We start from the raw sequence: 230,686 nt of genomic DNA, 5'->3' as shown, positions 1-230,686 counted from the left end.
CGTGACGTACAGCGTGCGGGTCCGGGCAAAGTCGGGGGTGGTGACCAGACCGAGGAGACCGCGTTCGTTACCGGAGGTGTCGACCCGGTCGGTGATGTCGAGCAGCGGTTCGGCGGCCAGCCCGGTGTCGGGGTGGTAGACGCGAATCCGGCCCTGCTTCTCGGTGATCAGCAGCCGACCACTGCCGTCGTCCGGGGCGAAGATCGCGGTCGGCCGCTGGAGTCCGAAGGCGACCTGGGTGGTGCTGACGGTGAGCTGGTCCAGTGGGGGTACGGCGGCGGTGGAGCGCCCGGTGGCCGCGGGCTGCCCGGCCGGGCCGGACCGGCCGTCGACCACCGTCGGCTCTCCGGTGGCCGCGGCGGGGTGTCCGGCGGCCGGCGCACCGAGCGCCACGAGCGGACCGAGGACGGCGGCCACACCGGCGACGCCGAGCCGCCCGCGAGAAAGACGTCGCAACATATCGACTCCCATCGGTTAACAGGAAGGTAATGCCGCCGACGACCTCTAGATCCACGCATCTCACAGTATGGGAACGCTCCCAGCGACGTCAGCCAGCGACGTCAGCGCGTGGTGGGGCGCAGGGCGCGCAGCTCCTCGCGATGGATCGCCAGATGGATCCGACCGTGGATGTCCAGCATCCGTCCCCAGGGCAGCGACTCCTCGACGGCCAGCGCCGTCCCCTCCCGGAGGTGGCACTCCACCGGAGTCTCCGCCGCCGGCCCGAGCCGATCCAGCAGCGCACAGAGCCGACCGCTGGTCGTCTGGAGCCAGGCGACCAGCCCCGACAGTCCGGCCGGATGCACCGCCATGGCATCCACCTGGGGTGGCAGCGTGGACTGCGCGTCGTAGTACGTCCACGGCGAGCCGGCGAGCACCGCCTCGGTCGCCTCGATCATCAGCTCGTCGTTCGCGGCCAGGTGCGCCACGACCTGCTCGGCGGTCAGGCCGCCGGGCGGCGGTGGGCCGAACCCGCCCGCGGTCACCTCGGTGAGCAGGTCGTCGTACGCCCGGCGCAGCTCCGCCGCCTCCATTCATCCCAGTCTAGGGATTTGCCCCGTCGACCATGGAGTTGTCGCCGGAATCCGGGGCCGGAGACGACAAGCGCCAGGCCGGGGGCGGCGACAATTTCCCAGCCCGGAGGCGACAAACGCCAGCCCGGAGGCGACAAACGCCAGGCTGGAGGCGAAACTCCACAGCTCGGAGGCGACAACTCGCCAAACCGGAGGCGACGACGCGCCGGTGACGACGACTCCATGGTCGGTGAGGCCCCACGGTCAGCGGGGCGCCGGTGGGTCAGCGGCGGCCCCGCCGGATGCGGAGGTAGTCGGAGACGACGTACCGGCCGAGATCCGCCAGCTCCGGCGTGAAGACCCGACCGCCACAGCGCCGGGCCACCGCGTCGACGAAGCGGCGCAGCCCCGGGTCCTCGCCGAGCATGAAGAGGTTCAGCGTGGCGCCGTACCGGGTGAGCCGGTCCACCTCGGCGATGGTCGCCCGCACGGTCTCCGGCAGCGGCGGCCAGTGGAAGACCGCCACCCCGTCGTCGGGATCCAGGTGCGCGGTCGGCTCGCCGTCGGTGACCACCAGCACCACCGGCTCGGCGCCGGGGTGCCGGCGCAGGTGCCGGCCGGCCAGCTTCAACGCGTGTTGGAGGTTGGTCCCCTGCACCAGGTCCGGCTCGACCCCGGCCAGCTCCTGCTGGGTCAGCGGCATCGCCTCCCGGCCGAATCCGATGATCTGCAACGAGTCCTGCGGAAAGCGGGTGGCGATCAGGTGGGCCAGCGCCAGCGCGGTCTGCTTCATCGGACCCCAGCGCCCCTCGGAGATCATCGAGAAGGAGAGGTCGACGCAGAGCGCCACCGCCGCCGACGCCCGCCGCTCGGTCTCGACCACCTCGAAGTCCTCGACCGCGAGCGTCACCGGCACCCCGGCACCGGCACGCCGGACCGCCCGGGCGACGGTCCGCACCACGTCCAGGGGCTGCTCGTCGCCGAACTCCCAGGGCCGGGACGCCCCGGTGATCTCCCCGGCGGCGCCGGCCGAGCGCAGGTCGTGCTGGCCCCGCCGGCCCGTCTCCAACTCGGCGAAGATCCGCCGCAGCGCGGTGCCACCGAGCCGGCGCAGCGCCTTCGGGCTCAGCGTCAGCCCGTCCGCGCCCCGGGTCACCCATCCCTGCCGGCGCAGCTCCCGCTCCAGCTCCCGCAACCGGCGTACGTCGTCGGCCGCGTCCCGGCCCAGGTTGCGCTGCACCGACTCCACGTCGATGTCGTCCAGGGTCGCCCCGGGATGCTCCTGGCCGAGCTGGTCCAGCAGCTCGTCCAGCTCAGCGATCTCGCCCAGCGCCCCCGCCGCCTCGGCGTAGCCGAGCGGCTGGTTCCCCCGGACCCGCTCGGCGCGGTCCCAGGCGAGGTCGGGGCGGAGCGACCGCAGGTTCGCGGTCAACTCGGCCAGCTGCCGGGCCAGCTCCGGACCGAGCGCGGACTCCATCATCCGGGCCAGCTCCTCGCGCTGGTTCGGCGACAGCGACCGCATCAGCCGTTCCCCGGCGGCGGCCCGCCGGGCCAGCGCGTCGACCAGCTCGTCCACCGTCTCCGGCTTCTCCGGGAAGAGGTCGCCGTGCCGGCGCATGAACTCGGCGAACGCGTCGGTGGTGTCCTCGCCCCGGTCGTGCCGGGCCAGCAGGTCGTTGAGGTCGCGCAGCATCTCGACCATCTGGCGCTGCACGGCCGGGTCGGCCGCGTTGCGCATCGCGTCCCGCAGCCCACTGAACCGCTGTTCGAGGACGTCCCGGCGCAGCCCGTCGAGGATCCGCTGGTACGTCGCCCGCGCCTCGTCGCTGACCCACTCGTAACCGGAGAGTTCCTCGATCGCCCGGGCCGTGGAGGAGGGCAGGTTGTCCAGCACCGCCTCGGCAAACCGGGCCGCGTCGTCGTCCCGGCCGCGCAGCTCGTCGCGTTCGGCGGCGAGCGCCTGGTCGAGCAGGGCCCGGGCTCGGGTCACCGCGCCGTCCAGGTCGCCCCGGCGCAGCGCCTCGCGGCGGAGCCGGCGGGCCCGGGCCACCAGGTCGTCGAGGCCGCCCCGGCCCCCGGGGCCGCGCCGGAGCAGGTTCCGTAGCGCCTCGCGCAGGCTACCGCCGGCCAGCACCTCGGCACCGACCGCGTCGACCGCGGCCCGGACGTCGTACGGTGGGGCGAGCGGGTCGGGGCCGCCGCGCCAGGAGCCGTATCGGAAGCGGTTGCCGCCGGCCACGTCAGGCCCAGTCGTCGTCGCGGTCCGGACGGCTGCCGAAGCCCCGGCCACCCCCGCCGCCGAGGTCCCGGCCACCCCGGCCGGCGTCGCCGGTCCGGCCGCCGTAGCGGGTGCGGCCCTCGTCGGTGACGTCCTTGGCCAGCCGGCGGGTCAGGTGCAGTCCCTCCAGCACGAACTCGATCCCGGCGGCGGCCTCGCCCGGCGTGGGCGCGTCGCCGAGGCCGAGCCGGTCCAGCGCCTTGGCCAGCCCCGGCACGGTGCCGACCTGCCGCAGCAGCTCGGTCGCGCTGACCAACTCGCCGGTCTCGATCACCGCGCCGTCGGCCACGAGTGCGGTGAAGCCGGAGAGGTCCAGCCCGGCCAACCGGGCCCGGAACGTCTCGGCGGTCGCGGTCCGCAGCAGGTGGGCGAGGATCTCGATCTCCCGGCCCTCCTCGCCGCTCTCGAACTCGACCTTGCCGCGCAGGGTGCTGACGACCGAGACCGTGTCACCGATCCGGGCCACCGGCTCGATGTCGACCGGGTTGACCGGCTGCCCGTCGACGGTCCTCGTGCCCGAGAGCAGGCCGGCCCGGCGCAGCGCGGCGGCGGCCACCGTCTCGGCGGCGGCGATAGCGAACCGGGCGGAGACCCCGGAGCGGGAGTCGACCGAGGGCGACTCCCGGACCGCGCGGGCGAACCGGGCCAGCACCTCCAGGACGTGGTCCGGCACGGCGGCGACCAGGTTCGCCTCCTGCTTGATCAGCTCCAGCTCGAGCTCGAGGTCGAGCGGGTAGTGGGTCCGGATCTCCGCGCCGAACCGGTCCTTGAGCGGGGTGATGATCCGACCCCGGTTGGTGTAGTCCTCCGGGTTGGCGCTGGCCACCAGGAGCAGGTCCAGCGGCAGCCGGAGTTGGTAGCCGCGTACCTGGATGTCCCGTTCCTCCAGCACGTTGAGCAGCGCCACCTGGATACGCTCGGCCAGGTCGGGCAGCTCGTTGATCGCGAAGATACCCCGGTTGGTCCGGGGCACCAACCCGAAGTGGATCGTCTCCGGGTCGCCGAGCGTCCGCCCCTGGGCGACCCGGATCGGGTCCACGTCGCCGATCAGGTCGCCGACGCTGGTGTCCGGGGTGGCGAGCTTCTCGCCGTACCGCAACGACCGGTGGAGCCAGCCGATCGGCAGGTCGTCGCCGGCCTCGGCGACCGCGCGGCGCGAGGCCGGGGTGAGCGGGTGCATCGGGTGCTCGTTCAGCTCCGAACCCCGGATCACCGGGGTCCACTCGTCCAGCAACTGCCCGAGTGCCCGAATCAGTCGGGTCTTGCCCTGGCCACGCTCGCCGAGCAGGACCAGGTCGTGCCCGGCCAGCAGGGCGCGCTCGACCTCCGGGAGCACGGTCTCGTCGTACCCGACGATGCCAGGGAAGCGCGGCTCGCCGGACCGCATCCGGGCCAGCAGGTTGTCCCGGATCTCCTCCTTGACGGTCCGGTAGCGGTGGCCGGCGGCGCGCAGCTCGCCGAGGGTGCCGGGCAGGTCGGCCGGCGGGGTGGGCGGGACCAGGGAAGTCTCAGTCACCCACCTACGCTAGCTCTCGATCGGGCGACCGGACATCCGCGCGGAGCCGCCAGGGGCGATCAGCCGTGGGAGGGACGGGCGCCGCCGCGTCCGCGAGCAGCCGTGGAAAGGAAACGCCATGAGCGGAACCGGAGACGTCAGGTCCGACGGCAACCACCACCAGCCGGCCGTTGTCCTCGCCCTCGGGATCGCCGTCGGCGGGTCGGTCGGGCTCGCCCTCGGGGTCGTACTCGGCCTGGGCATCAGCAATCTCATCCTCGGGATGTCGCTCGGGCTCGCCGTGGGTACCGCGATCGGCGCCGGGGTCGGCAGCGCGCTCGGCGCCGCCCGTAACCGGGCCAACCCCGAATCCTGATCACGGCCGGAACGCCGCCGGCCGGGCGACCAGGCCACCCGGCGCCCGGTCCCGGTTCCGGGCGGTCAGCCCTGCGGGGCGGGTCGGCCCTCCCGGGTCAGCGCCGCGTCGGAGTCCGGCTTCGAGGCCTCGAAGAGCGCGACGCAGCCCCGTACCGTCAGCCGGATGTTGGCGAACCGGGTGTCGAGCTGCCAGCGGAGCCCGGCCAGGTCGTCCTCGCCGTTGTGGAAGGTCCCCCTGCGGTTGTAGAGGCGCATGAATCGGCGGGCCAGCGGCGTGACCCGTACCCCGGCCGACAGGATGGTGCTGCCGAAGATGCGCCCGTCGGGGCGGAGCGCGGTCAGGGCGTTGTCGAGGACCGCCCCCTTCTCCACCCAGTTCCCCGGTACACGGTGCAGCAGGAAGTTCGCCGCGACCGAGTCGAAGGTGCCGGCCGGCAGGGTCACGGCGTCGAACGGCAGTGGCTGGAGGACGTCGGCCCGGAGCGTCGTGGGCCGGTAGCGCGCGATCCGGGACGCACTGACCCGGAGCACGGTCGGGTTCAGGTCGACCAGGGTCAGCTCCGGCCGGGGTGTGGGGAACTCGCACCGGTCCAGGAAGTACGCCGTACCGGGGCCGAGTTCGAGGTGTCGAAGGCCGATGTTGCGCTCGTAGCCGGCGAGCACGTGTCGGTGGGGACACCGCCAGATCAGCCTCGACAGACCGAGCACGTAGCGGTCGTACGAGGCGAGCAGGAGCCGGTGGTAACCGGGTCGTTCAGCGATCACCTCGTCAGTCACGGGCATGAAGGCGCTCCTCGTGCATCGCCCCAGCCAACCCGGGCGGCGGTGAGTGTCGCCACCCCGGGCGGCGCCGGTTTTCACTCATCGCGGTTTTCCCCGCCGGGAACGTCGGTCGGTGCCGGCGGGCCGGGCACGGCATCAACCTCGTGGGACCGGCCCGACCGCCGGTCCACGGCGTCGGCGCAGCCGCGCCCCAGCGGCACCCGGGATCCGCGCTCCAGCGCGTCGACCAGCAGACACATGAGGTCCAGGACCTGCTGCTGGGCGAACCTGTCGAGCTGCGCCCGGGTCCGCGCGGTGACCTGGTCGCCGAGGCGGTCCGATCTCCACTCCGCGAGCCGGACCCCGTCGACGCTGACCACGTGCCGCAGCACCCCGTCCGCCCAGCCGACCGTCCACTCCACCCGGGCCGGGTGCCCGTCCCGACGACCGCCGCGGTGCTGGCGGCCGGCAACGCCGTACCGCCAGTCGACGAAGGTCAGCTGCTGGTCGCCCCGCTCGGCGTGCGTCACCCAGAAGCCGGCGTCCCGCAGCACCTGCCGTACCTGGTCGATCGCCGCCTTCACCTCGGCCGAGACCGTACCCACCCGACCGTCCGGCACGGCGGCGGAGCCGACGTACGGCCGGAGCCGCTCCTCCGCGTTGATGGTGTTCGGCGGCTGGGTCCGAAACAGCTCGACGACCCGGAGCAGGTGGGAACGGGTCGCCACCGCATCCCCCTGGTTGGCTGCCTGCTCGGCCTGGATGCTGACCAGCAGCGCCTCGTCCCTGGGCGGCAACGGCTCCTGGCTGGACCGTTCGTCGCCGTCGCGCAAGCCGGGAGCCTCGAGGGTGCCGCCCGACACCGCCGGCTGGGCCGGACCGTCGTCGCCGCCCACGTACGGGGGCTCCCAGGCGGGCTCGGCGGCGAGGTACATCGCCAGGATGGGGTCGACGCCGTCGACGTCGATGCCGTACCGGCGGCCGAGATGCGACAGCATCGGCGCCACGTCGGCCGCGTCCATGTCCCAGAACCGCAGCAGTTCCCGCCCGACCGCGCGGAGGCGGACGACCCGTTCGAGGCGTCCCTGCCACACCAGGTCGACCGTGGTCGGGCGGTGCTCCAACGGTGCCACGTCCCTGCTCCAGAACTCCGGCCAGTAGGACCGGATCATCAGGTTCTTCCAGGTCTGCGGATCGAGGGGGCCGTCGTGCGCCGAGAGGTCCGACAGGAAGGTGTTGAGCCGGTGCTTGACCGCCCGAGGGGTGACGCTCCCGCCACCGATCCGGAGCAGCGGCGCCAGCACCCCGCGCGGGTAGTCCTGGACGGAGGCGTCGATCGTACGATCCAGCTCGCCGGCGACGTCCACGGCGAGCCCGCCCTCGGCGGTCACCCGCGCCACCAGTTGGTGGAGGAAGACCGCGACCTCACGCGGCGTCACCAGCAACTCCGGCAGGTCGACGCTGAGGTGGATGTACTTCTCCAGCGCCTGTCGGGGGTCCTTGCCGTCGTGCGCGGGATGCTCCGCGAAGGCCCGGTACACGTGGTCCTTGGAGGCGGCCACCACGAACATCACGCAGTAGTCGGTGTTCTGCCAGTAGTGCATGGCGTGCAGCAGGGAGGCCGTGAATTCGAGATCGCACCGGTCGAGGTCGTCGATGAACTGGACGTGCACCGGCCGGAGCTCGCCACCGGCGGCGGTGTCGCGGAGTCGCCTGGCCCGCCGCTGCAACTCCGCCTCGACCACCGCGGGCGCGTTCGGCAGGCGAGCCAGGATGGTCATGAACGTGACGGCGACGTGCAGGCTGCTCTCGTCCGGGTGCGCGCTGAACTTCAGGCCGAGAAGATCCGCCAGAGTCTGGGTGATGTCGTGCAGCGCCTCGGGCTGGTCCTGCGAGATGCCATTCATGATTTCGTAGGCGAGCGTGGCCCGCACGTCGGTGAAATGGCGCCACAACGGTGCGCTGTACGTCGACATGGTCAACGGAAGCCCGTCGCGCCGCTTGTGGGAGTCCAGTTCGTCCATCAGCCAGTTCAATGCGGACGACTTACCCGCGCCCCACGGCCCGTAGATCGCGAACGTCATCGGTGACTGCGGAACACGTACCGACCCGACAATGTGGTCGACGATCGCGCGGAGCTTGGCCTCGAGGCCCTTCCGGGTGGCGAACAACTCCCGACTGTTCGCCCCTTTCGCAGCCGACGGGTCGAGAAAGACCACCGCGATCCCTCGTCAGACGTGTCCATGCATCGCAATGATGGTTTTCTAACCGAGAACCCCGACCGTACACCAGTCCGACCGGGCCCGGGTCATTCGCGTCGTGGACCATTCCGCCGCGATCGGCTGGATCAGATCTGCGACGATCCGCGCGGCCCCCGCCCCCCGCCCAGCCCTCGTCGGCCGGATGTCGCCCGCACTCCACCGGGTGCGGGATGCACCCCGGCCGGACGCGCCGGCGCCGTCCCGGCCGGGGACCATTCCTCCGCCACGCCGAGCACTGCCGGACGAGGGGCGCGATCGGTAGTCTGGGTTGGTGACCCGCCCCCCTGCCGAGCCGCCGAACGAGCCGCACCAGGCCTCCCCGCCCGGACCACTCGGGCCGCCCGCGCCGTCGGAAGCCGGCCAGCAGCCGCCGTTTCCACCGGGATCGCCGTATGCGCAGGGGCCGCGACCGGCGACGAACCTGCGCGGCCTGATGATCGGGCTGATCAGCGCGGCCGTGGTGGGGGTGCTCTGCCTCGGCGCGGTCTGCGTGGGGCTGGTCAGCTACTACCTGTCCGAGGGTCGGATCGTGCCGACCTCCGACGATCCGCCGCCTCCCGCACCGCTGGCCTGCGCGGCCACCCGCCTCCAGGGCCAGCCCGACACCAGGACGGTGGGGCTTCCGGACTTCGATGGGGCACCGCGGAGCGGCACCGCGACGATGCGGCTCGACACGAATCTCGGGACGATCGTCATCACCATGGACCGGGCCAAGACGCCGTGTACGGTGGCGAGCTTCCACCATCTCGCCGAGCAGAGGTTCTTCGACGGCAGTTCATGCCACCGCCTCGTCACCGAGGGGATCTTCGTGCTCCAGTGTGGCGACCCGTCCGGCACCGGGCGGGGCGGCCCTGACTACCGCTTCGCCGACGAGAACCTGAGCGGTGCGGTTTACACCCGAGGCGTGGTGGCGATGGCGAACACCGGCGAGCCGAACACCAATGGCAGCCAGTTCTTCATCATCTTCCGGGACACCGAACTACCGCCCGCCTACACGCCGTTCGGCACCGTCACGACCGGGCTCGACATCGTCGACCGGGTCGCGGCCGGCGGCCACGACAACTCCTATGGCTCGTCGGCCGGCGGCGGCGCACCGAACATCCCGATCACCTTCCAGAGCGTGACCGTGAGCTGACACCGTACCGGGAACCACCGATCCGCCGATCGGGTGACGTGGTCGCGAGCGATCCGACCAGGGGCGGTGCGGGTCAGACGGCGGCCGGCACCTCCGCCGTCTGACCAGCCCGAGCGCGTGCCCGCTTGGTGTAGAGGATCGTCCAGGTGACCAGGGCCGCCATGACGGCGAACGGCAGGATCGCGGAGACCGCCACCATGGTGTCGACCGAGAGGATCTGGGCCAGCTCGATCCGGCCGGCCGCCTCGATCACGAAGGTCAGGCCCCAGACCAGGGTGAGGATTCGCTGGGTTCGCCGGAACCCGGGGTACCGCCAGAGGCCGTTCCACCACGCCACCCGCTCCGCCGATCCGTCGGTGGCGAACTTGCGTCCGAAGTAGAACATCATCGGCCGGGGCAGCAGCAGCGAACCGAGCAGCGCCAGACCGAACAGGCCGGTCACCGCCGACTCCTTGACCAGGAGAAGCCGCTCGTCCCGCAGGGCTAGCGCGGAGACCATCCCGAGCCCGATGATGAGCAGGCTCAACACGCCCAGCTCGTCGATCCGGCGTCGGATCGCGTACAGCACAGCGACCTCGACGACCGGCCAGACCCCGCTGAGCGCCAGCGCGGAGAACTCACTCATCCCCCGGTCGGTCAGCACACCGTACGTCAGGAAGGGCAGCACCGCCGTGAACAGGATGCTGGGACCCCAGGTCAGCACCATCGTCCGAAGTCGCCCCATCGCACGCCCCTAAACTATACGATTATCTTCACGTACGTGCCGAGAAATGTAGCATCTGAATCGACCCCCGTCACGGGAGCGACGGGAGGACGATCGTCGTCGCTGGTCCCGTTCCTGTTCGGGGTGGCCGGGCGCGCGGAGATTCCCGGCACCGTGCTGGTCCGGCTGCTCGGTGACTTCGGTCTGACCGAGGCCGCCGCCCGGGCGCTGCTGCTTCGGATGCGCCAGGAGGGGATGCTGGCGAGCACCCGTCGGGGCCGGGTCGTGGACTATCGGCTCGCCGGCGAGTACGGCCGCCGCTTCGACCGGATCCGGCGGGCCGGCCAGGAGACCCCGCCCGCCTGGACCGGATCCTTCCACGCCCTGCTCTACCAGGTGCCGGAGTCGCGCCGGGCGTTCCGGGACGCGCTGCGACGCTCCGCCGTCAACCTCGGGTACGGCCTGCTCCAGCAGGGCGTGCTCATCGCCGTACGGGACCGGACCGACCAGCTCGACCTGCTCGCCGAGCCGCCGGAGGACGTCCGGGTCTTCGTCACCCGACTGGAGATGGCCGAGGCGGACGCGGCACAGGCCGCCCGCCTCGCCTGGGACCTCGACACCCTCGCCGAGGTGTACGCCGCCCACACCCGGACGCTCCGCGCCGCAGTCCACGACCGGCCCACACCGCCGGAGCCGAGCCCCGACACGCTGCGCCGATACGCCGAACTGCTCCGGATCCCCATGGTCGACACCCTGCGCAGTCCCCAACTGCCCGAGTCGCTGCTCCCGCCGAACTGGCCGATGCCCGGACTGTGGCGGGCGATCGCCCAGGTCCAGCAGGTGTACGGCGGCCCGGCGATGGCGTACGTCGGCCACCGGCTGGCCGAGGCCGAGCATTGACGAACCATCGGCCTAACACGGGAATTTTCCCTTTTCGCGGGTGCTAGCGATCCATGGCGATCAAGGACAGAATTCCCCTCATGGCTGTTGGGGGGTTCCAGACGCAGGTCATCCGGCGGGCCCGGGGGATCAGCGCCGCGCTCAGCGCGCCGCCGTACGTGAAGCCCGGGCACTACTACTCGCCGGTGACCGCGCCGGCGGACCGCGCCACCGCCATCGCCTGGCGTGACCTGCCGCCGGTCGGGATCGACCTGCGCGAGGCGGACCAGCTGCGCCTCGCCGCCACACTCGCGCCCTACCTGTGCGAACTACCCGAGGACCGCTGGCACGACCGCAACGGGATGTACGGCCGTGCCGACGCCGCCGTCCTGCACGCGATGCTCCGGCATCTCCGACCGGCCCGGCTCATCGAGGTCGGGTCGGGCTACTCCACCGCGGTCGCCCTCGACGTCGTCGAACGATACCTGCCCGAGCTGCGGATCACCTGCGTCGAGCCACACCCGGAGCGGTTGCGCGCCCGGATGCGACCCGGCGATCACGTCGAGCTGATCCAGCGCCGGGTCCAGGACGTCGACCGGGACGCCTTCGCCGCGCTCGGCCCCGGGGACATCCTGCTGATCGACTCGACGCACGTGGCCAAGGCCGGTTCGGACGTCGTCTGGCTGCTGTTGCACGTGCTGCCGACGCTACGGCCCGGCGTCGTCGTCCACGTGCACGACATTCACTGGCCCTTCGAGTACCCGGAGAAGTGGCTTCGGGAGGGCCGAGACTGGACCGAGGTCTACCTGCTACGGGCGTTCCTCACCCACAACACGGTGTGGCGGGTGCTGCTCTTCACCTCGTGGCTCTGGTCGCAGCGGCCGGAGGCGGTACCGGCGGAGCTGCGGGGCCTGCCCACCGGGGCGTTTTGGATGTCCCGCACGGGCTGAGCCCTCGGCGGCCGGCGCCAAGCCACCGCCGCGCCGACGATGCACCGGAGTGGACCGGCGGCGCCGCTCTGGCACCGGCGCCGCGCGCCGCCGCGCCGGTCGACCCGGGGTGATGGCTGCCGCGCCCGGTCAGGCCGGGTCCACCGCGCGGCCGGGCAGCACGGGTACGGGTCGGCCCGGCGGCCGGTCCCGGGCCCGCCACTCGCGCGGATAGCCGAGCGACACCTCGGCGAAGCGCACCCCATCGAACCAGTCCACCCTCGGGATGTGCAGGTGCCCGTAGACCACGGCGGCGGCCCGGTACCGGACGTGCCAGTCGGCGGTCCGAACCGTACCGCACCACTGCGCGAACTCCGGATACCGCAGGACCCGGGTCACCTCCTGCACCAGCGGGAAGTGGTTGACCAGCACGGTTGGCACCATTGGGTCGAGTTCGGCCAGCCGCCGCTCGGTCATGGCCAGCCGTGCCGCGCACCAGTCCTCCCGACTCGGGTACGGATCGGGGTGCAGCAGGTACTCGTCGGTGCACACCACCCCGGTCCGGTACGCCAGGGCGAGCGCCTCCGCCTTGCTCCTCACTCCCGGCGGCCAGAACGTGTAGTCGTAGAGCAGGAAGAGCGGCACCACGGTCACCGGTCCACCGGGACCGGTCCAGACCGGGTACGGATCCTCGGGAGTCAGGACGCCGATCCGCCGGCACAGCTCGACCAGCAGCTCGTAGCGAGCCACCCCGCGCACCTGTACCCGGTCCCGCCGGTGCGTCCACAGCTCATGGTTGCCGGGAACCCAGACCACCGTGTGGTACCGGTCCTTCAGCAGCCGCAGCGTCCGGTCGACGTCCTCGACCCGTTCTCCGACGTCACCGGCGATGAGAAGCCAGTCCTCGTCGGAGTTCGGGACGAAGCCCTCGACCAGCCGCCGGTTCTCGGCGTAGCCGACGTGCAGGTCGCTGACAGCGAGCAGTTCGCCGCCGGACGGGGCGCGGGTCAGGGCTCGACCCAGCCGTGGGACCGGGCGAGGTTGACGAACTGCTGCCGGATCGCGCCGATCTGGGCACCGGTCAGGGTCGGCACCTTCTCGATCAGCAGCTCGGTGACCTCACCGCTGAGTTCGGCACCGGAGAGGACGTCGCACAGCTCCTCGGCGTCGCCGGCGGGGCGGCTCGGCCGGGGTTTGGTCACCGGCCGGTCGACGATCCGGACGGTGGTGGCCTTCAGCCCGCGTTCTCCCTGCTCGACCTCGTACTCCAGGCGCATCCCCGGATGAACCAGGTGCTTGTCCTCGCCGAAGTCGTTGGCGTGGACGAAGACGTCCTCCCCGCCACCCTCGGGAGCAATGAACCCGTAGCCCCGGACCTCGTCGAAGCGCAACAACTTCCCGAACGCCACGACGCCACCACCACCCACTCGTTACCAGACCGACACCGCGATACGCCCGAAGCCCTGCCCGCCACCCGGACGCGGGTGGCGGCGCGACGCCCCGCCGTGCACACGATAGCGCCCCCGGCCCGGCGCCCCGGAGCCTGCGCCGGCCGGGTCGGAGACTCGGCCGGTCGTTCCGGGAGCCGGGCCGGGGGCCGCACGTCCGCTCGGCGCACCGGACTGGTCAGGTGGAGATCGCCTTGGCCCACGGCACCAGCAGGCGTTCGAGCCCGACCATGAGGTAGTAGAGCGCGGCCCCCATGATGCCCAGCATGGTCAGCGCGGCGAACGCGAGCGGGGTGTCGGCGGTCTGCGGCGTGACGGCCACCACCGAGCCGAGGCCCTCCTCGGGCTGGGTGACCTCGCCGATGCAGGCGCCGATGATGGCGAGCGAGATCCCCACCTTCAAACCGACGAAGATCTGCGGCAACGCCCAGGAGAGGCGGACCCGGTAGAAGGTCTGCCACCACGATGCGGAGAGCGAACTGGCCAGTTCCCGCAGGTCGGCCGGGGTCGAGCTGAGGCCGGCGATGGTGGAGACCAGGATCGGGAAGAACGAGACCAGCACCACCATCACGATCTTGGGCTGGGTGCCGAACCCGAACCAGATCAGCAGCAGCGGGGCAAGGGCCACCTTCGGCAGGGCGTTGAACGCGGCGATCAGCGGCATCACCATCCGCTCCGCCGTTCGCGACGCGGCCAGCAGGACCGCGAGGACGAGCCCGCCGCCCACGGCGATGCCATAGCCGACGACGACCTCGTAGAAGGTGACCCAGGCATGGCCCAGCAGGGTGTCGCGCAGCCGCACGAACGCGTCGAACACGTCGGGCGGACCCGGGAACATGAAGGTGTCGATGTCGAAGAGTCCGGTGATCAGCCACCACAGACTGAACACCAGTACCACGCCCAGCAGGGGGAGCCCGGCGTACGACCTTAGTTTCGACAGGGCGGTTTCCCGATCCTCGGTCACGCGCAATCCTCCTGGATGCTTCGGCCGGGGTGGCGGACACCGCGGGTCCACCACCCCGGTACGGCTCTCGTCGCTGCCGGTCCGCGCTCAGGCCTTCGTAACGAATCCGAAGTCGACGACGCGGTCCGGGGTCAGCTGCTGGGTGATGAGGCCGGAAGCCTGCATGAGGGCGATGGTCCGAGCCACCCGCTGCTCGTCCATCGCGCCGATCGCCGCCCCGCCGGCCGGCTTGACGTAGGGGGTCATCGCCTTGATCTCACCCACGCCCGCCGCGACCGGGTAGGTCGGCTTCACCTTGTTGAGGATCGTCGCGGCCTCTTCGGGGTGGTCGATGGTGTACTGGAGGCCCTTGAGCAGGGCGTTGGTGACGCGCCGGACCAGATCAGGATCCTGCTGGATCAGCGTCGGGGTCGTGATGATGGCGTTGCCGAAGAGGTCCCGCAGGTAGTCACTGTACGGCAGCACCACCACCTCCTTCTTGGTGGCGTTCTCCAGCGCGGTCCGGCTCAGCAGGAAGGTGCCGAGAGCGTCAACCTGGCGGCTGGCCATCAGACCGTTGAGCGCGGTGGTCTGGGCCCCCTTGATCGTGACCTTGTTCTTGTCGAAGCCGGCCAGCTGGGCGTACGCCGGGAAGAGCAGCTCGGTGACCGACCCGGTGGCGGTCGCCAGCGTCTTGCCCTCCAGGTCCTTGGGCGTGGAGATCTTGGTGTCCTTCGTGGTCATCACCGCGACCAGGGTCTGCTGGTGCACGGCGGCGACCGCCCGCCACTCGGTGAACGCGCCCTTACCGGCCTGGATCACGGCGCCGGTGAAGTCCAGGGCGGCGAACTGCGCCTCGCCCGCCTTCAACGCCGTGAGGTTCGGTACGTTGCCTGCGCCCTCCTTGATGTCGACGTCGACGCCGGCCTCCGCAAAGTAGCCCTTCTCCTTGGCCACCCAGACGAAGGCGTCCCGACCGACCGCGCCGAACGCCGTCACGTAGGTGATCTTCCGGGTTGCCTTCCCCTCGCCGCCGGCGGAATCGTCCGAGTCGGATCCGCTGCACCCGCTCGTCACCGCCAGCGTGCCGGCCAACAGCATCGCTGCCAGCACACGAGAGCGCCTGACCATCACATGCCTCCAGATTTCGAGTCGACGACGAGGGCGGGCATCGGCGGCCACCCACAGTCGCCGCCTCGCTCTATCGACGCGCGTCTGCCTCCGGCCCTCGCCCGGTCGAGAATCGTAAATGACCCAGATCAGGAATGTCATCGACAAGATCCGGTCAAAATTCGGGCAAGCAATCAACAGATCCTGGGGCACTCCTAGAGTTTCAGCAGCTCAGAGCGCTTGACATGATCGATCTACAGAGGACATCCTGGTGGCAGGATTGTTGATAATCTTGGAGACAATGTGGCCTCAGAGCTGCTGCACCATGGTGTGGGCGCCGCCCCGACCACTCCGTCCGGGCTGACACCGGCCCGTGGCACGGGCACCGGCCTCGGGTCAGCAGGGCCCCGGATCGGCTGGCTCCAGGTCGGCGGCCGCCACACCCGCCGCCGCGGGGTCGGCCGGCCCGGCGTGCACCGGTCCGGCTCGGGTCGGCGCCCCGGTCGCGTGGTACGCGACGCCCGGATGCGGACCGTGGTCGGCCCGAAGGCGGGACGCAAGCATCTCATCCCGGCTCCGCGACGCGGCCAGGGGTACGCCCGCGTACGGTGGGGCGGCGGGCGCGCTGTGGTTAAGGTCCCACGCGTGCATTCCGTCGACACGTGGACCGCGCGGACCCGAGGTACCAGTCTCGTTCCCGCAACCGTCTCCGTCGCCGTTGCCAGGGAAATCGCCCAGATGTTGACTGACAACAAGCGCCTGGTGACAGCGTGCTACCCAGACCTGGCCGGATATGCCCCGACGGTGGTGGCGCGAGGATGAGCGACGAGTCGAGGCCGGGTGACCCGCGTCCCGAGCCGCACGCCGCGACGACGACACCGGCCCCCGCCACCGGAACACCGGCCGATGAGCCGCCACCGGCGTCAGGACGGGCCCGGCAGCGCGAGGCGACACCGGCGCCGGCCCCCCGCCGAGGGGCGGGCTCCGGGCGGCGTACGGGCGGACGCACAGCCGACGAGGCGTACGAGGAGCTCCGGCGGGCGATCCTCCAGGGCGAGCTGATGCCCAACGAGCGCCTCATCGAGGTCAACCTGGCGGCCCGGCTCCAGGTCAGCCGCGCCGTGGTCCGGACCGTGTTGGTCCGGCTCGGGCAGGACGGCCTCGTCGTCCTCACCCCGAACCGGGGCGCTCACGTACGGCTCTTCACCGAGGCCGAGGCGGTGGAGATCCTCCAGGTACGGGCCGTGCTGGAGGCGCTCGCCGCCCGACAGGCGGCCCGGAACGCCACCGCCCGGGAGATCGCGTCGATCCGACGCATCCTCGACCGGATGGCACGCAAGCTCGACCAGGACGACCTGCTCGGCTACTCCGACGGCAACGCCAAGCTGCACGCCGCGATCATCGCGGCGGCCCGGCACGAGACCGCGGCCCGGCTCATCGCCGGCCTACGGGCCCAGCTCGTCCGCTTCCAGTACCGCACCATCCTGGTGCCCGGCCGGCCCGCCGAGTCGTACGCCGAGCACACCGCGATCGTCGAGGCGATCGCCGCCCGCGACCCCGACGCGGCCGAGGCCGCGATGCGGAAGCACCTCGGGCACGTCGAGGCCACCCTGGCCCGGACCGCGACGGCGCAGCGCCGCCGCTCCGGATCGTCCCGTACCGGTTGAGCGAACCCACCCACCCCTTTCCCGGAGCACTCCCGAAGGAGCAGCATGTCCGAGCACCCCGTTCCCTCGTCCCGCGCCCGCGCCCTGGTCGCCGGGGCGTACGACACCCACGTACACATCGCCCCCGACGTGATGGACCGGCGGATCGACGATTTGGACCTCGCGCGGCGGTTCGCCGAGGTCGGGCTCGCCGGGTTCGTCCTGAAGTCGCACTACGTCCCGACCGCCGAGCGGGCCATGGTGGTCCGGAAGGTGTGCCCCGACGTCGACGTCCTCGGCGCCGTCACCCTGAACGGCGCGATCGGCGGGATGAACCCGGCCGCCGTGGAGATCGCGGGCCGGCAGGGGGCCCGGATCGTCTGGATGCCCACCGTGGACTCCGGCAACCAGCGGCGGAGCACCGCGACCGACCTGCCCGGAGCCAAGCCGGCGATGTGGGGGGCGCTCCAGGCCGACCTGCACGCCCAGGGGATCGTCCCGGACGCGGTCGAGGTGGTCGACGCCGACGGGCAGGTCCTCGACCAGGTCCGCCAGGTGCTCCGGGTGATCGCCCGGCACGACCTGGTGCTGGCCACCGGTCACCTGGCCGGCCCGGAGATCCTCGCGGTGGTTCGCGCCGCCCGCGAGGAGGGGGTACGCCGGATCGTCGTCACCCACCCGGAGTTCACCTCGCAGCGGCTCAGCGTGGCCGAGCAGCGGGAACTGGCCGAGGCCGGCGCGCTGCTGGAGCGCTGCTTCACCACGCCGTACACCGGAAAGGTCGCCTGGGACGACCTCTTCGCCAACATCCGGGCGGTCGGACCGGAGCGCTCGGTCCTCTCCAGCGACCTCGGTCAGCCGTTCAACCCGCCGGTCGAGGACGGCCTGGCGCTCTTCGCCGACCGGCTGCTGGAGGCGGGCTTCACCGAGGAGGAGGTACGGACCATGGCGGTGGAGAACTCCCGCTGGCTGGCCGCCCCGGCGACGGCACCCGTTTCGGCCTGACCCGCCGCGCCGCCCGAGCCCCCGGCGCCGGGGGCTCGGGCGGTGCCCGCGCCGGTCAGTCCTGGCCGGCGGCGCGCACGGTCGGCTCGTGGCGGACCGGGAAGGCGACCGAGCTGGCGATGAAGCAGATCCGGTGCGCCTCCGTGTGCAGCGCGACGGCACGCTCCACCATCTCCGGCGCGGCGACGGTGACCCGTGGCCGGAGTACGACCTCGGTGAAGGATCCCCCGCCGTCGCCGGACTCGGTCATCGTGCCGACCGGCTCGTCGGTGTACGCCGTCACCACGACCCGTCCCCGGGCGCAGAGGCTCAGGTACGACAGCATGTGGCACTGGGCGAGGGAGGCCACGAGGAGCTGCTCCGGATTCCAGCGGCCCGGGTCGCCCCGGAACGTCGGGTCGGCCGAGCCGAGCAGCGGCGGCGGCCCGTCGGCACCGATCTCGTGGTCACGTCCGTACGAGCGGTAGTTGACCGTGCCCTCGGCGCCGGCGCCGGTCCAGGTGAGTCTGAGCTGGTATTCGTGGGTCCTCGCCATGGTCAGATTGTCGGCTCCGCGCCGGCGGACCGGTGCCGGGGTCGGGGCGGAGAGTCGCGACCGTCGGAGGCCGGAGCCGACGGACCCGGGGGCCGGTCCAGGCCGAGAAAGGAGTTGGCCGGGTCGAGCCACGGCGGGGCCGACCCGGGCACGGGGCCGAGCGGACGCGATCCGGTCAGAAGTCGTCCGGGGTGCGGATCCGGTCGCGGATCCAGACGCCCGCCGGCTTGAGGCGGGCGGTGCCGGCGAACTGACCCGTCGCGCAGGTGCCGGTGGTGAAGACGGCGCCGGAGCGGAAGTCGTCGGAGTAGTTCCAGTTCACCCAGCTGATCTTCCGGCTGGCGAAGAGGTCCAGGTAGCGCTGGGCCATGGTGAAGTCGTTCGGACCGTCCCCGGTGTACTCCTGGGTGCCGAACTCGGTCACGAAGAGCGGCAGCAGGTCCGCCGCCCGGGCCACCGTCTCGTAGTGGTAGTCGCGGTGCGAGGCGGCGTAGAAGTGGAAGACGTACATGACGTTGTCGGCGTTCACCGGGTTGGCGGCGATGGTCTCCGGTCCGCCGCCGTTGCCCGAGGCGCCGAGCGAGGACCAGTCCGGGGTGCCGACCAGCACCACCGCGTCGGCGTCCCGGGTACGGATCACCGGGATGATCTGGTCGGCGTAGCTCTTGACGGCGCTCCAGGACACCCCGTTCGGCTCGTTGGCGATCTCGTAGATGACGTTGTTCTTGGCCTGGTGCCGGTCGGCGATCTCGGCGAAGAAGGTCCGGGCCCGCTCCAGGTTGACGTTCGGGTCACCGGGGTCGAGCATGTGCCAGTCCACAATGGCGTACAGGCCCCGGGCCGTGGCCAGTTCGATGTACTGGTGCACCAGGTCGGTGAAGCGGCGCGGGTCGGTCTCGTAGCCGCCCTCCTGGATGTACATCGAGATCCGCAGCACGTCGGCCCGCCACTCGTTGGCGAGTACGTCGAGCGAGCCGGCGGTGACGCAGTTCGCGTACCACTGGAGGCCGTGGGTGCTCATCCCGCGCAGCTGGATCGCCTTGCCCCGGGCGTTGCAGAGCTGCCGGCCGCAGACCCGGAGCTGGCCGTTGGCGGCGACCGGCGTGGTGGCCGGCGGCACCGTCGGGGTCGGGCTGGCTGGCGGGGTGGTCGGCGGGACGGTCGCCCCGGAGCAGGGCTGGCCGTTGAGTCGGCACCCGGCCGGGGTGCCCGGGCCGACGCCGATGAAGCCGAAGGTCACCGACGTGCCCGGAGCGATGGTGCCGTTCCAGGAGCGGTTGCTGAAGGTGTGGTGCTGGCCGCTGCTGACCAGGACGGCGTCCCAGTAGCTGCCGACGGTGGTCCCGGCCGGCAGGTCGAACTCGACCCGCCAGGAGGCGACGGTGCCGGGGCCCGGGTTGCTGATGGTGTAGCGACCCTCCCAGCCGGAGCCCCAGTCGGACACCTTGGCGAAGCTGGCGGTGGGGGCCGCGGCGAGCTGGGTGGCTGCGTGCGCCACGACCGCCGCCGGTGCCGCCACCAGGGCCAACGGCACGGCCGCGACCGCCGCGACGAGGCCGGCCAGCAGGAGCTTCCTACGCTTGGACGCCACGGTTCCCTCCGAGACGGTCGACGCGGAGCCGGTCGGCCGAGGCCGACCGACATCAATCAGCGTCGAACTATAAGGAAAGCTAAGAGTTCCCGCAACCGACGGGCGGTCAGGCGATCTCGACCGCGGAGCCCGGCTCCGGGGTCGGCCCGTCCTGGTCCGGCCGGCCGTCGGCCCCCGACCGTTCCGGATGGTCACCCGAACCGGCCGCCGCGCCGAGGGCGGTGGCCGTCGACGGCCGGGCGAAGACGGGGATGACCCCGTTCGGCAGCCCGGTACCGGGGACGGTCGGCGATGGCACCGGTGGCGGGGGCGGCGCGGCCGCCGATCCCGACCGGGGCAGCACCGCCACGCCGGGAGCGCCGCCGGCCGGGCCACGCTCCGGAGCGGTCGCCGGCAACAGCCGCGACGGCACCGCCCCCGGCGTCGCGACCGGGGCGAGGCCGGCGACGAGGGTGTCCACGATCTCGGCGGCGTACACCCCGTCCGGGTCGTAGTCGGGGTCGAAGACGGTCAGCTCCACCCCCAGGCAGTGCGGGGTGTCGACCAGGCCGGCCAGCAGCAGCTCCAGCTCGGCGAAGGCGATCCCGCCCGGGTCCGGCGCGTCGACCGCCGGCATCACCGCCGGGTCGAGGACGTCGACGTCGACATGGACCCAGTAGCCGACGCAGTCGGTCAACTGGTCGTGCGCCCACTGCGCGGTGCGGGCCGCGCCCTCGGCCCGCAGCGCCGGCACCGGCCGGGTCAGGATTCCGGCCGCCTGGAGGTCGAGCCGGTACTCGTCGTGGGCGCGGATGCCGAGCACCACCACGTCGATGTCCCGGAAGTACGGCCGGCGCCCCTCGATCGCGGCCAGGTCGGCCTGCCCCCGCCCGGTCACCAGGGCGAGGTCCTCCCCGGCCGCCGCGCCAACGTACGAGGCGTTCCCGGGATGCCGGAAGTCGGAGTGGCCGTCGACGAAGACGAGCCCGATCCGACCGCCGACCGCCTCGCCGAGCCGATGCATGGCCAGTGCCGAGCCGAGGAGGATCGAACAGTCGCCCCCCAGCACCAGCGGAAACTCTCCCCGGTCGATGATCGCGCCGATCCGGTCGGCCAGCGCCATCGAGTAGGCCGCGATCGAGGCGGCGTGGCACACCCCGTCCCCGGGACGCCAGTCGCCGGGGTCGTACCGGGGCGGGGTGAGGCAGCCCGCGTCCCGGGCGCCGAGCCGGCTGATCAGGTCATGGTCACGCAGCGCGCCCGGCGCCTTGGCACACCCCGGCACCGAGGTGGGGGTTGGCGGACGCAGGCCCAGGTTGGACGGGGCGTCCAGGACGGCGATTCGGCGCATGGCAGTGCCTCCGTCCCGTGTCGCGGCTGCCAGCAGACGTATCCGCTGCTCGTACTCACATTGTTCTAGAAGAGCGCGCGGGAGAGTGCCCGCCGGGCGGACGCCACCGCGGGATCGTCCGGACCGGCGATGGTGAACAGGGACACCAGGTGTGCCCGGGCGGCCTCCCGGTCGTCCCCGGTCGTCCGGCGGACCACGTCGACCAGCCGGGCGTACGCCTGCTCGGCCTGGCCGTTGAGCACCTCGATGTCGGCGGCCAGCAGCTGCGCCGGTATGTCGTCCGGCTTCGCCTCGGCCGCGGCCAGCGCCGCCGCCGGGTCCACCCCGCGCACCCGCCGGGCCAGTGCGACGTGCGCCAGGCCCGCCTCGGCCGCCGCGTCCGTCGGGCTGTCCGACAGGATCTTCTTGTACGCCGCCTCGGCGGCGTCCAGATCGCCGTTGACCAGGGCTTCGTCGGCCTCGGCGAGCCGCGGGTCCCCCGGCGGCTCCACGGCGACCCCACCCGCCTTGAGCAGCGCCGCGATCCACTGCCGCAGCTGCGCCTCGGGCTGCACCCCGGCGAACGCGTCCACCGGCTGACCGCCAATCATCGCGACCACCATCGGGATACCCTGCACCCGGAACATCTGCGCGATCCGCGGGTTGGTGTCGACGTTGACCTTGGCCAGCACCCAGGCGCCGCCTCCCTCGACCGCGAGCTTCTCCAGCACCGGGGAGAGCTGCTTGCAGGGCTGGCACCACTCGGCCCAGAAGTCGATCACCACGGGCGTGGTGAGCGAACGCTCCAGCACCTCGGACTGGAACGTCGCCTCGGTGACATCGATCACTGCGACCCCGCCCGTGCGGCCGGCGGACGCGCTGGGCGACGCGCCACCGGGCGTCGGGCCGGCGGACGGGTTGGCCGGAGGCGGTGCGGGAGTCTGGGCGGCGCGCAGGGCACCGAGATCCACCGCGCCGCGGGTGAAGATCGACGAGGTCATCCGTGGGTCGCTCATGGTTGTCTAGTCTCGCACGCGCTGGGCCGCTGCCAGACGAACCGCCAGTGGCCGACAGGCGACATGCACCGGCCCGGCTCCGGTAGGCCGGGCCGGCCCCGCCGGAACCGGCACCGGACGTGTCAGAACCGGCACCGGCGGTACCAGCGCCGGGCCGGTGGTCAGAACCGGGCCGGCTCCCGGTAGACGCCCCACTCCGCCCGCAGGGCGTCACAGATCTCCCCGAGGGTCGCCTCGGCCCGTACGGCGTCGAGCATCGGCGGGATCAGGTTCTCCCGGGTACGGGCGACCTCGACCATCCGGGCCAGCGCGGCACTCACCGCGGCGCCGTCCCGGGCGGCCTTCCGCTCGGCCAGCACCCGCCGCTGCTCCAGCTCGACCTCGTGCGAGACCCGGAGGATCTCCAGTTCCTTGGCGACGGTGCCGGTGTGGCAGTTCACCCCGACAATCTTCTTCTCGCCCTTCTCCAGCGCCTGCTGGTAGGCGAAGGCCGCCTCGGCGATCTGGCCGGTGAACCAGCCGTCCTCGATGCCGCGCAGGATCCCGGAGGTCATCGGCCCGATCGGGTGTGGGCCGTCGCCACCGAGCCGCCGGATCTGCGCGAAGATCTCCTCCGCCTCGGCCTCGATCCGGTCGGTCAGCGCCTCGACGTACCAGGAGCCCCCGAGCGGGTCGGCCACGTTGGTGACCCCGGTCTCCTCCATCAGCACCTGCTGGGTCCGCAGCGCGATCTCGGCGGACTCGTCGGTCGGCAGCGCGAGGGTCTCGTCCAGCGCGTTGGTGTGCAGGGAGTTGGTGCCGCCGAGGACCGCGGCGAGTGCCTCGACCGCAGTGCGGACGACGTTGTTGACCGGCTGCTGCGCGGTCAGCGACACCCCGGCGGTCTGGGTGTGGAAGCGGAGCCACATTGCCCGCTCCGCGGTCGCGCCGTAGACGTCGCGCATCCAGCGGGCCCAGATCCGGCGGGCGGCCCGGAACTTCGCGATCTCCTCGAAGAAGTCGATGTGCGAGTCGAAGAAGAAGCTCAGGCCGGGGGCGAATACGTTCACGTCCAGGCCCCGGCTCAGCCCCAGCTCGACGTAGCCGAAGCCGTCCGCCAGGGTGTACGCCAGCTCCTGGGCGGCCGTCGCGCCGGCCTCCCGGATGTGGTAGCCGGAGACCGACAGCGGCTTGTACCGGGGGATGTTCGCCGCGCAGTACTCCATCAGGTCGCCGATCAGCCGCAGGTGCGGCTCCGGCGCGAAGAGCCACTCCTTCTGGGCGATGTACTCCTTGAAGATGTCGGTCTGGAGCGTGCCGTCCAGGGTGGAGACGTCGGCGCCCTGCCGCTCGGCGGCGACGAGGTACATGCAGAAGACCGGCACCGCCGGTCCGGAGATGGTCATCGAGGTGGTGACCCCGGCCAGGTCGATGCCGTCGAAGAGCACCTCCATGTCGGCGGCGGAGTCGACCGCCACCCCGCAGTGCCCGACCTCACCGAGCGCCCGCGGGTCGTCGGAGTCGCGCCCCATCAGGGTGGGCATGTCGAAGGCGACCGAGAGGCCCCCGCCGCCCGCGCCGAGGATCATCTTGTAGCGCTCGTTGGTCTGCCGGGCGTTGCCGAAGCCGGCGAACTGCCGGATGGTCCAGGTCCGTCCCCGGTAGCCGGTGGGGTACAGCCCCCGGGTGTACGGGTACTCGCCCGGCCAGCCGATCCGCGCGAACCGGGGATCGTCGGCTCCCTCCGGCGGTCCGTACACCGGCTCCACCGGCATCCCGGAGAGCGTCGTGAAGTCTGCGTCCCGCTTCCGCGCGGCGTCGTACCGGGCCTGCCAGCGTGCCCGCCCCGCGGCGATCTCGTCGGCGTTCATCCGCAGCGCTCCTCCCCCGAGCCTCGACTGCCCATCGAGTGTAAAGCGTCCCTGAACGATCGCTAAGGCAGTCGGTCGGGAAGTACGAGAAAGGACCCCTCTCACGTCTCTCGCCCGGGAGAAGGGGTCCTTTCGGTGACGGCGTCGGCGACGCGACGGGACGACTCCGGTGTCGGCGATGCCGGATGGGTGACTCCGGTGTCGGCGATGCCGGATGGGTGACTCCGGCGGTGGCGACGCGGGTGCCCGGCTCAGGCGGTGGCGGCCGGCGGGTTCAGCTCGATGTCGTCGACCTTGACGTTCACCTCGGTCACCTGGATGCCGTACTTCTCGACCTCCTCGATGACCTTGACCCGGACCGCCTCGGTCACGTCGGCCACCACGTGACCGGCCTCGATGACCAACACGATCTTGATTGACGCGGTGGTCCCCTTCACCTCGGCCCGGACGCCTCGGCCGGCGTCGCCCAACTCCTCCAGGCCGACCCGGTCCAGCACATCGTTGAAGAACCGGGCCAGGTCACCGCCGAGGTCTGCCACCCCCGGCACCGAGCGGGCCGCCGTACCGGCAATCTTCTCAATGACCTCTTCGGACACCTCGGTGACGCCGCGCGGCGCGGCGGCGGGCTGCGCGGCCGGTGTGGCGGCCTGGCCCGCGTCGTTCGGAACGTCGGTCATGCTTTCTCTCCCCCTGGTCGTGGCGGCCGGCCTGACGTGCGCCCCGGCGCGTCCGGGCAGCCGGCGCGACACCATCAGCGATGACGGAGCCTACTCGCCGTGGGCAACCGGACGGCACCGCCGGAGGCCCGGACCCCGGTGGGCCGTCCGGCCCGCAGCCCGCGAACGGCCCGTGGCCAGGGAACCGAGCCGGGGGTACGGGCTCCGGCCACCGACGACCAGCCGGCGGGACCGCCGGGGTGCGCAGCGCGGCGGTCGCCGGCCACGACAAGCGGGATGAGCAGGACGGATATCAGCACGTTCGCCCACCACTGGCCGCGGCAGGCCCAGGCGATGCGGCACACCGCGCTGGACGGAGCCCGAGCAGGGTCCGCCGGGCGGCCGACTCACCGCCCGGCGGACCGGTCGAGCTGGTCGAGGAGTTCGGCGGCGGCGGCGTACGGGTCCGTCGCCCCGTCGGCCACCCGGGCGGCGAGCGCCGCGAGCGACGTACCGGAGCGGAGCGAGCCCAGCCGGTCCCGGAGGGCGCCGAGCGCGATCGCCTCGATCTCGGCGGCGGCCCGCGCCTCGCGGCGACGGCGCAGCTCACCGTGTTCGACCAGCCAGCCGCGGTGCTTCTCGATCGCCGCGACGAGGTCGTCGATCCCCTCGCCCCGGGCCGCCACCGTGCGCACCACCCGGGGCCGCCACTCGCCCGGTCCGCGCTCGCCCAGCGCGATCATGCCCTGGATGTCCCGGACCGTGGCGTCGACGCCGTCCCGGTCGGCCTTGTTCACCACGAAGACGTCGGCGACCTCCAGGATGCCCGCCTTGACCGCCTGGATCGCGTCGCCCATTCCCGGGGCGAGCAGCACCAGCGTGGTGTCGGCCAGCGAGGCGACCTCCACCTCGGCCTGGCCGACCCCCACGGTCTCCACGAGAACGACGTCGCAGCCGGCGCCCTCCAGCACCCGCACGGCGGCCGGGGTCGCCGCGGCCAGTCCGCCGAGGTGGCCGCGGCTCGACATCGACCGGATGTAGACGCCGGGGTCGGTGGCGTGGTCCTGCATCCTGACCCGGTCGCCGAGGATCGCCCCGCCGCTGAACGGGCTGGACGGGTCGACGGCGAGCACGCCGACCCGGTAGTTCCGGATCCGCAGGGCCCGGACCAGCTCGTTCGTCGTGGTCGACTTGCCGACCCCGGGCGCGCCGGTCAGACCGATCACCTGCGCCCGGCCGGAGTGCGGCGCGAGCGCCGCCGCGATCTCCGGCAGCAGCGGGTCACCGGACTCGACCAGGGTGATCAGCCGGGCCACCGACCTGGCGTCGCCCGCGCGGGCCCGCTCGACCAGCAGCGGTACGTCGCGGCTGCGCCGCGGTGATGCCGTCACTCCGCCCCGCCGCGCGGCCCGGGAACCCGGATGATCAGCGCGTCGCCCTGCCCTCCCCCGCCGCAGAGCGCCGCCGCGCCGGTGCCGCCGCCCCGGCGACGCAGCTCCAGGGCCAGGGTGAGGACGATCCGGGCCCCGGACATCCCGATCGGGTGCCCGAGCGCGATGGCCCCGCCGTTGACGTTGACGATCTCGGGGCTGACCCCGAGTTCGCGGATGGCGTGGACGCCGACCTGGGCGAACGCCTCGTTGATCTCGATCAGATCGAGGTCGGCGACGGTGAGCCCGGCCTTGTCCAGCGCGTGCCGGATCGCGTTGGCGGGCTGCGAGTGCAGCGAGTTGTCCGGGCCGGCGACGTTTCCGTGCGGGCCGATCTCGGCGAGCCAGCTCAGCCCGAGTTCCTCGGCCTTGGCGCGGCTCATCACCACGACCGCGCAGGCACCGTCGGAGATCGGCGACGAGCTGCCGGCGGTGATCGTGCCGTCCGGGGTGAAGGCCGGCCGGAGCCGGGCCAGCGACTCGACGGTGGTGTCCGGTCGCACCCCCTCGTCCTCGGTGACCACCACCGGCTCGCCCTTCCGCTGCGGCACCGTCACCGGGACGATCTCGTCGGCGAACACGCCGTTCTTCTGCGCCGCGGCGGCCTTCTGGTGGCTGGCCGCGGCGAAGGCGTCCTGCTCCGCGCGGGTGATCCCGTACCGGGCGTTGTGCCGTTCGGTGGACTCGCCCATCGCGCAGCAGTCCCAGGCGTCGGTGAGGCCGTCCAGCGCCATGTGGTCCTTGATCACCACGTCGCCGTACTTGTAGCCGGCCCGCTGCCCGAGCAGCAGGTGCGGCGCGTTGGTCATCGACTCCATGCCGCCGGCCACCACGATGTCGAACTCGCCGGCCCGGATGAGCTGGTCGGCCAGAGCGATCGCGTCGAGCCCGGAGAGGCAGACCTTGTTGATGGTCAGCGCCGGCACGGTCATCGGGATGCCCGCCTCGACGGCGGCCTGCCGGGCCGGGATCTGGCCGGCGCCGGCCTGGAGCACCTGCCCCATGATCACGTACTGCACCTGGTCGGCGGCGACGCCGGAGCGCTCCAGGGCGCCCCGGATTGCGATGCCGCCGAGCTTCGTCGCCGGAAAGTCCTTCAGGTTGCCGAGCAGCCGGCCCATCGGGGTACGGGCGCCACCGACGATCACGGATGCCGAGGGTGTGGATGCCTGGGGAGCTGATGCCATGGGATCTTCGCCTCCGAGGGGGCCCGGCGGAACGCCTTAACGATTGTTAGGTCAGACTAGCGTCATGGGTGCTGACGTTCCGGCCGAGTCCGCTGCCGAGTTTGTCACAGACATCGGGCTGCTCCGGATCGACCATGTTGGCGTGGCCGTTCCCGACCTCGACGCCGCCATCGAGTTCTACCAGCGGGTCTTCGGGATGCGCTGCGTACACACCGAGACCAACGTCGAGCAGGGCGTGCGGGAGGCGATGTTGCGCGTCGGCCCGACCCCGGACGGTGGCTACGTGCAGCTGCTGGCCCCGCTGAGCCCCGACTCCCCGATCGCGAAGTTCCTCGACCGGCGGGGCGCGGGGGTGCAGCAGGTGGCGTACACCGTGGCGGACCTCGACGCGACCTGCGCCGCACTACGCGAGCGCGGCGTACGGCTCCTCTACCCGGAGCCGCGCCGGGGCACCGCCGGCTCCCGGATCAACTTCGTGCATCCCCGGGACGCCGGCGGCGTCCTGGTGGAACTGGTGGAGCCGGCCGGCGGGTAGCCGCCCCGCGGCGGGGCCGCGGGCTCAGCCGGGCACGGTGTCGTACGCCCGGACCAGCTCGGCCGGCAACGGCGCCTGGTCGCTGACCCGGCGGAAGTCGCCGAGGGTGGTGCCGGTGCACTCCGAGTCGACGTTGCGGGCGCCGGACCCGGACTCGACGTCCCGGCGGTTCACCACCCGGAAGTCGATGGAGAAGCGGGTCCGGCCGGAGGTGTTCGGCACCGTGGTGTGCAGCTGCGCCCCGGAGAAGACCAGCACGCCGCCCGGGGGCGTGATGATCCGAACGTCGGGCTCCAGCTCCAGGTCCTGCTCGGCCCGGGGCTGCTCCCGGGTCTCGGTGTACACCTGCTGCGCCGCCACCGTACGCCCGTGCGCCACCCACTCGGCGTAGTTGTAGTTCCGCGAGCTGTTCCGCACCCCGGTGGCGAAGTAGTTCGGGTGGAAGGCCATCACGTTGGACTCCGCCACCTCGTACACCGGCAGCCAGAAGTTGAGCTGCGACATCGGTGCGGAGAACCAGGTGTCCCGGTGCGGCGCGAACTGGAGGGTCAGCCCGGCGTTGAGGTACTCGCTGGTCATCGTCCGCAGCCGGGGCACGTCGAAGTACGTCTGCTCCGGGTCGGCGCCGAGGTCGGTGAGGATGCCCCGGACCAGTTCGGCGCTGCGCGGGTGGTTGATGAAGGTGGGCTTGAGGTCGGCCAGCACCCGGACGTAGTCCGGGCCGGCGAGGTGGTGCTGGGCGTCGGGCGGGAAGTGGGGCGCGAACGCCTGTTCGGCCAGCTCCCGGGCGAAGGCGACCAGCGCCATCGAGTGCGGGGTCGGCGAGTAGACGAAGAGGTCCCCGGCGAAGAGCCTCGCCCGACGGTCGTCGTCGGACATCGGCGAGTCGAAGTGCACCACCGTCACTGCGGCCTCCTGGGTAGCTCGCGGTAGGTCTGCGCGACGGTCACGGTAGGCCTCGCCCGGGTGGCCCGGAAGGAGCCGTCAGGTCACGACCCGTGTCGAGAATCCGACTGTGTGCAACCGGTTCGGTTCCGGTCGGGAGCGTGGGCGGGCGGGGCCGAGACCCGTAGAGTCGGGCGATGCCGCCCGCGATCCCCGCGCCCGGCGCCGCCACCGCCGGCCCCGCCGCACCCGACACCGCAGCCGCCCCGGTCGCGACCGCCGCCGCATCGACCCCCAACGCGCCCGGTACCACCACGGCCGCCGCCGGTGCCGGTCCGGGCACCGCGGCGGGGCGCCCGGTACGGCCGTTCCGGTTCACCGCGTCGATGCCCGGGCTCGACCGGCCGGTCGACCGGTGGCGCGACGAGATCCGCCGGATCGAGGACCTCGGCTTCAGCTCGGTCTCGATCTCGGACCACGTCACCGGCGGCTGGGCGATGGACCCGCTGGTGGCGATGACGGTCGCCGCCGAGGCCACGACCCGGCTGCGGGTGCTCGGGTTGGTCCTCTGCAACGACTTTCGGCACCCGGTGCTGCTGCACAGGTCGCTGGCCAACCTGGACGTCTTCTCCGGCGGCCGGCTGGAGATCGGGCTGGGCGCCGGCTGGCTGCGTGCGGACCACGACGCCGCCGGGCTGCCGTTCGACCCGCCCGGGGTCCGCGTCGCCCGGCTGGCCGAGTCGGTCGAGGTGCTGTTGGGGCTCTTCGGCGCCACTCCGGTGACCTTCGCCGGACGGTACTACCGGGTCACCGACCTGGACGGGCTCCCCAAGCCGGTGCAGCGTCCGCACCCGCCGCTGCTGATCGGTGGGGGCAGCCGCCGCGTCCTCGAACTGGCCGGGCGACGAGCCGACATCGTCGGGATCAATCCCCGGCTCGCCCCGGACGTCGACCCGCTCGCCGCGGTCGCGGAGCTGAGCCCGGAACGCTTCGCCCAGAAGATCGCCTGGGCCCGGTCGGCCGCGCTCGCCGCCGGACGCGACCCGGAGACCCTGGAGTTCCAGGTACGGATGTTCGACGTCCGGGTGGTGCACCGGGGCGTGGAGCACCGCTCCACCTCCAGCCACGCCCGGCTCGCCGACGCCGCCGCGCTCGCCTCCTCGCCCGCCGTCCTGCACGGCAGTGTCGACGAGTGCGTCGACCGGCTGGTCGCGCTCCGGGAGCGGTACGGCGTCTCGTACCTGCACCTCGGGGGCAATCTCGCGGCCGCCGCCCCGATCGTGGCGCGGCTCGCCGGAAGGTGACCGAACGGTGGCTGGGAGGTGGCCGGGAGGTCGATCGGGAACCACACCGGCGGTCCGGTTGCGGAACCGGATTCGGATCAGCGAAGACCGTAGAAATGGTACGGCTCCGCGGCGAGTCGAGTTGACCATGTCCACTGCGGGCGATAGAGCCTCCCGGCTCTTGCGAAAGACCCCGGTGAGTCTGCGAGTATGTCCCAATGCCCCAGCAGCAACCCTCCCCTCTCGCGTTCTTCGACAACGCGAACTCACAACCAGATTTCACGATCGCTCTGCGCGGCTACGACCGTGAGCAGGTCAACAGCCACCTGGGCCGGCTGAACGCGGCACTGCACCAGGCGCAGCAGGACCGCGCGGACGCCGAACAGCGGATGAACGACGCCCAGCGACGGCTCCGCCAGGCCGAGCAGCGCATCGCGGCGCTGGAGCAGAAGCTCAGCGACACCAACAAGCAACTGGAGGAGAACAGCCGACCCACCCTCTCGGGTTTGGGTACCCGGGTCGAGCAGATCCTCCGCCTCGCCGAGGAACAGGCCAACGACCACCGCAGCGAGGCCAAACGCGAGTCCGAGGGCATCCTCTCCGCCGCCCGGCTGGAGGCGCGGGAGATCACCGACAAGGCCCGCGCCGAGGCCGCCGCGATGAAGGCCTCCGCGGAGCGGGAGGCGGGCAGTCTGCGTACCGCCGCGGAGCGGGAGGCGGCCGAGGTGCGCGTGCAGGCCCGCCGCGAGGCGGACACACTCCGCGCCGACGCGGAGCGGGAGACCAAGCAGCTCCGCACGGTCACCGCGCACGAGGTGGCCGAGCTGCGGTCCACCGTCGAGCGTGAGGTGGCGACGCTGCGTGCCACCGCCGAGCGGGAGATCACCCAGCTGCGCGCGAAGGCGGCCCGGGAGGCCGAGGAGAAGCGCGCCGAGGCAACCAAGCTGCTCGCCGACGCCCGCGACAAGCGGGACAAGGACCTCCAGGCGCTGGAGCTGCAGCTGGCGGAGCGCCGGGAGAAGGCCGAGCGCGAGGAGTCGGAGCGGCACGCCGCCCAGGTCGCCCAGACCCAGAAGCTGGTCGCCGAGGCCGAGCAGCGGGCCGCGGCGGCGCAGGAGCGGGCGAAGGAGATCGAGCAGCGCGCCGAGGCGCGCCGGTTGGAGTCGGAGCGGACCGCCGCCGAGACCATCGAGCAGGCCAAGGCGCTGGCCGAGAAGACCCTGAACGAGGCGCGGGCGGAGGCCCACCGCCTGCTCACCGAGGCGCGCACCGAGGCGGAGCTGACCACGCAGGCGGCCCGCCGCGAGGTCGAGGACCTCACCCGGCAGAAGGACGCCGTCACCGCCCAGCTCGGCCAGATGCTCTCCGGCCTGGCCGGCATCGTTCCGGGCGCGAGCGCCGCGACGCCCGCCGCCACCACCCCCAAGACCGAGACCGAGACGAAGTCCAGCGACAAGGACGACACCGAGAACCGGCTGACCGCCGACGTCTCCAGCTGACTCGGCGGCTGGTCGCGCGGGTCGGACTGCGGGGCAGCAGCACGACCGGGGCCGTACCGGAATCTTCCGGTACGGCCCCGAGCGCTGTCTGACTCATCCCCCACCACACCGTCACCGGCCGGCGGGGCTCGTCCCGGCCACGCCGGGTATTGCCGCAGAACAGGGCGGCGCGTGTGAGGATGGGAGCATGTCGTACGGCGAGGACTTGTTCGCCCTGGACAGGGACGTGGCCACGGAGCCGAGCTTCGAGTTGGCCCTCCGGGGCTACGACAAGAAGCAGGTGGACCGGTACGTCGCCGAGGCCGAGAAGGATATCGCCCGGCTCGCGGCGCAACGGGAACAGGCGTACGCCCAGATTCACAATCTGGCCGGCCAGGTCGAGGCGCTCCAGCGCGACCTGGCGAACCTGCGGCGACAGGTCGGCGTCGTGGACCGGGCGTCCTTCCGGCATCTGGGGCCCGTCGTCGAACAGATCCTCACCCTCGCCGAGGAACAGGCCGAGATCATCCAGCGCGAGGCGACGCAGGAGTTCGAGGCGCGCCGGGCCGAGGCGGAGCAGATCCTCGAGGACGCCCGTCAGCAGGCCGCCGAGGCGCTCCGCGACTTCGAACTGGCGCTCGCCGCCCGCAGGGCGGAGGAGGAGAAGGTCACCAACGCGCGGCGGGCCGAGGCGGAGGCCGCCGTCGCCGCCGCCGCCGAGGAGGCCGCCCGGCTGCGCGAGGCCGGCCAGGCCGCGCTCGCCAAGGCCCAGCAGGAGGCCTCCGAGCTGCGCAACCGCGCCGCGGAGGAGGCGAACCGGCTGCGCGAGGCGAGCCACGCCGCCCACGCCAAGGCGTTGCAGGAGGCCAAGCAGATCCGGGACACCGCCGCCCAGGAGGCCGCCCGGCTCACCGAACGAACCACCCGGGAGGCGCAGGAGCTCACCGAGCGGACCAGCCGGGAGGCCGAGCAGGTCGTCGAGCGTGCCCGACAGGAGTCGATCAGGCTGCGGCACGCGGCCCAGCAGGAGGCGACCCGGTTGCGGGACGCCGCCCAGCAGGAGGCGACCCGGCTCCGCGAGGCCGGCCAGGCCGCCCACGCCAAGGCCCAGCAGGAGAGCCAGCGCCTCCTCGACACCGCACGGCAGGAGGCCGACCGGATCATCGGGCTCGCCCGGCAGGAGGCCGACCAGCTCCGCGAGGCCGGCCAGGGGGCGTACGCGAAGGCGAAGCACGAGGCGACCCAGCTCCGCGAGGCGGGCCAGGCCGCGCACACCCGGGCCACCCAGGAGGCGAAGCGGATCACCGAGGAGACCGAGGAGTTCGTCCGGCGGTCCCGGGCCGAGGTCGAGGAGTACGCGCGGAAGGTCCGGGCGGAGACCCAGGCGGAGCTGGGCGCCTGGCGGGCCGGGGTCGAGCAGGAGATCAACCGGCGCACCGCCGCCGCCGAACACGAGATCGCCGCCCAGCGCGAGGCGGCCCAGCGGGAGCTGGAGGCGGGTCGAGCCGCGCTCGAGGAGGAACTGAACGCGTACCGCGCGGGGGCGGAGCGCGAGTTCGAGCAGCGCAGATCCGAGCTGGAGCAGGAGTACCAGGAGCGGCAGGCGGAGCTGGAGCGGACCTACCAGACCCGACTGGCGGAGCTGGAGCGGGAGTACGAGCAGCGGCGCGCGGAGATCGAGGGCGGCGTCGACGAGCTACACCGGCAGGCGGAGGAGTACGCCGCCCGGGTGCGCCGGGAGGCGGAGGAGCACGCCGCCACCATCCGGCGGGAGGCCGAGGAGCGGCTGACCGAGATGCAGCGGCAGGCCGAGGAGCAGGCCGCGGCCTCACGGCGCCAGTTCGAGGAGTACCTCGCCACCGCGCAGCAGCACCTGGCGACCACCCAGCGGCACCTGGCGACCACCCAGCAGGAGGCGGCGGCCGGGCGGCAGCAGCTGGCCGAGGTCATGCAGGAGCTCGCCGATGCGCAGCAGGCGCTCGCCGACATCCGGCAGGAGACGGTCGCCTCCCGGCAGGAGTCGGAGCGGATCCAGCGGCAGCTGGCCGCGGCCCGGGCACAGCTCGCCGACGAGCAGGCCCGGCTGAGCGGTACCGAGCAGTCGGCGCAGCGGGCCGAGGAGCAGCTGGAGCGGGCCGAACACCAGTTGGCCCAGGCCGAGCCGGCGGTGCAGCAGTTCGTCGAGGCCGCCGTGGAGCAGGCCTCCGCCGACCTGCGGGCGCACGAGGCCCGGCCGTCCCCGGTGACCGGCGGCGTCGAGCCGCCGCTCGAGGGCGAGCCGACGGTGGCGGCGGTGCCCGGTGCCGGCGGCCGGGAGCCGGTGCCCACCACCATCACGAGCACCGGGGACTCCGGCAAGACCGGCGGGAAGCCGACCGTCGAGGACCAGGGCAGCAAGACCAAGGAGGAGCAGGGGACCGGCCCGCTCGCCGCGGAGGAGCCGGCCGCCCGGTCGCGCGACGGCCAGGTCGGCACGGCGACGGAGAGCCCGGCCGCGGCCACACCTCCGGACGGCCAGTCCACCCGGTCGGGGCAGCACCGGTCCGCCGCGCCGAAGGAGACCTCCGGGGCCACGCCCCAAAAGGGCCAGGCCGCGAAGACCCGGACGGTCAGCGTCGACTCGGAGTGACGGTCGGGGACCGCCTCGCCTGCCCGTTAACCTCTGACCAGGGACGACGTCGGGGAGGTCCGGGTGGCGAGCGAGCGTACGGCGGTGGAGGACGACGAGCCACCGGAGGCGGCGACCGCGGCGACCGCAGCGGTCGGCGGGCCGGAGTCCGGACCGGTCGCCGGGATCTCCCCGGACCGTACGGCCGGCCCCGGCCCGGATCCGGAGCACGACCACGGCGACGCTCCGGCGGGCTCCCCCGGCTCGCTCGGTCACCCGGGCCGGTTCGGCCACCTCGGGCAACCGCTGCGGTTCAACCCGTTCCTGACCGGATTCACCTTCGGGCTGGGCGCGCTGCTGGCGTACGCGATCTACCTCGCGGTACGCAACGCGGGATCGGTGCTGATGCTGGTCTTCATCGCGCTCTTCCTCGCGATCGGCCTGAACCCGGCGGTGGCCCGGCTGCGGTCCTGGGGGCTGCCGCGGGGGCTCGCCGTGGCGGCGGTCGCGCTGAGCCTGCTCCTGCTCATCGCCGGTGGCGTCTACGCGCTGGTCCCGCCCCTGATCAGCCAGACCGGTGAGTTCATCGAACAGCTCCCGTCGTACGTCGAGCAGCTCCGCCGCAGCGAGACCGTCAACGAGCTGGTGGTCCAGTACGACCTGGTGGAGCGGATCAAGTCGGCGGCCAGCATGGAGAACGTCAGCCGAGCCCTCGGCGGGGTCTTCGGCGGTGCCCGGTTCGTCTTCGGTGCGATCTTCAACGTGCTGACCGTGCTGATCCTGACCATCTACTTCATGGCCGCCTTCGACCGGCTGCGCGAACTCGGGTACGGCCTGGTTCCGGCGAGCCGCCGTGAGCGGGTCCGGCTGATCGGGGACGCCATTCTTGCCAAGGTCGGGGCGTACCTGGTCGGGGCGCTGGCGATCGCGCTCCTGGCCGGGGTGAGCACGTTCGTGTTCTCGGTGGTCGTCGGGCTGGCCTACCCGTTCGCGCTCGCCGTGGTGGTGGCGATCTGCGACCTCATCCCGCAGATCGGGGCCACCATCGGGGCGATCCTGGTCAGCGTGGTGGGCTTCGCCACCGACGTGCCGACCGGGATCGCCTGCGTGGTCTTCTTCCTGGTCTACCAGCAGCTGGAGAACTACCTGATCTACCCCCGGGTGATGCGCCGCTCCGTCGAGGTCAACGACGTGGCGGCGATCGTCGCGGCGCTGCTCGGGGTGGCGCTGTTCGGGGTGATCGGCGCGTTGGTCGCCATCCCGGCGGTCGCGGCGATCCAACTGGTGCTGCGCGAGGTGGTGCTACCCCGACAGGACCTCCGCTGAGGCCCGTCGGCGGTCAGGCGCCGGGGCGTACCCGAGGCGGAGCTGCCGGCGTGGCCCCGGCCGCGCGACCGCATCTGTCCGCAATCCGTCTGAATCGAGAATTGTAATCACTTAAACGCGCCTTGTAATATTCCCTCGGGGTCAACATATCGCACGCTTCCGGGCCGCACCCCTTCTGAGCAGGGCAGCATGCCTCGGGCGCGGCGATCACGCCGGCTGAAGCGGGCTGGTGACGCCCGGTGGGTATCGGCGTGGGCGACCTCGACGGGGACGGCTGGGCCAAGCCGGTGTGTGACACGCCCGTGGGGGGATAGCCGTGACTGACACCAACACCACGAACGCGACCGAACCACCGAACCCCCTGCCGGTCCCGGGCCGGCGCCGCCGCCGGATCCTGCTGGCCGGGGCGTTCGGCCTCACCCTCGCCATCCTCGCCGTCAGCGGCTACCTGGTGCTGACGGTGACAGGCCACCCGGTCCGGACGGCGCCGCTCGTGCTCGACCAGCCCGAGTCGGTCTTCTGGGGGCAGACGGTCGACCGTCCGATCGAGGTCGCCGCCAACAACATCACCATCCGAGACGTGACGATCCGCGCCGGCGGTCGGGCCGCCGTCGTGATCCGCCCCGGGGTGACCGGCACCCTGCTGGAGGAGACCACCATCCAGTGCACCTCGGCCGGGACCGACGGCATCGTCCCCGGCGGTTACTCCGCGCTGCGGGTCCGGGTCAACGGCTGCCGCCAGGCGTTCGGGCAGCACGAGGGGAACCTCGCCACCATCGTGGACTCGGAGCGGGACGGCCGGCCGTACCCGGGCGGGGTGCCGGCGAGCCCGACCGGACCGGTCGGCCCGACTCCGGACCCGGCGGCGGCCGAGCAGATGGCGAACGAGCCGGTGTACGCCCCGGCCCAGACCCCGCCCACCCCGATCACCTACTGGCCGAGCGCGGCGAACACCGGCGTACCGCCCGGCACCACACTGCGCAACTCCGGCTCGCTCAGCCTCCGCACCGCCGGCCAGGTGGTCAGCGGGCTCAACATCGTCGGCTGTGTCACCGTCGCCGCCGCCAACGTCCAGATCCTCCGGTCCCGGATCACCTGCAACAGCCCCACGTACTCGATCCGGACCCTGACCGGGGCGAGCAACCTGCTCGTTCAGGACGTCGAGATCAACGGCATGGGCCAGAACTCGGCCTCGGTCTGCTGCGGCGACTACACGCTCAACCGGGTGAACATCTACAACATGATCGACGGCCCGCGGCTGAGCAGCAACACCCGGGTGACCAACTCCTACATCCACAGCCTCGCCCGGGTCGCCAGCTCGCACAACGACGTCCTGCAGAGCACCGGCGGATCCAACATCGTGATCCGGCACAACACCCTGTTGTCGTACAACCCGACCACGAACGACCCGTTCAACTCCTGCCTCACGATCGGCTCCGAGACCGCGCCGACGCTGACCAACCTCACCTACGAGGACAACTACTGCAACGGCGGCAACTACTCGATCGGGATCAGTCCCCGGCTGGTCGGCTCCAACATCGTCTTCCGCAACAACAAGTTCGGCCGCGACTACCGCTACGGCGTCGTCTCGGGCCGGGACCGCGCCGGGGTGTCCTGGCAGGCGACGAACGTCTACTTCGACAACGGCCGCCCGGTCTGACCGAGGTGTGAGCCGTGCCGGGCCGGTTCCGGGGCCGGCGGAGCCACCTCCGGGTACGGCACCAGCGCTGCCGGTTCCCGGAGCCGCTTGCGCCGGATCCGGCGCAGCGTGCCGACGGTCGAGCGAAGCTTCTCGGCGAGCGACAGGTGCCGCCACCAGATGCCGGCCATCGGCAGGTGCCGGAACCGGGGTGCGGGCAGCCCGGCCGCCCGCAGCGTCGCCACCCGCCCCCACACCGCGCCCCGGGCGCCGAGCAGGTTCGGCTGTGAGGCCGGCAGGACCGCCGGAGCCACCGGGGTCAGCACCAGCGCCCCGGCTGCGATCGCCGCCTCGACCAGCCGCACGCCCCGCTCGGTCCGAGCCAGCACCAGCGACCGGCCCGGGTCGTCGCCGGTCGGCCGGTACCACGGATCGCCGACCGCGACGTCGGCGAACTCACCGGTGTGGTCCGGGCAGAGGTAGCAGCGCCACTGCCGGTGCTTCTGGAGGATGTCGCCCCAGGACTCCGCGTAGCTCAGTTCCCGCCGCCGCTCCGGCGGGTCGTCGCGCAGCCGGGCTCGGGCCTGGCCGGGCCACCCGTTTCCCCGGTAGTGCACCGACTCCAGCATGGTCGGGTCGTCGACCCCCAGCCGCGCCAGCATCTCCAGGGTGCCGCGGGTGGTCGGGGTACCGGCGCAGAAGACCGCGATGGTGAGCCCGATTCGGGCGTCCAGCTCCGGCCGCAGCCGCCGGACCATCCGGACCGCCGCCACGTCGCAGGGCTTACCGATGAAGACACACGGGCCCTCGGCGTGCTCGATGAGGTCGAGGCGGTCGCACGGACTCGCCGGGGCGTACCGGGAGCCGGCGCCGGCCAGCAGCTGGGCCGGGGTCCGGGAGAGCCGGGTCTCGTTCAGGTACGGCACATCGGACCGGGCGCCGACATGCAGCACTCCGGCCATCCCCGCCTCGGTCAGGCAGTACCCGGCCAACGCGGTCGCCACCCCGCCGCTGGAGCCGGCGTACCGGACCGCCGGGTCGGCGGCGTACCCCTCCCAGATCGCCCGGACCGGTCCCCAGGCCGCCCGCAGCTCGGCGACCTCACCCGGGGCCGGCCGGCTGGTCTCGTGCCCCAGCCCCGCCCCCGGGCAACAGCGGAGCGCCGCGGCCGCGTCCGGCCCGCGCCCGGCCGGGACGATCGGCAGCGGACGCCGGCCGTGGTCGAGGACGTCGACCATCCGCACCTCGGTCGGGGCCAGGTAGGCGCAGACGCCGCAGCCGGTGCAGAGCTTGCCCGACGCCACGTCGTGCACGTCTCGGAGCCGGCGCCTCACCGCGCCCCCACCGTGGTCCGCCGCTCGCGCTCGGCCCGGGCCACCGCGACGATCTCGTCCATCTGGGCGGCGGCGCGGGCGACCGCGGCCGGGGTCCGCACCGCCAGCTCGGCGGCGGCCTGCTCCCGCTCCGTCCAGGAGCGCCAGAGCGTGTCGAGCAGCGCGTCGTCGTCCAGTCGGCGGGCGTCCGCGACGTGCCGCTGCTGTCCCACACTGGCGAAGACGCCCCGCGCCTTGTCGCTGTACGCCACGATCGCCGCCGGTACTCCCGAGGAGAGCGCCGCGATGGTGGCGTGCATCCGCATCCCGCAGAACCAGCTGGTCCGAGCGATGACCCACTTCGTCTGGTGCGGGTCCAGGCCGGCCGGGGAGAGCGCGACCCGGTCGCCGTACCGGGTGGCGAGGGTGGCGTAGAGCCGCTCGCTGGCCTCGCGGTCGTCGTCGTCACCGCCCGGGGTGAGGACGTGCGGCACGATGATCACCCGATGGTCGGCGCCGTCGAGCAGGCGCCGGCAGAGCCGCTCGGCGACCCGGTGACTCTCCCCGGCCAGTCCGAACCGCGCCCGCCCCTCCGGCCGGGTGATCAGACCGCTGATGTTGATCCCGGCGACCGGCCCCGGCGCCGCCGCGAACCACCCGCTCAGCCACTGGTACGCCGGCTCGTCCGGCGGCCGGGGTTCCAGGCCGAAGGCGACGTCGACCCCCTCCCGGTGCCGGGCCGGGTCGAGGTCCGGGCCGAGCAGGTCGGCCAGCGCCGCGTAGCTGTCCGGGTCCCGGGCCCAGGCCATGGTCGCGCCCCGGGCCAGCGCCGCCGCCTCGGAGCGCAGTCGGGCCGCCCGGAACGGCCCGTACGTCTGCGGCAGCAGCACCAACGGCCGGCGCCGCAGCAGGGTGAGCCGCTTCGGCCAGGCCACCGTCCGAAACCGGTGCTCGCCGTAGATGTCGCTGAAACTGTCTCCGCCGCTGACGTCGAGGACCAGGTCGGCGGCGTCGATCCGGGCCAACCCGGCGTTGCCGAGTCCGCCGAGGGCGGCGCTGATCCGCATGTTCAGGTACGACTCCGGCCGGTGGTAGCGACGCGAGTTCCGCGCACCGGCCAGCGAGATCGGCACCGGACGGCCACCGACGAAGGTGTGCCCCCGGCGCTGTCCCCAGCCGTCGTCGAAGACGGTGATGTCGGCGTCCGGTTCCCGGGCCAGCAGCCCGGCCAGGGTCGCGGCCCGCAGCGCGCCGACGCCGAGGTTGAGGTTCGCCCCGGGTACGCCGAACAGGCAGGCCGTCAGGGGCCGGCTCGGCTCGGTCATGCCGCCTCCTCGCTCCGCTCGTCACCGCCATGGCGGACCCGGCTGAACCCGCCGATGACCTCGCTCCGCTCGGTCACAATCCGATCACCGCCTTCTCGCACCGGAACGCCTCGGCGTACCGGGACCGGCACTCCATCCCCCGCAGCCGGGCAAGCCCCCGGAACACCTCGTCGTCCCACCAGTCCCGCCCCTGCTGCGACGGGTAGCAGGCGTGCAGCAGCTCGACCTTGCGACGCACCCGCTCCTCGGACAGCGGCAGATAGACGTTGCGCCGTCCGAGGTCCCCGTCCCACTTGGGGATCTCGTAGTACAACACCGTGGCGTCCCGAAACGACGTGGGCACGAGGGCACCGAGCGTGCGGTGGTCCTGGTGCGCGTCGTCCGGGCCGGGGGCGAGGACCAGGTCGGCGGCGACGGTCGCGGCTGCCGCCTCGACGATCTGCTTCGCCTCCGCCCACCGGGCCGGCACCCGGCCGTCCGGCAGGTCGTGCAGGTCGAAGCTGAGCCGGGCGTCGGGGAGGAACGCGGCCGCCGCCGCCCGCGCCTCGGCCCGCCGCCGCGGCGAGCCGGTCAGAAGGACGTAGTGGACGCGCAGCCCCGGCACCTCGGCGAGGGTGAGCAGCAGCCCGCCCGCCCCGATCTCGATGTCGTCCGGGTGCGCCCCGAGCAGCACCACCGCGCGTACCGCGTCCAGCCGCAGCGGCGTCATCCGGCGAGGACCGGTTCCAGGGTGGCCGGGGCCCGGTCCCGGTTGCGGTTCGGATCCCAGAGCATCCAGGGGCAGCGCGCGGAGTGGTACAGATCCTCCAGCTCGGCCCGGTCCTTGAAGGTGTCGGCGGCTCGCCAGAATCCGGTGTAGCGCTGGGCGACCAGCCGCCGCTGCGGCAGCAGCCGCTCGAAGGCGTGCGGCACCAGGTCCTCGCCCTCCCGGAGCACGGAGAAGATCTCCGGTCGGAGGATGAAGTAGCCGCCGTTCTCCCACTGCATCAGCTCGCGGATGGGGCGTACCCGGGTCACCTGGTCCCCGGCGGTGATGTCGACGACGTGGTGGGTCGACTGCACCGGCACGGCGAGCATGCTCGCCACCGCGTCGGTACGCCGGAACCGGTCGATCATCTCGGGCAGCGGGGCGTCGGTGAGGGTATCGGCGTAGTTGGCCAGGAACATCTCCTCGTCCTCGACGTACCGGCGGACCCGCATCAGCCGCTCGCCGATGGTGGCGCCGAGCCCGGTGTCGATGAAGGTGATGTTCCAGTTGGTGATGTCGGCGGAGAAGAGCCGGATGTTCCGGCCGTCCATGGCGAGGCTGAAGTCGTTGGAGAGGGTCTCGTCGTACCGGAGGAAGTAGTCCTTGACCGCGACGGCACCGTAGCCGAGGCAGAGGACGAAGTCGGTGTGCCCGAAGTGCGCGTAGTACCGCATGACGTGCCAGAGCAGCGGCCGGTCGCCGATCATCGCCATCGGCTTCGGCGCCGAGGCGGCGTCCTCCCGCATCCGCATGCCGAGACCGCCGCAGAAGAGCACGACCTTCATCGGGACACCGCCCGAGGGTGGTGGGTCGGCCGGACGTCACGCATCAGACCACCTCCAGGGCAGGAATCGGGAAGACCAGCCGACCTCCCCAGTCGCGGACGTAGGCCAACTGGGCGCTGATCTCGGTACGCAGGTTCCAGGGCAGGACCAGGACGTAGTCGGGACGGTCCGCGGCGATCCGCTCCGGCGCGTGGATCGGGATGTGGGTCCCGGGCAGGAAGAGGCCCTGCTTGTGCGGGCTCCGGTCGACCGTGTACTCCAGCAGGTCGGAGCGGATCGCGCAGTGGTTGAGCAGCGTGTTGCCCTTGCCGGGGGCGCCGTAGCCCACCACCCGCCGCCCCTGGGCCCGGGCGGTCAGCAGGAACTCCAGCAGCGCCCGCTTGATGTCCAGGACCGCGTCGGCGAATCCGAGGTGCCCGGCGACGGTGTGCAGCCCGGCCTCGGCCTCGGCGTCCAGCACCGACTTGACGTTGCCGGAGGGCTCGCCCGCCGCGGCGGCCGGACGGGCGTGCACCCGCAGCGAGCCGCCGTGCGTGGAGAGTTCGTCCACGTCGACCACGATCAGGCCGGCGGTGCCGAGCGCCCGCTGGGCCGTCCGCAACGTCAGGTACTGGTAGTGCTCGTGGTAGATCGTGTCGAACTGACGACGTTCGATCAGCCGAAGCAGGTGCGGGAACTCGCAGGTGACCAGGCCGGTCGGCTTGACCAGCGCGGCGAGTCCGGCGGTGAAGCCGATCAGGTCGGGTACGTGGGCGTAGACGTTGTTGGCGACCACCAGGTCGGCCTGGCCGTACCGGTCGGCCAGCTCGGCCCCGGTCTCGGCACCGAGGAACCGCACCTCGGTCCGGATACCCCGGCTCCGGGCCACCTCGGCGATGTTGGCGGCCGGCTCGACGCCAAGCACCGGGACGCCCCGGGCCACGAAGTGTTGCAACAGGTAGCCGTCGTTGCTGGCCACCTCGGTCACCAGCGAGTCGGACCCCAGGCCGAGCGTCTCGGTCATCGTGTCGGCGTACCGGCGGGCGTGCGCGACCCACGAGTCCGAATAGGAGGAGAAATAGGCGTAGTCGGAGAATATCTCCTCACCGGAGACATACGCCGGAAGTTGGACGAGCAGGCACTGGGAACAGATCCGGACGTGCAGGGGATAGAACGTCTCGGGCGAATCGAGCCGCTCGGCGGGGAGATAGCTCTCGCAGAGCGGTGACATGCCGAGATCGACAAAGGTTTCGGTCAATATCGCGGCGCACAGTCGACATTTGGCAACGGTCATGCCCACCCACCCCGATTTGATCGGAATAAACGGGCGCGGCACCCGCCCGCCTGCGCGCCACGCTAGCCACGGGCGCGGCGGGGCGGGGGTGGTTCAGTAAAAAGTCCGACAATAGTCCGCCGCGTCGATGGGCCGCCCATAAACTCGCCTTCTCACCCGCGCGACGACGGGAGCCTTGCCGTGCGCGTTCTCGTGACCGGTCACCATGGTTACCTCGGCGGCGTACTCACCCCCCTGCTTCGCGCCGCTGGGCACGAGGTAACCGGTTTGGACACCGACTACTACCGCGACTGCCTGCTCGGTCCGCCACCGGCCGAGATCCCGACGCTCCGGATGGACCTGCGGGACGTCACGCCCGAGCACTGCGCCGGCTTCGACGCGGTCTGCCATCTGGCGGCGCTCTGCAACGACCCGGTCGGCAACCTCAACCCGGAGCTGACGTACGCGATCAACCACGCCGCCACGCTCCGGCTGGCCCGGGCGGCGAAGGCCGCCGGGGTGACCCGCTTCCTCTTCTCCTCGTCGTGCAGCCTCTACGGCGCGGGGCCGGACGACCGGCCGCTCGACGAGAACGCCGACTTCCACCCGCTCACCCCGTACGGCGAGTCGAAGATCCGCGCCGAGCGGGACCTGGCGGCCCTGGCCGACGACGACTTCTCCCCGGTCTTCCTGCGCAACGCGACCGCGTACGGCTTCTCGCCCCGGCTCCGCGGTGACCTGGTGGTCAACGACCTGACCGCGTACGCGCTGCTCACCGGCGAGATCCGGCTGCTCTCCGACGGCTCGGCCTGGCGGCCGCTGGTGCACGTCGAGGACATCGCCGCGGCGTTCCTCGCGCTGCTGGAGGCGCCCCGCGAGGTGGTGCACGGCCGGGCGTACAACATCGGGGTGACCAGCGAGAACTACCTGATCCGGGACGTGGCGGAGCTGGTCGCCGAGGTGGTGCCGGGCTCGACCGTGACAATCGCCGGCGGCGCCTCCGCGGACGCCCGCAACTACCGGGTGAGCTGCGACCGCGTGGCGACGGAGGTGCCGGGTTTCCGGCCCCGGTGGACGGTCCGGAAGGGGATCGAGGAGCTGGTCGAGGCCTACCAGCGGCACGGGCTGACGATCGAGGCGTTCCGCGGCGAGCGGCACCAGCGGCTGCGCCGGATCCGGGCGCTGATCGCGCGCGGCCGGCTCGACGCCGACCTGCGCTGGACGGCGGCGGGGCCGCGGTGACCGGGGTGACCCGCTGCGCCGCCTGCGACCGGCACGACCTCGTCCCCTTCGCCGACCTGGGGGAGATTCCGGTCCGCTGCGGGGTGCACTGGGCCAGCCGGAGCGAGGCGCTGGCGAGCCCGCTCGGCCGGATGCGGCTGGGGCACTGTCCCGGCTGCGGGTACGTCCGCAACCTGGCCTTCGATCCGACCGTTCTGGTCTACGACGCCACCATGGACACCAACCTGCACCACTCCCCCGCCTTCCAGGTCTTCTCGGCGGAACTGGTCAAGCACCTCGCCGAGCGGTACCCGCTGCGCGGCGGCACGGTGCTGGACGTCGGCTGCGGGCAGGGCGAGTTCCTCCGCGAACTGTGCCGCGTCGCCGGGGGCCGGGGGTTCGGCTACGACGCGATGTACGCCGGCCCGGTCGGCCCGGACCCCTCCGGGGCGGTCTTCCACGCCAGCCACGCCCCGCTGGACGACGACACCCCGCCGTTCGACCTGGTCACCTCGCGGCACTGGTTCGAGCACCTCACCGATCCGTACGGCTTCCTGGTCCGGCTGCGGGAACTCGCCGGCGACCGCCGGGTGTACGGCTACCTGGAGGTGCCGGACGCCGGGTACGACCTGGCCACCGCCGGCTGGGAGGTGATCTACCCGCACGTCTCCTACTTCGACGGCTACTCGCTCTGCCGGATCGTGGAGCGGGCCGGCTGGCGGGTGGAGGCGACCGGGCGGCTCTTCTCCGGCATGTTCCGGTTCGTGGAGATCTCGGTCAACGTCACCGGGCCGCGGGCCGGCGCGCGGGAGGCGGCCGGAGCGGCGGATCGGGACCGACACCTCGCCTCGATCGCCGGCTTCGCCGACCGGCACGCCGCCGAGCGGGACCGCTGGCGCGACACCATCGACCGGCTGGTGGCCGGCGGGGACCGGCCGGTGCTCTGGGGGGCCGGCTCGCGCGGGGTGCAGTTCCTGCACCTGGCCGACCCGGACCGGCGGCTCGCCGCCGTGGTCGACGTCAACCCGCGCAAGTGGGGCCGGTTCCTGCCGGTGACCGGGCACGAGGTGACCGCCCCGGAGACCCTCGCCGGGCTCGGCACCCGTGCGGTGATCATCACGAACCCCGCGTACCGGACCGAGATCGACGCCGCACTGCGTCGGCTCGGGGTTTACGCCGAGCTGCTGGTCGCCTGAGTGGAGGCCACGATGGAGCAGCGACCGCCCCGGGTGAGTCTCGGCGTTCCGCTGTACAACGCCGAGCGCTACCTCGAAGACTGCCTCGACGCGATCCTGGCCCAGGACTACGAGGACTTCGAGGTGATCATCAGCGACAACGCCTCGACCGACCGGACCTGGGAGATCTGTCAGCGGTACGCGGCGAAGGATCCGCGGATCCGGCTCTACCGCAATCCCCGCAACTTCGGCGGACACGTCAACTACGCCCGGGTCGTCGAGCTGGCCCGGGGCGAGCTGTTCAAGTGGGTGGCGTACGACGACATCTGCCTGCCGACGTACCTGAGCACCTGCGTCGCCGCGCTGGACGCCGCCGGCCCCCAGGCCGTGCTGGCGTACCCGAAGACCATCCTGATCGACGAGGACGGCGAGGTGATCGGCCCGTACGCCGACCGACTCGACCTGCGCGACCCGCGGCCGTGGCGACGGGTCGCCGGGGTGGCGAAGAACATCAACCTCTGTCACGCCCACTTCGGGGTCTTCCGGATGTCGGCGCTGCGCCGCACCGGGATGATCCGGCCGTTCCTCTCCTCCGACTACACCCTGATCGCCGAGGTGGCGCGGCTCGGCGAGATCCACGAGGTGGCCGAGCCGCTCTTCCTGCGCCGGATGCACGGCGCCTCCACCCGGCAGGCGAAGGACGCCACCCCGGCCTCCGCCGCGACCTGGTTCGGGCCGGCGAAGCGGCGGGTCCGCGCGCCCCGGCTGCGGATGCTCGCCGAGACGCTGCGGACCCTCGCCACCGGCTCCCCGCCGCTGGGGACCCGGCTCAGCTCGGCCGCCGCGTTCCTCGCCACCTGGTGGGCCCGCAGGGTCCGGGTCCGGCTCGGCCGGCTCCGCCGTTGGCTGATCGGGCGGACCAGCACCGCGAGGGGCAGCGCGTGAGTCACCGACGCGTCCCGGGCCGGGGCCGGTTCGGCGGTGGGTCCGGCGACGTGGCGGCGGGGTCATGACCGAGCGGCGCCTCGCCCCGGACGGGTCCGCGTCGGCGGTCGCCACCGACGCGGTGGTGGCACCCGCGCCGCCCCCATCCGCCTCGGCCGGGCCGTCGGGCGGGCCGGAGCGGCCGTCGGGGGGACGGCTCCGCGCGGCGATCGGCTGGTCGTACGTCCTCACCGGCGGCCGGATCGGGTCGTCGATCCTGGTCACCTTCCTGCTCGCCCGGCTCCTCGGGCCGAGCGAGTTCGGCCTGGTCGCGATGGCGACGGTCTTCATCACGGTGGCGCAGACCCTGATCCAGCAGGGGCTGGTCTCCGCGATCGTGCAGCGGGACCGGCTCACCCCGGAGCACCTGGACGGGGCGTTCGTCGTGCTGGTACTGGCCGGGCTCGGCATCGGCCTGCTCACCGCCGCCGCCAGCCCGCTCTGGGCGTGGGTCAACCGGGCACCCGAGCTGACCGTGGTCTGCGTGGCCCTCTCGCCGCTGGTGTTGCTCCAGGGGCTGTCGATCGTGCCGGAGGCGGTGCTCCGTCGGGAGCTGCGCTTCCGCGCGGTGGCGATCCGCACCCTGCTCGCCTCGCTGCTCAGCGGCGCGGTCGGGGTGGTGTTGGCCCTGTTCGGCGCGGGTATCTGGGCCCTGGTCGCGCAGCAACTGGTGAACGCGGCGGTCGGGCTGGTGGTGCTCTGGGCCGTCTGCCCGTGGCGGCCGAGCCGCCGACCGCGGCTGTCCGGGAGCCGCGACCTGCTGGTCTTCTCCGCCCACTCGGCGAACGCCGGGCTCGGGCTGATGCTCAGCTCGAAGGCGGACGTCATCTTCACCGGGCTGTTCTTCGGGCCCGTCGCCACCGGCATCTACCGGCTGGCGGCCCGGCTGCCGGACATGCTGGTCGACGTCACGGTCCGGTCGCTACAGCAGGTGGCGCTCCCCTCGCTCTCCCGACTCCAGCACGACCGCGCCGCGCTGGCCAGGCACCTCAACCAGCTCCAGCACCTCGGCGCGCTGGCCGGGCTCCCGGTGCTCGGCGTACTGGCGGCGACCGCGCATCCGCTGGTCACGCTCCTCGGTCCGCAGTGGGCCGGCACCGAGACGCCGCTGCGGTTGCTCTGCCTCTTCGGCGCGGTCAACGTGTACGGCGTCCTGCTCGGGCCGGCGTTGCAGGCGATGGGGCAGCCGGGCCGGCTCGCCGCGATCCTCTGGACCCGGGGCGTGCTCGGGGTTGCGACCCTGGCCGCGGTCGGTGCCCTGTTCACCGGGCGCAGCGACGTGGCCGAGGCGACCGCGGTGGCACTGGCCGGGATCGGAATGCAGGTCGTGGTGACCGGGCTCTCGGTCTGGGTCACCGTCCGCCGCACGGCCGCTGCGTCGATCACGGCCTTCCTCGCCCCGACGGTGCCGGCGGTGCTGGCCGCGCTCGTCGCCGCGCTGGTCCCCTGGCCGCTCGACCGGCTTCCCCTGGACCCTGGTCCGGTGCCCGACCTGCTCCTCCTCGGCGGCTCGGCCGGGCTGGTCGCCGGGGGGCTGCTCTGGGCCACCGACGCCCGGCTGCGCCGGCTGGTGCGGGCCCGGTTTCCCCGCCGACGGGTCGCCGCGACCGGCTGACCACCCGGCGGCGAGCGCCGGTACGACGGCGGGTCAGCCCCGCTGCGCGGCCGGCCACTCGGGGCCCACCACGCCGAGGAGCTTCAACGCGTCGGCGGACGGACTGCCCGGGGCGGCGGTGTAGATCACCAGCCGCTGCCCGTGCCCGGCCAGTTCCAACACGTCGCGGTTCAGGGCCAGCTCTCCGACCAGGGGGTGGCGCAGGCGGGTGGTGGTGGAGCCCAGCCGTACGCAGACCCGGAACTGCTCCCAACGCCGGGCGAACTCTCCGCTGGCCGCGCGCAGCCGGCTGATCAGCCGGGCGATCCCCGGGTCCTGCGGGTACCGCGCGGCGGCGGCCCGCAGGTCGGCGACGCACTCGTCGGCGAACGCCGAGGTCTGCGGGTCGGCCAGGTCCCGCGCGGCGTGCTCGCGGGTGAAGAGGTTCCAGATCACGTTGCGCTGCTCCGGCGGCCACCGCGCCGGGTCGCCGAGCAGGGCGGCGGCCATCGGGTTCCACGCCAGGAGGTCGTACTTGGCGTCGATGACGTACGCCGGCGTGTCGTCGAGCCGGTCGAGCAGGTGGAGGACGCCGGCCGGCACGTCCGGACTGGGCCCGGTCAGCGGCGCGGGTACCTCGCCGGCCAGGTGGTAGAGGTAGGCCCGCTCGGCCTCGTACAGCCGCAGCGCGCGGGCCAGCGCCGAGAGGACCTGGCGGGACGGGCGGGGGCCCCGGGCCTGTTCGAGCCGGGTGTAGTAGTCCACCGAGATCCCGGCGAGCCCGGCGACCTCCTCCCGACGCAGGCCGGGGGTGCGCCGCCGCGGACCGGGGGTCAGCCCGACGTCGGCGGGGCGAACCCGGGCCCGGCGGCTGCGCAGGAAATCGGCGAGCTGGCGACGGTCCATGCCGCCATCCTCCCCACCAGGCCCGGCCGCAACCAGGGACCGCGAGTCCGAGGTTGAGCCGTGCTCTCCTCAGCGCGGCCGGACCGGCGCAGGGTCGAGGGCATGAGCGGACCGAACATCGCCCTCGTCACGGGAGCCAACAAGGGCATCGGGTACGAGATCGCCCGTGGGCTCGGCGCCACCGGCGCCACGGTGCTGGTCGGGGCGCGCGATCTCGCGCGCGGCATGGTCGCGGCCGAGAAGCTGGTCACCGAGGGGCTGACCGCGGTGGCGGTGGAGCTGAACGTGACCGATCCCGTATCGATCTCGGCCGTCGCGGCCCGGATCGACCGGGAGTACGGCCGGCTGGACATCCTGGTCAACAACGCCGGCGTCCTGCTGGAACGGGGCCAGACGCCCAGCCAGACCCCGGTGGAGCTGCTGGCGCGGACCTACGCCACCAACGTCCTCGGCGTGGTCGCCGTCACCAACGCGCTGCTGCCGCTGATCCGGCGGGCACCCGCCGGGCGGATCGTCAACCTCTCCAGCGGGCGCGGCGCGTTCGCCCTCACCACCGACCCCCACCACCGGTACGCGCAGGCGCCGCTGCTGGGGTACGACTCCTCGAAGAGCGCGCTGAACGCGATCACCGTCGCGTACGCCAACGAGCTGCGCAACACGCCGATCAAGGTGAACGCCGCCGACCCGGGCTTCTGCGCGACGGACCTGAACGGGCACGCCGGACCGCGTACCCCGGCGCAGGGGGCGATCGCGGCGGTACGGCTCGCCACCCTGCCCGCCGACGGCCCGACCGGCGGGTTCTTCAGCGAGGACGGCCCCGAACCGTGGTGACGCCCGCCACGGTGACCTCCGGCGGTGACCCGAACGGTCGCGGGTCGACGGTCCCCGCCCGGGCACGCCGACCGGCTACCAGTGCCGGCCCTCGGGCAGGTGGGCCAGTCCCGGGACGGAGAGGTGCGGCACCGCGTACCGTTCGGTGGCCTCTCCGTCCTGGCCCGCCGCCTCGGACGTCGCCCAGAGCACGAACCGCAGCAGCTGCCAGTGCCGGGGGTCGACGGCGAGGACGGCGGTGTGGACGCCGTCGCGTCCGGCCAGATTCGTCACCTCGGCGATCTCCCGCTCGATCCGCTCCGCCAGGCCGGTACCGGCCGGGTCGGGGTCGGTCGGGACCGGGCCGCGGCGGCTGGTGGCCGTCACCGGTACGGTGTGCCGGGCCGGCCCGGCGAGCGTCGCCACGACCGTCCAGTGCTGGACGACCGGGCGCCCGAAGTCGCGGACGATCGCCTGGAAGCCACCACCGCCGACGAGGAAGTGCGCCATCGCCCCGGTGTCGGACCAGAGGTAGAACGGGGCGTACTGGTTGACCGGCGAGCCGTCGACACCGCGTTCCCGGATCAGGTACGCCTTCAGCCCGAGACCGGCCCGGTCGTCGAAGAGGTGCCCGTACGTGGCGACCCGCCGGCGAATGATCTCCATGTCGTAGTCGGCGGGCAGGGTGATCTCGTACTGCGCGGCGTACATCAGCGGGCTCCCGCGAGGTGGACGGCGCCCCGACCGAGGAAACCGTCCCCGGCCCGGGCGAGGGGTTCGGTCGCGTCGGCGCCCGGGTCGGCACACAGTCGCCCGCGGGGTTCGGCCACCGCCTGTGGGGCGCGAGCACGTCACGATCCCAGATCCGCCGGCCGGTGGTACGGGACGGTTGTCCCAGCCGGCTTCCGCCGGTCACAGCGGACGCCGCACCGCGCCGTTGGTGTTCACCAGCTGACGCCGGTCATTGAGCGCCAGCGCGTACGCCAGGTTCCCGGGCTCGAACGGGTGGAACGACGACTCAAGGTAGCTGAGGACGAGGTCGTTGATCCACGGCTCGACGCCGCACGCGGCGTGCTGGTTGCCCGCGAACCGGCTCATCACCTCACCGGTGAAGGCCACCACGCCGGCGTCGAAGGCGGCCTGCTGGATCACGTTGTTCAGCCGTACGCCGAGCCGCACGATCATCCGCCGTTCGTCGTCGTCGAGCGCCGCGTTGATGGCGATCGGGCAGGGCAGACCCGGCGCGACAAGCTGTGGATAGCCGGCCACGAAGATGTCGGCGCCCGGCGCCCGCAGCCGCAGGTCCCGGTAGAGCAGGCGCAGCCGGTCGTAGAGGTTGTCGATCGCCGCGTTGAGCGCCGGCTCCCGGTGGGTGCACTGCACCGTCGACAGGATGCAGTCCTTCAGCTCCGGAGCGAACCCGACGTCGTTGCCGCCGATCGTCATGGTGATCAGCGTGGGGCCGGGAGCGTGCCACGGGATGCGGCCCTTCTGGTACAGGTCCACGTCGACGGTGGTGGCGCCGGAACAGGCGAGGAGTTCGGGCTGCGGGTCCCAGGGTGCCCTGGCCAGGTAGGCCCAGGTGTTCGGCGAGACGCCGCATTCCTGGTCGGCCTTCGAGTCCTGGTTGCCGATGCCTGCCGAGTAGGAGTCACCCAGCGCGAAGAACCTGGTGTACTGCGGCACACCGGTGGTGCGGATCTCGATGGGCTCCGAGGCCGGCCCCTCCAACACTCCGTTGACCGGCACGACGCGCCAGCGGTACCAGTTTCCGGCGTACAACAGGCCGGGCCTGAACGAGGTCGCGGAAACCGCCCAGGGCAGCCGGGTCCAGGTGTCAGGGTCGCGCGCGAGGTCCATCACCTCGATGTAGTAACCGGTGGCCTCCGGCGTGGCCGTCCACCACAACTGGGATTCGTTGTCGGTGGGGCCGGGCGAGCCGTTCAGCGTCACCTGACCCGGCACCACACCGCCGAACACCGCGCGCGAATGGTTGCCCGGCTGGCCGGTCATCAGCCCCTTGGTCGGCACGAGACGGTAGTCGACCTGGGCACCCGCCAGGCCCTCCGTGGTCCAGGTGGTGTCGGCGACCGGGTACGGCAGCCGGGTGAAGGTCGACTCGTTCGACGGCTTCACGACCCGCTGCTCGATGAGGTAGCCGGTGGCGCCCGGCGTGGCCGACCAGTTGAGCCGGATCGCCCGGTTCAACGACGTGGTGCTCACCGCCGGGCCGACCGACGGCCACGCCACCTCCGTCGGCCCGATGAAGCTGCGGCCGATGCCGACCCGGCTCAGCGCGTTCGCGAACGCCGCCGCGATCCGCGCCTCACCCGTCGAGTTGGGGTGCGTACCGTCCCAGGTGTGTACCGCCGGATCCCAGCCGGGCGGATCGCTGGTGGTCACCACCCTGGAGGCAGAGGTCGACATCGACGCCGCGAGGGCGTCGTAGCGGGCGTTGAGGTCGGCTGTCTCGGCTTGGCTGAGGTACACCTTCTCGAAGATGTCGTAGCGCGAGAGGGTGTGTCCGATCACGATGGTGACCGAGGGGTTTGCCGCGCGCGCGTTGTTGACGAAGGTGCGCATGTCGTCGGCGACCCTCGCCGGGCTGTGCGAGAACCAGATCAGGTCGTTGATGCCGAGCAGGACCAGAACGACCTCGGCACCGGTGCTCGACACCGCGGCCTGGATGGTGTCCTTTTCCAGCGCCACCGGCCGCCCCCACTGCGCGTGGTGGTGCCGGTCGAACGGGTACGGGTAGGTCTGGTCGCCGTGCTGCTCGGTGACGTTGTTGTACAGGTCGGTGCGGTCACCGACGAGGTCGAACGAGACCCCGGCATTCAGCAGATGCTGGTACAGGTGGTAGCGCCAGGTGATGTCGCCCGACGATCCCTGGGTGATCGAGTCGCCGACGATCATGATCCGGAGCGGAGCGGCGGCGAGCACCACTCCGCCGGTGGACAACACCATCGCGAGCACCAACGCCGCGATGAGCCCGGTGCGACGCCAGACCCGGCTCTTCATCGCCGCTTCCTCCCGCCACCGACGAGTGAGTGCATCCAAACACACCGGTGTGGAGGATCCGTGGAAGATCAACAATGTGTGGCCCGCGCGCCGTGACCGCGGATTCCGCGCCGCCGAACAGCTCCAGGCCACGGACCAGCGTTCGAGCCGGGCGGGTGAGAGCCTCTAGCCGGCCGGGGCCGCCCCGACGGTCGCGGCCGGCGGGGTGAAGACGATCGCCCGGCTGTCGGCCAGGACGAGCTGGTTGTAGGAGTACGCCACGGCGTCGGTGCCGGTCGGGTTCTCGATGCCGATCGTCGCCGAGTTGCCCAGTTCCCGGCCGGCGTGCAACCCGGCGTAGTTGAAGACGATCTCACCCCACTCCGAGATCACCACCTGGAAGCTGACCCGGGCCGACCCGGCGCCCTTCAGCCCCAGGTCGCGCCACTCCACCACGAACCGCCGGTCGGGCGTGCCGCCGATGGTCGCGGTTCGGACACTGGAGTCGGCGCGCACCTCCAGGTCGTCCCAGAACGGGTAGAGCGCGGCGTTCGGCGCCGCCGCCTGCGGCAACGGCCGGTTCGTCGGCCACGAGCCACCCGGGTCGGCGAAGGACAGCACGCCGTTGCTGTCCACCCAGGCCCGGCTGTGGACCTGGCCGTAGTACGGCACCGCGAACGGCAACCGGATCTCCCGGGTCACGTTGTCCCCGGCCAGCGGCAGCACGTCGTCGTCGGCCGGGACGTAGGGTCGGCCCGGCTGGGTCGTACAGGTGTAGCCGTAGCTGTCCCCGCAGCTACCGGCGATGCTGTCGTACGTCGCGGTCCAGGTCGCTGCGGTCGCGGGCGCCGTGACCACGTGGGTCGCCGCACCCCCGTCCGACCAACCGACGAAGGTGTACGTCGCCGGGCCGAGGGTCTGCGGTCCGGGTGCGCTGAGCGTGTTGGTGGAGCCGACGATGACCTGCGCGTTGTTCGGGGTGGTGAGGCTGCGGCCGTTCAGGTGGAGTCGAAGCCCGGCCGGCCGGGTGGCCAGCGAGATCCGCACGGTCTGCGGGTCCAGTCGCAGGGTGGTGCTGCCGGTCAGCCCGCCGCCGCCCCGGGCGGTCAGCGTCAGCTCCAGATAGGACGGGTACTCGTGGTCGGGTGCGCGGAAGTCGCCCTCGGTGACCCCGGTCCACTCCCGTACCGGGTGGCTGTGGCAGTTGTCCGGGGTACTGCAGTGCCGCAGGACCAGGTCCCAGGTGAGCGCCGACGCCGGCAGGGCACCCTGCTGCGGGTCGTCGGCGTGACCGCGGAAGTGCACCGACTGGCCGACCGACCAGCGCAGCTCGGCCGTCGGGGTGTCGATCACCGGCACCGGGGCGGCGGTCCCGACCCGGATCAGCACCGTCACGGTGTCGCTGAGCCCGCCGATGTCCACCACCCGCAGCCGCGCCGCGTACGTCCCGACCGCGGCGTACGTGTGGCTCACCGTACGCCCCGTGGCGTCGACGGTGCCGTCTCCGGTGAAGTCCCACTGGTACTCCAGGATGTCCCCCGGGTCCGGATCGGTCGAGCCGACCGCGTCGAACGTGACGGTCAGCGGGGCCTGTCCGCTGGTGGGCGTCGCGGTGGCGACGGCGTGCGGCACCTGGTTGCCGGAGTTGTGGTGGAACCGGCGCACCGTGCCGCCGGTGAGGTCGACGTAGTAGAGGTCGTGCTCCGGCCCGACCTGCAGATCCACCACGCCGGGGGCGGCGGCGAACGGCACGATGCGGGCCGGGTCCGGCAGCCCGTTCGCGCCGGTCCGCATCGCCCAGACGCAGCCGCGCGAGTAGTCGGCGAAGAAGAGCGCTCCCGCGTACGTCGCCGGGTAGCCGCCGCCGCTGGCCGGGTAGAACGCCATCCCGGCCGGGGACGACCCGCCGGTGCGGCAGCCGTCCCCCGCGGCGACGACCTGACTGTGCTGGTACGTGTAGTACGGCGGAACCACCGTGGGCGCGGCGTAGAGGCTCTCGCAGAGGGCCAGGTTCGCCGCGTTGTAGCCGCCCTGCACGGCGGTTCCCTCGTAGCACGGCCAGCCGTAGTTCCGGACCGGGCCGACCGCCGGGTCGGTGATCCGGTTGATCTCCTCCCAGGTCCGCCACCCCACGTCGCCGACCCACACCTCGCTGGTCCCCGGACGGAACGTCCAGCGGAACGGGTTGCGCAGCCCGTACGCGACGATTCGCCGGGTGTTCGGGTCGGGGCTGGCGGCGAGCGGGTTGTCCGGCAGCGCGACGCCGGTGGTCGGGGAGATCCGGATCAGGGTGCCGCCCAGCCCGGTCGGATCGTCCGCCGTGCGGATGTCCTGCGCGCGAAGGGCCCCGCCCTCGGCGGTCGGCGGGGTCATCGGTCCCCCGACCGGGGCCGGCGGGTCCCCACACGGGTTGGTCGGGTCGCCGGACTGGCCGTAGTCGGTGAAGGTGCCGGACGCCCCGTCGCCGCCCGAGACGTAGAGGGCGCCGTCCGGGCCGAAGGCGAGAGCGCCGATCGAGTGGCTGTCGATCTGCGTACACCAGTCGTGCAGCAGCACCTGCTCGTCGCCGGTCATCACGTTTCCGTCGGCCCGCAGCCGGGAGACCCGGGCGCTGGAGGGGCAGGCGCCGATGACCGGGCAGGCGTCGTGGTACGTCGGCGCGCTCCCCCCGACCACCCCGTCGTAGCTGTAGCTGACGTAGACGTACGGGTCGGCGGGGAAGGTCGGGGCGAGGGCGAGGCCGATGAGGCCGAGGTCGGTGAAGTCGTACACCTGGGGACGCAGGTCGGCGAAGACCGTCGGGGTGTCGTCGGAGAGGCTGTCGAAGACCTTGATGATCCCGCTCTTCTCGGCGACGAAGACCCGCCCGTCCGACGCGAACGCCAGCGTGGTGGGCCGGGTCAGTCCGGTGTAGACGACCTGCTGGGTGAAGCCCGCGGGGACGGCACCGGCTGGCGGGGATGGCGCGGGCGGCGCACCCGTCAGCACCGGTACGCCGAGGACGAGCGCCAGGGTCAGCGCCCAGATACGCCGCAACGCTCGGGACATGACGGCCTCCCTCCGGCGGTGGGGTGCCGGCCCGACCGACACCTTCCTCCGGAGCTCAGGATCACCGTCGGTGACGACGCGGGCTGTCACGAGACCGACCGGAGCCGACGCCGACCAGACCGACTTAACGACCGGTCAGCTTCCCTGGTCAGTCCCTTTGTTGCGGCCGTGACGCCCGCCGGGGTGACCCCGGGGAGACGATCGGCCCGCCGGGGCGGGACCGGTGTCCCGCGCCCTGCCGGACGATCGCCTGTATACGGAGCGTATCGGTGGACGCCGGGGTGATCAGGCCGGGGGCGAGCCGGTCGGTGTGTGCCGGGGTCAGGCGCACCGGTTCCGGGGGCAGTCGGGCCGGACGGGATGATCAGGGCGAATCGGGTCGGTAGACGATCGACGTACCGTTGACCAGCGTCGGCTGGTTGACCGAGTACGGCAGCCCCAGCGTGCCGGTGGCGTCCTCCAACCCCACCGTGGCCGAGTCCCCCCGTTCCCGCCCGGTGCTGTTGAGGTCCGCGTAGCTGAACACGATGTCGCCGCTCTCGGCGAACTCGACGGCGAAGCTGATCCGCGCGGAGCTGGAGCCGTACAGGCCGCTGTTGCGCCACTCGACGACGAACCGGCGGTACGGCGCCGTGCCGACGACCCCGGTCCGGACGCTGGAGTCCGCCCGGACGTAGAGGTCGTCCCAGAACGGATAGACCGCGGCGTTCGGCGGACCCGGCTCGGGCAGCGGGCCGTTGATCGGCTGGGACCCGCCGGGGTCGACGAACGAGACGAAGCCGTTCCCGGAGACCCAGGCGGTCTCGTACGCCTGCCCAAAGAGCCGGATCGGGAACGGGAGCTCCACCGTGGTCACCCGGTCGTCGCCGTCCAGCGGCAGCACCGTGTCGTCGACGGTCGGCCACGGTCGACCGGTCTCGGTGACGCAGGTGTACCCGGGCACCGAGCCGCACCCGGGCACCTCGGCGTACGTCGCGGCGTAGCTGGTGGCGGTCGCGCCGGCGGTGATCACGTGCGTCGCCGCGCCCCCGTCCGACCACCCCTCGAAGGCGTACGCCCGCCCGCCGAGGGTCTGCGGGCTCGGCGCGCTGACGGTGGTGGTCGAGCCGACGATCACCGTACGGGTGAACGGGGTCTCCCCGGTGACGGCGCCGACGCTGAGCCGTAGCCCCGGCGGATCGCTGAGGAAGGTGAGGTCGACGGTACGCGGATCGAGCCGGCGGACCACGGTGTCGGTCAGCCCCTGGGCGTCGGTGACGGTCAGCTCCAACTCCAGATAGGACGGGTACTCGTGGTCGGGTGCCACGAACTGGCCGCCGGCCACCCCGACCCACTCCTGCAGGTCGTGGGTGTGGCAGTTGCCGACCGACTCGCAGTGCCGCATCCGCAGCCACCAGTGCAGCGCCGAGGCCGGCAGCGTGCCCTGCTGCGGGTCGGTGCCGCCCCCGCTGAAGGTGACGACCTCCCCCACCGCCCAGTCGGTCCCCGGCTCCGGCGTCTCCAGGACGGCCGAGGGGGCGCCGTTCCCGGACTGGATGGTGACGGTGGCGGTGGCCGAGACGCCGAGGGTGTCGGTGACGGTCAGCGTCGCGGTGTGGCGGCCCGGCGTCGCGTAGCGGAAGCTCGCGGTCGGTCCGGTGGCGTCGACGGTCCCGTCACTGGTGAAGTCCCACCGGTAGCTGAGCCGGCCGACGTCGGCCGGGTCCGGGTCGGTGGAGCCGCTGCCGTCGAAGACGACGGTGAGCGGCGCCGGTCCGCTGGTGGGGCTCGCGCTGATCACCGCGGTCGGCGGCTGGTTGCCGGGGAAGTAGCGGATCCGCCGGATCGTGCCACCGCTCAGGTCGGCGTAGTAGAGCTCGCCGCCCGGCCCGATCGCCAGGTCGACCGGGCTGGCGGCGGCCTGACCGAACGCCTCCAGGTGGGCCGGGTTCGGCAGCCCACCCGGGGTGCTCGGCCGCATCGCCCAGATGCAGCCGCGCGAGTGGTCGGCGAAGAAGAGCGCTCCCGCGTACGCCGCCGGGTAGCTCCCGCCGCTGCCCGGGTAGAAGGCCAGCCCGGAGACGGCGTCGCCGCCCGCGCCACAGTTCTCCCCCGGCACCACCGCCGCGCTGTGGTGGTAGGCGTAGTACGGTGCCGTCTGCCCGTCTCCGGTGTAGAGCGTCTCGCAGAGGCGCAGGTTGGCACTGTCGTAGCTGCCCATCCGGCCGGCCCCCTCGTAGCACGGCCAGCCGAAGTTGGTGACCGTGGCGGTCGGGTCGACGATCCGGTCGATCTCCTCCCAGGTGTTCCAGCCGACGTCGCCGAGCCAGACCTCGTTGGTCCCCGGCCGAATGGTGAACCGGTACGGGTTGCGGGTGCCGTACCCGACGATGCGGCGTGTGTTGGGGTCGGCGGAGTCGGCCAGTGGGTTGTCCGGGGCGGCCGCTCCGGTCGCCGGATCGAGCCGCAGGATCGCACCGTCCAGGCCGGTCGGGTCTCCGTCGCTCCGGACGTCCTGGGAGCGCAGCGCACCGCCCTCGGCCCGTGGTGGGGTCATCACCCCGCCGGGCGGGTCGGCGCAGGGGTTCGGCGGGCTACCCAACTGGCCGTAGTCGACGGTGCTGAAGCTGGCGCCGTCGCCGGCGCTGACGTACAGCATGCCGTCGGCGCCGAAGTGCAGGTCGCCGACGGAGTGGCTCGGGTACTGCTGGCACCAGTCGTGGATCAGCACCTGCTCGCCGCCGGTCATCACGTCGCCGCTGATCCGGAGCCGGGAGAGTCGGCCGGTGACCAGGCAGCGTCCGTTGTTGGCGTCGGGGCAGACGTCGTTCCACACCGGCGCGGTCCGGCCGGGCGGGGCGTCGTACGTGTAGAGGACGTACAGCCAGGGGTCGGTCGGGAAGTTCGGCGGCAGGGCGAGCCCGAGCAGGCCCCGGTCCCACTGGTTGTGGACGTTGACGCCGAGGTCGGCGACGACCGTCGGCGTCGGGTCGGCGAGACTCGAGAAGACCAAGATCCGGCCGCCCTTCTCGGCCACGAAGATCCGCCCGTCCGGGGCGAACTCGAGGTTGGTCGGCTGGTTCAGCCCGGTGAAGACGATCTGCTCCTGGAAGCCGACGGGCAGGGTCACCGCCGCCGCCGGCGGCACCCCGTCCGGCGGAACCAGGACACTCCCGAGCATCGCCACCGCCAGCCCCAGCCCCAGGCCACGCCGCAACCGCACCGTGCGCTCCTCTCCCCGTGGCCGCCGCGCCGGCGGCGTCCGCGCGAGGCGGGTCTGGCGCGCACGGATCGCCGCCACCGGTCACGGAGTCGACCACCGGCCCTCGTCGGCACAGGGTCGGCCATGGGCACGATCGACAGAAGAGCGCCGCACCAAAACGCGAAAGCGGACGAAATTCGAGCAACCCGTGCGCACCCGACGCCATTTTCGTCGACACGTCGACCGCACCGGCGAGGTAAAGCCGTCCGGCCCGCCGACACGCGGATGAATGAGTGAACGAACAATCGTCCGATCGGACGTGACCACGGTAAGTAATGCGACAGTTTCACCATTCCCCGGTCCTTGCCGGCAACGGACCGGTAGAGCAGTGTCTGGGTAGGACATGGGCCGGTGGCACCCGCGCCGGTGCAACGCGTTCCACAAGGGTCACGGCGATTTCCCGCCACGCCGGGACCTTTCCATCGAAAACGTCGTCCGAGCTGCGCGGATGGGGGTTAGAGATGGCCGATCGGCGCCCACACGTGGTGATCGTGGTGGTCAATCTGCCGGCCGAACGGGACCGTCGGGTCATTCGGGAGTGTCAGGCGCTGGAGGCCGCGGGCTACCGGGCGTCGGTGATCTGTCCCCGCGGCCCGCAGCGGCCCCGGCTGGTGCCGGGGACGACGGATGCCCGGATCTACTCCTTCCCGCAGCCATTGGCCGGCAGGGGCGTCCTCTCCTTCGCCGCCGAGTTCGCCTGGGCGCTGACCGCGGTCACCGTACGGCTGCTCGGCCTGATGCTGCGGACCCGCGTCGACGCCGTGCAGGCCTGCAACCCGCCGGACATCTTCTGGGTGGTCGGGCTGCTGATGCGGGCGGTCGGCCGCCCCTTCGTCTTCGACCACCACGACCTCAGTCCCGAGCTGTACGAGTGCAAGGCCGGCACGCCCCGGCCGACGGTGCTGCGGACGCTGCGGCTCCTCGAACGCCTCTCCTGGCGCGTCGCCACCGCCGTGGTCGCCACCAACGAGTCCTTCCGGGAGCTGGCCATGGAGCGGGGCGGCTGCCCGCCGGAGAAGGTGGTCGTGGTCCGGAACGGCCCGGCGCTGGCCGAGGTCGGCCCGCCCACCCCGGTGGGGCGCGGCACCGGAGCCGCCACCGCCGGCCGCGCCACCGGCGGCGGGCGCGAACGGCAACGGATCGTCTACGTCGGCGTGATCAACCCGCAGGACGACGTCGAGACGGCGGTCCTCGCCGCCGAGCGGCTGATCGGACTGCGCGGCGCCGACGACTGGGAACTCGTGGTCGCCGGCGACGGCGAGAGCCTGCCGGAGCTGCGCCGGCTCGTTGCCGAACGCGGCATCGAGGACGTCGTCCGCTTCACCGGCTGGCTGGAGGCCGACGAGGTGGACGCCCTGCTCCGCTCGGCGTCGATCGCGATCCAGCCGGACCGGCCGAGCCGGATGGCGGAGTTCTACACCATGGCGAAGACGGTGGAGTACGTCGCCCGAGGCGTCCCGGTCGTCGCCGCGGACCTGGGCGAGACCCGGCGTACGGCCGACCGGGCCGCCAGTTACGTGCCGAACGGCAGTCCGGACGAGTTCGCCAAGGCCATCGACCAGCTGCTCAGCGACGGGCACGCCCGGGCGGAGATGAGCCGTACCGGACGGCAGCGCTTCGTCACCGAGTTGGCCTGGGACCACCAGGTCAAGTCGTACATCCGACTCTGGAATCAATTGCTGCGGCCGTCGCCGAACGGTTACAACCGAGTTTCACTCGGTAGCGGGGCCGATGCCGCGCGCCCGCCGTCCTGACGCGCCCCGTCCACCGAGGAACCACTGCCGATCCCCGTACGACACCAGCACTCGCCCGCATCCGAAGGGGCCGCCCGATGGACCTTCTCGACCTGCTGAAACTCATGTTTCGGCGGTGGTACGTCTCGGCCCCCATCGTGGTCGGGACACTCGGCGCCGCCTTCGCGTTCGGTCTGGCGATCCAGCCGGAGTACAAGACCGGGGCCGCCATCCTGCTCGTCCCGCCCACCACCGCGACGGCGCCGCCGGCCCCCAACACCACACCCCGGCCGGGCAACCCGTGGCTGCGGATCGGCGAGAACGCGATGGCGCAGGCGGTACAGATCTCGGTCTCCGCGCACGACGCCCGGATGAAGGTCGCGGCGGCCGGCGGCGATCCGGACTACGAGGTGGGTCTGGTGCCACGCAGTTCGATCCTGACCGTCGCCGTCACCGCCGACACCGAGGCGAGCGCACGGACGACCGTGGAGGCGGTGACCCAGCTGATCCACGACGAGGTCGCCGGGCAGCAGGCCGAGTACCGGCCGAACCCGGGCGAGCAGATCACCACCCAGGTGCTCGACCCGGGGCTGAACATCGTCCAGTCCCGCTCCAACGTACTCCGGGCACAGGTCGTGATCGTGGCGATCGGCCTGCTGCTGGCCGCGGTCGCCGCCGTCGGCTACGACGCGGTGCTGCGCCGCCGCGCCACGGCCCGGCTCAGGCGTCGCGACCTTCGTGCCCCGATGACCTGGAGCGCCGGGCAGGCGACCATCGGGGCGGCCCGCCCGGAGACGGCCGTCGGCGCCCCGTCCCCGCCCTCCCGGCCGGCCGTCACGCCGGCCCCCGCCACCCGGTCCGCCGCGACGCCGGCCGGCCGGGGGGACGCCACGCAGCCGGTCCCCCGGGCCGTGGCCGCCCGGATCGCCTCCCGACCCCGGGACCACCGCGGCGGCGCCCGCTCGGGCGACGACCCCGGGCCGGCCGACGAGCACACCGGTCACCTCGACGACCGGGCCGGCGAGGCACCGCACGACCGCGTCGCCGGGCACACCACGAACGGTCGCCCGGCCAACGGGCGTGGCGCGCACGCCGCCGAGGAGCGGGGCACCCGGTACGCCGGCACCGAGCGGGGCACGACCGCCACCGAGGGCCGCCCCGCCCCGCAGCCCGACGACACGATCCTGCTGGCCACGGTCCGGAACCCCGCGGACGACGTCACCCCATGAACCGGTCGCAACCTCCACCGCACGGCGCGTACGCGACGTGTCCGACCGTGCGCTCCGCCGGAGCGTACGGCGCGGTGGAGCGGACCCCCATGATCGCCGAATCCCGCAGCCGCGCCGGCTGACGGCGCACGGACGAGACGAGCGACGTGCCGACCTACCTTTCCGCCCGACGGTCCGACACGGTGTACGACGGGATCACCCCCGCCGTACGCCACTTTCCGGATGCGACGGCCGCGGTCATCGCGGCCGTCCTGCTCGCCTACCTGCTCCCGTTCCGGCTGGTCTTCCCTCCGCTGAGCGACCTCGGCAGGCCCGGCATCATGGTGGGGTTCGGGCTGCTGGTCTGGTGGGCGCTGAGCCGCCTGCACCCCACCCTGGTCACCCGGGGACAGCAGCCGATGCGCTGGGCCATGGCGATCTACCTGGCCACCCTCCTGCTCTCCTACATCGCCGGGCAGGCTCGGGGCATGCCGGTGCTGGAGGCCAACGGCGCCGAGCGGACCCTGCTCCAGGCGCTGGCCGGTGCCGGCATCCTGTTCGCCGCCGCGGACGGGGTCCTGACCCGGGACCGGATCGACACGATCCTGCGCTGGCTCTGCTGGGGCTGCACCTTCATGGCGCTCGTCGCGCTGACCCAGTTCGTCACCCGGATCGACCCGACGACGTACATGAAGCTGCCGCCGGTCCTGACCTTCCACCGGGACGTCGTCGGGTTCCGCGAGCGGGGCGGCGACGGGCTGGTCCGGGTCGCCGGCACCGCCGGACACTACATCGAGTTCAGCGTGCTGATGGTGATAGGCCTGGTGGTCGCGATCCACTTCGCGCGCTTCGCCGACAGGCGGCGGGACCGGCAGATCTACGGGGCGCTGGCGATGCTCCAGGCGGCGGTCATCCCGATCTCACTCTCCCGGACCGGCGTCCTCGCGCTCGCCGCCGCCATCGTGCTCTTCATCCTGGTCTGGCCGCTGCGGACCACCTTCAACGTCCTGGTGGTCGGCTGCTTCCTGGCCGCGGTCATCCAGGTCCTCCGGCCCGGCCTGCTGGCAACACTGAAGTCGCTGATCATGGCCGGGGAGAGCGACCCCAGCGTGCAGGCCCGGGTGGAGGACTACGACTACGTCACGCCGTTCATCCGGGAACGGCCCTGGCTCGGCCGGGGCATCGGCACCTTCCTCCCCGAGCTGTACCAGCTGCTGGACAACCAGTGGCTGACCACCCTGGTCCAGACCGGCATCGTCGGGGTGGCCGGGCTCGTCGTCTTCTTCATGTCGGGGGTGGTGGTGGCCGGCCGGGTCCGCCGCTTCGCCCGGTCGGAACGGGACCGCGACCTCGCGGCGGTGTTGGCGGTCGCGATCGCGGTCGCCGCCGTCTCCAGCTTCACCTTCGACTCGATGTACTTCACGACGTTCTTCATCACCGTGCACCTGATGCTCGGGTTGACCGGCGCCCTGTGGCGGCTGACCCGGGCGGAGCGGATCAACCAGATCGAGGCGGGCCGGGCGGCGCGGGCGAGGAACCGGGAAGCCAGGACCGCACGGGGCGAGGAGACGCCATGACCGCGGACAGCGAGGTCATCCGCCAACACCGCCGTCTCGGTCGGGACGACGAGCGCAGCGAGGAGGCGGCATGACCGGCGACGGCGGGATCGACATCCTCATGATCACCTACGACCGGCCGGAGTACGTCCGGCGCTCGCTGCCCCACCTGTTGTCGACCTGTCCCCCCGATGCCCGGGTCTGGCTGTGGCACAACGGCACCGACCGGCCGACGCGCGACGCGGTCGAGGAGTTCCGCCACCACCCGCGGGTGCACCGCTTCCACCACAGCCCGGTCAACGCCGGGCTGACCGAGCCGACGAACTGGCTCTGGCGGGAGTCGACCGGGACGTACCTGAGCAAGGTGGACGACGACTGCCTCCCCGACCCGGCCTGGATCGACACGCTGCGGCGGGCGCACCAGGACGTCGCCGAGTTCGGGGTGATCGGCACCTGGCGTTTCCCGCCGGAGGACGTCGAGCCCGACCTGGTCGCGAAGAAGCTGGCCGACTACCCCGGCGGGCACCGCCTGCTGCGCAACCACTGGGTGCAGGGCAGCGGCTACCTGCTCAAGCGCGCGACGCTGGACCAGGCCGGGCCGCTGCGCGACGGCGAGACCTTCACCGCCTGGTGCCTGCGAACCGCCCGGCTCGGCTGGGTGAACGGTTGGTACCACCCCTTCCTCCCCGAGGACCACATGGACGACCCGCGCAGCCCGCACACGATCTACCGGACCGATGCCGACTTCATGGCCCGCCGGCCCCTGTCGGCTCGGCGTACCGGGGTGACCACCCTCGCCGAATGGACCGAACAGATGCGCCACTCCGCCCGGGTGGTCCAGGCCGCCCCCCTCGACCTGCGGGAGTACCAGGGCTGGCGGCTGCGCCGGCGCAACGCGGTCCGCCGGATCCGCCTGGCGTTGACCGGGCGGGCGCCGTGGTGACCAGCGTGGTGATCGCCGCGCACAACGAGGCGGCGGTGCTCGGCCGTACCCTGCGGACCCTGCTCGCCGACGCGGCGCCGGGCGAGTTCGAGGTGGTGGTGGTCGCCAACGGCTGCACCGACGACACCGCCGCGGTCGCCCGATCATTCCCCGGGGTGACCGTGCGGGAGTTGGCGGCGCCGTCCAAACCCGCCGCACTGAACGCGGGCGACGCGGCCGCCACCGGCTTCCCCCGGATCTACCTGGACGCGGACATCACGCTGACCGCGGCCGGGGTCCGCGCGCTCGTCGCCGCGCTCACCGAGCCGGGGGTGCTGGCCGCCGCACCCGGCCGCCGGCTCGACACCACCGGCCGCCCCCTGCTGGTCCGCGCGTACTACGCGATCAACGGGCGGCATCCGGCGTACCGGAACGCGCTCTTCGGCCGGGGCGCGATCGCGCTCTCCGCCGCCGGTCGGGCCCGGTTCGGCCCGTTCCCGGACGTGATCGCCGACGACCTCTTCCTCGATGCCCAGTTCGGTTCGGCGGAGAAGCGGGAGATCGGCTCGGTCTGCACCGTGGTGGCGACCCCTCGGCGCACCGCCGACCTGCTCCGCCGCCTCGTTCGGGTCCGGGCCGGCAACGCGATGCTGCGCGCCGCCGACGGGCAGGTTCGGCGGGCCCGCCGGGGTTCCTGGCTGGTCGACGTGGTGCTCCCCCGGCCGTGGCTGCTGCCGGCCGGGGTCTGCTACGCCGGGCTGACCCTGCTGGCCGCCGCTGCCGCCCGCCGGCCGGCCGCCCGACGTGGCTGGGGACGCGACGAGTCGAGCCGGCGCGACGGAACCCGCCGCGACGACGTGGGGCGGAACGACCGCGTGAGTTCGCGCGACGGGACGGCGCCACCGGTCGGGACGGAGGGCGCGGCGGTGGTCCGGGCGACGAGCGCCGACGGCGACCGGGAGGTGGCGTCATGACGCCGCTGGTGAGCGTGATCGTGGTGTCGTACCAGACCCGGGAGCTGATCCTGACCGCCCTGGCCACCCTTCGGACGGCGTGCCCCGACGAGCCGTACGAGGTGATCGTGGTCGACAACGCCTCGACCGACGGATCGGCGGCGGCGGTGGCCACCGCCTTCCCCGAGGCGCGGGTGGTCCGGCTGGCCCGCAACGTCGGCTTCGGCCGCGCGGTGAACGTCGGCGCGGCCCTGGCCCGGGGCGACTGGCTGCTGCTGCTCAACCCGGACACCGAGCCGGTCGGCAACGTCATCGGCGAGCTGCTCGCCGCCACCCGGGCCCACCCGGGGCACGGCGTCTACGCCGGCCGTACGCTCGGCGCGGACGGCCACGACGACGGGAACTCGGTCTTCGGGCCGCCCTCGCTGTGGACACTCACCTGCTTCGCCCTCGGGCTCTCCACGCTCTTCCCGAGGTCCCGGCTCTTCAACCGGGAGGCGTTGCCCTGGCTGGACCGGTCGACTCCGGTTCGGGTGCCGGCCGCCTCCGGGTGTCTGCTGCTGATCCGGCGTTCGCTCTTCGCCCAGCTCGGCGGCTTCACCCCGGACTACTTCATGTACAGCGAGGACCTCGACCTCTGCCTGCGGGCGACCGCGCTGGGCGCGCGTCCGGTGCTGGTGCCGCGGGCCCGGGTGCTGCACGTCGGCGGCGCCGCCTCGACCAGCGTCGGCAAGCGCGTGATGCTGCTCCGTGGGCAGGTCACGTTCCTCCGGTTGCGGTGGTCCCGGCCGCGCGCCGGACTCGGCCGGGCGCTGCTGCGGCTCGGCATCGCGGTCCGGGCCCTGGGGTCCCGGTTGACCGGCCGGGCCGGCTACTGGCGGGAGGTGTGGCGGCAGCGGGCGGTCTGGCTGGCCGGCTGGCCCCCGGCGGCGGAGCTCGCCCCGGTGGAGATCGAGCCGGGCGCCTCCGGCGGCACCCCGGCGTCCGGTGGGATCCGGCAGCCCGCCTGAGCCGGGCGGCCCCGACGGCGTGGTTCAGCCGTCGCGGCGTTCCGGCATCGGTACGTTCGCGAAGGCGGCGACGGTCCGGTCGGCGTACGCGCTGGCGTCACCGGTCTCCATCGGGCCGTCCCAGGCTGTCGGCAGCGGGACCGGGACGGCCGGGTTGACCCGGCGGACGATCTCGTCCAGGACGGTCTCCGCGTCGCCGACCCAGAGGTGCTTGGCACCGTCGACCCCGACCACCTCGGCCTGCGGCACGGCGGCGAACCGGCGGCGGGCCTCCTCCGGGCGGAGGTAGTCGTCGAACTCGGGGACCAGCGCGGTCACCGGCTTGCCGGAGGCGGCCCAGGTGGCGAGGTCGTCCTCGGTGACGGTCCGCAGCGGTGGCGAGAGCAGGATCGCCCCGACCACGCTCGGGTCGCAGCCGTGCCGGAGAGCAAGGTCGGTGCCGAACGACCAGCCGACCAGCCAGATGTTCGGCAGCTCGTGGAACTCCGCGTACTCGATCGCGGCCGCGACGTCGTACCGTTCGGCGTTGCCGGCGTCGAAGGTCCCCTCACTCGTGCCGCGGACGCTGCTGGTGCCGCGGGTGTTGAACCGCAGCACGGCGACGTCGGCCAGGGCGGGCAGTCGCCAGGCGGCCTTACGGAACACGTGGCTGTCCATCATCCCGCCGTGGGTGGGGAGCGGGTGCAGGCAGACCAGGGTGGCGACCGGGTCGCGGTCGGCCGGCAGTGCCAGCTCGCCGACCAGGCGGAGGCCGTCGGCGGTGTGCAGCTCGATCTCCTCCCGGCGGGCGGGAAGGATGCTGGCGGCGCGGATCGGAGAGCTCACGCTACAGTCTTACCCCGTCCGGTGATCGGCATCCGCCCGAGGGCCCGCCCCGGTGGTAGAGATCCCAGCGCCGTCCACCACGGGCCGTGCCGATCGTCGACCGGGTGCGACCGGAAGGCGGCCCGGCCTCTCGACCGGCGGGTGTGCCCCGCCCGGTCAGCCGTACCGGGGAGCGCTGCGGGAGCGTTCCACCCCCGGGCCGCGCCGGTCTCGGGCCCGCCAGCAGCCGGTGTGCCAGTGCCGGCGGTCGTCCAGATCACCCCACCCGTCGGCCGGCCAGGCCACCACGTGAGCCACCCCGGGCCGGATCTCCTGGACACAGCCGGGACAACGGTACGTCTTGACCGCGGCCGAGGCGGGGATCACCCGGACCTGCCAGTCGCCGTCCTGCCAGGTCTGCACCGCACCGATACCGCGGTCCAGCCGCGTCCGGTCCAGCGGTGCGGGCTCCTCGCGGCGGGGACGGTTGCGACGTGGGCTCACCTTTCCAGACTACGCAGCCGGCCGGGCGGCCGGCACGGGCGGCCGGGGCGCCGCCAGCGACACCTGATCATGGCTTTGAGCTGGGGGAATGTGCCGATCCGGTGTCGGATCACGGTCAACACGGGACTGATAACCCCTAAAGGGGTCTAGCGTCCACGAACAGGTGCTGGCCTGGCAGGTCGGCCGGAGCTTGAACAAGAGGGCGTCATGTGGACCAAACGCATCGCCGTGACAACCATGATCATCACCGTCGTCGCGCTCGGCGGCCCCGTCCCCGCCGCGCACGCGAACGTCCCGGGCGAGCCGATCATCGGCGAGTTCAACGGTGACGGGCTCACCGACCGGGCCACCCTCGGCGGCGTCTCCCCCAACCTCTGCTCCACGATCGTCGAGTACGGCAGCGCGCCGGGCGTCTTCCTGCCCCCGCTCGCCTTCGTCTATCTACGCCCCAACGACACCACCGACGCGTGCCCGGACCTGGGGGTGGCCGCCGACGTCAACAACGACGGCCTCAACGAGCTGTGGCTCGCCTGGAGCGACGGCGCCCCGCCCACACTCTCCTACAACCGGATCGTGCTGCGCGCGCCGGACTTCCAGCCCGTCACCACCTTCAACTCGCCGATCACCCGCCCCACCTTCATGGGCGTGGCGGTGTTCACTCCGGGCGGCATGCCCTCGCCCTACGCCGTCGGGCAGGGTGGGATCGCCAATCTGGAGGTCCAGGACACCACCGCGGTCCTCGGGCCGATCCGGTTCTGCACGGTCGATGCCCCAAGCGCGCAGCTCGCCAGCTGGGAACGCAACGGGGCGCAGGGCGTCCTCCTGGCGTACGCCGATGCCTGCGCCGACCACAGCAGCGGCGTGGTCCGAATCCGCCAGGACGGCAGCGTCGTGCAGCTCGAGTCCGACCCGACCGGCGAGACCACCTGGACCGCTCGCGTGGTCGACGCCGACGGCGACCGGTTCCCCGACGTCCGGACCATCAACCAGCGCACCGGCGAGGTCAGCTACTTCGTCAACACCGGCCCGGGCGGGACGTTCTCCCTGGTCCGGGCACCCGACGCGAACACCGACCGGGTCCAGCTGACCAGCACCAAGGCGGTGGCGATCGACGTCCTGGCCAACGACCACGCCAGCCGGCACGCCGCGGTCACGGTCACCGCCGCACCCCGCTACGGCACCGTCCAGGTGCTCTCCGACCGGCGGATCGTCTACCGTCCGAACCCGAGCCACGGCCGGACCGACCAGTTCACCTACCAACTCGCCGAGGAAGGCAAGCGGAGCAGCGCCCGCGTCACCATCCGGTTCCCGGACTGAACCGCGCCAGACCGGGTCGACAGTTGACGGGACGTACCAGGGAGACGAGATGTTCCGCAGGCGAACCGCCGCGCTGACGGTGTTGATACTGCTGGCCGTGGTGACCGGCGCAGGAGTCCTGCCCCCCGTGCCGAGCTGGGCCGCCGGCCGGGGCGAGCAGATCCTCGGCGACGTGAACGGAGACGGCTTCACCGACCGGATCACGCTCGGGGTGGTCGAGCCGGACCTGTGCGCGGTTATCGTCGAGTACGGGACGGCGTCGGGAACGTTCCGGCCACCGGTGGCGTCGGTCTACCTCCGCCCGGGCGGCACCGGCCCAGGCGCCCGGTGCCCCGACCTCGGGGTGACCGTCGACCTCGACTCCGACCAGCGACAGGAACTGGTGGTGGCCTGGTATCCCGGCCCACCGCCGATCACGGACGTCAACCTGATGGTGCTGGACGACGACTTCCAGCCGTCGTTCGGGCTGACCGAGGCGGTCTACGCCCCGTACTTCCTCGGCACCGCCGACTTCAACGGGGACGGGCGGCTGGACGTCTACTCCGTCACCGACCAGGGACAGGGGATCGAGACGTACCTGAACCTGGGCAACGGCACCCTCACCCGGGGGCCGGTCGCCTGGTGCGCCGGGCCGCTCAGCTTCCACCTGCCGGACCTCGACCGGGACAACGCGTCCGACCTGGTGAGCGCCTACACCCAGCGGTGCCTGTCGACCACCGTCGCCACCGGGGTGGTGGTGGTGCTGGACGACGGCACGCAGCAGGAGCTCCAGACCGACCCGCTCGGGCTGGACACCTGGACGGCGTCGGTGGTCAACGCCAACGGTGACCGCTTCCACGACATCCGTACGGTGTCCCGGCTCACCAGCGAGGTCGACTACTTCATCAACACCGGCACCGGACAGTTCGTCGAGTCACCGCGGGCCACCCCCGACACCGCCACCGTGGTCGACGCCAAGGCCGTGTCGATCGCCGTACTGGCCAACGACTACGTCACGAGCCAGGCCACCGTCACCATCACCACCCCACCCCGCTACGGCACGGCGCAGGTCACCAGCAACCGCCAGATCGTCTACCGGCCACGCGCCGACCACGGTACGACCGACCGGTTCACGTACCAGGTCACCGAGGGGGGCCGGCGGAGCGCCGCGACCGTCCACCTCCGGTTCACCGGGTAGCCGGGCCGTCGGGAGGAGGAGCGATGTGGGGCACTCGTGTCCTCATGGTCATCACGATGACGGCCCTGGTCGTAGCCGGTAACGCCGAGCTGCGTCCACCGCCGGGCCGGGCCGGTGGGCCGGGCGAGCCGATCATCGCGGACGTCGACGGGAACGGCATCCCCGACCGCAACACACTCGGCCTAATTTCGGGTACGTCGACCTGCCGGGTCCTGGTCGAGCTGGGGCTGGCCGACGGCGGCTTCGGACCGGCCCGGTCCTACTCGTACCTGGTCCTGGCGGCCGGGGACGTCAACTGCCCGGACCTGGGGGTGGGCCTCAATCTCGACGCCGACCCGGCGGACGAACTGGTGGTCGCCTGGTTCGCCGGGCCGCCGCCGGACATCTCCAGCACCCTGATGGCCCTGGACAACTTCCGGGTGAGCGCCGGCTTCGACGCGATCTTCCAGCCCAGCTTCGTCGGCACCGCCGACTTCGACGGTGACGGCCGGCAGGACGTCTACGAGTGGACCGACCAGGGCGAGGGCTTCGCCACCTACCTCAACACCGGCACCGGCGCGCTGGTGCCCGGACCGGTGCACTACTGCGCCGGCCCGCTCAGCTACCAGCTCGCCGACTTCAACCGGAACGGCGCGATGGACGTGGTCATCGCGTACCTGGAGGGCTGCGGCGCGTACTTCACCGGGGTGGTGGTGGTGCTGGACAGCGGCGACCAGGTCGACCTCCAGGGTGACGTCGAGGGACTGCGGACGTGGGGCGTCGAGGTGGTCGACGCGAACGGCGACGGCATCCCCGACGTCGCCACCCGCGACCAGGAGACTGGCGCCCCGGCCACGTTCCTCGGCGTCGGCGACGGCACCTTCATCCGCGCCCCGGTGGCGATCCGGGACTATCCCACGGCCCGAGGCACCAAGACGATCGGTATCCGGGTGCTGGACAACGACTGGGCCACCAGCCGGGTGAAGGTCACCATCTGGACGCCGCCACGGTACGGCACCGTGAAGGTCACCACCCGCGGGGTGATCAACTACACCCCGCACCGGAAACACGGGCGCCGCGACTCGTTCGTCTACCGCCTCACGGACGAGGGTCGGACCAGCAACGCCGCGGTCAGCATCAAGATCATCGGCTGAGCCGCCCGGAGTACGACAGCCGGCCCGCGGGCAGCGCTGCGGAGACGCCGCCGTCCAGGATGGACGTATCGGCGACGCATCGACACCTCAGAATCGCCAACCGCCAGGGACCACCCCTCTACGGCCGTGTCGGATTACGGTCAGTAACCAACACGCCGCGCGCGGGGCGCCGTAGCGTGACCGAGGTGGTAGCGGGCCGCGGCGGAGAGCACGGACGAGTCCCGTCGCACCGCGGCGTATCGAAGGAGGAGCCATGGGCAACAGACGCGTCGTCGCGGTCGCCGCGGTCGTCGCGGCCGCGCTCGTCGTCGGAACGGCCACGCCGAGTCACCCGGCGTGGGCCGGCGGACAGGGTGAGGCGATCATCGCGGACGTCGACGGGGACGGCATCCCCGACCGCAACACGCTGCGACTGGCGCCCGGCTCGTCGTCCGTCTGCGAGGTGGTCGTGGAGGTGGGCCTGCCCGGTGGCGGATTCGGCCCCGGACAGGCCTATCCCTACCTGACGTTGCCGGTCGCCGACCGGAACTGCCCCGACATGGGGGTGGGGCTCAACCTCGACACCGACCCACCGGACGAACTGGCGGTGGCCTGGTTCGCCGGCCCCCCGCCCGGGATCGACAGCACCCTGCTGGCCCTGGACTCGTTCCAGGTTTCGGCCGGGTTCGACACGATCTTCCAGCCCAGCTACATCGGCACCGCCGACTTCAACGGGGACGGCCGGCAGGACATCTACGAGTGGACTGACCAGGGCGACGGCTTCGCCACCTACCTCAACACCGGCACCGGCGCGCTGGTCCCCGGCCCGGTGCGGTACTGCTCCGGACGCCCCGACTTCCGCCTCGCCGACGTCGACAAGGACGGGGCGATGGACGTCGTCATCGCGTACCTGGAGGGCTGCGGCGCGTACTTCAGCGGAGTGGTCGTGGTCCTGGACGACGGCACCGTGGTCGACCTGCACACTGACGTCTACGGCGACGACCTGTGGACGGTCGAGGTCCTCGACGCGAACGGCGACGGCCACCCGGACGTCCGTACCACCAGTCTGGTGACCGGTACCCAGACCCTCTTCCTCGGCACCGGCGCCGGGGGCTTTCATCCGGCGCCGACGGCGGTCCGGGACTTCGCGCGGGTCAGCGGCGTCCGGCCCAGTGTCCTCGCGGTGCTCGCCAACGACTTCGTCACCCGGGCCGCCGTCCTCACCATCGTCACCCCGCCACGGCACGGCACCGTCCGGATTACCAGCGCGCGGACGGTCGTCTACCGGCCGAACCCGTCCGCCCGCGCCACCACCGACCGGTTCGACTACCGGGTCAGCGAACAGGGCCGCACCAGCGACGCCCGGGTGACCCTGCACATCGTCCGCTGAGTCAGTGGGCGGCGGGGTGGTCGCGGAAGCCGCGGCCGCTCCGCTGCCCCAGGCAGCCGGCGGTCACCAACTGTTCCAGCAGCGGCGCCGGGGCCAGGCTGGGGTCCCGGATCTCCCGGTACAGCCCGCGCTGCACCGCCAGCGCCACGTCCAGGCCGATCCGGTCCAGCAACGCGAACGGCCCGACCGGGTAGCCGCAGCCGAGCGTCATCGCGTGGTCGATGTCGTCCACCGTCGCGTACGACTCGGCCAACATCCGCACCGCGTCGTTCAGGTACGGGAAGAGCAGCGCGTTCACGACGTACCCGGCCCGGTCGGCGCAGACGATGCCGGTCCGGCCGAGTCGGGCGACGACCGCCCGCGCCGTGGCGAGCGCCTCCGCCGAACTCCGCACGGTGCGGACGATCTCCACCAGCGGGGCGTCCGGCGCCACCGTGCCGAGATGCAGCCCGACCACGTCCGCCGGCCGTCCGGACGCCATCGCCAGGTCGATGACGGGCAGCAGGGCGGTCGTGGTGGCCAGCACCGCGCCCGGCCGGCACCGCCGGCCGAGTTCGGCGAAGATGTCCCGCTGGCCAGCCGGGTCGTCGGGCGCCGCCACCAGGACCAGGTCGGCGTCGGCGACCGCCTCCAGCGCCGGCCGCTCGTCGGTCCAGGGCGCCCGGGCCACGTCGTACCCGGCTCGGGCGCAGAGCTCGGCGAGGCGGTCGGCCGGGGCACCGGAGCCGACCACGCCGACCGTCTCCACCCGGCGGGCGCCCTCCGGCCCGGGGGACTCCGCCGCCGGCCTCCGCTCGTCCGGGACGACCCGCGACGAGCCAGGCTCCGCGTACCGGTAGAAGCCCTGGCCGGACTTGCGGCCGAGCAGTCCCGCCACCACCATCTGGCGCAGCAGCGGCGCCGGGGCGTGTCGCCGGGACCGGCCGCCACGCCGGTACATGGTCTCCAGGATCTCGTACGCCGTGTCGAGGCCGATCAGGTCCAGCAGGGCGAGGGGTCCCATCGGCAGTCCACAGCCGAGCGTCATCGCGATGTCGATCTCGTCCCGGGTGGCGTACCCGGACTCGTACATCCCGACGGCCTGGTTGAGGTAGCCGAAGAGCAGGGCGTTGGCGACGAACCCGGCCCGGTCGCCGATGGTCACCCCGACCTTGCCGAGCCGGGCGCAGAGCGCCTCGACCGCGGCGATCACCTCACGCGCGGTCACCACGGTCCGGACCACCTCGACCAGCCTCATGACCGGGGCCGGGTTGAAGAAGTGCATCCCGACGACCTGGTCCGGCCGTTCGGTGGCGACCGCGATCTCGGTGAGGCTCAGCGATGAGGTGTTGCTGGCCAGGACGGCGCCGGGCTTGCAGATCCGGTCGAGGTCGCCGAAGAGTCGCCGCTTGAGGTCGAGCCGCTCGGGTACCGCCTCGACCACCAGGTCGACGTCGGCCAGCGCCTCGAGTCCGACCGCGAACGTGATCCGACCGAGCAGGGCGTCCCGGTCCGCCTCGGCGAGCTTGCCTCGGCGAACCGCCCGGTCGGTGGAGGCGGTCAGGGCGGCCCGTCCGCGCGCCAGGGCGTCCGGGGTGATCTCGACGGCGACGACCGCGAGACCACTGCGGGCGAAGACCTCGGCGATCCCGGCGCCCATGGTGCCCAGTCCGACGACACCCACGCTCGAGATGACGTTTCCGCCGGTGAACCCGCCTGTCACTGGAGCCTCCCGCCTCGTCGGATGCCGCCTGAACGGCTACTCAGGTGCTGCCCGCGAGTCTGCCATGCCGCGCTGTCCCGGTCGTCCGCACCCGGGCGCGGTGCGCCGGCCGGCTGCCGCGATTCGCCCGCACGCTACACCGGGCGGGCCACCCGGTCGGAGCCGGTGCGGTCCCCGCCGGCCGCTCCCCCGACGGGTTCCCGCGACGCCGACGGGTTCCCGCGGCGCGGCGGCGAGGATGGTGGTTGGGGGTCAGAGGGCGAGATAGACCCAGGTGAGCGAGCCGACCAGGATCAGGCAGCCGCCGATCACCGCCAGCCTGCGGCCGGGGCGTCGGGGCGTACCGATCACCTGGGTCGGCGCGGTGAGCGCGCCACCGGGCGAGGCGGGCCCGCCCGGTGCGGCACCGGCGTCCGGCGACGCCGGTGGCCGGACCGGTTCGGGGTGAGCCGCCGGCGGCCGGTACCCGAGCGTCCCGACCGGCTCGGTCGGGGCCGATCCCGGATCGAAGAACCGCAGTTCGACGTGCCCGAGCCGGATACGGTCGCCGTCGCGCAGTACGGCCGACCCGCCGATACGCCGGTCGTTGAGCCAGGTGCCGTTCGTCGATCCGGTGTCGGCGAGCAGTGCCCGCCCACCGGTCAGCTCGACCGTGGCGTGCCGGCGGCTGACCTTGGGGTCGTCGAGCAGGACGTCGACGCCCTCCTCCCGGCCGATCCGGTGACGCCCCGGACCCAGCCGGAAGCTCGCACCCCGTAACGGCCCGTTGGTCACCGTCAGCAGCGGCATGAAGTGCAGTTCGTCGGACATGGACTCCGCCCCGATCCATCCCGTCCCGCGGCCGGCGCGTGCAACGCCGACTCGGGTCCGCTCTCCATCCGGCCGGCGCGCGCAACGCCGACTCCGCAGGTCAGCTTCCCATCCGACCGGCCCGGACTCCACGGACCGACGGGCCGAGTCGTGGCGATATCTACCGACGAGTAACGCTCCGGTCTAGACTCGCGCCATGGCGACGCTGCGCGCTCCCGGCCTACCGGTGGTCGAGGACGGCGAGCTGATCTCGACCCATCCGGCGACCGGGGCGGAGGCGGGCCGGGTCCCGGTCGCCAGTCCGGAGGACGTCGGTCGGGCGGTCGACCGTGCCCGAGCGGCGGCGACCTGGTGGGCGGGGCTGGGCTTCGCGGGTCGGCGTACCCGGCTGCTGCGCTGGCGGGCCCTGCTGGCCCGGCGGATCTCCGAGCTCGCCGACCTGGTTCACCGGGAGGGCGGCAAGCCGGTCGCCGAGGCCGTGGTGGAGATCGTGAGCGCCATCGAGCACGTCGACTGGGCGGCCCGCAACGCGAAGCGGGTGCTCGGGCCCCGTCGGGTCCGCTCCCGACTCATCCTCGTCGAGCACTCCGCCCACCTGGCGTACCAGCCGTACGGCGTGGTCGGGGTGATCGGGCCCTGGAACTACCCGGTGCTGACCCCGATCGGGTCGATCGGCTACGCCCTGGCCGCGGGGAACGCGGTGGTCTTCAAGCCGAGCGAGTACACCCCGGTCGTCGGGCAGTGGCTGGTGGACAGCTTCGCCGAGATCGTCCCCGAGCACCCCGTCCTGACCGCCGTGCACGGCCTCGGCGACGTCGGCGCCGCGCTCTGCCGGGCCGGCACCGACAAGATCGCCTTCACCGGCTCCACCGCCACCGCCACCCGGGTCATGGCCGCCTGCGCCGAGACCCTCACCCCCGTCGTCATCGAGGCGGGCGGCAAGGACGCCATGATCGTCGACGCGGACGCCGACCTCGACGCCGCCGCGGAGGCCTGTGTCTGGGGCGCCCTCACCAACGCCGGCCAGACCTGCATCGGCATCGAACGCGCCTACGTCGTCAGCGAGGTCCACGACGAGTTCCTCGCCCGGGTCGTCGACCGCGCCCGCCGCCTCACCGTCGGCGACACCGACGCTGACCTCGGCCCCATCACCATGCCCGGCCAGCTCGACGTCATCCGCCGGCACATCACCGACGCCATCGCGCGCGGCGCCCGCCCGGTCCTCGGCGGCCCTGACGCCGTCCAACCCCCCTATGTCCGGCCCACCATCCTGGTCGACGTACCCGACGACGCCGCCGCCGTTCGCGAGGAGACCTTCGGCCCCACCCTCACCGTCACCCGTGTCGCCGACGTCGAGGAAGCGCTCGCCCGGGTCAACGCCGTCCGGTACGGGCTCGGCGGATCCGTCTTCGGCCGTCGCCGCGCGATGGAGATCGCCGCCCGGATCCGGTCCGGGATGGTCGCGGTGAACTCCGCACTCACCTTCGTCGGTATGTCGACCCTGCCGTTCGGCGGAGTCGGCGCCTCCGGCTTCGGCCGCATCCACGGCGCCGACGGACTCCGCGAGTTCGCCCGGTCGAAGGCGGTGACCCGACGCCGCGGCCCCTCGCCGCTGCCAGCGATGACCTTCGACCGCACTCCCGCGCAGGTCGCGCGGATCGTGAAACTGGCACAGAAAGTGTACGGTCGGTGATATATGACTAACCGATCGTGGCGGTAAGCCGCCGTCTCGGGCATCCCTCGCCACCTCACGCATCGGTACCCTTCGGCCAATGGGGCTGCACGCGTTGCGATTCCGCCTGGTGGACAGCGAGAACTCCTGGGGGGCCCGGCGGCGACAGCGACGAGCCGGCTGGCTCGCCGAGACGTTTCCCGACCTGGCCCAGATGTCCGTCGTCGACCTCGGCGGCCGGCTGAGCACCTGGCTCCAGGCGGCCGTACGCCCGAAGCACGTCCACGTGGTGAATCTCGAGGAACCACCGGCCGACGTACCGGACTGGGCCGAGGTCGACCACGGCGACGCCTGCGCGCTTCCGAAGCGGATCGCACGTCGCCGTTACGACCTGGTCTTCTCCAACTCGGTGCTGGAGCACGTCGGCGGACACGAACGCCGGCTGCGGTTCGCCGAGACGGTGCACACCCTGGCGGACGCGCACTGGGTACAGACCCCGTACCGCTACTTCCCGATCGAACCGCACTGGCTTGCCCCGGGGATGCAGTTCACCCCGGTTCGGGTCCGGGTGGCGCTGGCCCTCCGCTGGCCCCTCGTGCACACCCGCCCGGACAGCCGGGAGACCGCGATCCAGCAGGTGCTCTGGACCGAGTTGGTCGACCGGTCCCAGATGCGTCACTACTTTCCGCACTCGGAGATCCGGACCGAGCGGCTCGCCGGTCTGATCAAGTCGCTGATCGCGGTCCGTACCGGACACTCCGGCGGCTGACCGGAGGCGCCGGCGGCCCGCCGCCCGTCGACCGCCCCGGTACGCGGCGCGCGCTCAGAACAGCGTCAGCTCGTCACGTTCGATGCCGCGCAGCCGGTCGTAGTCGAGGACGACACAGCGGATCCCCCGATCCGTGGCGAGGACCCGAGCCTGCGGCTTGATCTCCTGCGCGGCGAAGATCCCGGTCACCGGCGCGAGCAGCGGATCTCGGTTGAGCAGTTCCAGGTACCGGGTCAACTGCTCGACCCCGTCGATCTCGCCGCGCCGCTTCACCTCCACGGCGACCGTGGCGCCGGAGCCGTCCCGACAGAGCAGGTCGACCGGACCGATGGCGGTCATGTACTCGCGGCGGATCAGGGTGAAGCCCTCGCCCAGTTCGGTCGGGTTGGCGGCCAGCAGTTCCTGCAGGTGCGCCTCCACCCCGTCCTTGCGCAGTCCGGGATCGACCCCCAGCTCGTACGACATGTCCTGGAAGACTTCCTCCAGGGTGATCCGCAGCTCCTCGCCGGCCTTGTTGACCACCCGCCACACCCCGGGGGCCTCCTCCAGCCGGCACGGCGGGCTCATCCAGTTGAGCGGCTTGTACGCCCGATCGTCGGCGTGGATCGAGACCGATCCGTCGGCCTTGACCATCAGCAGCCGGGTTGCTGGCGGCAGGTGGGCCGAGAGCCGTCCGACGTAGTCCACCGAGCATCGCGCAATCACCAACCGCACCCGAGCAGGGTAGCGGAGCACCGGGCGGACGCTCGGCGGGCCGGCATGGCGAGTCGGTGCCATCCTGGATCCCGTGCTGGAAGCCCTCACTGGAACCGGTCTGGCCGCGTCCGCCGGGATGAACGCCTACATTCCGCTCCTCACCATGGGCCTGTTGGCCCGCTACACCGATCTGGTCACGCTGCCGAGCGGCTGGCAGTGGCTCAGCAACGGCTGGGTCCTGGCGATCCTGCTGGTGCTGCTCGTCATCGAGGTCGTCGCCGACAAGGTGCCGGTGGTCGACCATGTCAACGACGTGATCCAGACGGTGGTCCGGCCGACCGCCGGTGGTCTGGCCTTCGGCGCGGGAGCCGGTGCGGAGACCGTGATGGTCAGCGACCCGGGGGAGTTCTTCGGCTCCCACCAGTGGGTGCCGGTCGCTGTCGGGGTGGTGATCGCGCTCGGCGTCCACGGGGTGAAGGCGGCGGCCCGACCCGTGATCAACGCCGGTACGGCCGGCTTCGGCGCCCCGGTCGCCAGCACCGTCGAGGACGCCACCAGCGTGCTCGGCTCGCTGGTCGCGCTCCTGCTCCCGGCGCTCGTGCTGCTGTTCCTGCTCGGTTTCGCGCTCTTCGTCACCTGGGTCGTCCGGCGACGCCGTCGGCGGCGACGCGAACGGCGCGCCACGCGGGAGAAGCTTGCGCAGGCCTCGCATAGTTGACGCCATGGACGACGACCAGCTGGCGATCTCCGTTCGGGAGCTCCGCAAGGCGTACGGAGGCCGCCCGGCCGTGGACGGCATCGATCTCTCGGTGTTCCGGGGCGAGGTCTTCGCCCTGCTCGGCCCGAACGGTGCCGGCAAGACCACCACGGTGGAGATCCTGGAGGGCTACCGCCGCCGGGACGCCGGCGAGGTCAGCGTGCTGGGCGTCGACCCGGACCGGGCGGACGCGCGGTGGCGCTCGCGGGTCGGCATCGTGCTCCAGGGCACCGGCGAGTTCGACGACCTGACCGTGGCCGAGGTGGTGCACCACTTCGCGGGGTTCTATCCGGATCCGGACGACCCGGACAAGGTGATCGAGCGTGTCGGTCTCGCCGACAAGGCGCGGGCCCGGACCCACACCCTCTCGGGCGGGCAGAAGCGACGGCTCGACGTCGCGCTGGGCATCATCGGCCGACCCGAGCTGCTCTTCCTCGACGAGCCGACCACCGGCTTCGACCCCGAGGCCCGCCGCGAGTTCTGGGAGCTGATCCGGGACCTGGCCGCCGCCGGCACCACCATCGTCCTCACCACGCACTACCTGGACGAGGCCGAGGCGCTCGCCGACCGGGTCGGCGTGATCGCCCAGGGGCGGCTGGTCGAGGTCGCCACCCCGGCACGGCTCGGCAACCGGGAGGAGGCCCTGGCCACGGTCTCCTGGCGTACCCCGGGCGGGAGCGTGGAACGCGTGGAGAGCGCGACGCCGACGGCTCTGGTCACCGAGCTGGCCGCGCGATTCGGCGGCGAGGTGCCGGGGCTGACCGTGACCCGGCCGACCCTGGAAGACGTCTACCTGAGGATGATCGGGCACCGATGAGCACCGCAGCCACCACGACCACCACCAGGCCGGCCCCGAGCCCGGTCCGTCCCGTCGGCCCGCTCGCCCTGGCGCTCCGGCAGGGTCGCCTCGAGCTCCGCCAGTTCCTCCGCAGCCGGGAGTCGGTGGTCTTCACCATGCTCTTCCCGGTGGTGATGATCCTGATCTTCGCGTCGATCTTCCGGGGCGATCTCGGCGGCGGGGTCCGGTTCACCCAGTACTTCGTCACCGGGATGATCGCCACCGGCCTGATGACCGTCGGCTTTCAGAGCCTCGCCATCCAGATCCCGATCGAACGGGACCGGGGCGTGCTCAAGCGTTTCATGGGTACGCCGATGCCGCGCTGGGTCTACTTCGCCGGCAAGGTGATCATGGTTGCGGTGATCGGGGTGACCGAGACCGTACTTCTGCTCGCGGTCGCCGCCGGGCTCTTCGACCTCACGCTGCCGCAGACCGCAGACCGCTGGCTCACCCTCGGCTGGGTCTCGGTGCTCGGCATCACCGCCTGCACGCTCTGCGGGATCGCCTTCTCCTCGCTGGCCCGCAGCGGGCGCAGCGCCTCCGCGGTCGCCACCCCGATCGCCCTGGTGCTCCAGTTCATCTCCGGGGTCTTCTTCGTCTTCACCGAGCTGCCGACCTGGATGCAGCAGGTCGCCGCGATCTTCCCGCTCAAGTGGATGTGCCAGGGGCTGCGGTCGGTCTTCCTGCCCGACTCCTTCGCGGCCCAGGAACCGGCCGGTTCCTTCGAACTCGGCCGGGTCGCGCTCGTCCTCGCCGCCTGGTGTGTGATCGGCCTGGCCCTCTGCCTGACCACGTTCCGCTGGACCACCCGCCGCGACGGCTGAACCACACGGTCGTACCCCTCGGGTCGCGGGACGCCGGGCCCGCCCGCCGGCTGCCCGCGACGCCGTCCGGGTCCGTTCGTCCGGGGCGGGACCCGGTGCCCCGCCGGTCCGGGGAACGGTGGTGCCGGCGGCGGAGGCCGCCCCCGCGGCGGGCCCGTGCGGGCCCGCCGAGGAGCGCCGGCCGCCCGGGGCGCCGATCCGGCCGATCAGTACGTGTAGAAGCCCCGACCCGTCTTCCGCCCCAGGTCACCGGCGGCGACCATCCGCTGGAGCAGCTCCGGGGGAAAGAACTTCTCGTCGGCGGTCTCGGTGTAGATGTTCCGGGTCGCGTGCAGCAGGACGTCGACCCCGGTCAGGTCGGTGGTGGCCAGCGGACCCATCGCGTGCCCGAAGCCGAGCCTGCAGGCCGTGTCCAGGTCCTCCGCCGAGATCACCCCGGACTCGACGAGCCTGACCGCCTCCATCACCAGCGCGGTGATCAGCCGGGTCGTGACGAAGCCGGCGATGTCCCGGTTCACCACCACCACGGTCTTGCCGATCCCCTCCGCGAAGGCGCGGGCGGTGGCCAGCGTCTCGTCGCTGGTCTTGTAGCCGCGGACCAACTCGCAGAGCTTCATCATCGGTACCGGTGAGAAGAAGTGGGTGCCGACCACCGACTCGGGCCGCTGGGTCACCGCCGCGATCTGGGTGATCGGGATCGCCGAGGTGTTGGTGGCGAGTACGGCGCCGGGCGCGCAGATCCGGTCCAGCTCCCGGAACACCTCCTGCTTGACCTCCAGCCGCTCGAAGACCGCCTCGACCACGATGTCGGCGTCGGCCGCCGCCTCCAGCTCGGTGGTGGGGCTGATCCGGGCCAGGGTCGTCTCGACCTCCTCCGCCCCGATCACGCCCTTGGCGGCGAACTTCCCCAGCGACGTACGGATGGCGTCCAGTCCCCGGCTGGTGGCGGCGTCGTCCAGGTCCCGCAGCGTCACCTGCCATCCCGCCTGCGCCGCGACCTGGGCGATGCCCGAACCCATCAGACCGGCCCCGATGACCGCGAGTCGACCCGCCATGTGCTCACTCCTCCGGCTGGCTTGTGTCCTGCGAGCACCTTAACGGTCACTCGGTCGGGCGCTCTGCCGCCCCGAGATGGCCGAGCGAAGGTTGCCCACGTACCCACGCATAGCCGATAGTCGATGTTGGCACCGCTTGCGGGCAGCCGTCGCGGCAGGGACCCGCCGGCACCGAAGGAGGAGCCCATGGGCGCACCGGCGACCGAGGACGTCCGGCAGGGGCCGGACGAACCGGACCGCCGGACGGCAGCGCCCACACCGACCGGCCGGACCGGCGGGCGGGTGGCGGCGCTGGTGGAGTCGACGCTGATCGGGATCGGCCTGGCGCTCCTGGCGGTCACCCCGCGCCCGGCCATGATGGGCGACGGCCTCGCGCGCTACCAGGCGCTCCTCCAACTCCTCGACCAGCGGCAGTGGTCACAGGTGCCGTACTCGCTGATCGGGCCGCTCTTCGCCGCCCCGCTCGAGTGGCTCGGCCGGTGGCTCGGCGACCCGCGGCACGTGGTGGCGCAGTACAACCTCGTCCTCTTCGTGCTCGGGCTGGCCGCGCTCCACGGCCTGCTCCGCGACCGGATGGACGCCGCGCTGCTCCGCCGCTTCCTGCTGTTCCTGGTCGCGGGCAGCATGATCGCCGCGCACGTGCAGGACTTCTACGGCGAGGTCTTCACGATGGTGACCGTCGGGGTGGGACTGCTCGCCGCGACGCTGCCCGGAACGGGCCGCTGGACCCGGAGCGCCGGCTGGGTCGCGGTGGTGCTCGGGGTCGCCAACACGCCCGCGACCCTCGCGGGGCTCGGCCTCGTCGCCGGCCTCCTCTGTCTCCGGACGAGACGGTTGCGCTACCTCCTGGTGCCGCTGGCCGCCCTCGCACTGGTCATGGGCGAGGCGTGGCTCCGGTTCGACGATCCCCTGCACAGCTCCTACGCCGGCAGCAGCGGCGGCCGGACGGTCATGCCGTACTCCGGTGAGCCCGGCTTCTCCTACCCGTTTCCGCTCGGGGTCGTCGCCATCCTCTTCTCGTTCGGCAAGGGGCTGCTCTGGTTCACCCCCGGGCTCTTCCTGCCCCTACGACGACGGGTGCGGGAGGCGGAGGGTACGCCGGACCGGGCACGGCCGGTCGCGTCCGGTCCGGGAGGGTGCGCCGAACCGGTCGACGTCTGGTCGATCTGGCTGCTCTGGACGGTCTTCGTGGCCGGGCTCGTGCTGGTCTACGCCCCGTGGTGGAGCTGGTACGGCGGCCTGTACTGGGGACCGCGGTTCTTCCTCCTCGCCATCCTCCCGGCGTCCCTGGCGCTGGCCGTCTGCGTACGCGCCGAACGGGCCGGGCCGTGGGCGAACCTCGGCACCCTGGCGGCCGTCCTCCTCTCCGTCTGGGGAGCGGCGAACAGCCTGGTGTACGGACAGGTCCGGCCCCGGATCTGCTACGACAACAACTGGTACCTGGAGGCGCTCTGCCACTTCACACCGGAGTACAGCCCGTTGTGGGCACCCCTGGTCGAGACCCCGACCCTCACCGGGCTGCAGCGCGTCACCCTGGCCTGCTACGCCCTGGTGCTGCTCTGGTTCGCCGTCCCGCTGCTCGGTCGCATCGCCCGTCAGGCCGGCGCGGCGGTACGCGACCGGCATCCGGACCTTCTGGTCTGGCGCGCCTGGCGCTGGTGAGCCGGCCGGTGGCGCCGCCACCGTCGGGGCCGGCCGGTCACAGCGTGAACGCCGGCTCCTCCGGTGCGGTGTCCCGCTCCACCTCGACCCCGAGCGCCCGCAGGTCGGAGACGAAGTCGGGATAGCCACGGTCCACGTGGTGGACGTGCGAGACCTCGGTGACGCCGTCGGCGCAGAGCCCGGCGATCACCAGGCCGGCGCCGGCCCGGATGTCGGTGGCCCGTACCGGCGCACTGGACAGCCGCTCCCGGCCCCGGACCACCGCGTGGTGTCCGTCGGTCTTGATGTCCGCGCCCAGCCGAGCCATCTCGTTCACGAACATGAACCGGCCGTCGAAGATGTTCTCGGTGACCAGCGAGGCACCCTCGCTCACCGAGGCCAGGCCGATCGCCATCGGCAGCAGGTCGGTGGCGAACCCGGGGAACGGCAGGGTCACCACGTCGACCGCGGAGGGTCGACGGTCCATCTGGACCCGGAAGGTGTCCGTCCCGGTCTCCACCTGGCAGCCGGCGGAGACCAGCTTGTCGAGTGCGATCTCCAGGAAGGCCGGGCTCGCCCCGGTCACCGTCACGTCGCCCCGGGTCATCGCCGCCGCGAAGGCCCAGGTCCCGGCGACGATCCGGTCCCCGACCGTGGCATGGGTCACCGGGTGCAGCTCGGTGACGCCCTCGATCCGCAGCGTCGAGGAGCCGGCGCCCTCGATCCGGGCCCCCATCCGGTTCAGCATCGTGCAGAGGTCCACGATCTCGGGCTCGCGGGCAGCGTTGTCGATCTCGGTGTTTCCCTTGGCCAGCACCGCCGCCATCACCAGGTTCTCGGTGGCGCCGACGCTGGGGAAGTCGAGCCAGATGGTCGCACCGTGCAGTCCTCCGGGCGCCGAGGCGATGACGAAGCCGTGCTCCCCCGAGATGTCGGCGCCCATCCGGGCCAGGCCGGCCACGTGCATGTCCAGCCCTCGGGAGCCGATCGCGTCACCGCCCGGGTGCGCCACCCGAACGTAGCCACGGCGGGCCAGCAGCGGGCCAAGCACGCAGATCGAGGCGCGCAACCGACGGACCAGGTCGTAGTCCGCCTCGGTGCCCGGCGCCTCGGGAACGTCGATGACCACGGCGCAGGAGCGCGCCCCGCCGGCACCGGGCGTCCCCGTCCCGCCCGCCGCCGAACCCCCACCGGGCGCCGGTCCGGCACCGGTGGGACCGCCCGCGACGTCGCCGGCCGGAGTCACCACGTCGTCGACGAACGAGACGTCACAGCCGAGCCGGCGAAGCACCTCGCCCATGATCGCGATATCGGTGATCCGCGGCACATTGGTGATCATGCTTCGCCCGGGGGCGAGCAGGGCCGCGGCCATCAGCTTCAGAGCCGAGTTCTTCGCGCCGACGACGTGGACCTGGCCCGTCAGCCGCGCGCCCCCGCTGACCCTGATCACGTCCACGTCGCACATCGTAGATTCGTCGTCGTCCGGCGCCGTGCGGCCCCACCACCCCCGCACCGGCCCGGCCCCGGTCGCCGGGTCCGGCCGAGACGTGGCGGTCGGCGCCGATGTCCGTACGCTGTGCCTCATGGCCGTCCACCTCACGCGCATCTACACCAGGGCCGGCGACACCGGCACCACCAGGCTGGTCAACAACGAGCAGGTCGCGAAGACGGATCCGCGGATAGCCGCGTACGCCGACGTCGACGAGTGCAACGCGGCGATCGGCGTGGCACTCGCCCTCGGCCAGCTCGACGAGCGGATCCGCTCCGTCCTCGGTCGGATCCAGAACGATCTCTTCGACGTCGGGGCCGACCTCGCCAACCCCGTCGAGCCGGAGCCGGCGTACCCGCCACTGCGGGTCACCGAGGAGTACGTGCACCGCCTGGAGGGCTGGTGCGACGAGTTCAACGCGGAACTGGCCAAGCTCGACTCCTTCGTTCTGCCCGGCGGCACCCCAGGCGCGGCGCTGTTGCACGTGGCACGTACGGTCGCCCGGCGCGCGGAGCGCGCGGCCTGGGCACTCATCAGCCACGAACCGGATCGGACCAGCCCTCTTCCGGCAAAGTATCTCAACCGTCTCTCGGATCTGCTGTTCATCCTGGCAAGAACGGCAAATCCGGACGGAGATGTGGTATGGGTGCCCGGTGGGCAGCGCTGACGACAGCCCACCGGTCGGCGGGCTCCACCACGTCGAACTCTGGGTACCGGACCTGGCGCGGACCGTCCGGAGCTGGGGGTGGCTCCTCGGCGAGCTGGGCTGGACGCCGTACCAGAGCTGGCCGGCCGGACGCTCCTGGCGGCTCGGCCACACGTACCTCGTCCTGGAGGAGTCGACCGCGATGTCGTCGCGTCGATACGACCGGCTCGCCCCCGGCCTCAACCACCTGGCCCTGCACGCCGGCCCGCCCGCCACGGTGGACCGGCTGGTCGCCGACGCCGCCGCGTACGGGTGGACGCCGCTCTTCGCCGACCGTTACCCGCATGCCGGCGGGCCCGACACCTACGCCGGCTACCTGGCCGACGAGTCCGGGTTCGAGGTGGAACTCTGCGCCTCAGTCCCGCCGGTCGGCCGCTGACCGCTCCCGGGCCCGGCCGACCGGGAAGGGGCGCCGGGTCGCCGGGCCGGCAGGCCGGCGGGGTTGCCGCAGCGATGGGCCGCCACGGCGGCCCACCCGGCAGCGGGCCCGCGGGGCGGCCGGCGCCCCGGGGCGGTGACCGGACCACCGGGCGGCCCGGACCCGCGGTCGGCGGCGCCCCCAGAGCAGGACGGCCGCGGCGAGCAGGGCGCCGGCGACCGGGACGAGGACGGCGGCCAGCACCCGCGCCCCGGTGACGTGCGACACCGCGGTGGCGGAACACCGCCACCCGGACGGCAGCACGACACGGTTGCCGACGATCGCGTTGACGAATCCCACCCCTCCACGGTGCCCCCACGGCGCCGGTCGACACGTCGTACCGGCGGCCGTACCGGCTCCGCCAGGTGGCCGGAGGTGGGGACGCCTCCCGACGGAGACGGCGACGTCGCGCGTCGATCGCCCGACCGGGCTCCGAATACCCGTCCGCCGCGGACCAGCCTGCGGGAGCCGCTCCGGTCCGACTCACGCCTCGCACCGCTCCACGCCGCCCCGGTCGGCACCGTCGCGGAGCGGGGTGGCGGGCCCGCCGCCCACGCCGGACTCCGCCGGGCCGTAGTCGCCGCCCACCGTGCCGGCGGCCCAGTCGGAGGAGTCGCCGGGAGCGCTCCGACCCGGACCGCCGCGGGCCGGGGCGTCCGGATCGACCGGCTGGAAGTCGTCGTCAACGAGGCCGAGGCGGTGCGCGACCACCGCCGCCTGCACCCGGTTCCGCAGCCCGAGCTTCTCCATCGCCGCCGAGACGTGGGTCTTGACGGTGGTGACGCCGACGTGCAACCGGGCGGCGATCTCGGCGTTGGAGAGCCCGGCGCCGACCAGCGCCAGTACCTCCCGCTCCCGGCTGCTGAGCAGCCGTCGGGCCGACCAGCGGGCGTTGTCCGCCTCCCGCTCGGTCTCCTGGGTGTGCGCACGCAGGGCCCGGCTGACGATCCGGGACAGCACCGGTGACGCCAGCAGGGGCTCGCCCCGCGCCGCCCGGCCGACCGCCTCGACGAGGTCCTCCGGGGCGCCGTCCTTGACCAGGTACCCGATCGCACCGGCGCCGAGCGCGCCGTAAATGTCCGCGTCGTCGGCGAAGGTGGTGAGGACCAGCACCCGGGTCCGCGGATGCTGCTCCAGGATCCGGCGGGTCGCCTCGATCCCGTCCATCCGGGGCATCCGCAGGTCCATCAGCACCACGTCCGGGCGCAGCCGCTCGGCCAGCCGTACCGCCTCCCGGCCGTCTCCGGCCTCGCCGACGATGTCGAAGCCCTCGGCGGTCCGCAGCAGCAGCGTGACCCCGGCCCGGACCAGAGCCTGGTCGTCCACGACGAGCACCCGGATCATCGGCCCTGCCACCCGGCCGGTTCGTGCGGGATCGACCGGGCCGTCGCCGTCGCCGCCGGTTCGGACGCCGCCGGTTGGCACGCCGACTTCTCCGGGATCGGCAGCCGGGCGGAGAGTCGCCACCCGCCGGCGTCGGTGGGGCCGGCGCGCAGGGTGCCGCCGAGCAGCCGTACCCGCTCCCGCATCCCGGCCAGCCCGTGCCCGGAGGGCGGGAGCAACGCCGGGCGCGGGTGTTCGGGGCCGCTGTCGACCACCTCGACGAGCAGCCCGTCGCCGTCGGACCGTACGTCGACCGAGGCGCTCGCCCCGGGACCGGCGTGCTTGAGGGTGTTGGTCAACCCCTCCTGCACCACCCGGGCCGCGGTGGTCCGGACCACCAGCGGGGCGTCTCCGATGTCGCCCGACACGCTCATCCGCACCGCCACTCCGGCGGCTCGGACCCGCTGCTCCGCGTCGACTATGAGCTGCTCCGGCTCGATCGGCGGGCCACCCGCCGTCACCGCGTCCGGATCCCGCAGCACCTCGAGCAGCGCGCGCAGCTCGCCCAGCACCTGGCCGGCGGTGGCCCGCAGCTCCCCGAGCGCCTGTACGGCATCGTCCACCCGGCCGGTGCGCTGGGCCGCGTACTGCGCCGCCCCCGCCTGCAACGCGATGGCCCCGACGTGGTGCGCGACGATGTCGTGCAGGTCCCGGGCGATCGCCGTCCGCTCGGCCAGCCGGGCGGCCCGGGTCTGGACCTCCTGCTGCGCCTCGGCCTCGCGGGCCCGCTCCTCGGCCGCCTGGGCGGCCCGGCGCAGCCCACCGAGGTAGCGGCCCAACGCGATCGGGGCCCCGGCGATCAGGGCGAAGCCGGCGAGCTGCACGAATCCCTGCTGACCGGGGAGCAGTCCCTCCCGGCTGATCATGTACGCCAGCAAGGCCGTGTACGTCAGGCCGAACGCCGCGGCGGTCACCGGCCAGGTCGCGCTGTACGCGATCAGGCCCACCGCGACCATCGAGCCGAGTTGGGCGATGTCCCCGCTCCGCGCCGAGGCTCCGGCGGTGGCCATCAGGACACTCAGCACGACCAGCACCGGCCAGGGCCAGCGGCGGACCGCCACCAGCGCCAGAACCGTGGCGAGCGTGACCGCCAGTGCGAGCGGATCGTTCCACTCCACCAGCCGGCCGACGTCGGCCAGCCCGAAGAGGCCGCCGACGAGACCCATCAGGACATCCGGCCACCAGCTCCGTGGTTCTCGCACGCGGCAACGATACGGAGCCGGGACGGGGGTGCCGGCTCCTGCCTCCGGACACGCCGCCTCCTCCGAGTGGCCGGCGGATCGGCCGGGCGAACGACATCGAATCGGGGCACTCTCGCCTAGCTTCGGTCCGTGCCCACCGAGATGATCTCGTTCCTCACCGAGTTCGCACGTAACCCTCGGGCGGTCGGCGCCGTGGCGCCCAGCAGCGAACCCCTCGCCGAACGGATCACCGCCGCGATCCCGCGGACCGGCCAGCCGCTGGTCGTCGAGCTGGGACCCGGCACCGGGGCCTTCACCCGGGTCATCCAGCGCCGGTTGGCCGGGCAGGGCCGGCACCTCGCGGTGGAGATCAACCCCGTCTTCGCCGAGCGGCTGGCGCGCGGGTACCCGGAGGTCGACGTCATCCAGGCCGACGCCGGGGCGCTACCGCACGTACTCGCCGCGCGAAACCTCCCCCGGGCCGAGGTGATCGTCAGCGGGCTGCCCTGGGCCGTCTTCACGGCGGAGCGACAGCGGCAGATCCTCGACGCGGTCGTCGCGTCGCTCGCCGATCACGGCGCATTCACCACGTTCGCCTACCAGCACGCCCGGTGGGCGCCTCCGGCCCGGCGGCTGCACCGGATGCTGTGCGACCTCTTCGAGGAGGTCGTGGTCGGAAGCACCGTCTGGGCCAACCTGCCACCGGCGGTGGTCTACTACTGCCGCCGTCCGGTCCGGCAGCACGAAGTCGGCGCGGAGTCGGGCACTCCGCACCGCTGACCGCCGTCGGGCCGGACCGACGGCGGTCGGCCTCCGTCGTGCGGTGCCAGCTACTCAGTCGTGCAGCGCCAAATGAGAAACCGCCCCCGGAGGGGCGGATTCGAGCCAGGACAGGAAGCCGGTGAGCGTGGACTTCGCCATCGCGATCTCCACGGGGGCCTGGTGGCTGGTACAGCGGAGGATGATCCAGTCAGCGGGCATGATCAGCCGCTCCTGGCCCTCCGGCAGGCGCCGGCGCTCGACCGCGAGACCACGCCGGGACAGCACCCGCTTCGGCCGCAGGGCAAAGCTGAACATCCGGTACCAGCGCAGCTCGGTCTCGGAGAGCCGCGCGAACCCGGGTGACCAGCCCCGACCGTCGAGGAGCGTCGACACGCGGAGACTGAGCCGGATGATCCCGCCGGACCGGGCGACCCACGCCCGGCGGACGAAGAGCGCCGCGATCGCGGCGAACAGGACGAGGACGCCGACCCCGATCCATTTCAAGACCAGCATCGACGCCCCGGGTCAGTGCGCCGCGGACTCGGTCGCCGGGGTGGCGCTCTCGGCGAGTACGGTGACTCCGGAACTGGTCACCGACAGGAATCCGCCGGTCACCTCGTAGGTGAGCTGCTCGCCACCGGGCAGCTTGATCCGTACCTGGCCGGGCTCGGCGAGCTGCCCCAGCAACGGGGCGTGCCCCGGCAGGACACCGAGCTCACCCTCGGTCGTCCGGGCCACCACCATCTCCGCATCGCCGGACCAGATCTTTTCCTCGACGGCGACGAGCTCGACCTGTAGCTGCTGTGCCACGCTGTCTCCTTGCTGCGGCGGCGGGATGGAGAGAGTGTAGTCCCGCTCCCGCCGCCGCCCTCAGCCGGGTCCCGGCGCGGACCGGCTCACTTGACCTTATTCAGCAACTCCGGATGGGACATCACGAAGGTGTCCACGGTCCCTTCCCGCAGCGCGGCGAAGAAATCCTCGGCGATCGGCTTGAACGCCTCCCCCTTGTACTTGCCCCCCTCGAAGACCCCGTGACCCGGCAGTTTGATCATTTGAATGCTGTCCGACCGCAGGTTGCGCAGGGCGAAGCCGAACTCGATCAGCTTGTGCCCCCGGCCGCTGAAGATCAGCGACTTTCCGGCGGCCGTCAGCACCTTGTCGAGCTTGATCGGATTGGTCACCACGTCCTTGCTGAGCGCCTGGTCGGCCATGGCCCGGACGAACTGCTGCTGGTGCCGCTGCCGGCCGTAGTCGCCGTCGGTGACCCCGTTCTTCGGGTACCGCTGCCGGACGTAGTCCAGCGCCTGCCAGCCCTTCAGGTGGTGGGTGCCCTTCTTGTACGTCGCCTGCGGCCCGAGGTAGCCGCCACCCCCCGGCTTCAGCGTCCGCGGCTTGCCATTCGGCTGCCGGTGCTCCGACCTGACGTCCTGGTCGATGTACATGGTGACACCGCCCATCGCGTCGACGATCTTCTGGAAACCGCTGAAGTTGATGATCGCCCCCGCGTCGAACCGCTTGATCCCGGTCACCTTGCTGACCGTCAGCGACAGCAACTCGAACCCCTGCGCGGCGTCCGGGAGCTCCTTCTTCGGGTTGTGGCTGCCAAACGACATCGCCGCGTTCAACTTGGTGGTCTCGCCCGGGAAGTTGGCCTTCTTGAACGGCGGGATCTCCACCACGAGGTCGCGGGGCAGCGAGAAGAGGTACGCCGAGTCGAGCGACGCGTTGACGTGCAACACCATGATCGAGTCTGCCAGCGGCGGGGTGGTCGGCTGCCGAGGATCGATCCCCACCAGCAGAATGTTCAGCGGACCCTTGATGTCCGACTTCTTCTCCTGCACCGACCCCGAGGCCGCGTCCCCGAAGAGGTCCTCCTGGGTGACGGCGCCCTCGTACCGGGCGACGATCGCCTCGAACCCGAGCAGCGACCCACCGCTGAGCACCATCAGCACCACGCCGAAGATGGTGCAGAGCCTGGCCCACCTCGGCACCACGGACTTCTTCCGCCGACCCTCCCGGATCGGACGACCGCCACCGGGCCAGTCGCCATCCGGCCCGGCGCCCTCGGACCGGGCCTCCCGCACCGCGACCGTCTGCCGGCCCGACCGGCCAGCGCCCTTGCCGCCCTCGCTCACCCACGTCTCCATTCAGCTCGCCGCGCGTCTGGTCCGCGCGCCGTCGCCCAACTCCTCGGCCGGTGGCCGCCGCACGGCGCACGCCGTCCAACGGCGCCCGACCCGCATTCGTGTCTTCCGCCGCACCTCACGCACGTCCGCCCTCGGAAGCACCCCGCGGATCCGACCATCGCGGCGGGCGCGCGTGGGAGGAATTCGTCGCAGAGATCATTTTCGGGTCCGACTTGGGAACCCGATAACCGGCCCGCGCGACGGGAAGGGGACGCGCGGGCCGGGAATCGCCTCAGATCACTTCGCCTTGTTCAGCAGCTCCGGATGGGACATCACGAAGGTGTCCACGGTCCCGTCCTGCAGCGCGGCGAAGAACTCCTCGGCGATCGGCTTGAACGCCTCGCCCTTGTAGGCGCCCCCTTCTTTGACCGCACCGCCCGGCAATTTGATCATCTGGATCGTGTCCGACCGCAGGTTGCGCAGGGCGAAGCCGAAGTCGATCAGCCGGTGCCCCCGGCCGCTGAAGATCAGCGACTTCCCGGCCGCCTGCACCACCTTGTCGAGCTTGATCGGATTGGTCACCACGTCCTTGCTGAGCGCCTGGTCGGCCATGGCCCGGACGAACTGCTGCTGGTGCCGCTGCCGGTCGTAGTCGCTGTTCGGCAGGCCGTACCGCTGCCGGACGTAGTCCAGGGCCTCCCAGCCCTTCAGGTGGTGGGTGCCCTTCTTGTACTCCTTCTGCGGCCCGAGGTAGCCGCCGCCACCCGGCTTCAACTTCCGCGGCGAGCCGTCCGGCTGCTTGTGCTCCGACTTGACGTCCTGGTCGATGTACATGGTGACACCGCCCATCGCGTCAACGATCTTCTGGAAGCCATTGAAGTTGATGATCGCCCCCGCGTCGAACCGCTTGATCCCGGTCACCTTGCTGACCGTCAGCGACAGCAGTTCGAAACCCTGCGCGGCGCTCGGCTTCTCCTGCCCCGGGACCACGCTGCCATGGGCCATCGCCGCGTTGATCTTCTCCCGGCCACCCGGGTAGTTGGCCTTCTCGAAAGGCGGAATATCCACCAGGAGGTCCCGCGGCACCGAGAAGAGGTACGCCGAGTCGAGCGACGCGTTGACGTGCAACACCATGATCGAGTCGGCCAACGGCTTCCAGGTCTCGTCCCGCGGGTCGATTCCCACCAGCAGGATGTTCAGCGGACCCTTGATATCCGCCACCTTCTGCTCGCCGGACGCCTGGTCGCCGAAGAGATCCGCCTCGGTGACGGCCCCCTCGAACCGCGCCAGCGCCATCTTGAACCCGCCGAGCGTGATCCCGCTCAGCATGACGAGTACCGCGCCGAAGACGGTGCAAAGCCGGGCCCATCGGGGTGCCTTGGGCCTCGTCTGCCGCTTCCGGCCCTTGCCCGGCCGACCGGGGCCGCCGGCCTCGCCGCCACCCGGTCGCTCGGCACCCATCCGGTCACCGCCCGGCTGCGTCACGCTCCGGTCCGCCCGGCCGGCTCTCCTGCCCGGCTGGCGACCGCCCATGGCGCCTTCACCCACTAGCTTCTCCGTTTCGTACGTGCCCGTAAGAGAAGACGAGCCCACCGGGCTGAGACGTTGCAGAGATTAGCGCCGGATTCCATCGATCGCCAATGACCGTACGCGTAAAGAACGGATAACCCAAAGCACCGGAACCGTACCAGCGGCCAAAAAGCCGCGGCGCCACGCCCGCCCGGTCGTCCGGAAACGACGACAGGACCGCGTCGGATGAGCCCGACGCGGTCCTGTCGTCTGAACTGCCGACGTTACTGCTTCATCAACTCACGAGCGTTGCGCTCGAGGTCGTCCAGGCCGCCGCACATGAAGAAGGCCTGCTCGGGGTAGTGGTCGTACTCGCCCTCGCTGATCTTCTTGAACGCCTCGACCGTGTCCTTGACCGGGACGTACGAGCCCTTGATGCCGGTGAAGACCTCGGCCGCGAACGTGTTCTGGGAGAGGAACCGCTCGATGCGCCGGGCGCGACCGACGGTGAGCTTGTCTTCCTCGGAGAGTTCCTCGATACCGAGGATGGCGATGATGTCCTGCAGGTCCTTGTAGCGCTGCAGAATCCGCTTCACCTCCGAGGCCACCGCGAAGTGCTCCTGGCCGACGAACTCCGGGGCAAGAATCCGGGACGAGGAGGCCAGCGGGTCCACCGCCGGGTAGATGCCCTTGTCGGAGATCGAACGCTCCAGGTTGGTGGTGGCGTCCAGGTGCGCGAACGTGGTGGCCGGGGCCGGGTCGGTGTAGTCGTCCGCCGGCACGTAGATCGCCTGCATCGAGGTGATCGCCTGACCCCGGACCGAGGTGATCCGCTCCTGGAGTTCACCCATCTCGTCCGCCAGCGTCGGCTGGTAACCCACCGCGCTCGGCATCCGGCCGAGCAGGGTGGAGACCTCCGAGCCGGCCTGGGTGAACCGGAAGATGTTGTCGATGAAGAGCAGCACTTCCTGCTTCTGCACGTCGCGGAAGTACTCGGCCATGGTGAGGGCGGAGAGCGCCACCCGCAGCCGGGTCCCCGGCGGCTCGTCCATCTGGCCGTAGACCAGCGCGGTCTTGTCGATGACGCCGGACTCGGTCATCTCGTGGATGAGGTCGTTGCCCTCACGGGTCCGCTCACCCACGCCGGCGAAGACGGAGGTACCACCGAAGTTGTTGGCAACCCGGATGATCATCTCCTGGATGAGCACCGTCTTGCCCACCCCGGCGCCGCCGAAGAGGCCGATCTTGCCGCCCTTGACGTACGGGGCGAGCAGGTCGATGACCTTGATGCCCGTCTCCAGCATCTCGGTCTTCGGCTCGAGGTCGGCGAAGGCCGGGGCCTTGCGGTGGATCTGCCACCGCTCGGTGACCTCGAGCCGCTCCCCCTCCTTGAGGTTGAGGCACTCGCCGATCGCGTTGAAGACGTGGCCCTTGACGACGTCGCCGACCGGAACGGTGATCGGCGAGCCGGTGTCCCGGACCTCGCTGCCCCGCACCACGCCGTCGGTCGGCTGCATCGAGATCGCCCGGACCATGTTGTCGCCCAGGTGCTGGGCGACCTCCAGGGTAAGCGTCTTGCGCCCGCCCGAGAGCTCCACGTCGACGTGGAGGGCGTTGAAGATGTCGGGCATGGCGTCGCGCGGGAACTCGGCGTCGACGACCGGGCCGATGACCCGGACCACCCGGCCCGTCGCGGTCTTTACTGGAGCAGTCATCACACTTCACTTCCCGACGCGGCCAGCGCGTTCGCGCCGCCGACGATCTCGCTGATCTCCTGGGTGATCCCGGCCTGGCGGGCCGAGTTCATCTCGCGCGTGTACTTCTCGATCATCTCTTCGGCGTTGTCGGTCGCGCTCTTCATCGCGCGCCGCCGGGCCGCCGACTCGCTCGCCGCCGACTCGATCAACGCCGCGTAGATCCGCGTGTTGATGTACTTCGGCAACAGCGCGTCGAGCAGCGCCTCCGCCTCCGGTTCGAACTCGTACGCCGGCAGCAGACCCCGGGCCTCGCTGCGCGGCCGGTCCTCGACCTCCATCGGGCCGATGATCCGCGTCACCGGGGTCTGGGTCATCAGCGACTTGAACTGCGTGTAGACGATGTGCAGCTCGTCGACGCCGAGCACCCCGTCGATCCCCGGGTCGCCACCGTCCAGGTCGTCCGCCCCGGAGACGAACGCCTTGATCAGCGTCTCACCGACCCGCTTGGCATCCTCGAACGTCGGCTGCTCCGAGAAGCCGGTCCAGCTCGCCTCGATGTGTCGGTCGCGGAACCGGTAGTAGGTGACGCCCTTGCGGCCGATGACGTACAGCACCGGCTGCTTGCCGTCAGCCTGCAACCGGGCGATCAGCGACTCGGCGGTCTTGATCGCGTTCGAGCTGTAGCCACCGGCGAGGCCCCGGTCGGCGGTCACCACGACCACTCCCGCCCGGCGGACCCGCGGCCGGGGGGTGAGCAGCGGGTGGTCGATCCGCGAGTTGGAGGCCAGCGCGGTGAGGACGCCGGTGATGGCCTGGGCGTACGGCAGGGAGGCCGCCACCCTGGCCTGGGCCTTGGCGATTCGGCTCGTCGCGACGAGCTCCATCGCCTTGGTGATCTTCTTCATCCCCTTCGCCGCACGGATCCGTTGACGAAGAACGCGAACCTGGGCCGCCATCGATCTGCCCTACTGCTTCTCGTCCGCGGGCGCGCTGTCCCGATACCGGGTCACCGTCTCACGCTCCTGCTCGCCCTCCAGCGGCGCGGCAGGCGCCTCGTTGATCCGTACCTCGTCCTCCTTGCCGAGGAACATCTGCTTGAACCGCGTGATCGCCTCGTCCAGGGAGTTGATGATGTCGTCGTCCCAGTTGTTGTCCGCGATCGACTGCAGCGTCGGCTTGTACTGGTGCCGCAGGAACTCGTGGAACTCCGCCTCGAAGCGCCGGATCTCACCCACCGGGATGTCGTCCAGCTTGCCCTCGGTGCCGGCCCAGACCGAGACGACCTGCTCCTCCACCGGCATCGGCGTGTAGTTCGGCTGCTTCAGCAGCTCGACGAGGCGGGCGCCCCGGTTGAGCTGGGCCTGCGACGCCTTGTCCAGGTCCGAGGCGAAGGCGGCGAACGCCTCCAGCTCGCGGTACTGCGCCAGGTCCAGCCGGAGCCGGCCGGCAACCTTCTTCATCGGCTTGACCTGCGCCGCACCGCCGACCCGGGAGACCGAGGTACCGACGTTGATCGCCGGCCGGACGCCCTGGTTGAACAGGTCGGTCTCCAGGAAGATCTGGCCGTCGGTGATCGAGATGACGTTGGTCGGAATGAACGCCGAGATGTCGTTGCCCTTGGTCTCGATGATCGGCAGACCGGTCATCGAGCCGCCGCCCATCTCGTCGGAGAGCTTCGCGCACCGCTCCAGCAGCCGGGAGTGCAGGTAGAAGACGTCACCCGGGTACGCCTCCCGGCCCGGCGGGCGACGCAGCAGCAGCGAGACCGCGCGGTACGCCTCGGCCTGCTTGGTCAGGTCGTCGAAGACGATCAGGACGTGCTTGCCGCCGTACATCCAGTGCTGGCCGATCGCCGACCCGGCGTACGGGGCGATGTACTTGAAGCCGGCCGGGTCGGAGGCGGGCGAGGCGACGATGGTGGTGTACTCCATCGCGCCCTGCTCCTCCAGCAGGCCCTTGACCGAGGCGATGGTCGAGGCCTTCTGGCCGATCGCCACGTAGATGCAGCGGACCTGCTTCTTCGGGTCGCCGGAGCGCCAGTTGTCGCGCTGGTTCAGGATGGTGTCCAGCGCGATCGTGGTCTTACCGGTCCGCCGGTCGCCGATGATCAGCTGCCGCTGACCCCGGCCGATCGCGGTCATCGCGTCGATGGCCTTGATGCCGGTCTGCAGCGCCTCGTGGACGCTCTGCCGCGCCATCACGTTCGGCGCCTGCAGCTCCAGCTCGCGGTAGCCCTCGTGGGCGATGTCACCCAGGCCGTCGATCGGCTGGCCGAGCGGGTTCACCACCCGGCCGAGGAACGCGTCGCCGACCGGCACCGAGAGCACCCGGCCGGTCCGCTTGACCCGCTGCCCCTCCTCGATCCCGCCGTAGTCGCCGAGGACCACGACACCGATCTCGCGGACATCCAGGTTGAGCGCCACGCCGAGGGTGCCGTCCTCGAACTCCAGCAGCTCGTTGGTCATGGTCGAGGGGAGCCCCTCGACGTGGGCGATGCCGTCACCGGCGTCGGCGACGGTGCCGACCTCCTCACGGGAGACGTCGGGCGAATAGGAGGAGACGTAGCGCTCCAGCGCGCCGCGGATCTCCTCCGACGAGATGGTCAGCTCGGCCATCCTCTTCTTCCTCTATTCAGGGCCCGGTTAACCGGAACGGCGTGAATGTCTGCTCAGCGCCTGGTGCGGGCGTCGTTGGTGGTCAACGCCGTGCCAGCGCGTTTCGGGTGTCGGTCAGGCGGCGCAGGATCGTGCCGTCGTAGAGATCGGAACCGATCCGGACGCTCATGCCGCCGAGCACCGCCGGGTCCACCGTCTGCTTGACGCTGATCTCCCGACCGTACAACTCGGTGAGCGTGGCCCCCAGCCGGCGCTCCTCCTCCTCGGTCAGCGGGGCCGCGACGGTGACGTACGCCACCTGCCGGTCCCGCCGGTCGGCGGCCAGCTCGACGAGCCGGGTGAGCCCGCCGGAGAAGGAGCGCCCGCCGAACCCGGAGAGTGCCACCTCGACCAGCTTGATCGTGATCTGTCGGGCCTTGCCGGCCAGCAGCGACCCGGTCAGCTCGGCCCGCTGCGCCACGGGCGCGATCGGATCGGCGAGGACGTTGCTCAGCTCCGGGTTGGCGGCGACCACCTGCCCGAAGCGGAACAGCTCGTCCTCTACCTCGCCCAGCTCGCCCGCGCGGTCCGCGCTGGCGAGCAGCGCCTCGACGCCGAGCCGCTCAGCCGCCTCCAGCAACTCCGACGGCGCCGACCAGCGGCCGGAGACGAGCACGTCGAGCAGGTCCTTGGCGTCCGCGCCGATCCGGTCGCCGAGGAGGTTCCGGAGGAGGGCCGACCGGTCCTCGCCCGACCGGGCGGGATCGGAGAGGGCCCGCCGCAGCCGCGGCTCGCGCCGCAGCAGGTCGGCGACGAGCCCGATCTCGTCACCGGTGGTGGCGATCCGGTCCGCCGGCGCCCCCGCGGCGTACGCGTCGAGGCGCTGCCGCGCGGCGGCGTACGACTCCCGGCTGGCGGCCTGCATCAGCTCGTCCTCACGGCGCCGTTGGTGGAACCGCTACCGGCTCCGACGCCCTCCAGTTCGGCCAGGAAGCGCTCGACGGTGCCCTTGCGCCGGGCCTCGTCGGCCAGCGACTCACCGACGATCCGGCTGGCCAGGTCGACGGCGATCGTGCCGACCTCGGCACGCAGCTCGCGCACGATGGTGGCCCGCTCGGCGGCGAGCTGCTCCTTGCCGGCCGCGATGATCCGGTCCGCCTCCTCGCGGGCCTTCGCCAGTACGTCCTGCCGGATGCTCTCGGCGTCGGCCCGCGCGTCGTCCCGGATCTTCGCCGCGTCGGTACGCGCCTCCGCCAGCTGCGCGCGGTACTGCTCCAGCAGCTTGTTCGCCTCGGCCTGGGCGGCCTCGGCGCGCTTGATGCCGCCCTCGATCGCGTCGACCCGGGCCTGGAACGTCTGCTCCATGCGCGGGAAGACGAACTTCATCAGCACGAAGCACAGCAGGGCGAAGGCAACGGTCCCGACCACGATCTCACGCCAGTCCGGCAGGATCGGGTTGTGGGTAACGCCCTCCGCAGCCAAGTTCAGCATCGGAACCTCCCGTTCGAGGGGTCTGCCTTACTGGCCGAAGGCGTAACCGAAGGCGATGCCCAGCAGGGCCAGCAGCTCGATCACGGCGAAGCCGATCCAGACGTAAGGCAGGGTAATCCGGGACGACTCCGGCTGGCGGGCGGTCGACTGAATGTAGGCGCTGAAGACCAGACCGACACCGATACCGGGGCCGATGGCGGCGAGGCCGTAGCCGATGGCGCTGAGGCTGCCGGAAACTTCGGCGAGATTCATTGGTTGGTTCCTCCTGAGATCACGCGTGACGGTTCACGCGGGACGACAACGGGTCTGCACGGTTGACGATCAGTGTCCGTCTGCGAGCGCGCCCTGGACGTAGCTCGCGCTCAGCACGGTGAAGATGTAGGCCTGGAGGACGATGACCAGCGCCTCGAGGAAGGTCAACGCGATCGACACCGCCCAGGAGAGGACCGAGATGGGCTTGAGGAAGATCGCGTCGGAGTTCAGCAGGACGAAACCGCCGAAGGTAAATACCAGCAGGATAATGTGTCCGGCGAAGAGATTCGCGAACAACCGCAACGCCAGCGAGATCGGCCGCGCGACGAAGGTCGAGAAGAGCTCGATCGGGATCAGCAGCGGCTGCATGAACCACGGCGCGGGCGGCATCAGCGAGTGCTTGAAGAACTTCGCGAAGCCGTGGTGCCGGATGCCCACGTAGATGAACAGGACGTAGCTGATGATCGCCAGGAACGCCGGGAAGGCGATGTGCGACATCGGCGAGATCTGGACAAACGGGACGATCTGCCAGAGGTTGTTCAGGAAGATGAAGCAGAACAGCGTCGTGAAGTACGGCGCGAAGCGGACCCCCTGGGCGCCGATCATGTCCACCGCGATGTTGTTGCGGACGAACCCGTAGATCGACTCGGCGATCCACTGGCGCTTCGTCGGCACGAGCTGCGGCTTCCGGTAGCTCAGCAGGAAGAAGACGATCGCGATCCCGACGGCGAGCCAGATCAACGCCGTGAACTTGGTGAACCAGACCGAGTGCTCGCCCCACGGCACGATGCTGGGCAGGAAGAAGTCCTCCACGCTGGGTGGAAACGGAATGTCGCCCTCCGCGAGGACGATCGACTGTCCGATCACCGCGTCCCTTCCCTAGCTCGGGGTGCCAAGCCGGCGGATGACCAGGTAGACACCCCCGGCCCCGCCGAGCAGGAACCCGATCCCGGTGGCCAGACCACCGGTGTCGAGCCACTGGTCGACCAACCAACCGATGCAACCCCACACCGCCAGGCCACCGATGAGGTACGCCAGTGCGGTCCACCCCTCGCCGGCCTCGGGCGGTGGACCCGAGCCGCCTGCGGGCTGGGGGGTTTGGTCACCGGTCATGACGGCCGAACGATATCAGTCTCCGGTACGAGGCTGAGCCTCACCCCCCGCACAACCTGGTTGTGTGGGCAGAAAGGTGGGCGCGTTCGTCTCCCCGGCACGCTACTCCGGTTCCGCCTCCGAAAAAATGACCGATCACTGACAGTTTGCTGTGTCGTCCCGTACACGGGACCCGAGCGGGCCGGCGGCCCGTCGCGCGACGCTGGTTCAGCCGCCGGTCATGCCCCGGATCCGGGCCTGGTGCACGGTGCTGACCCACCAGATGTTCGCCCCGATCCAGGCGATCACTCCGACCACAACACCCCAGCCAAACGGCCGTAACCCGGCCCAACCGCTGCCGGCGACGCCGGCCAGCGCCACGCCGATGACGCTGAACTTCGCCACGTACGTCGCCAGCCCGAACGGGAGCACCAGGTTGGGGTGGACCGAGTCGGCCCAGGCGAGCACGAGTGTGGACGCAAGGTAACTGAGCGTAACAAGACCGACCCCGGCGGCGACGCCGACCGCTCCGGTCCCGCCAGCGACGACCGCACCGACCGCGGTGGCGAGGACGAGCAACGCCAGCGACGCCCCGAGCACCACCGGCAGGTGCGCCAGCCGCCAGTGGCGTTCCGCCCACCCCGGCGCGCCGGCGCCCCGGGCGGCGGCCGGGACCGGCCCCGCCCCGAGGGTCGACCCGGCCGACTCCCCCGCGACCGGATCCGTGGTCGGCGATTCCGCCACCGGTTCCGGGGCCGGCGTCGAATCGGCCGCCACCGGCTTCTCCGACTCAGCCACGGGGGTACGCCGGGTAGGCGGCCACCAACTCCGCGACCTCGGAGGCGAGCCGGGCGAGCGTCTCGGTGCCGCCGGGGCGGCCCGGATCGGTGCGGACCGCGCGGGCGATCAGCCCTCCGATCCGGCGCATCTCCGGCTCCCGCATGCCCTGGGTGGTGACGCTGGGCGTGCCGACCCGGATGCCGGAGGCGACCATCGGCTTCTCCGGGTCGTACGGGATCGCGTTCTTGTTGAGCGTGATGCCGGCGGCCTCGCAGCGCGCCTCGGCGTCCCGGCCGGTCACCCCCACCGCCCGCAGGTCGAGCAGGGCCAGGTGGGTGTCGGTGCCGCCGGAGACCGGGCGCATGCCCTCCGCGGCGAGGGCCGCGGCCAGTGCCTGCGCGTTCTGAACCACCTGGGAAGCGTACGCCCGGAACCGCGGCGACGCCGCCTCGCGCAGCGCCACCGCCTTCGCCGCGATGGCGTGCATCAGCGGGCCGCCCTGGGTGAACGGGAAGACCGCCTTGTCGATCCGCTCGGCGAGCGAGCCCCGGCAGAGGATCATGCCGCCGCGCGGACCGCGCAGCACCTTGTGGGTGGTGGCGCAGACCACGTCGGCGTACGGCACCGGGGACGGGATCGCGCGGCCGGCGACCAACCCGATGAAGTGGGCGGCGTCGACCATCAGGTACGCGCCGACCTCGTCGGCGATCTCCCGGAACCGGGCGAAGTCGATCAGTCTGGGGTAGGCGGTGGCGCCACAGATGATCATCTTGGGCCGGTGGGCCCGGGCCAGGTCGCGCACCTCGTCGTAGTCGATCAGTTCGGTGTCCCGCCGCACCCGGTAGCCGACCGTGTCGAACCACCTCCCGGAGAAGTTGACCCGGCTGCCGTGTGTCAGGTGCCCGCCGTGCGGCAGCTCCATCGCCAGCACCGTGTCGCCGGGCTGGACCAGCGCGGCGTACGCGGCCAGGTTGGCACTCGCCCCGGAATGCGGCTGGAGGTTCGCGTGCTCGGCCCCGAACAGCTCCCTCGCCCGGTCGATGCCGAGCTGCTCGGCCCGGTCCACCTGGGCGCAGCCGCCGTAGTAGCGGCGGCCCGGGTAGCCCTCGGCGTACTTGTTGGTCAGGGTGGACCCGAGGGCCGCGAGCACCGCCGGTGAGGTGAGGTTCTCGCTGGCGACCAGCTGCAGGCCGCCCCGGAGCCGGTCCAGCTCACCGAGCACCACGCTGGCGATCTCCGGGTCCGTCTCGGCCAGCTCGTCGAAGTCCGGCCCCCAGAACGGGGTCACGCCGGCTTCCCGCTGCGCGTACCCATGCCTGCCCACCTGTCGTCCGGCCTCGTCACCGGAGTTCGAGTCTAGGAGCGGGCCGCCCGCACCGCCCCGGTCACCGCCCCGGCGCGTCGGGCGACGTCGGGGGCGCCTCGCCGGTCGGCCCCGAACCCGCTGGCGGCGGCTCCGGATCCGGCAGGTCCGGCACGTCGGGCACCGGAGCCGGCTGCCCGCCGCTCCCCCCGAAAGCGAGCTCCCGGCTCGGAGCGGTGAAGTCGCGCCGCGGCTGCCCACGCAACGCGGCGGCCAGGGTGTGCGCGACCGCGGCGACCACCTTCGGCTGTGCCTCCCGCCCGACGGCATCACCCGGATCGTCCGGGTTGACGGCGATGGCCGCCGCGGCGAGCTGCGGGGTGAAGGCGACGAAGGTCTCGGTGGCGTACCCCTCCGCGCTGCCGGTCTTGCCCGCCACCGGCTGGTCGCCGAGGATCCGCGTCACCTCGGGCGCACCGGCTCCGTCGCACCGGCGGTACGCGGACTGGTTGCCGACCGGGCACCGGGCGGCGTCGGTCGCGGCCCGGGCGACCTCGGGACTGATCATCTGTCCGCAGCTCGGCGCCGCGGCCGGCAGGGACCGTCCGGCCGGGTCGACGATGGCGTGGACCGGCAGCGGCTGGCAGTACGTCCCGTCGGCGGCCAGGGTGGCGTAGGCGTTGGCCAGGTCGAGCGGGGTGGTGGCGGAGACTCCGAGGGTGAAGGCACCCCAGTCGGCCGCCCCGTACGTCGCCAGCCGGGCGTCGCTCGCGGCCCGGAAGACGATGCCCAGCCGTTCGGCCATCCGGACCACCCGCTCGGCGCCGATCCGTTCGGCCAGCGCCACGAAGTAGGTGTTCACCGACCGGCCGAAGGCGGTCCACATGGTGTGGTAGCCGTCCATCCAGTCGGGGTTGGCGTTGACCGGGCACCACCGGCCGCCACAGCTGTCCGGCCCACTGGCCGGGTACCGGGTCACCAGCCGGGACGGGGCGTCGTACCCGGAGTTCAGCGGCATCCCGGCCTCCAGGGCGGCGAGCATGGTGAAGATCTTGAACGTGGAGCCGGCCTGGTAGCCGACGATGTCGCCACCGCCGGCGATCAACTGGTTGACGGTGTTCGGGTAGTTGCGCTGGCCGGGCGGGTTCGGATCGAGCCGGTAGTGCCGGTTCACCGCGAGGGCCAGGATCCGGCCGGTGCCGGGCTGGACGACCGCCATCGGCACGGCCCACCGGTCGGTGTAGTCGTACACCTCCAGCGTCTGCGCCAGCGCCGCCGCCTGCATCGTCGGGTCCAGCGAGGTGGTGATCCGGTAGCCGCCCCGGCGCAGGTTCTGCCGCCGCTCGTCCGGGGTGGCGCCGAACGCCGGGTTCCGCTCCCACCAGCGCCGGAAGTAGTCGCAGAAGAAGCCCCAGTCGGACCGTTCGTCGGGGATCCCGGCGCAGTCGTTCGGCTCGGCGCCGGGATTCAGGCGCAGCTCCTCGGCCTGGGTCCGGGCCGCCGTCTCGGGCGAGATCATCCCCGTCCTGACCATCTGCCCGAGCACGTACCCGCGCCGGGCGAGCGCGGCCCGGGAGTCGCCGTCGATCGGGCTGTCCGTCTCCGGCGAGCGGAGCAGCCCGGCGAGCAGGGCAGACTCGGCCAGGGTCAACGCGCTGGCCGGCTTGGAGAAGTACCGCTGGCTCGCCGCCGCGACCCCGTACGCCCCGGCGCCGAAGTAGGCGATGTTCAGGTAGCGGCCCAGAATCTCGTCCTTGCTCAGGCGCCGCTCCAGCGCCAGCGCGTACCGCATCTCCTGGATCTTGCGTCCGGCCTTCGGGGCGATCGCCTCGGCCCGCTGTTCCGGGGTGAGGTCCGGGTCGGACTTCAGCACGTTGCGGACGTACTGCATGGTCAGGGTCGAGGCGCCCTGCCGTACCGTGCCGCTGACCTGGTTGGCGACGAACGCCCGGACGATGCCGCGCAGGTCGACCCCGCCGTGCTCGTAGAACCGGCTGTCCTCGGCCGCCACCACCGCCTGCCGGAGCGTCAGGGCGATCTGGTCGAACGGGATCTCGGTCCGGTTCTCGTCGTAGAACGAGGTGATCAGGGTGCGGCCGTCGTTGGCGTAGAGGTAGGAACGCTGGGCGGTGGGCGGTACCCGCAGGTCCTGCGGCAGGTCCTCGTACCGGGCGCTGACGGACTGCAGCCCCACGGCGGCCAGGACGGAGGCCGGCAGCAACGCGGCGGCCAGGAGCGTTCCGGCGAGCAACCCGGCCAGGGTCAGGGTCCAGAGCTGGTTCAGCCGTAGCCGCAGCATGGGGTACCTCCGGGCGGGACGGCGGACGGGCGACCCGGAGCCGGGCCGCGTTCGAGCGCCAGCCTGCCGGCCATTTCCCCACGTCGCACCCGCTTCGGCGCAACTCGGAGCAGATTTCACGACCCGGGGTGAAGCGGGCTAATCACCCACAAGCCGTGACCGCTCACCACCCGTACCGCCCCGGCCCGGCACGGCGGCCGGAACGCGCCAGCCCTCGACCCACCGCGGCATCGACCCACCACGGCATCGGCTCACCGCGGCGCGAGACGACGCACCGACGGTGGGCCGGACCGACCCGGGCCGGCCCGGACCCCGTGCCTCAGGGCAGGAGGACCGCCGCCAGCGGTTGGACCGTCTCCTCGATCTCGTCCGCCACCCGGCTGAAACACTGCTCTCCCCGGCCCCACGGGTCGTCGAGGTCGTCGCTGGGCAGCGGCGCGGCGTGGCCCCGGGCGGCGTTCACCGCCTCGACCAGCGCGACGCCACGGGCGTACACCCCCTCGGGCGTGTCCCCGGCCGGAGGCAGCGCGGTGACGTCGACCCCGGCCAGCAGCCGGCCGAACTCGCCCAGCACGAACGTCCGCCCGGCCGCGTCCGGGCGCAGCGCCACCACGTACTCCTGCTGGTCCGCGGTGGCGGTCAGCACCAGGTCGGCCGCGTCGATGTGCTCGGAACGGAGCTTGCGGGCGGCGAAGTCGTCGGCGTCGCCGCCCCGGGACCGAACCTGCCGGGCGGCCGGCGGGTTCATCTCCTCGCCCGCGTGCCAGCCCCCGGTGCCGGCGCTGTGGCTGTACACCAACCGCTCCGCCAGCGCACGGTCCACCGGCCCGCCCCCCGACCCGGCCCGCCGGGCCAGCCGCTGCCGGACGGCGAGCGCGAGGAGTCGCTCGGCCATCGGTGACCGGCAGATGTTGCCCATGCAGACGTGCAGCACGGTGAAGGGCGGCATCAGGCCACGTCCTCGATGTCCGGCACCACGTCGCGAAGCTTCTCGATCGGGATCGCGCCCCGCCGCAGTACCTGGGGCACCTCGCCGGTGAGGTCGACGATCGTGCTCGGCACCGGGTCCGGGCACGGCCCGGCCTCCAGGTACGCCCGTACCGCGTAGCCGAGCTGCTGGCGCGCCTCCTCGGCGGTCACCGCCGGCGGCTGCCCGGTCTTGTTCGCCGACGAGACCGCCATCGGCCCGGTCTCGCCAAGCACCTCCAGCGCGACCGGGTGCAGCGGCATCCGGACCGCGACCGAGCCGTTGGTCTCGCCGATGTCCCACTGGAGGCTGGGCGAGTGCTCGACCACGATGGTCAGCGCCCCCGGCCAGAACGCGTCCGCGAGGTCCCGCGCCGCGCTCGGCAGCATGAACACCAGCCCGTCGAGGGTGCGCCGGGAGCCGACCAGCACCGGCGGTGGGTGATGCCGGTCCCGGCCCTTCGCGTTCAACAGGGCGGTGACCGCGTGCGGGGTGAAGGCGTCCGCGCCGATTCCGTAGACCGTGTCGGTCGGGATGACGACCAGCTCGCCGTTCTTGACCGCCTCGATCGCCGCGGCGATGCCTCGGTCCCGGTCCGCCACCGACCGGCAGTCGTAGAGCATCACGAGGAGCCAGTCTGCCACGCCCGGTGGCCGGCCGTGCCACGGGTGTGATCCGCTCCGGGGTCGGCCCCGTCCCGGCGGGCGGTGGTGAACCGGGGCCGCCCCGCCAGATCCCGGTGGTCGGCGACGTCGGTGAACCGCCCGTCGGCCCGGAGCAGGTCCGGGACCGCCGCCCCGTGGGTGTCGTCGTGTTCGATCCCGAGTACGCCGCCGGGGCGCAGCAGCCGGACGGCCCGCGTCACCACGTGCCGGATCACCGCCAGCCCGTCCGGACCGCCGAAGACCGCCTCGGCCGGGTCGTAGCCGGCGACCTCGGGCGCCACCGCGGTCCCCTCCGGCACGTACGGGGGGTTGCAGAGCAGGACGTCCACCCGGCCGCTCAGCTCGGCGAGCAGCTTCGGGTCGGCGACGTCCCCGGCGACCACCTCGATCGGCGGGTCCCCGGCCCGGGCCCGCGCGGCGGCGTTGCGCCGCAGCCAGGTCAGCGCCGCGGCGGAGCGCTCCACCGCGATCACCCGCGCCCGGCGCACCTCCCCGGCGACGGCGAGCGCGATGGCGCCGCTCCCGCTGCACAGGTCCACGACCAAGACCGGCCCGGTGGCCGGTCGTACCGCGCGGGCCTGCGCGACGCCCCAGCCGGCGAGCAGCTCGGTCTCGGGCCGGGGTACGAAGACCCCGGGCCCGACCGACAACTCCAGGTAGCGGAATGCCGCCGAGCCGAGCAGATGCTGCAACGGCTCCCGGCGGCGTCGCCGGGCCACCAGCTCCCGGAGCCGGGCCACCTGGGCCGGGTCCAGCGGCCCGGCGAGCGCCAGCGCCGCGCGCGACACGCCGAGGACGTGCGCCACCAGAAGTTCCGCCTCGGTGCGGGCCGGCTCGACCCCGGCCGCGGCCAGCGCGGACGCGGCCTCGGCGACGGCGGCCGACGGTCGGGGAGATTCCGGAGGATGCCCGGGAATGCGGTTCACGACATAATCATGAGACGTCGGCCGGGGATCATCTCGTCGCGGACGCGTTTCCGCTCGGGAACGTCCGCGTTTCCGCTGGAGGTTCTGGGTGGGTTGGCTCGACCGGGTCGGCGACCAGGTTGAGGCGTTGCGGCGGGCCCGCGCGCTCATGGAGAACAGCCGTTCCGCCGAGGCATGCCTGGTCGCCGAGCGCGTGTTCGAGAACACCACGGACCCGTACGCCCGCGCCGACGCCCTGCTCCAGCGCCTCTGCGCGCTGCTCAACCTGGGCCGTACCGCCGAGTACACCCGCGCGGTCGAGCAGGCCTTCGACGCGGCGCGGGACCTGCCCGAGCCGTACCTGCACGGGCACCTGCACGCCCTCGCCGCGCTCGCCGCGCACGACCAGGGCGCGCTCGACCGCTGTGTCACCCACCTCGTGCAGGGGGCCCGGGCGCTGGGCGCGGTGGACGAACCGGACCGCGACACCGCCTGGGGCTGGCACGACCTGGCGATGACGTACTCGTACCTCAGCTTTCACGGCTACGCCCTCAGCGCCCTCGACCGGGCCCGCGCCCTGGGCGTCGCCGCCGGCATCGCGGAGGAGACCTTCGCCGCCCCGGCGATCCGGCTGCGCAACGCGGTCGCGCTCGACCACCACGGGGACAGCGACGGGTGCCTGCGGGTGCTCCGTGACCTCCTCACCGACCTGGAACGGTTCGTCCAGGCCGGCACCGCCGCCCGGCTGCGCCCGAGCAGTCGGGCGGCCTACGGCTACGCCATCGTCCGGCGGGCCGCCCTCGGCGTGCCGGTCGAGCCGCCGTCCCGGCCGGAACTCGACCCGGCGTGGCTGCTCGCCAACGGCGGCGACAGCGTACGGGCCCGGGACATGCGACAACTCGGCGAGGCGTGTCTGGCCATCGCCGCCGGCCGCTCCACCGAGGCGCTGGCCCGACTGGAGACGATCAACGTCGCCGCCGAGACGCTCGGCTCGGCCGAGCACGCCCGGCTCTGCAGCCTGGCCCACGCCCGGGCCGGCGACCACGCCGCCGCGCACCGGGCCGACCGGTACGCCTTCCGGCTCGCCACCCGCCGCACCGACCGGCTCCGGGACGTCTACCTCGACGGCATCGCCGCCCGGATCGAGCACGAGGAGACGTGCCGGGCCGCCACCCGGTACGAGGGCGAGGCGTTGACCGACCCGCTCACCGGCCTGCCGAACCGGCGTCGTCTCGAACGGTACGTGGCGGGCGTGGTCGGCCGGGGCGAGCGGGCCGTCATCGGGGTCTGCGACCTGGACGGCTTCAAGGCGGTGAACAGCGCCCACGGCCGCCACTCCGGTGATCTGGTGCTGCAACGCGTCGCCGGGGTGATCAACCGGGTGATGCGCCGGGGCGACTTCGTGGCCCGCTACGGCGGCGACGAGTTCGTGGTGGTGCTCCCCGGGGCCGGGATGGCCGAGGCCGGCGAGGTCGGCCGACGGATCAGCACGGCGGTCCGGGCCGAGGACTGGGAGTCGCTGGTCCCCGGAACCCCGGTGGGGGTCAGTGTCGGCTTCGCCGAGGTACCGAGCACCGGCGCCGGGGCGCGCGACCCGTTGGGCGCGGCGTTCGAACTCGCCGACCGGGAACTGCTCCGGGCCAAGGCCGAGGCCCGGGCCGTCTGCTGACGGTCGGCCCGGCGGCGGGCCTGACGGTCGGCCGGCGGCGGGCAGGGTCTCGCCGACCCGGACGTGCCGGGTGGGCACGCGGTCACCGCCTTCTCCACCGCCCGGCCACGGACCCCGCCCGTCGGGCCGGCGGCACACCGCCCCGTGCGCCGCCTCGCCTCCGGGGCCCACCCGGGCGCGGCGTCAGCGGCGGGACAGCTCGGTCTCGCCGGCCAGCCGCGCGGCCCGGTCCGCCTCGCCCAGGGCGTCGAGCACCCCGTCCAGCTCCCCGGCCAGCACCAGATCCAGGTTGTACGCCGTGTAGCCGATCCGGTGGTCGGTGATCCGGTTCTGCGGGAAGTTGTACGTGCGGATCCGCTCCGACCGGTCGACCGTACGGACCTGGGAGCGCCGGGCGTCCGAGGCGGCCGCGTCGGCCTGCTCCTGTGCGAGGGCGAGCAGCCGGGCCCGCAGGATCCGCAACGCCTGCTCCCGGTTCTGCAGCTGGCTCTTCTCGTTCTGGCAGGAGACCACGATCCCGGTCGGCAGGTGGGTGATCCGCACCGCGGAGTCGGTGGTGTTCACCGACTGGCCGCCCGGCCCGGACGAACGAAAGACGTCGATCCGAACGTCGTCCGGGTCGATCGTGACGTCGATCTCCTCGGCCTCGGGCAGCACCAGGACGCCGGCCGCGCTGGTGTGGATCCGCCCCTGGGACTCGGTGACCGGCACCCGCTGCACCCTGTGGACGCCGCCCTCCCACTTCAGCCGGGACCAGACCCCGTTTCCGCCCTCCGGCGTACCCCGGCTCTTGATCGCCAGTGAGACGTCCTTGACGCCGCCGAGGTCCGACTCCTGGGAGTCGATCACCTCGGTTCTCCAGCCCCGCCGCTCGGCGTACCGCAGGTACATCCGGAGCAGGTCGCCGGCGAAGAGCGCGGACTCCTCGCCGCCCTCCCCGGCCTTGATCTCCAGGATCACGTCCTTGGCGTCGTGCGGGTCGCGCGGCATCAGCAGCTCGGCGAGGCGGGCCTCGAGCGCCGGGATCGTCGCCGCGATCGCCTCCGCCTCGGCCGCGAACGCCGGGTCCTCGGCGGACAGTTCCCGGGCGGCGGCCAGGTCGGCCCGGGCCTGCTCCAGCTCACCGGCGGCCTTGTGCAGCGGGGTCAGCTCGGCGAAACGCCGACCCACCCGTCGGGCCGTCGCCGGGTCGGCGTGGATCGCCGGGTCGGCGAGTCGCCGTTCCAGCTCCGCGTACTCGTCGAGGAGACCGGCAAGCCGATCACCGCCCCCGACCGTCATGCTGGTGTCCCCTCCTCCGCTCAAACGAATGCCCGTACCCGGCGCGCGGCGCCCGGGATATCCGGGCGCACGCACACGGCGCCCGCCCCCGGCCGTAACCGGGAGCGGGCGCCGTCGACGCAGCTACTTGGCCTTCTTCGCCTGAACCTTGGCGTACTTCTGCTGGAACTTCGCGACCCGGCCGGCGGTGTCCAACACGCGCTGCTTACCCGTGTAGAACGGGTGGCAGGCGTTGCAGGTCTCGACGTGGATCACGCCGCCCTTGGCGGTGCTGCGGGTCGTGAAACTGTTCCCACACGAGCAGGTGACCTCGGTGGTGACGTACTCGGGGTGGATGTTCGGCTTCATCTCGCCTCGGTCCTTTCGTCGATGGTCGCCGGGTCGCCCCTCGACATCCGCCCCGGCGGCAGGCGCTCGCCTGGCGAGGAACGGACTCGGGCGTGAACCGGAACCGGTGGCCGACTCACCAGTCTGCCATGGCGCGGGCACCGGCCCGAAATCGGGCTGCACAGGTGATCCGTGACGGTTAACGTCACTCCTCCCCCTTCGCATTCCCCCTCAGCCGGGAGGCACACCCGTGACCCGCCCCGCCGCCCCGGTCGCGCCGCGCTCCGGCCCGACCGCGCCCGCCGGTGCCCCGCGCCTCGCGGACCTCCTCGACCCGGCGGCGCTGGCCGCGGCGGTCGCCGAGCGGCACGTCCGGGTCCAGCGACACCCCGATCTGCCGTTGTCGATCTACAACTACACGGAGGCGTGCGTCTACGCCGGCAACTGGACGCCGGTGACGGTCGCCTGCCGCGGGCTGATCGTGGACGACCGGGACGGGACGGTCGTGGCCCGGCCGTACCGGAAGTTCTTCCACCACGACCAGCCGGGCGCCCCGGAACTCCGACTCGACGCGCCAGCGCAGATAACCGACAAGGTCGACGGCTCGCTCGGTGTCCTCTACCCGACCGAGGACGGCTTCGCGGTCGCCACCCGCGGCTCGTTCACCTCGGCGCAGGCCCGGCACGCCACCCGGGTGCTGCGCACCCGCTACCCCGGCTTCGTCCCGCCGCCCGGGCACACCGTGCTGGTCGAGATCGTCTACCCCGGCAACCGGATCGTGCTGGACTACGGCGGCCTCGACGACCTGGTCCTGCTCGGCACCGTCGAGATCACGACCGGGCGCAGCCACGGCCCGGAGGCGGTGCCGGACTGGCCGGGGCCGGTCGTCGAACGCCTGCCCTACCGGACACTCGCCGAGGCACTGGCCGCCCCGCCCCGCCCCCACCGGGAGGGGCTGGTCGTGCACTGGCCGGACACCGACACCCGGGTCAAGGTCAAGTACCCGGAGTACCTGCGGCTGCACCGGATGGTCTTCGGACTCAACGCCCGGGCCGTCTGGGAACGGCTGGTCACCGGCGGGGACCTCGCCGAGCTGGTCGCGCCGCTGCCCGACGAGTTCCACACCTGGGTACGCGACGTCGTGGCCGAGCTGACCGCGTCCGTCGAGGCCCGAGCCGCGCAGATCGAGCAGGCGTACGGTGAGATCATGGCCGAGTTGCCCGCCGGATGGACCCGGCGCGACTTCGCCGCGCGAGCCGCCCGGCACCCGGACCGCGGCCTGCTCTTCCTGCGTCTCGACGGCCGCGACTACCGTTCTCGGCTCTGGCGGCAGGTCCGGCCCGCCGCGGACTGGACTCCACACGACCAGGAGTGACGATGCCCCGACTGATCGCCACGCGAGGTCTGCCCGCCTCCGGCAAGACCACCTTCGCCCGGAAGCTCCAGCCCGGTGTCGTGCGGGTGAACCGGGACGACCTGCGCCGGATGCTGCACGGCGAGCGGCTGTTCACCCAGTGGGCCGAGGGGCAGGTGACCGTCGCCCAGCGCGCACAGGTGGAGGCGCTGCTGAAGGCCGGGATCGACGTCTGCGTCGACGACACCAACCTGCGCTCCCGCACCCTGCGGGACTGGGCGGAGCTCGCCGCCCGGTTCGGGGCCAGCTTCGAGGTGCACGACTTCACCGACGTACCGGTGGAGGAGTGCATCCGCCGCGACGCCGAGCGCCCGGAGCAGGACCGGGTCGGTGAGGAGGCGATCCGGCGGCTGTACGAGCGCTACCTGGCCGGTCGGAAGCTGCCGTTGCCGGTGCCGACCGCCGAGCCGGGCGCCCCGGCCCGGGTCTACACGCCGCCGGCCGGGAACGCCCCGGAGATCGTGCTGGTCGACATCGACGGCACGGTCGCGCTGATGGCCGGGCGGAGCCCGTACGACATGAGCCGGGTCGGCGAGGACCGGCCGAACACGGCGGTGATCGCGGCGGTCCGGGCCATGCACGCGGCCGGCTACGGCGTCGTCTTCTGCTCCGGCCGGGACGCCTCCTGCCGGGCCGTCACCGAACGCTGGCTCGACGAGCACGTCGGCGTCCCGTACCTGGCGCTGCACATGCGGGCGGTCGGCGACACGCGGAAGGACGCGGTCGTCAAGCGGGAGATCTTCGACCGGGAGATCCGGGACCGCTACCGGGTGGTCGGGGTCTTCGACGACCGGATGCAGGTGGTCCGGATGTGGCGCGACCTGGGCCTGACCGTCTTCCAGGTCGCCGACGGCGACTTCTGAGGCGGACCGTCACCACGGGCCGCCCGGCGGCGACGTCGCGTGCGTCGCCGCCGGGGTTGGCGTGACCCGTCGGGTCGGGGTCCGGCCCGCTCCGGGAGCCGGCCGTTCTCAGCCCTTCCGCGGTGTGACCACGATGGTCTGCTCGGCCCGGACCCCGTTCACCGTGACGGCGAGTCGGACCGTGCCGGTCCGCAGCCCGGTGAGCCGGCCGGTGGCCGGGTCGAACCACGCGACGTGCCAGGGACGCAGTCCGGAGGCCGATCCGATGTGGAGGGTGGCCGAGCCGGCCCAGTCGGCGCTGACCGGGGCGGCGACCGGGACCTGCCGGCCTCCGGGCTGGGTGAGGGTCGCGGTCACCGACACGCTGGCGCCGGCCCGCACCCTCGCCGGGGCGGTGATCGCCAGCGCGTCGACGTGGGCCCGCGTCTCGGCGGTCACCCAGCGCGGCCCGGCCACCAGCGGGTCGCGGCGCGCCTGCGCCGCCTCGGCCGGGCTCACCGGGTCGACGCCGAACATCGTCCAGCCGGTGAATCCGCCGAGGTGCGGCGCGGTGGACGGGTTCTTTCCGGCGTTGCCGTTGACGACGTACGGCACCCCGTCCACCCGGTCGGCGTGGAACGTCCCCACGTGCGAGCCGACGAAGAGCGTCCCCTTCCCGGTCTCCTCCTGGAACTCGGCCAGCCAGCGCTCCAGCAGCGCCGCCTCCTTCCGGTCGCCGAGCTGGCTCGCCTTCGCCGGGGTGGGGTCGCGGAGCGGGTGGTGCTCCAGCACCACCACGGAGCCGATCCGCGGATCGGCGGCGGCGCCGTCCAACGCGGCCCGCAGCGCCCGCACCTGGGCGAAGTTGCTGGCCCGCAGGCTGCCGGCGGAGGTGTCCAGGGTGATGAACCGGGTGGCTCGGCCGCCGCGGGCCGGGGTGTGGTCGAAGACCCGGGTCGTCGCGCCGAAGACCGCCTGGAAGTTGGTGATCGGGGCGCCCATGATCTCGTGGTTGCCGGGCACGTAGTAGTACGGCACCTCACCGCGGAGCTCCTCGTCGAGGATCCGTTTCGCCAACGCGAAGTCGGCCGGGTACGCGGTGTCCACGAAGTCCCCGTTGATGACCAGGAAGTCCGGCCGGGCGGCCCGGATCTCCCGCAGCGTACGGCGGGCCTGGGCGACCAGGTCGCTCTCCGGGTCGGCGGCGACGAACTGGGCGTCGGAGAGGACCGCGAACCGCCACGGCGCGCGGTCGACGGTGCCGTCGGTCACCACCACCCGGTCGGTGCGGGTCTCCTCCGCCGGCGGGGTGATCTCCGGGGGGACCCGGGCCACGATGTCGTCGATGACGATCTCCCCGGTGTACTGCGCCGCCGCGTCGGTCTCGGCCACGTAGAACCGGCGGACCCGTACCGGGTAGACCACCCCGGCCGGCACCGGCATCTCGACGTACCGCCAGCCCGTCCAGTCCAGGTACGGGCCGCGCAGCACGTGCTGCTGGTCCAGCGCGTCATGCAGGTGCAGGCTCGGCCACTCTCCGTTGCCGTTGGCGTATATCCACATCCCGAACGCCTGCGGCTGCCCGGGCACCTCGATCCAGGCCGGCGGGTCGGCGTACGCGGCCCGGGTGCCGGTCGACTGGCCGAAGTCGTACGCCAGCCTCAGCCCGGTGCCGGTGTGGCCGGGGGCCGGCGCGACCGAGCCGGTGGCCCGGGCGGCACTGAACCGCCAGTTCGCGGCGTCGTCGAACATCGCCACCGGCACGTCGGTGAGCCCCACCGTCACCGGCACCACCGTGCTGCTGTCGCCGACCCGGACGGTGACCATCCCGGCCCCGCTGCCGACCTTCGACCGCACCGAGAGGTGGCCGGTGCTGGTCGGGGTGATCTCGAACAGCTCGTGGTCGTACTCCAGCCGCAGGTCGGCGGGTTCGATCGGGGCGGTGTTGCCGTCGGCGTCGTACCCGACCACCCCGAAGGTGCCGGTGGCGTCGACGCCGGCGAGGCCGAGCCGCTCGGCGGTCGTGTCGATCCGGGCCAGCGGGCCGAGCACCGTCAGCTCCAGCTCGCCCCGGGCCCGGCCCCGGGCGGCGGTGACGGTGACCTTACCGGGCCGGCGGGCCCGGAACACGCCGTCGCGGTCCACCGTGCCGCCGCTGGCCGGGCTGCTACGCCAGGTCGGCGTGCCCGGCGCGGGGCCGTACGTCTCGTCGTAGCCCGCCGCGCTGAGCCGGCGGGTCAGCCCCGGGAAGACCCGCTCCGGACGCCCGCCGGGGATCGGGCCGAGCCCGGGTGCGGTCATCCGGTCCAGCACGGTCTCCACCCAGAACGCCCGCAGCCGGCCGCTGCCCTGGGGAGCGAACAGCGCCAGCCCGTTCGGCACCGGCCGCTCGGAACCGTCGGAGGGGCTGTTCTCCACCTGGACCACCGGCTGACCGGGTTCGCGCGCCAGCAGGGTGGACGACCCGCCACCGTCCAGGTTGAGCGCGTTGTGGGCACCGAGTTCGGCCATCATCCGGCCGAGTTCGGTCAGCGTCACGCCCCGGCTGTCGGCCTGCCGTCCGTCCACTGTGACCAGGAACATCTTCCGGCCGTCGGCGGAGAACCCGACCGCGGTCCGGGGCTCGGGGTTGACGTCCCCGATGTCCTGCGGGACGCCGTCGCGTACCAGCACCCGGTTGCCGCCGATGGCGGCGCGCAGCGTGCTGCCGTCCGACGTCCTCGGCGCGTACCGGATGTCGACCGGGTCGCCGGGGCGGAGGGCGGCGAGGGCGTCCGCTCCGGCGTCGCGACCGAGCAGGATCGTGGTGCCGGCCGGGATAGGCCCGCTGCCGGCCGTGTCACTCACCGTGGAGACCCGGCCGCCGACCAGCGCGACCTCGGTGACCCGGCTGGCTCCCGCCACGGCCCGGCTACGCGGGTACGACCCCCAGAGCGGGGTGAAGATACCGATCCCGTCCGGGGCGACCATGTTGTTGAACTGGGTGAGGGTGACCGGACCGGTCGGCAGGGTGGCGGTGCCGTCGAAGTAGACCTGGAGGACCCGGCCGATGCCGTCGGCGGTCACCCCGACCGCCTCGTGGTGGCCGGCGACCGGAGACTGCACCAGCACGCCGCTCTGGATGCCGATCCCCTGGGCGGCGCCCGAGTTGTTGATGTCGAAGAAGTCCCCGTTGACCGCCGCCACCGCGCCGGCCCGGTCCACCGCCGCGCGTAGCGGTTCGGCCCGGGCCACCGCCCCCGAGTTGACGTAGTCGACGGTGACCCCGCCGGTCAGGTCGGCGGTGAGCGCGTCGGCCCGGATCCACCCGTTGGCGTCGAAGCGGTCGTACGACGTCAGCTCGACCCCGGGGGCGACGGGCCGGGTTCGGGTGTCGGTCTCGATCCCGTCGGTGGCCGCGGCGGTGACCGGCGAGGCCGAGACGGCACGGTCCGAGGAGGCCGGTGGGCTCTCCTCGGGGGCGGTGGCGGAGGTGGCGACCGGGGCCGGGACGGCCGGCGCGGCTCCGGCCGGTGATGGGCCGACCGCGACGAGGGACGGCGTCAGAAGCAGCAGCCCGGCGAGGGCGCCGGATCGACGGCGGAGCAACATGCCCGGTAGTCAACCGGACGCCGCACAGAAGTTTCAATACCCAGCGGGTTACTCGAAGGAAAACTCCACCCGCCCGGGGTGCAAGGAAGGGCCCCCGCTTAACGCTTTTTGTCGTAGAAGGGCCCCTTCCTAACACTCGGGGCAGACAGGACGCGGGGCCCGGCCGGATGTGGCCGGGCCCCGCGCGGGTGTGACCTCGGTGGGCTTGACGCCCCGGACGGACTACTCGCCCGGAGTCGACTTCGCGATCTGCATCAGGAACTCGATGTTGGTCCGGGACTGCTTGAGCCGGTCCAGCAACAGGTCCAGTGCGGCCTGCGAGTCGAGCGAGTGCAGCACCTTCCGCAGCTTGTGCGTGATGGCCAGCTCCTCCGGTGCCAGCAGGATCTCCTCCTTGCGGGTACCCGAGGTGTGGATGTCGATCGCGGGGAAGACCCGCTTCTCGGCGATCTTCCGATCCAGCTTCAGCTCGGCGTTACCGGTCCCCTTGAACTCCTCGAAGATGACCGTGTCCATCACCGAACCGGTCTCGACCAGCGCGGTGGCGATGATGGTCAGCGAGCCACCGTTCTCGATGTTCCGCGCCGCGCCCAGGAACCGCTTCGGCGGGTAGAGCGCGGTCGAGTCGATACCGCCGGACATGATCCGGCCGCTGGCCGGTGCGGCCAGGTTGTACGACCGGCCGAGCCGGGTCACCGAGTCGAGCAGCACAACCACGTCGTGGCCGAGCTCAACCAGGCGCTTGGCCCGCTCGATGGCGAGCTCCGCCACGGTGGTGTGGTCCTGCGGCGGACGGTCGAAGGTGGCCGCGACGACCTCGCCCTTGACCGAGCGCTGCATGTCGGTGACCTCTTCGGGCCGCTCGTCCACCAGGACGACCATCAGGTGGCACTCGGGGTTGTTGCGGGTGATCGCGTTCGCGATCGCCTGCAGCACCATCGTCTTGCCGGCCTTCGGCGGCGACATGATGAGCGCCCGCTGGCCCTTGCCGATCGGCGTGACCAGGTCGATGACCCGCGTGGTCAGGATGTGCGGCTCGGTCTCCAACCGCAGCCGCTCCTGCGGGTACAGCGGGGTGAGCTTGTAGAACTCGGGGCGCCGCTTCGCCTCCTCCGGGTCCATCCCGTTGACGGTGTCGAGCCGGACCAGCGGGTTGTACTTGTCCCGCCGCTGCTCGCCCTCCCGGGCCGCGCGGACCGCGCCGGTGACCGCGTCGCCGCGGCGCAGGCCGTACTTCTTGACCTGGGACATCGAGACGTAGACATCGTTCGGCCCGGCGAGGTAGCCGGTGGTCCGGACGAAGGCGTAGTTGTCCAGTACGTCGAGGATGCCGGCCACCGGGACGAGCACGTCGTCCTCGTTGACCTGTGGCTCCCGGCCGCCCTCACCGTTCTCCGCACGGTCCCCGCGGCCCCGCCGCCGGTCCCGGAAACGGCTGCGCCGGCTACGGCGTCCGCCGCTCTCGCTCTCCTCCTCGCCGTCGTTGTCCCGTTCCGCCGAGCGCTGGCCGCGCTCGCCCCGCGCGTCGCCGCGCTCGCCCCGGTCGCTGCCGTTGCGGTCCCGGCCGTTGCGCGACTCGCCGCGCTCACCCCGTTCGGTCCGCTCGGCGCGCTCCGCGCCATCGGTCCGCTCAGCGCCGTCGGTGCGCTCTTGCCGCTCGGTCCGCTCGGTCGGGGTCGGCTCGCTCTCCGTCTCGGTGGCGGCGGCAGCGGCGGCGGCCGCACGCGACCGGCGGGATGCCCGCGTACGTCCCCCCTCGGCGGCAGCGGCCACCGGCACCTGCTCGGTCGCGGCGCGCCGCTCACCGTCCGGGCGCTCGCCGTTCTCGCGCACCTCGGCGCGTACCTCTTCCCGAGCCGGCGCGGCCGCGGCCGACACCTCGGCCCGGGGCCGCGGCGCTCCACCGGTGGTGGCACCGGTGGTACCGCCCTGGCGTTCCGAGATCGCGGCGATCAGCTCGCCCTTGCGCATCCGGGCCGTACCGGAGATGCCGAGCGACGCGGCCAGGCTCTGCAACTCTGGCAGCAGCATTGCCGACAGCCCGGTCCCGGTCCGCCGACGGCGGGTGGAACCAGTGGTGGCTTCGCCAGCGACGTTGGGAACGTCCGACGTCACGTCGGTGGTGTCGCTCAATGGAGTCCTTCCCTCGATAAGGCCGGGGCTACCCGTGGCCCGAAAACACATGGCCGGGCGGCCTCGGTGCACCCGCCTCGCTCGACGCGTCGCGGGAGTCTGTAACACAGCAGCCGGTGGATTTCCGACCCACCAACAGCGGTGAGCAGGTCTCGCCGCCTGCGGCGACCTGTGGAAACTGCGGTACGGCGTAGACCTAGGCAGGGGTGAGACGGGCTAACCGCCGAAAGCTTCGGGGGTGCACCGACCCGCAGGAGTCGCATTGCTTCGCGGCTGTGCTAGGTCTAGAGCGTAATCAACTCTTCCGACCTGCGGCAACAGGGTCCCGCTCGGCGTGTCCCAGTCTACCCCGGTCGACCCGGGCCCCGGCTACGTCTATCGCCAACCTTTGTGCGGTCCAGCCTATTCCTGGCAGGAGTCCGTCCGGCACCGGGGTGAGGGCGAGGACGGTGGGTCCCGCCCCACTGACCACAGCGGCCACATCGGCCGCACGAAGCTCGTTGACCACAGCCGCCGTCGCCGGCATCCCGGTCGCCCGATACGGCTGGTGCAGCCGGTCCTCGGTGGCCGGGAGAAGCAGCGCCGGATCCGTCGTCAACGCGTGCACCAGCAGCGCCGCCCGCCCGGCGTTGCGGGTCGCGTCGGCGTGCGGCACCGTCGCCGGCAGGGCGGCCCGGGCCACCGCGGTCAGCCCGCGCTCCTCGGGGATCAGGACCGTCGGCCGGACCTCCGGCGCGACCGGCAGCCGTACCGCCCGGGCCCCGCCGTCCGGATCCGACCAGGCGATGGTGGCGCCGCCGAGCAGGCAGGGCGCGACGTTGTCGGGGTGCCCCTCCAGTTCCGCCGCCAGCCGCAGCACCGCCGCGTCGTCGAGCCGCGCGGCACCGTCGACCACCAGGGCCCGGGCCAGGGTCACCCCGGCGACGATCGCCGCCGAGGAGGAGCCCAGTCCCCGGGCCTGCGGGATCCGGTTGACGGCCTCGACCACGAGGCCGGGCGGCTGACCGCCCAGGGCGTCGAAGGCGGCCCGCATCGCGCGTACGACAAGGTGGTCGTCCCCGGTCGGCAGCTCCCCCGCGCCCTCCCCGCTGATCTCGACCCGGCAGCCGGTCGGGGCGACCCAGGCGGCGACGTCGTCGTACAGGGTCAGGGCGAGGCCGAGGGCGTCGAAGCCGGGGCCGAGGTTGGCGCTGGTCGCGGGCACGCGCACCCGGACCGGCTCGGAAACGAAGGACGGAGGCATCGGTTCATGCTAGGCAACGGCCGGGGTTCGCCCGAGCGGCTGTCCGCGTCCTGGACGCGGGCCGGCGACCGGGGTTGAGGGTACGCCAGCCCCGGTCCGACGCCGGAGCGCGGTCGCCGCAGCGCTACCCGGGCTCGGGGAGATTCCGGGCCCGGCCGGGACGGTCCGCGTCGTCCGACGGTCCGGGGGCCACGACGCCGTCCGACTCCGTCCCGTCCGACGACGGCGTCTCCGGCCGGTCCACCAGGCCTGGCGCCGGCGCCGGCGGGGAGGTTCCGAAGGCGGCATCCGGCGCGGAGGTCCCCGAGGCGGCAGCCGGCGGGGCGGCTTCCGACAGCGCATCCGGCGCGGAATCTCCCGCCGCCCCCGCGGCCCCGGCGGAGGGCGCGCCGGTGGCCGGCCGCAGCGTACGGCCGGCCGTCCGGAGCGCGAGGCGCAGGGCGAACTCGATCTGGGCGTTGACGCTGCGAAGATCGTCCGCGGCCCACTTCGCGATCGCGTCGTAGACCCGGGGATCCAGCCGCAGCAGAAGTCTCTTGCGCTCGGCCATCGAACGGACGGTCTAGGCGTAGAGCGACCCGGCGTTCACCACCGGCTGGGCCGACCGGTCGCCGCAGAGCACGACCAGCAAATTCGCCACCATCTGGGCCGTCCGTTCCTCGTCCAGCTCCACGACGTGCTCCTCCCGCAGCCGATCCAGGGCGCTGGAGACCATTCCCACCGCACCCTCCACGATCTTGGATCGGGCCGCGACGACGGCGTTCGCCTGTTGCCGGGCCAGCATGGCCTGGGCGATCTCCGGCGCGTACGCCAGGTGGGTGGTCCGCGACTCCAGCACCTCCACCCCGGCCAGTTCTACCCGTTCGCGTAGCTCCCCGGTCAACTCCTCGCTGACCACCGCGCTGTCCCGGAGGCTGGCCCGGCCGGAGTCGTGCGCGTCGTACGGGTAGCTGGTGGCCAGGTGCCGGACCGCGGCCTCGGCCTGCACCGCGACGTACTCGACGTGGTCCTCGACGGCGAAGACGGCCTTGGCCGTGTCGACGACCTGCCACACGACGACCGCGGCGATCTCCACCGGGTTTCCGTCGGCGTCGGAGACCTTGAGCCGGTCGGTCTCGAAGTTGCGCACCCGGAGGGTGACCCGCTTCCGCTCGGTCAGCGGCACGGTCCAGTGCAGGCCGGGCTGTCGGATGCTGCCGACGTAGCGGCCGAAGAACTGCACCACCTGGGCCTCGTTCGGGTTGACCACGGTGAACCCGGTGGCCGCGCACGACACGACCAGGCCGTAGCCGATGACGACGGCGAGCATCCAGGGGTGGGGGCCGGAGGCCCGCAGGACCGGCACGGTGACCGCGAGCGCGAGGGCGGTCAGGGCCAGCAGCCCCCCGATCGCGAGAAAGCCCGAGATCCGGAAGGCGGATCGCTCCATGACATCTCCTTACTAGCGATGTGATATCACTACGATAGCCAATCGCCGCAAGCAGGTTGTGGCGCTGCCCCGGCGACACCACCCGGTTCCGCGCGCGGGCCCCGTGCCGCAGCCGGGCAACGGGCCGAACCCACGGCGGACGGACCACGAAGCACGGCGGTCGGGACACGAGCACGGGGACCACGAACTGCGGCGGACGGACCACGAACCGCGGCGGACGGGACAGGGACGACGGCCACCAGAACGACAGCCACAGGGGCGGCTAGGGCAGGTCTGCCTGATCCCGTGCGGCGCCCCGCGTCCGTTGGGACAGCGGGTAGGCGACGGTCCGCAGCCGCTGGATCAGGCCCCGCGGGCGCAGCGCGCAGCGGTGGGCCCCGTCCGGGTCGAAGGCCAGCGCCGCATCCACCTCGGCGGACAGCCGCTCGCCGACGGTGATCCGGCCGAACGTCGACCAGCCGCCGGTCACCCCGGCCGCCAACAGCTCCAGCCGGACCTCGCCCCGGGCCGCGACGGCGGCCAGCTCGGCCAGGCTCCGGCCGAGCGGATGCGGCGCGCGCGCCAGGACGTACACCCGTCGGCCGTCCACCCGGTAGCCGACCAGGCTGCCGTACGGTCCGGCGAAGTCCCGACGCGGTACCGGGAGGTGCCGCAGCAGCGGTCGCTCGGCGGTGGTGGAGAGGAGCAGGTCGAACGGGCCGGCGGGGCCGTGCAGCCGGACGGCGAGCCCCAGCAGGTCGGGCCAGCCGTCCGGGGTCGGGGTCCCCCGGGAGAGCCGGACCGTCACCGGACAACGGCCAGGCCCGCCCAGCAGCCGTACGGCCAGCCGCCCCCAGAGGTCGGCCTGGCCGGTGAACGAGATCCCGCGCGGATGCAGCAGTCGCCCGCCACGCCAACTGGCGATGCGGCGGGCCGGTCCGGTTCGGGCCATCGTGTCGATGCGGTACGCCGTACCCGTTCCGGGACCGGTCAACCGTCACCCGTCTCCGCAACCGTCAACCGCGCGGCCCGGACCCACGGGACGATCCACCGGGTCGGCGGAGCGGTGACCAGGCCGAGACACCCCGCGATCCGACGCCCGATGGTCCACCGGCCCCGACCCCTCGGGCGGGTACCGCGGACCTCACACCCCCGACGTTGCCTCGACCGCTGGACCGGTTCCCCGCTCGTCGGACATGTCCAGCCGTCGGGTCGCCGCCCACCAGCCCACCGCGTACACCACGGTGACCAGGCCGCACCCGGCCAGCACCACCCGCTCGTCGACGTGGTCCACCACCGCCGCGACCGCGAGCTGGCTGACCGCGATGGCCAGCGTCGCCAGCATCATGTCCGTGGCGAAGACCCGGCCCCGCAGCTGGTCCGGCACCTCGCCCTGGAGAGCGAAGTTCGACAGCACCCAGTTGCTGCCGCCCCCGAAATGGGCGACGAAGACGAGGAGCAGCATCAGCGGGAACCAGCCGGCGACCGACACCCCGACGTAGGCCAGTCCGTACGTCGACATGGAGAGCGCGAGCCCGGTCAACAGCCACGACCGGTTCGTCAGCACCCGGCGCATCACCAGCGGTCCGACCAGTGCCCCGGCGCCGCGCGACGCGAAGAGCAGGCCGGTGCCGACCGCCCCGACCCCGGCCAGCCCGGCCAACAGCGGAAAGACGGTGAGCACGCCGTTGCCGAGGCCGACCGCGCTCTTGACGGTCACCAGCGCCAGCACCCGGGGCCGGGCGCCGATGTACCGCAGCGCCTCCCGGATCGCCGTCCAGGGGCGCGGCGCCGGAACGCTCTCGTCCCGCGGCACCTGCATCGGCCGGCGGATCAGCCAGGTGAGGCCCGCGGCCCCGGCCAGGCCCGCCGCCGCCAACCAGAAGCAGGCGTACGGGGAGAGCGCGGCGGTCAGCACGCCGCCGAGCGAGGCCCCGACGACCGTCATCGTCCCCCACGCCGAGCCCGCGACCGCGTTGGCTCCGGCGAGGTCGGCCGGATCGACCACGTTCGGCAGGGCTGCCTGGGCCGCCGGCGAGTAGAACGCCTTGGCGACCGCGATCGCCCCGATCGCCAGCAGCGCCAGCCAGGCGGTGGTGGAGCTCCGGACGCCGAGCAGGAGCAGGACCGCGAGCAGTGCGGTCAGGTTCGCCCCGACCATGATCTTCTTGCGGTCCACCCGGTCCGCGACGGTGCCGGTGTACGGCAGTAGAAGGGCGAGGATACCGGTGTCGGCGGCGAGCACCAGGGCGCCCCAGACCCCGCTGCCGGTCAGCTCGGGCAACAGCACCAGCAGCGGCACCATGACGAACCAGTCGGCACCGAAGACCACCAGTTCGGCGGCGAAGAGACGGCGGAAGTCCCGGTTACCGGCAAGGACCGAAAGGGGTGACGACACGTTCCGTACCTTACCTGCCCGGCCCGGAGCGCCCGCTCGCCACCGCCGGACCCGGCCGACGGCGACGCCGTACCGTCCGGGTCTCGCCCGCCGCGGCGGTGCCGGGTCGGGTGGCCCCCACCCGACCCGGCACGCCCTCGGTCAGCTCTCCGGCTTCGGCGGCAGCGGCGAGCGGCGCGTCTTCGGCAGCCGCAGCACCTCGAACTGGTCCGTCCCGTCGATCAGCGCACCGGAGGGTGCCGGCCGTCCGGCGGCCGGTGCCGGGGCGACCCCGGCCGGTTGAAGTCCGGCGTCGACCGGCCCCGTCCCGTCGGCTCCGGCCGGAGCCGACGACCCCGACCCGGCGTCCGGGGCAGCCGACCGGCTCCGCCGCCGCCGGATCCGCTCCTTGGTGTTCTCGACCATCGTGTAGAGCGTCGGCACCAGCACCAGGGTCAGCAGCGTCGAGCTGACCAGGCCGCCGATCACCACGATGGCCAGCGGCTGCGAGATGAACCCGCCCTCACCGGTCAACCCGAACGCCATCGGGAGGAGGGCGCAGATGGTGGCGACGGCGGTCATCAGGATCGGCCGGAGCCGGCGCCGGCCACCCTCGACCACCGCCTCGACCACCCCCATTCCCCGGGCCCGGTACTGGTTGATGAGGTCCATCAGCACGATCGCGTTGGTCACCACGATGCCGACCAGCATCAGGATCCCGATCAGCGCCGGTACGCCGAGCGGCGTACCGGTGGCCAGCAGCAGGCCGATCGCGCCGGTGGCGGCGAACGGCACGGAGACCAGCAGGATCAGCGGCTGGATCAGGCTGCCGAAGGTGGCAACCATGATCACAAAGACGATCGCGATCGCGGCGAGGACCGCCAGGCCCAGGTCGGCGAACGCCTCCTGCTGCTCCGCGCTGACCCCACCGATGGTGAAGGTCGCCCCCGGTACGTCGAGCGCGTCGAGGCGTCGCTTCAGGTCGGCGGTGATCGCCCCCAGGTTCGTCCCGGTCGCCGTACCGCTGACCGTGACGCTCCGTTCGCCGTCGATCCGGGTCACCGCCAGCGGCCCCTGCACCTCCGTGACGTCGGCGATGTCGTCGAGCCGCACCGCGCCACCCGGCCCGACCGGCAGTGCCCGCAACGCCTCGACGCCGGCCGGTGGCATCCCGGTCCGGAGCACCACATCCCGCGGTTCGCCGCCGAGGGTGACCTGGCCGAGCGCCGCACCCCGGAACTGCTGGGCGACGAGCTGGCCGACGGCGGCCTCGGTCAGGCCGGCGCGGGCGGCGGCCGCCCGGTCGACGGTGACGTCGATCCGCGGCGCGCTCTCCGCCAGGCTGCTCTGCACGTCGGTGATCCCGGAGATCTCCGTCATCAGCTGTCGGACCTGCTCGCTCGCCCGCTTCAGGACCTCGGCGTCCGGCGCCTGGACGATCACCTGGATCTCGTTGGTGGACCCGCTCCCCGGGTGGCCGGAGCCGCCGAAGCGAAGGTCCCCGACGCCGCTGAGCTTGTCGAACTCCGCCCGCAGCGCCTGCTCGACGTGGTCGGCGTCGGCGTCCTCGGTCAGCGCGACGGAGAAGGTGGCGGTGTTGGCGGCGCCCCCGCCGCTAAACGGGTCGCCGTTCCCGCCGACCGTCACCTGGTACGTCTCGATCCCGTCGGTCCGGGCCAGCACCCCCTCGACCTGCCGGGCCGCCGCGTCGGTGGCGGCGAGGCTCGTCCCGACCGGCAGCTCCTGGCGGATGCTGAGGGTGTCCTGGCCCGAGTCGTCGAGGAAGTTGGTCTCCAGCCGGGTGGCGAGCCCGAACGTGCCGAGGAGCACCACCAGCCCGAGGCCGACGGTGAGCCAGCGCCGCTGGGTGGCGAACCGGATCACCGGCAGGTACCCACGCTGCAACGGGCTCCGCAGTTCCTTCTCCTCCGCCGCCTGGCGGATCTTCTCCGCGTCCGCGCCGCCGTTCGCCGGGCGGAGGAACCAGTACGCCAGCACCGGGATGATCGTCAGCGACACCAGCAGAGAGGCGAGCAGCGCCACGGTCACGGTGATCGCGAACGGCGCGAAGAGCTGCCCGACGAAGCCCCCGACCAGCACGATCGGGGTGAAGACGGCGACGGTGGTGAGGGTGGAGGCGGTGACCGCGCCCGCCACCTCCCGGACGCCGGTCAGGATGGCCTCACGCTTGTCCTCGCCGTACCCGAGATGCCGCTTGATGTTCTCCAGGACGACGATCGAGTCGTCCACGACCCGGCCGACCGCGATGGTCAGCGCGCCGAGGGTGAGCAGGTTCAGCGAGTAGTCGCCGATCCAGAGCGCCAGGAGCGCCACCAGCACGGAGAGCGGGATCGAGACCGCGGTGACCAGGGTGGACCGGACGGAGAGGAGGAAGACCAGGATCACCAGCACCGCCATCACCAGACCGAGCAGGCCCTCGGTGGTGAGGCTCTCGATCGACTTCTCCACGAACGGCGCCTGGTCGAAGACGACGGTGAGGGTGGCTCCCGAGGCGGCGGCGAGGTCGTCGAGCCGGTCCCGGATCTCGTGTGAGATGCGAACCGCGTTCCCGTCCGGGGTGGCGGTGATCGAGATGCCCAGGCTGTCCGCGCCGTCGGTGCGGGTGAACGACGTGGGCGGGGCGGGCTGCTCCTGGACGGTGGCGACGTCGCCGAGCCGGACCGGCCTGGCGCCGGACCGGGCCGGCGCCAGGTAGATGTTCGCGAGGTCCTCGACCGAGGTGATCCGGCCGCCGACCTGGACCGGGCGGGTCCGGTCGCCCTCGGTGATGCCGCCCGCCGGGATGGTCACGCCGTTGGCCTGCAACGCCGTGCCGATGGCGGTGGGGTCGACCTTGGCGGCGGCGAGCTTGGCCGGGTCCGGAATGATCACCACCTGCAGGTCGCGGGCCCCGGTCAGCTCGACCGCGCGGACCCCCTCGATCGCCTTCAGCTCGGGTACGACGATCGTGGAGAGCCGTTCCGTGAGGGTCCGCTCGTCACCGCCGCCGGACGCCGCCAGCACCACCGCCGGGATGTCCTCGGTGCTGCCGGCGAACACCTGCGGCTCGACCCCCTCCGGGAGCTGCGTCTCGATCCGGTTGATCGAGGTTTGCAGCTTGTTCACCGCGTCCTCGAGGTCGGTGCCGAACTCGAACTCCACCTGCAGGGTGGCGCTGCCCTCCCGCGAGGTCGAGGTGACCTTGGTCAGCCCGGCGATGCCCTGGATGCTGTTCTCGATCGGCTCGGCCACCTGCGCCTCGACGACCTCCGGCCCGGCACCCGGGTACGGCGCGACGACGAACGCCGCCGGGAACTCCAGCGACGGCAGGAGCTGCTGCTTCAGCGAGGGCACGGCAAACAGCCCGAACGCCGTGATCACGATCGCCACGAGGGCGACCAACCCTCGGTTGGCGAGACTGAGTCTGGCGAGCAACGACATGCGGCGGCTCACTCCTGTGCATCGAGTAACGCGAGGTGACTGACGCTCACGCGGGTCCGAGTCTGCGCGGCAGGAGCAGTGTGCCTGACGCGGATCTTGGGTGCGCTGTGGGGGCGCTCCGCGCCATCGTCCGGGCGGACCCCCTGACCAGGCAACCCGGCCTCAGTCTCCTCTCAGGGGGCATCCTCCCAGCTCCCGCCGCTCGCCGGCCCGCGCCGCGCTGACCCAACCCACGCCGGATCCGCGACGACACCGGAACACGACCGACCCTCACATCCGGGCCGCGTCGACCGGACGCCCGCCGACGCGACCAACCCGCCGGGGACGCCAGCCGGAGCAACCCCACCCGCCACGAGCCGTTCAGGCCAGCACGAGCTGCTCAGGCCAGGTCGAGCGCCCGGGCCGCCGTCAGTACGTCGTTCTGGATGGTGATCGGCGAGGGCGCCGTCGAGATGGCCCACTCCGGGTCCTTGAGCCCGTGCCCGGTCACCGTGCAGACCACCGTGGACCCGCTCGGCACCGTGCCGGCCGCGGCCTGCTGCAACAGCCCGGCGACGCTGGCCGCGCTGGCCAGTTCGACGAAGACCCCGACCTCCCGGGCGAGCAGCCGGTAGGCGGCGAGGATCTCCCGGTCGGTCACCGCGGCGATCAGGCCGCTGGAGGCGTCCCGCGCGTCAACCGCCTTGGTCCAGCTTGCCGGGTTGCCGATCCGGATCGCCGTGGCGATCGTGGAGGGCTCGCGTACCGCCTGACCGGTGACGATCGGGGCCGCCCCGGATGCCTGGAAGCCGTACATCCTCGGCCGACGGGTGGCGTTGCCGGCCTCGGCCTCCTCCTGGTAGCCCATCCAGTAGGCGGTGATGTTGCCGGCGTTGCCGACCGGCAGGCAGTGGATGTCGGGGGCGTCGCCGAGCGCCTCGACGATCTCGAACGCGGCCGTCTTCTGGCCGTGCAGGCGGTCGACGTTGACCGAGTTGACCAGCGCCACCGGGTAGTCGATGGCGAGCTTGGCGGCGAGCGCCAGACAATCGTCGAAGTTGCCGCTGACCTGCAACAGCCGGGCGCCGTGCACCAGCGCCTGGGCCAGCTTGCCGAGCGCGATCTTGCCCTGCGGCACCAGGACGGCGCAGGTGAGCCCGGCCCGGGCCGCGTACGCCGCCGCGGATGCGCTGGTGTTGCCGGTGGAGGCACAGATGATCGCCTTGTTCCCGGCCTCGACCGCCCTGGAGACCGCCACGGTCATCCCGCGGTCCTTGAACGAGCCGGTCGGGTTGGCCCCCTCGACCTTGAGGTAGACGTCACAGCCGGTCCGGCTGGACAGGACCGGTGCCGGGATCAGCGGGGTGTTCCCCTCGTACAGGGTGATCACCGGCGTGGCATCGCTGACCGGCAGCCGCTCCCGGTACGCCTCGATCAGACCCCGCCACATAACGCTCGCCTCGCCTCCGCGTGTCGACTCCGGGGCCACCGCCGCTCGGCGGCCCCTATCCACGGTGACTCACCGTGGCCGAGCGGCGCCCATCGCACCACCCAGTAACCACCTGGCGAGACACCCGTCCCACGAGGCTCGTCGATCGTGGCGTTGCCGACACGCCGGAAAGCCCCTTCCGGAGGGGCCCCGGCGTGGTCGACGCCGTGTCTAGCTCCCCTCGCCCTCGACCCGCAGCACACTGGTGATCGAGCGGACGATCTCCAGCCGGCGCAGCTCGGCGACGGTGGCGGCGAGCGCCGCGTCCGGCGCGGCGTGGGTGACGATGACCAGGTCCGCGTCGCCGCTGCGCCCGGCCGGGCCGGCGGCGGCGCCCCCCGGCCCCGGCGGTACGGACGCCTGCCGCACGGTCGCGATCGAGACGCCGTGCCGGGCGAAGACCCCGGCGACCGCGGCGAGCACGCCCGGCCGGTCGGCGACGTCGAGGCTGATGTGGTAGCGGGTGATCGCCTCCCCCATCGGTCGGATCGGCAGCGCCGCGTACGCCGACTCGCTCGGCGCCCGCACCCCGGCCAGGTGGTTACGGGCCGCCGCCACCACGTCGCCGAGCACCGCGCTCGCGGTCGGTGCCCCTCCCGCGCCGCGGCCGTAGAACATGAGCTGGCCGGCGGCCTTCGCCTCGACGAAGACCGCGTTGAAGGCATCACCGACGCTGGCCAGCGGGTGGCTGACCGGGATCATCGCCGGGTGCACCCGGACGCTGATCGAGTCGGTGCCGGTGGAGTCCGGGCCTCGGGAGGCGATGCAGAGCAGCTTGATGGTGCAGCCCATCGCCTTGGCGCTGGCCATGTCGGCGGCGGTGATCTCGGTGATCCCCTCCCGGTGCACGTCCGCGGCGGTGACCCGGGTGTGGAAGGCGAGCGAGGCGAGGATCGCGGCCTTCGCGGCGGCGTCGAAGCCCTCGACGTCGGCGGTCGGGTCGGCCTCGGCGTAGCCGAGTTCGGTCGCCTCCTCCAGCGCCTCGGCGAAGCCGGCCCCGGTGGCGTCCATCGCCGAGAGGATGAAGTTGGTGGTGCCGTTGACGATCCCGGTGACCCGGGTGATCGTGTCGCCGTGCAGCGACTCGCGCAGCGGGCGGAGCAGCGGGATGGCACCGGCCACCGCCGCCTCGTAGTAGAGGTCGGCTCCGCCCTCGGCGGCGGCGTCGTGCAGCGTGCCGCCGTCCTCGGCGAGCAGCGCCTTGTTGGCGGTCACCACGCTCTTGCCGGCCCGCATCGCCTCGACCAGCCAGCTCCGGGCCGGCTCGATCCCGCCGACCACCTCGATCACCAGGTCGACGTCGTCCCGCTTCACCAGGCCGAGGGCGTCGGTGGTGAACAGGCTCGGATCGACCGGCAGCGGTCCCCGGTCCCGGCCGGGTCGGCGTACGGCGATGCCGGCCAGCTCCAGCGGGGCCCCGACCCGGGCGGTCAGGTCCGCGGCCTGCTCGTGCAGCAGGCGTACCACCTCGGTGCCGACGGTCCCGCAGCCCAGCAGGGCCAGACGGACAGGCTTCGTCATCCCACATCCAATGCCAGCAGATCGTCTTCGGTCTCCCGCCGGACGATCAGCCGTGCCCGGCCCTCGCGGACCGCGACGACGGGTGGCCGGGGCACATGGTTGTAGTTGCTGGCCATGCTCCGACAGTAGGCTCCCGTTCCGGGCACGGCGAGAAGATCTCCGGGCTGCACGTCGGCGGGCAGGAATTCATCCTTCACCACCACATCCCCGGCCTCGCAATGCTTTCCCACCACCCGGGCGAGTATCGGTTCGGCCGCCGACGCGCGGGAGGCGACGGTCGCCGAGTACGACGCGTCGTACAGCGCGGTCCGGATGTTGTCGCTCATCCCACCGTCCACGCTGACGTACGTCCGGATCCCGTCCACGTCCTTGACCGTGCCGACCTCGTAGAGGGTGAAGACGGCCGGGCCGACGATCGCCCGCCCCGGTTCGATCGAGAGCCGCGGCAGGGCCAGCCGCTGCGCCTCGCACTCCCCCTCGACGATCTTGTGCAGCCGCTTCGCCAGCTCGTGCGGGGTCGACGGGTCGTCCTGCGTGGTGTACGCGATGCCGAAGCCACCGCCGAGATCCAGCTCGGGCAGCTCGACCCCGCGCGCGTCCCGGATCTGCGCCTGTAGCCCGAGCACCCGCTTGGCCGCGACCTCGAACCCGCTGGTGTCGAAGATCTGGGACCCGATGTGCGAGTGCAGCCCGCGCAGCTCCAGGACGTCCTCGTCGAGGATCCGGAAGGCGGCGGCCGCCGCCGCCCCGCCGGCCAGCGAGAAGCCGAACTTCTGGTCCTCGTGCGCCGTGGCGATGAACTCGTGGGTGTGCGCCTCGACCCCGACCGTGACCCGGACCAGCACCCGGGGCCGGACGCCGCGCTCCCGGGCCAGCGCGGTCAGCCGGTCGATCTCCTGGAACGAGTCGACGATGATCCGTCCCACCCCCGCGTCCAGGGCCCGACGCAGCTCCGACACCGACTTGTTGTTGCCGTGGAAGCCGATCCGCTCCGGGGGCATCCCGGCGGCCAACGCCACCGCCAGCTCCCCACCGGAGCAGACGTCGAGGGAAAGACCCTCCTCGGCGATCATCCGGACGACCGCGCGGCAGATGAACGCCTTCCCGGCGTAGAAGATCTCCTCGTCCGGGAAGGCCGCCCGGAACTCCCGGCACCGGCTCCGCAGGTCGTCCTCGTCGAGGACGTACACCGGCGTGCCGTACTCCGCGGCCAGCTCACGGACGTCCAGGCCCGCGACCCGCAGCGCACCATCGGCGCCCCGCGCCACCGTCCGCGGCCACAGCTGCGGCACCAGCGCGTTGACGTCCTCCGGGGTACGCAGCCACGTCGGTCCTCGGAACCCGAGGTCGCCGTGCAGCGCCCCCGCCTCGTGCGCGCGCACGGCTCACATCCTCTCGGGGGCGGAGACGCCGAGCAGCGACAGGCCGTTGGCCAGCACGATCCGGGACGCCTCGACCAACCAGAGCCGGGCCCGGGTCAGCTGCTCCGGCACCGGCCGGTCGGCGCGGGGCAGCACCTGGCAGGCGTCGTAGAACCGGTGGTACGTCCCGGCCAGCTCCTCCAGGTAGCGGGCGATCCGGTGCGGCTCGCGCAGCTCGGCGGCGGTGGCGACCACCTCCGGGAACTCGCCGAGCGTCTTGAGCAGGTCGTTCTCCCGCTCGTGGCTGAGCAGCCCGGGGTCGAAGTCGTCACCCCGGCTCATGCCGAGCTCGGCGGCGTGGCGCAGCAGCGAGGCGATCCGGGCGTGCGCGTACTGGACGTAGTAGACCGGGTTGTCGTTGGAGTTCCGGGTGATCACCTCGATGTCGAGGGTCAGCGGCGAGTCGGTCGAGGAGCGGGCCAGCGAGTAGCGGGCCGCGTCCACGCCGACCGCGTCGACCAGTTCGTCCAGGGTGATGATGGTGCCGGTCCGCTTCGCCAGTCGCACCGGGACACCGTTGCGGACCAGGTTGACGAGCTGGCCGATCAGGATCTCGATGTGGTAGTCGGGGTCGTCGCCGGCGCAGGCGGCGATCGCCCGCAGCCGGTTGACGTAGCCGTGGTGGTCGGCACCGAGCAGGTAGACGCACTTGTCGAAGCCGCGCTCCCGCTTGTTGATGTAGTACGCCGAGTCGGCGGCGAAGTACGTCAGCTCGCCGTTGCTGCGGATCAGCACCCGGTCCTTGTCGTCGTCGAACGCGGTGGTGCGCAGCCAGACCGCGCCGTCGGCCTCGTAGACGTGACCCTGCTCGCGCAGCCGGGCCAGGGCGTGGTCGATCGCCCCGCTGGTGTGCAGGGTCCGCTCGGAGAACCAGACGTCGAAGTGCACGCCGAACCGCTCCAGGCTGGCCCGCATCTCGGCCAGCATCAGCTGGTAGCCACGGTCCCGGAAGATCGCGACCGCGTCGTCGGCGGGCTGGTCGAGCACGTCGGGGCGCTCGGCGACGATCCGGGCGGCGATCTCGGCGACGTACTCGCCCGCGTACCCGTCCTCGGGGGTGGGCTCGCCCTTCGCCGCCGCGTACAGCGAGCGGGCGAACCGGTCGACCTGAGCGCCGGCGTCGTTGATGTAGTGCTCGCTGGTCACCTCGGCGCCGGCGGCGGCGAGGATCCGGCGCAGCGCGTCACCGACCGCCGCCCACCGGGTGTGCCCGAGGTGGATCGGGCCGGTCGGGTTGGCCGAGACGAACTCCAGGTTCACCCGCGTCCCGGCGAGCCGGTCGCTGCGCCCGTACGCCTGGCCGGCCCGTACCACCTCGCGGGCGAGCTGCCCGGCGGCGGCCGGGTCGAGCCGGATGTTGAGGAAGCCGGGGCCGGCGATGTCGACCGATTTGACACCCGGGGTCCGGGTCAGCTCCCCGGCGACCGCGGCGGCGAGGTCCCGGGGCGGCATGCCGACCCGCTTGGCCAGCTGCAGGGCGATGGTCGAGGCGTAGTCGCCGTGCCCGGGATTGCGTGGTCGCTCCAGCGTCACCGACTCCGGCAGGACGGAGTGGTCGAGCCCGCGCTCGGTGAAGACGGCGCGGACGGCGGCGAGAACGGCCTCGGCGAGGTTGGCGGGAGTCACCGAAACATGCTACCGGGGGTAGACTCAGTCACTCGGTGGCGACCCCGCAGGTGTGCCGGCCGCCATCCCCTGACCGACCGACCTGACGAGGGACCATGAGCATCAGCACCTCGGGCGGCGAACAGCGCCGTCCGTCCGTGGTCAGTACCGGTAAGAAGGCGCCGGCCGGCGACAAGCCCGCCGCGGACAAGGCGACCGGGGGCAAGGCGACCGGCACGAAACCGGCGGCGAAGACCGCGTCCGGGGCGCGGGTCCCGGCGGGCCGTACCGGCGGGAAGAAGCCGCAGCAGCGTCGGCCGGTCACGCCGGTCAAGGTCAGCCACGGTCGGTCCTGGGGCAACATCGCCATCTTCGTCGCGGTCGGGATCCTCGCCGCCGGCATCATCGGGTACGGCGCGTACGCGGTGATCCAGAACGGCAGGAGTTGGGAGGACAAGGCGGCGGCGATCGACGGGATCGTCAACTACCGAGAGACTGACCCGTCGGCGGTCGACCCGCTGCCGGGCAAGGAGTCGCACGAGCCGGGCCCGCAGACGTACAAGGTCAATCCCCCGGTCGGCAGCACCCACAACAACGCCTGGCAGAACTGCATGGGTGACGTCTACGACGCGCCGATCGCCAACGAGCACGCGGTGCACAGCCTGGAGCACGGCGCGGTCTGGATCACCTACCGGCCGGACCTTCCGGCCGACCAGGTGGAGAAGCTGGCCGAGAAGGTCCGCGGCAACGAGTACATGCTGATGAGCCCGTTCGAGAACCTCGACCGGCCGATCTCGCTGCAGGCCTGGGGCTACCAGCTCAAGGTCGACAACGCCGACGACAGCCGGATCGACGAGTTCATCGAGGCGCTGCGGGTCAACGCCAGCGTGGAACCGGGTGCCACCTGCTCCGGCGGCATCACCGCGACCGGCACCACGCCGCGCGACAACGTTCCGGGCGACCAGACGATGCCGCAGGGCAGCTGAACACCATGACCAGCAGGTCTGAGACCGTGACCGGCGACGCGGAGGCGCGGACCGCCACGGTGCCGGAGGAGGCGGCGCCGGCCGACCTGGCGGCCGCCGGGCCGACCACGGGTGGCCCGACCGACGGCGTGGACGCGGACGGGCCGGGTCGGCGCGGTCCCGGGACCGGTCTGCTGGCTCTCGGGGTCGTGCTCGGGTTGCTGCTCGGGCTCGCCGCCGGGCTACTCGCCCCGGGGCTGTTCCGACCCGGGAACGACTCGCCGGAGGCCGGTTTCGCCCGGGACATGTCGACCCACCATGCCCAGGCGGTCGAGATGTCGATCCTCGCGCACGAGAAGACGAGCGACCCCGACGTCCGGACCCTGGCCGCGGACATCGCCCTCACCCAGCAGGCCCAGATCGGCACCATGCAGACCTGGTTGAAGACCTGGGGACTGAGCCCGACCAGCAGCCAGCCGAGGATGGCCTGGATGCCCGACGGTGCCGGAGCGGTGAAGGACGGACTGATGCCCGGGATGGCCACCGACGCCGAACGGGCCCAGCTCCGCGCCGCCACGGGACGGGACTTCGACATCCTGTTCCTGCGGCTGATGCGCGACCACCACCTCGGCGGGATCCACATGGCGCAGGGAGTCATCGAGCTGACCGACGACGAGCAGGTGACGGCGCTGGCACAGTCGATGGTCAACGGGCAGAAGAAGGAGATCGAGCTGATCAACTCGCTGCTCATCAGGCTCGGCGCCCAGTAGGACGCCAACCGTCACGGGCGGCGGCCACCCTCGCGGGTGGCCGCCGTTCTGTGTCCCGCGCGGTATGTGCCGTTCGGCGGTACGCACCTTAAGTTGCATCTTGGAGCACTTGCCCATTTTGGAGGTTTTCTCCGTACATAACGTGACTATGCCCGATCTGCGCTCGTTGTCCAGGACATGACGGTTGCTCTCCGGGACGGACGTCGGTCGGTCACCAGTTGGTGCCGTCGACACACCATCGGCGGCGACGGCGCGGTGGCAGCCGTCCGCCGCGGCCAAAGGGCGGGTGAGGTGGGCGGTGCCATCCTCAGCCGCGACCAGGAACTGGACCTGATCGAGGCGCTCCGCGGCAGCTATCCCGATGACTTCGGGATCGACGAGGAACTCTGGACCCGGCAGAGCGTCGCCGCCCTCGCCCAACGCCGGTACGGCCTCGCCGTCGACGCCACCGAGATGGGCGGCTACCTGCGCGCCTGGGGCCTCGGGCCGCGCCGACCCACCGACCGGGCCTGCGGGCTCTGCGTCGACGCCGTGGCGACCTGGGTGGAGCGGGAGTATCCGGCGATCGTCCGCACCGCCCTGGAGCACCGGGCCGACGTCTGGTGGATCGGGCGAACCCGGCTGCACGGCGTGGTGCCGGCCGCCGACGTCCTCTCCGCGGTCTCGGGACGCGGCCGGGTGCGGTTCCTCATCGCCACCCCGAACGTCAACCCGCCCCTGCCCCGGGACTTCCTGCTCCGGCTCAGCGGCGCGGACGGCCGGAACATCCACGTCGTGGTGGACGGCTCCTGGACCCGCTCCGAGTGGCCCCGCCGACTGCCCGCCCGCATCGTGCTGCACGCGCTGCCCAGCTGCGGCCGGTAGCCGGTGTGCCCGGGCCGGTGCGGCAAGGCCCGACGCACCGGCCCGGGCCTCCGGCCGGCGACCGCGGCTCCGGGCGACGGCCACCGGATGCCCCGGGTCGACCGGCGATGGCACGGGTACGCCGGACGACCCGAACGGCACGACGGATACCGATTCGGCGCCGGGCGGCCTCGTTTGCTACTCTTCCTGGGTCGCTGAGCCCCCGTAGCTCAGGGGATAGAGCACCGCCCTCCGGAGGCGGGTGCGCAGGTTCGAATCCTGCCGGGGGCACCCTGGACGACCAGCACAGAGTCGCCCCTGACCAGGCAAGACACGGTCAGGGGCGATCTTCTTCTGTTCGGCGGTGTCCGGCCGTCACCGGGCGCTGACGGGCGTCCGTGCCGAATACGCGCCGAAGCCCTGGGCCCTGCCCCCGGTCAGACGTGACCCACGGCTGTGAGGAAGGGCCCCTTTATATACAAAAAACGATAAGAAGGGGCCCTTCCTCACACCTCTCGGAGCGGGTGATGTTCGTCGCCGGGGATTCGGACCGCGGTGGCGACGTGGGCTGATCGACGAGCCCGACAGCTCGCGGGTGCGTACGGTCAGTCGGCTCGCGTACGCCGGTAGACCAGCATCTCCCGGCCCGTCAGCGGATCGCGGGTGACGCCCACCCGGAGGTAGCCGGCCCGCTCGGCCACCCGTTGCGAGGCGGCGTTCTCCGGCGCGGTGACCGCGTCGACCCGGCGCAACCCGCCGGTCGAGAGCGCCCACGCGGTCAGCGCGGAGAGCGCCTCGACGGCGTACCCCCGGCCGCGCATGGCGGGCCGGAGGCCGTACCCGACCTCGGCTGTCCCCTGCCGGCGGTCCAGGCGGAACAGGCTCATCGCGCCGACGTGGGTACCGCTGTCCCGCTGCCGGATCGCCAGGTGCACGCCCTGTCCGGCCTCCCGGAAGACACCCAGGTCGGTCCGCAGCCATCGCCACACCGCGCCGGCGTCGCGAGGCGCCCCGGGCGGCAACGCGTCCCACTCCCCCGCCGCGATCACGACCGCGACGTTCCCCGCGTCCGCCGCCTCGAACTCGGCGACGACCAACCGCTGGGTCTCGATCCGAATCGGCGGAAATGCCGTCGTCGTCACCGCCGCTCCCATCGGTGTCGGCCCGGGTCGGCCGTGGCGACGTACCGGCGGCACGTCGCCACGGCGTCCGCCCGGGTGCCGGCGGTCACCGACCACCGGCGGTCACAGCTGGAACTCCTCGAGCCCCTCCTGGCCACCGCTCGCCTCCAGCACGGGCTGGTTGATCACCTTCGCCAGCCCGGCGATGGTGGGGTGGTCGAAGAGCGTGGCGAGGGGGATCTCCACGTCGAAGATGGCCCGTACCCGGGACATCACCTGGGTGGCCAGCAGCGAGTGGCCGCCGAGGTCGAAGAAGTTGTCGTGCACCCCGACCCGCTCCACCTTGAGCAGTTCGGCCCAGATCCCGGCGAGCAGCTCCTCGGTGGCGTTCCGGGGCGCCTCGTAGACGCCGACCGGGCCGAGCCGTGCCCCGTCCGGAACCGGCAGCGCGGCGCGGTCCAGCTTGCCGTTCGGCCCGAGCGGCAGCGCGTCCAGGGGGACGAAGACCGCCGGCACCATGAACTCCGGCAGCCGTTCCCGGAGGAAGTCGCGCAGCTCCGCGATGGGCGGCGGCCCATCGGTGCCGGCCGGAACGAGGTAGCCGACCAGCCGACGGTCCTCCCCCTCGCCGTCCGCGATTACCACGGCCGCGGCGATTCCGGGATGTGTCCGCAGGACGTGCTCGATCTCCCCCGGCTCGATCCGGAATCCCCGGACCTTGACCTGGTTGTCGGCCCGGCCGAGGAACTCCAGCTGCCCGTCCGCGCGCCACCGGCCCAGGTCGCCGGAGCGGTACAGCCGGGACCCGTCGGCGGCGACCGGGTCGGGCACGAAGTGCCGCGCGGTCAACGCCGGCCGGCGGTGGTAGCCCCGGGCGACGCCCGGACCACCGATGTAGATCTCCCCGGTCACCCCGACCGGCACCGGGCGCAGGGAACGGTCCAGCACCCGGACCGTGGTGTTCGCGATCGGCGCGCCGATCGGCGGGAGCGGGTCCTGCTCCGGATCCCCGTCAGGTACGGTCAGCGGCACCGCCGTGGTGATGACGGTGGCCTCGGTCGGCCCGTACGTGTTGCACAACCGGGCCCGGGAGGCCCAGGTACGGGCCAGCCCGGCGGACAACCGCTCCGCGCCGACCACCCAGTTGCGTACCCCGGGCACCTGGTCCGGATCGAGCACGGCCAGCAGCGACGGCACCACGCTGGCCGTCTGCACCCCGTTGTCGGCGATCATCGCGGCGAGCGCGCCCGGCTCGGCCTGCTCGGCCGCGGTGGCGATCGCCAGGGTGCCGCCGTTGGCGAGCACCACCGCCATGTCCAGCACCGCCGCGTCGAAGCTGAACGAGGCGAACTGGAGTGCCACCGTCCCCGCGGTCACCCCGAGCACCGGCTGCATCGCGACCGCCAGGTTCACCACTCCCCGGTGGCTGACCTGCACTCCCTTGGGTCGACCGGTCGAGCCGGAGGTGTAGATGACGTACGCGGCCTGGTCCGGCGAGACCGTCAGCCCGACCGGGTCGGCCGGCAGCTCCGCCAGCGCGCTCCGGACCTCCGCGTCGTCCAGCACCAGAACCCGGACCTCCGCCGGCACCGCGCCGGCCGGCAGGGTGCGCACCGTCTCCGCGGTCGCCACCAGGAACCGGGCGCCGCTGTCCGTCAGCATGTAGCCGAGCCGGTCCGCCGGATACTGCGGGTCCATCGGCACGTACGCGCCGCCCGCCTTCCAGACCGCCAGCACCGCCACCACCATGTCGATGCCGCGCGGCAGGCAGAGCCCGACCAGATCCTCCCGGGCCGCGCCGACCTGCCGCAGGTAGCGGGCCAGTCGGTTGGCCCGGGCCTCCAGTTCCGCGTAGCTCAGCCACACCCCCGCGGAGCGCAACGCCACCGCGTCCGGCCGGGCCGCCGCCTGGGCGGCGACCAGCTCGTGTACGCCGCCGACCGCCGGGACCTCGGCCGTGGCGCTGTTCCACCGGTCCAGCTCCGCCAGCTCCTCGGCGGTCAGCAGCGGCAGTTGGGAGAGCCGCCGGTGCGGATTGGCGGCGATCGCCTCCAGCAGCACCAGCAGGTGCCGCACCAGCCGGTCGATCCGGTCGGCGTCGAAGAGGCTGGTGGCGTACTGGAGGCCGCCGGCGAGTCCGCCGCCACCGGTCTCCCCGAAGGCCAACGCCAGGTCGAACTTGACCGGCTTCGGGGCGTGCCCGTCCCCGCCCTCGGCCGGGGTGGGCCGGGCCGGCGCGACCGGACCTACCGGGCCCTCCGCGTCGGCCCGGGCCCCGCCGCCCTGGGCGTAGCTGAACATCACCTGGAACAACGGGGTCCGGGACCGGTCCCGCTTGACCCCGAGCGCGTCCACGACGGACTCGAACGGCACGTCCTGGTGGGCGTACGCGCTCAGCGCCACCTCCCGGACCCGGCCAAGCAGCTCGGCGAAGGTCGGGTCGCCGGAGAGGTCGGTCCGCAGCACCAGGGTGTTCACGAAGAACCCGATCAGCCCCTCGATCTCCGCCCGGTTCCGGTTCGCGATCGGGGTGCCGATCACCACGTCGTCCTGGCCGCTGTAGCGGCTGAGCAGCACGGCGAAGGCGCTGAACAGCGTCATGAACATCGACGCGCCCGCGGTCCGCGTCACCGCCCGCAGCCCCTCGACCACCCGCTCCGGCACCTCGAACTCCACCGAGGCACCCGCCGACGACCGCACCGGCGGTCGGGGACGGTCGGTCGGCAGTTCCAGAACCGGGGCACCGGCCAGGGTCTTGCGCCAGTACTCCAACTGCCGTTCCAGCACCTCGCCGGTCAGCCACTCCCGCTGCCAGACCGCGAAGTCGGCGTACTGCACCGGCAGCTCCGGCAGCCTCGGCGGGCGTCCGGTCCGGTACGCGTCGTACAGTTCTCCCAGTTCGCGCCGGAAGATCCCGGACGACCACTCGTCGAAGACCACGTGGTGCACGCAGAGCGCGAGGACGTGTTCGCGGTCGTTGACCCGGATCAGCCGGGCCCGGATCAGTGGCCCGGTGGCGAGGTCGAACGGCACCGCGCCGTCCTGGGCGATCAGGGCCTGCGCGGCGGCGGTCGGGTCGGGCTCGGCGGAGACGTCCACCACCGGCAGCTCCACCCGGGGCGGCGGGTCGATGACCTGGCAGGCCACCCCGTCGGGCCCCTCGACCAGCCGGGTTCGCAGCACCTCGTGCCGCTCCAGCAGGGTCTCCAGGGCCCGGGCGAGGGCGGACCGGTCGAGGTCGCCCTCCCACCACACCGGCATCGGCATGTTGTACTCCACCGAGTCCGGGTCGAGCTGGGCCAGGAACCAGAGGCGCTGCTGCGCGAACGACAGCGGCAGCACCCCGTCCCGGCCCGCCACCCGGATCGGCGGGGCCGTCATGAGGTCAGCCTGGCTGGCCCGCCGCCGCAGCAGCTCGATCAGCGCCTCCCGGCTGTCCCGGATCCGCTGCCGCAACTCCTCGGTGAGGACGTTCCTCGGGGCGAGCGCCCGGAGCTGGTCCTCGGCCAGGTAGAGGCGAACACCCCGGCCCTCGAGGTCGCCAAGAAGTTCAGAAGGAGAGACCGTCACCTGCACACACCCACCCTCGCCAGTCACTTGCTTCGGGCAATTGCCGCCGCGGCCGGCCCGGTCGGGGGTCCGCGGACCTCGCCGCCGCCGATCCGGGCGCGGCGCCGTGGTTCACCGTCGCCCTCGTCACCACGAGCGCGACGTCGTGGGCCGGACCCGTCACCATCGGGCCACCTCGGCGCGGAGCCGGGCCCCGATCAGCCGGGCCCCGGGCCCGACCAGGACGTCGCCGTGTCCGCCCGGCACGGACACCACCTCGGGCTCGGTCCGGAGCGCGCCTCGCCACTGCGCGACCGCGTCGCGCCGCTCCCGCGCCGGGTCGTCGCGCGGCACGAAGAGCACGACCCGCAGGTCGTACGGGCGCAGTCTCCGGCGCAGCCGCGCGCGGTAGCGGATTCCGGCCCAGACGTTGACCAGGTTCGTCCGCTCAACCCGCAACCGCTGCCGGTCCTCCGCGCTGAGCAGGCCCACGCCGTCGTCGAGCGGGTCCGGCAACGACTCCTCGTCCAGGTCCCACAACGGCAGGAGTTCCCGCCCCGGAGGCGCCTCGGCCGGCTCCGCCCCGATCCGGTCGTCCAGGTTCCGCAGGACCTTCCGGGCTGCCCGCCATCCCGTCCAGCGCCGCCACGGGCCGTACCGGTCGTCGTGCGGCGGCGCGATCAGGAAGACGCCGCCGACCCGGTCGCCCCGCTCGGCCGCCTGCCGCGCCATCTCGACCGCGACGTAGCCCCCCATCGACCAGGCCGCGAAGAGGTACGGCCCGACCGGCTGCACCCGCCGTACCTGCCCGAGGTAGTCCCGGGCCATCTCCGGCACGGTCGGGACCGGCCGCGGTCCGCCGAGCAGCCCCCGGGACTGGAGCCCGAAGAACTGCTGCCCGTCGTCGAGTTGCTGGGCCAGGGTGACGAACTCGGCCACCCCGCCGGTGGAGGAGTGCACCCCGAAGACCGCCGGGAAGCGCTCCCCCCGACGGATCGGGATCAGCACCCCGTCGTCGACCGGATCCGGGGCCGGCGGGCCGGCGGGAGACGGCGGGACGGCGGGGAGCCGCGGGCCTGTGGGAGACGTACCGGCGGAAAGCGGCGGGCCGGCGTGGACCGGCCGACCCGCGGGGGCCGGCGGGCCCCAGCGATGTCCCCTCCCGGCCGGCCCCGGCCGGCCCCGGATCGCCAGCCGGCCGGCGGAGGAGCGGCCCACCGGGATCGACGCGGATTCCGGCGGCACCCCCCGCCCGGCCGGCTGGCTGGTCACCGTCCCCCCTGAACCGGCGCGGCCCCGATCCGGGGCGCCCCACCCGGCTCGCCGACGGCTCCGGACTCCCGGTCACCCGAGGCCTCCGGATCGTCGTCCTCCTCCGCGGCGTCGACGAAGCCGCTGGCCTGGATGGTGAACAGCTCCGCGTAGAGGCCGTTCGCCGCCATCAGCTCGTCGTGGGTGCCCTGCTCGATGACCCGACCGTCGCGCAGCACGATGATGCGGTCGGCGGAGCGCACCGTGGCGAACCGGTGGGAGACCAGCAGCACGGTACGGTTCGCGTACAGGTCCCGCACGCTGTCGAAGAGGGCGCGTTCCGCCCGGGCGTCCAGCGACGCGGTCGGCTCGTCGAGGATGACCAGTGGCGCGTCCCGGTAGAACGCCCGGGCGAGCGCCACCCGCTGCCACTGTCCCAGCGACAGGTCCTGGCCGCGGTTGAACTGCGGCGACAGGATCGTCCGGTAGCCGTCCGGCAGCGCCGAGAGGAAGTCGTCGGCACCGGCTGCCCGGGCCGCCGCCCGGATCTCCTCCAGCACCGGCTCCCGGGTGGTCCGGCCGACGTGGATGTTCTCGCCCGCCGGCAGCGCGTACCGGATGAAGTCCTGGAAGAGCACCGCGACCGCGGACCGCCAGCTGTCGGTGTCGATCTCCCGCAGGTCGGTCCCGTCGATCCGGATCGCGCCCTGCTGCGGTACGTACAGCCCGCCGAGGAGCTTGGCCAGGGTGGTCTTCCCGGAGCCGTTCTCCCCGACCAGGGCCACCACCTCGCCGGCACGGATGCGCAGTGACACGTCGCGGAGCGCCTCGCGTTCGGCGCCGAAGTAGGTGAACGAGACGTTATCCAGCTCGATCTCCGCGAACTCGCCCCCGAAGGGAAGGCCGGACCTGGTCCGGATCAGGCTCGGTTCGAGCGCGAGGAACTCGTTGAGGTCGCGGACCAGCGGAGCCGACTCGAAGAAGTCGTTGGCCATGGCGACCGACCGGAGCAGCCGCTGGCTGAACATCATCAGGACACCGGCCACGGTCGCCGTCTCGGCCAGCGTCAGCATTCCCCAGTGGTTCATCGCGATCAGCGCCGCCGCCGCGAGCGCCATCACCACGTTGCTCCCCACCGAGCCGAGCAGCGAGGCCCGCATCCGCTTGCGCATCGTCTCGGCCAGCAGGTCGATCCGCTTGCCCATCGAGGCCCGCCAGCGCTCGGCCAGGAAGCCGGCGATGTTGAACGCCCGGATCTCCTTGGCCGCCTCCCGGCTGGTGAGCAGGCCGAAGAGGTAGTTGCGCCCGCGGTCGGTGTGAGTGATCCGGGTGATGAACCCGAAGAAGTGCTCGCCGCCCCGCACACCGCTGATCCACACCGGGACGACCACCACCAGCAGGGCCACCGCGATCCACGGTGCGATGAGGACCAGGGCCAGCCAGATCGAGACCGCCGCGATCAGCTCCTGGACGATCATGACCAGGCTCTGCACCAGCATCGAGGGGCGGGTGGCGGCGCTCGCCGCCGCCCGCTGGAGCCGGTCGTGGAACCGGGAGTCGTCGAAGTCGCCCAGTTCGGCGGCGCTGGCGACCCGGATGACCTGGCCGCAGACGTACATCGCGGTCCGTTCGCTGAGCAGTGGTCTCCGGTTGGAGATCACCGCCTGCGCGATCACCACCAGGATGTTCGCGCCGACGAAGAGACCGATGTTGAGGAAGAGTTGGGAGGCGCTACCCCCCTCGTTCCGGATGATCAGATCGGTGATGACCCGCTGCAGCTGAATGATCACGAAGAAGACCGCGACCGCCTGCAGGACGTCCATCGCCAGTATGGTGATCAGCTCGCGGCGGCCGGCCGCCCAGACGAGTCGGAGCGCGGACGCGGCCAGCCGTATGGTGTCGCGGAAGCCGTACCGGGTCTGTCCCTCGGTGACCGGGCCCTGCGCCATCTCCGGGCCCTCGCCGAAGGCCGCACCCGGCCCTCCGCCGATCCGCCGCATCGGCCCCATCACCCGCATCGGCGGCCCGGCCGGGCCGGGTCCCGCGCCGGGCGCCGGGCCACCCGCGGGTACGGGTCCCTCGGCCGGGCCGGCACCGTCCACCAGCACCGGTCCGCCCACCGGCCGGGCATCCGCCACCGGCGCCGCGACCGGCCCGCCGGTCGGACCGGCACCGTCCACCGGCACCGGTCCGGGACCGTCCACCGGGACGTCTCCCGGCGGGGCGCCACCCGCCGGCACCGGGATCCTGATCGGCCCGCCGACCGGGACCTTCACCGGACCCGGCCTCCCGGCCGGAACCGGACCCCGCGTCGGGCGCGGCCCCACAGGCTCACCCATCGGCACACCACCCTTTCGGTCCTGGAGCTGCTCTCGGAACTCGCCCGGCCTCGGCCCCGGTGCCCCGCCGGGGACGCCGCGGCACCCTCGCCGCCCGCCACCCGGCTCCCGGGCCGCCACCCGACCGACCGCCGCGATGGCGAGCCGGACGATTCCGGATGACGTGTCGAGGCGCGTCAATCACCGGCGCGACGGGCGCGACACACAGGAATTCCACATTTGATCGACCGTCGTCGACCGCCGGTTACGAAATCTGATGCTAGGGTGGCCGACCGCGGCGACGCAAGAGGCCTCTCGCATTTTTGACAGACAATTCCGCAGCCCGTGACGGGCATTTACATGACGCAGGTGTTTGCTTGTAGAAATGAAGCAGAATTGGTGGACCCGATACGGATCCGGGCTGGACGTACGCTGGAGCCGAAATGGACGTCCCGGGGGCACCGGGCGGCCCGGCGTATCACCGTCCGGACCAGACCGGTGGACGCTTCTCCAGGAAGGCCCGGGGCCCCTCCACGGCGTCCTGGCTGCGCATCCGCCGCTCCTCCCAGACGTACCGGGTCGCGAATGCCTGTTCCAGTGACATGTCGAGCGAACGGTGGACACATTCCTTGATTGCCGCCACGGAAAGCGGCGCACTCCGGATCACGTCATCGACCCACCGAGCGACGCACCCGTCCAGGTCCTCGGGCTCGACCACCTCGTTCACCAGGCCGAATCGCAGTGCCTGCTCGGCGCTGAGGCGACGTCCGGTCAGCAGATATCCCATCGCGGTCTTGAGCGGCAACTGGCGGGCGAGCCGAAACACCCCACCCGCACCCGGGATCAGACCCAGGCGCGCCTCCGGCAATGCGAAGACGGCGTTCCGGGCCGCGATGGCGAGATCGCAGGCGAGGACGAGTTCGAAGCCCCCGCCGAGGGCGTACCCGTTGACCCGGGCGATCACCGGTTTGGACAGGTCGAAGCGCTCGGTGAGCCGGGGCCAGCCGGGCTGGTCCCGGCTACCGATGGTGAACGGGCCGGCGCCCTGCTCCGTGAGCCGGACCCGTTCCCGCAGGTCCTGCCCCACCGAGAAGGCCCGATCGCCCGCACCGGTCAACACGGCCACCCGCACCTCCGGGTCGGCCTCCACGTCCGTCCAGACCGCGGCCAGCTCCTCGTGGGTCCGGCCGTCCAGCGCGTTCAGCACCTCCGGTCGGTCCAGGGTGACCCACGCGACGCCGTCCCGCTTCTCGTACCGGACCCGGGGCCGGTCCGGGTCGGTACCGGCCCGGGCGGCCGGGGTGGACCCGGCCCGCCCGTCCGGGGTGACGCCGGCCGGGGCAGCCGGACCGGCACCGACCCGTGGGCTCATCACGCCCGCACTCCCGCGACCGCGTCCGCCCGCATTCCCGCCACCGGCTCGGCCGGCACTCCCGCCGCCCCGTCCGCGGGCGCACGCACCGCCGAGTCGGGCGGCGTCGCGCCGCGACCGGAGAACCGGCTCACCTTCTCCAACACGTCGCTGCTGTAGAGCCGCAGGGCCTGGCGGAGCGCGAACTCGGCCAGGTACCGCCGGAACTCGTCCGGTGGCTCCTCCGCGAGGTTGAGCATCCGCCGGTTCGGCACCACCGCCGGGCCGGCGAGCTGCGCCACGCCGGCCGCGATCGCCTCCGCCATCTTCTCGGGCTCGACCACCTGGTCGACCAGGAACCGGGCATCCGGCTCGGTCGCCCAGATCCGCCGACCCTGCAGGATGACCTGCCGGGCCAGCCGCGACCCACCGGATCGGGTGAGCCGGAAGTTGGCCGCGCCGGGAATGATCCCCTCCTGGGCGGCGGGCAGACTCAGGTACGCGTCGGACGCCGCGATCACCAGGTCGAAGACCAGCAGCACCTGGGCGCCGCCGCCGATGGCGAAGCCGTCCACCGCGGCCAACCAGGGCTTTTCCACCTGCCGGCCGTGCCACGGCGCCTCGCCGTCGGGCAGGATGCCGCGGACCACCTTGTTGAGGTAGCCGAGCTCCCGCCGGAGCAGGAACCCGACCAGCGGGATCTCGCCCGCGTGCAGCTTCTTGAGGTTGATCCCGGCGCTGAACACCCGCCGACCCCGGTACCGCGGGTGGCTCATCTCGCCGCCCCGCAGCACCCCGACCCGGACCTCCGGGTCGAGCAGCGCGAGGTCGACGGCGGTCTCCATGTCGTCGACCTGCCGCTCGTCCTCGGCGTTCAGGCAGTCGTCGCGGGTCATGGTCAGGTACGCGGCCCCGTCCCGCCGCTCGACCCGTACCGAGTCGAGCGCGACGCTGCCCGTCCGGACGAACTCCGGCAGTAGCCGGAGCGCCCGCGGTGTCGGCCGCAGCATCGCCGCCATCAGGTGCGTCCCGGCCACCGGTGAGCCCAGCACCGCGCCGAGGAAGAGGCCCTGGTCGATCTCGTGGCCCTCCTTGCCGGCCTGCGGCAGGCCCCGCTCCGCCGCGCACTGGGCCGCGCTGGGGACCAGCCCCGGAAAGACCTGCGCGGCGGCCGCGACCAGTTCGTCGAGGCGCAGGTACGTCGAGCGGTCCGCGGTGAGCCGGTCGTACACGGCGACCACGTGCTCGGCCAGGAAGTCGGCGCGGAGCCGGCGTGCCGCGTCCCGCGCCTGCGCCGCCCGGGCACGCTCGTCCGCCGAGCGCGCCGACGGCACCGGAAGCTCGGCGAGGGGCCGCTCCGCCTCGGCGATCGCCCGGGCCACCGGCGCCCAGGCCCGCTCCACCGCCGAGGTCCGCCCGTCGGCCGCCTCGGTCCGCTGCCCTGCCAGGGCCGATCCGCTGGTCACGCGATCACCTCGCTCGGGCTGCGGCGCAGGACCCGGTCGCAGGCCGCGAGGTGGACGCCGAGCGCGTTCTCGAACGTCGTCGAGGGCGCGTCGAACGCGAGCCGTCGCCGGACCGCCAGGTCCGGCCGGGGGCAGCCCCCCACCACCGCCGACGGCGACGCGGCGAGCGCGGCCATCGGATCCGCCACCAGTTCGTCGAGCAGCCGCATGTCCAGGGCCTCGTCCGCCTCGATCGCCGCGCCGAACAGCACGGCCCGGCGGACCCGGGCCACTCCGGCCTGCTGGACGAGCCGGTAGAGCAGCATGCCCGGCCAGACCGCCCCGTCCTCGGCCGGCAGCACCAGCCGTACGTCGGCCGCGGCGATCCGGTAGTCGGTGGCCAGCAGCGCCTCCAGCGCCGTACCGCCGCAGTCGCCGACCGCCACGGCGAGGGTGGCGACGGGGAGCCGCTCCAGCCGGCGCAGCGCCCGCTCCCACTTGCTGACCAGGGCGACGTCCAGCCCCCGGCTCCAGCCCGGCTCCGGAACCCCGGAGACGACGACCCGAAGCAGCCCGGACTCCCCCAGGTCCTCGGCCTGGTCGCAGCACGCCCCGACCCGGGCGACCAGCTCCGCGCTCAGCGGCAGTTCACCGTCGATCCGCAGCGTCGGGCCGGTGCCGTCGGGCATCCGGCCGCCGTTGACGAGTTCCCTCTCCTCGCGTCCCATGTCGTCCCGCCTCCCTGCCGTCACCACTGGACCAGCGCCATCTCGATGGTCGAGCCGGGGCCCATGGTCATGAGCACGCCGTACTCGCCCGGTCGGGTCACGCCCTCACGCATCAGCCGCTCGTACGAGAACAGGAACGCGCCGCTGGAGAGGTTCCCGTAGTCGCGCAGCACGTCGATGGTGTGCCGGACGTCGTACCGGGTCAGCCCGAGGTTCACCATCACCGCGTCGATGACCTTCTTGCCGCCGGAGTGCATCAGCCAGTGGCTGATGTCGCTCAGCCGGAGCCCGGTCCCGGCGAGCAGCCGCTCGGCCACGATCCCGGCGTGCGCGCCGACGACGTACGGGATGTTCGGGTCGAGGAAGAAGCTGAACTTTCCCTGGGCCCGGTCCCAGTCGTACCGCATCGCCTCCAGGGCGTCGGTGATGATGCAGCTGGCAAACTTGAGCACCCGCGGCCCGGCGGCGCCGCCCGACCGTCCGACCGGGTCGTCAAGCGCCCGGTTCTCCAGCGCCACCGCCGCGGCGCCGTCGCCGAAGAGGCTGTTGACCACCGCCGTGCGCATCGTGGAGTCGAAGACGTAGGCGGCGGAGCAGGCTTCGGTGCAGACCATCACGGCGAGTTCGCCGGGGTGGGCAGCGGTCCAGCCCGCGACCGCGTTCATCCCGTTCAGGCCGGCGTTGCAGCCCATCCCGACGATGTCGACCCGCGCGCAGTGCCGGTCGATGCCCAGCTCGCGGATGAGCAGGGCGCTCACCCCCGGGGTGAGGAAGCCCGTCGAGGTCACGCAGCACAGGTACCGGATCTCCGACAGCCGGCGGCCGGCGTTGTCCAGACAGGCCAGCAGCGCCCGGGCTCCCATCTCCACGGCCAGCCGCTTGTGCTTGTCGAGCAGGTCGCCCTGGCTCTCCGGCTGGGGGGCGCCGTTCTCGTCCACCCCGGGCAGCGTCAGGTACCGTCGCTCGATCGCGCTGTTGAGGAAGATCGACCGGACCTTCGGGTCGGCGACCCGGAACCGGTCGAGCACCTCGCGCTGCGAATAGGACCGTTCCGACACCGCCGTGCCGACGCCGACGATTCGGGAAATGGCGGGTAGCCCCGGGTCGACCGGCAGAGCCGTCTCCAGCAATTCCGACCGGGGGACGTCGACCTCGATCGTCATCGGTACGTCCACCCCCACATGCGTGCCTTGACGAGCAGCCGCCCGGTGTCCTTCTCACTCAATTCAACTCACCTTCCCACTGGTACGACGTCACAGGGAGACCAGAACCGGAACTGGCCGAACCCACCCAGGATCGGAGCGAATCTTTCCCACCAGCACTCACGCTCGGAAACAAAGATCCGGTCCCAGACGGCACGAGCCACCAAAAACTGTCGTGGGCATATCTTCTGCCCCGTCGACCGATCGGCCGGCACCGGTTGCCGACCCGACAAAATGCGATCTCCCCGACCACGTCCGAGTTCCGGCCATGGAACGTAACGGAAGCCGTCAAGACGCGTCAAGAATGATTCCCGACAGGGTGCGGCACCATAACGGGTATGCGCGAATACGACACATCTGGAAACGGCGCGGTATCGCACTGGAGCCCCGTCGGAATATCACTGGAGCCGTATCCGTGTGCGGCGGGACGGGCGGGCCGTCGTGCCGTCGGCGACGGCGGTCCGCCCCGGCCCCGCGTCCACTCCGAACGGCCGGGTACCGGCGTCGCCGGCGGCCGCCGGGTACGCGGGCGCCGCACCAGATCACGGCCTCGCCACCCGCACCCGGCGTACGGTACAGCGCCGGATTCCGTCCACCGGTGCGCCAGCCGCACCCGCCGGCGACACCGCCGGAACGCCGTGGGGCGGGTCACCGCCGCGCCCACCGGCCGCCATCGCGGGGGGCGGCCGGCCGACGGACCCGTGCGGGGCCCGCTCCGCCGACGTGATCAGGCCGGCCGCCGAACTCGATCTGGAAGTGTTCCGACAGAAACGGAGTCCGATATCCGGCTATCGCCCCGAGCGACCGTTGTTACAACAACCCAACCGGGGGCAAAACGGCCCTCACAGCTCAGCCGTCACCGTCCGAAAAGCCCATCCGACTCAGCCAACACGAACGAGGCATGCATTGGCGCGGATGATATTCTTTCAGGTATTCGCAGACCCGATCACCCATGACCTGGGAAGACCCATGCGCCACGCCAGCGTCGCTCCAGCGCCCAGTCATTAGCCACGCCAGCAACACTTGTCGACAGGTCGGCCCGGCACCGTCGCCGCGTCACCGCGAGACACGCGTCCCACCGCCATTCCGCGCAATGTGACGCCCGCCCCGCCCGGCCACGGCCGGCTGTCACACATCACCTGACGTACAGGGGGATACGTCGCATGAAGAGCGTTGTCCGGGTGAACATCGGATCACGTAGAAACGGGGGATCAACCTTGCGCTTCGCCATTCTCGGCAGCCTCGAGGTAAACGCGAACAACACTCGGATATCCATCACAGCGCCCAAACAGCGGGCCGTCCTCGTGACCCTGCTGCTCGACGCCAACAACGAGGTACCCGTCGAGCGGCTCACCCGCTTCGTCTGGGACGGTCAACCACCCGTCGCGGCGCAGACCACCCTCCAGTCGTACATCTACCGGCTCCGCCAGTTGCTGCAGCCCATGACCGGCGTGGAACTCACCACCAGCGCGGCCGGCTACCGGTTACAGGTCGACCCCGACGAGACCGACGTCTGGTCCTTCCGCGACCGGGTCGCCGAGGCCCGCGAGAAGGCCCAGCACGGCGACCTGGCCGGTTCGGCCCGGGATCTCCGCAGCGCGCTCTCGCTGTGGCGGGGCAACGCGCTCGCCGGCATCCCCGGGAAGCTGCTCCAGCAGGAGGCCCGGTTCCTCGAGGACGAGCGGGTCACCGCGTACGAGGACCTCTTCGCGGCCGAACTCGAACTGGGCAACCATCGGACGATCGTGCCCGAGCTGAAGAAACTGGTCTCGATGCATCAGTTCCACGAAACCCTCCGGGCCCAACTCATGGTCGCGCTCTACCGCTGCGCGCGACAGGCGGAGGCGCTGCACGCGTACGCCCAGATCCGGCGCCGGCTGCGCGAGGACCTGGGCATCGAGCCCGGACGAGAGCTGCAGAACCTGCACCGGGCGATCCTCGAACAGGTCGCGCCGGCGAGCCTCACGCTGCCCTCGTCGGCCGGATGAGCGTGCGCGCCGGGGTGGGTGCCCGCTCCCGGGCCGTCGCCCGGACGCCGGGTCGCCTGGGAGGTGTCCCTCCCGGGCGACCCGGACGCCCTGGCCCACCACCGACGCCACCTGCCGGGCGATCCCACAGTCACCTGGTCCGCTCCGCACGGGGCGATCCTCCCGCGCCGGGTGTTGCAGCAGGGTGAACGCCCGCGTTAACAGCGCTGATACCACCCAGGAGGTGACAATGGGGCATGCGCGTTCTGGTGGCCGAAGACGAACAGATGCTGGCCAAGCTGGTGGCGGAGGGACTCCGGAAGCACGCCATGGCGGTGGACGTGGTGTACGACGGGGCGGCCGCCTCGGAGCGGCTGGCGGTGAACGACTACGACGTACTCGTCCTGGACCGCGACCTGCCCGAGGTGCACGGTGACGTGCTCTGCCGCGAGCTGGCCGAGGCCGGGGCCCGGACCCGCATCCTGATGCTGACCGCGGCGGCGTCCGTGCAGGACCGCGTCGCCGGGCTCACGCTCGGCGCCGACGACTACCTCCCCAAGCCGTTCGACTACAGCGAACTGGTGGCCCGGGTGCAGGCCCTGGGCCGGCGCAGCCAGGCGCCGCTGCCCCCGGTCCTGCAGCGTAAGGGGATCGTGCTGAACAGCCACCGGGTGCAGGCCTTCCGCGACGGCCGCTATCTGCCGCTGTCGATGAAGGAGTTCGCCGTGCTGGAGACGTTGATGCGTGCCGAGGGCCGGGTGGTGAGCGCGGAGGAACTCCTCGAAAGCGCCTGGGACGAGCACGTCGACCCGTTCAGCAGCGTGGTCCGCGTGATCATCAGCAGACTCCGCAGCAAGCTGGGAGACCCTCCGTGCATCGAGACCGTGCCTGGGGCCGGATACCGGCTATAGCGCGCCGCACCGTACGCGTACGCCTGACCGCCCTCTACAGCGCCCTCTTCCTCGCCACCTCCACGACCCTGCTCGTGGTGGTGAACCTGTTGCTCCGCGACATGCTGGAGCGGAGGGTCACGCTGATCAGAAACAGCAACCAGTTGCCGCCGGAGGTGCTCTCCCCGCCCGGCACGGTCCCCCAGAACCCCCCAACCCCGGTGCCGATCCGGCACACGCCCGAGATCATCGAGGTCACCGACAACCTCCGCGACGACATTCTCCAGTTCCAGTGGACGGTGACGGCGATCGTCGTGGTCGTGCTCACCGCCGTCTCCGTCGCCGCCGGCTGGTGGCTCGCCGGGCGGCTGCTGCGCCCGCTGCACCGGATCACCACCACCGCCCGTCGGCTCTCCCTGTCCAACCTCCACGAACGGATCGCACTCGCCGGCCCCGACGACGAGCTGAAGGAACTCGCCGACACCTTCGACGCGATGCTGGACCGGCTGGAGCGGTCGGTCCGCAGCCAGCGGCAGTTCATCGCCAACGCCTCGCACGAGCTGCGTACCCCGCTGGCCATCCAGCGCGCGGCGATCGAGATCGGGCTGGACGACCCGCCGCCGGAGCGGTTGGCGGAGGTACGCCGGGAACTGTTGACCGTGAACCGGCGGACCGAGCGGCTGATCGACGGCCTGCTCACGCTCGCCCAGGGCGACCGGGGTCTGGACGCGCCCGAGCCGGTTGCCCTGGACGTGCTGATCCAGCAGGCCCGGAACGACGTACCGGCGGACGGCGTCACCGTCCACCTGACGACCGAGCCGACCGTCGTCTCCGGCGACCCGGTCCTGCTGAACCGGCTCTTCGCGAACCTGCTGCACAACGCAATCCGCTACAACCGGCCGGGCGGCGTCGTCGAGGTTTCGCTCGCCGGGTACACCCTGACCGTCCGCAACACCGGCCCCGAGGTGCCGGAGGAGCGGGTCAACGAGCTGTTCGAACCATTCCGCCGGTTGCACACCGACCGGACGGGCTCGGTGGACGGTGCCGGCCTGGGGCTCTCCATCGTCGCGTCGATCGCCCGCGCCCACAGCGCGACCGTCACCGCCCGGCCGAACCCGGGCGGCGGGCTCGAGGTGAGCGTGCGGTTTCCCCGGCCCGACACCGCGGCGGCGCTCCCCCGACAGGCGGACGCGGTCGCGGCCGGCTCGACCGGCTGACCCGCGGCGGCCCGAGCGCCGGGTGCCCGGGCCGCCGGACGGGAACATCCGGGCGCTCAGTCCCGGCCGACCTCCGCGAGCCAGCCCCGCAGGCTCTTCGGCCGCAGGTCCGTCCAGGTCTCCTCCAGGTACGCCTCACACTCCGGGAGGGTCCCGCGGAACCCGGCCTCCGACCAGCCGCCGGGGACGGGCAGGTCGGCGGGCCAGAGCGCGTACTGCTCCTCCCGGTTCACCACCACGGTGAACCGGGCCTCGGCCGACTCGACGTCAAACACCACGGACCGCATTGCTACCTCCGCCTGGTCTCGGACTCGACGAAGCGGGCCAACCTGGCCACGCCCTCGGTGATGTCGGGCAACGTCAGGTAACTGATCGAGAGCCGCAGGCTGCGCCCGCCGCCGCCGTCCGGATGGAAGTAGCTCATCGGCGTCCAGATGACGCCGAACCGCTCGGCGGAGCGGGTCAGCGCGGCGTTGTCGGCCGGGAACCCGACCTGCATGGTGAGAAAGAAGCCGCCGTCCGGCCGGTTCCACCGCACGCCCAACTCCGCCCGGCGCGACGCGGGGAAGCACCGCTCCAGCTCCCGCAGGGTGGCCCGCATCGCCTGGCCGTACCGCTCCGCCGCCTCGACGTTGAGCGCGGAGACGCGCCCGTCGGCGGCGAGCAGCGCGCCGGCGACCACCGCCTGGCTGAGTGACGAGGTGTTCACCGTCACCATGCTCTTGATCTTGGCCAATGCGTCGGCGAGCAGACTCACCCGGCCCGTCTCGTCGACGACCCGCTGGTCCGCCACCACGTACCCGAGGCGGACGCCGGGGAAGAGGGTCTTGGAGTACGAGCCGAGGTGGATCACCCGGCGCTCGCGGTCCAGGGACTTCAGCGTCGGCAACGGCGTACCGGGACTGACCAGCCGGTACGGGCTGTCCTCGATGATGAGCAGGTCCTCCCGCCGGGCCAGGGCGAGCAGGTCCGCCCGATCCCGCTGGGAGAGCGTGCTGCCGGACGGGTTGGAGTGGTCCGGGACGACGTAGCACGCCCGGGGACGCCGACCCCGGGCCCGCTCGGCCCGGACCGCCGCCTCGACGTCGGTACAGCGCAGCCCCTCCGCGCGCTCCGGCACGGCGACCACCGGGACGTCCAGCAACCTGGCCGCGCCGGTGATCCCGACGTAGCAGGGGCTGACCACGACCAGGACGTCCTCCGGCTGGGAGATCAGCGCCCGCAGCACCAGCAGCATCGCCTCCTGGCTGCCGACGGTGACCACGATGGACTCCGGCGGAACGTCGATTCCCTCGTCCGTGGCCAGCGACGCGGCGATGAGCTCACGGATCTGACCCGCCGTGGGGCCGTACTGGTAGAGCGCGTCGCGGAGCTGCCGTGGCGAGTGGCCCTGCGCCGCCAGGTGCCGCAGATACCGACGGAGGTGCCCGATTATCGCCTCCACGTCGAAGGAGCCGTCGTACGGACGCCCGGGGGCGAAGGAGATGGCATCCGGGTAGCGGAGGGTGATCTCGTTCAGGAAGTTCATCGTGTCGAGCACCGGGTCGGCGACGCTGGCGTGCAGTTCGGCCGTACGCAGGTCCGCGCCGGCCGCCCGCCACGTCGCGTCCCGGGGCGCCGAGGCATTCGTCGTCGTCACGTCGAGGCTGCTCTGCTGCATGGCGATGGCCACTCCTGGCGGCGTTTCGAAACGGTCCGGAACGGGTGGAACCCGGGACTGGGATGACGGGACGATCAGCCTGTGCCGCGGCGGGGCGGTCCGACGCCGGCTGCCCGGGACCTCAGGTTCACATGCCGCCGCGAGCCGCGACAAGCGTCCCCAGGGAAGCGTCAGTGCGGCGCCAGGGCACCGCCACGACCCGGCGATGTCCCCGGTCCCAGTCGGTCCGGGCCGGCGGCTCCACCCGGCCGACGGACCGGGCTCTCCGTCGGTTCCGGCGGAGTTCGACCCGGGCCCGGTACCGGTCCCCGCGCCCTCGGATCGGCGCGGCGCGGCGCCGCGTACCACCGCCGGCACCTGGCAAACCAAACCGGGGCCGGAACCGCGGGTACGGTTCCGGCCCCGACGGTGGTCGGGGGTCCGGGCCGCCGGGCCGGCGGCCCGGACCTTCAGCCGGTGGAGAGCGCCTGGGTCGGGGCCAGACGCGCGGCCCGACGTGCCGGGTACAGCCCGGCGACCGCGCCGACCACGACGGCGGCGAGAACGCCACCGACCAGTGCCTGGGTGGGCAGGACGGACGGCCAGTCCCGGTAGAACGCGTACCCGAGCGTGACCGCCAGACCCAGCACGACCCCGGTCACCCCGCCGATCATCGACAACAGCACCGACTCGGTCAGGAACTGGAGCCGGATGTGCCCCCGGGTCGCGCCGAGCGCCCGCCGCAACCCGATCTCCTGCCGGCGCTCCAGCACCGAGATCACCATGATGTTGGCGATCCCGACACCCCCCACCAACAGGGCCACCGCACCGAGGCCGAGGAACAGCGAGTTGAACGCCGAGGCGGCGGCCAACTGCGCGGTCAGGGCGTCGGAGGGCCGGCTGATCGTGACCTGCTCGGGGTTCTCCGGGTTCGCCGTGGCCGCCAGCACCGCCCGTACGTCGGCGACCGACTCGTCGGTCGACCGTTCGTAGATCGTCGTCGGATGTCCGTCGAAGCCGAGCAGTTCCTCGGCGGCCTCCCAGCCGACCAACGCGGACCGGTCGATCTCCGGGGCGAGCACCAGCGGGTTGATCACGCCCAGCACCGTGAACCAGCGGCCCGCGATGTAGACGTACTCCCCCGGCCCGTCGATGCCGAGGCGGTGGGCGGCCACCGCCCCCAGCACCACGGCCGGGTATAGGCTGGTGCCCGCGTTGAGCCAGGTGCCGGAGCGCATCGTGCCGCCAAGGTTCTCCAGCAGGTCGAGCTGGGTCGCCTGGACGGCGATGCCGTTGGTCTGACTGACGTCGATCCTGTCGGTCCGGCGTACGCTCGCCCCCGAGATCTGCCCGACCGCCGAGACCGAGGTCACCCCGGGGATCCGGGAGATCATCCCGGGGGCCTCGGTCGGCAGCTTGGCGTCTTCGCCGAAGAGCGACTGCCCGGGCGTTACGGTGAGCAGGTTCGTGCCGAGCTGACTGATCTCGTTCATCAGCCCGGCCCGGCTGGCGGTGCTGATTCCGAGCACCGCCACCATGGCGGCGATGCCGATGGCGATGCCGAGCGCGGACAGCGCCGCCCGCATCGGCCGGCCCCGGAGCCCGGTCAGGCCGACCGCGGCCATGTCCCGGCCGTGGAGGCGGGTCGGTGGCGGAAGCGGGGTCATGCGGCCGCCACCGCCTCTCGGGAACCGGTCTCCCGGGAGTCGGCCCGGATCCGCCCGTCGAGGATGTCGACCCGGCGCGGCAGCGCCTCGGCCAGCTCCACGTTGTGGGTGATCACCACGATGGTGGTACCGGCCTGGTTGAGTTCGGTGAGCAACCGCACCACCGCCTCCCCGGACTCCGAGTCGAGGTTTCCGGTCGGCTCGTCCGCCAACAGCAGCGCGGGTCGGGCGACCACCGCCCGGGCCACCGCGACCCGCTGCCGCTCGCCGCCCGACATCTCCGCCGGACGGTGGTGGACGCGGTGGCCCAGGCCCACCTGCTCCAGGGCGGCACGGGCCCGCTCCCGCCGTTGCCGGGCGGGTATGCCGTGGTAGAGCAGTCCGTTCGCCACGTTGTCCAGGGCGGACATGTGCGCGGTGAGGAAGAACTGCTGGAACACGAAGCCGATCCACCGGGCCCGCACCGCCGCCAGCCGCCGGTCCGGCAGCGTGGCGACGTCGTGCCCCTGGATCAGCACCCGACCGCTGGTGGGCCGGTCCAGGGCCCCCATCAGGTGGAGCAGGGTGGACTTGCCCGAACCGGACGGTCCGCAGATGGCGACCAGTTCCCCGGGCATCACCGTGAGAGACACCGTACGCAGCGCCTGTACACCGCCGGGATAGGTCTTGGTGACGGCCTCCAAGGCCGCAACGGGCGTCTCGGTCACGACCCGGGCACCTCCACCCGCATCCCGGCCTCCAGGCCGGGCCCGGAGACCTCCACCAGGCTGTCCGCAAAGCTGCCGACCTCGACCGGCACCCGCCGGGTCCGCTCGCCGTCGACGACCTCGACCGCGTAGCTGCCGTCCGCCTCGGCCAGCAGCGCCGTGACCGGCACCGCCAGGACGTTCTTGCGGGTGGCGCTGGTGAAGCCGACCGTCACCGGGGCTCCGTCCAGGCGCCCCGCGGCGGACGGATCGGTCAGCGTGATGTACACCGGGATGGTCGCCGTCTCGGTCCCCTCACCGGTCTGGGCCTGGCCGCCGTTCTCCGAGCCGGCGCTGGCGGTGGTGCCCAGCTCGGTGATCTTCCCGGTCGTGGTCGTGCCACCCGGCAACCGCACCCGGACCTGGTCGCCGACCTTCGCCAGTTCCTGCTGGGTGACCGGCAGGTTCACGGTGACCTGCCGGGTCGTGCCGGTGGCGGTGAGCACCTCGCCCCGGGCGGTGCCACCGAGCGCCGTCCGCAGCGCCGAGACCCGCAGGTCGCCCGGTTCGACGACGACGTCCTCCGGGGAGACCCGGCCGGTCTCGTCCAGCCCGAGATCCTCCTGCCACTCCTCGACCGCCTCGGCCGTGGCCCAGGTGAACGTGGTGTCCACCGTGAGGTCGTCGCCGTAGCCGAGCGCCTTGAGGTTGCGCTCCAGCACCCGGACGTCCTTGCCGTCCGAGACCCCGTAGTAGAGCTTCCGCCACAGTGGAGTGTCGCCGTGGAACAGCGGGACCGGCTTGCCGTCCACCTCGTACACCCGCTTGCCGCGCTTGATCACATCGCCGACGTCCGGCAGCCAGGTGATCCGACCGCCGCGGGACGTGGTGACGGTGTACGAGTCGGCGTAGCTCAGCGTGCCGTCGACGTCCGTACGGCTGACCAGGTCGGTACGGACGACCTCGGCCGTGGCGCCCGGGGCCTCCGCCGCGGTGGCGGCCTCGCCGGAGCCCCGGGACAACGCCACGGCGCCGATTCCGGCACCGACGGCAAGGACGCAGGCCGCGCCCGCCACGACCCTGATGCGCACCCTGATCACCCGATCCTCGACGGCGGCGGGGCACCGACCTCGCGCTGGCACTCCTGCATGGCGCGCTGGGTCTCCGCCTCGTTCTCGCGGCGGCCCTCGACCCGCAGCGGCTGGCCCGGCTGCGGATCGGCGACGTCCACGCCGCGCTGACGCAGGCACGCGGCGAGCTTGGCCTGCCGGTCGAGGTCGTCGGCCGACTGCGGGCCACCCCCCTCCTGCGGCGGCGCGAACTCCTTGCAGGCCTCCTGGGCGGCCTGGATCTTGGCGGTGTCGCCCTGGTCGCCCTTGATGATCAGCGGCTGCCCCGGCCGGGGGTCGGCCACGTCGACGCCGTTCTCGCGCATGCACTGCGCGAATTTCACGGCCATGTCGCTGGGAATCGTGCTGCTCTCGGCGGCCGGGGTGCCACCCGGGCTCTCCGAGCCGCTGTCCTGACAGGCGGCGAGGGCCACGACGAACGCGGCCGCCGCCACCAGACGCATCGTTCTCTTCATGTCGCACAGCGTGGCAACCGAGGCGTTGCACGACCGTGAACACGCGTGTTAACGCCGCTGATACACCGCGCCGAGACCGGCGGTCGGCCCGGCCGGGGGCAGGTCAGGGCGGGGTGCTCCGGCGTGGCCGGGCGACCCGACCGGGGCTCCGTCGGTGCCGCCGACCGGATCGCCGCCCCGTGGATCGAGGCTGGCGCCGCCTCCGGCCCGGCCGCAGCCCCACCGGCGGTCGGCCCGGCACGCCGCGTCCGGACGTAGCCCACCCGGGTGAACGGCTCGGTTCCGGCGGGTCGGCGGCCCCCGGCGTAGCAGAGTCGAGCCGGGTGATTCGGAAGGGGAAGCAGCATGGCCAGGACATGGCTCGTCACCGGTGGCTCGCGGGGTCTGGGCTGGGAGCTGTGTCGGGAGATCCTCGCCCGGGGCGACAACCTCCTCGCCACCGCCCGGAATCCCGACCGGCTGGCCGAGCTGGTCCAGCAGCACGGCGACCGGGTACGGCCGTTCCCGCTCGACGTCACCGATCCGGTGGCCGCGCGGAGGGCGGTCGAGGCGGCGGTCGAGACCTTCGGCCGGCTCGACGTCGTCGTCAACAACGCCGGGTACGCCAACAGCGCGCCGATCGAGGAGACCCCGGACGACGACTTCCGGGCGCAGGTGGAGACGAACTTCTTCGGTGTCGTGAACGTGACAAAGGCGGCGCTGCCACGGCTGCGGAGCCAGCGCTCCGGGTACTTCCTCCAGATCTCCTCGGTCGGGGGGCGGGTCGGCGGCACCCCGGGGCTGGCCGCGTACCAGTCGGCCAAGTTCGCGGTGGAGGGCTTCTCGGAAGTGCTGGCCAACGAGGTCAAGCCGTTCGGCATCCGGGTCACCATCGTCGAGCCCGGCGCCTTCCGTACCGACTGGGGCGGCGCCTCGATGCGGATGGCCGAGGTCGGCGAGGACTACCGGCAGACGGTCGGCCGGATGCACGCCTTCCGGCGCGAGATGGACGGCAAGCAGGCCGGGGATCCGGCCCGGGCCGCGAAGCTCATGGTCGACCTCGTCGACGTGCCGGCGCCGCCGCTGCGGCTGCTGCTCGGGTCCGACGCGGTCCAGCTCGCCGAGCAGGCGGCGCGGGCCCGTGCCGAGGAGACCACCGCCTGGGCCGACGTCAGCCGGAGGACCGACTACACCAGCAGCACCGACCTTGCCCGGACCTCACTCGCGGCGATGGTCGCACCGGGTACCCGGTAGCGGGTGCGCGCCGGTGCCGACACGACAGCCGGGCCCGCGGGCGGTTGACCGCCGGGTCCCGGCGCGGACCGCGGAATGGCCGGGTACGGGCCCGGGCGGCCGTCTCCTGGGTCCGCCGCCTCACCCGACCTCGGCCGACACCGGCCGCTCCGACGCGGCCCCGGCGTCGCCGCGCGACGGCGGGGCCGGCTGCCGGGCACGGCGTCCGCGGAGCCGTACCGCCGCCATGAGCAGCAGCGCGACGGCGAACATGGCGGTACCGACGACGTTGACCTGGGGCGGGATGCCGCGCTGGTTGGCGCCCCAGACGTACATCGGAAACGTGACGGTGGTGCCCGAGGTGAAGTTCGTGACGACGAAGTCGTCGAACGAGAGCGAGAAGGAGAGCAGGGCGGCGGCGACGATCCCCGGCAGCGCCATCGGCAGGGTCACCCGGCAGAACGCCTGCCACTCGCTCGCGTAGAGGTCGAGTGCCGCCTCCTCCAGCCGCCGGTCCATCCCGGACAGCCGGGCCCGGACCGTCACCACCACGAACGAGACGCAGAACATGACGTGCGCGATCACCACGGTCCAGAATCCCTGCGGCACCCCGGCGGCGACCAGCAGGGCGAGCAGCGAGGTGCCGAGCACCACCTCCGGGGTCGCCATCGGGGCCAGGACCAGGAGGTTGAGCGCGGTCCGGCCGCGGAACCGGTACCGGACCAGGGCGAAGGCGAGCAGCGTGCCGAGCACGGTCGAGATCGCGGTGGCGAGGAACCCGATCTGCACGCTGCGCAGCAGCGCGGCGCACATCCCGGGGGCGGCACAGGGGTCGCGCCAGTTGTCGAGGGTGGCCTCGTGAAAGTCGTACGACAACCGGCTCGACGGCCGGTTGACCGAGAGGCCGGCGACCACCACGACCGGCAGCAGCAGGTAGCCGAGGACGAGCGCGGCGGCCGCCAGCACCCAGTGGTCGGCGACCCGGCGCCAGAGGCGCCTCGCCATCAGCCCACCTCCTCGGCGCCCCGGCGCAGATAGCCGATCGTCAGCACCAGGATCACCAGCAGCAGGAGCACGGAGAGCGCCGCTCCCTGCGGATAGTCCAGCCGGACCAGGAACGCCGCGTCGATGACGTTGCCGATCATGTAGTCGCGCGGCGTCCCGAGCAGTTCGGCGCTGATGTAGTCACCGCTCGCCGGAATGACGGTGAGCAGCGTCCCGGCGACCACCCCCGGCCGGGACAGTGGGAGCGTGACGGTCCAGAAGACCTGGGCGGGCCGGGCGTTCAGGTCGCGGGCCGCCTCCAGCAGCCGCCGGTCCAGCCGCTGGAGGCTGGCGTAGATCGGCAGCACCATGAACGGCAGGTAGCCGTAGGTGAGGCTGGTGACCACCGCCACCGGCGAGGCGAGCAGCCGGCCGTCCGGCGCGAGCAGGTGCACCTCGCGCAGCAGCCCGACCACCGGTCCGGTGTCGGCGAGGATGGCCTTCCAGGCCAGCGTCCGGACCAGGAAGCTGGTGAACATCGGCGCGACCACGCAGACCAGCAGCAGGTGCTGCCAGCGTCCGGCACGCAGCGCGATGACGTACGCCAGGGGGTAGCCGAGCAACAGCGCCAGCGCGGTGGCGAGCCCGGCGTACCCGAAGGAGCGCCCGAAGTGGGCCCAGTACGCCCGGATCGCGTCCGGGTAATTGCCGAATGCCCAGGTCATCGCATACCCGTCGGCGAGCGACCCGGCGGGGTCGTAGAGGCTGGTCGCGACGAGCTGGACCGCCGGAAGCAGGAAGAAGACCACCAGCCACAGCCCACCGGGCAGGACCAGCAGGTACGGCAGCAGCCGGCGGTAGGTGCCGCTCATCGCGGCCCGACGCCGTTCGCCGGTACGGCGCCCGCCGGGTCGACCGGCACCGCCGGCGTCCCGCCCGGCGTCCCGCCGTCGAGCAGGAAGGCGTACCGCGGGTGCCAGTGCGCCACCACCGTCGCGCCGACCGGAACCGGCCGCGCCTCGCCGTCGGCGGCGACGAAGACGGAGAACTCGCCGCCCCAGCCGGTCCGGATCAGGTACTGGGTGCTGGTTCCGAGGTAGGCGGCGTCGGTGACGATCCCGGCGACCGCCTGGTGCCCGGCCGGCACCTCGTCGACCGTCCCGACCAGCCGCAGCTTCTCCGGCCGGATGCCGAGCAGCACCGCGCCGGCGGTGCGGCGGGCCCGGATCACCGGGACCGAGAAGCGCTGGCCGTACGCCTCGACCAGCACGTCGTCGCCGTCGCGCCCGACAACGGTGCCGGAGAGCAGGTTGGAGCGGCCGAGGAAGGTGGCGACGAAGGCGGTGGCCGGAAACTCGTACAGCTCGGCCGGGGTGCCGAGCTGCTCGATCCGGCCGTTGTTCATCACCGCGACCGTGTCGGCCAGGGTCATCGCCTCCTCCTGGTCGTGCGTGACGTGGACGAAGGTGATCCCGACCTCGGTCTGGATCCGCTTCAGTTCGAGCTGCATCCGGCGGCGCAGGGTCAGGTCCAGCGCGCCGAGCGGCTCGTCGAGCAGCAGCACCCGGGGACGGTTGACCAGGGCCCGGGCCAGCGCCACCCGTTGCTGCTGCCCGCCGGAGAGCTGGGCGGGACGGCGCCGGTCGTAGCCGTCGAGCTGGACCAGCGACAGCATCGCCCGGACCTGCTCGGTCACGTCCGGTACGCCGCGCCGGCGCAGCCCGAACGCGACGTTCTCGAAGACGTCCAGGTGGGGGAAGAGCGCGTAGCTCTGGAAGACGGTGTTCACCGGCCGCCGGTACGGCCGCAGCTCGGTGATCTCCTCCTCGTCGAGGAGGATCCGGCCCCGGGTGGGTTCCTCCAGTCCGGCCACCATCCGCAGCGTGGTGGTCTTGCCGCAGCCCGACGGCCCGAGCAGGGCGAAGTACGTCCCCGCCGCCACGGTCAGGTCGAGCTGGTCCACGGCGGTGACGCCGCCGAACCGCTTGGTCAGCTCGATCAGGCGCAGGCGCGCCCCCGGCTGCGCACTCTCCACCGCTAACCCCCCATGACCTGCTGGAACTTCGACTCGTACTCGCGTTCCTGCGCCTCGCTGAGCGTCATGAACATCTTCGACCGGGCCTGTAGCGCCTCGTCCGGGAAGATCAACGGGTTGTTCGCCAGCTCCGGGGCGATCTTCTCCATCTCGGCCTGGGCGCCCTGCACGGGGCAGATGTAGTTGACGTACGCCGCGAGCTGGGCGGCGACCGCCGGCTCGTAGTAGTAGTCCATGAGCGCCTCGGCGTGCGCCCGGTGGGTCGCCCGGTTCGGCACCAGCATGTCGTCGGAGTAGAGCATCGCCCCCGACTCCGGCGCCACGAACCGGATCCGCTCGTCCTCGGCGGCGAGCTGGATGACGTCGCCCGACCAGGCGAAGCAGGCGGCGATGTCGCCCCTGGCCAGCTCCGGGGCGTAGTCGTTGCCGGTGAAGCGCCGGATCTGTCCACTGTCGACGGCCCGCTTGAGCGTGGCCAGCGCCTCGTCGAACTGCGCCGCGGTGAAGTTCGACGGGTCGTGCCCGTTCGCCGCCAGGATCAGCCCGATCGTGTCGCGCATCTCGCTGAGCACGGTCACCCGACCCTTCAGGTCGGGACGGGTGAGCAGTTCGTCGACGGTGCGGACCTCCTTGGCCACCTTCCCGTTGTACGCGAGCCCCGCCAGGCCGCACTGCCACGGAATGGCGAAGACGTTGTCCCGGTCGTACCCCCGGTCGCGCAGCGAGGGCAGCAGGTTCCGGCCGACGTTCGGGATCCGGGCCGGGTCGAGGCGCTGAACCCAGCCGAGCCCGATCATCCGGGCCGCCATCCAGTCGCTGAGCACGATGATGTCCCGGCCGATCGGCTCGCACGCGGCGAGCTGGGGCCGAATCTTGCCGAAGAACTCGTTGTTGTCGTTGATGTCCTCGGTGTACGTCACCTGGATGCCGCTGCGGGCCTGGAACGCCTCCAGGGTGGGTCGTCTCGACGCGTCGTCCTCGGCCACGTCGAGATACTGGGGCCAGTTGGAGAAGACGAGCTTCTTCTCCGTGCCGGAGAGGTCCTCGCTGACGCAGCTCGCCGCGGTCTGCCGGGCGCCCCTCGTCCCGCAGCCGAGGAGGGCGCCGGTGGCCAGCAGCGCCGCCGAGCCGGCCACCCCGCGGAGCAGGGTGCGCCGGGGCAGCGGCGGCAGGGGGCGGGGACGGGTACGCATGGGGCGGCTCCTCGCAGGTCGTGCCGACGGGGTGGGTACGCGAGTCGGCCCGCTGGCCGGAGGCGTCGCGGGAGATCCGATCAGGTGGAGATAGTGGCATGTACCCCGGGGGATCCCCGAACGGGTATCGGCGTGACGGCGGCCACCGGGACGCCGGTCGGCCGGGCCGGGCGGTGGGACGCGACGAGGCTACCGCGGCGAATCGGGGCGAATGGGGCGTACCCCAGCAGGCGCCGGGGCAGCCCTCACTGCCCCGGGCGCGACGAGAGCAGCCGGAGCGCTAGTAGCTCGGCGGGATGACCCGAAGGTGGCCACGCCGGCCGGTCTGGGGCCCGGCGTGCGGGTCGGTCTCCGCGCTCTCCGGTGGCCGGGGCGGCGCCGGGCGGGCCGCCTCGCGGACCGCCTCGGCGAGCGCCACGAGGTCGTCGGTGGTCGGGGGCGGGGGCTCGAACTCGCCCTCGTGCCGGACCACCTCCCAACCCCGCGGAGCCGTCAGGTTCCGGGCGTGCGGCTCGCAGAGGTCGTACGTGTGCGGCTCGGCGAAGGCGGCGAGGGGACCGACCACCGCGGTCGACTCGTTATAGACATAGGTCAGCGTGGCGACGGCTTGTCGGGGGCAGCCGTTGCGGGAGCAACGCCGTGGTGACCTCACGGCGGCACGGTATCTCCAATACCGGCTCCGGGACCGCTCTTGGGCCTGCGACACGCCGGTAAGTGTGATCACAGTTCGGGAAGCCGGCGTGGCGGGGCCCGCGGGCCTGCGGCCGGGGGCGCCGCCCCGGCGTTGGCGGACCGGTCGACGCCTCCCGCCCCCCGGGCGCCGGAACTGCGGCGCGCCGCTTCCCGACACGGCCGAATCCGCCGGTCGGCGCCGTCCGACCCGGGGCTACCCTGTCGTGGGTGGGCGGGACGCCCGCCACGAGTGAAGCGGGGTGCAGATGACCAGTCCGGAGAACCGCCGCCCGGGCAACGGGCGCCGGGCCCGCCGTGATCGGCACGGGCGCGGCCTGCGCGGGCGCCTGGTCCCGGCCACCGTGCCGCTCGCCCGGACCAAGTCCGAGATCTTCGACGATCTTGTGCTGGACACGGTGGAGACCCTCGAACGGCGGTTCGCGAAGGAACTGGCGGGCGTCGAGTTCGCGGTCGAGGACGTCCCGCCGGAGCTGAACGTGTACGACTCGGATGTCCTGGAGGACGGGGAGGTTCCGCTCGCCCGGCTCCTGCCCGGCCGACCCGGGCGGCAGGAGGTGCCGCCGAGGATCGTGCTCTACCGCCGGCCCCTGGAGTTCCGGGCCATCGACCGCGAGGATCTCGCCGACCTGGTACACGACGTGATCATCGAGCAGGTGGCTAACCTGCTCGGCATCGATCCGGACGAACTGGCCTGACCGTCGCGTGGCGGGTTCGTCCGGCGGCGGGGTGACGACCGGCCGTGGTGGGTGTCGCGCCGGGCTCGATGTCCCGCAGCCGCTCACCCGCGGGTCTCCCGGCGCTCCGGCGGTCGCCGCCCGGCCGCGCCCCCTCGCGGGCCCGGGCCGGCGCCGGACCCGGGCGGCCCCCAACCGCCCGGGTCGTCGCCCGCTCAGGCGACCCGACGCTTCAGCTTGCGCCGTTCGCGTTCGGACAGTCCGCCCCAGATGCCGAACCGTTCGTCGTGTCCGAGCGCGTACTCCAGGCACTCGGCCTTGACCTCGCAGCGGGAGCAGATTCGCTTCGCCTCGCGGGTGGAACCGCCCTTCTCGGGAAAGAACGCCTCCGGGTCGGTCTGCGAGCACAGCGCGCGCTCTTGCCACTCCGGAGCGTTGCCGAGTAGGTCGGCCACCTCGAGTCGGCCGTCCATCCAGTTGCCTCCTTCTCGCGCACCGGCATGGCAGCCGGCGCAACCCCCCACGCGGAAGGCGTGTTTGTCCGCCCGGTAGCGATTTGGTGCGCTCCGTACGGACAACCCCACTGAAATTACACGCGTGTTATACGTGCGTCGTCAAGCCGAACCTGCTAAGTGGAGCCACCCTCCGCGTGCCCGGACGACTGTCGAGTCATCGCGGTCTCGCACCCGGGCCTATCGATTCAGACCCGGTGCGGGTAACGCGCGCCCGGCGAGTTGGGTCGGAAATCGGCGTGGCGACGTCGGCGTGTCGCCTGGCCGACCGATCGACCGGCATGCTGGCAACCTCCGACCGGACAGCTCAGCCGACGCGTTCGTACACGGTGGTCCGCCGGCGGGCCGGTCGGCCCGCCGCCGCCGCGATCCGTTCCAGCTGGGCCACCGTCCGCGCCGAGCCGTGGCCCGAGCCCGCCATCCGGGAGATGGTCTCCTCCATCAGCGTCCCGCCCAGGTCGTTGCAGCCGCCGCGGAGCAGTTCGGCCGCGCCCGCGTCGCCGAGCTTGACCCAGGAGCACTGGATGTTGGCGATCCGTCCGTGCAGCAACAGCCGGGCCATCGCGTGCACGACACGGTTCTCCCGCCAGGTGGGACCGGGCCGGGCGATACCGGCGAGGTAGATCGGGGCGTTGGTGTGGACGAACGGCAACGCCACGAACTCGGTGAAGCCACCGGTCCGGTCCTGGATCCCGGCCAGGACCCGGAAGTGGGCCAGCCACTGTCGCGGATGGTCGACGTGGCCGTACATCATCGTGGAGCTGGAGCGAATCCCCAGCTCGTGCGCGGTGGTGACCACCTCGACCCAGGTGGCGGCCGGCAGCTTGCCCTTGGTCAGGACCCAGCGCACCTCGTCGTCGAGGATCTCGGCGGCGGTCCCGGGGATGGTGTCCAGGCCGGCGTCCCGTAGCTCGGTCAGCCAGTCCCGGATCGACACGCCGGCCTTGGCCGCACCGGTGACGATCTCCATCGGAGAGTACGCGTGCACGTGCATACCGGGCACCCGGGCCTTGACCGCCCGCACCAGATCGGCGTACGCGGTGACCGGCAGCTTCGGATCGATGCCGCCCTGCATGCAGACCTCGGTCGCGCCGGCCGCCCACGCCTCCGCCGCCCGCTCGGCGACCTGCTCCACCGAGAGCCGGTAGGCGTCGGCGTCTCGCTCCCGCTGGGCGAAGGCGCAGAACCGGCACCCGACGTAGCAGACGTTGGAGAAGTTGATGTTGCGGTTGACGACGTACGTCACGTCGTCGCCGACCGCCGCGCGACGGACGTCGTCGGCGATCCGACACAGCTCGTCCAGGGCCGCCCCGTCGGCGGCGAACAGGGCCAGCGCCGCCGCCTCGTGCCGGGGCTCCAACAGCGCGGCCGGGTCCTCGACCGCCAGCCGCAGCCCAGCGCGCAGGTCGCTGTCGAGCCGACCGGAGCCGGACCCGGCGGCCGAACCCGGGATCGCGACAGCGCCGGACGCGGCCCCGGAGCCGGAGCCCGGAGCCGAGCCGGCGCCGGAGTGGGGAGCCGAGCCGGAGGCGACGGCCGGTGCCGTGGCCGGGTCGGCGGGGCCCGCCACCGACTCCCGGGCCGACGCCACCCGGGCACCAACCTCGGCCCAGTCGCCGTAGACGTGGTCGAAGTCCCCGCGTCGGTCTCCGGTCCGGCCGATGGTGTCGATGCTGGCGTGCAGGTCGATCCGACCGCCCGGGACGAAGACGTCGTCCGGCTCCTGCCACGGCCGTCCGACCGGGCGGGCCTCGGCCCGGGCGAGTCCGGTGGCCGGGTCGGCCAGGGCGGCCACGTGCGCCGCCAACCGGGGGTCGAGCCAGGGCTCGCCCCGGCGGACGTACTCGGGATAGATGGTGAGGCGCTCGCGCAGCGTGAAGCCGGCGGCGGCCGTCCGGGCCGCCAGCTCGTCCAGGTGCGGCCAAGGGCGCTCCGGGTTCACGTGGTCCGGGGTCACCGGCGACACGCCGCCCCAGTCGTCGATGCCGGCGCGGAGCAGGAGATCGTACTCGCCCTCGATCAGGTTCGGCGGTGCCTGGATCCGGGCCGCCGGCCCGAGCAGGATCCGGGCCACCGCCACGGTCGCGGCGAGGTCGTGCAGCTCGGCGTCGGGCATGCCGCGCATCGCCGTGTCGGGCTTGGCCCGGAAGTTCTGCACGATGACTTCCTGGATGTGGCCGTACTCCCGGGCGCTGCGCCGGATCGCGAAGAGCGCGTCGACCCGCTCGGCGCGGGTCTCGCCGATCCCGATCAGGATGCCGGTGGTGAAGGGGACACCGACGCGACCGGCGTCGGCGAGAACCCGCAGCCGGACCGCCGGTTCCTTGTCCGGCGACCCGTAGTGCGGGCCACCCGGCTCCGACCAGAGCCGGGTGGCGGTGGTCTCCAGCATCATCCCCATGCTCGGCGCCACCGGCTTGAGCCGCTGGAGCTCCGCCCAGGAGAGCACCCCGGGGTTGAGGTGCGGCAGCAGGCCGGTCTCCTCGAGTACGGCGATCGCGCAGGCCCGCAGGTAGTCGAGGGTGGAGTCGTACCCCCGCTCGGTCAACCACCGCCGGGCCTGGGGCCACCGCGCCTCGGGTCGGTCACCGAGGGTGAAGAGCGCCTCCTTGCACCCCTGGGCCGCGCCCGCGGCGGCGATCGCCAGCACCTCGTCCCGTTCGAGGAAGGCGGCGGGGAGCCGGTGCGGCACCGTCGCGAACGTGCAGTAGTGGCAGCGGTCCCGGCACAGCCGGGTGAGGGGGATGAAGACCTTCTTGGAGAAGGTGACGACCCCGGGTCTGCCGGCGTCCTCCAGCCCGGCGTCCCGCAGCCGCCCGGCGATCGCCAGGAGTTCGTCGAGAAACTCGCCGCGCGCGGCGAGCAACACGGTCGCCTCGTCCTGGTCGAGGGCACGCCCCTCCGCCGCCCGGCGCAGGGCCCGGCGCAGGCTGGCGGTGGTCGGCGCGACGTCACTCCGATCTGCCACTCGTGCAGCCTAGGCCGTACGCCCCACCGCCCTGCGCCCGACGGACCCACTGTGACCGGAGACCCGCCGTGTCAACTGTCACATCCGGCACCGCGCGAGGCCACCGGCCTCACCCCTGACCACCCTCCAGACCGGACGGCGGCGGTGGCGAACCCGCCGACGGCTGCTGGCTCGCCGGGTTGATCCGCTGGGTCGGCTCGACCGTCTCCGAGCCGCCGCTCCGTGGCGAGATCACCCGGGTGGGCCCGGGCTCCTCGTCCGGGGTGACGGGACCGCCCGGTGCGCCGGACGCCGGCGACGCCCCCGACGACGCGACGGGACTCGGCGGCGCCGAGGTCGGGGCGGCGAACCCGGGGTTGCCGTAGCTCGGCTGCCCGTAGCCGGCCGCCTCGCCCGGACCCTGCGGATAGCCGGCGGCCGGGTAGCCGGGCTGCGGCTGACCGGGGACGTACGGCTGTCCCGGGAACGCCCCGCCCGGCTGGCCGTACGGCCCCGGCTGGCCCGGCTGACCGTACGGCGGGTGCTGTCCGTAGGGCTGCTGCGGATTGCCGTAGACGCCCGGCTGTGGCGCGGGCTTCGGCGCGGCGAAGTGGACCCGCCACAACTGGTAGACCAGGAGCGCCCCGACCGCCAGGATCGCCATGCTGGCGGCCTGCTCCAGCACCGAGGTGAACGCGTCCTGGAACTGCGCCTCGGCCAACCGGCCGAAGAAGCCGGCGAGCAGCGTGATCCAGCCGAAGAGCACGGAGGCGGCGTACTCACCGAGCGCCACCTGGGTGATCAGGCGGGCCCGGGGCGCCACCGGCGGAAGCAGCGTGACGAGCAGGGCGGCGAGCAGCGGGAGCAGGGTCGCTTCCAGGCCGGCGAAGTCGTAGAACGAGCTCTGGGCCCGGTCGTCGAACTGCGATCCGGGCCACCCGAAGAAGAGGTTGATAAGCGCGCTGAACAGGAAGAGGGCGTTCGCGCCGAGAAGCACCAGCGCGATCAGCTCACGGAACGGTTGAACGATCTGACTGGCCTGTGGTGCCCCGGTCGGCGCGGGCCCGGGCTGGTTGGTCACGGCTCTCCCTCAGACGATTCAGACGGTACGGACAGTCGCGACGCCTGAGCCTAGTCGGCCAACCCGCCCGCCGCCTGCGACGAGCGGATGGGCGAGGATGTGTGGCATGCGCATCGTGGTGTTGACCGGGGGAATCGGCGGAGCCCGCTTCCTCACCGGTGTCCGTGCGTATGCCCGGGAGGCAGGCGCCGAGGTGACCGCGGTGGTCAACGTCGGCGACGACGTGATCATGCACGGTCTGAAGATCTGCCCTGACCTGGACAGCGTCATGTACACACTGGGCGGCGGCGCAGATCCGGAACGTGGCTGGGGTCGGGCCGGCGAGACCTGGACGGTCAAGGAGGAGTTGGCGGCGTACGGCGCGGAGCCGACCTGGTTCGGGCTCGGTGACCGGGACGTGGCGACCCACCTGGTCCGGACCACCATGCTCAACGCCGGCTATCCCCTCTCCGCCGTGACCGAGGCGCTCTGCGCCCGCTGGCAGCCGGGGATACGGCTGCTCCCCGCCACCGACGACCGGTTGGAAACCCACGTCGTGGTGAGCGACCCCGACGCGCCGGAATCCCGCCGGGCGATCCACTTCCAGGAGTGGTGGGTACGCCACCGGGGCACACTCCCCAGCCACCGCTTCGTCTTCGTCGGCGCCGAGGCCGCCAAGCCGGCCGCCGGGGTGCGGGACGCGCTCGCCGCCGCGGACGTCGTCCTGCTCGCGCCGAGCAACCCGGTGGTGAGCATCGCGCCGATCCTCGCCGTACCCGGGCTGCGGGATGCCCTGACCGGCAACCGGGCTTCGGTGGTCGGGGTGTCGCCGATCATCGGGGGCGCTCCGGTCCGCGGCATGGCGGACCGCTGCCTCGCCGTCCTCGGGGTGCCGTGCACCGCCGCCGGGGTCGGCGGCCTGTACGGCGCCCGCTCCGCCGACGGGCTGCTGGACGGCTGGCTGGTCGACACCGCCGATGCCGGGACCGAGGTGCCGGGGGTGACCGTGCGCGCCGTACCGCTGTGGATGACCGACGAGGCGGCGACGGCGACCATGGTGCGCAGCGCGGTCGAGCTGGCCTTGGAGAGTCGGGGGAGCTGAGGTGAAACTCGAGGTGTTGCCGGTCCTCGGTATCGGGGACGTCACCGAGGGCGACGATCTGGCGGCGCTGATCGCCACCGCCGCACCATGGCTGCGCGACGGCGACGTACTGGTGGTGACCAGCAAGATCGTGTCGAAGGCGGAGGGGCGGCTGGTCGACGTACCGGTCGACGGCCCGGAGCGGGAGGCGGCGCGGGCCGAGGTCCTGGCCGCGGAGACCGCCCGCCCGGTCGCCCGGCGGGGTTCGACCCGGATCGTGCAGACCCACCACGGCTTCGTGATGGCCTCGGCCGGGGTCGACGCCTCCAATGTGGACCGGTCCCGGCTGGTGCTGCTGCCGAAGGACCCGGACGCCTCTGCCCGAGCGCTACGGGCCGCGCTGCGGGAGCGGCACGGCGCCGACGTCGCGGTGATCATCTCGGACACCATGGGCCGGCCGTGGCGCAACGGGCTCACCGACGTGGCGCTCGGGGTCGCCGGCATGCCGGCGCTGCGGGACCATCGCGGCCAGGTCGACCCGTACGGCAACCGGCTGGCCATCACCCAGATGGCGGTGGTGGACGAGCTGGCCGGGGCCGGCGAACTGGTGAAGGGCAAGTGCGACCAGGTCCCGGTCGCGGTGATCCGGGGCTACCTCACCGCGCCGGACCCCTCGGACGGCGACGGCGTGGTGCCGACCCTAGTCCGGGACGCCGCGCACGACCTCTTCTCACTGGGTACCGCCGAGGCCCGGGCGGAGGGTTTGCGGGCCGCCGCCACGCTCGGCGAATCGGCGCCGCCGCCCCCCTGGCCGGTGCCCGGAACCCTCGACCGGACTCCGCCGGGCCCGACGGAGTCCGGGTCTACGCCGGCGACCGTCGACTCCACGACGCTGGCCCGGGCGATCGACACCGTGGCCGGGGCCGTCGCGCCCGGCACCCGCTTCGCCCCGGTCACCGACGAGCGGGTACGCGCCGAGCTCGACACCGACCTGCCCGCCGGGGCGGCCCTGCTCGACTGCCGGCCGCCGGACGCCGAGCCGGAACCGGCGGCGCTGATCAGGTTCGGCGCCGACCTGCACCGGCTCCGCGCCGCACTCGCCGCCGAGGGGCTCGGTTCCACCGTTCGGCCGGCACCCGACGGCGTCGTCGGGGCGGTCCTCCTGGTTGTCGCCGGCGAGGCGGCGACGACATCGGTCTGAGGCCCGCGCACCGGATCGGGCCGGCGTCGCGACGGCGACGGCCTACGGACCGATGGGGCGGGATACGGCCACCACTGATCACCCGGCGCGCCCGGGCACCACGGCGCGTGCGTGGTGCCCGGGGCCGCCGGGACGCGTGCGCCGGTAGTCGACACGTCCGGTTCGGCCGGAAGCCCGGCGCTGGGACCGGGGCGGCTCAGGCGTCGAGCATCGCCCGCCCGAGCGGGGTCAGGGTGTGCAGCACCGTGTTGCGGTCCCGGTGGCTGACCAGCAGCCCGGCGTTGCGCAGTACGGCGGTGTGCTGGCTCGCCGCGGCCGCGGAGATGTGCAGCCGACGGGCCAGCTCCCCGGTGGAACAGCCGTCGGCGACCGCTTCCAGCACGCTGGCCCGGGTTCGGCCGAGCAGCGCGGCCAGCGCCGCCCGCCCGTTCCCCCGGGTCGCCGGCCGGCGGCCGGCGACCTCGCCGGGCGCCGGGACCAGCCCACCCAGCCGGTCGACGGGATAGACCAGCACCGGCGGCAGCTCCGGATCGAGCAGGGTGACCGGAATCTGGGCGCAGAAGAACGACGGAACCAGCAGCAGTCCCCGGCCCTCCAGGTGGAGCTCGCGCTCGACCGGATAGTCCGGCACCTCCAGGACCCCGGAGTTCCACCGGGCCGCCGGCCGGAGGCTGGCCAGCAGCCCCTCCGCCCCGCCGTCGAGCAGTGCCCGTGCCCGCCGGTTCCGGTCCGCCTCCACCGCGGACTGGATCCGCTCCCAGTACGGCGCGATCGCCGTCTCCTGGTAGAGCCGCATCGAGTCGGTGAGCTGCCGCAGCGTCTCCACGTCGCCGCGGGCCAACGCGGCGGCGGAGCTGGGCAGCGGTAGCGGGTTCTCCGCGGCGAGCACGGACAGGTCCCGCCGCAACGACGCGATCGGGGTGGCGCGTATGGCGTCCAGGCCGGCGGCGAGGCCGTACCGGCTGTCGTAGGGGGTGAGGAAGTCGGGAAAGTAGCCGCGGGGCGGGTTCAGCGCGAAGAGCAGCCGCAATTCGTGGGGCTGACTGTCCCGGCGCAGCCCGCCGGCCACGTCCCGCCGCCAGCCCGCCATCACCGGGTCCCGGCTGCGGCCCTGCAGCAGATGCAGGCTGAGCACCAGCTCCCAGACCTGGTCGGCGGCAGGGGCGACGCGGGTCCGGGCGATGTCCTCGCTGGAGAAGACGATCCGCAGCATGGCAGCGCACTCCCGAGTCACCGGATCGGTCCCCGGCAACCAGTCGACTCTACCCGGATCGCATCTACCTGCGTCTTTCAGCCTGAGCTGAAAGACCTCGACGGGCCGTACGCCGAGTCGGCATGCTCACTGTGCCGATACCGGGTCACCGGCGTCTGCGCGCCGCACCTGGCCCGGGTGGCATGCCGGGGGCTGGGGAGGAAAGCGCCGCCCGGACGGTGGCCACGAGGGTCCGCGGCCCTTCATCCGCGGAGGTCGCCGTCCGGGCCGTCGCTGTGCCCGACGGCCCGCGCCACCGCCCCACCGTCGGCCGCCGCGCCGATCCGCCCGTACGCGGCGGGCGCGGCACACCGATCATGCTGCGGAGGCTCGCCTAGGCTGGTCGCCGTGCTGGACGCCCTCCACTCCGACGCGGTGGCCGTGCTCACCGCCTGGCAGCCCCCGACGCCCCGGGCGGCCGAGGCGCGGGACCGGACCCTTCGACTGCTCGCCGACGGCCCGGTCGCGATGACCCGGGCACACCGCCCCGGACACATCACCGCGAGCACGCTCGTGGTGGACGCGACCGGGAGCCGGGTGCTGCTCTGCCTGCACGGGAAGTTCCGCCGCTGGGCACAGCTCGGCGGGCACTGCGAACCGACCGACCCCACCCTGGCCGGGGCGGCGCTGCGCGAGGCGACCGAGGAGTCCGGGATCGACGGGTTGTGGCTCGACCCGGTCCCGATCGACCTGGACATCCACTCGGTCTCCTGCCACGGCGGCTCCCTGCACCACGACGTACGGTTCGCCGCCGTGGCCCCACCCGGGGCGGTCGAACGGGTCAGCGCCGAGTCCATCCGGCTCGGCTGGTTCCCGCCCGACGGCCTGCCCGGGGAGCTGCTCGACGCCACCGAGCAGCTCGTGGCTCCGGCGCTGGCCGCGTTCAGACGTAGCGCTCTTCGCCCCGCTCCCTGAGCTCGTCGACGAGCTTCTTGACGTCCTGCGCGCGGTCGCGGGGGCAGACCAGAAGTGCGTCCGGAGTGTCCACCACGATCAGGTCCCGCACCCCGAGCGCGGCCACGAGCCGGCCGGAGTGGGGCACCACGACCAGTCCCGTGCTGTCCCGCAGCAGCACACCCGGCTTCGACTCGGCCGGGCCGCCGCCGAGCACGACGTTCCTCGCCCCGTCGGGGGCGAGGACGTCACCGAGGGTGTCGAAGTCGCCGACGTCGTTCCAGCCGAAGTCGCCGGGCACGGTGGCGACCCGACCGGCGGCGGCCGCTCCCTCCATCACCGCGTAGTCGACGGAGATCCTGGGCAGGGTCGGCCAGACGCTGCCCAGGACGTTCTCCCGTTCGGGGGTGTCCCAGGCGTCCGCGATCGTGGTCACCCCGGCGTGCAGGGTGGGCTGCTGCCGGGCCAGTTCCGCGAGGAAGACGTCGACCCGCCAGACGAACATGCTCGCGTTCCACAGGTGCCGACCGGATCGGAGGTACTCCTGCGCGACCTCGGCCGGCGGCTTCTCCTTGAACTCCTCGACCCGGCGCAGCGGGCCCGTGCCGAGCAGCTCGCCGCACTGGAGGTAGCCGTACCCGGTCTCGGGGCGGGTCGGAGTGATCCCCACCGTCATCAGCAGGCCCTGCTCGGCACCGGCAACCGCCTCCCGGACGGTTCCGACCCAGGTCTGCGGGTCCCGGATCAGGTGGTCGGCGGCGAACGAGCCCATCACGGCCTGCGGTTCGCGGGTGGCGATCACGGCGGCGGCCAGGGCGATCGCCGCGCAGGAGTCCCGAGGCGAGGGCTCGACGAGGATGTTCTCCTCGGGCAGGCTGGTCAGCTGCCGGGCCACGGCGGCCGCGTGGGCGGCGCCGGTCACCACCAGGGTCCGGTCCGGTGTGGTCAGCGGGGCGAGCCGGGCCACGGTGGCCTGGAGCAGCGAGGACTCGGTGCCGGTGAGCGGATGCAGGAACTTGGGATGACCGGCGCGGGACAGCGGCCACAGACGGGTCCCGCTGCCGCCGGCTGGGATTACGGCAAAGAGCATCAGCACATCATGCCGGACGGGCGCGCCCGGTCACCTCTCGTCTCATCACTATAAGACATTGGATAATTACCAACAGTAATTGGCCGTACCGGTCGTGTCGGTCGAACGCCCGGGACGCGGGCGGTCAGACCCGGGCCCGGCTCCAGGCCGCCAGGTGCACCTCGGCGCTCGACTCCCAGGTGAACTCCTTGGCTCGGTCGAAGCCCGCCTTCGCCAGCGCGAGCCGACGCGACTCGTCGTCCAGCAGGGCGCCGAGATCCGCCGCGATCTGCTCCGGGTCCTCACTGGTGTACGCGACCGCGTCGCCGCCGACCTCGGGCAGCGACAGTCGGGGCGTGGTGAGGACCGGTGCGGCGCAGGCCATCGCCTCCAGGATCGGCAGGCCGAAGCCCTCGCCGTACGACGGATAGGCGGCGACCAGTGCGCCGCCCAGGAAGCCGGGCAGGTCGGTGTAGCGGAGGTAGCCGGGCCGGAGGAGCCGCAGGTGGGCCGGGACGTCGGCGACCGCGCGGTCGATCTCGTCGTCATGGCCCTGGCCACCGGCGATCACCAGGGCCGGCGGGTCGGGGCGGTCCTTGACCGCCAGCGCCCAGCCCCGGATCAGGTTCGGCACGTTCTTGCGCGGCTCCTTGGCGCCGAGAAACGCCACGTAGCTGTGTCCGCCCAGGCCGAGCCGAGCCCGAACCCGGGCCTTCTCCTCGTCGCTGGGGGCGTGGAACGCCGCCGGGTCGACCCCGTGGTACGCCACGTCGATGCGGGTCGGGTCGGCGTCGAGCAGCCGGATCAGCTCGTCCCGGGTCGCCTTGCTCGGCACGATCACCCGGTCGGCCCGGCGCAGCGAGGTCTTGATCGCACTGCGGAAAAAGGTGCGACGCGACTTGTCGTAGTGTTCGGGCTCGGTGAAGAACGTGGCATCGTGCACCGTCACCGTCACCGGACAACCCGCCCGAAGCGGACAGGTGTAGAACGGCGAGTGGAGCACGTGCGCACCGATCTGCTGGGCGAGCAGCGGCAGCCCCGTCTGCTCCCAGGCGAGCCGGGCCGGCCGGTGCGCCACGGCCGCCGGCGCCGCGATCACCTCGGCGCCCGGCAACATGCGAGAGTACCGCTCGACGTCGGTACGCAGCGCAACCACGGCCAGCTCCAGGCTCGACCCGATCGCCTTACCCAGGGCGCCGAGCAGGCCGTCAACGTATCTACCCACGCCGCCCCTGTCTGCGGGGACGCTGGTGGCGTCAATGAGCACGCGGGGCGGACGACCGGCGGTCACTTGGCGACTCCTCGGTTGACACGTTGTGGGGAAAAACACTCGCTCCAAGCCTACGCCGCGCCAGGCGCGGCGCGACGACGGCGACCCGTCCGGCAACTGTCTTTCCGATGACTGTGATCATCGATGACCGAGGGTGACGTTCGAAGTGACCGAGGGTCGCCCCGGAGGCCGAGACACCCCCTGCGCGCCGGGCCCACCCCGCCGTCGCGGCGCCGCCCCGATCGGTATCGTCGCGGGCGATGGCCGACAACCTTGCCCAGCTCTTCGCCGCCGCGGTCGCGACCGACCCGACCCGGCCGCTGCTGACCTGGTACGACGACGCGAGCGGCGACCGTGCCGAACTCTCCGGGGCGACCCTGGCGAACTGGGTCGCCAAGACCGCCAACCTCTTGGTCGACGCGGCCGGTCTGGCCCCGGGCGATCCGGTCGGCGTCCTGCTCCCGCCGCACTGGCAGACCGCCGCCGTCCTGCTCGGCTGCTGGTCGGCCGGGGCCGAGGTGCGCACCGGGACGGCCGGGCCGGTGGAGGTGCTCTTCGCCGCCGCCGACCGGATCGGCGAGGCCGCGGCCTGGCCGGCCGGCGAGCGGTACGCCCTCGCGCTCGCCCCGCTCGCCGCGCCGCTGCGCGACGTCCCGGCCGGGTACGCCGACTACGTGGTCGAGGTACGCGGCCACGGCGACCACTTCACGCCGGACCCGGCGGGCGGACCGCAGGACGCGGAGCTGGTTGGCCGGGCGGCCCGACGCGCGGCGGAGCTGGGGATCGGCGCGGGCGACCGGGTACTGGTCGACGCGGCCCGGCACCCCGACCCGGTCGACTGGCTGCTCGCCCCGCTGGCCGCCGGGGCCAGCGTGGTGCTCTGCGGCCACCTCGACCCGGCGAAGCGCCCCGCCCGGGTCACGACCGAGAAGGTGACCGTCGAGCTGGCGTGATCACGCCGCCGGCTCGGGCTGGCGCCGCTGCCGGGCGAGGCGGGCGAAGGCGGCCAGCGACTCCGGGTTCGCCAACGCCCCGGTCGCGGCGGCCGACTCCACCGGCGCCCCGGCGAGAATCTTCTTCACCGGCACCTCCAGCTTCTTCGCCGACAGGGTCCGGGGCACCGCACCGACCTGGTGGATCTCGTCCGGTACGTGCCGGGGCGACAGCGCGGTCCGCAGCGCGCGCACGATCTTCGACCGCAGCGCCTCGTCCAGCTCCAGCCCTTCGGCGAGGACCACGAAGAGCAGCAGCTCCCCGGCGCCGCCCTCGCTGTCCTCGAGGTGGACGACGAGGGAGTCGACCACCTCCGGCAGCCCCTCCACCACCGAGTAGAACTCGGCCGTGCCGAGCCGCACCCCGCCCCGGTTCAGGGTGGCGTCCGACCGGCCGGTGATCACGCAGCTTCCCCGCTCGGAGATCGTGATCCAGTCGCCGTGCCGCCACACCCCCGGAAAGACGTCGAAGTACGCCTCCCGGTAGCGGCGCCCATCCGGGTCGTTCCAGAACCCCGCCGGCATGCTCGGCATCGGCGCGGCGAGGACCAGCTCGCCAAGCTGGTCGACGAGTGGAGCGCCGTCTGCCGAGCGCGCCTCCACCCGGGCACCGAGGCAGCGGCAGGTGATCTCGCCCGCCACCACGGGCAGCAGCGGCACCCCGCCGACGAAACCGGTGCAGACGTCGGTGCCGCCGGAGAGCGAGTCCAGACGCAGGTCGCGGCCGACCGCGTCGTACACCCAGCGGAAGCCCTCGGCCGGCAGCGGCGCACCGGTCGAGCCGACCCCGCGCAGCGCGGAGAGGTCGTACCGCTCCGCCGGGCGCAGCCCGGCCTTCCGGCAGGCCAGCAGGAACGGCGCCGAGGTGCCGAAGTACGTCGTGCCGGTCTCGGCCGCCAGCCGCCACAGGGTGCCGAGGTCCGGCTCGGCCGGCCGGCCCGGTTCGGCCCGGACGGCCGGGTTGCCGTCGAAGAGCACGATCGCCGCCCCGACGGCCGGCCCGGAGGCCAGGTAGTTCCACATCATCCAGCCGGTGGTGGTGAACCAGAAGAACCGGTCGCCGGGGCCGAGGTCGTGGTGCAGGGCGAGCATCTTGAGGTGTTCGAGCAGGATGCCGCCGTGCCCGTGCACGATCGGCTTCGGCAGGCCGGTGGTGCCCGAGGAGTAGAGCACGTAGAGCGGGTGGTCGAAGGGCACCGGTGTGAAGGTCAGCGGTTCGGCGGCTTCGGCGGCCAGCTCCGCCCAGCCCAGCGCCCCGGCCGGTGGCGTGGCGTCCGGCTCCAGATAGGGCAGCATCACGGTGTGCCGGACCGACGGCAGCGCCGCCCCCAGCTCCGCCACCTCGGCCCGGCGGTCGATCGTCTTGTCCCCGTACCGGTAGCCGTCGACGGCGACCAGCACCGACGGTTCGATCTGTCGCCACCGGTCGAGAACGCTACGGGTGCCGAACTCGGGTGCGCAGGAGGAGAAGATGGCGCCGAGGCTGACGGTGGCGAGCATCAGCACCAGCGTCTCGGGGATGTTCGGCGCGTACGCCGCGACCCGGTCCCCGGTGCCGACGCCGAGCCGGACCAGGCCGGCACGGACCCGGCGTACCTGGTCGCGCAGGTCGGCGGCGGTCAGGGTGACCGGCTCCCGGGTCTGGCTGTACGCGATCACCATCGGCTGGTCGTCACCGACCCCGGGCATCCGCAGCACGTGCTCGGCGTAGTTCAGGGTCGCCCCGGGAAACCAGCGGGCTCCGGGCATCCGGGGGTCGGCCAGCGCCACGCTCGGCTCGGCGTACGCCCGGACCTCGAAGAAGTCCCAGATCGACCGCCAGAAGGCGTCGAGGTCGGTCACCGACCACTGCCACAGCGCGGCGTAGTCGGCGACGTCGAGCCCGCGGTGGTCCCGCAGCCACCGCAGGTAGGAGCCGATCCGGGACCGGTCACGCACGTCGGCCGGCGGCGTCCAGAGCACCTCACCACCCATGCCGAAGCTCCTCCCCTCGGCCAGCACGCCGGTGTGCTGGGTTCACCGCCATCCTGCCGTACCCGAGCCGTCATTTCGCGTACCAGGGGTGCGGGACGCGTGGCCGGACCCACGGTCGCCCGGTGGCGCCGAGGGCTGGTGGCACCTTCACCGCCCCTCCGGCCGGCACCCGGTCAGCCGGCCACCGGGGACTCCCCGGCGCCGCGGTGGGCCTGGATCGCCCGGCGTCGGGCCAGCCGGTGCTCCCGGCGGATCTCGGCCTCCCGGAAGCGCCGCTTGTCCTCCGACGTCTCCGGCAGCACCGGGGGAACCGGGCGCGGCCTGCCGGCCGCGTCCACGCCGACGAAGACCAGGTACGCCGTGGCCACCTCGACCGGCGCCTCGTCGGCGCTGTCCCAGCGCTCGGCGACCACCCGGACCCCCACCTCCATCGAGGTCTGGCCGGTCCAGTTGACCTGGGCGTGCGCGTGCACCAGGTCGCCCACCCGGACCGGCTCGGCGAAGACGATCTCGTCGATCGCCGCGGTCACCGCCGTGCCGCCGGAGTGCCGGGCCGCCGCCGCCCCGGCCACGTCGTCGACGAACTTCATCAGCACACCGCCGTGGACCGTGCCGTAGAGGTTGACGTCGACCGCCGTCATGATCCGGCTCAACGTCACCCGCGAGTACGAGGTCGGCCTGCCAACCAGCGGCGGGACGGAGGGCTTGGTCATAGCGGCAACGGTACGGCGAGACCCGCCGACCTCGCCGTTCCGCGTGGCGTCGAACACTCCCCCCGCACCCGGAACCGGCGGCGCCGCCGGCCGGCAGCACCAGGGCGAGCGGCGCGACCGGCGGAGACGCCGTCCCGTTCGTGATCACCCAGCGATCCACGGTGGTAACTGCCCGCAAGGTTCGCCCGAAGCCGTACTCCACCGGCTGACCGGTGCCGGGCGAGGCGGTACGGTGCGCGGATGCGACATCTCTGGAGCTTCCTCGCCGGGCTGGTGGCGGCGCCGCTCACCTGTGTCCTGGTCGCGCTCGGTCAGGACGGATCAGCCAGCACCGTCGCCCGATGGGTGGAACTCGGCACGTACAACACGGCCAACCTGATCCAGGGGGCCGTCTACCTCGCGGCCGCGGGCATCGTGCTCGGTCTGCTGGGGACCCTGCGGGTCTCCCCGCTCGGCCCACTGGTCGCCGGTCTGCTGCTCGCCGGCCCGTACGTCGGGCTCTTCGTCGAGCCGTTCGACGTACGGGACGTGGTGCCGACCGACTGGAAGGTGTTCGGCGACCCACTGCCGCTGCTGCGGATCCTGGACAACGGCACGACGTTCCTCATCGGCGTGATGCTGCTGATGGCGACCTTCAGCGGGCAGCGGTGGCGCCGTTGGCCCCGCCCGGCCGCCGCGGCGCCGGCCCCGGCCGCGTCCTCCGACACCGAGGAGCCGACCCTGACCGACTGGTCCGCGCTGACCGCCCCGGTCGACCACGACACCAAGCCGCCGTCGCTGGGCTATCCCGAGCCGGACACGGAGCCGCTGCCGCCGCTGCCGCGTCGGGAGGTCGGAAAAACCGGTTCGCCGTGGTCCGGGCCGCCCCGTAGCAGCACCAAACGGGACGACGCGGCCGGCGAGGAAACGGCAGGCTGAGGATCCCGGGCGGGTCGTCCGGCGACCCGCCCCGGACCCGGACAACGATGCCCGTCTTGCCGTTTGCGGTTACGGTGCCAGGAGGCGACCGGCTGAGGAGGTTGGACGTGCGTCACCTTGGATCGCTGCTCCTGGGGCTGATCATCGCGCCGCTGCTGTGGATCCTGACCGGGATCGGGGTGGTGCGTCTCAACAAGGGAATCGCCCGGGAGGCGTTCGGCCAGAGCGCCCTCGGCTTCGTCCTGCTCGCCGTGGCGGGTCTGCTGGCCGCCGCGCTCCTGGTCCCGCGGATCTCCCCGGTCGGCCCGGCGATCGTCGGGCTGGGCTACCTGGCGGTGACGGCGTGGGCCGTGCTGGGCTTCGGGTCGCTGGTCGACCTCCTGCCGCGTTCCTTCCTCGGCACCGAGTTCGCGCTCACCGCGCCGCTCGGCGAGACGTCCGTGCTGCTGGCGATCACGATGCTGGCCACCCTGCTCAACCCGCACCGCTGGCGGAGTCCTCGGCCGGCCGGGACCGGATCCGCGGCGGGTCGGCCCGGCTATCCGTCCTTCCCGGCCCCCGGTTCCGCCGGCGGGGCGGGCACCCCGTTCCCGCCCGGCGGCCAGCCCTCCGCGCCGGGACAGTACGGCACCGGGGGCACGCCGGCCTACCCGCCGAACTTCGGTCCCGCCGCCACGCCGAGCCACAGCCCCACCGCGCCGCCGAACTTCGGTCCCGCCGCCTACGGCCCGGCCACACCGACGCCGAACGCCCCGGCCGCCACTCCGTACCCCACGCCTGCCGGTACGCCCGCCGGCCTGCCGGGGCAGCCGACGTCCGCGCCCGGCAGCACACCGCCGATCCCGGCGCCGCTGCCGCCGGCCTTCGCCCCGCCCGCGCCACGGCAGGCGACCGCCGAGAATTCGACCGGGGCGGCGCCCACGGTCACCTCTTACGCCGACGAGACGACCTCGTTCGCGGGACGGCCCGACGACGGCACGGAGGAGGCGACCCGGCGGCTCGGCGACCGCTGAGCGTCGCGAGGCGTCGGGCGCGGGCGTCGCGCCACGTCTGGCTTCGGAGCACCGGTTCGGCCGGAATGGCCGCGACCCGGTGTGCGTCGCGTCGCGCGACGCGCCGACCGGGTCAGCTCACCTGCCGTCCCTGAGGAGCTGGCGGGCCATCACGATCCGCTGCACCTGGTTGGTGCCCTCGTAGATCTGGGTGATCTTGGCGTCCCGCATCATCCGCTCGACCGGGTAGTCCCGGGTGTAGCCGTACCCGCCGAGCAGTTGGACCGCGTCGGTGGTGATCTGCATGGCGACGTCGGAGGCGAAGCACTTCGCCGCCGCCCCGAAGTAGGTCAGGTCGGCGTCGCCGCGCTCCGACCGCCCGGCCGCCGCGTACGTCAGCTGGCGGGCCGCCTCCAGCTTCATCCCCATCTCGGCGAGCATGAACTGGACGCCCTGGAAGTCGGCGACCGGCCGGCCGAACTGTCGGCGCTCCTTGACGTACCCGATGGCGTAGTCGAGCGCGCCCTGGGCGATGCCGACCGCCTGCGCGGCGATGGTGACCCGGGTGTGGTCCAGGGTCCGCATCGCGGTCGCGAAGCCGGTGCCGGGGGCGCCGATCACCCGGTCCGCCGGGATCCGGACGTCGTCGAGGTAGACCTCGCGGGTCGGGGAGCCCTTGATCCCGAGCTTCTTCTCCGGCGCCCCGAAGCTGACCCCCGGATCGGACTTCTCGACCACGAAGGCGGAGATGCCGCGGGTCCGCGCCTCCGGATCGGTCACCGCGAAGACCGTGTAGTACTCGGAGACGCCGGCGTTGGTGATCCAGCGCTTGACGCCGTTCAGCACGTAGTGGTCCCCGTCCCGCCGGGCCCGCGTGGTCATCGAGGCCGCGTCGCTGCCCGCCTCGGGTTCGGAGAGGCAGTAGGAGAACATCGCCTCGCCGCGGGCCACCGGGGGCAGGTAGCGCTGCTTCAGCTCCGCGGAGCCGGCGAGCAGCAGTGGCATGGTGCCGAGCTTGTTCACCGCCGGGATGAGGCTGGAGGCGGCACAGACCCGGGCGACCTCCTCGATCACGATCGCGGTGGCGAGGGCGTCGGCGCCGGCACCGCCGTACTCCTCGGGGATGTGCGGGGCGTGGAAGTCGGCGGCCCGCAGCGCCTCGTACGACTGCTTCGGGAACTCGCCGGTCTCGTCCGCCTCGGCCGCGTACGGCGCGACCTTCGCGTCGCAGACCTCCCGGACGGCCGCCCGGATCGCCTCGTGCTCCTCGGACACCTGGTACGCGTCGAAGACCGAGCCACTGCTCATCGCGACCCTCCCCGTCGTTGCCGGCTCACCCGAACCATACCCGTCGGTAACCAAACCCGGGAAGACAGAACCGGCCCGGGGTGGCGGACCGCCCTCGTCCTCGGACGGCCCGCCACCCCGCGTCGTCACTCCACGACGCGGCTCTCGGGGTTGGCACCGGGAGGGCTTGAGATGTTGTCCTCGAAGAGCGGGATCGGGGTACGCCCCACCACCGACCCGTCGGCGGCGTACGCCGTCACCGTCGCGGGCTGGTCCGTCGGCACCGTCGTCCGGCCCGCGCCCGACGGGTCCAGCGCCACCGGGACCTCGGGCCCGGCACCGATCGTCACCGACGCGGTGGCCGTGCCGGGCGGGGTCACCACCACCACCTGGTCGGTCCGGTCGTCGCCGCCCTCGGCACGCAGTCGCCACCCGAAGGGTCGCCGGTCGGCACCCTCGGCCGGCACCAGGAGGCGCAGGTCCATCCGGCTGAGGTGTGCGGTGCCGTGCATGGCGTACGCGATGACTCCGCCACCGGTCGGCTGCACGGTGATCAGCGCGGCGGGCTGATCGTTCACCGTGCCGGTCCAGCGCACCCGCACCGTGGTCCCGGCCGCCGGCAGCAGGCTGTTCTCGAGCGCCACGCGGACGAAGCCCGCCAGGACCGCCGGGTCCACGGCTGGTCCCCGGCTGTCCCGAACCGCGGCGGGCAGCAGCGCCTCGATCTCCTCCACCAGCTCGGGCTGCGGGGCCGGCCCGGACCAGCTACCGAACACCTCGCCCTGATAGAGCACCTCGTCGCCCCGCCGGACCTCGGCGACGACCGACGGCGGAACGCGCCCGGGGGGCAGCGCCGCCACCCCGACCCCGGCGTCACCCGACGTGGCGAGTTGCCGGTACTCCAGCCGGCCGGCCGGGGTGTAGCGGTGGTCGCCGCTGATCGTCACGGTGGCGTCGGCCGGCCCGACCACCACCGCGAACCCGCCCTCCTGCCACGTTCCGTGCTGCAGCGCCGTCACCGATTCACCGAGTTTCTCGGCCCTGGCGGGGTGCATCTGGTCGGGTGTGGCACCGGCCGGGCCGACGTACCAGCTCAGGATCCACTGGGTGAGCAGCCCGAGCCGATATGGGACGACAGCCAGCACCACCCGGTGCCCCGGCACCTCGTCGGCGTAGAGCACCCGGATCCGCTTCGAGTCGCCGACCTTCCAGAGGCCCCTCGACGTTTCCCATTCCTCCCTGAGCTCGCCGCTGCCGATCCACTCCCGTAGGCCGTCCAGCCAGACCCGGTCATGGACGAGCGAGCCTCTGGGCGGGGCGTCGGCCCACGCCAGGGCCGGCGAGGCGACCGCGACCCCGGGCGCCCAGCCCGGCAGCGGGACGACGTTGGTCTGGACCCCGACGAGCGCCGCCACCACACCGGCGGCGACGGCGGTCCGGATTCGCCGGGTCCGCCGATGCCGGCTCTCGGCCCGGACGAAGCCCGGCCACGGATCCTCGGGTACGCCCACCGCGTCCGCCACCTGGCAGAGGGTGCCTTTCAACGTCGACTCGACAGCGTCCTGTGTCATGCCGGTTCCCCCTTGAGCCGTAGGGCTGGTGAATAGCTGGCCTCCGCGACGAACTGGGCGCGCAGCCGGGCCAGGCCCCGCGACGCCTGGCTCTTCACGGAGCCGATCGAGCACCCGAGGATGCGGGCGGCCTCCGCCTCGCTCCGGTCTTCCAGGTACCGCAGCACGAGGACCGCCTGGGTCCGGGGCGGCAGCTGCCGCAGCGCCGCGACGAGCTGCTGCCGCTGCTCCACCTGGGCGTACGGGTCCGGCGCCGCCGCGACGTCCGAGGCGAGCAGCGGCACCTCGAGCGGTCGGCGTCGCCGCCACCAGGAGGTGGCGGTGTTGATCATCACCCGACGTACGTAGATCTCGGGTGCGTCCCGCCGCAGGATCCGATCCCACCGCCGATGGGTCTTCTCCAGCGCCGACTGCACCAAATCCTCGGCCGTTGTCCGGTCGCCGGTCAGCAGGTACGCCGTCCGGAGCAACGGCCCCCACTGTTGCCGGACGAACAGCTGGAACTGTTCGGCCTCCTCGCGTGATCCCACGCCACCTCCATCTCGCCCGCCTCACGTCGTCGATCGGACGCGGGGTAGACGCGCTCGCGGCCGGTGGGGTTGAGTGGTTTTCTCGGGGTCTTCGGGTTCGGGGGTTTCGGAGAGGTGATCAGGGAGAACCCCGGAACCGTCAGCCGACGACGTGCAACGGAGCTGCTCAGGGCCGGGGGTGAAGGTGGCAGAAAACCCATAAACCTATATTTCCGGCATTCTGGGCCTTGGTCGGCGGGGCGATCCGGTGAAGGCGACACCAGCTCGTGGGGCACACCGGACGCCGCGCACCCGGCACGGTGCCCGCTGTGAAGATGCCGACCGTACGTGTACCAGCAGGCGGACGCCGCGTAGGCTCAGCGCTTGTCGTCGCTCGCGCGCCGGCGGCCGACTCGCCGACGAGGCAGGCGCGACAAAGAGGTGTACAAGGCCCACAATGTCCGACATCGGCGCTGTCCCGGTGGCGTCGAACTCCCGACCGCGACGCAACGTAGCGCCGCTGAGCGCGAGCGGAGAAACAGGCGTGACGATTCCGTACCCGAGCACCCAGCCCATACCGGCCATCCCCGCGGTGACCCCGCCCTCCGGCGCCTCCCGCCCGCGACTGACCTTCCTCGGCACCGGTTACCTCGGCGCGACGTACGCCATCTGTTTCGCGGAACTGGGCTACGAGGTGATCGGCTTCGACATCGACGCCGAGAAGATCGCCAAGCTGGCCGGCGGTGAGGTTCCGTTCCACGAGCCCGGCCTGGACGAACTGCTCAAACGCAACCTGGCGGTCGGTCGCCTCCGGTTCAGCACCGACATCGCCGAGACGGCGGAGTTCGGCGACGTCCACTTCATCTGTGTTGGCACGCCGCAGCGGGCCGACGGGATGGGCGCCGACCTGTCGTACGTCGAGGCCGCGGTGACCGGGCTCTCCCAGCACCTCACCCGCAAGGCCCTGATCGTCGGCAAGTCCACGGTGCCGGTCGGCACGGCCGAGTGGATCGAGCAGCTGGTCGGCAAGCACGCCGCCCCCGACCTCGGGGTCGAGGTCGCCTGGAGCCCGGAGTTCCTCCAGGAGGGGTTCGCCGTCGAGGACGTGCTCCGACCCAACCGGATCGTGGTCGGGGTCAAGAGCGAGTGGGCCAACGGCATGCTCTACGCCGCGCACAAGGGCGTCTTCGACCTGGCCGCCACCGAGGACCGCGAGGTGCCGCTGGTGGTGACCGACTTCGCCACCGCCGAGCTGGTCAAGGTCGCCGCGAACGCCTTCCTCGCCACCAAGATCTCTTTCATCAACGCGATGGCCGAGGTCTGTGAGGTGGCCGGTGCCGACGTCACCCAGCTCGCCCGGGCGATCGGCTACGACCCCCGGATCGGCAACCGCTTCCTCCAGGCCGGCATCGGCTTTGGCGGTGGCTGCCTACCCAAGGACATCCGGGCGTTCCAGGCCCGCGCCCAGGAACTCGGCGCCGGCGAGGCGCTGCGGTTCCTGCACGAGGTCGACCTGATCAACCTGCGCCGCCGCACCCGGGTACTCCAGCTCGCCGCCGAGCTGCTCGGCCGTCGGTACGGCCCGGCCGGCCCCGACCTCTCCGGCACCCGGATCGCGGTGCTCGGCGCCACCTTCAAGCCCAACTCCGACGACGTCCGGGACGCCCCCTCCCTCGCCGTCGCCGCCGCCCTGCACAAGGCCGGCGCCGACGTCCACGTCTACGACCCGCAGGGGATGGAGAACGCCCGGCGGGAGCGGCCCGAGCTGACGTACGAACCGAGCATGGTCGACGCCGTCCGCGACGCCGACCTGGTCTGCGTCCTCACCGAGTGGGCGGACTTCCGCAACGCCGACCCGGTCGCCCTGGGCGAGCTGGTCGCCGGCCGCCGCATCGTCGACGGCCGCAACTGTCTCGATCCGGCACTGTGGACGCAGGCCGGCTGGCAGTACCGGGGCATGGGCCGACCCCCCGCCTGAACCCGCACCACTCGTCCTCGGACGAGGCTCGTTCCGACGACGACCATAAATTCGGCGCCGACTCTCCGGCCGTGGACACCGTGTCGTCCACGGCCGGCCACTTAGGATTCCCTCAGCCGGACAGGCACGCGATCGGGGGCTGTTCAACGCCTGCCCGGCTTGGGCATGCTTCCTAGAGAGCCCGGGACGCGGCCTCGGCCGGCGGGAGGGGGTGCCGTGAGTACGTACCAGTGCTCCTCGTGTGGCCGAAAGTTCGAGGCGGCGCCCGAGTGCCCGTACTGCGGGGCCGATCAGGACCGGTGGGCGGAGGAGCTGGCCCGGCTCGAACGGGCGATCGCGGAGATGAAGATCCGCGAGGCGGCGATCGCCAACGAACAGAAAACGATCGCCTCCCAGATGCAGGCGGCCCTCTTCCAGCGCGACATCCTGACCCACGCCGCCCAGCGACGCAAGCAGACCACCAAGCCACGCCGGGTACTGCGCCGCCGGCCGGACCGGCGACCGCCGACCGCCGCTCCCGGCACCGCGCCGCCCCGGGTGCCGAGGCAGCCGACCGGCGGCGACCACGACCGCACCGTTCCCCCGCCCCCACCGCCACCCCCGGCCGGGGCGGAGCCGACCTGGGACCCGGGTCCGGCGGCCCGGCCCGAGGCGTCGACGCGCGAGGTCCAGAACATCCTGCTCAGCCTCGGCGCGCTGGTGCTCGGCGTCGCGGCGGTGGTCTTCGCCGCCGTGGCGATCAGCTCGCTGGACGACCTCAGCCGGGTCGCGATCCTGCTGCTGGCGACCGCGGTGACGCTGGCCGCCCCGCCCCGGATCGCCCGACGCAATCTCACCGCCACGGCCGAGACCGTCGCCGCCGTCGGCCTGCTCCTCGTGCCCCTCGTCGGGTACGCGCTCTGGGCGGTCGACCAGCTCGGCGGCAGCGGCCTCCCCGGCTCGCTCTTCGCGGGGCTGACGTTCCTGCTCACCGCCGTCGTCGCCGGGGCGTACGCCCGGGCGACCGAGCTGACCGCGCCCCGGTACGCGGCGGTCCTCGCCGTCCAGCCGATCCTCCCGCTGGCCGCCTACGACTGGGTCGCCGGGCCGGTCGGGTGGGCGGTGGTGCTGATCGTGGTCGCCCTCGGCAACCTCTACCTCAGCCAGCTCTTCACCGACGACGGGCGGTTGACCGGTACGGCCGCCCGGCTCCGCCTCGGCACCGTGCCCGGGGTGGTGCCCCGGCAACCCACCCGCCCAGCCGGGGCCGGACCGCGCGACGGCGCCGGCGACCCGAGCCTCGACCCCGACACCGGCCAGGGCGCTAACCCACTCCGACGGCCCGGGCGCGGCCCGGAGCGGCCCGAGACGTACGCGGAGGAGGACGACGCCGTCCTCCAGCCCGACCTGGAGCCCGAGCGGCCGGGGTGGTGGATCCGGGGCCGAGGATTCGGCACCCGCCCCACCCCCTGGGTACGGGAGTTGACCTGGACGCTCCACGGCCTGGCCTTCGCGGTGGCCACCGTCTTCTCGGTCAGCGCCCTGGTGACCGCCGACACCGTGCCGGCCGCGATCCGTGCCGGCGTCACGCTGCTGCTGGCCGCGGTCACCGGGCTGGTCGGCGCGCTGACCCTGCGCCGACCGCCGCTGCCGGAGGTCGCCGCCGCCGTGCTGACCCTGGCCGTGATCGGCGCCGCCGGCCGGATCGCCGCCGTCGCCCTGCCCGGCCAGGCCCTGGTCGTGATCGCCGTCGTCATCGCCACGACCGGTGTCGGGGTACGCGCGGTGCCGGAGGAGGCCCGGCGCGGACCGCAGCTCGCCTCGGCCGCCGCCCTGGTGATCATCGGGGCGGTCGTGGCGGGCGGCGCCCTGCGCGCCGCACTCGCCCCGATCCGGGCCGCCCTGCCGGTCTGGGAGGCAGACCTCGCCCGGTACCCGGCCACGCTGGATGCCGGGGTCAGCGCGACGACCTGGCAGCTCGCCACGAGCGCGCTCCTGCTCACCGTCGCAGCCGTCCTCGCCTCTCCGCCCGAGGTACGCCGCGAGTTCGCCGTCGTCGGCGCCGCCCTGACCGCGCTGGCGGCCCCGGCCTCGTTCGGCGTGGGTTGGGTGGCGGCACCGTGGCCACCGGTGCTGGTCGCGATCGGCGTCGGGCTGGCCGGGCTGACCGCCAACACCCGGCGGGCCGCGCTCACCCACGCCGTCACCGCAACCGTGATCGGCCTGGCCGGGGCCGCGATGGCGGTGACCCGTCCCGGCCTCACCGCCGCGGTACTCCTCGCCCTGTCCATCGCCGGGGTGGTGGTGGCGGTCGCCCCAACCTTCCGGACCGCGCCCCTGGGCCGGTGGGCCGGACTGGTCGGCGACTGGGGGGCGGGCGGCGTCGCGTTCGCCTTCCCCGGTGCGGTCGCCGCGTTCGTCGCCGCCACCGTCCCGACGGATCCGACCCCGACCCCCGCCTCGGCCCGCGAGGCCACCGAGCCGGTGCTGGCCGCCAGCTTCCTCGCGGTCTGCGCCGTGCTCTGCTACGCGGCGATCACCCAGGTGTCGCAGCGGCTGATCAGCATGCCGCTCGCCGTCGGCACCGGGCTGGGCGCGCTCGCGGTCACCGCGGCGGCGTTCGCCGCGCCCGGGGCGACCCTCGCCGACGCCGCGGTGGGGACGCTGCTGTTGGTCGGCGCGGTTCTGCTGGTGCTCGCCCCGGCGATCGACACCGGACGACGCGCCGACCGGCTGCTCGACGGCTCCGACATCGCCGCCGCGGCGGCCACCGCCGCCCTGGTCGGGACCCTGGCCCGGATCGCCGGGATCCTCGCCGACGGCGCCGAACTCGCCGCCGCCGCCTTCGTCATCCTCGTGGTGGCCGCCGGCATCCGGGCGATGCCCGCCGAGTGGCGGCGTGGCCCCGTTCTCGGCATGGCCTGCTGCGGCGGGGTCGTCGCGCTGATCGCCGGATACACCGCGGTCCCCGGTGGGCTCCAGGCGCTCGCCACCCCCGGCCGGCTCTGGGCGGCCGACCTCGCGAGCTGGTCCGTGGAGGGCAGCGGCTGGCAGGCGCCGCTCGCCCTGGTGCTGCTGGCCGGCGCCGCCGCGATCGCGCTGCCGCGCCCCTGGGCGTACGACGTGGCCGCCGCCTGCGTCGGGCTCGCCACCATCAGCGCTCCGGCGGCGCTCGGCCTGCCCTGGTGGTCGCCGATCGTGGTCGGCGGCGCGGTCGCCACCGGATACGGCGTGAGCGCCGTCGTCGCCGCCGATCCGCGAGCCGGTCTGGCCCGGGCCGCGGTCGCCGGCGTCGTCGCCCTGCACGCGGCGGGCGCGAGCCTGGTCCGGCCCTGGACCACGGCGGCCGCGCTCGGGATGATCGCGCTGATCGGGTTCGTCGTCGCCACCCTCGCCCGGGTGGTCGGGCGACTCGCCGGGCCGGCCGACGACAGCGGGCCGCTGACGATGCCGGCACAGACCGCCCAAGTTGGTGGGCTCGCCGCCGGCGGAGGGCTCCTCGCGTTCGCCGGATCGCTCGCCTCACTCTGCGCCGCGCTCGGCCGGCCGGCCGAGACGGTCGTCCTCGCCACCCTCGCCGGGGCGAGCCTCGGCGTCGCGGTGGTGGCTCTGGTCCGCCGCCAGGTCCCGCAGTACCTGCCGTACGCCTCGGTGGGGATCGCCGGGGGCGCCACCTCGGCGGCACTCGCCGCGCTCCTCACCCACCTGCAGTGGGGCGTCTACGCCGCCGCGGCCGTCCTGCTCGGGGTCCTCGCCGCACTGGTCCGGGCGGTCACCCCGGCCCCGTCCCCGCTGCGGGAGCCGATCCGGCGCTGGTCGGTGATGTTCGGCGGGCCGCGTCGACTCCCCGAGCCGCAGCCGGGCGGTCGCTGGGCGGTCAGCCCCGCCGTCGGGGCGATGCTCGCCGCCGTCGTACCGACCGTGCTGGCCGTGGCCGCGCTCGCCCCGCCGCTGACCGAGGCACTGGTCGAGCCGTACCAGACGCTGGAGCGGATCTGGGCCGGGCCACCCGCCGCACTGGCCGGCCCGCAGAGCGGTGCGGGGAACGGCGGCAACGTCCTGGCGGCGTTGCTGCTGACCATCGCGGCCGGGCTGGCCGCGACCGGCCTCAGCGGCGGGCGGACGGCTCGGGCGGTGCCGGTGGTGCTGCCCGGGGCGGCGATCACCCTGCTCATCACCCCGATCTCGCTCGGCCTGGGCTGGCCGAACAGCACGCTGGCCGCGCTCGGGGTCTTCACCCTGGCGATGCTCGGGCTCGCCCTGACCCCGCCGCCGCCCGACGCCGAGCTGGCCCGGTCACTGCGGCTGACCCGCGTCCTGGTCTTCGTGATCGGTCTCGTCGCGGGCGGAGCCGGGCTGGCCGGCGCCCTCGCCACCCGGGAACTCACGCTCTTCACCCTCGGCGCCGCGGTCGGGGTCGGCGCGGTCGCGGCACTCGGCGGGCGCACCCAGTACGCCCGCATCCTGGGCTGGCTCTTCGCCTCGGTGATGGCGCAGGTCTTCGTCTTCACCGTCGGGCTGGTTCTCGGGCTTGCCCCGGCGTGGTCCGCGTTCGGGGTACTCGCGGTCGGCGCGGTCCTGCTGCTGGTCTCGTCGACACTGCCCCGGCTCCGCCACCTCGAGGCGCTGCGCGAGGCGACCACGGTGGAGTGGAGCGGGTACGCGGCCGCGCTCATCGCCGCCGCGCTGGCGTACGACTCGCCCCGGCACATCGCCGCGCTGCTCGCCGGCTGGGGGGCGGTGCTCGGGATAGCCGCCACCCGGCCCTACCGGAGCACGGCGGAACGCCGCACCCTCTTCTGGGCGGCGGTGGGCTGCGAGATCGTCGCCTGGTGGCTGCTGATGGCGCTGGCCGACGTCGCGCTGCCGGAGGCGTACACCCTGCCGTTCGCGCTGCTCGCGCTCCTGGTGGGGCTGCTGGAGCTGCGGCACCGCGCCGAGCTGAGCAGCTGGTACGCGTACGGCCCGGCGCTGGTGGCGGCGTTCCTGCCCACCCTGGCGATCCTGCTGACCGGGGACGACAGCGCGCTGCGGCAGGTGCTCCTGCTGCTCGGTGGGGTGGCGACGTTGATCTTCGGCTCGTACCGGCGCCAGCAGGCACCGGTGATCATCGGGGCGGTGGTGACCGCCCTCGCCACGCTGCGCGTGCTGTTCAGCTTCGGGCCGTGGCTGGTGCTGATCCCGGTCGGGGTCCTGCTGTTGGCGTTCGGGGCCAGCAACGAGAACCGGCGGCGGACCCAGGAACGGCTCCGGGCCGTCCGCGGCATGCGCTGACCGGAGCACCACCGGCCGCGGGCCCGGCCGCCGCGCGGACGCACGCCAGCCGGCGTACCGGCCCGCCCCGCGGCTACCCCCCGAGGGTGGCGCGCAGCGCGGCGTCCTTCCGCTCGACCAGCTCCTCCAGGTCGGCCTGGAACGCCACCATCCGCTCCCGCAGCCGCGGGTCGGAGGCGGCCAGAATGCGGACCGCGAGCAGGCCGGCGTTGCGGGCACCGCCGATCGCCACGGTGGCGACCGGAATGCCGGCCGGCATCTGCACGATCGAGAGGAGCGAGTCCATCCCGTCCAGGTGCTTCAGCGGGACCGGAACGCCGATCACCGGTAGCGGGGTCGCCGAGGCGACCATGCCGGGGAGGGCCGCGGCGCCGCCGGCGCCGGCGATGATCACCCGGATGCCCCGGCCGGCGGCGGCGCGCGCGTACTCGATCATCGTCACCGGGGTGCGGTGCGCCGAGATGACCCGCACCTCGTACCCGACCTCGAACTCGTCGAGCGCCTCGGCCGCGGCCCGCATGGTGGCCCAGTCCGAGTCACTGCCCATGATCAGCCCGACCGGGGGCGCCGACTCGGTCACGCGTGTCCCTCCCGCAACCACCGAGCCGCCCGGGCGGCCCGCTCGCGTACCTTCTCCAGATCGTCGCCGAGCACGGTGACGTGGCCGATCTTCCGACCGGGCCGGGACTGCTTCCCGTAGAGGTGGACCCTGGCCCCGGGATCGTCGGCGAAGAGGTGGTGCAGCCGCTCGTCGATCGACATCCCGCCCTCGGGGCCGCCGAGTACGTTCGCCATCACCACCACCGGGGCGGTCAGCGTCGTGTCCCCCATCGGGTAGTCCAGGACCGCCCGCAGGTGCTGCTCGAACTGCGAGGTCCGGGCCCCCTCGATCGTCCAGTGCCCGGAGTTGTGCGGCCGCATCGCCAGCTCGTTCACCACCAGCGTCGGCTCGCCGTCGGAGCCGGTCACCTCGAACAGCTCCACCGACAGCAGGCCGACCACGCCGAGCGCGGCGGCCAGGTCGATCCCGAGCTGCTGGGCCCGGAGCGCCAGCGCCTCCGGCAGCCGCGGCGCCGGGGCCAGCACCTCCACACAGATCCCCTCGCGCTGCACGGTCTCCACCACCGGGTACGCCGCCACCTGCCCGAACGGCGAGCGCGCCACCTGGACGGCGAGTTCCCGGCGCAGTGGTACCCGCTCCTCGACGATCAGCTCGGTGTGCGCGGCAAGCAGCCGGTCGACCAGGCCGGCGGCCTCGACCGGGCCGTCGACCCGCCACACCCCGCGCCCGTCGTAGCCGCCCCGGGCCGCCTTCAGGATCACCGGCCACCCCGTCTGCTCGGCGAACTCGACCAGCTCGGCCGGGTTGGCCACCGGCCGCCAGCGCGGCACCGGGACGCCCAGCTCGGTCAGCCGCTCCCGCATCGCCCGCTTGTCCTGGGCGTACCGCAGCGCGTCGGCCGGGGGATAGATCGTCACCCCGGCCTCGGCCAACGCCCGGACGTGCTCGTTCGGCACGTGCTCGTGGTCGAAGGTGACCACGTCGCAGCCGTCGGCGAACTCCCGCAGCGCGGCCAGGTCGGCGTGGTGGCCGATCCGGACGTCGGAGGCGACCAGCGCGGCGCTGTCGGCGGCGTCGAGCGCCAGGACGCGGAGCGACTGGCCGAGGGAGATCGCGGCCTGGTGGGTCATCCGGGCGAGCTGACCCGCCCCCACCATGCCGACGACGGGGAGACCGGTACGGGGATCCATAGCGGCGCCAGCCTAGCCGTTGCCGGGTCGGAGCTGCGACAGCAGGTCCTCCGGGCGGGTGACCGGGCGGTCGCAGACGAATCCCCGGCAGACGTACGCGGTCGACTGGCCGTCCCGCATCGGCCGGTTGGCCAGCAGCGGCACCCCGGGCTGGTCGGGCCGGCCGGCCACCACCACCGCCCCGGGCGGGGCGTGCCGGTGGGCGACCGCGAGCAGCGGATCCCCGGCCGGCTCGGCGGTGACCACCGCGATCTCGTACGGGCCGGCGAGCAGCGCCTCTCCGACGACGGCGGCGTAGCCGGTGAACCGGGCGTGCCGGGCGATGATCGGGGCCAGGGTGCCGAGCGCGGTCTCGGCGGCCTCCCGGTAGCGGGTCTGCCCGGTCAGCGCGGCGTACGTCACCAGTGCCGCCGACACCGACGACAACCCGGACGGGGTGGCGTTGTCGGTCGGGTCCGCCGGCCGGGCAACCAGGCGCTCGGCGTCGTCGGCGGTGTCGTAGAAGCCGCCCTGGCCGGTGGCGAACCGTTCCAGCGCGGTGTCGAGCAGCTCCCCGGCCAGCCGCAGCCAGCGCCCCTGCCCGGTCAGCTGGTGCACGGCGCAGAACGCCTCCGCCACCGCGCCGTAGTCCTCCAGCACCCCGGCCGGCGTCCCGACCCGGCCGTCCCGGGAGACCCGACGCAGCCGCCCGTCGACGATGTGCCGGTCGGCCAGCACCTCGGCGATGCCGACCGCGGCGGCGGTGGTGACCGGATCGGCGGTGAGGGTCGCGTACTCGACCAGCGCCGTGACCGCCAGGCCGTTCCAGGCCGCCACGATCTTGTCGTCCCGGGCCGGCTGGGGCCGCCGGTCGCGCACCGCCCGGAGCCGGGCCCGGACCCGCCGCCAGCGTTCCCGCAGCTCCGGGTCGGCGCCGTCGATGTCCCGGGCCAGCCGTAGCACGCTGGTACCACGTTCGAAGTTGCCGGCCTCGGTCACCGCGAACAGGTCGGCGGCCCACGCGCCGTCGTCCGGGCCGAGCGCCCCGACAAGCTGCTCCGGGGTCCAGACGTACGTGGCGCCCTCCACCCCCTCGGCGTCGGCGTCCAGCGCCGAGGCCAGGCCGCCGTCGGGGGTGCCGAGGTCCTCCAGGAGGAACGCGGCCGTCTCGGCGGCGATCCGGCCGGCCATCTCGTCCCCGGTCAGCCGCCAGAGCTGGGTGTAGACCCGCAGCAGTTGGGCGTTGTCGTAGAGCATCTTCTCGAAGTGCGGCACCGTCCAGTGCCCGTCCACCGAGTAGCGGGCGAACCCGCCGGCGATCTGGTCGTAGATGCCGCCCCGGGCCATCGCCTCGCAGGTGTGCCGGACGATCTCCAGGTCGCGGGCCGAGCCGGTGCGCTGGTGGTGGCGGAGCAGGAAGAGCAGGTTCATCTGCGGCGGAAACTTCGGCGCGCCGCCGAAGCCACCGTTGACCTCGTCGTACTCCCGGGCGAGCTGGTCGGCGGCGGCGTCCAGCAGCTCGACGGTGAGCGGGCTGCTCGACCCGCCGACGGCCTGGGCTCCGCCGATCGCCTCCACCACGGCGGCCCCCTGGCGCAGCACCTCGGCCCGCCGACCGGTCCAGGCCGCGGTCACCGACTGGAGGAGCTGGAGAAAGTGGGGTTTCGGGAAGTACGTGCCGCAGAAGAACGGGGTGCCGTCCGGGGTGGCGAAGACGGTCATCGGCCAGCCGCCCTGCCCGGTCATCGCCTGGGTGGCGGTCATGTAGACCGCGTCGATGTCGGGCCGCTCCTCCCGGTCCACCTTGATCGAGACGAAGTTGTCGTTCAGCAGCCGGGCGACGTCCTCGTCCTCGAACGACTCGTGCGCCATCACGTGGCACCAGTGGCAGGCGGCGTAACCGACCGAGATCAGCACCGGTACGTCCCGACGTGCCGCCTCGGCGAACGCCTCGGCCGACCAGGGCCACCAGTCGACCGGGTTGTCCCTGTGCTGGAGCAGGTACGGGCTGGTCGCGTCGGCCAGTCGGTTCACCCGACGACCATAACCGCTCGGCAGCCATAACCGCTCGGCAGCGCCGGCGCTTCCCGTACCGGCGGCCCTGCCGCGGCACACTGGCGGCCCTGGGGCGCGGCCCGACGCTAGAAACCGATGGCCTCACGGACCAGGATCACGGTTCCCCGATCGGGGAAGGCTTCCCGTTCCAGGATCAGGATTCGGCCGAGGAACGACGACTGGCCGTACCGCCGCCGGAGTCGCTGGTGCTCCTTCGGAAGGCTGTAGGTGCGGATTCGCCGTAGCCCCGTCTCCAGGTCCGGCACCACCTTCTGCGCACCCACCACCCAGATCGCCCTCCGGGCACCCGACGCGTACGGCGCGAGCTGGCTGCCGCTGGCCGAACCGACGACCAGTTGCCCCTCCTCGGTGACCGCGTGCACGCTGCCGACGACGACGTCCGGGGTGGCGCCGAGGCGGATCTGGTCGTACGCGTCGCCGGACGGTTCACCGGCGTTCGCGCGTACGGATCGGAAGTCGCCGGACTCGTCCAGGTCGGCGGCGATCCCGCTCAACCGCAACGTCTCGCTGGTCGCGGTGAAGACGCTCTGGTCCCGTGGCACCAGGTCGGTCACCAGCTTGCGGGCCTCTTCCCCGGTGTCCACCACGTGGACGTGGTACCCGTTGCTCCGCAGGGCCTGCGCCGCGCGCTCCAGCCGCGCGGAGTCCGCCGGGACGGCGAAAGACTCGTCAAGGGTCACGATAATCCCCTCTTTCCTATCGGTCTTGTCTGGTAGACAGATCGATTCTGGGTAACCATGGAGGGGGTCCGGAAGACGGCACATTTTTCTGCCTCAGTTACCTGGAGGTCACCGTGGTCGCGAGCAGGATGTCGAAGACGCTTTCCGCCCGGGACTCCGCCGCCTGCCGCATCCGGGAAGTCCTGGACCGGGTCGGTGACAAGTGGTCGCTGACCGTGATCAGCGAGCTGGGGCACCATTCCCGCCGTTTCACGGAGTTGAAGAACGCCATCCCCGGCATCAGCCAGCGGGTGCTGACCGCCACACTGCGTGGGCTGGAACGCGATGGTCTGGTCAGCCGTACGGTGCACCCGGTTGTGCCGCCACGGGTCGACTACGAACTGACCCCGCTCGGGCTGACGTTGCTGGAGACCGCGTGGACCCTGATGAACTGGGCCCTGGAGCATATGGACGAGATCGACGAAGCCCGTGCCGCGTACGACGAAGCGGCCGCGGCACGGCGGGCGTACGAGTTGGCCGAACCCTCGGGGCCCGGGTCATCCATCGCGTCGACCGCGATTGACTCGGACGACGCGAGCGACAGGTGTTGAAGAGGCTCGGTGCCACGAATCAATCTGCCGGCCATGATGTTCGGCTATGAACGCCTCCTCCACCTCAATCGCACCATCGGAGATCAGCTGAAGGAGGATGACGCGAAGTGATCCATAGTTGACCGACTTCGGAACGTCCACAGCAAAGTGGAAGTCGGGGGTGCTGAACTCCCAAGTGCACCCCGCGTCGGCAGATATCGCGAGCACACGCTCACGAGTCTCTGGACTCTTGTCGCGAAGGATCACTCGAATCGTCGAGCTTCCCGCATGGCTCACAATCCCATCAAAAAACCAACTCGCGGCCCAGACCTCCCGCGTCACCGCACCTCGACCTTCCCGGCCGGGATCGATCAGCCGGCCCGGTGCGTCGACCGCCGAGGACCAGGTCGTCAGGAGGCGCCGTCGGCGCGCAGGGGCAGGATCCGGGCATGGGCGGAGTCGAACAGCGAACGGAGCACCGCCACGATCTTGTCCGAGGGCATCGGCCGGAAGAAGTGGTAGCCCTGGGCCGCCGTACAGCCCAGCTCGGCCAGGGCGGCCCGCTGGTCGGCGGTCTCCACTCCCTCGGCCACCACCCGCAGCCCCAGTTCCCGGCCAAGGTCCACGGTGGTCCGGACGATCGCCGCGGCCTCCGGTGACTCCGCCATCTTCATCACGAACGACCGGTCGACCTTGAGTTCGTCCACGGAGACCCGGGTGAGGAAGGTCAGCGAGGAGAAGCCGGTGCCGAAGTCGTCGACCGCGATCTGCACCCCCATCTGGCGCAGCGCGGCAAGCACCTCGTCGATGACCTCCAGCTCGCTCATCACCACCGTCTCGGTGATCTCCAGCACCAGTCGGTGCGGCGGCACCTGGTGCCGCCGCAGCGACTCCGCCACCTCGGCCGGCAGCCGGGGATCGAGCAGGCTGCGTGCCGACAGGTTGATCGAGATCGGTACGTCGAGACCGTGCCGCGCCCAGTCGGCGGCGATCCCGAGCGCCTTGTCGACGACGTACCGGGTGAAGGCGCCGAGCAGTTCGCTCTCCTCGATCGCCCGGACGAAGTCGGCCGGGTTGAGCCGGCCCCGGCGGGGGTGTCGCCACCGGATCAGCGCCTCCACCCCGGTCGGCGCGCCGGTGGCGAGGTCGACGGCGGGTTGCAGCGCCAGGACGAGCTGGTCGTCCACGCCGAGCGCCTCCCGCAGCTCGGCGAGGAGGGCGAGCTTGTCGGTGCTGGACGCGTCCCGGGCACTGTCGTACGGCGCCACGCTCCCGCCGCCCTGCTTCGCCTGGTACATCGCGATGTCGGCCCGGCGCAGCAGCTCCGTCATGTCCGCCGTACCGGCGCCGGCGACCACCACCCCGACCGAGACCTCGACCGACATCCGCACCCCGGCGACCTCCAACGGGGCGGCGAGCCGTTCGACGATCTCCCGTGCCCGGCGCAGGACCTGCGGCATCGGCGAGCGCTCGCCGGCCGACCCGCCGAGCACCGTGGGAGACGGGATGAGGAGCGCGAACTCGTCGCCACCGAGGCGGCCGAGCAGTTCGCCGGGGCGGGTCATCGCCATCAGCCGCTGCGCGGTCACCCGCAGCAGCTCGTCGCCGGCCGCGTGCCCGAGGGTGTCGTTCACCTCCTTGAACTGGTCGATGTCGAGCAGCAGCAACGCCACCGGGTGGTCGTGGGCGAGCTGGTGCAGGGCGTGGTCGCCCCGGCTGAGCAGCGCCGCCCGGTTGACGAGGTTCGTCAGGCTGTCGTGCACCGCCTCGTACGATGACCGGGCGGTCACCTCCTGCAGTTCCTGGTGGGTCGCCGCGTCGTGTAGCGCGGCTGCCAACGCGTCACCGAACGCCGACAGGGCGTCCTGCTCCCGCTGGCTCGGCAGCGTCGCGCGGGGTAGCCGGACCCGCAGCTCGCCGACCTCCGCCCCGCCGACCGCCAGCGATCGGGTCAGGTCGTGATCGGACCGTGCCGCCGGCGACCCAGGGTCGCCGACCGCGCTCTCCCCGATCGGGAGCTGGTCGGCCGCGATGTCCCCGTCGGCGTAGCCGCCGGTGGCGTCGAACGGCGGGCCGCCCCGGCCGGACGCCCCGGCGGTCCGGCGGGCCCGGGCGCCGGTCCGCGAGCCTCGGCCGACCCGTTCCGCTTCGGACAGGTCGCGATGGACCACCGGCTGTCCGGGCTCCCCGGCATAGCGACGCCACTGCCCGTCGGCGCGGCGTACGTCGAGTTCGACCCGTTCGGCGCCGAGGAAGCTGAGGGGACCGCTCACCCCGGCCGTCGCCACCGCGTGTGCGTCAAGCTGATTGAGCGCCCCGGTGGCCTCGGCGAGCGCCCGCCACGTCCGGCGCTCGTCGTCGGCGCGGATCCGGTGGCTGTACGTCTGCTGGAGCAGCCAGAGCACCGGGGGCAGCAGGAGCAACCAGCGCGGGTCGGACTCGACGACCGCCACCACGCCGAGTCCGACCAGGACGTTGCCGACGAACATCAGCAGCTTGCCACGCAGGGCGTGAAGCAGGATCGGGCCCGCCCGGCAGGCCGGTCGCAGCGCGAGGGTGACGCCGGCGATCCCGGTGGCGACCAGCAGGTACGCCAGCGCGCCGGTGACCAGGGCGGCGACCAGCGGGAGCGTCGGGGCCGCGGCGAACGGAGTCGCCAGTCGGGTGGTGACGAGGGTGCCGACGGCGACGGCGACGGTCAGCGCGCCGGTGGTGTGCAGGACCTCGAGGCCGGAACGACGATCGGCGAAGACCGCCAGGAGCGCCCAGGCCAGGCCGACGCCGAGCAGGGCGGCGGCCGGCATCCAGCCGGGTGGCACGAGGTAGAGGCCGACGACGAGGGCCGCCTCGCCCCAGGAGACGTTGACCAGCCCGGTGCCGACCCGGAAGCGCAGCCGGAAGAGCTGGGCGACCGCCAGCACGCCGACGGCGGTGCCGAACCGGGCCAGCGGGGAGAAGGGGTCGTCCGGCGGCAGTGTCGCGGGAACCGCGAGGCCGGCGAGCGCGACGACCAGTGCGACGGCCAGAAGGCCGAGAGTGAGGACGAGCACCGGGCGGGGTGCCAGGGCGATACCGAGCGAGGTGAGGAGACGACCGGTACGCCGGGCGCTGGTCACGGATCGCCGCCGTTCGCCGTACGCCGCCGTGCGACACCGGCCGACACGGTACGCCGGGCGTCGGGTCGGATGATCATCGGCGCCCCCTTCCGCGCACGGTGCGGGGACTTTTGGTCCCCCGGCGGAAGGCTAAGCCAATCCGATTGAGCGCAACAGGGGGCGCCGCGTCGGATTAGCGTGAATCATGGCGCGATCTGGCTCTTCCTGCCCTGGTCAGAGCCTTTGGGAGCGTTTCCACGAGATTCCTCCACGCCGGCCGTTTCGCCGGCAGCGGAAGCCATCGGGGCCACCCCGTCCGGCTCGCCGGCGCCCTGGTGGGGGAAGCGATCGGGCAGTCGGCGGAGTCGGGCATTCATGTTACGGATCAGCAGGACCGTGGCGATAGCCAGGAGGACGATCAGGAAGAGACCCATCGGGCCGGCCAGCCCACCGGCCCGGGTGTCCCCGAAGTTGTTCGCCGCGAGCACCTGTGCAGCGGTCAGCATGACTGGAATCCTCCGATGCGGGACGTGACCCCCACGGTACGCCTAATCCGCCTCAGCGGGCATGGGCGGTGCCGCGGATACCGGCGAAGAGGTCCGATTCGGGCAGCGGACTCTCCACCAGCGAACGGGCCAGCTCGAAGTCCTCCGTCGGCCAGGCGCGCTGCTGCACCTCCATCGGCACCTGGAAGAAGAAGCCGTCCGGGTCGATCTGGGTCGCGTGCGCGCGCAGCGCGTCGTCCCGAACCGGGAAGTACTGCGCGCACTCGATCCGGGTGGTGATCCGCGGCCCCTTGTCCGGCCGGTCCTCCCAGCGCTGCAGCCACTCCGCGTACGGCGACTCCTTGCCGGTGGCGAGAACCGCCTCGTGCAGCGCCGTGATCTTGGACTTGGAGAAGCCGATGTCGTAGTAGAGCTTCAGCGGCTGCCACGGCGGCCCGGCCTCCGGGTAGCGCGTGGCGTCACCCGCCGCGTCGAAGGCGGCCACGCTGATCTTGTGGCACATGATGTGGTCGGGGTGGGGGTAGCCGCCCTCCTCGTCGTACGTGGTCACCACGTGCGGCCGAAACTCCCGCATCAGCCGGACGAGCGGCTCGGCGGCGACCTCGACGTCCTGCAACGCGAAGCACCCCTCGGGCAGCGGCGGAAGCGGGTCCCCCTCCGGCAGCCCCGAGTCGACGAAACCCAGCCAGGCCTGGTCGACACCGAGGATGGCCCGGGCCGCGTCCATCTCGGCCCGGCGGATCTCGGCGATGTTGGCCCAGACCTCCGGCCGGTCCATCTTCGGGTTCAGGACGCTGCCCCGTTCACCTCCGGTGCAGGTGACGACGAGAACCTGTACGCCCTCGGCGACGTACTTGGCCATGGTGGCCGCGCCCTTGCTTGACTCGTCGTCGGGATGGGCGTGCACGGCCATCAGCCGTAGCTGCTCTGCCAACTCCGGTGCTCCCTCGTCGTACCTGACCGGGTCCGGCCCCGCGCCGGACCGCCGTCTCCGTCGTCTGTCGCTCTCCCTGACCTGCCGGGCGTGCCCCGCCCGGCGCCGACCGGGGCTGCGGCCCGAGCCGTCCGGCCCCGGCCTGGCCCGACCCACCGGGCCGTCGGCTGAGAAGATGGACCTACCCATTGTTGCCGACGCCGCCGCCATCGCCCGTAGGAGATCGCCACCGGTGCCCGAGACGCCCACCACATCCGCACCTGCCGCCCCGGTCTTCCCACCCGGGCGGTACGGCCGCCGACGCGCGGCCCGACGGCGACGCCCCTGGATTCCGGCGCTGCTGGCGGCCGTGCTGATCGCGGTGATGGTGGTCGTCTCGTTCCGGCTCTACCGGCAGTACGGCGACCCGAGCTACGACGCCCAGGTGATCACCTACACCGAGATCACCGATTCGCAGGTGGTGATCGACTTCCAGGTCACCGTGCCCGAGGGCGGGGCCGCGGTCTGTCTGCTCCGCGCCCGCTCGAAGGACGGCGTCGAGGTCGGCCACGAGGAGGTCCGGGTGGTCGCCGGGCCGGGGCAGCGGCACGTGACGGTCCGACACCGGCTCGCCACCACCGCCCGCCCGATCCTCGGCGAGGTGCTCCGCTGCCGTCCGGCGAACTGACCGGGCCGGGCTGCCTCGCGCACTGACCAGGCCCGCGGCTGACCGAGCGGCCGGGCTGAGCGGGCCGAGCACCAAACCACACAGACTACTACGACAATGGCCAAACCGGACCGGCATCGCCGGCTTCCGAGGTACGCCGGGAAGTGCGTCCCGCCGTCGCCGCACCCCGCCCGGGATCACGGACGGCGAAAAATGACGTGCCGTCCGGTGCGTAGTCCACTGGTAACTTGGTAATTCGTCCCTGTCCGCCTACGAGTACCCGAGGAGATCATCTGTGTCCACGACCGACCGCGAGGCGGCCACCTGGCTGTCCCAGGAGGCCTACGACCGGCTGCAGGCGGAGCTCAACGAGCTGATCGCCGCTCGGCCGGTCATCGCCGCAGAGATCAACGCCCGGCGTGAAGAGGGGGACCTCAGGGAGAACGGCGGCTACCACGCCGCCCGAGAGGAACAGGGCAAGCAGGAGGCCCGGATCCGGCAGCTCCAGGAGCTGCTCCGCACGGCCAAGGTCGGCGAGGCGCCCGCCGCGGACGTGGTCGCGCCCGGCTGCGTCGTCACGATCCACTTCGACGACGACACCGACGACACGGAGACCTTCCTGCTCGGTTCCCGGGAGATCGCCGCCACCACGGACTTGACCGTCTACAGCCCGGAGTCCGCCCTCGGCAAGTCCATCCTCGGTGCCCGGCCCGGCCAGACCGTGACCTACACCGCGCCCAGCGGTGCCGAGATCAAGGTCACGGTGGTCCGTTTCGAGCCGTACAGCGGCTGATCTCCCACCTCGGCGAACAGACGTGAGCGCTCAGCCGGCTTCGGCCGGCTGGGCGCTGTCGTTGTGGCCACCCAGGCCCGGTCAGGGCGCCTCAGCCCGGCGGGGCGACGTCGACCTGATAGCCGCTGCCGCGAAGAGCGCCGATCAGTCGGTCGGAGTGCTCCGCGCCCCGGGTCTCCACCGAGAGCGCCACCTCCACCTCGCCGAGCCGCAGGTGCGGGTTGTGCCGCTGGTGCACGACGTCGACCACGTTGCCCCGGTGCTCGGCGATCAGGCCGAGCAGCGAGGCCAGCTGCCCGGGCCGGTCGGCACAGCGCACGGTGATCCGAAGGAACCGCCCGGCCGACGCCAGCCCGTGCTCGATGAGCCGCAGCATCAGCAGCGGGTCGATGTTGCCGCCGGAGAGCACCGCCACCACCGGCGGCTCGACCGGCACCGTACCGGCCATCAGCGCGGCGACGGCGGCGGCACCGGCCGGCTCCACCACCTGCTTGCCGCGCTCCAGCAGCATCAGCAGCGCACGGGAGATCTCCTCGTCCGAGACGGTGACGACATCGTCGACCAGTTTGCTCACGTGCGCGAAGGTGAGTTCGCCGGGCCGACCGACCGCGATGCCGTCGGCGATCGTCGCGTACGTCGGCAGCCGCACCGGAGCGCCGGCGGCGAGCGAGGGTGGGAACGCCGCCGCCCCGGCCGCCTGGACCCCGATCACCCGGACCTCCGGGCGCAGCGCCTTCGCGGCCACCGCGATTCCGGAGATGAGCCCACCGCCCCCGACCCCGGCGACGATGGTGCGGACCTCGGGGCACTGCTCCAGGATCTCCAGCGCCACGGTGCCCTGCCCGGCGATCACGTCGGGGTGGTCGAACGGGTGGATGAAGACCGCCCCGGTCCGCTCGGCGAACTCCTGCGCCGCCTCCAGCGACTCGTCGACGGTGGCACCGACCAGTTCGACCCGGGCGCCGTACCCCTTGGTGGCCGCGACCTTCGGGAGTGGCGCGCCGGTCGGCATGAAGACCGTGGCGGCGGCGCCGAGCAACCCGGCCGCGAGCGCCACCCCCTGGGCGTGGTTGCCGGCGCTCGCGGCCACCACACCCCGCTCCCGCTCGGCCGCGGAGAGCCGGGCGATCCGGACGTACGCCCCGCGGACCTTGTACGACCCGGCCCGCTGCACGTGCTCGCCCTTGAGCCAGACCGGCCCGCCGAGCGCGGCCGTCAGCGGCCGGGACGGCTCCAGCGGAGTGGTCCGGACGACGTCGGCAAGCAGTTCCCGCGCCGCGGTGACCTCGGCGAGTCCGACCAGCTCCGTCATGCCCCCGATCGTCGCATCACTCCTGGGGGGCGGGCCACGTCGCCGGCATCGCCATGCCGGGCATCACAGGCCCGGTCTGGGTGCCCCGCGCCATCCGGGCGTGCTGCGCCCGGGAGACCCGGACGACGAGCAGGATGAACACCACCGCCGCCAGCACCCCGGCGGCCAGGATCGGCAGGTTCCGGACCAGCGCCTGCTCGTAGTACTCGACCCAGGTGGCGAAGTCCTTGGCGGTCAACAGCAACGGCAGCTCGTCGTACTGCCACAGGTCGTACCGGTAGACGGCCTGGCCGCCCCAGTAGTAGACGAGGAACGGCAGCCACCAGACCCAGACGAGCCGCGGGGTGCTGTTCCGGAACAGGCTGGCCCGGGCGATGTCGGCCATCACCCTGAACGGGATGACGAGGTTGGCGAACGGCACGAACCAACCCCCGATCGCCCAGCCGGTACGCAGTTCGGGCACCGAGCCGGCGAACGCGTCGAGGTTCGCCCGGGCCCGGTAGAACCAGACGATGACCAGCGCGATCGCCGCCAGCCGGGTGCCGAGCTGCACGAGGCTCAGCAGGCCCTCCACCGCGTCCAGCCGGCTCTCCACGGCCAGGGCCTCGATCGGGTCGCCGTCGACGCTGGACTGCGTGGACCGGATCAGTCGGGCGCCGGCCAGCGGCCACAGCAGCAGCAGCGCCGCGTCGGCCAGCAGCGCCACCGCGACGGCACCGCCGGCGGCCAGGCCGAGACCACGCACCGAATAGGTACGGACGTCGGGCAGCACCGCCGGCTGACCGGCCGGCGTGTAGCAGGTGGGGCAGTCGGATCTGCCGGTCGGAATCTCGGTGTCACAGGTGTGGCAACGCATGGTTCCCCGTATCTCCTGGGCCTCGATGAGGGCGACCACCATAGTGGACGGACGAACCGACAGCCACCCGCCGCGAACGCCTCGGCCGGCCTGCCCCGAACGGGACGCGTCGACAGCCGGGCGGCCCGCCGGCCCGACGGCACGGACGCCGGGCCGGCGTCCCGAGCGGCGGGCGGAATGCTCGGGACGCCGGCTCCGCCCGCTCAGCTCGTCCGGGTCGGCACCCGGGGAAAGCCCGGCGCGTGCCGCTGCCACGGCGCGGCCAGCTCGAACTGGCCGGCGACCCCGAGCAGCAGCAGCTCCGATCCGGGCGGACCGACGAGCTGGACTCCGACCGGCAGTCCGTCCGGACGGAGCCCGACCGGCACCACCAGCGCCGGCAGACCGGCGACGTTCCACGGTGCCGCGTACGGGGCGTACCGGATGCAGGCCAGCAGGTTCGCCTGCCAGGACCGGCGCGACCAGGCGACCGCCGGGGGCGGGACGCTGGCCAGAGCCGGGGTGAGCAGCAGGTCCACCGAGTGGTCGGCGAAGAAGGCGATCGAGCGTTCCCGCCAGGCAACCCGGTCCTGTTCCCGGACCAGGCCACGCCGTTGCGCCCAGGCGCCCAGCGCCACGTGGCGACGGCTGCGCCGCTGCAACCCGCTCCGGTCGACGCCGGCCTCCTCGACGGCGCGGGTGGCGCAGGCGAGCCAGGTGGCGATCCCCCGGATCCCGAGCGAGGTCGAATAGACCGGATCCACGCTGACCGTGTCGTGGCCCGCCGCCGCCAGCAGCCGGGCGCCGGCCGCCACCGCGTCCCGGTTCGGCGGATCGGGGCGGACGCCGGCGACCGGCGACCGGAGCGAGACGGCGACCCGCAGCCGCTCCGGTGGGACCAGCTTCTCCGGGCGCCGGCCGGCCAGGACCGCGAACCCCACGGCGGCGTCGGCCACGGTGGTGGCGAGGATGCCGTGTTCGGCGAGGCCGAACCAGTCGTCGGCAGGAAGCTGGCACGGCACCACACCCCGACCGGGCTTGAGCCCGACCAGGCCGCAGCAGGCGGCCGGGATCCGGACCGAGCCGAGGCCGTCGTTGCCCTGGGCGATCGGCACCATGCCGGAGGCGACCGCGGCGGCGGCTCCGCCGGACGAGCCGCCCGGGGTGCGGTCCGGCCGCCACGGGTTGCGGGTCACCGCCGTCCCGTCGTCGGTGGTGGCGAAGAGTCCGAGCTCGGGCATCCGGGTCGCCCCGAGGATGATCGCACCGGCCCCGCGTAACCGCCGGACCACCTCGTGGTCGGTCTCGGCGACCGGGGTACGCACGGCTTCCGACCCGTTCCAGGTCGGCAACCCGGCCACCGCGGTGTTCTCCTTGATCGCCACCGGCACACCGGCCAGCGGCAGGTTCGCCAGATCGTCCTGCTCGTCGACCTTCTCCGCCTCGACGATCGCCTCGCCGCCACGCACCGCCCGGAACGCGGCGACGTCGCGATCTGCCCGCGCGACGTGCTCGAGGTGATCCGCCACCACCTGGGTGGCGGAGGTGTCACCCCGACGGACCGCTCGGGCGATCTGCTTCGCGGTCGCGCCAACCCAGGTCGGCATCATCTCCTGCACGGCCACCTCCCCATCGGCTTCTCCGCAGCGCCGCCCGAGCGGGCGGGCCAGCTCCCACCCTGCCCTACGGCCGGGCCGAACCGCGCCATCCCACGCGGTCCGCCCCGGGACCGTACGGCTCCGGCGGCGGTCAGCCGAGCGCCTGCTCCAGGTCCGCGAGTAGGTCGTCGGCGGTCTCGATGCCGACAGACAGTCGCACGAGATCGGCGGGAACTTCAAGCGCCGAGCCGGCAGCACTTGCGTGCGTCATCCGGGCCGGGTGCTCGATCAGCGACTCGACGCCGCCGAGTGACTCGGCGAGGACGAAGAGTTTCGCCCGGTTGCAGATCTGTACCGCGTGCTCCTCGCCCCCGGCGGCCCGGAACGAGATCATGCCGCCGAACCGCCGCATCTGCTTGGCGGCGATCTCATGCCCCGGATGGTCCGGCAACCCCGGGTAGAGGACCTGGGCGACCGCCGGGTGTTTGCTGAGGTACTCCGCGATCCGCTCGGCGTTGTCGCAGTGCCGGTCCATCCGGACGCCGAGGGTCTTGACCCCGCGCAGGGTGAGCCAGGCGTCGAACGGCCCGTTGACCGCCCCCATCGCGTTCTGGTGGTAGCGGAGTTCCTCGCCGAGCGCGGTGCTGGCGGTGACCAGGGCGCCACCGACCACGTCGGAATGACCGCCGACGTACTTGGTGGTGGAGTGAACGACGATGTCCGCGCCGTGCGCGATCGGCTGTTGGAGGTACGGCGAGGCGAAGGTGTTGTCGACCACGAGCAGCGCGTCCACGTCGTGGGCGAGCGTGGCCAGCCCGGCGAGGTCGGCGATGCCGAGCAGCGGGTTGGTCGGGGTCTCCGCCCAGATGATCTTCGTCTGGCCGGGGCGGAGCGCTGCCCGGACGGCGTCGAGGTCGGAGATCCGGGCCGGAGTCCAGGAGACCCCCCAGCGCTGTGCCACGCGGGCGAAGAGCCGGTACGTCCCGCCGTACGCGTCGTCCGGGATCACCACGTGGTCGCCCGGCCGGCAGACCGTCCGCAGGACCGCGTCCTCGGCGGCCAGGCCGCTGGCGAAGGTCAGCCCGACCTGCCCACCCTCCAGCGCGGCGAGGCACTCCTGGAGCGCGTCCCGGGTCGGGTTACCCGAGCGGCTGTACTCGTAGCCGAGCCGTGGGTCGCCGACGGCGTTCTGCGCGTACGTGCTGGTCTGGAATATCGGTGGCACCACCGCGCCGGTCCGGGCCTCCGGCTCCTGGCCGGCGTGGATGGCAAGTGTCTCGAAGCCGTGACTCATTTCTGTGAGGCTAGTCTTTCCCTGATGGCGGCCTGCGTCTTCTGCGGCATCGTGGCGGGTTCGGTGCCGGCGTTCCGGGTGGTCGACACTCCGGCCGGGGTGGCGTTCCTCGACACCCGGCCGGTGTTCAAGGGGCACGTGCTGGTGGTGCCCCGGGACCACGTCGAGACCCTGGGCGATCTGCCCGCCGCCGACCTGCCGGGATACGCCGCCCTGGTCCAGCGGCTCGCCGTGGCCGTGCCGGCCGGGCTCGGCGCGGGCGGGACCTTCGTGGCGGTCAACAACCGGGTCTCCCAGTCCGTCCCGCACCTGCACACCCACGTGGTACCCCGGACCAGGGGCGACGGCCTGCGGGGCTTCTTCTGGCCCCGCACCCGGTACGCCTCGGACGAGGAGGCCCGGTCGTACGCCGACCGGATCGCCGCCGCGCTCGGATGACCGGCCCGCCCGGGCGCGCCCGCCCAGCGGTGAGCACGCGGACACCCGTCGCCGGCCTCCCCTTGCCCACCGCCACTAGGGTCGTGTGCCGAGACGGGGGAGGTAGGGCATGAATCGGTCAACTAGTCGGATACTGGGCGCGCTACTGGTCACATCTGCTGTCCTGGCACCGACCGGGTGCGACGGGGCCGAGCCGCCGGAGCCGCCCGCATCGGTGGGCACGGTGAAGGTGCTGACCTACAACGCCCGGGGGCTGCTCCGCGACGCCGAGGGCGCCGCCCACGTCGACGGCGACCGGTGGCGGTTCGTGGACGTCCTGGCCGAGCGGATCGCCGCCGAACGCCCGCACATCGTGCTCCTGCAGGAGATCTGCGGCACGCAGGTGGACGAGCTGGCCCACCTGCTCGGCGAACGTCATCCGATGACGGTGGCCACGGTGGCGGACGACGGGGCGCAGCGGAACTGCCCGGCGCCGCGGACCGCCGCGGCCGACCAGGGGCACCGGGGCTACGGCAAGGCGATCCTGACGGTCGGACCCGCGGTGCCGATGGTGCCGCCGGACACCGGCGCGCGGTTCGGCACCGGCTGCGTACGCTGGAGCGGCCAGCCGGGCCTCAAGGCGTGTGTCGTGCACACCTCGGCCGAGGAGGCACCCGGGGTCGGCAGGGCGTTCGCCGCCTGGCACGCGGCGCTGCCCGGGCCGCTGATCCTCGGTGGCGACTTCAACGCCGTGCCGACCGACCGGGAGATGGATCTGCTCTACAGCGACCGGGTGCCGAGCGGCCTGGAGCCGGACACCGGATCCGGTTTCCTGTACGAGGCCGACATGTGCGCGGATCCCGACTGCCGCACCCTGGCCCGGGGTGGCGAGGGAACGCTGGCCCGTTCCCAGCAGCCCGACGCCAAGTTCGACTACCTCTTCGCCGACCACGACCACTTCGCGCCGCGGGCGAGCGCCAACGCGGAGGACACCGACGGAGACTGCGCCGGCAGGGCGTGCTCGGACCACCGGATGCTCTGGGGCGAGTTCCACCTGGAGCGGACCGGTCCGGCGGGCGAGTTGCCGATCGTCGCGGACGGCCGGATCAGCGGGTACGTGCGCCGGGTCGACCCCGAGGCGGGGACCCTGACGTTCGACCCGGCGCAGGTGTTCACGGGTGCGGAGGCGATCGCCCGAGCCTGTGCGGAGGACGGGGTCGACCCGGTCACCGAGTGGTGCCACGACTACTACGTCCGCAACCGGGGGCGGGAGGACCTGGTCCTCCCGCTCGCCCCGGACGCGACGGCGAGGCTCTACTTCACCCCGGGCGTCACCTGCGCCCAGGAGCCGTGTACGGTGCCGCTGACGAGGGCGGCGGCGGTAGCGGCCGAACGCTCCGCCGGTGATCTTCCCGGACTGCTCAGTCACCTCGTGATCAGGGGTGGACAGGTCGCCACCATCGAGCACATCTACACGCCCTGACCACCCGGCGCCCGTCCTGACGGCACGTCCCGAATGGGCCGGATTCGGACGGACCGCCCGAGCCGGGATCCCCGGCGGGCGCGCGCATCACCCGGCCGGGCCACGGCACCCGGGGAGTTCGCCGGGGCGCCCGGAGTGTCATGGCTACGGGATCGCGGGGCGGCGGGTTCGAGGCCGGCCGCCGGGTAAGGAACGGGGTCGGCGCCGCGTTACACCGGGCAGAGGTACGAGAGGAGTTCGACCGTGTTCCTACGGCGTATGAAGGCCGAACTGCCCACCCCCGAGCAGGCCCTGCCCGGCCGGCTGATCGCGATGCCGGTCTCCGACCGCCACGAGGTGCTCGGCACCCCGCTGAAGGGTCCGTGGCCCGCGGGTGCGCAGGTGGCCGTCTTCGGCATGGGTTGTTTCTGGGGCGCCGAGCGGCTGTTCTGGACCCTGCCCGGGGTGATCTCGACCTCGGTGGGCTACGCGGGCGGATACACCCCGAACCCGACGTACGAGGAGGTCTGCTCGGGTCTGACCGGTCACGCCGAGGTCGTGCAGGTGGTCTACGACCCGACGAAGATCGACTACGAGGACCTGCTCAAGGTCTTCTGGGAGAACCACGACCCGACCCAGGGGATGCGGCAGGGCAACGACGTGGGCACGCAGTACCGCTCGACGATCTACGCGACCACGGACGAGCAGTTGGCAGCGGCCCGCGCGTCCCGGGAGGCCTTCGCCCCGATCGTCGCCAAGGCCGGGTACGGCGAGATCACCACGGAGATCGGCCGGCTCGGCGAGTTCTACTACGCCGAGGACTACCACCAGCAGTACCTGGCCCCGACGAAGAACCCGTACGGCTACTGCAACCACGGCCCGAACGGGATGACCTGCCCGGTCGGCGTCGCCCGGACGTCCGCGTAGTCGGGCCGGCACCGGCTGCCGGCCCGCCGGCAGGGTGTCCGGGGGGCGGGGTCCCGCAAACCTCCGTGCGGCCCGGCTCCGCCGGGGCCTCCCGGCCTCCAATCCGGCGCGGGCGCCCGGGCCCGCCCGGGCGTGCGGTCAAAAATCGTTGCCGCCGCCCTACCCCGTGGATAGCGTGGCCGTACACGGGAAAGGAGGTGGTCCGGGCTTTGTATGGCGATAGGACTCGTGAGGTGGCTGTCCGCTAGCCGCTGTCCTTGACAGTTTCGGGTCCGCCGTACGGCGGGCACGTGCCAGAAATCGTCGAGACCGTGTGGCAGCGGTACGGCGAATCCACGTCAGCCACCCGGCCCCCGGGGCGCCGGCCCTTGTCCAGTCGGCGCCTGCGTGACCAGCGTCATGCGGGAACCCCGGGGGTCGACCATTTCCCGGGAGCGTCGTCGTGTCCGTACGCGAGCTGGTGGTGCTGGGCACGGCGAGCCAGGTGCCCACCCGGCACCGCAACCACAACGGCTACGTCCTGCGGTGGGACCGGGAGGTGTTCCTCTTCGACCCGGGCGAGGGCACCCAGCGACAGATGATCGCCGCCGGCGTCGCGGCGAGCGACCTGACCCGGATCTGCGTCACCCACTTCCACGGCGATCACTGCCTTGGTCTGCCCGGGGTGATCCAACGGCTCTCCCTGGACCGGGTCGCCCATCCCATCCACACCCACTTCCCCGCCGCCGACCGCCGGTATTTCGACCGGCTCCGGTACGCCAGCTCGTTCGTGGAGACGGCCGAGGTACGGGAGCTACCGGTGGCCCGGGACGGGCAGAGCTTCGAGACCTCGGCCGGCCGGTTGGAGGCCCGCCGTCTGGCGCACCCCGTCGAGACGTACGGCTACCGGCTGGTGGAGCCGGACGAGCGGCGGATGCTGCCGGAGCGGCTGGCGGCGTACGGGATTCGCGGGCCCGCCGTCGGTGAGCTGATTCGCACCGGCCACCTCGACGTCGACGGGCGCCGCGTCACCCTCGACGAGGTGAGCGCGCCCCGCCCCGGGCAGCGGTTCGCCTTCGTCATGGACACCGGGCTCTGCGACGCGGTCTTCGCGCTGGCGGAACGGGCCGACCTGCTGGTGATCGAGTCGACCTTCCTCGCCGAGGACGCCGCGCTCGCCGCCGAGGTCGGGCACCTGACCGCCGGCCAGGCCGCGCGGGTGGCGGCGGAGTCCGGGGTACGACGACTCGTCCTCACCCACTTCTCCCAGCGGTACGGCGCACCGGGGTCGGGATCGGCGGGGCGCCGGCCGGCGGTCGAGCGCTTCACGGAGGAGGCGCGCGCGGAGTTCGACGGCGAACTCGTCCTCGCGGAGGACCTGATCCGGGTGCCGGTCCCCGCCCGCCGCCTCCCGGGGCACGGCCCGACGGAGGCCGGCGCGACTACGATCGAATGATGGTCACCCTGCGCCCGGCGGTCGCCGATGACCTGCCCGCCGTCGGCGACCTGCACCAACGTTCGCGGGCCGCGGCGTACCGGGAGATCGTGCCGGCCGACGCCCTGGCCTCGGTCTCCGGGGACATGATGGCGGACTACTGGCGGGAGCGCTGGTCGTTCGAGCGGGACAGTCACCTGCTGACGGTGGCGGAACGGGCCGGACGGCTGATCGGTTTCACGTACCTCGGCCCCCACGACCCCCGCGGGCCCGGCTCGGCGGGATTCGGGATCGGCGAGCTGTACGCGATCCACCTTGACCCGGCGGAGCAGGGCCGCGGCGTGGGCCGGGCGCTGATGGTCGACGCGCTGGCGAAGCTGTCCGCCCGGGGGTGGCCGCGGGCCGTGCTCTGGGTCCTCGCCGACAACGTCCGCGCACGCGAGTTCTACGCCCGGGGCGGGTGGCGCCCCGACGGTGGGGAACGACAGGGCGAGATCGGCCCGGCCTCGACCTTGCAGCTCCGGTACGTCCGCGACCTGCCCTGACGACACCGCACCGGGCGCCGAAACCGGTCGAAGCAGGCGTTCCCGCCCGTTCCGACCGGGTCAGCGGGAGTTGAGGTGGGTGAGCAGATCCTGCCGGGTGAGCACGCCCTTCGGCTTGCCGTCGACCAGCACCAGCGCGGCGTCGGACTTCTCCAGCAGCGCGACCGCCTCGCTCACCGGCTGGCCCCCACCGATCATCGGCAGCGGCGGCCCCATGTGCCGCTCGATGGTGTCGTGCAGCTGGGCCTGGCCGGTGAAGAGCGCGTCCAGCAGGTCCCGTTCGGCGATCGAGCCGGCGACCTCGCCCGTCACCACCGGCGGTTCCGCCTTCAGCACCGGCAGCTGGGAGACGCCGTACTCCCGCATGTAGTCGATCGCGTCCCGGACCGTCTCGGTCGGGTGCACGTGGACCAGCTCGGGAATCCCACCGGGCTTGCTGGCCAGCACGTCCGCCACCGTCGGCTCGGTGGCGCTGGTCGCCATGAAGCCGTACCGGGCCATCCAGTCGTCGTTGAAGATCTTCGAGAGGTAGCCCCGGCCGCCGTCGGGCAGGAGCACCACGATGACGTCCTCGGGGTCGGCCTCCCGGGCCACCTTCAGCGCGGCGGCCACCGCCATCCCGCAGGAGCCGCCGACCAGCAGTCCCTCCTCCCGGGCCAGTCGCCGGGTCAGCTCGAACGACGTCTTGTCCGACACCTTGACGATCTCGTCGCAGATCGTCCGGTCGTACGTCTCGGGCCAGAAGTCCTCGCCGACCCCCTCGACCAGGTACGGCCGGCCGGTCCCGCCCGAGTAGACCGAGCCCTCCGGGTCCGCCCCGATGATCCGTACCGTGCCGCCGGAGACCTCCTTGAGGTAGCGCCCGGTCCCGGAGATGGTCCCCCCGGTCCCGACCCCGGCGACGAAGTGCGTGATCTTGCCGCCCGTCTGGTCCCAGATCTCCGGGCCGGTGGTCTCGTAGTGCGAGCGCGGGTTGGCCGGGTTGGCGTACTGGTTCGGCTTCCAGGCGCCGGGGATCTCCCGGGTCAGCCGGTCCGAGACGCTGTAGTACGACCGCGGGTCCTCGGGAGCCACCGCGGTGGGGCAGACCACCACCTCGGCGCCGTACGCCCGCAGCACGTTCTGCTTGTCCTCGCTGACCTTGTCGGGGCAGACGAAGATGCAGCGGTAGCCCTTGAGCTGCGCCACCAGCGCCAGCCCGACCCCGGTGTTGCCGCTGGTCGGCTCGACTATCGTGGCGCCGGGCCGGAGCAGGCCGGCCGCCTCCGCCTCCTCGACCATCCGCAGCGCGATCCGGTCCTTGACCGAGCCACCCGGGTTGAAGTACTCGACCTTGGCCAGGACGGTCGCCGAGATCCCCTCGGTCACCCGGCGCAGCCGGACCAGGGGCGTGTCGCCGATCAGCTCGATGACGTTGTCGTAGTAGCGCACCTCGTTGTGCCCTTCTCGGTGCTCGCCGGCCGGACGGCACGCGGCCCGAGCACGGTCGGTGCGACAGGGCGTGCGCGGTCGGGGCGACGGATGGCGGATGTCAGAGCAAGCGTACGTGCCCAACGCCCGGTACGGGACCGGGACCCTCGGCCCGGGCCGCCCGGCCGCTGACCCGGCCCGGGCCGGCGCCAGCCCGCCCCGGCCGGGGTGTCAGCCCACGCCGACGGCTTCAGCCCACGACCGTGCCGGGGATGACGCTGGCGCGCCGGGCCTCCCAGGCGAGGAAGCGCTCGGTCTCGGCCAGCACCGCCCCGGCGAGCCAGGCCACCACGAGCGCGTCGTCGGCGAGCCCGAAGAGCAGCGTCATCAGCTCGGGCATGACGTCGATCGGAGAGACCACGTAGGCGACGGCCGCCGACATCAACAGGAGCCGCAGGCCGCCGTCGTACTCGCCGCGCAGGGTCGCCCGGATCATCCGCGGCAGGGCGCCGAGCCGGCGCGCCAGGGAGGGGCCACCCCGGGAGCCGACGGTCAGCGCCTGGAGCAGTGCCCGGAATGCAGCGGTACGCGTGAGTTTCCTGACCATCTCGGTGCCCCTCTCCTCGCCTGGATTCATGATGCATCCGCGGACAAGTCATCGCCCGGCGTGACGGAGCCGGCCCATCACGCGGGCCCGCGGTACGCGGCCACCGCGCGGGGCCCGAGGTCCGAGCCCACCGGGCGGGCCCGCGATCCGGCGAAACGCCGACAGCGCGGGACCAGGGAGCCGAGATAGTCTCGAAGGTCGCGGGAATACGCGTGACAGGCGGGGGGCCCTTGATGAGTCCGGCCGAATCAGTGCAACGGACCCGGTCGCCGTGGCGGGTGGCCCGTCAGGTGGCGAAGGCGACGGCCGTCGGGGTGGGCGTGACCGCGGTCGGCACCGTGGCGACGACGGGACTGCTGGTCGCCCAGGCCCGACAGGCCCGGCGGGTGATTCCGCTCGCCGAGGCCCCGCCGCCGCGCGGGGACGGCGTCTACGGCGCCAAGTTCCCCGGTACGCCGATCACGATGGTGATCCTCGGCGACTCCTCCGCCGCCGGGTACGGCGTACACCGCCCCCGGGAGACGCCCGGGGCGCTGCTGGCCACCGGCGTGTCCCGACGGCTGCGCCGGCCGGTCCGGCTGTACCGGTTCGCCGTGGTGGGTTGCCTCTCGGCGGGGCTGGGTCCGCAGGTCGACGCCGCCCTGGAGCACAGTCCGGATCTGGCGGTGATCCTGATCGGCGGCAACGACGTGACGAACCGGACCCCGATCCCGGTCGCGGTCCGACACCTCGTCGACGCGGTACGCCGGCTGCGCGCCGCCGGCACCGAGGTGGTGGTGGGTACCTGCCCCGATCTCGGCGCGATCCAGCCGATCAAGCCGCCGCTGCGGTGGCTGGCCCGCCGGTGGAGCCGACAGCTCGCCGCCGCACAGACCGTCGCGGTCGTGGAGGCGGGTGGCTGGACGGTCTCCCTGGGCGACCTGCTCGGTCCCCGGTTCGCCGCCGAGCCCACCCGGTTGTTCTCCTGGGATCACTTCCACCCGTCCGCCGAGGGCTACGCGGTCGCCGCCGCCGCGATGCTGCCGACGGTCCTGGCCGCGCTCGGCGCCGGCCCGGTGCGGCAGACCGCGCTCGCCGGGGACCGGGGCGTACGGTCGCTGCCGGAGGCGGCGCACGAGGCTGCCCGGCACGCCGGCACGGAGGTACGCGGGATCCGGGTCGGTGGCCGCGACCGCGGGCCGCGCGGGCGGTGGGCGCAGTTGCGCCGGAGGAGAGGCTGGTTCGGCCACGCGCGGTCCGGAGAGTCGGCGCCCGGCTCGGCGGAGCGGACAGCACCACCGGGCGGGACGCCCCCACTGCACCTCGGTACGGCGTCGCGAACCGCGTCTTCGGAGCCTTCGGCGCGGCGGGATGGCGCGGCGGCGTCCACGGTGGAGGAGCCGGCATGACGGAGCGGGGAACGACCGGAGCGGTGCCGTCCGGGCCGCCACTGGGCACCCGGGTGGTCCGCGCCGCCGCGGCCACGCTGCTCGCCGGTACGGTCGCCGGGCTCGCGCTGCTGGCCGGGGAGGCGTTCGTGGCTCGCAACCGACGGTACGCGCAACCCGAACTCGGCATGGCGCTGCGGTCCACGGTCGGCCGTACCGGCGCGCCTCCGCTGCGGCTGGTCCTGCTCGGCGACTCCGCGGCGCTCGGCGTGGGGGTGGACCGGGTGGAGGACACCGTCGGCGGGCAACTCGCGCGACTGCTGTCGGAGGGCGCCGGTCCGGCCCGGGTCGAGCGCCAGGTCTGGCTCTCCAGCGTCGGGGTCTCCGGTTCGCGCTCCACCGACCTGGCCACCCAGGTGGCCCGGGCCCTGCTCGGCGAGCGTCCGGACGTGGCGGTGATCCTGATCGGCGCCAACGACGTGGTCACGCTGCGGCGACCGGGTGAGGCGGCGGCCCACCTGGGGACGGCGGTACGACGGTTGCGGGCGGCCCGGGTCCGGGTCGTGGTCGGCACCTGTCCGGACCTCGGCGCGGTCCGGGCCTTCGCCCCGCCGCTGCGCCAGCTCGCCGGATGGTTCGGTCGTCGGATCGCCCAGGCCCAGGCCGTCGCGGTCGTCGAGGCCGGCGGCACGGTGGTGGATCTCGCCGCGGAGACCGGCGCGGTGTTCAGGGCCGACGCGGGGACCCTCTGCCACGACGGCTACCACCCCTCCGCCGACGGCTACCGGCTCTGGGCGCACGCCCTGCTCCCGGCGGTCGCCCGGGCCGCCGCCGGTACCCGGCAGGCGTAGCCACGGCCGGCGCGCGCACCGTCCCCCACCGCCGGCAGCCTGCGGGAACGGCCACGGCGCCGGGCCGGGATCAGGTGGCGATGCCCACGGCCTGCCGGATCGAGCCGAGCTCGTCGACGGCGCGGAGCAGGTAGTGGGCGACGTCCGCCCGCGGCACGAAGGCGCCCCGGCGCAGGTTCCGTCCGTAGGCCGTCCGGTAGACCCCGGTGAGCGGCCGATCGGTGAGCCGGGGTGGTCGGACCACGGTCCAGTCGAGCCCGCTGTCGCGGAGCATGTCCTCCATCACCGCGAGGTCGGCGTACTGCCGGCGAAGCACGAGTTTGACGGCCGGCGTGAGCAGGTTCCGCATGAGGAATCCCTCGCCCGGATCGCGCCGGGGTGGGTGGGGGCGGCCGGGTGACGGCACCGTCGAGACCGGGGCGGCGCTGACGACGAGGATCCGGCGCACCCCGGTGGCCCGCATCGCGGCGATGATCGCCCCGGTGCCCCGGGAGGTCACCCCGGCCTCCGCCCCCGACCGGGGGCCGAGGCCGGAGATGACGGCGTCGGCGCCCGCGACCGCGTCGGCGAGCACCGCCGGGTCGGGGGTGGCCAGGTCGGCGGCCACCACACGCACGGGCCGGTCGGTGGCGGGCAGCTTCGCCGGGTTCCGTACCACCGCCGTCACGTCGTGACCGGCGGCGACGGCCTGGCTCAGCACGTGCCGACCGATCCCACCGGTGGCCGCGACGACGGTGAGCCGCATCTCACCTCCTAGTTGGTGAGTGTTTACTCACCACAGGGTAGTAAGCACCCACGACCTGTCAAGCCCGCGCTGTCCCGCCGCCTGCTTGCGCGGCCGTCCCGCGTCGCCGCCCATACTGTCCGACCGCGGGTCGGGGTTAACGTTGGTTCATGTCGACGCTGTCCCCCCGCGACGCCGTCATCGTCGCCACCGCCCGCTCCCCGATCGGCCGCGCCCACAAGGGATCCCTCCGGGAGCTACGCCCCGACGACCTCGCGGCCACCATCGTCCGGGCCGCCCTCGACAAGGTGCCACAGCTCGACCCGACCGAGATCGACGACCTCTACCTCGGCTGCGGCCTGCCCGGCGGCGAGCAGGGTTTCAACATGGCCCGGGTCGTCGCGACCCTGCTGGGACTGGACACCGTCCCCGGCGCCACCGTCACCCGGTACTGCGCCTCCTCGCTCCAGACCACCCGGATGGCGTTCCACGCGATCCGGGCCGGCGAGGGCGACGTCTTCGTCTCCGCCGGCGTCGAGTGCGTCTCCCGGTCCGTCCGCGGCACCTCGGACAGCCTGCCCCCGGAGGCGCAGGCGTTGGTCGGTGGCGACTGGCGAAACCCCCGGTTCGACGCCGCCCGGGCCCGCTCCGCCACGCGGGCCGCCGGTGGCGCTCCGAACTGGCACGATCCGCGGCTGGACGGCGAACTGCCGGACATCTACCTGGCGATGGGGCAGACCGCGGAGAACGTCGCCCAGGCGTACGACATCAGCCGGGCCGAGATGGACGAGTTCGGCGTACGCAGCCAGAACCTGGCCGAGAAGGCGATCGCCGACGGCTTCTGGGCCCGGGAGATCACCCCGGTCACCGTCCCCTCCGGAGAGGTGGTCACCGCCGACGACGGACCCCGATCCGGCGTCACCCTGGCCGGGGTGGCCGCACTCAAGCCGGTGTTCCGGCCCGACGGGCGGGTCACCGCCGGCAACTGCTGCCCGCTGAACGACGGCGCGGCGGCGGTGATCGTGATGAGCGCGGCGCGGGCCCGGGACCTCGGGATCACCCCGCTCGCGCGGATCGTCTCCACCGGCGTCACCGCCCTGTCCCCCGAGATCATGGGGCTCGGTCCGGTGGAGGCCTCCCGGCAGGCGCTGCGTCGTGCCGGCATGACCATCGACGACGTCGACCTGGTCGAGATCAACGAGGCGTTCGCCGCGCAGGTGATCCCGTCGTACCGCCAGTTGGGCGTGCCGCTGGAGAAGCTCAACGTGATGGGCGGCGCGATCGCGGTCGGGCATCCGTTCGGTATGACCGGGGCCCGGATCACCGGCACCCTGCTCAACGCGCTCGAGTGGCACGACCGGACCATCGGACTCGAGACCATGTGCGTCGGAGGCGGCCAGGGTATGGCGATGATCCTCGAACGACTGAGCTGAGCGCGGCGCTACAGGGCCGCCCGGGTCGCCGAGGCCGCGTCGACCGCCTCGGCGAGGATGTCCGGCGGCGGATCCGCGGCGAGGAGGTCGGCCGTCACCACGCGAAGCTGGTCGGGCAGGGCCAGGTCGTTCTCCAGCCGGGGTACGGCCCGACGCGGCCGACGCTCCGCGTCGGCGCAGAGGTCGGCGAGGAGTTGCACGAGCCGGTGTACGACGTCGGCCCGGCGGTCGCCACCGGCACGGGCCGGGGTCGCCCAGCGGGGTGCCGTCCAGTGGCCGACCTGGTTGACCAGCAGGTCGACCTCGCGCCGTAGCGCGGCGGCCGGCTGGTCGGACTCGGCGGGGATCATCGCGGCCGAGTCTACGACCCGGTCGGCCCGGTCGAGCGGATCCGGTGCGGAAGCGGCGGCCGGTCGCGCGGATCCGGCGTGGGAACGGCGGCGCGGCGGCGGAAACGGGGCATCGTCCGGCCGGAGCTGCTCGGCAGACGAAGCCGACGTCCCGGGTCTCCTCAGCGCCGGACGTAGGAGATCAGCCGGAGGAGCTGCCAGTAGAGGAAGACCAGGCCGACCAGCAGGCCGAAGGCGCAGTACCAGGCGTACCGGGTGGGAAGGCCGGCCTGGACGCTCCGCTCGATCAGGTCGAGGTCGAGGATGAAGGTCAACGCGCCGACCGTGATGCAGACCAGGGCGAAAACGTACGGCAACCAGCCGACCCGGCTGCCGGTGCTGTAGACCACCAGGATCTGCCGGCCAGCGATCAGGTAGATCGCCAGGTTGACCAGGCCCAGCACCACCACCCCGAGCAGGGCGCCCACCACCAGTCGGGTGAACCGTGGGGTGGCGCGGAGCACCCGCAGGCCGTACAGGAGGGACATGCCGAGGAAGACGGCGAAGGTGCCGACCACGGCCTGCACCACGATTCCGGGGTAGACCGCCTCGAAGCCCCGGCTGGCGACGCCGAGCAGGATCCCCTGCAGCACGGCGTACCCGCCGATCAGTACCGGGTTGGTGATCCGCCGCACCGAGATCACCAAGGCCAGCACCAGGCCGGCGAGCGCCGAGCCGAGGGCCGCGACCCCGGCCCACCCGGCGGGAACGGCCATCCAGGCGGTCGCGCCGACGATCCCGGTCAGCACCAGCAGGGCGCCGGTACGGGGCACGACGTCGTCGACGCTCATCGCCCGCGCGCCCACGGCGCCGAGGAGTTGGTGCTCGTCCCGGGCGGTGTCGGGCAGCCGGGTGAGCACCGGGTTCGCACTCTCCACGGCTTAGGTTAACAAGTGCGGCATTTGTCCATCGGGAACCTCGTTCCCGTCAGCCACCAGAACCGGAGCCGCCGGCCGGGGTCGCGACAGAGGCGGGGCCGCGCACCGTCCCCGCCCGAGATCGCCCGGTAGAGACGACGACGCCCGCCCCCGGCAACGGGGCGGGCGTCCGGATGGTCCTCGGTCGGGCGACCGGGTCAGGGTCAGTCGTCGCCCTGCAGGTAGCTCAGCAGGCGCAGGACCTCGATGTAGAGCCAGACCAGGCTGACCAGGATGCCGAACGCCGCGCTCCACGCGTAGCGTTGCGGCAGGCCCATCCGCACGCCCTCCTCGACCTCGTGGAAGCTGAGGACGAAGCTGAGCGACGCGATCACGATGCAGATCAGGCTGAACCCGATCGCCACCGGACCGCCGCTGCGGATGCCGGTGTCGATGTCGGTGGTCAGGGTGAGCACGAAGTTGATCAGCATGACCGCGAAGACGCCGACCATCGCCGCGAGCAGGCCACGAACGAACTTCGGGGTGGCCCGGATGACCCGGAACTTGTACAGCGCGGTCATCAGGAAGAAGATCCCGAAGCTCGCGATGACGGCCTGCAGGACGATGCCCTGGTAGCCCGCGATCTCCTGGAAGAACTTGCTGACCATGCCGACGAAGACGCCCTCGACGACGGCGTACGCGACCACGAGCGCCGGGTTCGCCACCCGCATGAACGAGATCACCAGGCCGAGCACGAGGCCGACCACGGCGGCGCCGATCCAGGCCGCTCCGACAAGCGCGTCCGGCACCAGCACCCAGGCGGCGGCCGCGGTGAGCCCGGTGATGCCGAGCAGCATGACGGTCTTGACGACGACGTCGTCGATGGACATCGGCTGTACGGTGGGCGGCGCGGCCGGATAGCCCGCCGCGGTCGGGTACGGCTGCCCGTATGCGCCGGCCGGGGCGTACCCGGCGGCCCGTTCCCGCTCGGCCGCCTGACCGAGTCGGGCCAGCACCGGGTTGGACGTCTTCACTTTGTCAAGCCTCCTGAGGGTCGGTACACGGTGACCGTGCCATACCAAGGGTAACGGTCAATGGCGACATTGGGGAGATCGACGCCACCGCCCAGGCTGGTAGGGGACTCCGGGGACGGAAGGGGGCCACGGGTCGGGAACCGGGCTCACCGCCGATGCGGGGCGCCCGTCCGGGCTCGGGTCGGCAGCGAGCCCAACCTGGGCACGGCTCGTCCCCGCCGTGACCGGAATCGCGGACCACAATCCCGCCGGCGAGCGGGAGCGCAGCCACGCGGGCGCTGCGTGCCCGGGGCGGGGCTCGAACCCGCACGCCTTGCGGCAGCCGCTTTTAAGGCGGCCGTGTCTGCCTTTCCACCACCCGGGCTGGGCGGCACCGGACGCCGTCGACGTCCGGTGCCTGCCACGGTAGCGGGTGAACGCCGACCGGGCGCGCCCAGTCGCGCGATCGACGCTAGGGTCGGTGACGTGACCAGCACAGCCCGCGCGGCACAGGACACCGCCTCCGGCCCGGCCACCCTGGACAGCGACACCGACCGCCCGCGACCCTCGGCTCGCTGGACCCGATGGGTCGCGGCGCTCCGCCGACACCGACTCGATGGAGGGATCTGCCTGTTCTTCGTGGCCGCGGCCGGCTGGCTCACCAACGGACTGTGGCTGGACCCGACCAACCGGACCCTGTCGCTCAACCCCGACGACCAGATCCTCATCGAGTGGTTCATGGCGAACAACGCCCGCTTCATCCTGGGCGACTTCGCACTGGTCAGCAATCGGCTCAACGTGCCGGACGGGTTTAACATGCTGGCCAACGCCACGATGATCGTGCCGGGCGTGCTGCTGACGCCGGTCACCCTGCTGTTCGGGGCGGGCACGACGTTCGCGGTACTGATCACCGGCAACCTGGCCGCGACGGCGATCGGCTGGTACCTCGTCTACTCCCGGACGCTCGGCGCCCACTGGCTGCCGGCAGCGGTCGGCGCGGCCTTCTGCGGCTTCGGCCCCGGAATGATCTCGCAGTCCAACAGCCATCCGCACATGACGGCCCAGTGGCTCGTGCCGGCGCTGGTCTGGTGCGTCGTTCGGATGGTCCAGCTGGCCGCGGGCGGTCCGACCCCGGAAACCGGCGGCGGCCCGACGCGATCGCCCGATCCGGCCGCCACCCGGCGGCGGCTCCTCGGGCTGGCCGTACTCCTCGCCGTCCTGGTGAGCACCCAGGTGTTCGTGGGCGAGGAGGTACTCTTCCTGACCGCCGCCGCGCTGGCCCTCATGACGGTCGGCTACGCTCTGGCCGCCCCCCGGTACGCCCGGCAGGTGTTTCCCCGGTTCGCCCTCGGCCTGCTGATCGCCGGCGGCCTGGCCGCCGCGGTGCTGGCCTACCCGCTCTGGACGCAGTTCTACGGCCCGCAGAGCGTGCCGAACGGGGCCTTCAGCCCCGACCACTTCTCGGCCGACCTGGCGAGTTATCCGGCGATCTCGCCGCTCTCCATCGCCGGCTCGCCGGAGGCGGCCCGGCTGAGCACCGGACCGTCCGAGTACAACACCTTCCTCGGCCTGCCGCTGTTGCTGGTCGCCGCCGGCTTCGCCGGATGGCTGCGGCAGCGCCCGCTGGTCGTCGCGCTGGTGTTCACCGGCGTCGTCTGCGCCTGGCTCTCGCTCGGCCCCCGGATCCTGGTCAACGGCACGCGCACCGGCATCTGGGCCCCGTACGAGCTGCTGCGGGACCGGCCGGTCATCGAGGGCGCGCTGCCGATGCGCTTCGCCCTGGTGCTCATCCCGCTCATCGCCACCCTGCTGGTGCTGGCACTGGACCAGGCCCGTCGGTCACCCGGTCTCGCCCGGATCGTGGTGCCGGTCGCCACCGCGGCCGCGCTGATACCGATCGCACCGGCTCCGCTGCCGACCACCGATCGCGAACCGGTGCCGGCCTTCATCAGCGGCGGACACTGGCGGACCTGCGCCCCCGGCGACGGGGTGCTCGTGCCGGTGCCGCTGCCCACCCCCCGGGAGCCGGCCACCATGCGCTGGGCCGCCGCGGCCAACGCCGAGTTTCGACTGCCGGAGGGCTTCTTCATCGGCCCGTACGGAGCCGACGGCAAGGCGTCGCTGGGCACCTACAAACAACCCACCTCGGCGCTGCTCGACAAGGTTGCCACCACCGGTCAGCCGCCCGACGTCAGCGAGGCCGACCGCGTACAGGCGGCCCGGGACGTGGCGTACTGGGGAGCCTCCTGTCTGGTGTTGGCCGACACGCAGCGCAACGCGCCGGCGCTGCGGCAGACCCTGGAGGCGCTGTTCGGGCCCGGTGAGCACGTCGTCGACGCCTGGATCTGGCGGGTGGGCTGACGGCGCGCCGACCGACCCGGGTCGGTCGGCGCGCCGGAACCCGGCCACGGCGGGCCGCTCGGCCCCGGCGCCGGCTAGCCGGGGGTCTCCGCGACGGCGAACACGGACTGCCCGAACGGCACCGGGATCCGCCGTTCGACCCGGCGCAGCACCGGTACGCAGAGGCGGTCGTAGATCCTCAGCGGTATGCCCTCGCGCGGTTTGCCGCCCAGCGCCTTGACCAGCAGCAGCCAGCCGAGAAGTCCGATCGAGTTGACGTAGTGCACCCGGAGCGGCCGCAGCCCCGCCGCCCGCAGGGCCGCATCCATCGACTTGACCCGATACCGACGGAAGTGGCCGATCTCCCGGTCGAACCTGCTCATCGCCTGCTCGAACGCGGGCACCACCAGCACGATCCGGCCGCCCGGCCGGACCAGCCGGCCGAACGCGCGCAACGCCGCCACGTCGTCCTCGATGTGTTCGAGCACGTTCAGCGCGACCACGGCGGAGTAGTTGGCGGTCTCCCGGATCGGTACGGTCAGTTCCCGCACCCGGACCCGGGGGTGCCCGGCGAACCGCTCGGTGAGCTGGGCGAGCCGCCCCGGGTCGGCCTCTGAGGCGGTCACCGTACGGCCACCGGCCGCCCAGAGCGCGGCGGCGTCACCGAGCCCCGAGCCGATCTCCAGAGGGTCGTCCCCCAGCCACGGCTCGGTCAGTGAGGTGAGCCACCTCGTGTAGTTGACCGCCGTGCGCAGGTCCTCCAACACCTCCGACTGGAGGACGGTGGCCTCCTCGAGCGTCGCCGGCGCCCGCGCGTCACTCCGGGCACTCACGCCGCAGGGCGAGGGTCGCGCTCGGCCGTGGCCGGCTCGCCTGGTCTCTTCGCGGTGGTGACGATTCGACTGCGGGACATCTCGACTCCTCGTCGGGGCGGACCAAGCCGGGTTCGCCGATGAAGACGGGCAAGGATATCCAGGACGGCGACAGCGCGGCAACCTGCGGTTCGGGGCCGCGAACGCGGCGGGGCGCAGAGCCGCCGGTCGATTCCTGCCCAGCCTCGCCCGGTGCCCCGGACGGGGGTGCCCGCCGGAGTTCCTAGCGCTCCCCCGTCCGGGCCGGCACGGCCGAACTCGCCTCGACGAACTCCTCGCGCGGGTCGTGCAACTGGCCGAGCGCCACCACCTCGCGGCGGAGGAAGAAGGCAAGGGTCCAGTCGACCACCACCCGGACCTTGCGGTTCAGCGAGGGGATCCGGCTCATGTGGTACGTCCGGTGCATGACCCAGGCCGGGAACCCCTTGAGCTTGATCCCGTAGACCTGGGCGACGCCCTTGTGCAGGCCGAGGCTGGCCACGCTCCCGGCGTGCCGGTGCCGGTACTCGACCGGGGTACGGCCCCGGATCACCGCCCGGATGTTGTCGGCCATCCGGACCGCCTGCCGCACCGCGTGCTGCGCGCTCGGCGAGCAGTAGTTGCCGGGCGGCTTGGTCAGGTCCGGCACCGCGGCGCAGTCGCCGGCGCTCCACGCCCCCTCCACGACCGTGCCGTCCCGGACCACCTGGAGGGTCGGCAGGCAGGTGATGCGGCCGCGGTCGTCCCGGGGCAGGTCGGTGTGCTCCAGCATCGGCGAGGGCTTGACCCCGGCCGTCCAGACGATCGTGTCGGCCCGGAAGCTGTCCCCGTCGGAGAGCCGGACCAGGCCGTCGACGCACGACTCGAGCCGGGTGTCGAGGCGGATGTCCAGGCCGCGCTTGAGCAGCTGGGCGACGGTGTAGGCGCCCATGTCCCGGTCCACCTCGGGCAGCACCCGCTGGGTGGCCTCCACCAGCACCCAGTGCATCTCCTCGGGCCTCAGCTCCGGGTAGTACCTGAGCGCGTCCCGGGCCATGTCCTCCATCTCGGCCAACGCCTCGATACCGGCGTACCCACCACCGACGAAGACGAAGGTCAGCGCGCAGCGCCGGACGTCCGGATCGGGGGTGGCGGCGGCGACGTCGAGCCGGTCCAGAACGTGGTTGCGCAGGTAGATCGCCTCGCCGATGGTCTTGAAGCCGATGCCGTGCTCCTTCAGCCCCGGGATCGGCAGGGTCCGGGAGACCGAGCCGGGAGCTACGATGACGTGGTCGTACCGGATCTCCCGGGCCGGGCCGATGATCGGTTGCACGGTCGCGGTCCGGCGGGCGTGCTCGATCCGGGTGACCGACCCCGCGACGACCGTGCATCGGCGCAGCTCCCGACGCAGCGGCACCACGGTGTGCCGGGGCGAGATGTTGCCGGCCGCCGCCTCGGGCAGGAACGGCTGGTAGGTCATGTGCGGCTGCGGGTCGACGACGATGACCTCGGCCTCCCACGACCGGAGCTTCTTCGACAGGCGCAGGGCCGCGTACAGCCCGACGTGCCCGGCACCTACCACGAGGATCCGCTGCGGCTTCACAGCTCCATCTTTCCCCGGCAGCACGGTGCGTGCTCGGCAGATGTGGTCTTCTGTGACTGAGGACGCCCGGTGAGCCGCGTGACGCTCACGATGATCTTGGTCGATGTCTGCTCAGCGCCGACGGAGCAGCCAGCCGAGCAGTGTGGCGGCGAGGACCGCGAGGGCGAGCCCGCCGAGCAGTGCGGCGACGAGGCTCCGGTCGCCCCACCGACCCTCGACGCCGAGCAACGGCACCGCGAGCACCGCCGCGGCGAGCACCACCCCCAGGGCCCGGGAGATCCACCGGGCCACCGCCTCGGGAGCCACCACCGCGTCGTACGACAGCACGGCGGCCAGCGCGGCGAGGCTGTGGGTCAGGTAGAGGAGGGCGGCCAGCGCGAACAGCCGCCACAGCTCGACCCGCTGGCCGTACCAGCCGGTGGCGACCACCCAGGCGGCCACGGCCGCCAGGATCACCACCGTCGGCCACGACCGCCGCGGCGCCACCGCGGGGACGAGCGCGACGATCGCCAGCAGGCCGACGGCCCGGGCGTCGAGGGCCCGGACCGGGTACGCCACCACCAGCGACAACAGCGCGCAGAGGAAGACGCCGCCGCGTACCAACAGCGGGGTGGCGGTGATCCGACCGATCGCCGCGGAGATCTCCCTGACCCGGTTCACCACCGCGCTCCTCCGTCCCGTACCGCCGTCCGCCGCCCGGTCATCCGCGTCACCGCAGCCCCGGCCGCGGCGCCGAGGCGAGCCGGGCCACGTCCCGCAGCACCAGGTCGAGACTGCCGGCCCCGGCCCAGGCGACCACCGGCACCCCGTGCTCGCGAAGCTGGCCGATGGTGGTGTCCCGGTCCAGTCGCCACAGCCGGTACGCCACCTCCGTCCACTGCCCGGAGCCGGGCGGCGTGACCGACGCGGGCAGCGTGTCGACCGCCACCACGAACCGGCCGGAGCGGGCCAGCCGGGCCAGCATCGCCGCCGAGCGGGGATCCACCAACGGGGTGAGGACCACGACCAGGGCGTTCGAGGAGAGCAGGTGCGGTCCGAAGACCTGGTCGTACGGCTCGAACGGCGAGTGCTCGACGGCGACGTCGAGAAGCCACTCCAGCACGGTCAGGTACTGCCGACGGCCGGTCGCCGGCCGGAGCCGGCGTGCGGAGGGGCCGTACTCGAGCAGCGAGACCCGGTCGCCCCGGTGCAGGTAGTGTTCGGCGATCGCCGCGGCGGCCCGGACGCAGGTGTCCAGCACCGAGGCGCTGCCCCGGACCCCGCCGGAGCGCCCCGCCTCGGCCAGGACGTCGAGGAGCAGCACCACCTCGGCGTCCCGGTCCGAGAGCATCGCGGCGACGTGCAGCTGCCGGGCCCGCAGCGAGACCCGCCAGTCGATCCGGCGCAGCCGGTCCCCGGGGCCGAAGATCCGGACCCCGGCGAGTTCGCCGCCCTCGCCCGGGCGTCGGGACCGGTGGCCGCCGACCAGGCCGGCCGCCCGGGGCATCGCCTCGTCGGCGTCGAACGGCTCGGTGACCGGATAGACGGAGACGGGCCGGGGCTCGGCGACCACGATCCGGCTCACCAGCAGCCCGTCGCAGGCGGCGGCCCGGACCACGGCCGGCCCGACCGGGTGCCGCCCCCAGCGCAACGTCTCCCCGCTCAGCACCAGGTCGGCCAGGGTACCGGCGGGCACGCTGAACCCGTACGGCCGGTCGGTGGCGTTCCGCCGGCCGGACCGGGCCGCGGCGTCCTCACCGGGGTCGCGCTGCTGTGGGGCGTCCACCGCGGACGCGTCGGTGGCGACGTCGACCCGGTCGACGCGCAGCCACGGCGAGACCGCGGTACGGGTCAGCACCAGGTCGTACCCGACCTCGTCCCGGTTCACGACCCGGATCGCGGCGGCCAGCGGCCCTCCCTCCACCAGGTTGGTGTCGTCGGCGCCGATGGCGACCTCCGGCGGATGCTCGGGTCGGCGCCGCAGCGCCCACGCGGTGCCGAGCGCGAACGGCGCCGCGAGGACGACGAGGTCGACCCGGCCGAGCAGCGCCCCCGCGATCAGGAGCAGGCCGGTGAGCAGGACCGCCCGGCCGAGCGCCCGGGTGGGGGTCCACTCCGCGGGCGCCGGCACGTCCTCCTCGGCCGGGGCGGCCCCCCGCTGTTCCGGGACGGCCGGCCGCAGGACCGGCTCGCGGGAGTGCACGGTCGACTCGACGGAGGTCACGGGGACCGCATCCCGACCGGTCCGGCCGCATAACTGGGCAGGGCGCCGCTGGCCGGGGCGGGCGTGGTCTCCAGCACCTCGTAGACCACGAACGAGGGATCCACCCGCCGCAGCCACATCTCGGGGCGCAGGGTGATCCGGTGGGCCAGCACCGGCACCGCCACCGACTTGACGTCCTCGGGGATGACGTAGTCACGGCCGGCGAAGGCGGCCTTGGCCCGGGCCAGCAGCAGCAGCGCCAGCGAGCCCCGGGGCGAGGCGCCCACCAGCACCGAGGCGTGCTCCCGGGTCGCCGCGGTGAGCGCGACGATGTAGCGGCCGATCGAGTCCTCCACCACCACGTGCTCCAGGGCCGCCTGCATGGCGCGCAGCGTCCCGGCGTCGACCACCGGCTTGAGCTCCGTCTCCTCCTGGCGGCGGGCCATCCGGCGGCGCAGGACGTCCCACTCCTCCTCCTGGGCCGGGTAGCCGAACGAGACCCGGAGCAGGAACCGGTCGAGCTGTGCCTCCGGCAGCGGGTACGTCCCCTCGTACTCGATGGGGTTGGCGGTGGCGATGACGTGGAACGGCGGGTCCAGCCGGTAGGTGACCCCCTCCACCGAGACCTGCTTCTCCTGCATCGCCTCCAGAAGCGCGGCCTGGGTCTTCGGCGGCGTCCGGTTGATCTCGTCGGCGAGCAGCAGGTTGGTGAAGACCGGACCGGCGCGGAAGCTGAAGTCCGCGGTGCGCTGGTCGTAGAGGAACGACCCGGTGACGTCGGCGGGGAGCAGGTCCGGGGTGAACTGGAGCCGGCGGAAGTCGAGGCCGAGCGCCTGGGCGAAGGAGCGGGCGGTCAGCGTCTTGCCGAGCCCGGGCAGGTCCTCCAGCAGCACGTGCCCGCCGGCCAGGATCCCGGCCAGCACCAGCTCCAGGGGCTCCCGCTTCCCCACCACCACCGTCTCGACCTGGTCGAGCACGGTTTGGGCCAGCCGTCCGACGTCCGCGACGGTGACCAGGTGAGCGTCCTTCATACCTTCTCCAACTGGGCGACAATCGCCGCGAGCTCCCGCGGCGACGGAGTCCGCTTGGGCCGGGTGTCGAGGAACGTCCAGAGCTGATCGCCGAGCAACGCCCGGGCCCGCTCCGGATCGGTGGCCCGGGTGAGCCCGTGCCGCTGCCGCAGGAGTTCGTCGGCGAGTTCGCCGAGCATCGGCAGGACCCGTCGGGCGAACCGGTCCGGATCCTTCTGCGCCCAGGCGAGCCGGTTCTCCCAACGGCCGATCACGCTGCCGAGGGCGTCCTGGGCGGCCCGGTTGTCGCTGCCGTCCTCCCCGCCCCGGGTCGACCGCCGGTCGACCCGGACCCGCTCGGGCGGCTCGGGGGCGAGCGCCGACGTGATCCGGCGCAGCAGCAGCAGGGCGAGGAAGGCGGCGAAGACCGCGGCCGGGGAGAAGGCCACACCGACCATCCGGAGCGCGGCCAGGAGGGCGCCGGTGAGGACCGCGGCGATCAGGACGCCACGCAGCCACGTCCGGACCAGACCCGGCCGCCGCCGGACGGTGGGTGGCGGTTCCTCCTCGTGCTGGAGCAGGTCGTCGATGCTCGTGCTGACCCCGCTCATCCGACGGCCTCCGCGGCGGTGAGTTCGGCGCGCAGTCGTTGCAGGGCGGAGCGGGCCTGGCCGCGCATCCGCTCGTCGACGGTGTGGGTGGCGTACCGGGCCTCCCGGTAGACCTCGGCGAACGCGGCCAGGACGCCGGCGCTGACCGGCCGGCCGGTGCGAAGCAGCCGGGTCACCAGGTCGGTCGGGGTGTCCCCGGGCCGCCGCTCGACCCCGGCCGCCGCGGCGGTCTGCTCCAGCCGTACCCAGCAGGCGATCACCGCCCGGCGCGGGTCGGCGTCGGTGTCGGAGAGTTCGACCAGACCCGCGTCGAGCGCCGCGACCACCTCCTCGGCGGTCTGCGCGGCGCTGCGGCGCGGCCCAGACCGGCGCCCCCGCCTCGCCACGGCCGTCCGGCGGCGCAGCAGGTCACGGGCGAACGTCCAGAGCAGCGCGACGACCACGGTCGCCACCACCGCGCCGCAGAGCACGACGGCGGCCGTCTGGAGCCAGGAGGGCAGGTGGCCGGAGGTGGTTTCGGCGGGGGACGCCGCCCCGGCCTCCCTGGTTGGCGGCGCCGGGGGACGGAGGGTCGGCAGGACGTCGGCGGGTGGCTCGACCCGGGTGTAGCCGGGCGACGAGTGGGCGGCGGCGAGCGCGGCCAGC

The 230,686-nt window shown here is 72.8% G+C and carries 192 protein-coding genes, 2 tRNA genes and 3 pseudogenes (2 of these 197 cut by a window edge); 68 read left to right on the top strand and 129 right to left on the bottom strand.

Annotation, left to right across the window (positions count from 1 at the left end):
- The 4 genes from EF879_RS14755 to EF879_RS14740 all read right to left on the bottom strand — a co-directional run.
- Positions 1-459, bottom strand: partial view of a PQQ-dependent sugar dehydrogenase gene (locus tag EF879_RS14755; protein ID WP_158624178.1) — the beginning only. It extends 1,176 nt beyond the left edge of the window; the window shows 459 of its 1,635 coding nt (coding positions 1-459); its start codon is at positions 457-459; its stop codon lies beyond the left edge, outside the window.
- Between the two features lie 101 nt (positions 460-560).
- Complete coding sequence (locus EF879_RS14750) at positions 561-1,031, bottom strand: hypothetical protein (protein ID WP_123558914.1); 471 nt, start codon at positions 1,029-1,031, stop codon at positions 561-563.
- 262 nt (positions 1,032-1,293) lie between these two features.
- Positions 1,294-3,249, bottom strand: coding sequence for a VWA domain-containing protein (locus tag EF879_RS14745; RefSeq protein WP_123559244.1), 1,956 nt, complete (start codon positions 3,247-3,249; stop codon positions 1,294-1,296).
- A gap of 1 nt (position 3,250) precedes the next feature.
- Positions 3,251-4,804 (bottom strand): sigma 54-interacting transcriptional regulator, encoded by a 1,554-nt coding sequence (locus tag EF879_RS14740; RefSeq protein ID WP_233604468.1) that lies wholly within the window; start codon positions 4,802-4,804, stop codon positions 3,251-3,253.
- Positions 4,805-4,922: 118 nt separating this feature from the next.
- On the opposite strand from EF879_RS14740, the gene EF879_RS14735 reads away from it, so the two are divergent.
- The gene (locus tag EF879_RS14735) at positions 4,923-5,159 is read left to right on the top strand and encodes a hypothetical protein (protein WP_123558912.1); all 237 of its coding nucleotides are present in this window, start codon (positions 4,923-4,925) and stop codon (positions 5,157-5,159) included.
- A 65-nt stretch (positions 5,160-5,224) separates the two neighbouring features.
- Here EF879_RS14735 and EF879_RS14730 read toward each other — a convergent pair whose 3' ends face one another.
- A complete protein-coding gene (locus tag EF879_RS14730) occupies positions 5,225-5,944 on the bottom strand; it encodes a class I SAM-dependent methyltransferase (RefSeq protein ID WP_123558910.1) in 720 nt (239 codons plus the stop codon).
- 74 nt (positions 5,945-6,018) lie between these two features.
- Positions 6,019-8,094 carry a P-loop NTPase fold protein gene (locus EF879_RS14725; RefSeq protein ID WP_123558908.1) on the bottom strand — a complete coding sequence of 692 codons (2,076 nt, stop codon included), beginning with the start codon at positions 8,092-8,094 and terminating at the stop codon, positions 6,019-6,021.
- Positions 8,095-8,455: 361 nt separating this feature from the next.
- Between EF879_RS14725 and EF879_RS14720 the strand changes: the two genes are divergently transcribed.
- Positions 8,456-9,319 (top strand): peptidylprolyl isomerase, encoded by an 864-nt coding sequence (locus tag EF879_RS14720; RefSeq protein WP_233604467.1) that lies wholly within the window; start codon positions 8,456-8,458, stop codon positions 9,317-9,319.
- Between the two features lie 73 nt (positions 9,320-9,392).
- On the opposite strand, the gene EF879_RS14715 is transcribed toward EF879_RS14720, so the two are convergent.
- Positions 9,393-10,043, bottom strand: coding sequence for a VC0807 family protein (locus EF879_RS14715; RefSeq protein WP_123558905.1), 651 nt, complete (start codon positions 10,041-10,043; stop codon positions 9,393-9,395).
- A gap of 36 nt (positions 10,044-10,079) precedes the next feature.
- Between EF879_RS14715 and EF879_RS14710 the strand changes: the two genes are divergently transcribed.
- A complete protein-coding gene (locus EF879_RS14710; protein ID WP_123558903.1) occupies positions 10,080-10,922 on the top strand; it encodes a PaaX family transcriptional regulator C-terminal domain-containing protein in 843 nt (280 codons plus the stop codon).
- A gap of 80 nt (positions 10,923-11,002) precedes the next feature.
- Positions 11,003-11,851: a class I SAM-dependent methyltransferase gene (locus EF879_RS14705; RefSeq protein WP_158624177.1), complete on the top strand. Its 849-nt coding sequence runs from the start codon at positions 11,003-11,005 to the stop codon at positions 11,849-11,851.
- Positions 11,852-11,980: 129 nt separating this feature from the next.
- On the opposite strand, the gene EF879_RS14700 is transcribed toward EF879_RS14705, so the two are convergent.
- From EF879_RS14700 to EF879_RS14685, 4 genes are all read right to left on the bottom strand, one after another.
- The gene (locus tag EF879_RS14700) at positions 11,981-12,841 is read right to left on the bottom strand and encodes a metallophosphoesterase (RefSeq protein WP_123558899.1); all 861 of its coding nucleotides are present in this window, start codon (positions 12,839-12,841) and stop codon (positions 11,981-11,983) included.
- Complete coding sequence (locus tag EF879_RS14695) at positions 12,838-13,239, bottom strand: cold-shock protein (protein WP_123559242.1); 402 nt, start codon at positions 13,237-13,239, stop codon at positions 12,838-12,840. Before EF879_RS14695 ends, EF879_RS14700 begins: the two co-directional genes overlap by 4 nt.
- A gap of 217 nt (positions 13,240-13,456) precedes the next feature.
- Positions 13,457-14,242, bottom strand: a complete 786-nt coding sequence (locus EF879_RS14690; RefSeq protein WP_233604466.1) for an ABC transporter permease — start codon at positions 14,240-14,242, stop codon at positions 13,457-13,459.
- 87 nt (positions 14,243-14,329) lie between these two features.
- Positions 14,330-15,334 carry an ABC transporter substrate-binding protein gene (locus tag EF879_RS14685; protein ID WP_233604465.1) on the bottom strand — a complete coding sequence of 335 codons (1,005 nt, stop codon included), beginning with the start codon at positions 15,332-15,334 and terminating at the stop codon, positions 14,330-14,332.
- An 815-nt stretch (positions 15,335-16,149) separates the two neighbouring features.
- Between EF879_RS14685 and EF879_RS14675 the strand changes: the two genes are divergently transcribed.
- Positions 16,150-16,998: a GntR family transcriptional regulator gene (locus EF879_RS14675; protein ID WP_123558893.1), complete on the top strand. Its 849-nt coding sequence runs from the start codon at positions 16,150-16,152 to the stop codon at positions 16,996-16,998.
- Between the two features lie 45 nt (positions 16,999-17,043).
- A complete protein-coding gene (locus EF879_RS14670) occupies positions 17,044-17,982 on the top strand; it encodes a DUF6282 family protein (protein ID WP_123558891.1) in 939 nt (312 codons plus the stop codon).
- A gap of 55 nt (positions 17,983-18,037) precedes the next feature.
- On the opposite strand, the gene EF879_RS14665 is transcribed toward EF879_RS14670, so the two are convergent.
- From EF879_RS14665 to EF879_RS14630, 8 genes are all read right to left on the bottom strand, one after another.
- Positions 18,038-18,517, bottom strand: coding sequence for an OsmC family protein (locus tag EF879_RS14665; protein ID WP_123558889.1), 480 nt, complete (start codon positions 18,515-18,517; stop codon positions 18,038-18,040).
- A 175-nt stretch (positions 18,518-18,692) separates the two neighbouring features.
- Entirely contained in the window at positions 18,693-20,081 is a 1,389-nt protein-coding gene (locus tag EF879_RS14660; RefSeq protein ID WP_123559238.1) for a cellulase family glycosylhydrolase, read from the bottom strand.
- Positions 20,082-20,214: 133 nt separating this feature from the next.
- Complete coding sequence (locus EF879_RS14655; RefSeq protein ID WP_233604463.1) at positions 20,215-21,438, bottom strand: arginase family protein; 1,224 nt, start codon at positions 21,436-21,438, stop codon at positions 20,215-20,217.
- Between the two features lie 65 nt (positions 21,439-21,503).
- Entirely contained in the window at positions 21,504-22,433 is a 930-nt protein-coding gene (locus tag EF879_RS14650) for a tetratricopeptide repeat protein (protein WP_123558887.1), read from the bottom strand.
- Between the two features lie 161 nt (positions 22,434-22,594).
- Positions 22,595-24,283, bottom strand: a complete 1,689-nt coding sequence (locus EF879_RS14645; RefSeq protein WP_123558885.1) for a methylmalonyl-CoA mutase — start codon at positions 24,281-24,283, stop codon at positions 22,595-22,597.
- A 251-nt stretch (positions 24,284-24,534) separates the two neighbouring features.
- Positions 24,535-24,960, bottom strand: coding sequence for an Asp23/Gls24 family envelope stress response protein (locus EF879_RS14640; RefSeq protein WP_123558883.1), 426 nt, complete (start codon positions 24,958-24,960; stop codon positions 24,535-24,537).
- A 386-nt stretch (positions 24,961-25,346) separates the two neighbouring features.
- Complete coding sequence (meaB, locus tag EF879_RS14635) at positions 25,347-26,330, bottom strand: methylmalonyl Co-A mutase-associated GTPase MeaB (protein ID WP_123558881.1); 984 nt, start codon at positions 26,328-26,330, stop codon at positions 25,347-25,349.
- Positions 26,327-27,556 (bottom strand): acetyl-CoA C-acetyltransferase, encoded by a 1,230-nt coding sequence (locus tag EF879_RS14630; RefSeq protein WP_123558879.1) that lies wholly within the window; start codon positions 27,554-27,556, stop codon positions 26,327-26,329. The genes meaB and EF879_RS14630 overlap by 4 nt, the downstream gene beginning before the upstream one ends.
- A 64-nt stretch (positions 27,557-27,620) precedes the next feature.
- On the opposite strand from EF879_RS14630, the gene mce reads away from it, so the two are divergent.
- Positions 27,621-28,091 (top strand): methylmalonyl-CoA epimerase, encoded by a 471-nt coding sequence (mce, locus tag EF879_RS14625; RefSeq protein WP_123558877.1) that lies wholly within the window; start codon positions 27,621-27,623, stop codon positions 28,089-28,091.
- 24 nt (positions 28,092-28,115) lie between these two features.
- Here the strand turns inward: mce and EF879_RS14620 are convergent, their stop codons facing one another.
- Complete coding sequence (locus EF879_RS14620; protein WP_123558875.1) at positions 28,116-28,997, bottom strand: hypothetical protein; 882 nt, start codon at positions 28,995-28,997, stop codon at positions 28,116-28,118.
- Between the two features lie 176 nt (positions 28,998-29,173).
- On the opposite strand from EF879_RS14620, the gene EF879_RS14615 reads away from it, so the two are divergent.
- The 5 genes from EF879_RS14615 (at position 29,174) to EF879_RS14595 (ending at position 37,331) form a co-directional block, all read left to right on the top strand.
- Positions 29,174-30,280, top strand: coding sequence for a TIGR03621 family F420-dependent LLM class oxidoreductase (locus EF879_RS14615; protein WP_158624176.1), 1,107 nt, complete (start codon positions 29,174-29,176; stop codon positions 30,278-30,280).
- Between the two features lie 197 nt (positions 30,281-30,477).
- Positions 30,478-31,758: a cell division protein DivIVA gene (locus EF879_RS14610; protein ID WP_123558871.1), complete on the top strand. Its 1,281-nt coding sequence runs from the start codon at positions 30,478-30,480 to the stop codon at positions 31,756-31,758.
- Between the two features lie 187 nt (positions 31,759-31,945).
- A complete protein-coding gene (locus tag EF879_RS14605) occupies positions 31,946-34,366 on the top strand; it encodes a hypothetical protein (protein WP_233604462.1) in 2,421 nt (806 codons plus the stop codon).
- A 165-nt stretch (positions 34,367-34,531) separates the two neighbouring features.
- Positions 34,532-35,671: an AI-2E family transporter gene (locus EF879_RS14600; protein WP_370375507.1), complete on the top strand. Its 1,140-nt coding sequence runs from the start codon at positions 34,532-34,534 to the stop codon at positions 35,669-35,671.
- Between the two features lie 316 nt (positions 35,672-35,987).
- The gene (locus EF879_RS14595) at positions 35,988-37,331 is read left to right on the top strand and encodes a hypothetical protein (RefSeq protein ID WP_123558869.1); all 1,344 of its coding nucleotides are present in this window, start codon (positions 35,988-35,990) and stop codon (positions 37,329-37,331) included.
- On the opposite strand, the gene EF879_RS14590 is transcribed toward EF879_RS14595, so the two are convergent.
- The 5 genes from EF879_RS14590 to EF879_RS14570 all read right to left on the bottom strand — a co-directional run bounded on the left by EF879_RS14590 (position 37,304) and on the right by EF879_RS14570 (position 42,754).
- Positions 37,304-38,644, bottom strand: coding sequence for a Coenzyme F420 hydrogenase/dehydrogenase, beta subunit C-terminal domain (locus EF879_RS14590; protein WP_233604459.1), 1,341 nt, complete (start codon positions 38,642-38,644; stop codon positions 37,304-37,306). The two genes, EF879_RS14595 and EF879_RS14590, sit on opposite strands and share 28 nt — an antisense overlap.
- Positions 38,641-39,948 carry a polysaccharide pyruvyl transferase family protein gene (locus EF879_RS14585; protein WP_123558867.1) on the bottom strand — a complete coding sequence of 436 codons (1,308 nt, stop codon included), beginning with the start codon at positions 39,946-39,948 and terminating at the stop codon, positions 38,641-38,643. The genes EF879_RS14590 and EF879_RS14585 overlap by 4 nt, the downstream gene beginning before the upstream one ends.
- A gap of 73 nt (positions 39,949-40,021) precedes the next feature.
- The gene (locus tag EF879_RS14580) at positions 40,022-40,657 is read right to left on the bottom strand and encodes a PIG-L deacetylase family protein (protein ID WP_123558865.1); all 636 of its coding nucleotides are present in this window, start codon (positions 40,655-40,657) and stop codon (positions 40,022-40,024) included.
- A complete protein-coding gene (locus EF879_RS14575; RefSeq protein WP_123558863.1) occupies positions 40,654-41,481 on the bottom strand; it encodes a glucose-1-phosphate cytidylyltransferase in 828 nt (275 codons plus the stop codon). The genes EF879_RS14580 and EF879_RS14575 overlap by 4 nt, the downstream gene beginning before the upstream one ends.
- Positions 41,482-41,524: 43 nt before the next feature.
- Complete coding sequence (locus tag EF879_RS14570; RefSeq protein WP_123558861.1) at positions 41,525-42,754, bottom strand: class I SAM-dependent methyltransferase; 1,230 nt, start codon at positions 42,752-42,754, stop codon at positions 41,525-41,527.
- 180 nt (positions 42,755-42,934) lie between these two features.
- On the opposite strand from EF879_RS14570, the gene EF879_RS14565 reads away from it, so the two are divergent.
- From EF879_RS14565 to EF879_RS14550, 4 genes are all read left to right on the top strand, one after another.
- A complete protein-coding gene (locus EF879_RS14565) occupies positions 42,935-43,975 on the top strand; it encodes an NAD(P)-dependent oxidoreductase (RefSeq protein ID WP_123558859.1) in 1,041 nt (346 codons plus the stop codon).
- A complete protein-coding gene (locus EF879_RS14560; RefSeq protein ID WP_123558857.1) occupies positions 43,972-45,150 on the top strand; it encodes a class I SAM-dependent methyltransferase in 1,179 nt (392 codons plus the stop codon). Before EF879_RS14565 ends, EF879_RS14560 begins: the two co-directional genes overlap by 4 nt.
- Positions 45,151-45,162: 12 nt before the next feature.
- Positions 45,163-46,074, top strand: coding sequence for a glycosyltransferase family 2 protein (locus EF879_RS14555; RefSeq protein WP_148086443.1), 912 nt, complete (start codon positions 45,163-45,165; stop codon positions 46,072-46,074).
- Positions 46,075-46,138: 64 nt separating this feature from the next.
- A complete protein-coding gene (locus tag EF879_RS14550; protein WP_123558853.1) occupies positions 46,139-47,728 on the top strand; it encodes a lipopolysaccharide biosynthesis protein in 1,590 nt (529 codons plus the stop codon).
- A 33-nt stretch (positions 47,729-47,761) separates the two neighbouring features.
- Here the strand turns inward: EF879_RS14550 and EF879_RS14545 are convergent, their stop codons facing one another.
- Positions 47,762-48,613 (bottom strand): helix-turn-helix transcriptional regulator, encoded by an 852-nt coding sequence (locus tag EF879_RS14545; RefSeq protein WP_123558851.1) that lies wholly within the window; start codon positions 48,611-48,613, stop codon positions 47,762-47,764.
- A gap of 102 nt (positions 48,614-48,715) precedes the next feature.
- Here EF879_RS14545 and EF879_RS14540 point away from each other — a divergent pair, with 102 nt between their 5' ends.
- Entirely contained in the window at positions 48,716-49,444 is a 729-nt protein-coding gene (locus tag EF879_RS14540; RefSeq protein WP_123558849.1) for an SDR family oxidoreductase, read from the top strand.
- A gap of 75 nt (positions 49,445-49,519) precedes the next feature.
- On the opposite strand, the gene EF879_RS14535 is transcribed toward EF879_RS14540, so the two are convergent.
- The 5 genes and pseudogenes from EF879_RS14535 to EF879_RS14520 form a co-directional block, all read right to left on the bottom strand.
- Complete coding sequence (locus EF879_RS14535) at positions 49,520-50,134, bottom strand: DUF4865 family protein (protein WP_123558848.1); 615 nt, start codon at positions 50,132-50,134, stop codon at positions 49,520-49,522.
- 201 nt (positions 50,135-50,335) lie between these two features.
- A complete protein-coding gene (locus EF879_RS14530) occupies positions 50,336-52,444 on the bottom strand; it encodes a GDSL-type esterase/lipase family protein (protein ID WP_123558846.1) in 2,109 nt (702 codons plus the stop codon).
- Positions 52,445-52,609: 165 nt separating this feature from the next.
- The gene (locus EF879_RS28830; protein ID WP_370375506.1) at positions 52,610-54,055 is read right to left on the bottom strand and encodes a PKD domain-containing protein; all 1,446 of its coding nucleotides are present in this window, start codon (positions 54,053-54,055) and stop codon (positions 52,610-52,612) included.
- A 312-nt stretch (positions 54,056-54,367) separates the two neighbouring features.
- Positions 54,368-55,471 (bottom strand): annotated as a pseudogene (locus EF879_RS28825) (sorbosone dehydrogenase family protein); the annotation flags it as partial.
- A 364-nt stretch (positions 55,472-55,835) separates the two neighbouring features.
- Complete coding sequence (locus EF879_RS14520) at positions 55,836-58,673, bottom strand: PQQ-dependent sugar dehydrogenase (protein ID WP_233604457.1); 2,838 nt, start codon at positions 58,671-58,673, stop codon at positions 55,836-55,838.
- Positions 58,674-59,173: 500 nt separating this feature from the next.
- Between EF879_RS14520 and EF879_RS14515 the strand changes: the two genes are divergently transcribed.
- From EF879_RS14515 to EF879_RS14490, 6 genes are all read left to right on the top strand, one after another.
- Positions 59,174-60,466: a glycosyltransferase family 4 protein gene (locus EF879_RS14515; protein WP_158624175.1), complete on the top strand. Its 1,293-nt coding sequence runs from the start codon at positions 59,174-59,176 to the stop codon at positions 60,464-60,466.
- Positions 60,467-60,543: 77 nt separating this feature from the next.
- Positions 60,544-61,674, top strand: coding sequence for a hypothetical protein (locus tag EF879_RS14510; protein ID WP_123558840.1), 1,131 nt, complete (start codon positions 60,544-60,546; stop codon positions 61,672-61,674).
- A 146-nt stretch (positions 61,675-61,820) separates the two neighbouring features.
- Positions 61,821-63,230, top strand: coding sequence for an O-antigen ligase (locus tag EF879_RS14505; protein WP_123558838.1), 1,410 nt, complete (start codon positions 61,821-61,823; stop codon positions 63,228-63,230).
- A gap of 70 nt (positions 63,231-63,300) precedes the next feature.
- Positions 63,301-64,152: a glycosyltransferase gene (locus EF879_RS14500; RefSeq protein WP_123558836.1), complete on the top strand. Its 852-nt coding sequence runs from the start codon at positions 63,301-63,303 to the stop codon at positions 64,150-64,152.
- Complete coding sequence (locus tag EF879_RS14495) at positions 64,149-65,105, top strand: glycosyltransferase family 2 protein (RefSeq protein ID WP_123559230.1); 957 nt, start codon at positions 64,149-64,151, stop codon at positions 65,103-65,105. The genes EF879_RS14500 and EF879_RS14495 overlap by 4 nt, the downstream gene beginning before the upstream one ends.
- On the top strand, positions 65,102-66,094 hold the full coding sequence (locus tag EF879_RS14490; RefSeq protein ID WP_123558834.1) for a glycosyltransferase family 2 protein: 993 nt from the start codon (positions 65,102-65,104) through the stop codon (positions 66,092-66,094). The genes EF879_RS14495 and EF879_RS14490 overlap by 4 nt, the downstream gene beginning before the upstream one ends.
- Before the next feature lie 24 nt (positions 66,095-66,118).
- On the opposite strand, the gene EF879_RS14485 is transcribed toward EF879_RS14490, so the two are convergent.
- Entirely contained in the window at positions 66,119-66,919 is an 801-nt protein-coding gene (locus tag EF879_RS14485; protein WP_123558832.1) for an alpha/beta hydrolase, read from the bottom strand.
- Positions 66,920-67,075: 156 nt separating this feature from the next.
- Positions 67,076-67,357: a hypothetical protein gene (locus EF879_RS14480; protein WP_370375505.1), complete on the bottom strand. Its 282-nt coding sequence runs from the start codon at positions 67,355-67,357 to the stop codon at positions 67,076-67,078.
- A 252-nt stretch (positions 67,358-67,609) separates the two neighbouring features.
- Here EF879_RS14480 and EF879_RS14475 point away from each other — a divergent pair, with 252 nt between their 5' ends.
- The 4 genes from EF879_RS14475 to EF879_RS14460 all read left to right on the top strand — a co-directional run bounded on the left by EF879_RS14475 (position 67,610) and on the right by EF879_RS14460 (position 72,398).
- Complete coding sequence (locus EF879_RS14475) at positions 67,610-68,719, top strand: Ig-like domain-containing protein (protein ID WP_123558828.1); 1,110 nt, start codon at positions 67,610-67,612, stop codon at positions 68,717-68,719.
- Positions 68,720-68,768: 49 nt separating this feature from the next.
- A complete protein-coding gene (locus EF879_RS14470) occupies positions 68,769-69,896 on the top strand; it encodes an FG-GAP-like repeat-containing protein (RefSeq protein WP_123558826.1) in 1,128 nt (375 codons plus the stop codon).
- A 23-nt stretch (positions 69,897-69,919) separates the two neighbouring features.
- The gene (locus EF879_RS14465; RefSeq protein ID WP_123558824.1) at positions 69,920-71,029 is read left to right on the top strand and encodes a VCBS repeat-containing protein; all 1,110 of its coding nucleotides are present in this window, start codon (positions 69,920-69,922) and stop codon (positions 71,027-71,029) included.
- 253 nt (positions 71,030-71,282) lie between these two features.
- Positions 71,283-72,398 carry an FG-GAP-like repeat-containing protein gene (locus EF879_RS14460; protein WP_123558822.1) on the top strand — a complete coding sequence of 372 codons (1,116 nt, stop codon included), beginning with the start codon at positions 71,283-71,285 and terminating at the stop codon, positions 72,396-72,398.
- A 1-nt stretch (position 72,399) separates the two neighbouring features.
- On the opposite strand, the gene EF879_RS14455 is transcribed toward EF879_RS14460, so the two are convergent.
- Both EF879_RS14455 and EF879_RS14450 read right to left on the bottom strand, forming a co-directional pair.
- A complete protein-coding gene (locus EF879_RS14455; RefSeq protein ID WP_255420917.1) occupies positions 72,400-74,100 on the bottom strand; it encodes a 3-hydroxyacyl-CoA dehydrogenase family protein in 1,701 nt (566 codons plus the stop codon).
- Between the two features lie 252 nt (positions 74,101-74,352).
- A complete protein-coding gene (locus tag EF879_RS14450; protein ID WP_123558820.1) occupies positions 74,353-74,910 on the bottom strand; it encodes an FHA domain-containing protein in 558 nt (185 codons plus the stop codon).
- A 196-nt stretch (positions 74,911-75,106) separates the two neighbouring features.
- On the opposite strand from EF879_RS14450, the gene EF879_RS14445 reads away from it, so the two are divergent.
- Both EF879_RS14445 and EF879_RS14440 read left to right on the top strand, forming a co-directional pair.
- Positions 75,107-76,603: an aldehyde dehydrogenase family protein gene (locus tag EF879_RS14445; protein WP_123558818.1), complete on the top strand. Its 1,497-nt coding sequence runs from the start codon at positions 75,107-75,109 to the stop codon at positions 76,601-76,603.
- A 79-nt stretch (positions 76,604-76,682) separates the two neighbouring features.
- Entirely contained in the window at positions 76,683-77,351 is a 669-nt protein-coding gene (locus tag EF879_RS14440; RefSeq protein ID WP_123558816.1) for a class I SAM-dependent methyltransferase, read from the top strand.
- Between the two features lie 54 nt (positions 77,352-77,405).
- Here the strand turns inward: EF879_RS14440 and nucS are convergent, their stop codons facing one another.
- Positions 77,406-78,065 (bottom strand): endonuclease NucS, encoded by a 660-nt coding sequence (gene nucS, locus EF879_RS14435; RefSeq protein ID WP_123558814.1) that lies wholly within the window; start codon positions 78,063-78,065, stop codon positions 77,406-77,408.
- Between the two features lie 73 nt (positions 78,066-78,138).
- Here nucS and EF879_RS14430 point away from each other — a divergent pair, with 73 nt between their 5' ends.
- From EF879_RS14430 to EF879_RS14420, 3 genes are read left to right on the top strand one after another with little or no spacing between them, the layout of a single operon-like run.
- Positions 78,139-78,765, top strand: a complete 627-nt coding sequence (locus tag EF879_RS14430) for a DUF4126 domain-containing protein (protein ID WP_123558812.1) — start codon at positions 78,139-78,141, stop codon at positions 78,763-78,765.
- 4 nt (positions 78,766-78,769) lie between these two features.
- On the top strand, positions 78,770-79,621 hold the full coding sequence (locus EF879_RS14425) for an ABC transporter ATP-binding protein (RefSeq protein ID WP_123558810.1): 852 nt from the start codon (positions 78,770-78,772) through the stop codon (positions 79,619-79,621).
- Positions 79,618-80,466 carry an ABC transporter permease gene (locus EF879_RS14420; protein WP_123558808.1) on the top strand — a complete coding sequence of 283 codons (849 nt, stop codon included), beginning with the start codon at positions 79,618-79,620 and terminating at the stop codon, positions 80,464-80,466. The genes EF879_RS14425 and EF879_RS14420 overlap by 4 nt, the downstream gene beginning before the upstream one ends.
- Before the next feature lie 206 nt (positions 80,467-80,672).
- Here EF879_RS14420 and EF879_RS14415 read toward each other — a convergent pair whose 3' ends face one another.
- Positions 80,673-81,521, bottom strand: coding sequence for a 3-hydroxyacyl-CoA dehydrogenase family protein (locus EF879_RS14415; protein ID WP_123558806.1), 849 nt, complete (start codon positions 81,519-81,521; stop codon positions 80,673-80,675).
- A 186-nt stretch (positions 81,522-81,707) separates the two neighbouring features.
- Here EF879_RS14415 and EF879_RS14410 point away from each other — a divergent pair, with 186 nt between their 5' ends.
- Complete coding sequence (locus EF879_RS14410) at positions 81,708-83,183, top strand: hypothetical protein (protein WP_123558804.1); 1,476 nt, start codon at positions 81,708-81,710, stop codon at positions 83,181-83,183.
- Between the two features lie 37 nt (positions 83,184-83,220).
- Here EF879_RS14410 and murA read toward each other — a convergent pair whose 3' ends face one another.
- Entirely contained in the window at positions 83,221-84,747 is a 1,527-nt protein-coding gene (gene murA, locus EF879_RS14405; protein ID WP_123558802.1) for a UDP-N-acetylglucosamine 1-carboxyvinyltransferase, read from the bottom strand.
- On the opposite strand from murA, the gene EF879_RS14400 reads away from it, so the two are divergent.
- Both EF879_RS14400 and EF879_RS14395 read left to right on the top strand, forming a co-directional pair.
- The gene (locus tag EF879_RS14400) at positions 84,746-85,318 is read left to right on the top strand and encodes a cob(I)yrinic acid a,c-diamide adenosyltransferase (RefSeq protein ID WP_123558800.1); all 573 of its coding nucleotides are present in this window, start codon (positions 84,746-84,748) and stop codon (positions 85,316-85,318) included. The two genes, murA and EF879_RS14400, sit on opposite strands and share 2 nt — an antisense overlap.
- Complete coding sequence (locus EF879_RS14395) at positions 85,305-85,736, top strand: VOC family protein (protein ID WP_123558798.1); 432 nt, start codon at positions 85,305-85,307, stop codon at positions 85,734-85,736. Before EF879_RS14400 ends, EF879_RS14395 begins: the two co-directional genes overlap by 14 nt.
- Here the strand turns inward: EF879_RS14395 and EF879_RS14390 are convergent.
- The 3 genes from EF879_RS14390 to EF879_RS14380 all read right to left on the bottom strand — a co-directional run bounded on the left by EF879_RS14390 (position 85,713) and on the right by EF879_RS14380 (position 88,360).
- The gene (locus tag EF879_RS14390; protein WP_123558796.1) at positions 85,713-86,075 is read right to left on the bottom strand and encodes a hypothetical protein; all 363 of its coding nucleotides are present in this window, start codon (positions 86,073-86,075) and stop codon (positions 85,713-85,715) included. The genes EF879_RS14395 and EF879_RS14390 overlap by 24 nt on opposite strands.
- A gap of 183 nt (positions 86,076-86,258) precedes the next feature.
- The gene (locus tag EF879_RS14385; protein WP_123559226.1) at positions 86,259-87,119 is read right to left on the bottom strand and encodes a response regulator transcription factor; all 861 of its coding nucleotides are present in this window, start codon (positions 87,117-87,119) and stop codon (positions 86,259-86,261) included.
- Positions 87,116-88,360, bottom strand: coding sequence for a sensor histidine kinase (locus EF879_RS14380; RefSeq protein WP_148086442.1), 1,245 nt, complete (start codon positions 88,358-88,360; stop codon positions 87,116-87,118). Before EF879_RS14380 ends, EF879_RS14385 begins: the two co-directional genes overlap by 4 nt.
- A 129-nt stretch (positions 88,361-88,489) precedes the next feature.
- Here EF879_RS14380 and EF879_RS14375 point away from each other — a divergent pair, with 129 nt between their 5' ends.
- Positions 88,490-89,119: a class I SAM-dependent methyltransferase gene (locus tag EF879_RS14375; protein ID WP_233604456.1), complete on the top strand. Its 630-nt coding sequence runs from the start codon at positions 88,490-88,492 to the stop codon at positions 89,117-89,119.
- Positions 89,120-89,173: 54 nt separating this feature from the next.
- Here the strand turns inward: EF879_RS14375 and EF879_RS14370 are convergent, their stop codons facing one another.
- The 18 genes from EF879_RS14370 to prmC form a co-directional block, all read right to left on the bottom strand.
- On the bottom strand, positions 89,174-89,614 hold the full coding sequence (locus tag EF879_RS14370; RefSeq protein WP_123558792.1) for a DUF2550 domain-containing protein: 441 nt from the start codon (positions 89,612-89,614) through the stop codon (positions 89,174-89,176).
- A gap of 12 nt (positions 89,615-89,626) precedes the next feature.
- Positions 89,627-89,911, bottom strand: a complete 285-nt coding sequence (locus EF879_RS14365) for a F0F1 ATP synthase subunit epsilon (protein ID WP_123558790.1) — start codon at positions 89,909-89,911, stop codon at positions 89,627-89,629.
- Between the two features lie 86 nt (positions 89,912-89,997).
- A complete protein-coding gene (locus EF879_RS14360) occupies positions 89,998-91,122 on the bottom strand; it encodes an LCP family protein (protein WP_233604492.1) in 1,125 nt (374 codons plus the stop codon).
- Positions 91,123-91,524: 402 nt separating this feature from the next.
- On the bottom strand, positions 91,525-92,688 hold the full coding sequence (locus tag EF879_RS14355) for an LCP family protein (RefSeq protein WP_123558786.1): 1,164 nt from the start codon (positions 92,686-92,688) through the stop codon (positions 91,525-91,527).
- Positions 92,689-93,020: 332 nt separating this feature from the next.
- A complete protein-coding gene (atpD, locus tag EF879_RS14350) occupies positions 93,021-94,451 on the bottom strand; it encodes a F0F1 ATP synthase subunit beta (RefSeq protein WP_123558784.1) in 1,431 nt (476 codons plus the stop codon).
- Positions 94,451-95,389, bottom strand: a complete 939-nt coding sequence (locus tag EF879_RS14345; protein WP_123558782.1) for a F0F1 ATP synthase subunit gamma — start codon at positions 95,387-95,389, stop codon at positions 94,451-94,453. The genes atpD and EF879_RS14345 overlap by 1 nt, the downstream gene beginning before the upstream one ends.
- A 9-nt stretch (positions 95,390-95,398) precedes the next feature.
- The gene (gene atpA / locus EF879_RS14340) at positions 95,399-97,048 is read right to left on the bottom strand and encodes a F0F1 ATP synthase subunit alpha (RefSeq protein WP_123558780.1); all 1,650 of its coding nucleotides are present in this window, start codon (positions 97,046-97,048) and stop codon (positions 95,399-95,401) included.
- Between the two features lie 82 nt (positions 97,049-97,130).
- Complete coding sequence (locus EF879_RS14335) at positions 97,131-97,952, bottom strand: F0F1 ATP synthase subunit delta (RefSeq protein ID WP_123558778.1); 822 nt, start codon at positions 97,950-97,952, stop codon at positions 97,131-97,133.
- Positions 97,952-98,518, bottom strand: coding sequence for a F0F1 ATP synthase subunit B (locus EF879_RS14330; RefSeq protein ID WP_123558776.1), 567 nt, complete (start codon positions 98,516-98,518; stop codon positions 97,952-97,954). Before EF879_RS14330 ends, EF879_RS14335 begins: the two co-directional genes overlap by 1 nt.
- Positions 98,519-98,545: 27 nt before the next feature.
- Positions 98,546-98,770: a F0F1 ATP synthase subunit C gene (locus EF879_RS14325; RefSeq protein WP_123558775.1), complete on the bottom strand. Its 225-nt coding sequence runs from the start codon at positions 98,768-98,770 to the stop codon at positions 98,546-98,548.
- 69 nt (positions 98,771-98,839) lie between these two features.
- The gene (gene atpB, locus EF879_RS14320; RefSeq protein ID WP_123558773.1) at positions 98,840-99,637 is read right to left on the bottom strand and encodes a F0F1 ATP synthase subunit A; all 798 of its coding nucleotides are present in this window, start codon (positions 99,635-99,637) and stop codon (positions 98,840-98,842) included.
- A gap of 12 nt (positions 99,638-99,649) precedes the next feature.
- Positions 99,650-99,883, bottom strand: coding sequence for an AtpZ/AtpI family protein (locus EF879_RS14315; protein ID WP_123558770.1), 234 nt, complete (start codon positions 99,881-99,883; stop codon positions 99,650-99,652).
- Between the two features lie 207 nt (positions 99,884-100,090).
- On the bottom strand, positions 100,091-100,660 hold the full coding sequence (locus EF879_RS14310; protein ID WP_233604455.1) for a hypothetical protein: 570 nt from the start codon (positions 100,658-100,660) through the stop codon (positions 100,091-100,093).
- Positions 100,653-101,930, bottom strand: a complete 1,278-nt coding sequence (glyA, locus tag EF879_RS14305; RefSeq protein ID WP_123558769.1) for a serine hydroxymethyltransferase — start codon at positions 101,928-101,930, stop codon at positions 100,653-100,655. Before glyA ends, EF879_RS14310 begins: the two co-directional genes overlap by 8 nt.
- A gap of 97 nt (positions 101,931-102,027) precedes the next feature.
- Positions 102,028-104,244, bottom strand: a complete 2,217-nt coding sequence (locus tag EF879_RS14300; protein ID WP_123558767.1) for a transglycosylase domain-containing protein — start codon at positions 104,242-104,244, stop codon at positions 102,028-102,030.
- A 319-nt stretch (positions 104,245-104,563) separates the two neighbouring features.
- The gene (locus EF879_RS14295) at positions 104,564-105,193 is read right to left on the bottom strand and encodes a phosphotyrosine protein phosphatase (RefSeq protein WP_123558765.1); all 630 of its coding nucleotides are present in this window, start codon (positions 105,191-105,193) and stop codon (positions 104,564-104,566) included.
- The gene (locus EF879_RS14290; RefSeq protein WP_370375499.1) at positions 105,193-105,855 is read right to left on the bottom strand and encodes an L-threonylcarbamoyladenylate synthase; all 663 of its coding nucleotides are present in this window, start codon (positions 105,853-105,855) and stop codon (positions 105,193-105,195) included. The genes EF879_RS14295 and EF879_RS14290 overlap by 1 nt, the downstream gene beginning before the upstream one ends.
- Positions 105,834-106,802 (bottom strand): peptide chain release factor N(5)-glutamine methyltransferase, encoded by a 969-nt coding sequence (gene prmC, locus EF879_RS14285; RefSeq protein WP_370375498.1) that lies wholly within the window; start codon positions 106,800-106,802, stop codon positions 105,834-105,836. Before prmC ends, EF879_RS14290 begins: the two co-directional genes overlap by 22 nt.
- 88 nt (positions 106,803-106,890) lie before the next feature.
- On the opposite strand from prmC, the gene EF879_RS14280 reads away from it, so the two are divergent.
- A complete protein-coding gene (locus EF879_RS14280; protein ID WP_123558763.1) occupies positions 106,891-108,450 on the top strand; it encodes a diguanylate cyclase in 1,560 nt (519 codons plus the stop codon).
- 183 nt (positions 108,451-108,633) lie between these two features.
- On the opposite strand, the gene prfA is transcribed toward EF879_RS14280, so the two are convergent.
- Entirely contained in the window at positions 108,634-109,731 is a 1,098-nt protein-coding gene (gene prfA / locus EF879_RS14275) for a peptide chain release factor 1 (protein WP_123558761.1), read from the bottom strand.
- Positions 109,732-109,854: 123 nt separating this feature from the next.
- Positions 109,855-110,079: a 50S ribosomal protein L31 gene (gene rpmE / locus EF879_RS14270; protein ID WP_123558759.1), complete on the bottom strand. Its 225-nt coding sequence runs from the start codon at positions 110,077-110,079 to the stop codon at positions 109,855-109,857.
- Positions 110,080-110,308: 229 nt separating this feature from the next.
- Here rpmE and EF879_RS14265 point away from each other — a divergent pair, with 229 nt between their 5' ends.
- Entirely contained in the window at positions 110,309-111,433 is a 1,125-nt protein-coding gene (locus tag EF879_RS14265; RefSeq protein WP_123558757.1) for an RNA ligase, read from the top strand.
- 2 nt (positions 111,434-111,435) lie between these two features.
- Positions 111,436-112,335 carry an AAA family ATPase gene (locus EF879_RS14260; RefSeq protein ID WP_123559216.1) on the top strand — a complete coding sequence of 300 codons (900 nt, stop codon included), beginning with the start codon at positions 111,436-111,438 and terminating at the stop codon, positions 112,333-112,335.
- A 108-nt stretch (positions 112,336-112,443) separates the two neighbouring features.
- Here EF879_RS14260 and EF879_RS14255 read toward each other — a convergent pair whose 3' ends face one another.
- The 12 genes from EF879_RS14255 to argS form a co-directional block, all read right to left on the bottom strand.
- Positions 112,444-115,905 carry a phosphodiester glycosidase family protein gene (locus EF879_RS14255; protein WP_123558755.1) on the bottom strand — a complete coding sequence of 1,154 codons (3,462 nt, stop codon included), beginning with the start codon at positions 115,903-115,905 and terminating at the stop codon, positions 112,444-112,446.
- A gap of 222 nt (positions 115,906-116,127) precedes the next feature.
- Positions 116,128-118,038, bottom strand: a complete 1,911-nt coding sequence (gene rho / locus EF879_RS14250) for a transcription termination factor Rho (RefSeq protein ID WP_123558753.1) — start codon at positions 118,036-118,038, stop codon at positions 116,128-116,130.
- A gap of 295 nt (positions 118,039-118,333) precedes the next feature.
- On the bottom strand, positions 118,334-119,281 hold the full coding sequence (thrB, locus tag EF879_RS14245) for a homoserine kinase (protein ID WP_123558751.1): 948 nt from the start codon (positions 119,279-119,281) through the stop codon (positions 118,334-118,336).
- Between the two features lie 124 nt (positions 119,282-119,405).
- Positions 119,406-119,831: a hypothetical protein gene (locus EF879_RS14240; RefSeq protein ID WP_123558749.1), complete on the bottom strand. Its 426-nt coding sequence runs from the start codon at positions 119,829-119,831 to the stop codon at positions 119,406-119,408.
- A 12-nt stretch (positions 119,832-119,843) separates the two neighbouring features.
- On the bottom strand, positions 119,844-120,710 hold the full coding sequence (locus tag EF879_RS14235) for an SPFH domain-containing protein (protein WP_123558747.1): 867 nt from the start codon (positions 120,708-120,710) through the stop codon (positions 119,844-119,846).
- Positions 120,711-120,972: 262 nt separating this feature from the next.
- A complete protein-coding gene (locus EF879_RS14230) occupies positions 120,973-121,641 on the bottom strand; it encodes a phosphodiesterase (RefSeq protein WP_148086441.1) in 669 nt (222 codons plus the stop codon).
- 192 nt (positions 121,642-121,833) lie between these two features.
- Positions 121,834-123,087 carry an MFS transporter gene (locus EF879_RS14225; RefSeq protein WP_123558743.1) on the bottom strand — a complete coding sequence of 418 codons (1,254 nt, stop codon included), beginning with the start codon at positions 123,085-123,087 and terminating at the stop codon, positions 121,834-121,836.
- 141 nt (positions 123,088-123,228) lie between these two features.
- Positions 123,229-126,507, bottom strand: a complete 3,279-nt coding sequence (locus EF879_RS14220) for an efflux RND transporter permease subunit (protein WP_123558741.1) — start codon at positions 126,505-126,507, stop codon at positions 123,229-123,231.
- Between the two features lie 379 nt (positions 126,508-126,886).
- A complete protein-coding gene (gene thrC, locus EF879_RS14215; protein WP_123558739.1) occupies positions 126,887-127,936 on the bottom strand; it encodes a threonine synthase in 1,050 nt (349 codons plus the stop codon).
- A gap of 210 nt (positions 127,937-128,146) precedes the next feature.
- Positions 128,147-129,496, bottom strand: a complete 1,350-nt coding sequence (locus EF879_RS14210; RefSeq protein ID WP_123558737.1) for a homoserine dehydrogenase — start codon at positions 129,494-129,496, stop codon at positions 128,147-128,149.
- Positions 129,493-130,878, bottom strand: coding sequence for a diaminopimelate decarboxylase (lysA, locus tag EF879_RS14205; protein WP_123558735.1), 1,386 nt, complete (start codon positions 130,876-130,878; stop codon positions 129,493-129,495). Before lysA ends, EF879_RS14210 begins: the two co-directional genes overlap by 4 nt.
- 3 nt (positions 130,879-130,881) lie before the next feature.
- Positions 130,882-132,543, bottom strand: coding sequence for an arginine--tRNA ligase (gene argS, locus EF879_RS14200; protein WP_123558733.1), 1,662 nt, complete (start codon positions 132,541-132,543; stop codon positions 130,882-130,884).
- 95 nt (positions 132,544-132,638) lie between these two features.
- On the opposite strand from argS, the gene EF879_RS14195 reads away from it, so the two are divergent.
- From EF879_RS14195 to EF879_RS14180, 4 genes are all read left to right on the top strand, one after another.
- Positions 132,639-133,508 (top strand): DUF3105 domain-containing protein, encoded by an 870-nt coding sequence (locus tag EF879_RS14195; protein ID WP_123558731.1) that lies wholly within the window; start codon positions 132,639-132,641, stop codon positions 133,506-133,508.
- 5 nt (positions 133,509-133,513) lie between these two features.
- Complete coding sequence (locus EF879_RS14190; RefSeq protein WP_123558729.1) at positions 133,514-134,257, top strand: DUF305 domain-containing protein; 744 nt, start codon at positions 133,514-133,516, stop codon at positions 134,255-134,257.
- Between the two features lie 177 nt (positions 134,258-134,434).
- Positions 134,435-135,121 (top strand): winged helix-turn-helix domain-containing protein, encoded by a 687-nt coding sequence (locus EF879_RS14185; RefSeq protein ID WP_123558727.1) that lies wholly within the window; start codon positions 134,435-134,437, stop codon positions 135,119-135,121.
- 198 nt (positions 135,122-135,319) lie between these two features.
- Positions 135,320-135,391: transfer RNA gene (locus tag EF879_RS14180), tRNA-Arg, on the top strand.
- 314 nt (positions 135,392-135,705) lie between these two features.
- Here EF879_RS14180 and EF879_RS14175 read toward each other — a convergent pair.
- From EF879_RS14175 to dpgA, 8 genes are all read right to left on the bottom strand, one after another.
- Positions 135,706-136,242 (bottom strand): GNAT family N-acetyltransferase, encoded by a 537-nt coding sequence (locus EF879_RS14175; RefSeq protein ID WP_158624173.1) that lies wholly within the window; start codon positions 136,240-136,242, stop codon positions 135,706-135,708.
- Between the two features lie 102 nt (positions 136,243-136,344).
- The gene (locus EF879_RS14170) at positions 136,345-139,797 is read right to left on the bottom strand and encodes a non-ribosomal peptide synthetase (protein WP_123558723.1); all 3,453 of its coding nucleotides are present in this window, start codon (positions 139,795-139,797) and stop codon (positions 136,345-136,347) included.
- A gap of 153 nt (positions 139,798-139,950) precedes the next feature.
- The gene (locus tag EF879_RS14165; protein WP_148086440.1) at positions 139,951-140,778 is read right to left on the bottom strand and encodes an alpha/beta fold hydrolase; all 828 of its coding nucleotides are present in this window, start codon (positions 140,776-140,778) and stop codon (positions 139,951-139,953) included.
- A gap of 260 nt (positions 140,779-141,038) precedes the next feature.
- Entirely contained in the window at positions 141,039-143,297 is a 2,259-nt protein-coding gene (locus tag EF879_RS28625; protein WP_123558719.1) for an ABC transporter ATP-binding protein, read from the bottom strand.
- Between the two features lie 520 nt (positions 143,298-143,817).
- The gene (gene dpgD / locus EF879_RS14155; RefSeq protein WP_123558717.1) at positions 143,818-144,711 is read right to left on the bottom strand and encodes an enoyl-CoA-hydratase DpgD; all 894 of its coding nucleotides are present in this window, start codon (positions 144,709-144,711) and stop codon (positions 143,818-143,820) included.
- On the bottom strand, positions 144,711-146,156 hold the full coding sequence (dpgC, locus tag EF879_RS14150) for a (3,5-dihydroxyphenyl)acetyl-CoA 1,2-dioxygenase DpgC (protein ID WP_199736426.1): 1,446 nt from the start codon (positions 146,154-146,156) through the stop codon (positions 144,711-144,713). The genes dpgD and dpgC overlap by 1 nt, the downstream gene beginning before the upstream one ends.
- Positions 146,153-146,863, bottom strand: a complete 711-nt coding sequence (gene dpgB / locus EF879_RS14145; protein ID WP_199736424.1) for an enoyl-CoA-hydratase DpgB — start codon at positions 146,861-146,863, stop codon at positions 146,153-146,155. Before dpgB ends, dpgC begins: the two co-directional genes overlap by 4 nt.
- 20 nt (positions 146,864-146,883) lie before the next feature.
- Positions 146,884-148,026, bottom strand: coding sequence for a 3,5-dihydroxyphenylacetyl-CoA synthase DpgA (gene dpgA, locus EF879_RS14140; RefSeq protein WP_123559210.1), 1,143 nt, complete (start codon positions 148,024-148,026; stop codon positions 146,884-146,886).
- A 1,256-nt stretch (positions 148,027-149,282) separates the two neighbouring features.
- Between dpgA and EF879_RS14135 the strand changes: the two genes are divergently transcribed.
- The 3 genes from EF879_RS14135 (at position 149,283) to EF879_RS14125 (ending at position 152,139) form a co-directional block, all read left to right on the top strand.
- Positions 149,283-150,053 carry an AfsR/SARP family transcriptional regulator gene (locus EF879_RS14135; RefSeq protein WP_158624172.1) on the top strand — a complete coding sequence of 257 codons (771 nt, stop codon included), beginning with the start codon at positions 149,283-149,285 and terminating at the stop codon, positions 150,051-150,053.
- 236 nt (positions 150,054-150,289) lie between these two features.
- Positions 150,290-150,943 (top strand): response regulator transcription factor, encoded by a 654-nt coding sequence (locus EF879_RS14130; RefSeq protein WP_123558713.1) that lies wholly within the window; start codon positions 150,290-150,292, stop codon positions 150,941-150,943.
- The gene (locus EF879_RS14125; RefSeq protein ID WP_199736422.1) at positions 150,904-152,139 is read left to right on the top strand and encodes a HAMP domain-containing sensor histidine kinase; all 1,236 of its coding nucleotides are present in this window, start codon (positions 150,904-150,906) and stop codon (positions 152,137-152,139) included. Before EF879_RS14130 ends, EF879_RS14125 begins: the two co-directional genes overlap by 40 nt.
- Before the next feature lie 56 nt (positions 152,140-152,195).
- Here the strand turns inward: EF879_RS14125 and EF879_RS14120 are convergent, their stop codons facing one another.
- The 6 genes from EF879_RS14120 to EF879_RS14095 all read right to left on the bottom strand — a co-directional run bounded on the left by EF879_RS14120 (position 152,196) and on the right by EF879_RS14095 (position 157,716).
- On the bottom strand, positions 152,196-152,426 hold the full coding sequence (locus EF879_RS14120; RefSeq protein WP_123558711.1) for an MbtH family NRPS accessory protein: 231 nt from the start codon (positions 152,424-152,426) through the stop codon (positions 152,196-152,198).
- 2 nt (positions 152,427-152,428) lie between these two features.
- Complete coding sequence (locus tag EF879_RS14115; protein ID WP_123559207.1) at positions 152,429-153,667, bottom strand: PLP-dependent aminotransferase family protein; 1,239 nt, start codon at positions 153,665-153,667, stop codon at positions 152,429-152,431.
- A gap of 581 nt (positions 153,668-154,248) precedes the next feature.
- Positions 154,249-155,445, bottom strand: coding sequence for an ABC transporter permease (locus EF879_RS14110; RefSeq protein ID WP_123558709.1), 1,197 nt, complete (start codon positions 155,443-155,445; stop codon positions 154,249-154,251).
- Positions 155,442-156,152, bottom strand: coding sequence for an ABC transporter ATP-binding protein (locus tag EF879_RS14105; RefSeq protein ID WP_199736418.1), 711 nt, complete (start codon positions 156,150-156,152; stop codon positions 155,442-155,444). Before EF879_RS14105 ends, EF879_RS14110 begins: the two co-directional genes overlap by 4 nt.
- Positions 156,149-157,222, bottom strand: coding sequence for a peptidoglycan-binding protein (locus tag EF879_RS14100; protein WP_199736416.1), 1,074 nt, complete (start codon positions 157,220-157,222; stop codon positions 156,149-156,151). Before EF879_RS14100 ends, EF879_RS14105 begins: the two co-directional genes overlap by 4 nt.
- A gap of 5 nt (positions 157,223-157,227) precedes the next feature.
- Positions 157,228-157,716 (bottom strand): hypothetical protein, encoded by a 489-nt coding sequence (locus EF879_RS14095; protein ID WP_148086439.1) that lies wholly within the window; start codon positions 157,714-157,716, stop codon positions 157,228-157,230.
- Between the two features lie 345 nt (positions 157,717-158,061).
- Here EF879_RS14095 and EF879_RS14090 point away from each other — a divergent pair, with 345 nt between their 5' ends.
- Positions 158,062-158,949, top strand: coding sequence for an oxidoreductase (locus EF879_RS14090; RefSeq protein ID WP_123558703.1), 888 nt, complete (start codon positions 158,062-158,064; stop codon positions 158,947-158,949).
- 120 nt (positions 158,950-159,069) lie between these two features.
- Here EF879_RS14090 and EF879_RS14085 read toward each other — a convergent pair whose 3' ends face one another.
- From EF879_RS14085 to EF879_RS14065, 5 genes are all read right to left on the bottom strand, one after another.
- Positions 159,070-159,933, bottom strand: a complete 864-nt coding sequence (locus EF879_RS14085; protein WP_123558701.1) for an ABC transporter permease — start codon at positions 159,931-159,933, stop codon at positions 159,070-159,072.
- Positions 159,933-160,784 carry an ABC transporter permease gene (locus EF879_RS14080; RefSeq protein WP_123558699.1) on the bottom strand — a complete coding sequence of 284 codons (852 nt, stop codon included), beginning with the start codon at positions 160,782-160,784 and terminating at the stop codon, positions 159,933-159,935. Before EF879_RS14080 ends, EF879_RS14085 begins: the two co-directional genes overlap by 1 nt.
- The gene (locus EF879_RS14075; RefSeq protein WP_123558697.1) at positions 160,781-161,947 is read right to left on the bottom strand and encodes an ABC transporter ATP-binding protein; all 1,167 of its coding nucleotides are present in this window, start codon (positions 161,945-161,947) and stop codon (positions 160,781-160,783) included. The genes EF879_RS14080 and EF879_RS14075 overlap by 4 nt, the downstream gene beginning before the upstream one ends.
- Positions 161,948-161,949: 2 nt before the next feature.
- Positions 161,950-163,140, bottom strand: a complete 1,191-nt coding sequence (locus EF879_RS14070) for a spermidine/putrescine ABC transporter substrate-binding protein (protein WP_123558695.1) — start codon at positions 163,138-163,140, stop codon at positions 161,950-161,952.
- Positions 163,141-163,420: 280 nt separating this feature from the next.
- A complete protein-coding gene (locus tag EF879_RS14065; protein WP_123558693.1) occupies positions 163,421-163,792 on the bottom strand; it encodes a DUF3499 domain-containing protein in 372 nt (123 codons plus the stop codon).
- A gap of 286 nt (positions 163,793-164,078) precedes the next feature.
- Here EF879_RS14065 and EF879_RS14055 point away from each other — a divergent pair, with 286 nt between their 5' ends.
- Positions 164,079-164,528, top strand: a complete 450-nt coding sequence (locus EF879_RS14055; RefSeq protein WP_123559203.1) for a metallopeptidase family protein — start codon at positions 164,079-164,081, stop codon at positions 164,526-164,528.
- Positions 164,529-164,722: 194 nt separating this feature from the next.
- On the opposite strand, the gene EF879_RS14050 is transcribed toward EF879_RS14055, so the two are convergent.
- The 3 genes from EF879_RS14050 to EF879_RS14040 all read right to left on the bottom strand — a co-directional run bounded on the left by EF879_RS14050 (position 164,723) and on the right by EF879_RS14040 (position 169,047).
- Complete coding sequence (locus tag EF879_RS14050; RefSeq protein WP_101367926.1) at positions 164,723-164,980, bottom strand: WhiB family transcriptional regulator; 258 nt, start codon at positions 164,978-164,980, stop codon at positions 164,723-164,725.
- A 346-nt stretch (positions 164,981-165,326) separates the two neighbouring features.
- Entirely contained in the window at positions 165,327-167,987 is a 2,661-nt protein-coding gene (locus EF879_RS14045; RefSeq protein WP_123558689.1) for a bifunctional FO biosynthesis protein CofGH, read from the bottom strand.
- Positions 167,988-168,096: 109 nt separating this feature from the next.
- Positions 168,097-169,047, bottom strand: coding sequence for a hypothetical protein (locus EF879_RS14040; protein WP_123558687.1), 951 nt, complete (start codon positions 169,045-169,047; stop codon positions 168,097-168,099).
- Positions 169,048-169,153: 106 nt separating this feature from the next.
- On the opposite strand from EF879_RS14040, the gene cofD reads away from it, so the two are divergent.
- Both cofD and EF879_RS14030 read left to right on the top strand, forming a co-directional pair.
- On the top strand, positions 169,154-170,128 hold the full coding sequence (gene cofD / locus EF879_RS14035; RefSeq protein ID WP_199736414.1) for a 2-phospho-L-lactate transferase: 975 nt from the start codon (positions 169,154-169,156) through the stop codon (positions 170,126-170,128).
- A 1-nt stretch (position 170,129) separates the two neighbouring features.
- Complete coding sequence (locus EF879_RS14030; RefSeq protein WP_123558683.1) at positions 170,130-171,308, top strand: coenzyme F420-0:L-glutamate ligase; 1,179 nt, start codon at positions 170,130-170,132, stop codon at positions 171,306-171,308.
- Between the two features lie 196 nt (positions 171,309-171,504).
- Here the strand turns inward: EF879_RS14030 and EF879_RS14025 are convergent, their stop codons facing one another.
- Positions 171,505-172,542 carry a helix-turn-helix transcriptional regulator gene (locus EF879_RS14025; RefSeq protein WP_233604454.1) on the bottom strand — a complete coding sequence of 346 codons (1,038 nt, stop codon included), beginning with the start codon at positions 172,540-172,542 and terminating at the stop codon, positions 171,505-171,507.
- Between the two features lie 366 nt (positions 172,543-172,908).
- Here EF879_RS14025 and EF879_RS28125 point away from each other — a divergent pair, with 366 nt between their 5' ends.
- Positions 172,909-173,475, top strand: a complete 567-nt coding sequence (locus EF879_RS28125; RefSeq protein ID WP_233604453.1) for an NUDIX hydrolase — start codon at positions 172,909-172,911, stop codon at positions 173,473-173,475.
- On the opposite strand, the gene EF879_RS14015 is transcribed toward EF879_RS28125, so the two are convergent.
- Entirely contained in the window at positions 173,444-174,544 is a 1,101-nt protein-coding gene (locus tag EF879_RS14015; RefSeq protein WP_123559199.1) for a mannose-1-phosphate guanylyltransferase, read from the bottom strand. The genes EF879_RS28125 and EF879_RS14015 overlap by 32 nt on opposite strands.
- Before the next feature lie 124 nt (positions 174,545-174,668).
- Positions 174,669-175,814: a glycosyltransferase family 1 protein gene (locus EF879_RS14010; protein ID WP_123558679.1), complete on the bottom strand. Its 1,146-nt coding sequence runs from the start codon at positions 175,812-175,814 to the stop codon at positions 174,669-174,671.
- A gap of 239 nt (positions 175,815-176,053) precedes the next feature.
- Here EF879_RS14010 and EF879_RS14005 point away from each other — a divergent pair, with 239 nt between their 5' ends.
- Positions 176,054-176,746 (top strand): TIGR03089 family protein, encoded by a 693-nt coding sequence (locus EF879_RS14005; protein WP_123558678.1) that lies wholly within the window; start codon positions 176,054-176,056, stop codon positions 176,744-176,746.
- Here EF879_RS14005 and EF879_RS14000 read toward each other — a convergent pair whose 3' ends face one another.
- Together EF879_RS14000 and EF879_RS13995 are read right to left on the bottom strand one after the other, a co-directional pair.
- On the bottom strand, positions 176,747-178,759 hold the full coding sequence (locus tag EF879_RS14000; protein ID WP_123558676.1) for an acetoacetate--CoA ligase: 2,013 nt from the start codon (positions 178,757-178,759) through the stop codon (positions 176,747-176,749).
- A gap of 173 nt (positions 178,760-178,932) precedes the next feature.
- A complete protein-coding gene (locus EF879_RS13995) occupies positions 178,933-179,472 on the bottom strand; it encodes an acyl-CoA thioesterase (RefSeq protein ID WP_123558674.1) in 540 nt (179 codons plus the stop codon).
- 240 nt (positions 179,473-179,712) lie between these two features.
- Between EF879_RS13995 and EF879_RS13990 the strand changes: the two genes are divergently transcribed.
- Positions 179,713-180,390 carry a hypothetical protein gene (locus tag EF879_RS13990; protein ID WP_123558672.1) on the top strand — a complete coding sequence of 226 codons (678 nt, stop codon included), beginning with the start codon at positions 179,713-179,715 and terminating at the stop codon, positions 180,388-180,390.
- A 107-nt stretch (positions 180,391-180,497) separates the two neighbouring features.
- On the top strand, positions 180,498-181,403 hold the full coding sequence (locus EF879_RS13985) for a hypothetical protein (protein WP_123558670.1): 906 nt from the start codon (positions 180,498-180,500) through the stop codon (positions 181,401-181,403).
- Between the two features lie 117 nt (positions 181,404-181,520).
- Here EF879_RS13985 and EF879_RS13980 read toward each other — a convergent pair whose 3' ends face one another.
- From EF879_RS13980 to EF879_RS13970, 3 genes are all read right to left on the bottom strand, one after another.
- A complete protein-coding gene (locus EF879_RS13980; RefSeq protein WP_123558668.1) occupies positions 181,521-182,690 on the bottom strand; it encodes an acyl-CoA dehydrogenase family protein in 1,170 nt (389 codons plus the stop codon).
- 125 nt (positions 182,691-182,815) lie between these two features.
- Positions 182,816-184,240 carry a hypothetical protein gene (locus EF879_RS13975; protein WP_148086438.1) on the bottom strand — a complete coding sequence of 475 codons (1,425 nt, stop codon included), beginning with the start codon at positions 184,238-184,240 and terminating at the stop codon, positions 182,816-182,818.
- Entirely contained in the window at positions 184,237-184,770 is a 534-nt protein-coding gene (locus EF879_RS13970) for a SigE family RNA polymerase sigma factor (RefSeq protein ID WP_123558663.1), read from the bottom strand. Before EF879_RS13970 ends, EF879_RS13975 begins: the two co-directional genes overlap by 4 nt.
- Before the next feature lie 523 nt (positions 184,771-185,293).
- Here EF879_RS13970 and EF879_RS13965 point away from each other — a divergent pair.
- Complete coding sequence (locus tag EF879_RS13965; RefSeq protein ID WP_123558661.1) at positions 185,294-186,727, top strand: UDP-glucose/GDP-mannose dehydrogenase family protein; 1,434 nt, start codon at positions 185,294-185,296, stop codon at positions 186,725-186,727.
- Positions 186,728-186,943: 216 nt separating this feature from the next.
- On the top strand, positions 186,944-191,980 hold the full coding sequence (locus EF879_RS13960) for a zinc ribbon domain-containing protein (protein WP_123558659.1): 5,037 nt from the start codon (positions 186,944-186,946) through the stop codon (positions 191,978-191,980).
- Between the two features lie 73 nt (positions 191,981-192,053).
- Here the strand turns inward: EF879_RS13960 and purE are convergent, their stop codons facing one another.
- The 4 genes from purE to EF879_RS13940 form a co-directional block, all read right to left on the bottom strand.
- Positions 192,054-192,527, bottom strand: a complete 474-nt coding sequence (purE, locus tag EF879_RS13955; protein ID WP_123559197.1) for a 5-(carboxyamino)imidazole ribonucleotide mutase — start codon at positions 192,525-192,527, stop codon at positions 192,054-192,056.
- Positions 192,528-192,556: 29 nt separating this feature from the next.
- Positions 192,557-193,732, bottom strand: a complete 1,176-nt coding sequence (locus EF879_RS13950) for a 5-(carboxyamino)imidazole ribonucleotide synthase (protein ID WP_123558657.1) — start codon at positions 193,730-193,732, stop codon at positions 192,557-192,559.
- 12 nt (positions 193,733-193,744) lie between these two features.
- On the bottom strand, positions 193,745-195,745 hold the full coding sequence (locus tag EF879_RS13945) for a thioredoxin domain-containing protein (RefSeq protein WP_123558655.1): 2,001 nt from the start codon (positions 195,743-195,745) through the stop codon (positions 193,745-193,747).
- A gap of 107 nt (positions 195,746-195,852) precedes the next feature.
- On the bottom strand, positions 195,853-196,467 hold the full coding sequence (locus EF879_RS13940; RefSeq protein ID WP_199736412.1) for a lactate utilization protein: 615 nt from the start codon (positions 196,465-196,467) through the stop codon (positions 195,853-195,855).
- Positions 196,468-196,595: 128 nt separating this feature from the next.
- On the opposite strand from EF879_RS13940, the pseudogene EF879_RS13935 reads away from it, so the two are divergent.
- Positions 196,596-196,955 (top strand): annotated as a pseudogene (locus EF879_RS13935) (winged helix-turn-helix transcriptional regulator); the annotation flags it as partial.
- 48 nt (positions 196,956-197,003) lie between these two features.
- Here EF879_RS13935 and EF879_RS28820 read toward each other — a convergent pair.
- From EF879_RS28820 to mca, 4 genes are all read right to left on the bottom strand, one after another.
- Positions 197,004-197,378: a DUF4265 domain-containing protein gene (locus EF879_RS28820; protein WP_158624171.1), complete on the bottom strand. Its 375-nt coding sequence runs from the start codon at positions 197,376-197,378 to the stop codon at positions 197,004-197,006.
- 68 nt (positions 197,379-197,446) lie between these two features.
- Complete coding sequence (locus EF879_RS13925; RefSeq protein WP_370375497.1) at positions 197,447-200,152, bottom strand: EAL domain-containing protein; 2,706 nt, start codon at positions 200,150-200,152, stop codon at positions 197,447-197,449.
- A 182-nt stretch (positions 200,153-200,334) separates the two neighbouring features.
- Positions 200,335-200,637 (bottom strand): hypothetical protein, encoded by a 303-nt coding sequence (locus tag EF879_RS13920; protein WP_123558649.1) that lies wholly within the window; start codon positions 200,635-200,637, stop codon positions 200,335-200,337.
- A 52-nt stretch (positions 200,638-200,689) separates the two neighbouring features.
- Positions 200,690-201,571: a mycothiol conjugate amidase Mca gene (gene mca / locus EF879_RS13915; protein ID WP_123558647.1), complete on the bottom strand. Its 882-nt coding sequence runs from the start codon at positions 201,569-201,571 to the stop codon at positions 200,690-200,692.
- A 232-nt stretch (positions 201,572-201,803) separates the two neighbouring features.
- Between mca and EF879_RS13910 the strand changes: the two genes are divergently transcribed.
- Complete coding sequence (locus EF879_RS13910) at positions 201,804-202,238, top strand: DUF4307 domain-containing protein (RefSeq protein WP_233604451.1); 435 nt, start codon at positions 201,804-201,806, stop codon at positions 202,236-202,238.
- A 274-nt stretch (positions 202,239-202,512) separates the two neighbouring features.
- Complete coding sequence (gene greA / locus EF879_RS13905) at positions 202,513-203,010, top strand: transcription elongation factor GreA (RefSeq protein ID WP_123558643.1); 498 nt, start codon at positions 202,513-202,515, stop codon at positions 203,008-203,010.
- Positions 203,011-203,101: 91 nt separating this feature from the next.
- On the opposite strand, the gene ilvA is transcribed toward greA, so the two are convergent.
- The 4 genes from ilvA to EF879_RS13885 all read right to left on the bottom strand — a co-directional run bounded on the left by ilvA (position 203,102) and on the right by EF879_RS13885 (position 208,049).
- On the bottom strand, positions 203,102-204,322 hold the full coding sequence (gene ilvA / locus EF879_RS13900; RefSeq protein WP_123558641.1) for a threonine ammonia-lyase: 1,221 nt from the start codon (positions 204,320-204,322) through the stop codon (positions 203,102-203,104).
- A 16-nt stretch (positions 204,323-204,338) separates the two neighbouring features.
- A complete protein-coding gene (locus EF879_RS13895) occupies positions 204,339-205,178 on the bottom strand; it encodes a DUF4328 domain-containing protein (RefSeq protein ID WP_158624170.1) in 840 nt (279 codons plus the stop codon).
- Between the two features lie 203 nt (positions 205,179-205,381).
- The gene (locus EF879_RS13890; protein WP_123558637.1) at positions 205,382-206,782 is read right to left on the bottom strand and encodes an amidase; all 1,401 of its coding nucleotides are present in this window, start codon (positions 206,780-206,782) and stop codon (positions 205,382-205,384) included.
- Positions 206,783-206,906: 124 nt separating this feature from the next.
- Positions 206,907-208,049 carry a cystathionine gamma-synthase gene (locus EF879_RS13885; protein WP_123558635.1) on the bottom strand — a complete coding sequence of 381 codons (1,143 nt, stop codon included), beginning with the start codon at positions 208,047-208,049 and terminating at the stop codon, positions 206,907-206,909.
- A 24-nt stretch (positions 208,050-208,073) separates the two neighbouring features.
- On the opposite strand from EF879_RS13885, the gene EF879_RS13880 reads away from it, so the two are divergent.
- From EF879_RS13880 to EF879_RS13860, 5 genes are all read left to right on the top strand, one after another.
- Complete coding sequence (locus EF879_RS13880; protein WP_123558632.1) at positions 208,074-208,487, top strand: HIT family protein; 414 nt, start codon at positions 208,074-208,076, stop codon at positions 208,485-208,487.
- 223 nt (positions 208,488-208,710) lie between these two features.
- Positions 208,711-209,949, top strand: a complete 1,239-nt coding sequence (locus EF879_RS13875; RefSeq protein ID WP_158624169.1) for an endonuclease/exonuclease/phosphatase family protein — start codon at positions 208,711-208,713, stop codon at positions 209,947-209,949.
- A 243-nt stretch (positions 209,950-210,192) separates the two neighbouring features.
- On the top strand, positions 210,193-210,855 hold the full coding sequence (gene msrA, locus EF879_RS13870) for a peptide-methionine (S)-S-oxide reductase MsrA (protein ID WP_123558628.1): 663 nt from the start codon (positions 210,193-210,195) through the stop codon (positions 210,853-210,855).
- Positions 210,856-211,297: 442 nt separating this feature from the next.
- Complete coding sequence (locus EF879_RS13865) at positions 211,298-212,290, top strand: ribonuclease Z (protein ID WP_123558626.1); 993 nt, start codon at positions 211,298-211,300, stop codon at positions 212,288-212,290.
- On the top strand, positions 212,287-212,814 hold the full coding sequence (locus EF879_RS13860) for a GNAT family N-acetyltransferase (RefSeq protein ID WP_123558624.1): 528 nt from the start codon (positions 212,287-212,289) through the stop codon (positions 212,812-212,814). Before EF879_RS13865 ends, EF879_RS13860 begins: the two co-directional genes overlap by 4 nt.
- 60 nt (positions 212,815-212,874) lie before the next feature.
- Here the strand turns inward: EF879_RS13860 and EF879_RS13855 are convergent, their stop codons facing one another.
- Both EF879_RS13855 and EF879_RS13850 read right to left on the bottom strand, forming a co-directional pair.
- On the bottom strand, positions 212,875-214,245 hold the full coding sequence (locus EF879_RS13855; protein WP_123558623.1) for a cystathionine beta-synthase: 1,371 nt from the start codon (positions 214,243-214,245) through the stop codon (positions 212,875-212,877).
- A gap of 229 nt (positions 214,246-214,474) precedes the next feature.
- Positions 214,475-214,831: a YkvA family protein gene (locus tag EF879_RS13850; RefSeq protein WP_123558621.1), complete on the bottom strand. Its 357-nt coding sequence runs from the start codon at positions 214,829-214,831 to the stop codon at positions 214,475-214,477.
- Positions 214,832-215,064: 233 nt separating this feature from the next.
- Between EF879_RS13850 and EF879_RS13845 the strand changes: the two are divergent.
- Together EF879_RS13845 and EF879_RS13840 are read left to right on the top strand one after the other, a co-directional pair.
- Positions 215,065-216,046, top strand: a pseudogene (locus EF879_RS13845) (SGNH/GDSL hydrolase family protein); the annotation flags it as partial.
- A gap of 169 nt (positions 216,047-216,215) precedes the next feature.
- Positions 216,216-217,049: an SGNH/GDSL hydrolase family protein gene (locus EF879_RS13840; RefSeq protein WP_123558619.1), complete on the top strand. Its 834-nt coding sequence runs from the start codon at positions 216,216-216,218 to the stop codon at positions 217,047-217,049.
- Positions 217,050-217,119: 70 nt separating this feature from the next.
- Here EF879_RS13840 and EF879_RS13835 read toward each other — a convergent pair whose 3' ends face one another.
- Positions 217,120-217,794 carry an NAD(P)-dependent oxidoreductase gene (locus EF879_RS13835; RefSeq protein ID WP_123558617.1) on the bottom strand — a complete coding sequence of 225 codons (675 nt, stop codon included), beginning with the start codon at positions 217,792-217,794 and terminating at the stop codon, positions 217,120-217,122.
- Between the two features lie 149 nt (positions 217,795-217,943).
- On the opposite strand from EF879_RS13835, the gene EF879_RS13830 reads away from it, so the two are divergent.
- Entirely contained in the window at positions 217,944-219,206 is a 1,263-nt protein-coding gene (locus EF879_RS13830; RefSeq protein ID WP_123558615.1) for an acetyl-CoA C-acetyltransferase, read from the top strand.
- 8 nt (positions 219,207-219,214) lie between these two features.
- Here the strand turns inward: EF879_RS13830 and EF879_RS13825 are convergent, their stop codons facing one another.
- The 4 genes from EF879_RS13825 to EF879_RS13810 all read right to left on the bottom strand — a co-directional run bounded on the left by EF879_RS13825 (position 219,215) and on the right by EF879_RS13810 (position 221,850).
- Positions 219,215-219,556, bottom strand: a complete 342-nt coding sequence (locus tag EF879_RS13825) for a hypothetical protein (RefSeq protein WP_123558613.1) — start codon at positions 219,554-219,556, stop codon at positions 219,215-219,217.
- A gap of 161 nt (positions 219,557-219,717) precedes the next feature.
- Positions 219,718-220,473 carry a Bax inhibitor-1/YccA family protein gene (locus EF879_RS13820; RefSeq protein ID WP_123558611.1) on the bottom strand — a complete coding sequence of 252 codons (756 nt, stop codon included), beginning with the start codon at positions 220,471-220,473 and terminating at the stop codon, positions 219,718-219,720.
- Positions 220,474-220,676: 203 nt separating this feature from the next.
- Positions 220,677-221,486 carry a Bax inhibitor-1/YccA family protein gene (locus EF879_RS13815; protein WP_123558609.1) on the bottom strand — a complete coding sequence of 270 codons (810 nt, stop codon included), beginning with the start codon at positions 221,484-221,486 and terminating at the stop codon, positions 220,677-220,679.
- Between the two features lie 283 nt (positions 221,487-221,769).
- Positions 221,770-221,850, bottom strand: a tRNA-Leu gene (locus EF879_RS13810).
- A gap of 101 nt (positions 221,851-221,951) precedes the next feature.
- Here EF879_RS13810 and EF879_RS13805 point away from each other — a divergent pair.
- A complete protein-coding gene (locus EF879_RS13805) occupies positions 221,952-223,826 on the top strand; it encodes a hypothetical protein (RefSeq protein WP_233604450.1) in 1,875 nt (624 codons plus the stop codon).
- Between the two features lie 74 nt (positions 223,827-223,900).
- Here EF879_RS13805 and EF879_RS13800 read toward each other — a convergent pair whose 3' ends face one another.
- The 7 genes from EF879_RS13800 to EF879_RS13770 all read right to left on the bottom strand — a co-directional run.
- Entirely contained in the window at positions 223,901-224,638 is a 738-nt protein-coding gene (locus EF879_RS13800) for a bifunctional 2-polyprenyl-6-hydroxyphenol methylase/3-demethylubiquinol 3-O-methyltransferase UbiG (RefSeq protein ID WP_233604449.1), read from the bottom strand.
- Between the two features lie 262 nt (positions 224,639-224,900).
- A complete protein-coding gene (locus EF879_RS13795; protein WP_123558607.1) occupies positions 224,901-226,238 on the bottom strand; it encodes an NAD(P)/FAD-dependent oxidoreductase in 1,338 nt (445 codons plus the stop codon).
- Between the two features lie 111 nt (positions 226,239-226,349).
- The gene (locus tag EF879_RS13790) at positions 226,350-226,898 is read right to left on the bottom strand and encodes a hypothetical protein (protein WP_233604448.1); all 549 of its coding nucleotides are present in this window, start codon (positions 226,896-226,898) and stop codon (positions 226,350-226,352) included.
- Between the two features lie 49 nt (positions 226,899-226,947).
- Positions 226,948-228,399, bottom strand: a complete 1,452-nt coding sequence (locus EF879_RS13785) for a DUF58 domain-containing protein (protein WP_370375504.1) — start codon at positions 228,397-228,399, stop codon at positions 226,948-226,950.
- Positions 228,400-228,437: 38 nt separating this feature from the next.
- Positions 228,438-229,451, bottom strand: a complete 1,014-nt coding sequence (locus tag EF879_RS13780) for a MoxR family ATPase (RefSeq protein ID WP_123558603.1) — start codon at positions 229,449-229,451, stop codon at positions 228,438-228,440.
- Positions 229,448-230,041, bottom strand: coding sequence for a hypothetical protein (locus EF879_RS13775; RefSeq protein WP_123558601.1), 594 nt, complete (start codon positions 230,039-230,041; stop codon positions 229,448-229,450). The genes EF879_RS13780 and EF879_RS13775 overlap by 4 nt, the downstream gene beginning before the upstream one ends.
- Positions 230,038-230,686: the 3' portion of a DUF4129 domain-containing protein gene (locus tag EF879_RS13770; protein ID WP_123558599.1), read on the bottom strand. It continues 116 nt past the right edge of the window; the window shows 649 of its 765 coding nt (coding positions 117-765); its start codon lies off the right edge, out of view; it ends in the stop codon at positions 230,038-230,040. The genes EF879_RS13775 and EF879_RS13770 overlap by 4 nt, the downstream gene beginning before the upstream one ends.

Source organism: Micromonospora sp. HM5-17, from assembly GCF_003762835.1.
Classification (GTDB): Bacteria; Actinomycetota; Actinomycetes; order Mycobacteriales; family Micromonosporaceae; genus Plantactinospora.
The sequence above is the reverse complement of the archived record's forward strand: the minus strand, read 5'-3'. Positions and strand labels throughout refer to the sequence as shown.

Coding starts and splice junctions, on each gene's coding strand:
- EF879_RS14750 (WP_123558914.1), bottom strand. CDS start 1,031: ATGGAGGCGGCGGAGCTGCGCCGGGCGTACGACGACCTGCTCACCGAG.
- EF879_RS14735 (WP_123558912.1), top strand. CDS start 4,923: ATGAGCGGAACCGGAGACGTCAGGTCCGACGGCAACCACCACCAGCCG.
- EF879_RS14730 (WP_123558910.1), bottom strand. CDS start 5,944: ATGCCCGTGACTGACGAGGTGATCGCTGAACGACCCGGTTACCACCGG.
- EF879_RS14715 (WP_123558905.1), bottom strand. CDS start 10,043: ATGGGGCGACTTCGGACGATGGTGCTGACCTGGGGTCCCAGCATCCTG.
- EF879_RS14705 (WP_158624177.1), top strand. CDS start 11,003: ATGGCTGTTGGGGGGTTCCAGACGCAGGTCATCCGGCGGGCCCGGGGG.
- EF879_RS14675 (WP_123558893.1), top strand. CDS start 16,150: ATGAGCGACGAGTCGAGGCCGGGTGACCCGCGTCCCGAGCCGCACGCC.
- EF879_RS14670 (WP_123558891.1), top strand. CDS start 17,044: ATGTCCGAGCACCCCGTTCCCTCGTCCCGCGCCCGCGCCCTGGTCGCC.
- EF879_RS14665 (WP_123558889.1), bottom strand. CDS start 18,517: ATGGCGAGGACCCACGAATACCAGCTCAGACTCACCTGGACCGGCGCC.
- EF879_RS14655 (WP_233604463.1), bottom strand. CDS start 21,438: ATGCGCCGAATCGCCGTCCTGGACGCCCCGTCCAACCTGGGCCTGCGT.
- EF879_RS14650 (WP_123558887.1), bottom strand. CDS start 22,433: ATGAGCGACCCACGGATGACCTCGTCGATCTTCACCCGCGGCGCGGTG.
- EF879_RS14645 (WP_123558885.1), bottom strand. CDS start 24,283: ATGAACGCCGACGAGATCGCCGCGGGGCGGGCACGCTGGCAGGCCCGG.
- EF879_RS14640 (WP_123558883.1), bottom strand. CDS start 24,960: ATGACCGACGTTCCGAACGACGCGGGCCAGGCCGCCACACCGGCCGCG.
- EF879_RS14630 (WP_123558879.1), bottom strand. CDS start 27,556: ATGGCATCAGCTCCCCAGGCATCCACACCCTCGGCATCCGTGATCGTC.
- mce (WP_123558877.1), top strand. CDS start 27,621: ATGGGTGCTGACGTTCCGGCCGAGTCCGCTGCCGAGTTTGTCACAGAC.
- EF879_RS14615 (WP_158624176.1), top strand. CDS start 29,174: ATGCCGCCCGCGATCCCCGCGCCCGGCGCCGCCACCGCCGGCCCCGCC.
- EF879_RS14610 (WP_123558871.1), top strand. CDS start 30,478: ATGCCCCAGCAGCAACCCTCCCCTCTCGCGTTCTTCGACAACGCGAAC.
- EF879_RS14605 (WP_233604462.1), top strand. CDS start 31,946: ATGTCGTACGGCGAGGACTTGTTCGCCCTGGACAGGGACGTGGCCACG.
- EF879_RS14585 (WP_123558867.1), bottom strand. CDS start 39,948: ATGACCGAGCCGAGCCGGCCCCTGACGGCCTGCCTGTTCGGCGTACCC.
- EF879_RS14580 (WP_123558865.1), bottom strand. CDS start 40,657: ATGACGCCGCTGCGGCTGGACGCGGTACGCGCGGTGGTGCTGCTCGGG.
- EF879_RS14575 (WP_123558863.1), bottom strand. CDS start 41,481: ATGAAGGTCGTGCTCTTCTGCGGCGGTCTCGGCATGCGGATGCGGGAG.
- EF879_RS14570 (WP_123558861.1), bottom strand. CDS start 42,754: ATGACCGTTGCCAAATGTCGACTGTGCGCCGCGATATTGACCGAAACC.
- EF879_RS14555 (WP_148086443.1), top strand. CDS start 45,163: ATGGAGCAGCGACCGCCCCGGGTGAGTCTCGGCGTTCCGCTGTACAAC.
- EF879_RS14550 (WP_123558853.1), top strand. CDS start 46,139: ATGACCGAGCGGCGCCTCGCCCCGGACGGGTCCGCGTCGGCGGTCGCC.
- EF879_RS14545 (WP_123558851.1), bottom strand. CDS start 48,613: ATGGACCGTCGCCAGCTCGCCGATTTCCTGCGCAGCCGCCGGGCCCGG.
- EF879_RS14540 (WP_123558849.1), top strand. CDS start 48,716: ATGAGCGGACCGAACATCGCCCTCGTCACGGGAGCCAACAAGGGCATC.
- EF879_RS14535 (WP_123558848.1), bottom strand. CDS start 50,134: ATGTACGCCGCGCAGTACGAGATCACCCTGCCCGCCGACTACGACATG.
- EF879_RS14530 (WP_123558846.1), bottom strand. CDS start 52,444: ATGAAGAGCCGGGTCTGGCGTCGCACCGGGCTCATCGCGGCGTTGGTG.
- EF879_RS14515 (WP_158624175.1), top strand. CDS start 59,174: ATGGCCGATCGGCGCCCACACGTGGTGATCGTGGTGGTCAATCTGCCG.
- EF879_RS14510 (WP_123558840.1), top strand. CDS start 60,544: ATGGACCTTCTCGACCTGCTGAAACTCATGTTTCGGCGGTGGTACGTC.
- EF879_RS14500 (WP_123558836.1), top strand. CDS start 63,301: ATGACCGGCGACGGCGGGATCGACATCCTCATGATCACCTACGACCGG.
- EF879_RS14490 (WP_123558834.1), top strand. CDS start 65,102: ATGACGCCGCTGGTGAGCGTGATCGTGGTGTCGTACCAGACCCGGGAG.
- EF879_RS14475 (WP_123558828.1), top strand. CDS start 67,610: ATGTGGACCAAACGCATCGCCGTGACAACCATGATCATCACCGTCGTC.
- EF879_RS14470 (WP_123558826.1), top strand. CDS start 68,769: ATGTTCCGCAGGCGAACCGCCGCGCTGACGGTGTTGATACTGCTGGCC.
- EF879_RS14465 (WP_123558824.1), top strand. CDS start 69,920: ATGTGGGGCACTCGTGTCCTCATGGTCATCACGATGACGGCCCTGGTC.
- EF879_RS14460 (WP_123558822.1), top strand. CDS start 71,283: ATGGGCAACAGACGCGTCGTCGCGGTCGCCGCGGTCGTCGCGGCCGCG.
- EF879_RS14450 (WP_123558820.1), bottom strand. CDS start 74,910: ATGTCCGACGAACTGCACTTCATGCCGCTGCTGACGGTGACCAACGGG.
- EF879_RS14445 (WP_123558818.1), top strand. CDS start 75,107: ATGGCGACGCTGCGCGCTCCCGGCCTACCGGTGGTCGAGGACGGCGAG.
- EF879_RS14440 (WP_123558816.1), top strand. CDS start 76,683: ATGGGGCTGCACGCGTTGCGATTCCGCCTGGTGGACAGCGAGAACTCC.
- EF879_RS14425 (WP_123558810.1), top strand. CDS start 78,770: ATGGACGACGACCAGCTGGCGATCTCCGTTCGGGAGCTCCGCAAGGCG.
- EF879_RS14420 (WP_123558808.1), top strand. CDS start 79,618: ATGAGCACCGCAGCCACCACGACCACCACCAGGCCGGCCCCGAGCCCG.
- EF879_RS14415 (WP_123558806.1), bottom strand. CDS start 81,521: ATGGCGGGTCGACTCGCGGTCATCGGGGCCGGTCTGATGGGTTCGGGC.
- EF879_RS14410 (WP_123558804.1), top strand. CDS start 81,708: ATGGGCGCACCGGCGACCGAGGACGTCCGGCAGGGGCCGGACGAACCG.
- EF879_RS14400 (WP_123558800.1), top strand. CDS start 84,746: ATGGCCGTCCACCTCACGCGCATCTACACCAGGGCCGGCGACACCGGC.
- murA (WP_123558802.1), bottom strand. CDS start 84,747: ATGAGGCACAGCGTACGGACATCGGCGCCGACCGCCACGTCTCGGCCG.
- EF879_RS14385 (WP_123559226.1), bottom strand. CDS start 87,119: ATGATCCGGGTGCTCGTCGTGGACGACCAGGCTCTGGTCCGGGCCGGG.
- EF879_RS14370 (WP_123558792.1), bottom strand. CDS start 89,614: ATGCTGGTCTTGAAATGGATCGGGGTCGGCGTCCTCGTCCTGTTCGCC.
- EF879_RS14355 (WP_123558786.1), bottom strand. CDS start 92,688: ATGGGTGCCGAGCGACCGGGTGGCGGCGAGGCCGGCGGCCCCGGTCGG.
- atpD (WP_123558784.1), bottom strand. CDS start 94,451: ATGACTGCTCCAGTAAAGACCGCGACGGGCCGGGTGGTCCGGGTCATC.
- EF879_RS14345 (WP_123558782.1), bottom strand. CDS start 95,389: ATGGCGGCCCAGGTTCGCGTTCTTCGTCAACGGATCCGTGCGGCGAAG.
- atpA (WP_123558780.1), bottom strand. CDS start 97,048: ATGGCCGAGCTGACCATCTCGTCGGAGGAGATCCGCGGCGCGCTGGAG.
- EF879_RS14335 (WP_123558778.1), bottom strand. CDS start 97,952: ATGCAGGCCGCCAGCCGGGAGTCGTACGCCGCCGCGCGGCAGCGCCTC.
- EF879_RS14330 (WP_123558776.1), bottom strand. CDS start 98,518: ATGCTGAACTTGGCTGCGGAGGGCGTTACCCACAACCCGATCCTGCCG.
- EF879_RS14325 (WP_123558775.1), bottom strand. CDS start 98,770: ATGAATCTCGCCGAAGTTTCCGGCAGCCTCAGCGCCATCGGCTACGGC.
- EF879_RS14315 (WP_123558770.1), bottom strand. CDS start 99,883: ATGACCGGTGACCAAACCCCCCAGCCCGCAGGCGGCTCGGGTCCACCG.
- EF879_RS14300 (WP_123558767.1), bottom strand. CDS start 104,244: ATGCTGCGGCTACGGCTGAACCAGCTCTGGACCCTGACCCTGGCCGGG.
- EF879_RS14295 (WP_123558765.1), bottom strand. CDS start 105,193: ATGCCGCCCTTCACCGTGCTGCACGTCTGCATGGGCAACATCTGCCGG.
- prfA (WP_123558761.1), bottom strand. CDS start 109,731: ATGACGGTCGGGGGCGGTGATCGGCTTGCCGGTCTCCTCGACGAGTAC.
- rpmE (WP_123558759.1), bottom strand. CDS start 110,079: ATGAAGCCGAACATCCACCCCGAGTACGTCACCACCGAGGTCACCTGC.
- EF879_RS14260 (WP_123559216.1), top strand. CDS start 111,436: ATGCCCCGACTGATCGCCACGCGAGGTCTGCCCGCCTCCGGCAAGACC.
- EF879_RS14255 (WP_123558755.1), bottom strand. CDS start 115,905: ATGTTGCTCCGCCGTCGATCCGGCGCCCTCGCCGGGCTGCTGCTTCTG.
- thrB (WP_123558751.1), bottom strand. CDS start 119,281: ATGCCTCCGTCCTTCGTTTCCGAGCCGGTCCGGGTGCGCGTGCCCGCG.
- EF879_RS14240 (WP_123558749.1), bottom strand. CDS start 119,831: ATGGCCGAGCGCAAGAGACTTCTGCTGCGGCTGGATCCCCGGGTCTAC.
- EF879_RS14235 (WP_123558747.1), bottom strand. CDS start 120,710: ATGGAGCGATCCGCCTTCCGGATCTCGGGCTTTCTCGCGATCGGGGGG.
- EF879_RS14230 (WP_148086441.1), bottom strand. CDS start 121,641: ATGGCCCGAACCGGACCGGCCCGCCGCATCGCCAGTTGGCGTGGCGGG.
- EF879_RS14220 (WP_123558741.1), bottom strand. CDS start 126,507: ATGTCGTTGCTCGCCAGACTCAGTCTCGCCAACCGAGGGTTGGTCGCC.
- thrC (WP_123558739.1), bottom strand. CDS start 127,936: ATGTGGCGGGGTCTGATCGAGGCGTACCGGGAGCGGCTGCCGGTCAGC.
- EF879_RS14210 (WP_123558737.1), bottom strand. CDS start 129,496: ATGACGAAGCCTGTCCGTCTGGCCCTGCTGGGCTGCGGGACCGTCGGC.
- EF879_RS14195 (WP_123558731.1), top strand. CDS start 132,639: ATGAGCATCAGCACCTCGGGCGGCGAACAGCGCCGTCCGTCCGTGGTC.
- EF879_RS14190 (WP_123558729.1), top strand. CDS start 133,514: ATGACCAGCAGGTCTGAGACCGTGACCGGCGACGCGGAGGCGCGGACC.
- EF879_RS14185 (WP_123558727.1), top strand. CDS start 134,435: ATGACGGTTGCTCTCCGGGACGGACGTCGGTCGGTCACCAGTTGGTGC.
- dpgD (WP_123558717.1), bottom strand. CDS start 144,711: ATGAGCCCACGGGTCGGTGCCGGTCCGGCTGCCCCGGCCGGCGTCACC.
- dpgB (WP_199736424.1), bottom strand. CDS start 146,863: ATGGGACGCGAGGAGAGGGAACTCGTCAACGGCGGCCGGATGCCCGAC.
- dpgA (WP_123559210.1), bottom strand. CDS start 148,026: ATGACGATCGAGGTCGACGTCCCCCGGTCGGAATTGCTGGAGACGGCT.
- EF879_RS14130 (WP_123558713.1), top strand. CDS start 150,290: ATGCGCGTTCTGGTGGCCGAAGACGAACAGATGCTGGCCAAGCTGGTG.
- EF879_RS14120 (WP_123558711.1), bottom strand. CDS start 152,426: ATGCGGTCCGTGGTGTTTGACGTCGAGTCGGCCGAGGCCCGGTTCACC.
- EF879_RS14115 (WP_123559207.1), bottom strand. CDS start 153,667: ATGAACTTCCTGAACGAGATCACCCTCCGCTACCCGGATGCCATCTCC.
- EF879_RS14110 (WP_123558709.1), bottom strand. CDS start 155,445: ATGACCCCGCTTCCGCCACCGACCCGCCTCCACGGCCGGGACATGGCC.
- EF879_RS14095 (WP_148086439.1), bottom strand. CDS start 157,716: ATGAAGAGAACGATGCGTCTGGTGGCGGCGGCCGCGTTCGTCGTGGCC.
- EF879_RS14090 (WP_123558703.1), top strand. CDS start 158,062: ATGGCCAGGACATGGCTCGTCACCGGTGGCTCGCGGGGTCTGGGCTGG.
- EF879_RS14085 (WP_123558701.1), bottom strand. CDS start 159,933: ATGGCGAGGCGCCTCTGGCGCCGGGTCGCCGACCACTGGGTGCTGGCG.
- EF879_RS14080 (WP_123558699.1), bottom strand. CDS start 160,784: ATGAGCGGCACCTACCGCCGGCTGCTGCCGTACCTGCTGGTCCTGCCC.
- EF879_RS14070 (WP_123558695.1), bottom strand. CDS start 163,140: ATGCGTACCCGTCCCCGCCCCCTGCCGCCGCTGCCCCGGCGCACCCTG.
- EF879_RS14055 (WP_123559203.1), top strand. CDS start 164,079: ATGACCAGTCCGGAGAACCGCCGCCCGGGCAACGGGCGCCGGGCCCGC.
- EF879_RS14050 (WP_101367926.1), bottom strand. CDS start 164,980: ATGGACGGCCGACTCGAGGTGGCCGACCTACTCGGCAACGCTCCGGAG.
- cofD (WP_199736414.1), top strand. CDS start 169,154: ATGCGCATCGTGGTGTTGACCGGGGGAATCGGCGGAGCCCGCTTCCTC.
- EF879_RS14015 (WP_123559199.1), bottom strand. CDS start 174,544: ATGCTCTTTGCCGTAATCCCAGCCGGCGGCAGCGGGACCCGTCTGTGG.
- EF879_RS14005 (WP_123558678.1), top strand. CDS start 176,054: ATGGCCGACAACCTTGCCCAGCTCTTCGCCGCCGCGGTCGCGACCGAC.
- EF879_RS14000 (WP_123558676.1), bottom strand. CDS start 178,759: ATGGGTGGTGAGGTGCTCTGGACGCCGCCGGCCGACGTGCGTGACCGG.
- EF879_RS13995 (WP_123558674.1), bottom strand. CDS start 179,472: ATGACCAAGCCCTCCGTCCCGCCGCTGGTTGGCAGGCCGACCTCGTAC.
- EF879_RS13990 (WP_123558672.1), top strand. CDS start 179,713: ATGCGACATCTCTGGAGCTTCCTCGCCGGGCTGGTGGCGGCGCCGCTC.
- EF879_RS13980 (WP_123558668.1), bottom strand. CDS start 182,690: ATGAGCAGTGGCTCGGTCTTCGACGCGTACCAGGTGTCCGAGGAGCAC.
- EF879_RS13975 (WP_148086438.1), bottom strand. CDS start 184,240: ATGACACAGGACGCTGTCGAGTCGACGTTGAAAGGCACCCTCTGCCAG.
- purE (WP_123559197.1), bottom strand. CDS start 192,527: ATGGGCAGTGACTCGGACTGGGCCACCATGCGGGCCGCGGCCGAGGCG.
- EF879_RS13950 (WP_123558657.1), bottom strand. CDS start 193,732: ATGGATCCCCGTACCGGTCTCCCCGTCGTCGGCATGGTGGGGGCGGGT.
- EF879_RS13920 (WP_123558649.1), bottom strand. CDS start 200,637: ATGCTGACCGCTGCACAGGTGCTCGCGGCGAACAACTTCGGGGACACC.
- ilvA (WP_123558641.1), bottom strand. CDS start 204,322: ATGACGGAGCTGGTCGGACTCGCCGAGGTCACCGCGGCGCGGGAACTG.
- EF879_RS13895 (WP_158624170.1), bottom strand. CDS start 205,178: ATGCGTTGCCACACCTGTGACACCGAGATTCCGACCGGCAGATCCGAC.
- EF879_RS13885 (WP_123558635.1), bottom strand. CDS start 208,049: ATGAGTCACGGCTTCGAGACACTTGCCATCCACGCCGGCCAGGAGCCG.
- EF879_RS13880 (WP_123558632.1), top strand. CDS start 208,074: ATGGCGGCCTGCGTCTTCTGCGGCATCGTGGCGGGTTCGGTGCCGGCG.
- EF879_RS13860 (WP_123558624.1), top strand. CDS start 212,287: ATGATGGTCACCCTGCGCCCGGCGGTCGCCGATGACCTGCCCGCCGTC.
- EF879_RS13850 (WP_123558621.1), bottom strand. CDS start 214,831: ATGGTCAGGAAACTCACGCGTACCGCTGCATTCCGGGCACTGCTCCAG.
- EF879_RS13840 (WP_123558619.1), top strand. CDS start 216,216: ATGACGGAGCGGGGAACGACCGGAGCGGTGCCGTCCGGGCCGCCACTG.
- EF879_RS13835 (WP_123558617.1), bottom strand. CDS start 217,794: ATGCGGCTCACCGTCGTCGCGGCCACCGGTGGGATCGGTCGGCACGTG.
- EF879_RS13830 (WP_123558615.1), top strand. CDS start 217,944: ATGTCGACGCTGTCCCCCCGCGACGCCGTCATCGTCGCCACCGCCCGC.
- EF879_RS13825 (WP_123558613.1), bottom strand. CDS start 219,556: ATGATCCCCGCCGAGTCCGACCAGCCGGCCGCCGCGCTACGGCGCGAG.
- EF879_RS13780 (WP_123558603.1), bottom strand. CDS start 229,451: ATGAAGGACGCTCACCTGGTCACCGTCGCGGACGTCGGACGGCTGGCC.
- EF879_RS13775 (WP_123558601.1), bottom strand. CDS start 230,041: ATGAGCGGGGTCAGCACGAGCATCGACGACCTGCTCCAGCACGAGGAG.